The 230,686-nt window shown below is 35.2% G+C and carries 215 protein-coding genes, 21 pseudogenes, 4 riboswitches and 1 other annotated feature (2 of these 241 cut by a window edge); of the genes and pseudogenes, 177 read left to right on the top strand and 59 right to left on the bottom strand.

The genetic code is table 11. The annotated features are described in order from the left end of the window. Positions 1–517, top strand: partial view of a PhzF family phenazine biosynthesis isomerase gene (locus I6L50_RS22655; RefSeq protein WP_219303188.1) — the 3' portion only. Its footprint begins 383 nt before the window's first position; only the last 517 of its 900 coding nucleotides appear in the window; the start codon falls outside the window, past its left edge; the stop codon is at positions 515–517. A 35-nt stretch (positions 518–552) separates the two neighbouring features. Here I6L50_RS22655 and I6L50_RS22650 read toward each other — a convergent pair whose 3' ends face one another. Continuing rightward, on the bottom strand, positions 553–762 hold the full coding sequence (locus I6L50_RS22650) for a hypothetical protein (protein WP_215573601.1): 210 nt from the start codon (positions 760–762) through the stop codon (positions 553–555). A gap of 84 nt (positions 763–846) precedes the next feature. Here I6L50_RS22650 and I6L50_RS22645 point away from each other — a divergent pair. The 7 genes and pseudogenes from I6L50_RS22645 (at position 847) to I6L50_RS22615 (ending at position 5,874) form a co-directional block, all read left to right on the top strand. Next, a pseudogene (locus I6L50_RS22645) lies at positions 847–1,596 on the top strand (Nif3-like dinuclear metal center hexameric protein). Positions 1,597–1,601: 5 nt separating this feature from the next. Beyond that, on the top strand, positions 1,602–2,093 hold the full coding sequence (locus I6L50_RS22640) for an NUDIX hydrolase (RefSeq protein WP_219303187.1): 492 nt from the start codon (positions 1,602–1,604) through the stop codon (positions 2,091–2,093). Between the two features lie 110 nt (positions 2,094–2,203). Next, on the top strand, positions 2,204–3,070 hold the full coding sequence (locus I6L50_RS22635) for an aminoglycoside phosphotransferase family protein (RefSeq protein ID WP_219303186.1): 867 nt from the start codon (positions 2,204–2,206) through the stop codon (positions 3,068–3,070). A gap of 27 nt (positions 3,071–3,097) precedes the next feature. Next, positions 3,098–3,655 carry a DUF7010 family protein gene (locus I6L50_RS22630; RefSeq protein ID WP_219303185.1) on the top strand — a complete coding sequence of 186 codons (558 nt, stop codon included), beginning with the start codon at positions 3,098–3,100 and terminating at the stop codon, positions 3,653–3,655. Positions 3,656–3,684: 29 nt separating this feature from the next. After that, positions 3,685–4,509: an MBL fold metallo-hydrolase gene (locus I6L50_RS22625; RefSeq protein WP_219303184.1), complete on the top strand. Its 825-nt coding sequence runs from the start codon at positions 3,685–3,687 to the stop codon at positions 4,507–4,509. A gap of 16 nt (positions 4,510–4,525) precedes the next feature. Continuing rightward, a complete protein-coding gene (locus tag I6L50_RS22620; RefSeq protein WP_219303183.1) occupies positions 4,526–5,092 on the top strand; it encodes an SGNH/GDSL hydrolase family protein in 567 nt (188 codons plus the stop codon). 305 nt (positions 5,093–5,397) lie between these two features. Then, positions 5,398–5,874: a heme-degrading domain-containing protein gene (locus tag I6L50_RS22615; RefSeq protein ID WP_219303182.1), complete on the top strand. Its 477-nt coding sequence runs from the start codon at positions 5,398–5,400 to the stop codon at positions 5,872–5,874. A 69-nt stretch (positions 5,875–5,943) separates the two neighbouring features. Here I6L50_RS22615 and I6L50_RS22610 read toward each other — a convergent pair whose 3' ends face one another. Further along, positions 5,944–6,117 (bottom strand): DUF1272 domain-containing protein, encoded by a 174-nt coding sequence (locus tag I6L50_RS22610; protein WP_001162783.1) that lies wholly within the window; start codon positions 6,115–6,117, stop codon positions 5,944–5,946. A gap of 195 nt (positions 6,118–6,312) precedes the next feature. Here I6L50_RS22610 and I6L50_RS22605 point away from each other — a divergent pair, with 195 nt between their 5' ends. Together I6L50_RS22605 and I6L50_RS22600 are read left to right on the top strand one after the other, a co-directional pair. Continuing rightward, positions 6,313–7,167, top strand: coding sequence for a pentapeptide repeat-containing protein (locus I6L50_RS22605; RefSeq protein WP_219303181.1), 855 nt, complete (start codon positions 6,313–6,315; stop codon positions 7,165–7,167). 20 nt (positions 7,168–7,187) lie between these two features. Continuing rightward, positions 7,188–7,724 carry a hypothetical protein gene (locus I6L50_RS22600; RefSeq protein WP_219303180.1) on the top strand — a complete coding sequence of 179 codons (537 nt, stop codon included), beginning with the start codon at positions 7,188–7,190 and terminating at the stop codon, positions 7,722–7,724. A gap of 20 nt (positions 7,725–7,744) precedes the next feature. Here I6L50_RS22600 and I6L50_RS22595 read toward each other — a convergent pair whose 3' ends face one another. Next, entirely contained in the window at positions 7,745–8,632 is an 888-nt protein-coding gene (locus I6L50_RS22595; RefSeq protein WP_219303179.1) for a DMT family transporter, read from the bottom strand. A 344-nt stretch (positions 8,633–8,976) separates the two neighbouring features. Between I6L50_RS22595 and I6L50_RS22590 the strand changes: the two genes are divergently transcribed. Beyond that, positions 8,977–9,762 carry a glycosyltransferase family 2 protein gene (locus I6L50_RS22590; RefSeq protein ID WP_219303740.1) on the top strand — a complete coding sequence of 262 codons (786 nt, stop codon included), beginning with the start codon at positions 8,977–8,979 and terminating at the stop codon, positions 9,760–9,762. Here I6L50_RS22590 and I6L50_RS22585 read toward each other — a convergent pair. The 4 genes from I6L50_RS22585 to rfbF are packed head-to-tail and all read right to left on the bottom strand — an operon-like array spanning position 9,731 to position 13,711. Next, positions 9,731–10,654 (bottom strand): NAD-dependent epimerase/dehydratase family protein, encoded by a 924-nt coding sequence (locus I6L50_RS22585; RefSeq protein WP_219303178.1) that lies wholly within the window; start codon positions 10,652–10,654, stop codon positions 9,731–9,733. The two genes, I6L50_RS22590 and I6L50_RS22585, sit on opposite strands and share 32 nt — an antisense overlap. After that, positions 10,651–11,874, bottom strand: coding sequence for a class I SAM-dependent methyltransferase (locus I6L50_RS22580; RefSeq protein WP_219303177.1), 1,224 nt, complete (start codon positions 11,872–11,874; stop codon positions 10,651–10,653). Before I6L50_RS22580 ends, I6L50_RS22585 begins: the two co-directional genes overlap by 4 nt. A 12-nt stretch (positions 11,875–11,886) precedes the next feature. Next, positions 11,887–12,942, bottom strand: coding sequence for a CDP-glucose 4,6-dehydratase (rfbG, locus tag I6L50_RS22575; protein WP_219303176.1), 1,056 nt, complete (start codon positions 12,940–12,942; stop codon positions 11,887–11,889). Between the two features lies 1 nt (position 12,943). Beyond that, positions 12,944–13,711 carry a glucose-1-phosphate cytidylyltransferase gene (rfbF, locus tag I6L50_RS22570; protein ID WP_219303175.1) on the bottom strand — a complete coding sequence of 256 codons (768 nt, stop codon included), beginning with the start codon at positions 13,709–13,711 and terminating at the stop codon, positions 12,944–12,946. Positions 13,712–13,987: 276 nt separating this feature from the next. On the opposite strand from rfbF, the gene I6L50_RS22565 reads away from it, so the two are divergent. The 4 genes from I6L50_RS22565 to I6L50_RS22550 all read left to right on the top strand — a co-directional run bounded on the left by I6L50_RS22565 (position 13,988) and on the right by I6L50_RS22550 (position 17,079). After that, a complete protein-coding gene (locus I6L50_RS22565; protein WP_012261301.1) occupies positions 13,988–14,392 on the top strand; it encodes a MerR family transcriptional regulator in 405 nt (134 codons plus the stop codon). 119 nt (positions 14,393–14,511) lie between these two features. Next, on the top strand, positions 14,512–15,840 hold the full coding sequence (locus tag I6L50_RS22560; protein ID WP_044443291.1) for a hemolysin family protein: 1,329 nt from the start codon (positions 14,512–14,514) through the stop codon (positions 15,838–15,840). 53 nt (positions 15,841–15,893) lie between these two features. Next, positions 15,894–16,307, top strand: a complete 414-nt coding sequence (locus I6L50_RS22555; protein WP_002084378.1) for an ATP synthase subunit I — start codon at positions 15,894–15,896, stop codon at positions 16,305–16,307. A 220-nt stretch (positions 16,308–16,527) separates the two neighbouring features. Beyond that, positions 16,528–17,079 (top strand): DUF2179 domain-containing protein, encoded by a 552-nt coding sequence (locus tag I6L50_RS22550; protein WP_002014015.1) that lies wholly within the window; start codon positions 16,528–16,530, stop codon positions 17,077–17,079. Positions 17,080–17,176: 97 nt separating this feature from the next. On the opposite strand, the gene I6L50_RS22545 is transcribed toward I6L50_RS22550, so the two are convergent. Together I6L50_RS22545 and I6L50_RS22540 are read right to left on the bottom strand one after the other, a co-directional pair. Continuing rightward, on the bottom strand, positions 17,177–17,404 hold the full coding sequence (locus tag I6L50_RS22545; RefSeq protein ID WP_002033344.1) for a DUF3923 family protein: 228 nt from the start codon (positions 17,402–17,404) through the stop codon (positions 17,177–17,179). 75 nt (positions 17,405–17,479) lie between these two features. Beyond that, on the bottom strand, positions 17,480–17,860 hold the full coding sequence (locus tag I6L50_RS22540; RefSeq protein WP_219303174.1) for a hypothetical protein: 381 nt from the start codon (positions 17,858–17,860) through the stop codon (positions 17,480–17,482). A gap of 361 nt (positions 17,861–18,221) precedes the next feature. Between I6L50_RS22540 and I6L50_RS22535 the strand changes: the two genes are divergently transcribed. Further along, on the top strand, positions 18,222–24,026 hold the full coding sequence (locus tag I6L50_RS22535) for a DUF7507 domain-containing protein (protein WP_219303173.1): 5,805 nt from the start codon (positions 18,222–18,224) through the stop codon (positions 24,024–24,026). Positions 24,027–24,406: 380 nt separating this feature from the next. Continuing rightward, positions 24,407–25,234 (top strand): tetratricopeptide repeat protein, encoded by an 828-nt coding sequence (locus I6L50_RS22530; protein WP_219303172.1) that lies wholly within the window; start codon positions 24,407–24,409, stop codon positions 25,232–25,234. Between the two features lie 82 nt (positions 25,235–25,316). Here the strand turns inward: I6L50_RS22530 and I6L50_RS22525 are convergent, their stop codons facing one another. Further along, complete coding sequence (locus I6L50_RS22525; RefSeq protein WP_219303171.1) at positions 25,317–26,513, bottom strand: MDR family MFS transporter; 1,197 nt, start codon at positions 26,511–26,513, stop codon at positions 25,317–25,319. 112 nt (positions 26,514–26,625) lie between these two features. Between I6L50_RS22525 and I6L50_RS22520 the strand changes: the two genes are divergently transcribed. The 4 genes from I6L50_RS22520 (at position 26,626) to I6L50_RS22505 (ending at position 33,129) form a co-directional block, all read left to right on the top strand. After that, on the top strand, positions 26,626–27,168 hold the full coding sequence (locus tag I6L50_RS22520; RefSeq protein ID WP_219303170.1) for a CGNR zinc finger domain-containing protein: 543 nt from the start codon (positions 26,626–26,628) through the stop codon (positions 27,166–27,168). A gap of 41 nt (positions 27,169–27,209) precedes the next feature. Next, positions 27,210–27,965: a class I SAM-dependent methyltransferase gene (locus I6L50_RS22515; protein ID WP_219303169.1), complete on the top strand. Its 756-nt coding sequence runs from the start codon at positions 27,210–27,212 to the stop codon at positions 27,963–27,965. A 147-nt stretch (positions 27,966–28,112) separates the two neighbouring features. Beyond that, complete coding sequence (locus I6L50_RS35000; protein ID WP_257475410.1) at positions 28,113–30,662, top strand: collagen-like protein; 2,550 nt, start codon at positions 28,113–28,115, stop codon at positions 30,660–30,662. Positions 30,663–30,681: 19 nt separating this feature from the next. Continuing rightward, positions 30,682–33,129 (top strand): BC_3345 family exosporium-associated protein, encoded by a 2,448-nt coding sequence (locus I6L50_RS22505; RefSeq protein ID WP_219303168.1) that lies wholly within the window; start codon positions 30,682–30,684, stop codon positions 33,127–33,129. Between the two features lie 82 nt (positions 33,130–33,211). On the opposite strand, the gene I6L50_RS22500 is transcribed toward I6L50_RS22505, so the two are convergent. Both I6L50_RS22500 and I6L50_RS22495 read right to left on the bottom strand, forming a co-directional pair. Beyond that, complete coding sequence (locus I6L50_RS22500) at positions 33,212–33,355, bottom strand: hypothetical protein (protein ID WP_000945246.1); 144 nt, start codon at positions 33,353–33,355, stop codon at positions 33,212–33,214. Between the two features lie 97 nt (positions 33,356–33,452). Beyond that, a riboswitch (cyclic di-AMP (ydaO/yuaA leader) is annotated at positions 33,453–33,597 on the bottom strand. A gap of 28 nt (positions 33,598–33,625) precedes the next feature. Next, entirely contained in the window at positions 33,626–34,096 is a 471-nt protein-coding gene (locus I6L50_RS22495; protein WP_113935943.1) for a GNAT family N-acetyltransferase, read from the bottom strand. Positions 34,097–34,327: 231 nt separating this feature from the next. On the opposite strand from I6L50_RS22495, the gene I6L50_RS22490 reads away from it, so the two are divergent. Both I6L50_RS22490 and I6L50_RS22485 read left to right on the top strand, forming a co-directional pair. Beyond that, positions 34,328–34,576 (top strand): GlsB/YeaQ/YmgE family stress response membrane protein, encoded by a 249-nt coding sequence (locus I6L50_RS22490; RefSeq protein WP_113935942.1) that lies wholly within the window; start codon positions 34,328–34,330, stop codon positions 34,574–34,576. 65 nt (positions 34,577–34,641) lie between these two features. Beyond that, complete coding sequence (locus I6L50_RS22485) at positions 34,642–35,763, top strand: AI-2E family transporter (protein ID WP_219303167.1); 1,122 nt, start codon at positions 34,642–34,644, stop codon at positions 35,761–35,763. Positions 35,764–35,791: 28 nt separating this feature from the next. Here the strand turns inward: I6L50_RS22485 and I6L50_RS22480 are convergent, their stop codons facing one another. After that, a complete protein-coding gene (locus I6L50_RS22480; RefSeq protein ID WP_000241776.1) occupies positions 35,792–36,949 on the bottom strand; it encodes a 1-deoxy-D-xylulose-5-phosphate reductoisomerase in 1,158 nt (385 codons plus the stop codon). Positions 36,950–37,087: 138 nt separating this feature from the next. Beyond that, positions 37,088–37,295 (top strand) — a binding site (T-box leader). A gap of 51 nt (positions 37,296–37,346) precedes the next feature. Between I6L50_RS22480 and I6L50_RS22475 the strand changes: the two genes are divergently transcribed. Then, entirely contained in the window at positions 37,347–38,345 is a 999-nt protein-coding gene (locus tag I6L50_RS22475) for a tryptophan--tRNA ligase (RefSeq protein ID WP_219303166.1), read from the top strand. Here I6L50_RS22475 and I6L50_RS22470 read toward each other — a convergent pair. Continuing rightward, positions 38,342–38,800 (bottom strand): NUDIX hydrolase, encoded by a 459-nt coding sequence (locus I6L50_RS22470; RefSeq protein ID WP_219303165.1) that lies wholly within the window; start codon positions 38,798–38,800, stop codon positions 38,342–38,344. The two genes, I6L50_RS22475 and I6L50_RS22470, sit on opposite strands and share 4 nt — an antisense overlap. 17 nt (positions 38,801–38,817) lie before the next feature. Next, positions 38,818–39,657 (bottom strand): DUF2785 domain-containing protein, encoded by an 840-nt coding sequence (locus I6L50_RS22465; RefSeq protein WP_002013997.1) that lies wholly within the window; start codon positions 39,655–39,657, stop codon positions 38,818–38,820. 123 nt (positions 39,658–39,780) lie between these two features. Here I6L50_RS22465 and I6L50_RS22460 point away from each other — a divergent pair, with 123 nt between their 5' ends. The 5 genes from I6L50_RS22460 (at position 39,781) to I6L50_RS22440 (ending at position 44,377) form a co-directional block, all read left to right on the top strand. Further along, complete coding sequence (locus I6L50_RS22460) at positions 39,781–40,503, top strand: GNAT family N-acetyltransferase (protein ID WP_219303164.1); 723 nt, start codon at positions 39,781–39,783, stop codon at positions 40,501–40,503. A gap of 51 nt (positions 40,504–40,554) precedes the next feature. Then, positions 40,555–41,394: a hypothetical protein gene (locus tag I6L50_RS22455; RefSeq protein WP_219303163.1), complete on the top strand. Its 840-nt coding sequence runs from the start codon at positions 40,555–40,557 to the stop codon at positions 41,392–41,394. 89 nt (positions 41,395–41,483) lie between these two features. Further along, entirely contained in the window at positions 41,484–42,515 is a 1,032-nt protein-coding gene (locus I6L50_RS22450) for a tyrosine-protein phosphatase (RefSeq protein WP_219303162.1), read from the top strand. A gap of 188 nt (positions 42,516–42,703) precedes the next feature. After that, positions 42,704–43,618 carry a phosphotransferase family protein gene (locus I6L50_RS22445; protein WP_219303161.1) on the top strand — a complete coding sequence of 305 codons (915 nt, stop codon included), beginning with the start codon at positions 42,704–42,706 and terminating at the stop codon, positions 43,616–43,618. A gap of 48 nt (positions 43,619–43,666) precedes the next feature. Then, positions 43,667–44,377, top strand: coding sequence for a YjjG family noncanonical pyrimidine nucleotidase (locus tag I6L50_RS22440; protein WP_219303160.1), 711 nt, complete (start codon positions 43,667–43,669; stop codon positions 44,375–44,377). Positions 44,378–44,875: 498 nt separating this feature from the next. On the opposite strand, the gene I6L50_RS22435 is transcribed toward I6L50_RS22440, so the two are convergent. Beyond that, on the bottom strand, positions 44,876–45,373 hold the full coding sequence (locus I6L50_RS22435; protein WP_219303159.1) for a DinB family protein: 498 nt from the start codon (positions 45,371–45,373) through the stop codon (positions 44,876–44,878). 536 nt (positions 45,374–45,909) lie between these two features. On the opposite strand from I6L50_RS22435, the gene I6L50_RS22430 reads away from it, so the two are divergent. Further along, positions 45,910–46,872, top strand: coding sequence for a tubby C-terminal domain-like protein (locus tag I6L50_RS22430; protein WP_219303158.1), 963 nt, complete (start codon positions 45,910–45,912; stop codon positions 46,870–46,872). 256 nt (positions 46,873–47,128) lie between these two features. Here the strand turns inward: I6L50_RS22430 and I6L50_RS22425 are convergent, their stop codons facing one another. Together I6L50_RS22425 and I6L50_RS22420 are read right to left on the bottom strand one after the other, a co-directional pair. Further along, positions 47,129–47,329 (bottom strand): helix-turn-helix transcriptional regulator, encoded by a 201-nt coding sequence (locus I6L50_RS22425; protein WP_215551964.1) that lies wholly within the window; start codon positions 47,327–47,329, stop codon positions 47,129–47,131. Next, positions 47,317–47,676 (bottom strand): DUF3796 domain-containing protein, encoded by a 360-nt coding sequence (locus I6L50_RS22420; RefSeq protein WP_219303157.1) that lies wholly within the window; start codon positions 47,674–47,676, stop codon positions 47,317–47,319. The genes I6L50_RS22425 and I6L50_RS22420 overlap by 13 nt, the downstream gene beginning before the upstream one ends. Positions 47,677–48,007: 331 nt before the next feature. Between I6L50_RS22420 and I6L50_RS22415 the strand changes: the two genes are divergently transcribed. The 6 genes from I6L50_RS22415 to I6L50_RS22390 all read left to right on the top strand — a co-directional run bounded on the left by I6L50_RS22415 (position 48,008) and on the right by I6L50_RS22390 (position 53,577). Continuing rightward, positions 48,008–48,202: a hypothetical protein gene (locus I6L50_RS22415; protein ID WP_002066080.1), complete on the top strand. Its 195-nt coding sequence runs from the start codon at positions 48,008–48,010 to the stop codon at positions 48,200–48,202. A gap of 88 nt (positions 48,203–48,290) precedes the next feature. Further along, on the top strand, positions 48,291–49,016 hold the full coding sequence (locus tag I6L50_RS22410; protein WP_002066081.1) for an ABC transporter ATP-binding protein: 726 nt from the start codon (positions 48,291–48,293) through the stop codon (positions 49,014–49,016). Beyond that, positions 49,009–50,673 carry a putative ABC transporter permease subunit gene (locus tag I6L50_RS22405; protein WP_219303156.1) on the top strand — a complete coding sequence of 555 codons (1,665 nt, stop codon included), beginning with the start codon at positions 49,009–49,011 and terminating at the stop codon, positions 50,671–50,673. Before I6L50_RS22410 ends, I6L50_RS22405 begins: the two co-directional genes overlap by 8 nt. Before the next feature lie 56 nt (positions 50,674–50,729). Continuing rightward, positions 50,730–51,488 (top strand): SDR family oxidoreductase, encoded by a 759-nt coding sequence (locus tag I6L50_RS22400; protein ID WP_219303155.1) that lies wholly within the window; start codon positions 50,730–50,732, stop codon positions 51,486–51,488. Between the two features lie 488 nt (positions 51,489–51,976). Continuing rightward, the gene (locus I6L50_RS22395; protein WP_219303154.1) at positions 51,977–52,702 is read left to right on the top strand and encodes a hypothetical protein; all 726 of its coding nucleotides are present in this window, start codon (positions 51,977–51,979) and stop codon (positions 52,700–52,702) included. 647 nt (positions 52,703–53,349) lie between these two features. After that, on the top strand, positions 53,350–53,577 hold the full coding sequence (locus I6L50_RS22390) for a DUF3947 family protein (RefSeq protein WP_002084417.1): 228 nt from the start codon (positions 53,350–53,352) through the stop codon (positions 53,575–53,577). A gap of 210 nt (positions 53,578–53,787) precedes the next feature. Here I6L50_RS22390 and I6L50_RS22385 read toward each other — a convergent pair whose 3' ends face one another. After that, on the bottom strand, positions 53,788–54,162 hold the full coding sequence (locus tag I6L50_RS22385; protein WP_000625800.1) for a winged helix-turn-helix transcriptional regulator: 375 nt from the start codon (positions 54,160–54,162) through the stop codon (positions 53,788–53,790). Positions 54,163–54,271: 109 nt separating this feature from the next. Here I6L50_RS22385 and I6L50_RS22380 point away from each other — a divergent pair, with 109 nt between their 5' ends. Next, positions 54,272–54,958, top strand: a complete 687-nt coding sequence (locus tag I6L50_RS22380) for an NAD(P)H-dependent oxidoreductase (RefSeq protein WP_372585446.1) — start codon at positions 54,272–54,274, stop codon at positions 54,956–54,958. Positions 54,959–55,042: 84 nt separating this feature from the next. Here the strand turns inward: I6L50_RS22380 and I6L50_RS22375 are convergent, their stop codons facing one another. Further along, a complete protein-coding gene (locus tag I6L50_RS22375; protein ID WP_219303153.1) occupies positions 55,043–56,716 on the bottom strand; it encodes an alkaline phosphatase in 1,674 nt (557 codons plus the stop codon). 253 nt (positions 56,717–56,969) lie between these two features. Between I6L50_RS22375 and I6L50_RS22370 the strand changes: the two genes are divergently transcribed. Together I6L50_RS22370 and I6L50_RS22365 are read left to right on the top strand one after the other, a co-directional pair. After that, positions 56,970–58,022, top strand: coding sequence for a pyruvate kinase (locus I6L50_RS22370; protein WP_219303152.1), 1,053 nt, complete (start codon positions 56,970–56,972; stop codon positions 58,020–58,022). A gap of 363 nt (positions 58,023–58,385) precedes the next feature. Further along, positions 58,386–58,667 (top strand): DUF1292 domain-containing protein, encoded by a 282-nt coding sequence (locus tag I6L50_RS22365; protein WP_003190466.1) that lies wholly within the window; start codon positions 58,386–58,388, stop codon positions 58,665–58,667. A gap of 87 nt (positions 58,668–58,754) precedes the next feature. Here I6L50_RS22365 and I6L50_RS22360 read toward each other — a convergent pair whose 3' ends face one another. Then, positions 58,755–59,060, bottom strand: coding sequence for a hypothetical protein (locus tag I6L50_RS22360; protein ID WP_219303151.1), 306 nt, complete (start codon positions 59,058–59,060; stop codon positions 58,755–58,757). Positions 59,061–59,228: 168 nt separating this feature from the next. Beyond that, on the bottom strand, positions 59,229–60,524 hold the full coding sequence (locus I6L50_RS22355) for a histidine--tRNA ligase (protein ID WP_374108428.1): 1,296 nt from the start codon (positions 60,522–60,524) through the stop codon (positions 59,229–59,231). A 342-nt stretch (positions 60,525–60,866) separates the two neighbouring features. Between I6L50_RS22355 and ybaK the strand changes: the two genes are divergently transcribed. The 3 genes from ybaK to I6L50_RS22340 all read left to right on the top strand — a co-directional run bounded on the left by ybaK (position 60,867) and on the right by I6L50_RS22340 (position 63,262). Then, on the top strand, positions 60,867–61,343 hold the full coding sequence (gene ybaK, locus I6L50_RS22350) for a Cys-tRNA(Pro) deacylase (protein WP_002142510.1): 477 nt from the start codon (positions 60,867–60,869) through the stop codon (positions 61,341–61,343). Between the two features lie 682 nt (positions 61,344–62,025). Further along, a complete protein-coding gene (locus I6L50_RS22345) occupies positions 62,026–62,208 on the top strand; it encodes a hypothetical protein (protein WP_219303149.1) in 183 nt (60 codons plus the stop codon). 187 nt (positions 62,209–62,395) lie between these two features. Beyond that, positions 62,396–63,262, top strand: a complete 867-nt coding sequence (locus I6L50_RS22340; protein ID WP_219303148.1) for a PhzF family phenazine biosynthesis protein — start codon at positions 62,396–62,398, stop codon at positions 63,260–63,262. A gap of 213 nt (positions 63,263–63,475) precedes the next feature. On the opposite strand, the pseudogene I6L50_RS22335 reads toward I6L50_RS22340, so the two are convergent. Next, positions 63,476–63,649 (bottom strand): annotated as a pseudogene (locus I6L50_RS22335) (cardiolipin synthase); the annotation flags it as partial. On the opposite strand from I6L50_RS22335, the pseudogene I6L50_RS22330 reads away from it, so the two are divergent. The 9 genes and pseudogenes from I6L50_RS22330 to I6L50_RS22295 form a co-directional block, all read left to right on the top strand. Beyond that, positions 63,643–63,780 (top strand): annotated as a pseudogene (locus I6L50_RS22330) (IS6 family transposase); the annotation flags it as partial. The pseudogenes I6L50_RS22335 and I6L50_RS22330 sit on opposite strands and share 7 nt — an antisense overlap. A 92-nt stretch (positions 63,781–63,872) precedes the next feature. Then, positions 63,873–64,082 carry a glycine zipper domain-containing protein gene (locus I6L50_RS22325; protein WP_000764044.1) on the top strand — a complete coding sequence of 70 codons (210 nt, stop codon included), beginning with the start codon at positions 63,873–63,875 and terminating at the stop codon, positions 64,080–64,082. Between the two features lie 414 nt (positions 64,083–64,496). Then, positions 64,497–64,706: pseudogene (locus I6L50_RS35700) on the top strand (hypothetical protein). Between the two features lie 320 nt (positions 64,707–65,026). Next, entirely contained in the window at positions 65,027–65,137 is a 111-nt protein-coding gene (locus I6L50_RS22320) for a YjcZ family sporulation protein (protein WP_000505679.1), read from the top strand. Positions 65,138–65,629: 492 nt separating this feature from the next. Continuing rightward, positions 65,630–66,046 (top strand): DUF1259 domain-containing protein, encoded by a 417-nt coding sequence (locus I6L50_RS22315; protein ID WP_001061492.1) that lies wholly within the window; start codon positions 65,630–65,632, stop codon positions 66,044–66,046. A gap of 597 nt (positions 66,047–66,643) precedes the next feature. Next, positions 66,644–67,768: a helix-turn-helix domain-containing protein gene (locus tag I6L50_RS22310; protein WP_219303147.1), complete on the top strand. Its 1,125-nt coding sequence runs from the start codon at positions 66,644–66,646 to the stop codon at positions 67,766–67,768. 16 nt (positions 67,769–67,784) lie between these two features. Then, complete coding sequence (locus I6L50_RS22305) at positions 67,785–68,810, top strand: alpha/beta hydrolase family protein (RefSeq protein ID WP_219303146.1); 1,026 nt, start codon at positions 67,785–67,787, stop codon at positions 68,808–68,810. A gap of 186 nt (positions 68,811–68,996) precedes the next feature. Further along, positions 68,997–69,100: riboswitch (purine riboswitch) on the top strand. A 175-nt stretch (positions 69,101–69,275) separates the two neighbouring features. Further along, the gene (locus tag I6L50_RS22300; protein ID WP_219303145.1) at positions 69,276–70,157 is read left to right on the top strand and encodes a 5'-methylthioadenosine/S-adenosylhomocysteine nucleosidase; all 882 of its coding nucleotides are present in this window, start codon (positions 69,276–69,278) and stop codon (positions 70,155–70,157) included. A 475-nt stretch (positions 70,158–70,632) separates the two neighbouring features. Then, a complete protein-coding gene (locus I6L50_RS22295; RefSeq protein ID WP_219303144.1) occupies positions 70,633–71,460 on the top strand; it encodes an endonuclease I family protein in 828 nt (275 codons plus the stop codon). Between the two features lie 142 nt (positions 71,461–71,602). On the opposite strand, the gene I6L50_RS22290 is transcribed toward I6L50_RS22295, so the two are convergent. Beyond that, a complete protein-coding gene (locus I6L50_RS22290; RefSeq protein ID WP_002013955.1) occupies positions 71,603–73,033 on the bottom strand; it encodes a YfcC family protein in 1,431 nt (476 codons plus the stop codon). Positions 73,034–73,231: 198 nt separating this feature from the next. On the opposite strand from I6L50_RS22290, the gene rraA reads away from it, so the two are divergent. From rraA to I6L50_RS22255, 7 genes are all read left to right on the top strand, one after another. Next, positions 73,232–73,717 carry a ribonuclease E activity regulator RraA gene (gene rraA / locus I6L50_RS22285; RefSeq protein ID WP_002013954.1) on the top strand — a complete coding sequence of 162 codons (486 nt, stop codon included), beginning with the start codon at positions 73,232–73,234 and terminating at the stop codon, positions 73,715–73,717. A gap of 506 nt (positions 73,718–74,223) precedes the next feature. After that, positions 74,224–76,032 (top strand): DUF4430 domain-containing protein, encoded by a 1,809-nt coding sequence (locus I6L50_RS22280; RefSeq protein WP_219303143.1) that lies wholly within the window; start codon positions 74,224–74,226, stop codon positions 76,030–76,032. 55 nt (positions 76,033–76,087) lie between these two features. Then, on the top strand, positions 76,088–76,924 hold the full coding sequence (locus I6L50_RS22275; protein ID WP_219303142.1) for a DUF4430 domain-containing protein: 837 nt from the start codon (positions 76,088–76,090) through the stop codon (positions 76,922–76,924). A gap of 23 nt (positions 76,925–76,947) precedes the next feature. Beyond that, positions 76,948–77,826: an energy-coupling factor transporter transmembrane component T gene (locus I6L50_RS22270; protein ID WP_219303141.1), complete on the top strand. Its 879-nt coding sequence runs from the start codon at positions 76,948–76,950 to the stop codon at positions 77,824–77,826. Further along, on the top strand, positions 77,799–79,460 hold the full coding sequence (locus I6L50_RS22265; protein WP_219303140.1) for an ABC transporter ATP-binding protein: 1,662 nt from the start codon (positions 77,799–77,801) through the stop codon (positions 79,458–79,460). Before I6L50_RS22270 ends, I6L50_RS22265 begins: the two co-directional genes overlap by 28 nt. Next, entirely contained in the window at positions 79,433–80,134 is a 702-nt protein-coding gene (locus tag I6L50_RS22260; RefSeq protein ID WP_002084445.1) for an ECF transporter S component, read from the top strand. Before I6L50_RS22265 ends, I6L50_RS22260 begins: the two co-directional genes overlap by 28 nt. Before the next feature lie 184 nt (positions 80,135–80,318). Beyond that, positions 80,319–81,041, top strand: a complete 723-nt coding sequence (locus I6L50_RS22255) for a YwiC-like family protein (RefSeq protein WP_219303139.1) — start codon at positions 80,319–80,321, stop codon at positions 81,039–81,041. Positions 81,042–81,072: 31 nt separating this feature from the next. On the opposite strand, the gene I6L50_RS22250 is transcribed toward I6L50_RS22255, so the two are convergent. Then, on the bottom strand, positions 81,073–81,264 hold the full coding sequence (locus I6L50_RS22250) for a hypothetical protein (protein ID WP_002084448.1): 192 nt from the start codon (positions 81,262–81,264) through the stop codon (positions 81,073–81,075). A 121-nt stretch (positions 81,265–81,385) separates the two neighbouring features. Beyond that, positions 81,386–81,484: riboswitch (SAM riboswitch) on the top strand. 38 nt (positions 81,485–81,522) lie between these two features. On the opposite strand from I6L50_RS22250, the gene I6L50_RS22245 reads away from it, so the two are divergent. The 4 genes and pseudogenes from I6L50_RS22245 to I6L50_RS22230 all read left to right on the top strand — a co-directional run bounded on the left by I6L50_RS22245 (position 81,523) and on the right by I6L50_RS22230 (position 83,451). Then, the gene (locus I6L50_RS22245) at positions 81,523–81,843 is read left to right on the top strand and encodes a hypothetical protein (RefSeq protein WP_257475409.1); all 321 of its coding nucleotides are present in this window, start codon (positions 81,523–81,525) and stop codon (positions 81,841–81,843) included. Between the two features lie 263 nt (positions 81,844–82,106). Then, a pseudogene (locus I6L50_RS22240) lies at positions 82,107–82,503 on the top strand (SWIM zinc finger family protein). Positions 82,504–82,525: 22 nt separating this feature from the next. Beyond that, entirely contained in the window at positions 82,526–83,101 is a 576-nt protein-coding gene (locus I6L50_RS22235) for an NAD(P)H-dependent oxidoreductase (RefSeq protein ID WP_219303137.1), read from the top strand. After that, positions 83,098–83,451, top strand: a complete 354-nt coding sequence (locus tag I6L50_RS22230) for a group-specific protein (protein WP_113935908.1) — start codon at positions 83,098–83,100, stop codon at positions 83,449–83,451. The genes I6L50_RS22235 and I6L50_RS22230 overlap by 4 nt, the downstream gene beginning before the upstream one ends. A gap of 42 nt (positions 83,452–83,493) precedes the next feature. Here I6L50_RS22230 and I6L50_RS22225 read toward each other — a convergent pair. After that, positions 83,494–84,834, bottom strand: a pseudogene (locus I6L50_RS22225) (short-chain fatty acid transporter); the annotation flags it as partial. A 507-nt stretch (positions 84,835–85,341) separates the two neighbouring features. Between I6L50_RS22225 and I6L50_RS22220 the strand changes: the two are divergent. Both I6L50_RS22220 and I6L50_RS22215 read left to right on the top strand, forming a co-directional pair. Further along, entirely contained in the window at positions 85,342–86,112 is a 771-nt protein-coding gene (locus I6L50_RS22220) for a putative protein N(5)-glutamine methyltransferase (RefSeq protein WP_219303135.1), read from the top strand. An 83-nt stretch (positions 86,113–86,195) separates the two neighbouring features. Continuing rightward, positions 86,196–86,657: a hypothetical protein gene (locus I6L50_RS22215; RefSeq protein WP_219303134.1), complete on the top strand. Its 462-nt coding sequence runs from the start codon at positions 86,196–86,198 to the stop codon at positions 86,655–86,657. A gap of 112 nt (positions 86,658–86,769) precedes the next feature. Here I6L50_RS22215 and I6L50_RS22210 read toward each other — a convergent pair whose 3' ends face one another. Next, positions 86,770–87,117, bottom strand: coding sequence for a VOC family protein (locus tag I6L50_RS22210; protein WP_000589586.1), 348 nt, complete (start codon positions 87,115–87,117; stop codon positions 86,770–86,772). 44 nt (positions 87,118–87,161) lie between these two features. Beyond that, positions 87,162–88,091 carry a phosphotransferase gene (locus I6L50_RS22205; RefSeq protein ID WP_219303739.1) on the bottom strand — a complete coding sequence of 310 codons (930 nt, stop codon included), beginning with the start codon at positions 88,089–88,091 and terminating at the stop codon, positions 87,162–87,164. A 739-nt stretch (positions 88,092–88,830) separates the two neighbouring features. On the opposite strand from I6L50_RS22205, the gene I6L50_RS22200 reads away from it, so the two are divergent. Both I6L50_RS22200 and I6L50_RS22195 read left to right on the top strand, forming a co-directional pair. Beyond that, positions 88,831–90,471, top strand: coding sequence for a M20/M25/M40 family metallo-hydrolase (locus tag I6L50_RS22200; protein WP_219303133.1), 1,641 nt, complete (start codon positions 88,831–88,833; stop codon positions 90,469–90,471). A 403-nt stretch (positions 90,472–90,874) separates the two neighbouring features. Continuing rightward, positions 90,875–91,543, top strand: a complete 669-nt coding sequence (locus I6L50_RS22195; protein ID WP_113935904.1) for a protein kinase family protein — start codon at positions 90,875–90,877, stop codon at positions 91,541–91,543. A 310-nt stretch (positions 91,544–91,853) separates the two neighbouring features. Here I6L50_RS22195 and I6L50_RS22190 read toward each other — a convergent pair whose 3' ends face one another. Together I6L50_RS22190 and I6L50_RS22185 are read right to left on the bottom strand one after the other, a co-directional pair. After that, positions 91,854–92,417, bottom strand: a complete 564-nt coding sequence (locus I6L50_RS22190) for a GNAT family N-acetyltransferase (RefSeq protein WP_219303132.1) — start codon at positions 92,415–92,417, stop codon at positions 91,854–91,856. 117 nt (positions 92,418–92,534) lie between these two features. Continuing rightward, positions 92,535–92,684, bottom strand: coding sequence for a hypothetical protein (locus I6L50_RS22185; RefSeq protein ID WP_219303131.1), 150 nt, complete (start codon positions 92,682–92,684; stop codon positions 92,535–92,537). 131 nt (positions 92,685–92,815) lie between these two features. Here I6L50_RS22185 and I6L50_RS22180 point away from each other — a divergent pair. Next, a pseudogene (locus I6L50_RS22180) lies at positions 92,816–93,103 on the top strand (uridine kinase); the annotation flags it as partial. A gap of 249 nt (positions 93,104–93,352) precedes the next feature. Then, a complete protein-coding gene (locus tag I6L50_RS22175; RefSeq protein ID WP_307897027.1) occupies positions 93,353–94,837 on the top strand; it encodes a WD40/YVTN/BNR-like repeat-containing protein in 1,485 nt (494 codons plus the stop codon). Positions 94,838–95,456: 619 nt separating this feature from the next. Here I6L50_RS22175 and I6L50_RS22170 read toward each other — a convergent pair. The 4 genes from I6L50_RS22170 to I6L50_RS22155 all read right to left on the bottom strand — a co-directional run bounded on the left by I6L50_RS22170 (position 95,457) and on the right by I6L50_RS22155 (position 98,981). Next, positions 95,457–95,828 (bottom strand): cupredoxin domain-containing protein, encoded by a 372-nt coding sequence (locus tag I6L50_RS22170; protein ID WP_002013813.1) that lies wholly within the window; start codon positions 95,826–95,828, stop codon positions 95,457–95,459. Between the two features lie 159 nt (positions 95,829–95,987). Then, positions 95,988–97,247 (bottom strand): serine hydrolase domain-containing protein, encoded by a 1,260-nt coding sequence (locus I6L50_RS22165; protein WP_219303130.1) that lies wholly within the window; start codon positions 97,245–97,247, stop codon positions 95,988–95,990. 99 nt (positions 97,248–97,346) lie between these two features. Then, positions 97,347–98,546, bottom strand: coding sequence for an MFS transporter (locus tag I6L50_RS22160; RefSeq protein ID WP_219303129.1), 1,200 nt, complete (start codon positions 98,544–98,546; stop codon positions 97,347–97,349). Between the two features lie 15 nt (positions 98,547–98,561). Beyond that, positions 98,562–98,981: a MarR family winged helix-turn-helix transcriptional regulator gene (locus I6L50_RS22155; RefSeq protein WP_002013810.1), complete on the bottom strand. Its 420-nt coding sequence runs from the start codon at positions 98,979–98,981 to the stop codon at positions 98,562–98,564. A gap of 173 nt (positions 98,982–99,154) precedes the next feature. On the opposite strand from I6L50_RS22155, the gene phaZ reads away from it, so the two are divergent. The 16 genes from phaZ (at position 99,155) to I6L50_RS22075 (ending at position 113,076) form a co-directional block, all read left to right on the top strand. Then, a complete protein-coding gene (gene phaZ / locus I6L50_RS22150; RefSeq protein WP_219303128.1) occupies positions 99,155–100,072 on the top strand; it encodes an intracellular short-chain-length polyhydroxyalkanoate depolymerase in 918 nt (305 codons plus the stop codon). Positions 100,073–100,212: 140 nt separating this feature from the next. Continuing rightward, on the top strand, positions 100,213–101,409 hold the full coding sequence (locus tag I6L50_RS22145) for an MFS transporter (RefSeq protein ID WP_219303127.1): 1,197 nt from the start codon (positions 100,213–100,215) through the stop codon (positions 101,407–101,409). Then, on the top strand, positions 101,393–101,593 hold the full coding sequence (locus tag I6L50_RS22140; protein WP_000166302.1) for an NETI motif-containing protein: 201 nt from the start codon (positions 101,393–101,395) through the stop codon (positions 101,591–101,593). Before I6L50_RS22145 ends, I6L50_RS22140 begins: the two co-directional genes overlap by 17 nt. 505 nt (positions 101,594–102,098) lie before the next feature. Further along, positions 102,099–102,800, top strand: a complete 702-nt coding sequence (locus I6L50_RS22135) for a hypothetical protein (RefSeq protein WP_242311009.1) — start codon at positions 102,099–102,101, stop codon at positions 102,798–102,800. A 928-nt stretch (positions 102,801–103,728) separates the two neighbouring features. After that, complete coding sequence (locus tag I6L50_RS22130) at positions 103,729–104,964, top strand: CapA family protein (RefSeq protein WP_219303126.1); 1,236 nt, start codon at positions 103,729–103,731, stop codon at positions 104,962–104,964. Between the two features lie 48 nt (positions 104,965–105,012). Beyond that, complete coding sequence (locus I6L50_RS22125) at positions 105,013–105,744, top strand: M15 family metallopeptidase (protein WP_219303125.1); 732 nt, start codon at positions 105,013–105,015, stop codon at positions 105,742–105,744. A 774-nt stretch (positions 105,745–106,518) separates the two neighbouring features. Further along, the gene (locus tag I6L50_RS22120) at positions 106,519–106,941 is read left to right on the top strand and encodes a hypothetical protein (protein ID WP_219303124.1); all 423 of its coding nucleotides are present in this window, start codon (positions 106,519–106,521) and stop codon (positions 106,939–106,941) included. Between the two features lie 25 nt (positions 106,942–106,966). Next, on the top strand, positions 106,967–107,272 hold the full coding sequence (locus tag I6L50_RS22115; protein WP_070170403.1) for a WXG100 family type VII secretion target: 306 nt from the start codon (positions 106,967–106,969) through the stop codon (positions 107,270–107,272). A 22-nt stretch (positions 107,273–107,294) separates the two neighbouring features. Beyond that, the gene (locus I6L50_RS22110) at positions 107,295–108,014 is read left to right on the top strand and encodes a DUF5081 family protein (RefSeq protein ID WP_219303119.1); all 720 of its coding nucleotides are present in this window, start codon (positions 107,295–107,297) and stop codon (positions 108,012–108,014) included. After that, the gene (locus tag I6L50_RS22105; protein ID WP_070144015.1) at positions 108,014–108,340 is read left to right on the top strand and encodes an MFS transporter; all 327 of its coding nucleotides are present in this window, start codon (positions 108,014–108,016) and stop codon (positions 108,338–108,340) included. Before I6L50_RS22110 ends, I6L50_RS22105 begins: the two co-directional genes overlap by 1 nt. A gap of 32 nt (positions 108,341–108,372) precedes the next feature. After that, positions 108,373–110,109: a hypothetical protein gene (locus tag I6L50_RS22100; protein WP_219303117.1), complete on the top strand. Its 1,737-nt coding sequence runs from the start codon at positions 108,373–108,375 to the stop codon at positions 110,107–110,109. A gap of 6 nt (positions 110,110–110,115) precedes the next feature. After that, positions 110,116–110,739: a hypothetical protein gene (locus I6L50_RS22095; RefSeq protein ID WP_219303115.1), complete on the top strand. Its 624-nt coding sequence runs from the start codon at positions 110,116–110,118 to the stop codon at positions 110,737–110,739. Between the two features lie 13 nt (positions 110,740–110,752). After that, positions 110,753–111,070 (top strand): DUF6572 domain-containing protein, encoded by a 318-nt coding sequence (locus I6L50_RS22090; protein WP_000268336.1) that lies wholly within the window; start codon positions 110,753–110,755, stop codon positions 111,068–111,070. A 233-nt stretch (positions 111,071–111,303) separates the two neighbouring features. After that, complete coding sequence (locus I6L50_RS22085) at positions 111,304–111,684, top strand: hypothetical protein (RefSeq protein ID WP_219303113.1); 381 nt, start codon at positions 111,304–111,306, stop codon at positions 111,682–111,684. 5 nt (positions 111,685–111,689) lie between these two features. After that, complete coding sequence (locus I6L50_RS22080) at positions 111,690–112,040, top strand: hypothetical protein (RefSeq protein ID WP_001041138.1); 351 nt, start codon at positions 111,690–111,692, stop codon at positions 112,038–112,040. Positions 112,041–112,749: 709 nt separating this feature from the next. Continuing rightward, positions 112,750–113,076, top strand: coding sequence for a DUF3895 domain-containing protein (locus tag I6L50_RS22075; protein WP_219303111.1), 327 nt, complete (start codon positions 112,750–112,752; stop codon positions 113,074–113,076). Between the two features lie 68 nt (positions 113,077–113,144). Here the strand turns inward: I6L50_RS22075 and I6L50_RS22070 are convergent. Next, positions 113,145–113,422, bottom strand: a pseudogene (locus I6L50_RS22070) (hypothetical protein); the annotation flags it as partial. Positions 113,423–113,514: 92 nt separating this feature from the next. Here I6L50_RS22070 and I6L50_RS22065 point away from each other — a divergent pair. Then, a pseudogene (locus tag I6L50_RS22065) lies at positions 113,515–113,766 on the top strand (IS1595 family transposase); the annotation flags it as partial. A gap of 153 nt (positions 113,767–113,919) precedes the next feature. On the opposite strand, the gene I6L50_RS22060 reads toward I6L50_RS22065, so the two are convergent. Together I6L50_RS22060 and I6L50_RS22055 are read right to left on the bottom strand one after the other, a co-directional pair. Further along, a complete protein-coding gene (locus I6L50_RS22060; protein ID WP_219303109.1) occupies positions 113,920–114,093 on the bottom strand; it encodes a hypothetical protein in 174 nt (57 codons plus the stop codon). A 131-nt stretch (positions 114,094–114,224) separates the two neighbouring features. Further along, on the bottom strand, positions 114,225–115,457 hold the full coding sequence (locus tag I6L50_RS22055; protein WP_219303107.1) for an MFS transporter: 1,233 nt from the start codon (positions 115,455–115,457) through the stop codon (positions 114,225–114,227). Positions 115,458–115,678: 221 nt separating this feature from the next. Here I6L50_RS22055 and I6L50_RS22050 point away from each other — a divergent pair, with 221 nt between their 5' ends. The 3 genes from I6L50_RS22050 to I6L50_RS22040 all read left to right on the top strand — a co-directional run bounded on the left by I6L50_RS22050 (position 115,679) and on the right by I6L50_RS22040 (position 119,922). Further along, complete coding sequence (locus tag I6L50_RS22050) at positions 115,679–116,260, top strand: TetR/AcrR family transcriptional regulator (RefSeq protein WP_219303105.1); 582 nt, start codon at positions 115,679–115,681, stop codon at positions 116,258–116,260. Positions 116,261–116,681: 421 nt separating this feature from the next. Then, positions 116,682–117,452: a DnaD domain-containing protein gene (locus I6L50_RS22045; protein ID WP_219303103.1), complete on the top strand. Its 771-nt coding sequence runs from the start codon at positions 116,682–116,684 to the stop codon at positions 117,450–117,452. A gap of 79 nt (positions 117,453–117,531) precedes the next feature. After that, complete coding sequence (locus I6L50_RS22040; protein WP_219303101.1) at positions 117,532–119,922, top strand: penicillin acylase family protein; 2,391 nt, start codon at positions 117,532–117,534, stop codon at positions 119,920–119,922. Between the two features lie 259 nt (positions 119,923–120,181). Here I6L50_RS22040 and I6L50_RS22035 read toward each other — a convergent pair whose 3' ends face one another. From I6L50_RS22035 to I6L50_RS22025, 3 genes are all read right to left on the bottom strand, one after another. Beyond that, positions 120,182–121,969, bottom strand: coding sequence for a helix-turn-helix transcriptional regulator (locus tag I6L50_RS22035; RefSeq protein ID WP_219303099.1), 1,788 nt, complete (start codon positions 121,967–121,969; stop codon positions 120,182–120,184). 114 nt (positions 121,970–122,083) lie between these two features. Then, entirely contained in the window at positions 122,084–122,662 is a 579-nt protein-coding gene (locus I6L50_RS22030) for a sensor domain-containing protein (protein WP_219303097.1), read from the bottom strand. 354 nt (positions 122,663–123,016) lie between these two features. Further along, positions 123,017–124,342 carry an erythromycin esterase family protein gene (locus I6L50_RS22025; RefSeq protein WP_219303096.1) on the bottom strand — a complete coding sequence of 442 codons (1,326 nt, stop codon included), beginning with the start codon at positions 124,340–124,342 and terminating at the stop codon, positions 123,017–123,019. A 358-nt stretch (positions 124,343–124,700) separates the two neighbouring features. Here I6L50_RS22025 and I6L50_RS22020 point away from each other — a divergent pair, with 358 nt between their 5' ends. The 7 genes from I6L50_RS22020 to I6L50_RS21990 all read left to right on the top strand — a co-directional run bounded on the left by I6L50_RS22020 (position 124,701) and on the right by I6L50_RS21990 (position 131,540). Then, on the top strand, positions 124,701–125,588 hold the full coding sequence (locus I6L50_RS22020) for a CPBP family intramembrane glutamic endopeptidase (RefSeq protein ID WP_219303094.1): 888 nt from the start codon (positions 124,701–124,703) through the stop codon (positions 125,586–125,588). 402 nt (positions 125,589–125,990) lie between these two features. Continuing rightward, complete coding sequence (locus I6L50_RS22015; RefSeq protein ID WP_016091748.1) at positions 125,991–127,058, top strand: glycoside hydrolase family 113; 1,068 nt, start codon at positions 125,991–125,993, stop codon at positions 127,056–127,058. An 88-nt stretch (positions 127,059–127,146) separates the two neighbouring features. Further along, a complete protein-coding gene (locus I6L50_RS22010) occupies positions 127,147–127,338 on the top strand; it encodes a DUF378 domain-containing protein (RefSeq protein ID WP_002084566.1) in 192 nt (63 codons plus the stop codon). A gap of 209 nt (positions 127,339–127,547) precedes the next feature. Continuing rightward, complete coding sequence (gene serC, locus I6L50_RS22005) at positions 127,548–128,630, top strand: 3-phosphoserine/phosphohydroxythreonine transaminase (protein WP_219303092.1); 1,083 nt, start codon at positions 127,548–127,550, stop codon at positions 128,628–128,630. Positions 128,631–128,642: 12 nt separating this feature from the next. Continuing rightward, positions 128,643–129,815, top strand: a complete 1,173-nt coding sequence (locus I6L50_RS22000; RefSeq protein ID WP_219303090.1) for a 3-phosphoglycerate dehydrogenase family protein — start codon at positions 128,643–128,645, stop codon at positions 129,813–129,815. Positions 129,816–129,828: 13 nt separating this feature from the next. Beyond that, complete coding sequence (locus tag I6L50_RS21995; protein WP_219303088.1) at positions 129,829–131,076, top strand: DUF1015 domain-containing protein; 1,248 nt, start codon at positions 129,829–129,831, stop codon at positions 131,074–131,076. 86 nt (positions 131,077–131,162) lie between these two features. Next, complete coding sequence (locus I6L50_RS21990) at positions 131,163–131,540, top strand: hotdog family protein (protein WP_219303087.1); 378 nt, start codon at positions 131,163–131,165, stop codon at positions 131,538–131,540. Positions 131,541–131,591: 51 nt separating this feature from the next. Here I6L50_RS21990 and I6L50_RS21985 read toward each other — a convergent pair whose 3' ends face one another. Then, the gene (locus I6L50_RS21985) at positions 131,592–132,623 is read right to left on the bottom strand and encodes a S66 family peptidase (RefSeq protein ID WP_219303086.1); all 1,032 of its coding nucleotides are present in this window, start codon (positions 132,621–132,623) and stop codon (positions 131,592–131,594) included. Positions 132,624–132,935: 312 nt separating this feature from the next. On the opposite strand from I6L50_RS21985, the gene I6L50_RS21980 reads away from it, so the two are divergent. The 7 genes and pseudogenes from I6L50_RS21980 to I6L50_RS21950 form a co-directional block, all read left to right on the top strand. Then, positions 132,936–133,577 (top strand): hypothetical protein, encoded by a 642-nt coding sequence (locus I6L50_RS21980; RefSeq protein ID WP_219303084.1) that lies wholly within the window; start codon positions 132,936–132,938, stop codon positions 133,575–133,577. Positions 133,578–133,792: 215 nt separating this feature from the next. Continuing rightward, positions 133,793–134,062, top strand: a complete 270-nt coding sequence (locus tag I6L50_RS21975; protein ID WP_002128109.1) for a 2TM domain-containing protein — start codon at positions 133,793–133,795, stop codon at positions 134,060–134,062. 350 nt (positions 134,063–134,412) lie between these two features. Next, positions 134,413–135,252 carry a YitT family protein gene (locus tag I6L50_RS21970; RefSeq protein ID WP_003190353.1) on the top strand — a complete coding sequence of 280 codons (840 nt, stop codon included), beginning with the start codon at positions 134,413–134,415 and terminating at the stop codon, positions 135,250–135,252. Positions 135,253–135,487: 235 nt separating this feature from the next. Beyond that, positions 135,488–136,165: a response regulator transcription factor gene (locus I6L50_RS21965; protein ID WP_219303082.1), complete on the top strand. Its 678-nt coding sequence runs from the start codon at positions 135,488–135,490 to the stop codon at positions 136,163–136,165. A 1-nt stretch (position 136,166) separates the two neighbouring features. Further along, entirely contained in the window at positions 136,167–137,543 is a 1,377-nt protein-coding gene (locus I6L50_RS21960; RefSeq protein WP_219303080.1) for a sensor histidine kinase, read from the top strand. A gap of 532 nt (positions 137,544–138,075) precedes the next feature. Continuing rightward, positions 138,076–138,576, top strand: coding sequence for a GNAT family N-acetyltransferase (locus I6L50_RS21955; RefSeq protein WP_219303078.1), 501 nt, complete (start codon positions 138,076–138,078; stop codon positions 138,574–138,576). Positions 138,577–138,725: 149 nt separating this feature from the next. After that, positions 138,726–138,854, top strand: a pseudogene (locus tag I6L50_RS21950) (DinB family protein); the annotation flags it as partial. Between the two features lie 227 nt (positions 138,855–139,081). Here the strand turns inward: I6L50_RS21950 and I6L50_RS21945 are convergent. Together I6L50_RS21945 and I6L50_RS21940 are read right to left on the bottom strand one after the other, a co-directional pair. After that, positions 139,082–140,341: an MFS transporter gene (locus I6L50_RS21945; protein WP_002084581.1), complete on the bottom strand. Its 1,260-nt coding sequence runs from the start codon at positions 140,339–140,341 to the stop codon at positions 139,082–139,084. A 69-nt stretch (positions 140,342–140,410) separates the two neighbouring features. Continuing rightward, positions 140,411–141,034 carry an ArsR/SmtB family transcription factor gene (locus I6L50_RS21940; protein ID WP_219303737.1) on the bottom strand — a complete coding sequence of 208 codons (624 nt, stop codon included), beginning with the start codon at positions 141,032–141,034 and terminating at the stop codon, positions 140,411–140,413. 185 nt (positions 141,035–141,219) lie between these two features. Here I6L50_RS21940 and I6L50_RS21935 point away from each other — a divergent pair, with 185 nt between their 5' ends. Beyond that, positions 141,220–142,284 (top strand): ABC transporter permease, encoded by a 1,065-nt coding sequence (locus I6L50_RS21935; RefSeq protein WP_002185435.1) that lies wholly within the window; start codon positions 141,220–141,222, stop codon positions 142,282–142,284. After that, entirely contained in the window at positions 142,284–142,955 is a 672-nt protein-coding gene (locus I6L50_RS21930; protein ID WP_002084586.1) for an ABC transporter ATP-binding protein, read from the top strand. Before I6L50_RS21935 ends, I6L50_RS21930 begins: the two co-directional genes overlap by 1 nt. A 72-nt stretch (positions 142,956–143,027) precedes the next feature. On the opposite strand, the gene I6L50_RS21925 is transcribed toward I6L50_RS21930, so the two are convergent. Together I6L50_RS21925 and I6L50_RS21920 are read right to left on the bottom strand one after the other, a co-directional pair. Further along, positions 143,028–144,188: an LPXTG cell wall anchor domain-containing protein gene (locus tag I6L50_RS21925; RefSeq protein WP_219303076.1), complete on the bottom strand. Its 1,161-nt coding sequence runs from the start codon at positions 144,186–144,188 to the stop codon at positions 143,028–143,030. A gap of 120 nt (positions 144,189–144,308) precedes the next feature. Continuing rightward, positions 144,309–144,890: an AAA family ATPase gene (locus tag I6L50_RS21920; RefSeq protein ID WP_219303074.1), complete on the bottom strand. Its 582-nt coding sequence runs from the start codon at positions 144,888–144,890 to the stop codon at positions 144,309–144,311. A gap of 442 nt (positions 144,891–145,332) precedes the next feature. On the opposite strand from I6L50_RS21920, the gene I6L50_RS21915 reads away from it, so the two are divergent. The 3 genes from I6L50_RS21915 to I6L50_RS34990 all read left to right on the top strand — a co-directional run bounded on the left by I6L50_RS21915 (position 145,333) and on the right by I6L50_RS34990 (position 147,117). Then, entirely contained in the window at positions 145,333–145,806 is a 474-nt protein-coding gene (locus tag I6L50_RS21915; RefSeq protein WP_002128099.1) for a DUF4188 domain-containing protein, read from the top strand. A gap of 188 nt (positions 145,807–145,994) precedes the next feature. Beyond that, the gene (locus I6L50_RS21910) at positions 145,995–146,915 is read left to right on the top strand and encodes a class I SAM-dependent methyltransferase (protein WP_219303736.1); all 921 of its coding nucleotides are present in this window, start codon (positions 145,995–145,997) and stop codon (positions 146,913–146,915) included. A 67-nt stretch (positions 146,916–146,982) separates the two neighbouring features. Continuing rightward, on the top strand, positions 146,983–147,117 hold the full coding sequence (locus I6L50_RS34990; protein ID WP_255288373.1) for a hypothetical protein: 135 nt from the start codon (positions 146,983–146,985) through the stop codon (positions 147,115–147,117). 96 nt (positions 147,118–147,213) lie between these two features. Here the strand turns inward: I6L50_RS34990 and I6L50_RS21905 are convergent, their stop codons facing one another. Continuing rightward, complete coding sequence (locus I6L50_RS21905) at positions 147,214–147,651, bottom strand: Lrp/AsnC family transcriptional regulator (RefSeq protein WP_000372086.1); 438 nt, start codon at positions 147,649–147,651, stop codon at positions 147,214–147,216. A 142-nt stretch (positions 147,652–147,793) separates the two neighbouring features. Here I6L50_RS21905 and I6L50_RS21900 point away from each other — a divergent pair, with 142 nt between their 5' ends. The 9 genes and pseudogenes from I6L50_RS21900 to I6L50_RS21860 form a co-directional block, all read left to right on the top strand. After that, positions 147,794–148,375, top strand: a complete 582-nt coding sequence (locus I6L50_RS21900) for a DJ-1/PfpI family protein (RefSeq protein ID WP_219303072.1) — start codon at positions 147,794–147,796, stop codon at positions 148,373–148,375. A 216-nt stretch (positions 148,376–148,591) separates the two neighbouring features. Next, the gene (locus tag I6L50_RS21895; protein WP_000637405.1) at positions 148,592–149,227 is read left to right on the top strand and encodes a LysE family translocator; all 636 of its coding nucleotides are present in this window, start codon (positions 148,592–148,594) and stop codon (positions 149,225–149,227) included. A 536-nt stretch (positions 149,228–149,763) separates the two neighbouring features. After that, entirely contained in the window at positions 149,764–150,222 is a 459-nt protein-coding gene (locus I6L50_RS21890) for a VOC family protein (RefSeq protein ID WP_098501465.1), read from the top strand. Between the two features lie 402 nt (positions 150,223–150,624). After that, on the top strand, positions 150,625–151,863 hold the full coding sequence (locus I6L50_RS21885) for a DUF4073 domain-containing protein (RefSeq protein ID WP_219303070.1): 1,239 nt from the start codon (positions 150,625–150,627) through the stop codon (positions 151,861–151,863). A gap of 248 nt (positions 151,864–152,111) precedes the next feature. After that, on the top strand, positions 152,112–153,107 hold the full coding sequence (cuyA, locus tag I6L50_RS21880) for a D-cysteate sulfo-lyase (RefSeq protein ID WP_219303069.1): 996 nt from the start codon (positions 152,112–152,114) through the stop codon (positions 153,105–153,107). A 133-nt stretch (positions 153,108–153,240) separates the two neighbouring features. Then, positions 153,241–153,870 carry a class I SAM-dependent methyltransferase gene (locus tag I6L50_RS21875; RefSeq protein WP_219303067.1) on the top strand — a complete coding sequence of 210 codons (630 nt, stop codon included), beginning with the start codon at positions 153,241–153,243 and terminating at the stop codon, positions 153,868–153,870. Between the two features lie 537 nt (positions 153,871–154,407). Continuing rightward, complete coding sequence (locus I6L50_RS21870) at positions 154,408–155,853, top strand: L,D-transpeptidase family protein (RefSeq protein WP_219303065.1); 1,446 nt, start codon at positions 154,408–154,410, stop codon at positions 155,851–155,853. A 345-nt stretch (positions 155,854–156,198) separates the two neighbouring features. Beyond that, positions 156,199–156,414, top strand: coding sequence for a hypothetical protein (locus I6L50_RS21865; RefSeq protein WP_193665134.1), 216 nt, complete (start codon positions 156,199–156,201; stop codon positions 156,412–156,414). 146 nt (positions 156,415–156,560) lie between these two features. Then, positions 156,561–156,728: pseudogene (locus I6L50_RS21860) on the top strand (DUF1259 domain-containing protein); the annotation flags it as partial. Positions 156,729–156,964: 236 nt separating this feature from the next. Here the strand turns inward: I6L50_RS21860 and I6L50_RS21855 are convergent. Together I6L50_RS21855 and I6L50_RS21850 are read right to left on the bottom strand one after the other, a co-directional pair. Further along, on the bottom strand, positions 156,965–158,338 hold the full coding sequence (locus I6L50_RS21855; protein WP_219303063.1) for a sensor histidine kinase: 1,374 nt from the start codon (positions 158,336–158,338) through the stop codon (positions 156,965–156,967). After that, complete coding sequence (locus I6L50_RS21850) at positions 158,335–159,009, bottom strand: response regulator transcription factor (protein ID WP_219303061.1); 675 nt, start codon at positions 159,007–159,009, stop codon at positions 158,335–158,337. The genes I6L50_RS21855 and I6L50_RS21850 overlap by 4 nt, the downstream gene beginning before the upstream one ends. A gap of 176 nt (positions 159,010–159,185) precedes the next feature. On the opposite strand from I6L50_RS21850, the gene I6L50_RS21845 reads away from it, so the two are divergent. The 4 genes from I6L50_RS21845 (at position 159,186) to I6L50_RS21830 (ending at position 161,289) form a co-directional block, all read left to right on the top strand. Then, positions 159,186–159,656: a hypothetical protein gene (locus tag I6L50_RS21845; protein WP_219303059.1), complete on the top strand. Its 471-nt coding sequence runs from the start codon at positions 159,186–159,188 to the stop codon at positions 159,654–159,656. Positions 159,657–159,676: 20 nt separating this feature from the next. Next, entirely contained in the window at positions 159,677–160,000 is a 324-nt protein-coding gene (locus tag I6L50_RS21840; RefSeq protein WP_002161193.1) for a PepSY domain-containing protein, read from the top strand. Positions 160,001–160,409: 409 nt separating this feature from the next. Continuing rightward, a complete protein-coding gene (locus tag I6L50_RS21835) occupies positions 160,410–160,571 on the top strand; it encodes a hypothetical protein (protein WP_000441003.1) in 162 nt (53 codons plus the stop codon). 331 nt (positions 160,572–160,902) lie between these two features. Continuing rightward, entirely contained in the window at positions 160,903–161,289 is a 387-nt protein-coding gene (locus I6L50_RS21830; protein WP_219303057.1) for a DUF1259 domain-containing protein, read from the top strand. A 546-nt stretch (positions 161,290–161,835) separates the two neighbouring features. On the opposite strand, the gene I6L50_RS21825 is transcribed toward I6L50_RS21830, so the two are convergent. Next, positions 161,836–162,429, bottom strand: coding sequence for a hypothetical protein (locus I6L50_RS21825; protein ID WP_219303055.1), 594 nt, complete (start codon positions 162,427–162,429; stop codon positions 161,836–161,838). 488 nt (positions 162,430–162,917) lie between these two features. Here I6L50_RS21825 and I6L50_RS21820 point away from each other — a divergent pair, with 488 nt between their 5' ends. The 6 genes from I6L50_RS21820 (at position 162,918) to I6L50_RS21795 (ending at position 170,877) form a co-directional block, all read left to right on the top strand. Beyond that, on the top strand, positions 162,918–164,396 hold the full coding sequence (locus tag I6L50_RS21820; RefSeq protein ID WP_219303053.1) for an MDR family MFS transporter: 1,479 nt from the start codon (positions 162,918–162,920) through the stop codon (positions 164,394–164,396). Between the two features lie 509 nt (positions 164,397–164,905). Further along, the gene (gene cypD / locus I6L50_RS21815; protein ID WP_219303051.1) at positions 164,906–168,103 is read left to right on the top strand and encodes a bifunctional P-450/NADPH--P450 reductase; all 3,198 of its coding nucleotides are present in this window, start codon (positions 164,906–164,908) and stop codon (positions 168,101–168,103) included. Positions 168,104–168,572: 469 nt separating this feature from the next. Continuing rightward, positions 168,573–168,992: a MarR family winged helix-turn-helix transcriptional regulator gene (locus I6L50_RS21810; RefSeq protein WP_113935859.1), complete on the top strand. Its 420-nt coding sequence runs from the start codon at positions 168,573–168,575 to the stop codon at positions 168,990–168,992. Positions 168,993–169,312: 320 nt separating this feature from the next. Then, entirely contained in the window at positions 169,313–169,663 is a 351-nt protein-coding gene (locus I6L50_RS21805; RefSeq protein WP_113936093.1) for a DoxX family protein, read from the top strand. Between the two features lie 285 nt (positions 169,664–169,948). Then, positions 169,949–170,254, top strand: coding sequence for a monooxygenase (locus tag I6L50_RS21800; protein WP_219303049.1), 306 nt, complete (start codon positions 169,949–169,951; stop codon positions 170,252–170,254). A 290-nt stretch (positions 170,255–170,544) separates the two neighbouring features. Then, positions 170,545–170,877, top strand: coding sequence for a DUF1904 family protein (locus I6L50_RS21795; protein WP_002142404.1), 333 nt, complete (start codon positions 170,545–170,547; stop codon positions 170,875–170,877). A 52-nt stretch (positions 170,878–170,929) separates the two neighbouring features. Here the strand turns inward: I6L50_RS21795 and I6L50_RS21790 are convergent. Next, positions 170,930–171,115, bottom strand: a pseudogene (locus tag I6L50_RS21790) (hypothetical protein); the annotation flags it as partial. Positions 171,116–171,203: 88 nt separating this feature from the next. Between I6L50_RS21790 and I6L50_RS21785 the strand changes: the two are divergent. Next, a complete protein-coding gene (locus tag I6L50_RS21785; protein WP_307897024.1) occupies positions 171,204–171,659 on the top strand; it encodes an RNA-guided endonuclease TnpB family protein in 456 nt (151 codons plus the stop codon). Here the strand turns inward: I6L50_RS21785 and I6L50_RS36020 are convergent. Next, a complete protein-coding gene (locus I6L50_RS36020) occupies positions 171,630–171,881 on the bottom strand; it encodes a hypothetical protein (protein WP_257475408.1) in 252 nt (83 codons plus the stop codon). The genes I6L50_RS21785 and I6L50_RS36020 overlap by 30 nt on opposite strands. Positions 171,882–172,032: 151 nt before the next feature. Next, positions 172,033–172,425, bottom strand: a complete 393-nt coding sequence (locus tag I6L50_RS21780) for a VOC family protein (protein WP_219303045.1) — start codon at positions 172,423–172,425, stop codon at positions 172,033–172,035. A 111-nt stretch (positions 172,426–172,536) separates the two neighbouring features. On the opposite strand from I6L50_RS21780, the pseudogene I6L50_RS21775 reads away from it, so the two are divergent. The 5 genes and pseudogenes from I6L50_RS21775 to I6L50_RS21760 form a co-directional block, all read left to right on the top strand. Continuing rightward, positions 172,537–174,513, top strand: a pseudogene (locus I6L50_RS21775) (DEAD/DEAH box helicase); the annotation flags it as partial. Positions 174,514–175,026: 513 nt separating this feature from the next. Next, the gene (locus tag I6L50_RS34980) at positions 175,027–175,155 is read left to right on the top strand and encodes a hypothetical protein (protein ID WP_257475345.1); all 129 of its coding nucleotides are present in this window, start codon (positions 175,027–175,029) and stop codon (positions 175,153–175,155) included. Next, positions 175,155–176,285: an RNA-guided endonuclease InsQ/TnpB family protein gene (locus I6L50_RS21770; RefSeq protein ID WP_219303043.1), complete on the top strand. Its 1,131-nt coding sequence runs from the start codon at positions 175,155–175,157 to the stop codon at positions 176,283–176,285. Before I6L50_RS34980 ends, I6L50_RS21770 begins: the two co-directional genes overlap by 1 nt. A gap of 143 nt (positions 176,286–176,428) precedes the next feature. Further along, a pseudogene (locus I6L50_RS21765) lies at positions 176,429–176,761 on the top strand (phospholipase D-like domain-containing protein); the annotation flags it as partial. Between the two features lie 75 nt (positions 176,762–176,836). Beyond that, a riboswitch (SAM riboswitch) is annotated at positions 176,837–176,938 on the top strand. 87 nt (positions 176,939–177,025) lie between these two features. Continuing rightward, a complete protein-coding gene (locus I6L50_RS21760; protein ID WP_219303041.1) occupies positions 177,026–178,231 on the top strand; it encodes a M20 family metallopeptidase in 1,206 nt (401 codons plus the stop codon). Positions 178,232–178,360: 129 nt separating this feature from the next. On the opposite strand, the pseudogene I6L50_RS21755 reads toward I6L50_RS21760, so the two are convergent. After that, positions 178,361–178,510 (bottom strand): annotated as a pseudogene (locus I6L50_RS21755) (IS5/IS1182 family transposase); the annotation flags it as partial. 212 nt (positions 178,511–178,722) lie between these two features. On the opposite strand from I6L50_RS21755, the gene I6L50_RS21750 reads away from it, so the two are divergent. From I6L50_RS21750 to mntA, 15 genes and pseudogenes are all read left to right on the top strand, one after another. Next, entirely contained in the window at positions 178,723–180,096 is a 1,374-nt protein-coding gene (locus tag I6L50_RS21750; protein WP_113935855.1) for a sigma-54 interaction domain-containing protein, read from the top strand. Positions 180,097–180,376: 280 nt separating this feature from the next. Beyond that, entirely contained in the window at positions 180,377–181,333 is a 957-nt protein-coding gene (speB, locus tag I6L50_RS21745; RefSeq protein WP_113935854.1) for an agmatinase, read from the top strand. A gap of 23 nt (positions 181,334–181,356) precedes the next feature. Then, positions 181,357–182,787: a sodium:solute symporter family protein gene (locus I6L50_RS21740; protein WP_219303039.1), complete on the top strand. Its 1,431-nt coding sequence runs from the start codon at positions 181,357–181,359 to the stop codon at positions 182,785–182,787. Between the two features lie 65 nt (positions 182,788–182,852). Next, complete coding sequence (locus I6L50_RS21735) at positions 182,853–184,172, top strand: aspartate aminotransferase family protein (protein WP_219303037.1); 1,320 nt, start codon at positions 182,853–182,855, stop codon at positions 184,170–184,172. A 146-nt stretch (positions 184,173–184,318) separates the two neighbouring features. Next, positions 184,319–185,359 (top strand): phosphotransferase enzyme family protein, encoded by a 1,041-nt coding sequence (locus I6L50_RS21730; protein ID WP_219303035.1) that lies wholly within the window; start codon positions 184,319–184,321, stop codon positions 185,357–185,359. A gap of 269 nt (positions 185,360–185,628) precedes the next feature. Continuing rightward, positions 185,629–186,135, top strand: a pseudogene (locus tag I6L50_RS21725) (MFS transporter); the annotation flags it as partial. A gap of 117 nt (positions 186,136–186,252) precedes the next feature. Then, positions 186,253–186,558 carry an arsenical resistance operon transcriptional regulator ArsR gene (gene arsR / locus I6L50_RS21720; protein WP_000046014.1) on the top strand — a complete coding sequence of 102 codons (306 nt, stop codon included), beginning with the start codon at positions 186,253–186,255 and terminating at the stop codon, positions 186,556–186,558. A gap of 60 nt (positions 186,559–186,618) precedes the next feature. Next, positions 186,619–187,056 (top strand): ArsI/CadI family heavy metal resistance metalloenzyme, encoded by a 438-nt coding sequence (locus I6L50_RS21715; protein ID WP_219303033.1) that lies wholly within the window; start codon positions 186,619–186,621, stop codon positions 187,054–187,056. Positions 187,057–187,074: 18 nt separating this feature from the next. Continuing rightward, positions 187,075–188,115, top strand: a complete 1,041-nt coding sequence (gene arsB / locus I6L50_RS21710) for an ACR3 family arsenite efflux transporter (protein ID WP_002084645.1) — start codon at positions 187,075–187,077, stop codon at positions 188,113–188,115. 24 nt (positions 188,116–188,139) lie between these two features. Then, positions 188,140–188,544: an arsenate reductase (thioredoxin) gene (arsC, locus tag I6L50_RS21705; protein ID WP_088265418.1), complete on the top strand. Its 405-nt coding sequence runs from the start codon at positions 188,140–188,142 to the stop codon at positions 188,542–188,544. Between the two features lie 278 nt (positions 188,545–188,822). Next, entirely contained in the window at positions 188,823–189,797 is a 975-nt protein-coding gene (locus I6L50_RS21700) for a phosphotransferase enzyme family protein (protein WP_219303031.1), read from the top strand. Positions 189,798–189,860: 63 nt separating this feature from the next. Further along, the gene (locus I6L50_RS21695) at positions 189,861–190,460 is read left to right on the top strand and encodes a DJ-1/PfpI family protein (RefSeq protein WP_219303029.1); all 600 of its coding nucleotides are present in this window, start codon (positions 189,861–189,863) and stop codon (positions 190,458–190,460) included. A 374-nt stretch (positions 190,461–190,834) separates the two neighbouring features. Then, the gene (locus I6L50_RS21690) at positions 190,835–191,584 is read left to right on the top strand and encodes a metal ABC transporter ATP-binding protein (protein WP_002084653.1); all 750 of its coding nucleotides are present in this window, start codon (positions 190,835–190,837) and stop codon (positions 191,582–191,584) included. Continuing rightward, positions 191,581–192,447, top strand: a complete 867-nt coding sequence (locus I6L50_RS21685) for a metal ABC transporter permease (protein ID WP_219303027.1) — start codon at positions 191,581–191,583, stop codon at positions 192,445–192,447. The genes I6L50_RS21690 and I6L50_RS21685 overlap by 4 nt, the downstream gene beginning before the upstream one ends. 17 nt (positions 192,448–192,464) lie before the next feature. After that, positions 192,465–193,402: pseudogene (gene mntA, locus I6L50_RS21680) on the top strand (manganese ABC transporter substrate-binding protein/adhesin MntA). Positions 193,403–193,553: 151 nt separating this feature from the next. On the opposite strand, the pseudogene I6L50_RS21675 reads toward mntA, so the two are convergent. Then, a pseudogene (locus I6L50_RS21675) lies at positions 193,554–194,240 on the bottom strand (IS4 family transposase); the annotation flags it as partial. A 212-nt stretch (positions 194,241–194,452) separates the two neighbouring features. On the opposite strand from I6L50_RS21675, the gene I6L50_RS21670 reads away from it, so the two are divergent. The 8 genes from I6L50_RS21670 to I6L50_RS21635 all read left to right on the top strand — a co-directional run bounded on the left by I6L50_RS21670 (position 194,453) and on the right by I6L50_RS21635 (position 202,694). Continuing rightward, positions 194,453–195,025, top strand: coding sequence for a histidine phosphatase family protein (locus I6L50_RS21670; protein ID WP_016101094.1), 573 nt, complete (start codon positions 194,453–194,455; stop codon positions 195,023–195,025). A 185-nt stretch (positions 195,026–195,210) separates the two neighbouring features. After that, positions 195,211–195,594, top strand: a complete 384-nt coding sequence (locus I6L50_RS21665; RefSeq protein WP_219303025.1) for a hypothetical protein — start codon at positions 195,211–195,213, stop codon at positions 195,592–195,594. 870 nt (positions 195,595–196,464) lie between these two features. Continuing rightward, positions 196,465–197,376: a 1,4-dihydroxy-2-naphthoate polyprenyltransferase gene (gene menA, locus I6L50_RS21660; protein ID WP_219303023.1), complete on the top strand. Its 912-nt coding sequence runs from the start codon at positions 196,465–196,467 to the stop codon at positions 197,374–197,376. Between the two features lie 268 nt (positions 197,377–197,644). Further along, the gene (locus tag I6L50_RS21655) at positions 197,645–197,971 is read left to right on the top strand and encodes a hypothetical protein (protein ID WP_002013624.1); all 327 of its coding nucleotides are present in this window, start codon (positions 197,645–197,647) and stop codon (positions 197,969–197,971) included. Between the two features lie 312 nt (positions 197,972–198,283). Next, positions 198,284–198,970 carry a response regulator transcription factor gene (locus I6L50_RS21650; RefSeq protein ID WP_219303021.1) on the top strand — a complete coding sequence of 229 codons (687 nt, stop codon included), beginning with the start codon at positions 198,284–198,286 and terminating at the stop codon, positions 198,968–198,970. Next, complete coding sequence (locus I6L50_RS21645) at positions 198,967–200,751, top strand: sensor histidine kinase (RefSeq protein ID WP_219303019.1); 1,785 nt, start codon at positions 198,967–198,969, stop codon at positions 200,749–200,751. The genes I6L50_RS21650 and I6L50_RS21645 overlap by 4 nt, the downstream gene beginning before the upstream one ends. A 126-nt stretch (positions 200,752–200,877) precedes the next feature. Further along, the gene (locus I6L50_RS21640) at positions 200,878–201,561 is read left to right on the top strand and encodes an N-acetylmuramoyl-L-alanine amidase family protein (protein ID WP_219303017.1); all 684 of its coding nucleotides are present in this window, start codon (positions 200,878–200,880) and stop codon (positions 201,559–201,561) included. A 290-nt stretch (positions 201,562–201,851) separates the two neighbouring features. Further along, the gene (locus tag I6L50_RS21635; protein ID WP_219303015.1) at positions 201,852–202,694 is read left to right on the top strand and encodes a polysaccharide deacetylase family protein; all 843 of its coding nucleotides are present in this window, start codon (positions 201,852–201,854) and stop codon (positions 202,692–202,694) included. Between the two features lie 323 nt (positions 202,695–203,017). On the opposite strand, the gene I6L50_RS21630 is transcribed toward I6L50_RS21635, so the two are convergent. Further along, a complete protein-coding gene (locus I6L50_RS21630) occupies positions 203,018–203,893 on the bottom strand; it encodes a LysR family transcriptional regulator (RefSeq protein WP_219303013.1) in 876 nt (291 codons plus the stop codon). Between the two features lie 104 nt (positions 203,894–203,997). On the opposite strand from I6L50_RS21630, the gene I6L50_RS21625 reads away from it, so the two are divergent. From I6L50_RS21625 to I6L50_RS21610, 4 genes are all read left to right on the top strand, one after another. Continuing rightward, positions 203,998–205,191 (top strand): MFS transporter, encoded by a 1,194-nt coding sequence (locus tag I6L50_RS21625; RefSeq protein ID WP_219303011.1) that lies wholly within the window; start codon positions 203,998–204,000, stop codon positions 205,189–205,191. Between the two features lie 229 nt (positions 205,192–205,420). Then, entirely contained in the window at positions 205,421–206,851 is a 1,431-nt protein-coding gene (locus I6L50_RS21620; protein ID WP_219303009.1) for a cryptochrome/photolyase family protein, read from the top strand. 151 nt (positions 206,852–207,002) lie between these two features. Continuing rightward, positions 207,003–207,458 (top strand): TspO/MBR family protein, encoded by a 456-nt coding sequence (locus I6L50_RS21615; protein WP_219303007.1) that lies wholly within the window; start codon positions 207,003–207,005, stop codon positions 207,456–207,458. 103 nt (positions 207,459–207,561) lie between these two features. Then, a complete protein-coding gene (locus tag I6L50_RS21610; protein ID WP_219303005.1) occupies positions 207,562–208,272 on the top strand; it encodes an alpha/beta hydrolase in 711 nt (236 codons plus the stop codon). Between the two features lie 119 nt (positions 208,273–208,391). Here the strand turns inward: I6L50_RS21610 and I6L50_RS21605 are convergent, their stop codons facing one another. Next, a complete protein-coding gene (locus I6L50_RS21605) occupies positions 208,392–208,742 on the bottom strand; it encodes a YxeA family protein (RefSeq protein ID WP_219303003.1) in 351 nt (116 codons plus the stop codon). Positions 208,743–208,919: 177 nt separating this feature from the next. Here I6L50_RS21605 and I6L50_RS21600 point away from each other — a divergent pair. Beyond that, positions 208,920–209,398: pseudogene (locus I6L50_RS21600) on the top strand (Y-family DNA polymerase); the annotation flags it as partial. Positions 209,399–209,558: 160 nt separating this feature from the next. Here I6L50_RS21600 and I6L50_RS21595 read toward each other — a convergent pair. Together I6L50_RS21595 and I6L50_RS21590 are read right to left on the bottom strand one after the other, a co-directional pair. Continuing rightward, on the bottom strand, positions 209,559–210,356 hold the full coding sequence (locus I6L50_RS21595) for a sulfotransferase family 2 domain-containing protein (protein WP_219303001.1): 798 nt from the start codon (positions 210,354–210,356) through the stop codon (positions 209,559–209,561). A 40-nt stretch (positions 210,357–210,396) separates the two neighbouring features. Further along, positions 210,397–211,170: a sulfite exporter TauE/SafE family protein gene (locus tag I6L50_RS21590; protein WP_219302999.1), complete on the bottom strand. Its 774-nt coding sequence runs from the start codon at positions 211,168–211,170 to the stop codon at positions 210,397–210,399. A 709-nt stretch (positions 211,171–211,879) separates the two neighbouring features. Between I6L50_RS21590 and I6L50_RS21585 the strand changes: the two genes are divergently transcribed. From I6L50_RS21585 to ppsA, 5 genes and pseudogenes are all read left to right on the top strand, one after another. Continuing rightward, the gene (locus tag I6L50_RS21585) at positions 211,880–213,037 is read left to right on the top strand and encodes an exosporium glycoprotein BclB-related protein (protein ID WP_219303734.1); all 1,158 of its coding nucleotides are present in this window, start codon (positions 211,880–211,882) and stop codon (positions 213,035–213,037) included. Between the two features lie 537 nt (positions 213,038–213,574). Then, positions 213,575–213,859, top strand: a pseudogene (locus I6L50_RS21580) (DUF6262 family protein); the annotation flags it as partial. Positions 213,860–214,050: 191 nt separating this feature from the next. Continuing rightward, positions 214,051–214,611, top strand: coding sequence for a GNAT family N-acetyltransferase (locus I6L50_RS21575; protein ID WP_113935828.1), 561 nt, complete (start codon positions 214,051–214,053; stop codon positions 214,609–214,611). Positions 214,612–214,719: 108 nt separating this feature from the next. Continuing rightward, a pseudogene (locus I6L50_RS21570) lies at positions 214,720–215,008 on the top strand (YolD-like family protein). Positions 215,009–215,128: 120 nt separating this feature from the next. Continuing rightward, on the top strand, positions 215,129–217,735 hold the full coding sequence (gene ppsA / locus I6L50_RS21565; RefSeq protein ID WP_219302995.1) for a phosphoenolpyruvate synthase: 2,607 nt from the start codon (positions 215,129–215,131) through the stop codon (positions 217,733–217,735). Between the two features lie 55 nt (positions 217,736–217,790). On the opposite strand, the gene I6L50_RS21560 is transcribed toward ppsA, so the two are convergent. After that, on the bottom strand, positions 217,791–218,408 hold the full coding sequence (locus tag I6L50_RS21560) for a TetR/AcrR family transcriptional regulator (RefSeq protein WP_002084688.1): 618 nt from the start codon (positions 218,406–218,408) through the stop codon (positions 217,791–217,793). 170 nt (positions 218,409–218,578) lie between these two features. On the opposite strand from I6L50_RS21560, the gene I6L50_RS21555 reads away from it, so the two are divergent. The 12 genes from I6L50_RS21555 to I6L50_RS21500 form a co-directional block, all read left to right on the top strand. Beyond that, a complete protein-coding gene (locus I6L50_RS21555; protein WP_219302993.1) occupies positions 218,579–219,760 on the top strand; it encodes a YhgE/Pip domain-containing protein in 1,182 nt (393 codons plus the stop codon). Between the two features lie 423 nt (positions 219,761–220,183). Continuing rightward, positions 220,184–220,882 (top strand): response regulator transcription factor, encoded by a 699-nt coding sequence (locus I6L50_RS21550; RefSeq protein WP_219302991.1) that lies wholly within the window; start codon positions 220,184–220,186, stop codon positions 220,880–220,882. Further along, positions 220,875–221,969: a HAMP domain-containing sensor histidine kinase gene (locus I6L50_RS21545; protein ID WP_219302989.1), complete on the top strand. Its 1,095-nt coding sequence runs from the start codon at positions 220,875–220,877 to the stop codon at positions 221,967–221,969. Before I6L50_RS21550 ends, I6L50_RS21545 begins: the two co-directional genes overlap by 8 nt. 212 nt (positions 221,970–222,181) lie before the next feature. Next, positions 222,182–223,276 carry an efflux RND transporter periplasmic adaptor subunit gene (locus I6L50_RS21540; RefSeq protein ID WP_219302987.1) on the top strand — a complete coding sequence of 365 codons (1,095 nt, stop codon included), beginning with the start codon at positions 222,182–222,184 and terminating at the stop codon, positions 223,274–223,276. Then, positions 223,273–223,947, top strand: coding sequence for an ABC transporter ATP-binding protein (locus I6L50_RS21535; protein ID WP_219302985.1), 675 nt, complete (start codon positions 223,273–223,275; stop codon positions 223,945–223,947). The genes I6L50_RS21540 and I6L50_RS21535 overlap by 4 nt, the downstream gene beginning before the upstream one ends. Positions 223,948–223,949: 2 nt before the next feature. Next, positions 223,950–225,134, top strand: coding sequence for an ABC transporter permease (locus tag I6L50_RS21530; protein WP_219302984.1), 1,185 nt, complete (start codon positions 223,950–223,952; stop codon positions 225,132–225,134). Positions 225,135–225,318: 184 nt separating this feature from the next. Further along, positions 225,319–226,686 carry an FtsX-like permease family protein gene (locus I6L50_RS21525; protein ID WP_219302982.1) on the top strand — a complete coding sequence of 456 codons (1,368 nt, stop codon included), beginning with the start codon at positions 225,319–225,321 and terminating at the stop codon, positions 226,684–226,686. A gap of 296 nt (positions 226,687–226,982) precedes the next feature. After that, entirely contained in the window at positions 226,983–227,417 is a 435-nt protein-coding gene (locus tag I6L50_RS21520) for a ferritin-like domain-containing protein (RefSeq protein WP_002084692.1), read from the top strand. Between the two features lie 232 nt (positions 227,418–227,649). Further along, positions 227,650–228,117, top strand: coding sequence for a DUF2691 family protein (locus I6L50_RS21515; RefSeq protein WP_219302980.1), 468 nt, complete (start codon positions 227,650–227,652; stop codon positions 228,115–228,117). 23 nt (positions 228,118–228,140) lie between these two features. Continuing rightward, complete coding sequence (locus tag I6L50_RS21510; protein ID WP_219302978.1) at positions 228,141–228,653, top strand: GNAT family N-acetyltransferase; 513 nt, start codon at positions 228,141–228,143, stop codon at positions 228,651–228,653. 4 nt (positions 228,654–228,657) lie between these two features. Continuing rightward, complete coding sequence (locus tag I6L50_RS21505) at positions 228,658–229,536, top strand: aminoglycoside phosphotransferase family protein (protein WP_219302977.1); 879 nt, start codon at positions 228,658–228,660, stop codon at positions 229,534–229,536. Positions 229,537–229,660: 124 nt separating this feature from the next. Continuing rightward, on the top strand, positions 229,661–230,686 hold the 5' portion of the coding sequence (locus I6L50_RS21500) for a YjiH family protein (RefSeq protein ID WP_113935823.1). It continues 303 nt past the right edge of the window; 1,026 of the gene's 1,329 nt are visible here — the first part of the coding sequence; it begins with the start codon at positions 229,661–229,663; its stop codon lies beyond the right edge, outside the window.

Here is a 230,686-nt window from a genome sequence, read left to right as displayed (position 1 = left end):
TAAAGATTTTGCAGGTTCAAAACAAGAATTAGCTCATAGTATCGGTTTGGAAGTAACGGATTTAGATGCAAGTGTACCGATTGTATATGGAAGTACGGGGAACTGGACTGTAATTGTACCGATTAAAAATCTAGATGCATGTGAAAGAATGAAACCTAATAATGATAAATTTCCATCGGTATTAAAAGAAATATCTAACGCTTCTATTCATCCACTTTGCATGGAAACATATGATGCAGAAGCAAAAATGCACGGTCGTCATTTCTCATCACCTTATTCTGGAACAATAGAAGATCCTGTGACAGGAACGGCTTCAGGTGTAATGGGAGCGTATTATGCGACGTATTTGGAGAAAGATTTTGACCATGAACTGGAGTTAATCGTTGAGCAAGGACAGGAAATAAATAAAGATGGTCGTGTAATGGTTTATGTAACGAAAGATGTAGAAAATGATAACTTACAAATTGATATTGCTGGAACAGCGGTGTATGTGAAAGAGTTTGAAATTTCAATATAAAAGAATAAAGCCCAGCACATAGCTGGGACTTCTCTTTATCTGTTCAACACTTCAATATAAGAAGCATCTCCAGCTGTTCTAATAGTAGAGCGGAAATTATTGTGTTCTAACGTTTCAGCAACTTGTTTTAATTGCTGTGCATCATCGTGATGAATAATTAAACTATCTGCACCACTTTCTTCTATATGAATATGCTCAACATTTCCAATCGCTTCATGTATAGCTTTTAAAAATTCAGGTTTCATATTGTCCTCCTATATGTATGTAACGTCGTTAAATAGTATTTCCTTATTTTTGAAATATAAAAGTAAATGAAAGGAGAAATGAAAATGAATATAACGCAGTTCAAAGAACATATTACATCACTTTTTGAAGAGCATCTTAATAAATACGGTGATGACGAGTATGGCTTCACTCACATTAGTAAAGAGGAATTTCACAAAATAGGTTACACGACAAATTTGACGCTAGAGACAATTGAAGAAGCATATCAAAATGGGGTAGATATGATAGTTACACATCATGCACCGTAGAGTTTTCTATTCGGTATGGAAGAGGCTTGTATTGAGAAATTAAAAGAATATGAAATGAATCATTTTTGGATTCATTTGCCGTTAGATTTCGTAAAGTTTGGCACGTGTACGTCGTTATTTAATGAAATTGGGATAGATACAATACTGGAATATTCAACGTATGAGGAAGAAGAGCTACCGGGAATAGGAGAATATAAAGAAGCGATTCCCTTTTCAAATTTAGTTGAAAAACTTGAAGAGAGAATGGAAGAGAAAGTGAAGAGCTGGAAAAATCATGACAGGCCAGTAAAACGGATTGCGATATTAACAGGTGCAGGGAACAATACAAATTTGATTGAGCGTGCGCTAGAAAAAGGTTGTGATACGTACATAACGGGAGAAAAAACATTATATACAGTGCAACATGCGAAATTTAAAGGCATCAATTTGATTGTAGGAAGCCACACATTTACAGAAGTATTTGGTGTAGAAAGTTTGGCTCGTAAGTTAAAAGAAAGAGATCGTGCAATAGAGATTATTAGATTAAATGAAGAGCATTTGGAGTGAGGGAAATGGTAACTATATGCGCAAATTATGGGGAATCAAAAGTGAAGTTAACGTGGAAAAAAGATTGTATATTGCCAGAATACGAAAGAATCACGAGTGTTCACGGTTTTTGTTTTCATAATAATAAGGTTTTACTAATAGACCATGAGCAGCGTGGTTGGGACTTTCCTGGTGGGCATATAGAAGAAGGGGAACTACCAGAAGAATGTTTTAAAAGAGAAGCGTGGGAAGAAGGTTATGTAAAAGGAGAATGTACTTTATTTGGATATATTATCGTTGACCATAGTGATAATCCAAATTGGAATGAAAATAGTCCGTATCCAAAAGTAGGGTATCAGCCGTTCTACCGGATGGAGATTAATGAAGTGCATAAGTTTGACGGTGAGTATGAATCCGATAAAAGGATGTTTGTTAGAGTAGAAGAGAGTGCAGTGTATCATTATAAATGGAATGAATTATATGATGAAATCTTGAAGGAAGCCGTTTTGATAAAATGAAAATTAGTTTCTGTAATATTAAGATGTTAGAAGGGATTCTCTTGTGACTGTCAAATAATAGTAAAGTTGTCTTTTGAATTGAAGGAATCTTCAGACGTGAGGGTGAGTGAATGAACATTTCAGTAATCGCTAAACAATTAGTTAATGAGAAGATTATTTCACATTATCCAAATAGCATGAAAGTGTTGAGCGGAGGAACGACAAGTACTGTATATTTGTTGGATGGAAGATATGTTGTGAAATCGAATGAAGCGAAAGTAATACGTGAAGAAGCTAATTTTCTTTCTTTTTATGAGGGGAATGCGTTATTTTCAAAGCTTTTGTATAAAGAACCTTTACATACATATGTTGTGTATTCTTTCCTTGAAGGTAGTACTTCGTGCGAACAAGGACATAAACGAAGTACGCTTATTACACTTGTAAAAGAAGTTATCAATAAGTATAAAATTGTTCCAGGTGCAGATGGCTGGGGATGGAAAGAAAGTCTGGTTCAATCTTGGAGTGAATTTTTAACGGAAAATGTGATGGAAGCTTATGAAAATGTAAGACGTTACATAAGTGAGGAAGAGTATAGAATTGTTCTTAAACTAGCGAATAGTCCAAATAGGGGGACTGGAATAAATCAGCCATTTTTATTACATGGTGATTTCGGATTTCATAATTTTATATTCCAAGAGAATGAGCTGTATGGAGTAATTGATCCATTACCAGTACTAGGAGATCCTATATATGATTTAATTTACGCGTTCTGTTCAACTCCAGAAGATGTAACAAAAGAAACGATTGATTATGTGATAAAACAATGTGTATTTCATAAAAAAGAACGAAATTTATATGAGGAAATAGTCATAGGCTTATATTTACGTATAGATACGTGTATAAGACACCACCCAAAAGATTTAGAAGATTACTTAGTAGTTTGGCGTTATTGGATGAATGAGATTATGTTCGATAGCGAAAATAAGACGACATTATAGCACTTATATTTTGGGGGAGATATAGAAATGAACATTTCAGAAGCAAAAAGAGATTTAGCACAAAAAACGAAGAAGGGATTTCCTGTTATAATAGCTGGTCTTTTATTTTGGATTGTAGCGAGCATAACTGGTGTTCTTCTTTCAGAAAAGCAAGTTGTGTGGGTATATTTAATTGGTATGGGCTGTGTATTTCCTTTCGGCTTAATGATAGCTGCTATATTAAAAATTGACATGTTTGCGAAAGGAAACCCGCTAGGGACTTTAGCTGGAGTAATTGGTGGGATAAATGTATTGAATATTCCGTTTGTATTACTTGCATATTTTCAATTTCCAGAGTGGTTACCTTTTGTAGTAGCGATGTTAATAGGTGTTCATTTTGTACCGTACGTATGGATTTATGAAAGTAAAAGTTATGGGTTATTATCAGTAGGAACTGTATTAGTAACGTCAGTATGTGGGATTCTTTTTGCGGAAAAAGGATTTATCGTAATTCCTATGGCGGTTACAGTTGTCTACTTTATTACTCTTATAAGCGTATCACTTGAAAATAAAAAAGCAGAAAACGATCAACAAATATCAGCTTAATAAAAAATTAAAGGGATAGGGGAATAACTATGAATAATTTCGTTTGTACAACGTGTGGAGTACAGTATGCAGCGAGTGTGGAAGAACCGATAAGTTGTGTTATTTGTGATGAGGAGAGACAATATATTAATCCGAAAGGGCAGTCATGGACAACCTTAGAAAACTTGCAAACGAGTGATACATATAAAAATGAAATTATAGAAGAAGAAAATGGGCTTTATAGTATTACGACAAAACCAGAATTTGCGATCGGTCAGACGGCATTTGTAGTAAAAACAGAGTCATATCGTTTGCTGTGGGATTGTATTACTTATTTAGATGAAACGACGATTGAGAAGATAAAAGAGTGGGGGGGATTAGATGCGATTGCACTGTCGCATCCGCATTATTATTCAACGCAAGTAGAATGGGCAGAAACGTTCGATGTACCAATTTATATACATGAAGACGATAAAGAGTGGGTTATGCGCCCGAGTAGTCGTATTATTTATTGGACTGGTGAGTCTTTACAATTAGCAGATGGAATTACTGTGCATCGTCTCGGAGGGCATTTTAGTGGCGGTTCTGTATTACATTGGGAAGAAGGAAATGATGGGAAAGGTATATTATTAACAGGTGATATTATTCAAGTTGTAGCGGACCAACAGTGGGTGAGTTTCATGTATAGTTATCCGAACTTAATTCCACTACCAGCAAGGAAAGTGGAAGAGATGGCGAATCGAGTGAAGCCGTTACAATTTAATCGTCTATATAACGCCTTTCACCGAGTAGTAAAAGAAAATGCAAATGAGGCAGTTGAACGTTCTGCGGAAAGATATGTGAAAGCGATAGAAGGAAAGCTGTTTCATACGTAAAAGGAGTGCTAGATTAATGAAAACGTTAGTATGCTTTGGCGATAGTATTACAGCTGATGAAACATTTTTTGATGGAACGCCGAGGTTAACACCACGTTTGCAAGAGATGTTTCCAAATTGGAAAGTGGTTAATGCGGGTGTTCCAGGTGATAATACGTTCGATGCGTTAAATAGGATTGAAGACGATGTAGTATCATATAAACCAGACTTTGTAACAGTTTTTATCGGTACGAATGATTCGGTGTTATTTGATCCAGTTCCATTACAGTCGTACAAAGAAAATTTAGAGGGAATTGTAAGTGCGATTTCATCAGAAAAAGTATTACTTATTAGTCCTGCACCAGTTGATGAAGCAAGGCAACATAATAGAACGAATGAAGTACTCGGTCAATATGCAAATGTGGTTGAGGAAGTGGCGAAAGAAACAGGAAGTCATTTTCTAAATTTGTACGCTGAAATGATTCAAGAAAAGGATTATAAGAGATTTGTAGAAGATGATGAAAAAGACGGTTTACACTTCGGACCACAAGGTTATGAATATTTAGCGAAGTTAATTTGTGAAAAGTTAAAAGGGATTTTGTAGGAAGCAAAGCATGGGCGCTTTGCTTTTTTTGTATTCACATAAGTAAAATATAGTATCTTTTCGCAAGAGCATTGTAGCACTGCAAAAATGCAACCAACTTAATATATTTTAATTAATCACAGAGGTAGACGGTTCCTGTACTAAATGTTTAGTACCTATAGCACTTTAAAGAACATACATTTTTAAAGTGTTAAATATAATTCATAATAGCACCAGTAAGAAGAAAACAAGCTTTACGATACTATAGCGTCTGTGAAATCAAAAAAATGCCAATGTGGTATAAAACGATTAGGGAGGTTAAAGATATGAGTACTTCAAATTTGAGTGAAATAAGTAAACTAATTTTAATAGAGGAGGAAACACTTCAATTTTCCTCTTTTACAAATGAAGATGCCTTGCAATTAGGTTTATATATCGTTGAAACAGCAAAGCGAGAGGGGAAATTGATTGCTGTTGATATAACCAAAAATGGTGTGCAATTATTTCATTTCAAGATGACAGGGACGACTGAGGAAAATACGAAATGGATTGAGCGTAAAAAACGGGTCGTTTCCCTGCATAATCATAGCTCGTATTATATGCAGATAGAAAGTGAAATAAGCGGAGTTCCATATCATGAAAAATACCGTTTAGATGGCTCGGAATATGCTGCGTTTGGTGGATGCTTTCCTATCCAAATAAAAAACGTAGGGGTTATTGGAATGATAACAGTCTCAGGATTACCACCAGAAGTAGATCATGAATTGGTTATAAGAGCAGTTAAAAATCATTTGAAGCAATAATAGAAGTAATTTTAAAGGTTAAATAAAAAGGCAAAAATGAACATATTCCTGTTCGTTTTTGCCTTTTTATTATTTCTTTTTCGGTCTACGTACTAACTCGCCGCCACAATTTGGGCAAACGTTTTGTCTTTCCTCTGTACATGGTGCACAAAATGTACATTCATACACGCATATGTATGCTTCAGAATCGGGCTGAAGGGAATGATCGCAAATTTGGCAGTTTGTTTTCATTTCTAATGCCATCGTAATCCTCCTCGTTATTTGAAAGTTCTTAATTTAATTATAATTAATATTGTAGTGGGTGTCCTTTTTAAATGAAAAGAAATAGATGGATTATGTTGTTGTTTGAAATGAAATAGGTCTATTTATTTTAAAATTGATTATTTAGTGCAGTTGGAATATTATGAAATAGTCAAAAGACAACAGGGGGTATATATTTTGACTAATCATAACGATTATTTCCATGTAGAAGAGGATGTAAATCACAATAGTTTAAAAGCGGATTGTGAAAAATGTTTTGGATTATGTTGTGTGGCATTACCGTTTGCGGCATCAGTAGATTTTGCGGTGAATAAAGATGGTGGTAAACCTTGTACAAATTTACAATCAGATTATAAATGTAGTATACATAAAAGTCTTAGAGGAAAAGGGTATAAAGGTTGTACAGTATTTGAATGTTTCGGCGCTGGACAAAAGATTTCTCAAGTTACGTTTAAAGGAATTGATTGGCGGAAAGATGCCGAGCATGCGAGAAAAATGTATGATGCTTTTCCAGTTATGCATCAGCTTCATGAAATGTTGTGGTATTTGAATGAGGCTATTCTATTAAAGTCGACGCAGACAATTCATAAAAAGCTGAAGGAAGCCATTGAAGAGACAGAGCGTCTTTCTAATTTAAGTCCAGATGAGTTAATGGAAGTAAATGTGCCATTACACCGTGCAGAAGTGAACATTCTCCTTTTAGAGACGAGTGAATTAGTATGGAAGGAAATGAATGCTGCACGTAAAAAACGAATCAGTCACCGAGGGGCAGATCTTATGGGAGCTAACCTTAAAAAGAGGGATTTACAAGGAGCAAATTTAAGAGGAGCTTATCTTATTGCGGCTAATTTACGAGATGCAAATTTAAGGGGGGCGGATCTCATCGGAGCAGATTTGCGAGATGCAGATATTCGCGGGACGGATTTTACAAATAGTATTTTTCTTACGCAAGTTCAAATTAACGCGGCGAAAGGGGACAAACATACGAAATTGCCGAAATTGTTGTCTCGTCCAGCGCATTGGCCTGCGTAAAGAGTATGGAGTGAAATAGTTTGGATATGTTTCAGTATTTAGAGGAAATGCAGGAAGATGTATTTTCGTTATCAGTATCTCAAATAGAATCGAAGTATTATGATATTTGTCGCACACTAGCGTCAAGTGAGGATGCGGAGCGCATTACATTGATTCCATTAGACTTATACAAGAAAAGTATGAGAATAGGTTTGAAAGAAGCGTTAGAAATTGCTGAAAGTGAAGAAGCAAAGGCGATTTATTTTGAGTATGATCTTGATAATGAATGGGGTAGTCAGTTCTATATTTGTGCCGATTACATGTTTCTTGAAGAAGAAGATGAGGATTGGGCAAGTGATTGGACGGATGAAGTAGAAGGACCGTCTTTAGGAGAGTTAGCTAATATTTATGGTGAAAATGGCTTTGATTCATATAAAAAGGCTGTAGGTATTACTTTATATTTAATTGCAAGAACAGTGTGTAGTTTTATAAGTGCATGTAGTGGATTACAAAGTAATATACCAATTTGCATCGGTTTTCACGATCAAGAGCCAATTATGCGAACAGGCAGAGACTAAGTCTCTGCCTGTTTTTTATACTATTTTTGCTTTTCAAAAGTCGTAATTATAACGCTACATATAATAAGGATACCACCAATGAAAAAGTTAATATTTAATGTTTCATTTAAGAGCAGCCAACCAAGCAACGATCCAACGATAGGCTGGAAGAAGAAAAATAATGAGCCAATGCTAGCATCCATTAATTCTAATCCTTTATTCCAAAGAAAAAATGCACCTGCGGTTGAGACAATTCCTAAATAGAGTACGCCTAATAATACGTACATGTTTATATGTTCAATAGGACTTGATTGGAGTTCCCATACCATAAAAGGTGTAATGAAAAAGAGTGAAAAGAATATTGCGTACGTTGTAATAATTAAAGATGAAAATCGAGCTGAAGCGATTTTTACATAAATGGACAGTAAAGCCCACGTAATAGCAGCTCCAACTAAAATGATTGTACCGATAAAATAGGAGCCGATTTCAATATCCCATCCGATAACGATAATGACACCGATTGTCGCTATTATAGTTGATAAAAGTCTACGAGTAGTTAGTTTCGCTTTTAAAATGAGCGCTGCAAATATAACCATAAATGCAGGTGTAGCTGATGTCACTAAGGAGCCTGTATGAGCATCGGATAATTTCGTTCCGATAAATTGACATGTGATTGAAATGAAATACCCGATGAATCCAATCCAAGCAAATAATAGCCAATCTTTTTTGTGGATGGGTACTTTTTTCTTTTGCTTTTTTTCAGTTATTTTCAAAATCACATATAAAACAACAAAAGCGATAATAAAACGTAGCCAAACGAGTGTAAGTGGCGGGATAAAGTCGAGTACGTATTTACTAACGACGTACATACCGCCCCATATACTTGCTGCTAGAGATAAACATATAGCTCCTAAAATTGTTTGTTTCATTTGAATTACCTCCGTCTATTTTTAGGGTTATGATTTATTCCCTAAGACGAGGCATAGTGCACTTGTTATATGAATGCCCGTCTTAGTTTATAGACGGCCTACAGGTTGATCGTTTTCGAATGAAGTGTTGTAGTACATGAGCGGATTCCTCCTCCATAATTTTATAATGATATTATAACTTAATTTTCAGTTTATTGGGGTGTTAATTGTACGGAGTTGATTCTTTAGAAAATGGTGGTTGTCGAAGAAAGCATAGTATATGGTAGAAAAACATATTTTAAAAATAAAAGAAACCAATTACATAACTGATAAGTATATTAAGAGTAGGATGAAAAAGTAGATTAATAGAGAAAGAGGAGGAGATTATTATAACTACAACCGTTATTTCTCATTTTTACAATGAAGAGTATTTATTACCGTGGTGGCTTATGCATCATACGAAACTGTTTGATCATGGTATTTTAATTAATAAAGGCTCTACAGATCGTTCAGTCGAAATTTGCAAAAAATTCGCACCGCATTGGGAAGTGCGAGATTCTACAAATCCAGAGTTTGATGCATTAGCGACAGACCATGAAGTGATGAGGGTGGAACAAGAAGTAGAAGGTTGGAAAATGATTTTAAATACGACTGAGTTTCTTTGTGTGCAAGATAAAAATCAGTTTTGGAAATCACTAAATGAATTGGGAGAGAGGATGTATTGGCTGGAAGGGCTTATTATGGTCGATGATCTTAACTATAATTATCCGGAACTTAACTTTGGAATACCTTTAATGAAACAGCGATTTCACGGTTACTTACCGGAAGATTGGAGATTATGGAGAAGAGGTAGATTCATTCATAATAATGAACATGGAAGCTACACTGTTGGAAGGCATTTAACTGCACATGAATTTATGAATTACCCACCTCTTGCTTGTATTGCATGGTTTGGATTTAGTCCGTGGAACGATGCGATGAGGAAGAGGAAATTACAAATTGGTCCGACTCTTTCTGAAGGTAGTAAGCATGCAGGAATGGGGACACATCACATTATTACACCTGAAAGATTAGAAGAATGGTATAAGGAATTAGCGAGAGGGACGAAGGATTTACGTTTTAGTGCTGCGTATCGTTATGCTTTTTTATAAATGATTCCCACCATAAAATTGTTTCTTCGATTCCAGTATTTAGATTGTACGTCGGTTTCCAGTTTACTTCAGTTTTTAAACGTTCTACATTAACACCGACGAATAAAGGTTCATCTTTAGAGAAAGGAATCGAACCTAGTTTAATTAAATTTTCTTTTCCTATCTTTTTAGCAATGATAGAAGCTAATTCTTTAATTTGTACAGATTGACCAGAAGCGATATTGATTGTGCCTGTAACATTGCGTTCTAATACTGTTACGAGAGCATCAGCGACGTCACTCACATGGAGGAAATCTCTTAATTGTTTTCCATGTGTACATAGTGCTTCCTCATTTTTTAATAAGGACGTGATAATGTTAGAAACGAGTCGATTCCCTTGTTCGTGAGGGCCATACATATGAAAAATGCGGCTCCAACACATGCTGAGGCTGGTTTGCCCAGCGTATGATTGTAGCCAGGAATGTAGTGCGTTTTTACATAATGAATACGGGGTTTTATAGGAAAGAAGCGGTGAATCTTCAAATAATACGCCGTTAAACCATTCATATTCTGCGCCAGTACCGGCAACGATGACTCGCTTTCCGCCGCATGTTGTGAAGTGTTGAATTAATGAGATACTGGATGTAAGCCAATAGTAATTATTAATAGATACATAACACGCTGGCGGCACTGCTTCCCAAGCTAAATGAATGAGATGACTAGGCTTCATGTCGTAAATGAGTTTTTTTACTTCTTCATCGCAAAGTAAGTTTACTTTATGCCAATGGCAAGAAAGGTGAGAAGGCTTATTTGTATTGTAGGTGGCGTGCACTTCATAGCCCTTTTGTATAAGGGAATTTACAACATATTTACCAATCCATCCACTACCGCCTGTTACAAGGATTTTTTTCATGGCTCAATCACCTCAACTTCTGGAATCGTTACTAAAAATTTGCCGCCCCATTCACGAATGAAAGAGCATTCTTTCATAATTTCGTCTTTCAAATTCCAAGGAAGTATGAGAATGTAATCAGGTTTTGTACGTTTTATTTCTTCAGGAGATTGTATTGGAATGCGGGTTCCTGGTAGAAGGAGATTTTGTTTGTGAGGGTTTTTATCTACTGTATAATTTAGAAACTCTTTTCCTATCCCGCAATAATTTAAAAGGGTGTTTCCTTTAGCAGGAGCGCCGTAACCGATAATTTGTTTGTTTAAAGCCTTTGCTTCGATAAAAAACTTTAAAATACTTATTTTCAATTGTTCTATGCGTTCAGAAAAAAGGAGATAGCAATCTAATGTATCTAGCCCGTGATCTACTTCTTTTTGGATTATATTTGTAACACTGGAATGGATAGTGGATGAGTCACTGTGATGGTTTACAAAAATACGCAATGAACCACCATGCGTTGCAAGTTCTTCTACATCGACAATTTGTAAATGATGATGAGCTAAAACTTTTTGAAGACTTATAAGTGAGAAGTAGGAGAAATGCTCATGATAGATCGTGTCAAACTGTTTAAAGGATATGAGGTTTAATAAGTGCGGGAATTCAATTGTTATCGTGCCATCGTGTTTTAATAATGTTTTTAAACCGGCAACAAAATCATGCAAGTTCGGAACGTGTGCTAATACGTTATTTGCGACGATTAAATCTGCTTGCGGTAATTTTTTTGCTAAGTCATTGCTGAAAAAATTCACTTCAGTAGGAATTCCTTTTTGGATAGCGATTTCTGCTACATTTTTTGCAGGTTCAATTCCTAACGTTTTGATATTTTCTTTTTGAAAGTATTGTAATAAGTACCCGTCGTTACTTGCGATTTCAATCACTTTCGAATGGTTTGTTAAGTTGAAACGCTTAATCGCCATTTCTACATATTGCTTAGCGTGTAGTAGCCAACTGGAGGAGTAAGAGCTAAAGTATAAATAGTCATGAAAAATATTGTGCGGAGATTCAAATTCATCTAATTGTACAAGTAAACAAGAGTTACAAACAAACGTATGCAGCGGATAAAATGGCTCCATTTTATATGAGTGTTCTGGAGCTACAAATGAGTTAGCGAGAGGAGAAACGCCTAAATCTAAAAAAGTATTTGTGAGTAATGAGTGGCAAAAACGGCATTTTTTCTGTTCCATTTTATAGCCCCCTTATAAATTTTTGAATGCATCGATTTGTTGTCGCGTGAAAGATTCCATATTTTGACCAGATGCATATTTTTTGTACCAATCAACAGTCCAAGCGATAGAATGATCTGTTGATAATTTAGGAGTCCAACCGAGTTTATTTACTGCTTTTGTACTATCAAGTGTTAAAATAGGTGATTCATAAAGAGTATTTGTATGAGGGGAAAGGATTGTTAGTGGTTGATTCCATAATTTTATTATAGATTGAATGACATCATGAACGGTTCTGTTAAGTTCATTTATCGGGCCGAAATTCCACGCTGCTGCATATTCGGCGTCTTTCCAAAGCTGCTCAGCTAAAAGAATATAGCCATGTAAAGGATCTAATACGTGTTGCCACGGACGAATAGCGTTTTTGTTTCTAATATTTAATGTATTATCTTGTAAATATGCACGAATGATATCTGGGAATAATCGGTCTTCTGCCCAATCACCGCCGCCGATGACGTTACCTGCTCTTACTGAGGCAAGTTTCAGAGTGTTAGTGTGGAAGAATGATTTTTGATATGATGTTGCAACTAGTTCAGCACAAGCTTTACTAGCACTATAAGGGTCGAAACCTCCTAGTCGGTCAGTTTCCACGAATGCCCGGTTACCGCTCCCGTCATTTTCATAGCATTTATCACTTGTAACATTAATGATGCCACGTATACTTTCTATATGCTTTGCCGCTTCTAATACGTGAACAGTACCTAAAACATTCGTTTTGAATGTTTCGATAGGATTTTTGTATGAAGTGGTGACGATTGGCTGAGCTGCTAAATGAAATAGTATGTCAGGGTTATGTTGTTTCAGGGCATGGAATAAAGAATCGTAATCTGTAATATCGCCTTTAATTGTTATGCACTCTTTTGATACGTTACATTGTTCAAAAAGGTTAGGGATGGATGGGGGGTGAGAAGAATAGCCAACTACTTCTGCACCTAATGAAGTTAAAAAAAGGGTAAGCCATGAGCCTTTAAAGCCAGTATGTCCTGTAATAAATACTTTTTTCTTATTCCAAAAAGATGATGAAGTCATATTACCAAACCTTCCACGGAGCGTTATTACTTTCCCATAGCTCGACTAATTTATTTTTATCGCGCACTGTATCCATTGGATGCCAAAAACCAGTATGTTGATATGCGGCCAATTCGTTTTTGTTTACTAACTGAACTAAAGTGTCTGTTTCAAAAACAGACTTATCTCCACTAATGTAATTGAAAATATCAGGATTTAAAACGAAAAATCCACCGTTAACCCATCCGCCATCACCTAATGGTTTCTCTTGAAAGGATGTTACAGACTGTTTATCTAATACGAGAGAACCAAATCTGCCTGGAGGTTGTACGGCAGTAACAGTAGCTATTTTGCTGTGTTTTTTATGAAATGCCATGAGTTCTTTTATATTTATATTACTTAATCCATCGCCATAAGTGAGGCAGAAAGGTTCGTCCCCGACGAAATTTTGTATTTTCTTAACTCGTCCACCTGTTTCGGTATTTAGACCGGTATCAATCAGTGTAATTGTCCATGGTTCTATACGATGAGAATGGTTAGTAATTGTATTGTCGCTTAAATGTATCGTGAAATCGGACATGTGTAAGTTGTAATTTAGAAAGAATTCTTTAATTGCATATCCTTTATAGCCTAAGCAAATAATAAACTCAGTAATGCCGTAATGACTATACAAACTCATAATGTGCCATAGAATAGGCTTTGTTCCAATTTCAATCATAGGTTTTGGTTTTAAATGAGTTTCTTCCCCAATCCTTGTTCCGTATCCACCTGCAAGAATAACAGCTTTCATTTTTTCCTCCTAATTATAAAAAGAATTTGATATCGATGTTATTATGATATGTACTTAAATTAGAAAGGAACGGGAAATTTCATAGTTATATTTCGTTCGTTTTGGTTTTTTGAATTTAAGTATTTTATTATATAATTAAATTAATAGATTGGATTGTATAAGATGAGACGATAAATTTTGTATAAATTATGAATGATAAACCATCACGTTTGACTGTACAGTTTATGTATTGTATGATGTTAGTAATATAAACAAGGGGGGAAGATCGTTGGGAAGGTGTATCGAATCGGACAGTTGGCTCTCATGGCTCACGTGTCGAAACGAACGATTGATTATTATACGAATCTAGGAATCTTAAAAGCGGAGCGATCTCAATCTAATTATCGCTATTACGACGAAACAGCATTTGAGACATTACAATTTATTGAGAAGTGCAAAGAAATGCATATGCCGCTTTGTGAGATTAAAGAGAAGATCGAGGAGAAGAAGCTGCTCGGTATCAATGAACACGTTTCGAAACAAGTGAATGAAGTGACAGACCATATTCATAGATTAGAAGCAGAGCTAACGGAGTTAAAGCCTCTTTTAGATGAATTGACTGATTCACAACGTGAAAAAATATCGAAATCTTTATCAGGTCAAACGACAGCTTTAATACAGACACTTGCTCTATTATTATAGAATAAGTGAAATCCGACCTCTTTAATTTTTGTATCGGGCTATGTTTTCTAACGAACAAATAAGAAAACATTATAGTATACAGGAGGTGGACACCTTAGTTTTTTAACTAAGGGGATTCATTGGAAATATTTAATTTAGTCATGGTTGCGATTTTAATCGCATTTACTGGATTTTTCGTAGCAGCAGAGTTTGCGATTGTTAAGATACGTTCAAGTCGCATTGATCAGCTTGTTGCGGAAGGGAAACGCGGTGCGTTAGCAGCGAAAAAGGTAACAACAAATTTAGATGAATATTTATCTGCTTGTCAATTAGGTATTACAGTTACAGCGATGGGATTAGGTTGGTTAGGTGAACCGACAATCGAAAAGTTATTACACCCGTTATTTGAGAAATGGAACGTAAATCCTTCTATCTCATCAGTATTAACTTTTGGTCTTGCTTTTATGCTAATGACATATTTACACGTTGTAGTAGGGGAATTAGCTCCGAAAACGCTGGCAATTCAAAAGGCTGAAAAAGTAACGTTGTTATTGGCAACTCCGTTAATGATGTTCTATAAAATCATGTATCCATTTATTTGGGTATTGAACGGTTCAGCTCGTGTTATAACTGGTTTATTCGGTTTGAAACCAGCTTCTGAACATGAAGTAGCTCATACAGAAGAAGAATTACGTCTTATTCTTTCAGATAGCTATGAAAGTGGCGAAATTAATCAAGCTGAATACAAGTATGTAAATAATATCTTTGAATTTGATAATCGCATCGCGAAAGAGATAATGGTACCGCGTACAGAAATCGTTGGTTTCTATCTTGAAGATTCAGTAGAAGAACACATGAAAGTAATCCAAAATGAACGATACACACGTTATCCGATTTTTGGAGAAGATAAAGATGATATTATCGGTATGGTCAACGTAAAAGATTTCTTTATTCGATATATGAACAACGATCAAGAAGATTTATCATCGATTCGCACGTATATGCGTCCGATTATTGAAGTTATGGAAACGACTCCAATTCATGATTTATTACTGCAAATGCAGAAGAAGCGAATTCCAATGGCTGTTTTATATGATGAGTACGGAGGAACAGCTGGAATTGTAACGCTTGAAGATATATTGGAGGAAATCGTCGGCGAAATTCGTGATGAATATGATGAAGATGAAGCACCACCAATTCAACATGTGAACGAGTATCATAAAATTGTTGATGGAAAAGTGCTTATCTCAGAAGTAAAAGATTTGTTTGGATTACACATTGAAGAAGACGATGTGGATACAATCGGTGGATGGATTATGATGCAAAATCATGAAATCGAAGAAGGACAATACGTTGAAGCAGAAGGCTATGAATTTAAAGTGTTAGAAAAAGATGCTTATCAAATTAAACGTGTTGAAATTCAAAAAATGGATCATGAACAAGAACAAGAGAAAGCAGCAACTGTGTAAGTTGCTGCTTTTCTTCTGACACATAATAAAATGTGAAATTAGGAGCGGATATTTTGATTCAAGTAGCCTTACGTGTATATCGATTACAATTGTATACGATCTTTAGTGGTTTACTACTAATGTGGGCGGTTACTCCGTTTGGGAAACAAGTGACAGGGTTCGGTATCGGTTTAGCAGTTAGCGCATATTGTCTTTGGCTATTAGCTCGCAGAGTGGAGAAATTAGGAAGAAGTATCGTGATGAAAGAAAAGGCTCCTGGATTAGGAGTTCTAAACCGATTTGCGGCCGCAATATTAGGGGCTATCATTATGTTTGAAATTGAGCATGAAATGGAAATGTGGGCATTTGGTACTGGAATATTGGGTGGACACTTTTTAATGATTGCGAATTTAGCCTATGCAAATATGCAGCTAGTAAAAGAAGAAGAGAAGCAAAAGGAAAATGCTTCGAAAAACATAGAACTCTGATGAAAGGGACCTAATGGGGTTCCTTTTTTGCGTTTAAAAATAAATGATATAATAAGAATGATTTACTGGTACTTATCGAATTTACGCCAAACATAATACGCTTATTTTTGGGGCATTTCAATAGTATGAAAAAAAATTAAAAAAAATTAAAAAACCCATCGATTTCTAAAGCTTATGTATGTTATCATGACAAAAGAATTTGCGAAAGAGGTGGATACCAATGTTACAAGCTTTACTTATTTTTGTGCTTCAAATTATTTACGTTCCAACTTTAACAATCCGTACGATTTTGCTTGTAAAGAATCAAACAAGATCCGCTGCAGGTGTAGGATTGTTAGAAGGAGCAATTTATATTGTCAGTTTAGGTATTGTGTTTCAAGATTTATCAAATTGGATGAACATTGTTGCCTATGTCATCGGCTTTAGTGCGGGACTATTATTAGGCGGTTATATAGAAAATAAATTAGCAATTGGATATATTACGTATCAAGTTAGTTTACTAGACCGTTGTAATGAATTAGTAAATGAATTACGCCATTTTGGATTTGGCGTTACAGTATTTGAAGGTGAAGGAATAAATTCTATACGTTATCGCTTAGATATCGTTGCAAAGCGTTCTAGAGAAAAAGAACTGTTAGAAATTATTAATGAAATTGCACCGAAAGCGTTTATGTCTTCTTATGAAATCCGTTCGTTTAAAGGTGGATATTTAACGAAGGCGATGAAAAAGAGAGCATTGTTGAAGAAGAAGAAAGATGAACATGCATCGTAAAGAAAAGGGAGTAGTGCAGCTTTAAAAGCACGGCATAATCCCCATAGAAAAAAGAGAGGAATCTATATTGAAAAAGATTCCTCTCTTTTTTTCTGCGTTATTTTTTTCTGCTTTTTCTCAGATTAACAATTAACCATACAACTTGAATAATTAGTGGTAATATAAATGCAATTAATAAAACGATAAATGCTATTAATTTTAGCTCAGGTGTTTGAGTAACGCCGGTCCCATCAACCTCTCTTAGCCAAATGATAGCTGCCAATATCCCGAAAGTTATAATCCAAAATATGTTACCAATCCACCAAAAAATCCATCGTCTTTTCATATTAGCACCTCTTATATTTACCCTCTGTTAAAAGTATATTTTCGGTTGTTATATTTAAATGAAATAACTATAAAACTACTTTTTTTCAACTGTATATCTAACTTGTTTAAAGGTTGCCATGTCTCCATCTTCGTTACCATCTTTCGTTTGCAAAAGTTGAACTCTTGGCTTGTAGTCCGTCCTATGAGCGTGCTCGATATCTTTAATGTTAAGTTTGTAGGATTCACCATTATTTATTTTTTGTTCCAATACTTTTTTATTGGCAACATAAATAAAAGTTACTTTATTTTCATCAATACCTTCAGTCTTAATTTCTAATTCATTATCTTTTGTTGTAATCGTTGGTGTTAATAATTCAATACTGCCGCTTCCGGTTTCTGAAGAATTTTCTACTATAGTTGAACATCCGGATAAAATGATTCCGATGAATAGAAGAACAATTAATTTCTTTTTCATAAGCTCCCCCCCGATTTCGAAAAAATTTTGATTTGTTCATTTCTAGAAAATTAGTGTGGAACGTAGATGAATAGCTATTAATCTCTTTAAATTATACCATAATATGTAAAATGAATGTAGGTATATATGTTTTAGAAGGTAGCATCAAAATTTTTTCTTTTACATCGTTAGGGGATAAGAAGTCTTGTATATAAATCATTCACATAATGTACTAAATGTGCATAAAATACGTGGAATAGTTATGTCTTTATTAGCAAGGTATCAATAAGAATTAGGACAGCTTTTTATAATACATTTGGCCTAATGAAATATTTTTTGATTGAGATATATAAGATGGTAAGTGAGACGGGAGTGATAATGTTTGGCAGCAACAATATCGGGAATTGTATTTAATGATTTAAATCACAATGGTCAATTTGATCCTGGAGAGCCAGGAATACCTAATGTTTTTGTTGTTTTATTTAGCAGTACGGCAGCAACATGTATAACTACCCAAACAGATATAAATGGAAATTATAGTTTTACTGTCACTGCGGCAGGAACTTATACTGTATATGAACCTGTCGCTAATCCAGGTGATACTTGCCCACCTACAAATTTCACTCAACCTGATGGATTTACTATGTCAAATGGACCGAGAAAACTAACAATTACAGTTACCGCAGCTCAAATTAATAATGGTGCAACAATTGCGAATCAAAATTTTAGCCACGATACTGTTAATAATCCTTTAGATTGTACGACAACTATGATTCAGTTTGCAGGTACCCCATCTATTTGGTATAACATCAATGTTGTCACTGGTGCAACATTGATTCAAGGAACGGTAAATCCCCCTGTAAATATAAATGCTATTGCATATAATACTTTGGATAATTATATTTATGGATATGATCAATTAAATAATAACATTGTACGTGTAGATAACAATGGAAATGTAACAGCTCTATTTCCTCTACCGACAGGATTACCTGTGGATAATTATAACGTTGGAGCTTTTGATCTTAATGGATTTCTATATATTTCTGTAAATGATATTGCAAGATTCTATGTAATTGATTTGCGTCCAAATTCTGCAACATTTATGAAACTAGTTAATCCAGCGACTGGATATACAGAACAAACTAGTAATTTTGGCGTTGGTTTAAGTACAACACTAAACGTAAGTGATTGGGTATATAATCCGTCAGATAATTTTTTATACGGCATAACACCTACCGGTATCGCTATAAGGGTAAGCCCCACGACAGGACAAATTACAAATTTAACGACAACACCTCATAATACGGGGCCTTTTGGGGCAATTGCGTTGGACTCGAATGGTATAATCTATGCGATTGCTAATCCAACCGGTAATATATACCGATATATTATCGCTGGTAATACCGCAACCGCCGCATTATTTTCTAGCACCGTTACAACCTCATTTAATGATGCAACTATGTGTCTACTAGCTGAAATTAACGTAGATTTTGGTGACGCTCCAAATACTGCTCCGGGTAACGGACCAGATAATTATTCTACGTTACTAGCTAATAATGGACCACGTCACGGAATTGTAAATGAACTAGTATTAGGGACAAAAGTTACAGCGGAAACAGATGCTTATCAAAATCCCACAGCAACAGGTGACGATATTTCAAAAGGTATTCAAGATGACGGCTTAACGGTTCCTCTTGCTACACTTTCTGTTAGTGCTACTAGTTATTCGCTAAATGTAACCGTAACGAATGAAACAGGAAGTGATGCTAATTTATATGGATGGATTGATTTTAATGAGGATGGAATATTTCAAGGGAATGAGGGAGCGATTGTTCAAGTAGTGCCTTCAGTTGCAGGGACTCAAACCGTTATCTTGAACTTCACGGTACCACCGGGTGTAACATTAACTCCTGGTCACACTTTTGTAAGACTTAGATTAACAACAGATAATCTTATTAATCAGAATGCTGGAACTCCAACATCAGTGGATACAAGGAGTGTAGGTCCTGCCTCTGACGGAGAAGTAGAAGATTATATTTTACAAGTGAATAATGTTGCTGATTTAATGGTGGTGAAAACGAATAGCCCAGTACCAGTACAGCCGGGACAGGAACTCACCTACACGATACAAGTAACGAATAATGGTCCTGATGCTGCTCAAGATGTTACGTTAACGGATGATATTCCATCTGAGATTTTAAATCCTGAGTATAGTTTAGATGGAGGAATTAATTTTCAGAGCTGGACAGGAAGTTTAAGTCTTGGAACTTTACCGACAGGTAGTTCCGTACAAATTATAATTCGAGGAACAGTTAGTCCTTCTGCTACGGGAATTATAGCGAATACTGCAACTGTTAGCAGTACAACATTCGATCCAGATTTGAGCAATAACACTGATACCTCTTTTGCTCCTATTAGTTTCTCGGCGGATATTTCTGTTGTTAAAACAGCAAGTCCGACACCTGTTGTAGCTGGTGAGCTACTCACTTATACAATAGTAGTTTCGAATGCAGGACCAAATGCAGCACAGAATGTAACGTTAACGGACGTTATACCAAGTGAAATTTTGAGTCCGGAATATTCAATAGACGGAGGGGTAACGTTTAATCCATGGCCTGGTACTCTTTCTCTAGGAACTTTGGCAAATGGTGCAACAGAAACGGTATTGATCCGAGGAACAGTAAGTACCTCTGCTACTGATTCTATCACAAACACAGCGACTGTAGATTCGACTACCCCAGACCCAGATCCAACGAATAACACCTCAACAGTTATTACTCCCGTTAATGCTTCAGCAGATGTTGCTATTATTAAAACGGCAAATCCAAACCCAGTAAGCGGTGGAAACGTACTAACTTACACGCTTTTCATATCTAATTTGGGTCCGTCAGATGCGCAGAATGTAATAGTAACAGACGCAGTGCCGAGTGTTGTTTTAAATCCGGAATATTCAACAGACGGAGGAGTAACGTTTAATCCGTGGCCTGGTACTCTTTCTTTAGGAACTTTAGTAAATGGTGCAACAGAAACGATCTTGATTCAAGGAACGGTAAGTACTTCTGCTACTGGAACTATAACAAACACAGCAACGGTAGAATCAACAACACCGGACCCAGATCCAACGAATAATACTTCAACAGTTGTTACAACAGTAAGTGAATCGGCGGATATTTCAGTGGTGAAATTGGGGAATCCAAATCCGGTGATTGCGGGGCAGGTAATCACGTATACAATTGTAGTATCAAATGCAGGTCCATCAGATGCGGAAAATGTAATGTTAACAGATGCTATACCAAGTGTTGTTTTAAATCCAGAATTTTCGATAGATGGGGGAGTAACGTTTAATCCGTGGCCAGGTTCAATCAATTTAGGTACATTGGTAAATGGCACAGCAGAAACAGTGTTGATCCGAGGAACGGTAAGTGCTAATGTAACTGGATCGATAATAAACACAGCAACGGTAGAATCAACAACACCAGACCCTGACTTAACGAATAACACCTCAACTTTCGAAACACCAGTTGAAGCTTTAGCAGATATTTCAGTAGTGAAAACAGGAAGTCCAAATCCAGTACTTGCAGGAAATGTGCTGACCTACACAATTGTAGTATCGAATGCGGGACCATCAGATGCAGAAAATGTAATGCTCATAGATAAGGTGCCGAATAAGATTTTGAATCCGGAATATTCGACAGATGGAGGAGTAACGTTTAATCCATGGCCGGGTTCAATCAATTTAGGTACACTAGCAAATGGGGCTTCACAAACAATTATACTAAGGGGAACGGTAAATCCTTCAGCAACGGGATTAATTACGAACACAGCCGTAGTTAATAGTACGACGCCGGATCCAGATCCAACAAACAATATCTCTACGGAGTTTAGCGCGATAAATACGTCAGCAGATATTTCAGTAGTAAAGACAGCGAATCCGAGTCCAGTACTTGCAGGGGGGATACTCACTTATACTGTAGTAGTGTCAAATGCGGGACCAAATGATGCATTGAATGTTACGGTGATGGATGCTATACCAAGTGAACTTTTAAATCCGGAATATTCAACAGACGGAGGAATAACGTTTAATCCGTGGCCGGGTTCTATTAATATAGGTACGCTAGCAAATGGGGCTTCACAAACAATTATACTAAGGGGAACGGTAAATCCTTTGGCTACGGGGTTAATTACGAACTCAGTAACTGTAGATTCAACGACCCCAGACCCAGATCCGGACAATAACACCTCAACGATCGTTACGCCGGTGAATACTGAAGCGGATATTTCTGTGACGAAGTTAGCTAATCCATCACCTGCGATTGCTGGTGAATTACTGACTTATAGTGTAGTAGTATCAAATGCAGGCCCAAATGATGCGTTGAATGTAACGTTAACGGATGCTATACCAAGTGTGGTATTAAATCCGGAATATTCAATAGACGGAGGAGTAACGTTTAATCCATGGCCGGGTTCTATTAATATAGGTACGCTAGCAAATGGGGCTTCAATTACTTTCTTAATTCGAGGAACGGTAAGTGCCTCTGCTACGGAAACAATTAGAAACACCGCAACCGTAGATTCAACGACCCCGGATCCAGATCAAACGAATAACACAACAACGATTGATACGCCTGTGAATGCATTAGCAGATATTTCAGTAGTGAAAACAGGAAACCCGAACCCAGTAAACGCAGGCGAGATACTCACTTATACTTTAGTTGTCTCGAATTTAGGGCCGTCAGATGCAGAAGCTGTTACAGTGATAGATGCTGTATCAAGAAAAATTTCAAATCCAGAATTTTCAACAGATGGAGGGGTAACGTTTAGTCCATGGCCTGGCACTACGAATATAGGTACATTGCCAAATGGCTCTTCCGTAACGATCTTAATTCGGGGAACAGTAAAATCATCAGTTACTGGCTTCATTAGGAATACGGCAGTAGTCAGCTCGCCGACACCAGATCCAAATTTAGCAAATAACAGATCAACTATTGTTACACCAGTAACTGAGTCAGCGGATATTTCAGTAGTGAAAATAGGTCGTCCGAATCCAGTGAATGCGGGAGAGATACTCACTTATAGGTTGGTTGTAGCAAATGCAGGACCATCCGATGCTCAAAATGTTACACTCACAGATACAGTACCGAGCGAGATTTTGAATCCGGAATATTCAGTAGATGGAGGGAATACGTTCAATCCATGGCCTGGTTCTATTGTATTAGGAACATTAGCTAGCGGGTCATCAGTGACTGTCTTTATTCGAGGAATGGTAAGTTCCTCTGCTAGGGGAATCATTAGAAACACCGCAACCGTAAGTTCAACAACACCAGATCCAGATCCAACGAATAACACCTCAACTACTATGACATTAGTGACTACTTCTGCTGATATTTCTGTTGTAAAAGTGGCAAGCACAGTGCCAGTGTCGGTAGGTCAGGTACTCACATATACGATATTAGTATCGAATGCTGGCCCGTCAGATGCGGCGGCTGTAACGGTAACTGATGCAGTACCGAGAGAACTTTCGAATGTAGAATTTTCAGTAGATGGAGGAATCACGTTTAATCCATGGCTTGGTACTACGAATATAGGTGACTTACCAAAAGGTGAAACATCAATCATTTTAATAAGAGGGATATTGACTTCTGCTGCTAACGGATTTATTACGAATACTGTAACCGTAAGCTCACCGACCCCAGATCCAAATCCTGACAACAATACATCTACCGTTGTTACGCCTGTAGGTGGATCAGCAGACGTTTCAATAATAAAAACAGTGAATGCAAACACAATACCTCCAGGTGGATTCCTAACTTACACATTATTTGTATCGAATGCCGGACCATCAAGTGCGCAGAATGTCGTTGTAACAGATACAATACCGAGTCAACTCAACAATGTGGAGTTTTCAGTAGATGGAGGAGTAACGTTTAGTCCGTGGACGGGGACACTAAATTTAGGAACATTGGCTAGTGGTGCCTTTGTTACTATAATTATTAGAGGGTTTGTAAGTCCGAATGCAATCGGGTTTATAATAAATACGGCTACTGTAAGTAGTGACACACCTGATCCAAACCCTTCTAATAATACGTCAACGGTTATAACACCAATAGTCCCCGAGGTTATACCAGTTCGACCGTGTTTCCCGCGACATGATTGTATGAAGCACGAGCATAGAAAATGTAAATAATAATGTTAATGTGGATTAGTTTCACAAAATGGCGCATTTGCAAAGCCCAAAAAGCGGAGTCTCTTCTGAGGCTTCGCTTTTGTTTATGTGACTTATACAAGTTTTTTTGTCCTGGCAAACAACTTGTAATTTGATGACAATGTGATTCTACCAAACTTGAAAATTTTTAAAGAGATTTCGTATCTTTACATAGGTATATATTTTCTTTAGAAAGCGGTGTTGATAAAATCATTACGAATTGGATATCCAAATATATGATGAAATGTAGACAGGAGAAAGAGCTTAATACGAAGCAATCTTATTTTTATAGAAATTACAATTTTTACATATTAAAATGATGATAGGGAATAGATGAATTCATTCACTTCGGAGGTAGTTACTTGAACATTAACGAGAAGGCAATTGAAATGTTTGAACAAAATGAATATGAGGAAGAGAATGATGGTAAAGCTCTTGAATTAATAAAAGAAGCTGTTAAGTTGAATCCTTCCTCATACTTTCCTTATAACATCTTAGGGGAAATTTACATGAAACAAGAAAAGTGGGAAGAAGCGAAAGATACATTACAAAAATCTATTTCGATTCAACCATCCGATGAAGCATATCACAATGTAGCTGTAGCTCATTATAATCTTGGAGAGGTGGAAAAAGCTTCGGAATTTTTCTTGCGAGTTGCAGGGGATTCAGACATTATAATGTATAACTATGTAAAATGTTTAATTGATTTAGGGCGAAAAACAGAAGCCAAAGAGAAGTTGGATGCTTTTAACAGGAAATCTGATGATTTTGTAGGAGAAATTAATGTAGCAGATTTATATGTTGAGTTGAATTGCTATAAAGAAGCAATTGAATGGTTCGAAAAGGGATACAAAGAATACTGGAAAAGTCCCAATTGGATTGGTAGATTTGTTTATGCTCTATATAAAGCTAATAATTTCTCCCGTATAAATGAAGTTATACGGGAATCTATCGAAGCGAAGACAGTAGAAATAGAAGATGTTCAGAATGAAGAAGTAGAAGAAAATTGGACAGAAAACGATAAGAAAGAGTTAATTGAGGAATATATAGAAGAGAATAATTGTTATAAAAAAATGATAGAACATATCAAATCTGGATATGTTCCAGGGTTAGAATTTGGAACGGACTATATAGGGGCTTGCTATTTATTTGGTTGTAAAAGACATAATCATTTTGAATATGAAAAATAAAAAGATTCGACTGTCAAACATGATGGTCGAATTTTTTTATTATAGGCTGCTTGTCTAAAGGTACCATCACAATTGTAATGTGTTAAAGATGTTTCGTCTCATTACATAGGTATATATCCTCTTTAGAGATCCCTTTTTTAATATTTAAAATATGTAGTGAAATAAAACCAATAAGTCCTATTCCGCCGAAAATAAGCCATGGTGTATACATGCCGTTTAAGTTGGATGTAAAAGATGTACCGGTATAATTACCGATGATAAAACCAAATGCGAGTGATAATTGATAGAATCCGAAGTAAGTAGCTGTATATGATTCGTTACTGTAATTTGCAATAGCGATATCAGCGTTAGGTAATACGAGTGTTTCACCGATTGTAAATAAAATTACACAAATGAATAGCCAATATGGGTGTTGAAATAAAGGAATGAGTAAAAAGGAAATACTCATTAATAAAACACCGTATTTAATAATTGAAAGTGTGTTGTATTTGTGAAATAGTTTTCGGAATAACACCATAAATATGACGCCTGTTATTGCATTCATCGTAATAACTAGTGTAGCAAGCTGGTTGCTATTACTAATGTTTTTCATATGAAGTGGAAGTGCGACGGTAAGCTGAGTAAACATAATATAGAAGAAAATCATAATAAATGAAAACAAAAGGAAAGATTTGTTTTGTAAGATAGCCTGTAGCCCTAATGTAATAGACGTGTTTTCAGTAGTGACTTGGAAGTGATTTTTAAGTAAGTAAAAGATAAAAGCGAATAACAGCATAAGAGATCCTGTTAGAGAAAAAGCATAGATTGGATCGAGTAAGAGTAAGAACCCTCCTGCAATTGGTCCGATTATTGCTCCGCAATTAAAACTAAGGTTTAAATATGTAAATAAATTTTTTCTCATATGAGCTGGTTGTGAGCCGAATATGGCGCGCGCAGCAGGTTCGTAAAATGCAGTTCCGAAGCCAATAAGTGCAGAAGAAATAGAAATTGTATAGAAATCAGAGCATATTCCTAAAGCGATAAATCCGATTCCTCTTAAAAATAATCCGGCTATCATCATAATGATATAGCCTATTTTGTCAGCAATTAATCCTGAGAATAATGGGATAACTCGTGATGTGATTGTCATAACCGTCAACACTGTTCCTACTTGAACAGCAGAAAAATGAAGAAAGCTTAATAGATAAATAGCTAAAAATGCGTATACTGCAAAGTACCCAAAAGACATAAAAAATGAAGAAATAAGCATGAAACGCATCGGTATTGAGAAACTTTTCATAGAACTCCTCCTAATATTGTAACCAGTAAAAATATTTAATGGTTAACTATTTTATATTATAATTATACATAAAGTCAGAAAAAAGTAAATTTTAAGAAGAAGGTGGATGGAATTGAATCAAAATGCACCAAATGAATTAGAATATATTCGGGAATTTTTAAATACATGGAAAATACCAAACGATACGAGAGAGCCAATTGATATGCTGCAAACAGAAGAGGATATCATGCTCTTTATGAAAGAATATTTTCATGAAGAGGTTCCATTTCATACGATAGAGGAATTAAAAAGTTTTCGAGAAGATATTCGGGTGACGGTTGAAGGCGAAGGATCATTGCAAAAGTGGTTAGAGAAATACCCATTTCATGTACATGTAAAGGCAGATATGAAAGGTATTACATATGAGCCTGTGTACGAAGAGAATGTATATACAAAAGTATTAAGCATTGTTTTAATGACGATTCAAGAAAATTTGTGGGGAAGGTTAAAAGCATGCCCAGATTGTCGCTGGGTATTTTATGATCATTCGCGAAATGGAAGTAAAAGATGGTGCGGTATGTATGCTGGAGAAGAAGGAGGAAGAGCGTGCGGAACGATTGCGAAAGTGAAAAATTACCGGGCGAAGAGAAAAGGGAGATCGGGTTATAATGTTTAATTTATATTAGGGGAAGAAAATTGGATGGGGGAATGTAGGATATGAAAGGTACACAAATGTTAGCTTTAAATAAAAAGTGTTGGGATACAGTTGCACCTTATTTCTTTCAAGTGGATTGTTTACCGAAATATGGTCCATATACAGCGTCTGAAGATGATATTCACTTGTTCGATTCAATCAGAAATAAAAAGGTTCTTGATATTGGATGTGGAAGTGGGCATTCGTTGCAATATATGGCAGAACATGGGGCAGAGGAAGTATGGGGTCTTGATCTTTCAAGTGAACAAATTAAAACAGCGAATGAAACGTTAAAGTGTTGCAATCCAAAGTTAATATGTGGAGCAATGGAAGAGGAAGTGGATATTCCGAAAGGGTATTTTGATATTGTATATTCCATTTATGCATTAGGTTGGACTTCAGATTTAAGAAAAACTTTGGAACTGATTCATTCATATGTAAAGCCAGGAGGAAGCTTTGTTTTTAGTTGGGAGCATCCGGTATATTCAAATTTACAGTATGGTACAGAAGAAATTGCTTTAAAGTCTTCTTATCATGAGGAAACTCCTATTACGTTTGAAACATTTAAAGGAGAAAATGTACAAGCGACATTATATAAGAGAAAAATAAGTACATACATAAATGAGTTAAATAGAGTGGGATTTACAATTGAGAGAATAGAAGAGCCTGAACCATCTAGCTCATTTGATGAAGAACTAGCTGAGCCGTCTACGAAATATTATTCTTTATATAAAGCTAGAATGGTGCCAACGACTTTTATTATTAAGGTGAGAAAGTAAAGTGCTTTATAAAAAGAAGCCTATCATTTCAAATAAATGAAATGATAGGCTTCTTTATTTTTTTAAAAATGAGGTCAAAGATGTACTTTTCATATAAAAATGCATTTCATATAAAAAGTGTAATTATTTTGGGGAAGGGGGATTGTTGTGCGTCATCATAGAAAGTGCAAAAAATTTGTAGTGGCACTGCCTCTTCCGCTTGAAGGAGCAACTGGCCCTACTGGTAACAGTGGTCCAACAGGTCCAACTGGAGGGCATGAAGGTCCGGTCGGGCCTCCGGGAATCACTGGACCTAGAGGCGCAACTGGTCCACAAGGTCCTCAAGGTATTCAAGGAATCCAAGGTCCGCGAGGGACAACAGGAGCTCAAGGAATACAAGGTGCCGTTGGTGATACTGGAGAGCAAGGTGTAACAGGTCCAGTTGGTTTGCAAGGTCCTCAAGGATTAATTGGAGAGCAAGGTCCAGTTGGTGATATTGGATTACAAGGACTAGAAGGTATACAAGGGATTACAGGACCTACTGGTAGTCAAGGGCTACAAGGTCCCCAAGGAATACAAGGAGAGACAGGAGAGCAAGGACAAACTGGCGCACAAGGAATACAAGGAGAAATGGGGGGGACTGGGATATCAGGTGTAACAGGTCCTCAAGGTCCCCAAGGAGCGCAAGGAATACAAGGAGAGGATGGAACTACAGGCATACAAGGAGAAGAAGGCCCGCAAGGAATACAAGGAATTACTGGAGGGCAAGGACCACAAGGTGATCAAGGGCTACAAGGTGTAACTGGCCCAACTGGTTCTACTGGAATACAAGGACCTCAAGGTATAAGTGGAATAAGGGGGTTAACAGGTGTAATAGGTCCTCAAGGTCCACAAGGTGTTCAAGGAATACAAGGAATAAATGGATCCACAGGTTTTCAAGGAGCAAAAGGAGTACGAGGGATAACAGGAGCAACAGGGAGTATTGGTACGGAAGGCCTAGAAGGACCACCGGGTGGTCCGATGGGCACTACTGGTCCAATTGGTCCATCTAGTGGAGTGACCGGTCCATCTGGCCCACCCGGTCCATCTGGTCCACCCGGTCCACCTGGTCCACCCGGTCCACCTGGTGGACCAACAGGTCCAACCGGTGAAACTGGTGCACATGGTGTAACAGGCGGAACTGGTGTAATCGGAATGCAAGGGTTACAAGGTATAACTGGTCCCACTGGTTCTCAAGGTCCAAGGGGAGCACAAGGGTCTCAAGGTGTAGTGGGTGTAGCTGGAATACAAGGTGCACAAGGTTCTCAAGGTCCCCAAGGTCCCCAAGGAATAATAGGAGCAACTGGTGTAGAAGGTCCAATAGGAATACAAGGTCCGCAGGGAGAAATTGGTCCAACTGGTGCAGAAGGTCCTAAAGGTATGCAAGGAATACAAGGGGGAACTGGTCCTACAGGAGCACAAGGAATACAAGGGTTACAAGGAATAATAGGTCCCACAGGCACAACAGGAGCGGCAGGAGTCCAAGGTCCCCAAGGAATACGAGGGGAAACAGGAGCAGCTGGAGCACAAGGTATACAAGGTCTACAAGGAATACGAGGGGAAACAGGAGCAGCTGGCGTTCAAGGGATACAAGGACCTCAAGGAATACAAGGGGAAAATGGATTGACTGGTCCACAAGGTGCTCAAGGTATGCAAGGAGTTCAAGGAATAACAGGTCAGGCAGGAGCGATTGGTTTGCAAGGACATCAAGGATTACAAGGGATATCAGGCCCAATTGGTCCACAAGGTACTCAAGGTGTTCAAGGAATCCAAGGAATAACAGGTCCAACAGGAGCGCAAGGAATTAGAGGTCCACAAGGGAATGTGGGGGAAGACGGCATAACAGGCCCGCAAGGAATACAAGGCACGCAAGGTATTCAGGGACCCGAAGGACCACAAGGAAATGTTGGGATTACTGGTGAAACTGGAGAAACAGGTCAGGTGGGAGTAACAGGAGTAGTTGGAGCTCAAGGGTTGCAAGGTGTTCAAGGAATTATGGGGATACAAGGAATTACGGGAATGACAGGGAATACAGGGACAACAGGGGTAACTGGAATACAAGGAATCCAGGGTATACAAGGTATACAAGGTCCAACTGGTGTAAGTGGAATGACAGGGGTTAGTGGTAGCATAGGGTCAGTTGGAGCGCAAGGTAGTCAAGGGCCGATTGGAGCTGTGGGACCTACTGGAGCCATTGGTAGTCAAGGGCCTATAGGTTTTTTAGGAATTGTAGGTGCAACAGGAGCGACTGGTTTACCTAGTGGTGGCGGTTATTTCTTTTCTACTTCAACGAGTGCAATTGCAGCGAATGCGTTAATACCAATTAATTCCGGATCTACAGTTTTTGGTTCTGAGGTCAGTTTAACAAATGCAACAACTGTAACGTTAAGTACGCCGGGAATATATTTAGTCAGCTATTATTTTCAAGGTGATCCAACTGCTGGAAATGAAACGATTTCCGTGAGGCTTACGTTAAATGGTACGCAAGTCGCAGGGAGTTTTATTTTTTACGTCACGGCAGGTTTTGTATTAGAACCAGCGATTTCTAATACGATGGTCATTAATGTTGCTTCTTCAAATGCTACTTTATCTTTGCAAAATGGTCCATTAGTTATTGGTCATGTAACGACATTATCTGGTGTGATAACAGCTAGTTTAAATGTATTAAAAATAGTTTGATATGTTATAACGGGGGGAGATGCTTGTGAAGGAGCAAGATAAGTGTAGTAAGTTTCAAGCACCTATTCCTTTTCTGCCTTCAGGTATTACGGGACCAACTGGTCCAACCGGTCCGACAGGTTCTTTAGGTGGACCGACTGGACCGCAAGGAATACAAGGCGTTCAAGGGCCAATTGGTCCGGCCGGAATTCAAGGAGTGCAAGGGGTGCAGGGAGAAATCGGTCCAATAGGCCCAACAGGTTTAACTGGGCCACGAGGTTCTCAAGGGAGCCAAGGACTGATGGGGGAACAAGGTCCACAGGGAATTCAAGGTGTTCAAGGTATACAAGGAAAAAGGGGGCCAGCCGGTCCAACCGGAATTCAAGGAATCCAAGGAATACCTGGTCCAATGGGAGAAACAGGTCTAACAGGAATACAAGGCATTCAAGGTATGCAAGGTGAAATCGGGCAGGCGGGTCCAACAGGAATACAAGGTATACAAGGAGTGCAAGGCGAATTAGGTCCGACTGGTCCAACAGGAAATACTGGTATACAAGGTATGCAAGGGGATTTAGGGAGTAGTGGTTTACAAGGTGTAACAGGTATACAAGGTATTCAGGGTCCGATTGGTCCAACCGGTCCAACAGGCTCTCAAGGAATTCAAGGGGAACAAGGGCCAATGGGACCAACAGGAGCAACTGGCGTTCAAGGTTTACAAGGGCCACAAGGTGAGATGGGTCTAACTGGTCCAACAGGTTCTCAGGGGATACAAGGAGTGCAAGGTGTAATAGGCCCAACAGGAGTAACGGGCTTGCAAGGGGATCCAGGTCCAACAGGCTCAACTGGGGGAATCGGCCCAACTGGATCTGCAACCGGCCCAACTGGTCCAGCAGGATCTCCAGGAGGTCCAACTGGTCCGACGGGAGCAACTGGGGCAACCGGAATGACAGGAGCAACTGGGACGACTGGAATCCAAGGCGTACAAGGAGTGATTGGCCTAACCGGAGTAACTGGTTTAACAGGTTTGCAAGGAGTACAGGGACCGATGGGGGCAACTGGTCCAACGGGTGACCAAGGCATTCAAGGTCCGCAAGGAGTAATGGGAGTAACCGGTCCAACTGGATTACAGGGTTTACAAGGAGTACAAGGACCGATAGGAGCAACAGGCCAGGCTGGTCCACAAGGAGTGCAAGGGGCACAAGGTCCAATTGGTCCAACAGGCCCGCAAGGAATACAAGGAATACAAGGTGAGCAAGGAGTAATGGGAGCAACCGGTCCAACAGGTTTACAGGGTCTACAAGGAATGCAAGGTCAGATTGGTCCAACTGGTCCTCAAGGAGTGCAAGGAGTGCAAGGGCCAAGTGGTATAACAGGTCCAACTGGTCCTCAAGGAATTCAAGGAATACAAGGTCCACAAGGAGATATAGGTCCAACCGGTGCGACTGGAATACAAGGAGTGCAAGGTCCAGAGGGTCCAACTGGTCCAACGGGTGCAACAGGCCCGCAAGGAATTCAGGGAATACAAGGAATTCAGGGGCCAACCGGTCCACAGGGCATTCAAGGTCTTCAAGGAATTCAAGGTCCGATTGGTCCAACAGGCCCAACTGGACCTCAAGGAATACAAGGAATAACTGGATCAACAGGTCCAACTGGTCTAACCGGGGTAACAGGAGCTACGGGAGCAACGGGTCCACAAGGGGTGCAAGGAATACAAGGTCCACAAGGGGTAACGGGGCAGGCGGGAGCAACAGGAGCTACGGGAGCAACGGGTCCACAAGGGGTGCAAGGAATCCAAGGTCCACAAGGGATAACGGGACCAACGGGAGCGACCGGAGCTACGGGAGTAACGGGTCCACAAGGAATACAAGGAATCCAAGGTCCACAAGGTGTGACGGGTCAGGCGGGAGCAACTGGATCGACTGGCTCAACAGGTGCGACTGGACCGACAGGGATACAAGGAATAAGAGGAGTAACCGGTGCAACCGGTTCAACCGGAGTAACGGGTCCAACTGGTGCTACAGGTTCAACTGGATCAACCGGTCCAACTGGATCGTCTGCAATATCAACAGGTGGCGGCTATTTCTTTTCTACATCAACAAGTACAATTGCAGCAAATGCCAACATTCCAATTAATTCAGGATCTACTGTATATGGAACTGGTGTATCTTTAACTAGTGCTACAACTGTCACGGTATCCACACCAGGAATATATTTAGTAAGCTACTATTTTCAAGGGGACGCGAACGGTGGGAATGAGACTGTATCTGTTAGGTTACTATTAAATGGAACACAACTAACAGGGAGTTTTATACAAAACGTAACGACATCAACTGTAGTAATCGAACCAGCTATTTCAAATACACTTCTTGTGAATGTGGCGAGCGCAAATTCAACGTTAATATTACAAAATGGTCCATTAGGTGTTGGGCATGTGACCACTATTGCAGGAACAATTACGGCAAGTTTAAATGTGGTGAGGATATTATAAAGGTAGCATAGGAAATAAAAAAAACACAAGGTGTGTCAATGAAGACATTCCTTGTGTTTTTTTATTTTAAATGAACATTTTTTTATCTTTTCGGCTGAAAAATATGCTGAAAGAAGTATTTGTGATGTAAGTTATCTACAACTTTATTTGCTTGATATGTGCGGTGTTGTTCGAGTCGAAGTCTTTGCTCCATCATTTTTATTGCGTGATCTGATAAACGTAACATTGTACCAGTCTCCTTTTCTATAAATATAGTTTTCTGATTGATATCGATTCCATATTTATAACTAAGGAGGCAAAGTGTGTAACATAGGCAAAAAGCACCTTCCTCTCCCATTACGCTTACGAGGTTAGCTGTCGGACTCGGGAAGTGAGAGTTTCCCTACTTAAAAAAGATTCGCCCCAAGTAGCAAAAAGCTACATTAATGGTTCCCCCGCTCCAAAATTTGGACTCAGCAAAAGGTTGTATAAAGTAAAAAATAACATAAATAAATAATTAAGTCAAACTATTTTGTGTTTTCTGTCTTTTAAGTTGCGTAAGAATCATGCCATCAGGTAGTGTTGTATCTGTTACTTCAATGAAGCTGTGTTTTTTATATAATGTGAGAGCTGGAGTATTGGCTTTACCTGTTTGTACAATGTATGTCATTGAAGACGAGAACATGTTAAATATATAAAGTAGCAGTTTCGTTGCGATTCCTTTTTGAAAAAAATCGGGCGATACAACTAATCTGTGGATATCGATTAGTTCTTCTTCTTGTATAAAAGAAATAAAGCCGACGAGTTTATTTTCAGAGAAATATCCATAGAATGTTTCATCACAATTTTGAATATCGTTTACAGTATCATATAAACGAGGTATTGCAGTACTGTTTAAAAAGTCTGCTTCAATTTTATAAGCTGGAATTTGAACATTTAAAATGGATGTTGCTACTTCATAAGAAGTGGGAAGTAATTTATGAATCATAGATAATAACGCCTCCCTTAAATATGATATATTAATATAATTGATTTGTGGGTAAGTTTGACAATTTTTTTCTTTTTTGCATATAATATATGTATCTCCATACATAAAATATTCGTAGGTATATTTCTATAGTAGGATATGGTTAGCGTAGATAAATACGTAATCTTATATAAGAGTTTAGCTACTCTTGTATTTGATAATACAAACTATAATAGAAATGAGGGACTAAAAATGGGATGGATTATTACATTAATAGTTGGTGCTATTATAGGTATAATTGCTAGTTCTATAACGGGTAAAAATTTTCCAGCTGGTATGTTTGGAAATATAATTTCTGGTTTACTAGGAGCTTGGTTAGGTAGTAGATTATTTGGATCTTTTGGGCCATCGTTTGGTGGGATTCATGTCGTACCAGCATTATTAGGTGCAATTGTGTTAATTCTTATTGTATCATTTGTAGTAAAAGCTGCAAGGAAATAAAGGCTATTATTAATTATTTCATAAAGCCCTTTTTAGGGCTTTTCCTAATTAGAGAGGTGGTACACTTGGAGAAAGTAAATATAAGAAAAAGAGATAAGTTGAAAAAGTTTTTTAAAGAACAAAATTATTTAGCTGTACTACTTGGATTCGCGTTGCTGTTTGTAAATATATTATTACTTACAAAAATATCATTCGTTTTTACACCGTTCGTCGTATTTTTAAAAACAATCTTTTTCCCAGTATTATTAGCGGGAGTACTATTCTATATATTGCATCCATTCGTTTCTCTTTTAGAGAGAAAAGGTGTGTCGAGAATTGTGTCAATTGCCTCGATATATATAATTGTTCTTGGATTATTTGTTTTTCTTGCGGTCACGGTTATTCCAATTATTAAAGATCAAGTAAATGCTTTAATAGATAACTTGCCATATTTCGGGCATGAAATTGAAAGGGCAGCACGTAAATTGGGAGAAAGTAATGTAATTGGTAGAATGCAGGAAAGTTTAAATATTGATGTTGCTAATATCGTAAAAGATTCTACAATGAACTTTACAAAATCATTATCATCAGTAACAGGAAATGTAACTGGATTTTTAAGTACAATTACTGAAGTTGTTTTAACATTTGTAATGGTTCCATTTATTTTGTTCTATCTTTTAAAAGATGGTGAGCAATTACCGAATCATTTTTTAAAGTTTATATCTGAGCAAAGACAACCAGCTGCGAAGAGAATACTAGATGATATGCATTATGCGATTAGTTCGTATATTAGAGGACAAATTATTGTTAGTTTATTTATCGGTATTATGCTATTCATTGGTTATCTAATAATCGGCATTAAATACGCTGTATTACTTGCTATTTTGGCGATGATTGTAAACATTGTTCCGTATGTAGGGCCAATTATCGCTATAACGCCAGCGTTAATTATCGCTTTTATTGACTCGCCAGCAATGATTTTAAAAGTAATTATTGTCATGATGGTTGTACAATTAGCAGAGGGGAAATTTATTTCACCACAAGTAATGGGCAAAAAGTTAGACATTCATCCAATTACTATCATTTTTATTATTTTAACGGCCGGAAATTTATTTGGAATTATGGGGATTATTTTAGCAATTCCAGGATATGCGATATTAAAAGTGTTAGTTACGCATAGTTATAGATTTGTGAAGTTGAATACGTGAAAAAAGAGCTAAAACAGATAAAACTGTTTTAGCTCTTTTTCATTAACAATTGATTTGCGTATTGGCGTGCCCATTGATCAGCTTCTAATATAGCATCGAGTGAAGGATCTTTTACGTTATGATGAGCTTCAATTGTATTGTAAATTGTTTTTTCGATATCGAAAAATGCAATTTCATTTTTAAGAAATAGTGCATTTGCAATTTCGTTCGCTGCATTTAATACGGCTGGAGTTGTACCACCAATTTTTCCACATTCAAATGCATATTGTAGACAGGGGAACTTCTCTAAATTTGGTTTTTCAAAATGCAAACTACCAATTTCTAATAAATTTAATTTTTCATAGGATGAAGGTAGTCGAGTAGGGTAGTGAAACGCATATTGAATCGGCATTCTCATATCAGGAGCACCGAGCTGTGCCATGACTGATCCATCAATAAATTCCACTAAAGAGTGAATGATACTTTCTTTATGAATCATAACATCAATTTTTTCATAAGGAATATCGAATAGCCACTTAGCTTCCATCACTTCAAACCCTTTATTCATTAACGTGGCAGAATCTATCGTTAGTTTTGCGCCCATTAACCAGTTTGGGTGTTTTAAAGCATCCTTGGCTTGTAATGTTTTCATTTCTTCACGTGTTTTATCACGAAAAGCGCCGCCAGAAGCTGTAACAATTAATTTTTCGATTTCCTTATTATTTTCCCCATTTAAACATTGGAAAATAGCTGAATGTTCACTATCAACTGGAATTAGGCGGCATCCGTTTTGTTTCGCTAGTTCGGTGACGATATGCCCAGCCGCAACTAAAGTTTCTTTGTTAGCGATAGCGATATCTTTCTTCGCCTTTAGTGCTTCAATTGTTGGGAGTAAACCTGAAACACCGACAACTGAACTTAATACAAGATTTGTATCAGGATGGGTAGATACTTCAATTAAACCATCAGTTCCATATGTAATTTTTGTATTTGTTGAAATACGAGAACGTAATGTGTCCGCTAATTCTTTTGTCGCTACGCTTACAATACGAGGCTGAAAAGATTCGATTTGTTTTTCGAGAAGATCGATATTATAATTTGCGGTTAAACCGACGATTTTAAAATGTTCAGGATGAGCGGAAACGACATCTAATGCAGATGTGCCAATGGATCCTGTTGAACCTAAAATGGATATATATTTTACCATGAAAAAACCTCCAAAGTTGTTTCGAGTATTTCTGCAAACCTATATATTATTAGACAATTAAGGTAGAAATTCCTGCTATATAAAACAGAAAATTAGGGTTTAATTGGAAAGGGAATGTGATAAACTGTAAAAAATAACTAAAAAGCAATGAAAGAGAAGAGTACATGTTCAAAACTTTTCAGAGAGCTGATATGTGGTGGGAATCAGTAAGGGATGAATATGGAATGGGCTCTGGAGCTTCTAACTGAAATGAGTAGGTAAAGACGGTTACTTCACGTTATCGAAGTATGAAGTGAGCTAATGATAGCTAATAAAGGTGGTACCGCGGGAGTCTCTCGTCCTTTTTTAAGGATGAGAGGCTCTTTTTGTTTTTTATTTTGAGAAAGGAGGAGTTAGGATGAGCGAGAAAATTATGTTAACAGGAATTAAGCCGACAGGTTATCCGCATTTAGGAAATTATATTGGTGCAATTAAACCTGCATTGCAAATGTCAAAAAATAATGAAGGAAAAGCATTATATTTTATAGCTGACTATCATGCGTTAAATGCTGTGCATGATCCGAGTCAGTTTAGTAGTTATACGAAAGAGGTAGCAGCTACTTGGTTATCACTTGGACTTAGCGAAGACGTTATTTTTTATCGACAAACAGAAATACCGGAGATTTTAGAATTAACGTGGATACTATCTTGCCTAACTCCGAAAGGTCTTATGAACCGTGCTCATGCGTACAAAGCGAAGGTAGAGCAAAATAAAGAAGCGGGATTAGAGATAGATGATGGAGTTAATATGGGATTATATACGTATCCGATTTTAATGGCGGCTGATATATTATTATTTCAAGCTACTCATGTACCTGTCGGAAAAGATCAAATTCAGCATATTGAAATTGCGCGTGATATTGCGACGTACTTTAATCATACATTTGGCATGACATTTACACTTCCTGAGTATGTGATACAAGAAGAAGGAGCGATTTTACCTGGTCTTGATGGAAGAAAGATGAGTAAAAGTTATGGGAATGTTATCCCGTTATTTACAGAGCAAGAAAAGCTACGAAAGTTAATATTTAAAATCAAAACCGATTCTTCACTTCCAAATGAACCGAAAGAGCTAGAAACGTTATTTACAATTTATAAAGAATTTGCGACAGAAGATGAAATGCAGTCGATGCGTGAAAAGTATGAGACCGGCATTGGATGGGGCGATGTGAAAAAAGAGTTGTTTCGCGTTGTAGATCGTGAATTAGCCGGACCTCGTGAGAAATATGAGATGTATATGAATGAGCCAAATTTATTATACGAAGCGTTAGAGAGAGGTGCTGAGCAGGCACGAGCTATCGCAAAGGTAAATTTAGCGGAAATTAAAAAACGGATTGGATTTGAGAGGGGACGTTAAGCGTTCCCTTGTTTTTGCTGGTAATCTGTAATAATCCTATCAATAACAGGAGGGAGATTACTAGGTAATTCATCAAGTGAAAAGAAGCGCAGTTCTTTCGATTCCGTTTGATCGCATACAAGCTCACCGTGGAATTCTCGGCAAATATAAACAACGAGTACACCATGAACTTGATCACCGTTTGGATAGATTTGAAAGAAATCAGCTCCTGAGTATGTACGGAAAAGTTCTGGATTTTTAATGATAAGTCCGGTTTCTTCATATACTTCTCGTTTTAAAGCGTCTTCTAACGTTTCGTTATATTCTAAGGCGCCTCCAATAATGCCCCAGCGATTAAAATCTGTACGGAGCTGCAGTAATATTTCATTTTTCTCATTTAATATAATGGCGTGTGAACCTATTAAAATAAGTGGATGATTTCCTACTAGATTTCTCATGTCTTCAATATAGCCCATAATTCTTCTCCTTATATTTAATAATAATTAGGCAGTTCTTTTAACATTTTTTCTGTTTTACGTGCTGTAAATGCTAAGTTATGATCATCTTTTGTTCTAAAAAATAATGTGCGTAAAAAGATTTTAATGTTTGCGCATAAAATACAATACTCATTAAGGGAAAGACGTTTTCTAATTTGAGGAAGCCTTTTTATTTTTTTATAAATAATTGAAATTAACTCATCTTGCGGGAAGTCATGATATAGCATAGATAGTAACGGTGTAACAATTCGTTCATCTTCATTATTATGAAAAAGATCCGATGGGATGAAAATTTTATTTAATAAACAATGAATTAATTCCTCGTACCATTCAAAGGTCGTATAGGAATTGTGAACAATTTCAGAAAAGGCATCAGATACGTGGGCAAGACAATGAGCCCATCCTTTATTTTCAATATAGCCTCGAAAATCCATTTCTAAGTTTGTGTATGTAATGAGTTTGTTTTTTATTTCTTCGATATCCTCCTCTGTAAAAAAGTAGTGCGAGTTAGCGAATTGGAGTATTAATGCAAGTAACGAAACAGTATAAGAACGTGTGAAAACCCCATCTGTAAGTGGGGAGTGAATGTCACAATATAAATACTCATCACTTAAACAAGTTTGTAGAAGTAATTTCAGTTGATCGTCCATAAGGAATTCATGATGAATGAAATGTGCAAAACATTTATATATAAGTTGGTAACGAACGTAACTATCAGTTGTTCCGATATACTGAAGCATATTGAGCGTTAACTCATTAATATCTATATGTTGCAGTTGCGTATAGTCATTTTGTTGTATAAGCTCCAACTGTTGTTGCAATGCTGTAATATCCAATGGAGAACCTCCTCCGCACTTTAAAGATGCAATGTTTTCTAGTATTCTATATATTCAAGGACAATCCTGCTCATGCAAGGAGAACAAGTAGAAATTCGAGTATGACATAGATGAGGGAAGTATATGATGACTATAGAACAGTTAGAAAAACATTTTAAAATAAGAAAAAATGCTTCTTCTATAATGATAAAAGAAAATGATGCAGAGGTTTTTACAGAAGAGCAATTAGAAGAGATAATGCAATATTGCGTTGCTGAAGCTGAAAAAGATGGAATAGAAGAATTGCAATTTGAGATTTCTTCAAAAAGCCCAAACTATGATGTGTATAAGAAATGTTTCGAAACGTATTCATTTGAATATATTACTGAAAATATGATTGTATTTAAGGATATATATGAAGTAGAAGATATAGAAAGTGAAATTGATTTTAAGCTTATTGAAGAGATAGGCGAAGCCGCTTTTTATTCACTGTGGAATGAAGTGACGGGAGAACAAATCGATTATGATCAATTTGTAAATACGATGCTACAAGAAATAGGTGGGCAATGGAAAGAACATTGTTTAACAGCAAGTATCGATGAAGAGCCAATAGGAATTGTAATCCCGCATATTGAAAGAGGTACGTTAGAAGAAGGAAAACTTATGTATTTCGCAGTCGCTCCAAATATGCGAAATAAAGGGTATGAAGCAGCATTCTTTACAGGGGCAATGTTTGTCTTGAAAGAAATAGGTGCATCTTATTATATTGGCGAGACAAATGTACAAAACGAGTGGATGAAGGATGTCTTTGAAAAGAACGGATGTCAGTTGCTGAGTTGTACTGAGCGATATGTGAGGAAGTTTTAGGAGGATGAATGGTGTATACTCTCGAACTCGTATAGCGGGAGGGGACTATATATGTTAAAGCAATCCATGCATTCATTCGTTTTACTGTATCCACATGTATTGTTAGAGAATTGGAAAGTTGAAAAGGTTTCAGAACGTTATGAAGGTGAAAAGTGGGAAACTTTTTGGTTTCAGGTTGTTACTCCAACTGGAATGTTTCGTGTAAAAGAGTTTTTTCTAGATATAATGGAGCCGGTATTTCCAGATAGTTGTATTTCTCAAGCAAAAGGAGCTTGTTTTCAATATAAAGGGCTTGTGTATTGGAAAGGTGTAAATTATAAGGCAAAAGAAAGTTACGTTACATCTAAATGGAAAACACAAATTGAAATTTCTATTGATCGTGGATATGTAAACCAAGATGAAATGGAAAGATTTCTATTTGGGTTACAACCTGTAAATATGGAGTTGGCGAAAACGATATTACATACACCATTTCATTTATTAAGCTTTCAAGCGAAGAGAGGTGAAATGGGTGAGATAGGAAGATGTCGTGAGTGGAATGCTCCCGAAGACGTATCCTATGTTAAATTATCAATTCATGGAAAGTTAAGTTGGAAACTTGAATCAGTTGGTTGCGGAAATGATGAAATACAGTATGTATACTGGGATGAAGATAGTAAACTATATGCACTTTGGGTTTGTCGGCATAAAAACAAAGTGTACTATCCTGTTTCTTCTTGGACAATGAATTATGGCCCAAAACAAATTATAAATGGATTAGAGTTTTATTCGCACCCTGATCGCGGGACAGTTGTATATGAAGATTTAGGTGATGAACAAATCGCATACGTATTTCGAGGGAATCCGTGTACAAATTTTGAACAAGTAAAAGAACTTTTTGCCTATTTGTAAGATAAAAAGAAAAATGAGAACGACAAAATGGATATTTCTATAATACAATAAAGAAAGATTCGATTATATAAGAAAGCGTTGGTGAAAGAATGGAGCAGCAAAGAAATTGGTTACAAGCGACTGTAGAAAGAAATGAAGATAATACGTTATATATAAAGTGGGAAAATAATATAGAAGAAGTTCGTATTTACTGGAGTACTTCACCAGATCATATTGAAGAAAATGGAGAATTACTTGCAACAGTAAATGGAGAATCATCATGTACAATTGAAAACCCTAGTGAAAATGAGCGTCCATATTTTAGACTAGTAGGAAGTAATGGACAAGCAGTGACAGTAGCTGAGCGTAGATTGCCATTACAAGGCGCGTTTAACTTCCGTGATATGGGAGGATATGAAACGACTGAAGGCCGTAAAGTAAAATGGGGCAAGCTGTACCGTTCTGAGGAATTAGCAGGACTAACAGAGTGGGATATCGACTATTTACAAAAGTCTGGCTTAAAGCTAATTTGTGACTACCGTACAGACTTTGAAGTGAAGCATAAGCCGAATCCAGAGATTACAGGTGCTCGTCAAGTGTGTTTACCAGTTATGCAAGATTTAGCGAAAGACTTAAACATAAATGAATTTTTCCAAGTTGGTGACCTTTCTATGTTAGGGAAGCCAGGTGAGTATCTTGTGAAAATGAATCAAGATTTCGTAAGTGGTAATGAAGCATTCGTGAGTTTCTTAAACTTAGCGCAAAATCCAGAAAACTTACCATTAGTAAACCACTGTACAGCTGGAAAAGACCGTACAGGATTTGGCTCAGCATTATTATTACTTTTACTAGGTGTACCGGAAAAAACAGTAATGGAAGACTACTTACTAAGTAACGGTTTCCGTGAAAAGTTAAATGAAAAAATGATGGCGTTTTTAGGTGCGAAATTACAAAACGACGAAAGTAGAGCAATATTAGGTGCGATGTTTGAAGCTCGTGCTGAATATTTACAAGCTGCGATTGATGAAGTTAAAAAGCAATACGGATCAGTGGAAGCATACGCTGAAAAAGCTCTTGGCTTTACGAAAGAATCGCTAGAAGAAATGAAAGTGTTATTGCTAGAAGATAAAGTGAAACTTTAATCAGTGGGGGGGTTCATCCCCACTGATTATTAGCCTTCACCAATCAGGCGTTAATGCGGGATAAATAATGAGGAGGGAGGCTAATTGGATTAGCCTCCTTTTATTATTGTTGCTATAATTTTGTTTATGAGGATTGTTGTACACCGGGGAGAAAATGGATGAAAAGAACTTAAGAATCGGGGGATAAAATGATTCATACACGTGTAAAAGCAGAGGAGTTAAGAGGAAAGTTAGCAACAATACTAAGTCAAGATTATAAGGAACTAGCTGTTCAGGATTTAAAGGTGATTGGAACGGGAGTGCAAAATATTGTTTTTTGCGGAGATTCAGAAAAGGGACCTTTAGCATTTCGAGTGCCGTGGGAAAGAGAAGTAGAAAATATAAATGAAGATTTATTTAATAGTCGGATTTCATTGCAAAAGGAAACAGAGCTTTCTAAGTTTTGTTATTCAAAAGGTATTCCAGTGCCAAAGATACATGGATTGCATCTTTCTGCCGAACTTGATTTTTTAATATCGGATTATGTATCTACTGATCATATGCCAATTTCTGCATGTAAAATAGGGAAGTTAGTTAGTGAGCTTCATAGTATACCAATCGATGGTTTACAATATGAGCAGAACATTAGAGAGCCTATTAGTAAGTATATAGCGGAACGCATTGTGAAACGGATAGAAGGTTTTAATACAATTACGAACTGTGGAATTAAACTTCCAGAGACAAAAACAATTGAACATATTCTTAGTACAGCTGATCATGTAAAGAGTTTATTGCATATGGACATTCGACCAGCCAATTTAATTGGATATAACGGAGAAATTAAAGCGATAGTGGATTGGGATAACGCTCTAATTGGTCATCCATTATTGGAGCTTATGAGAATAGCTGAAACGAATGAGGTGAATTGGGACGAATTTGAAGAGGGATATAAGAATGATAGTATCTTTAACGATACCCCGCATATTGTTAGTTTATTTTATAGGTTAGATACAGCAGTCATGCTTGCAAACTTATTTATAGCACATTTGAAAATAGAAGATAAAGGTGTATTCTATAAAGAGCGGGTTAAAGCACTTTATAATGAAATATATATAAGCTTATAATTAAGCTATGAGAATGAAGTTTTTAAATTAGGAATTGAGGCGAACATCATGAAATACAAAGTAATATTATTCGACGTAGACGATACATTATTAGATTTCCCTGAAACAGAAAGAAACGCATTACATAACGCGTTTGTACAATTTGGCATGCCTACAGGGTATAATGATTATCTTGCAAGTTATAAAGAGATTAGTAATGGATTATGGAGAGATTTAGAAAATAAAATGATAACGCTAAGTGAATTAGCGGTAGATCGATTTAGACAATTATTTGCTCTTCATACTCTAGAAGTAGATGCGCAGCATTTTAGTGATGTATACCTTGAAAACTTAGGGGAAGAAGTACATCTTATAGAAGGTGCAGTGCAATTATGTGAGAATCTTCAAGATTGCAAGTTAGGTATCATTACGAATGGATATACAAAAGTGCAACAATCTAGAATTGGAAATTCGCCTTTATGTAACTTCTTTGATCATATTATTATTTCTGAAGAAGTCGGCCATCAAAAACCAGCGCGTGAGATTTTTGATTATGCGTTTGAAAAGCTTGGGATTACTGATAAATCAAGTGTACTAATGGTTGGAGACTCGCTAACTTCTGATATGAAAGGTGGAGAAGATTACGGTATTGATACGTGTTGGTATAATCCGAGTCTGAAAGAAAACAAGACAAGTGTTAAGCCGACCTATGAAGTGGAGAACCTGCTACAAATTTTAGAAATTGCGGAAGTGGCGGAAGAAAAGGTAGTCTCATTTTAATCTTGTTAAGATTTGTCGAATAGTTGATATATTGTAAGTTACGGTAGATGTATTTGAAAATCGTGCATATAATTTCATATACTAAGATATGAGACAAAAAAGATGGCACCAAGTCAAAATAATTTTACTGAAAGAAAACAGAAATAAAATTAGAACCATTTAAACAAGCTGGAATTGAAATTGAGGATTAATGTGGAGAAGGTTTTGGAAAACAGAAATAACACTAAATAATATATTTAGCTGTTTGTAATTGGTCATTACAAACAGCTAAAAAAAACGATTGCCTCTTAGGATCCAAGCAATCGTTTTTTTATTTTTTTGGGAGATGAAATTTGTATTTTTATACCCTATCTCCATCAAGTTTAAAAAATGTTTGTTCCCCAGTAATGAAAAAAATGAATTTAATTCTCATAAATAACTGTAAAGTGGTAAAAATTTCGTTTTGGGTGTAATTTAAAATCTCAAGTTAATGGGCATGGGGTGGAACCCTTTCCTTGTTTAGACCGGATATCCGCCTGTTGGCGGTGGCCAAGCACTAAATAATCTGCGAATCAGCACAATTTCTCCTAAATGGTAGGAGTTATGAGATGCAATATTCCGTAGAACACCGCCAGGGGTTTCATCAGGCCATTCCTCCAATGTTTTGTCCAAGTGAACAGTTTGGGCGATCGTGCATGCCTGTTCAATCCCTTGAAGAAAATACTGAATAATCTGTTGCCACTCTTCCTCACTGCCAGGGCATTCTTCTTCAGGCCAGCTCTCTTTTACATGGGCAGGCAATGCAGGCTTCTTCCCCTGAGCGGATAATAAGAGAAAATCTTGCCAATAGGTCATGTGTTTCACTAATTGATAAATAGAATAAGGCAGTTCCTCTCTGCGTTTTCCCGCAAGCGCCACGTCTATATCCGACAAAGCATTCTTGATGGGAAGATGTCCTCGTTCCCCTCTTAACGATTTTACTAATGCCTGGCTAAACGCTTTATTTGATTGCTCCATAATAACTGACTCCCATCCTGTTTTATTTTCTAATTTGCTGATTTTATGATTCCGTCTTTTTTATATGTACTAAATAAATTATAGAAGCTTTACGACTATTAAGAGAAAGTAAAATAAGGCAAGAATCACTGACTTCTTAACGTACAGGAAATCGTAGGTTTTTATTTAATTAGTACCTTAATGTACAATTGTATTAACAGATAAATCAAAGGTTCGAATGACAACATTCAGGTCTGCGTTAATATCAGCCACTTTTGATTTTAGCTTTTCCGATCCCTCCTGAATTTTATCCAATTGATTTTATTGTGAATGAACTATGAGTTGATTATAATAATTAGAGTGAACTCTAAGTCAAGAAAAAAATAATAAAAGGATAGTTATTCTATTATGAGGGAGTTCGCGAAGCAAAAATAGCGCTACTATACTAAGGTCATTCACATTTTATAATGCGATAATTAAATATTTATATATACATAGTTTCTCAGAGTGATGCGATGTCATGTATGAGCTGTGTAACAACTAGAGGTGAGTGAAGGATGTTAATGTTTTTATTTGAGTTAGACAAGGCTATCCCGCAGAAGGATGAGCCACGGTATGCCGCTTATGCAAATGGCTTTATTGAAGGGGATTTAACGATTCGCGTGAGTGACAGCGTATTTTTTCAGAAGTCATGCATGAAGGTTGCAGAGCTTGGCATTTATTTAGGACAGTGGATGGAACAAGTGCAACATGGGCAGAAAGAACAATTGAATTATGAAACGAGTGACCGTGAGGAAGTAATTCTCGGATTCGTATATGAAGAGGAAGATCAGTGGAGAGTTTTTTCCAGTTGGCAGCAATTTGAACTTCAAGAGCGTATATCAACTACAACATTAGTAGAGAGCGTCGGGCGTTATTTATATGAGCTAAATAAGGAACTGCGCGCGATAGGATATCCTGTGACGTTTGATCAGTACTTAAGAGGAGAGCGAATGATGCAGCTTTCTTATAAACGACTGTGTGATAGTAAAGCGGATACGACTTCAATAGAGGTTTACAATGGAAGCGAAGGAGTAGGCGCAGTACGGGGCTATTATAAAAATACGTTGATGAAAGTGCTAGACTTCATTCCGAAAGTCGGTAGTAATATCATTTATGAAATAAAGGATAGTAAGAACAATATTCGCGTCATTGCAAAGGATGTAAGTAGGCAGCGTCAAAGAAGGATTTTAGTAACGTACGTCGATAATAATGATGCAGAGCATGAAATAATGGTATGTGACGGAAAGTTATTGGATGCAAATTTCTTATTTACCTTTACATATAAGACAGAAGAATATGTTGTTCACAAAAATTCACTTGGGATTGGAAAGCTATTACGAAAGGGCTATGTAATCGCAGATTGGAATATTCGTCTTGAGGAAGATATGTATTATATCGAGATGAGTGTATATGATGAGGATTATATAGAGGATCAATACTTACTGTTAGGCGTATTTCATGCGGTTTTGTATGGGTGATAAATGAAAAGTACTGGTATTCTTCATGGGAAGGATACCAGTACTTTTTTTATGTGGTTCTGGAAAAAGTACGGTATTTTCGTTGCAACATACTGGTCGCTTTGATGAATGTAGTGATAAAAACCATAAAAAATAGGCGTATCAAGCAAAGTGTTGATACACCTTAAAACTACATTGTTAAACAACATGCGTCATCGTGTAGTATACCTTTTATTACTGTAGATTCAATATTATATATTAAACTTGGTGCCCTTTATTAATCCTCAAAAATAAAAATCTCATCAATCGTACTATGTAGTGCCCTCGCTATATCGTGAGCAAGCTGTAAGGAAGGATTATATTTTCCTTTCTCGAGATGGCTAATTGTTTCACGGCGTACACCGACGCTTTTCGCTAAATCTTCCTGCGTCATATGTACTTTGGCACGATATTCTTTTATCTTCGTTACGAACGCCATGGTGCATCTTCCATTTCATCAACTGGTTTATCGTAAAAGAACATAGAGAATCCGAATGTAAGAATGAGTGTGCTGAAAATAAGAGCAATATCAATCTCTTGTAGTGTAGGATTCGGAAATAACATTTCAATAAACATAATGATAGCGGTAGTTAATAACGTAACGATAAAGGCGTTGCGGCAAGATTTATTGACGATTTGTTCAAAAAGCTCATCGTGATGAACTTTTCTATACGTCGTGAAAAAGGAGAAGAAACAGAACAGAGTAAACAATCCTTTTTCATAAAAAAATCCGAGAAACCCAAAGAAACCGAGAAATCCTAAATATTTTATCCAAGTCGTTTTCATGATAGATTCTCCTTTCGATGTTAGAAATAAAGTGAAACTTTAATCAGTGGGGGGTGTTCATCCCCCACTGATTATTAGCCTTCACCAATCGGGCGTTTACGGGCAGCAGGGCTCCCACCTAACTTCTTTGCTCCAGCCGAATTTTGAGGTGGGAGTCTTACTGTCAGTTAATGCGGGATAAATCACTATATGTTATAAATATATCACATATGGAAATTCATAGTAATAATAGTTTTACGATTTATTTCATAATAATAGCAAAAAAGGTTAAATATTCTGTAAAATAAAAAGGGAAATATCGTAAAATGGATGTAAGGAGGGGGAGGAAGAAATGTTAACTGGGATAATGATTGTTATATTACTTGTAGTTATTACTGTAATTGGAACGGTGTTAATTGGGCGAAATGGTGATGCGAATTATAGTAAAGCGACAACAGGAAATATTAAACGACTTACGATGATTTATATAATACTAGCCGTTGTTTTAATCGTTGGATTAGGAATTTATATTTATTTTAAAGGTTGAAAAAACTGAAAAATATAAAAATCTAAAAATATAAGTATGCTATAATGTTAATATAGTTAATTGGTAATTAAGGAAAGGATTGGATGTAATGATCGAAATTTTGAATGTGTCAAAAAGTTATAATGGATCTAACTATGCAGTAAAAGATTTAAGTTTATCTGTACCGAGCGGAGAAATCTTTGGGTTTTTAGGACCGAATGGTGCGGGTAAATCAACGACAATTAAGATGATTACTGGTATTCATGGGGTGGACAAAGGAACCATTACAATCAACGGTAAAGATATTATGAAAAATCCGATGGAAGCGAAGAAAACATTTGGCTATGTTCCAGATAGCCCGGATATGTTTTTACGATTAAAAGGGATTGAATATTTAAACTTTATGGCTGATATGTATGAAGTACCGAAGGAAGTAAGACAAGAACGAATAGAGTCATTAGCGAAGAAGTTTGATCTGTACAATGCTTTATCTGATCAAATTCAAAGTTATTCACACGGTATGAGACAAAAGATTGTTATTATCGGTGTGCTCGTACATGAACCAGATGTGTGGATTTTAGATGAACCGTTAACAGGGCTTGATCCGAAATCTGCCTATATTTTAAAAGAAATGATGAGAGAACATGCAGATAAAGGGAAGATTGTATTTTTCTCGACACACGTATTAGAAGTAGCTGAAAAAATATGTGACCGCGTCGCGATTATTAATAAGGGAAATCTTCAGTTTAAAGGGAATTTAAATGAAATGAGAGACCATTTTGAATCCAATGAATCACTTGAAAAAATGTTCTTGGAGATGACGGGAAATGAGTAAAATTTGGACGTTAACGAAAGTATTATTGAAATTAAATTATGCAGATTTCATAACAGATAAAAAGAAAAGATGGGCGTATTTATTTTCATTTGCAGCCATTTTATTTGTAGGTTTTTTAATATTCGGTTCGATGACCCATGGAATATATGAAGGAATGATACACCTCGGACAGGATCCAGGAATTGTTATTGCGATGGGATTAGCAGTTGCTAGTATATGGGTATTTTTGATGAGTATTATGAACATTTTAACAGTGTTTTACTATAGTAATGATGTTGAAATGTTGCTACCGTTACCGTTAAAACCAGCGCAAATTATTTCGGCAAAGTTCTTTACAGTGTTAATTACACAATACGTAATGAGCTCGTTTATTTTATTGCCTATCTTTATTACTTACGGTTTAAAGAGTGGTGCTTTCATTACATATTACATTTATATGATTGTCATTTACTTATTCTTCCCGATCATTCCGCTAGTTTTAGCTTCGTTAATTATGACAATTATTATGAGGTATACGAATATAGCGAAAAATAAAGATCGAGGAAGTATATTTATTGGAATCGTAAGTATACTATTTATCGTCGGAATCAATGTATTTATGCAATGGAGAAATAAAAGTGCAGTATCTGGAGCTGGAGATTCGGTTGCGAATTATCTTGCAAATAATGAATCCTCACTTTTCATACAAATGACAAATTATTTTCCAACTACATATTTTGGAGCGATGGGATTAGTAGAAAATGCATCGTGGAAGGGAATATTATACGTACTAATATACATTCTTATTTCTATCGCATTTTTCGCGCTGTTTTACTACATTGCAGAGCGTACATATTTGAAAGGAGTTATTGGACTTTCAACGAGTACAGCAAAGAAAGAGGTAATTTCAGCAGAAGGTTTACAGAAATCAACGGTACAAAGTTCGCATTTAAAAGCATATGTGAAAAAGGAATTTAAAACGTTATTCCGCACGCCACAATTTTTCTTAAATTGTATTGTGCAAACTTTCGTTATGCCAATTATGCTGTTCTTTGTTTTGTTTGTACAAGATGGAAATTTAAAATGGATTACAGGGTATATTGATAATCCAGAATCAGCAGGTTTTGCAATTGGTGTTGGCCTTTGTGCGTCGTTATTTTTAATGGGAAGTAAGGTTATTGCAACAACGTCATTCTCACGAGATGGAAGCTCTTGGTTTGTGAATCGTTACTTACCAGTAAAGGCTTCGGATATCTTTTTTGCGAAAGCAATAACTGCTTGGTTAATTAATGTGGTCATTTTAGCAGTATTCGGTATTACGATGGCAGTTGTAGCAGGTATTTCGCCAGTCTTCATGATACTTTGGTTCTTACTAAGTGCGAACGGTTTATTGTTAATTAATTTAATAGGTACACGCTGGGATGCACAAACTGCAGATATACATTGGGATACAGAGCAGAAATTATTTAAAAGTCGATATACAACTTTGTGGAATTTTTTAGCTAATATTTTAATAGCTTTAGTTATTGTAGCAGGTGTAAGTGTATTATACTTCTTCCTTCAAGTAGGACTTTGGATTATGTTTATCGTTTTATTTGTAATGTTTACGATTGTAAATTATATCTTTATTAAAATTTTAAAATTAGGCGCTGAGCGTATATTGTCAAATATTCAATAAGAAGGTAGATCCTCTGTATTCGTGCAGAGGATCTACGTATAGATGGAGGAGAAAAGGTGAGGAAAATAGCAATTGTAACAGGGGCAACTCGTCTGAATGGAATTGGTGCAGCTGTATGCAAGGTGCTTGCTCAAAAGGGGATAGACGTCTTTTTCACGTACTGGCCTCGGTATGATAAAGCAATGCCGTGGGGAATGGATGATCAAGAACCCTTTTTGTTGAAAAAGGAAATTGAAAGTTACGGCGTTCGATGTGAAATGGCAGAAATCAACTTATCGCAGTCTTATTCGCCTAATCGTTTATTGTACATGGTATCAGAACATTTAGGTGAGCCATCTATTCTTATTAATAATGCGGCGTATTCTACTCATACGAAAATTGAAGAGTTAGATGTAGAACAGCTAGATAAACATTATACAGTTAATGTTCGTACTCCTATGCTATTAAGTTCATTATTTATGAAACATTTTTCACTCAAAACAAGTGGTAGTATTATCAATCTTACTTCTGGGCAGTCACTAGCGCCAATGCCAGATGAACTAGCATACGTAGCAACGAAAGGAGCAATAGAAGCATTTACAAAGTCAGTTGCACCAGTAGCTATGGAGAAGGGGATTACAGTCAATGCTGTTGATCCAGGACCGACGAATACAGGATGGATTACAGAGGAATTACAGCATCATTTAGCATGGAAATTCCCGCAAGGTAGAGTTGGAGAATCGGTGGATGTGGCACGTTTAATTGCTTTTTTAGTAAGTGAAGAGGCGAAGTGGGTTACTGGGCAAGTCATTCATTCGAACGGTGGTTATTCATAAAAATATTATGTTAACAAGTGTTGAGAAATAAAAAAATTAGTAATTATTTTGTTTTTTTATAAATAAAATGTCAAGAAAGATAAAAAATTGATAGGAGAGTATGTTGTCATTTGTAGATTGTAAATCTTCATGTGACAACATACTCTTTTTCTTTTGCTACAGAGGAGGAAAATGTAGTAGAAAAAACTCGAATATTAAAATGAATTTATCGTTTTTTGTACGTATTATTATGAAGATTACTGTCGGAAAGATGGTGATTCGTATGAAAAGGGATTTTTTAAGGGGAAATAGAATCGTAAAGAGGAGGATAAAGTGAAACTTTAATTAGTGAGGGGGTGTTTATCCCCCACTGATTATTAGCCTTCACCAATCGGGCGTTTACGGGTAGTTGATCTCGCACCTAACTTCCTTGCACCATCCGACTTCTGAGGTGGGAGTCTTACTGCCCGTTAATGCGGGATAAATTATATAAACATAGGGGGATTTATATGAAAATGAAAAAGGTCGCTATCGCATCAGTAGCAATTGGTACAATGCTTACAATGGCAGCTTGTAGTACATCCACAGATAAAGATGCAGCAAAGAAGGATCAGGCAACTGCACAAAATGAAGAGCAATCGAAAACGACAAGTGCAGATGAAGCGTCAAAAACAACGAAAGATACTGAAAAAGACACAAATACTTCTTCGAATGAAAAAACAGATAAGGATGCAAAAAATACAAAGGAATCAACAGGAACAGAAAGTAACGGCAAAACAACAAAAGAAAAAGAAACGACAGGAAAAACGAATGATCAAACTACTAGCGGGAAAACAACAGATCAAAGCACAAGTACAAACAATAACGGAAAGACAGCAGATCAAAGTACAAGTACAAACAATAACGGAAAGACAACGAAAGATCCGAAGAAAAGCGTTGCTGTGAAAACAAATGTAAAAGAAGTCGTTACATTAATTGAAAGCTTGGACAAGCAATTAGCTGCAAATCCTAAGTTAGAAACAGTTAATAAAATCGGAAAACAAATTAATGAGAAGTGGGATGTCATTGAAAAAGAGTTAGAAGCATCACATCCGACTGAATATAAAACAATTGGCCAAAGTATGTATCCGTTAATTGTAGGAGCGGAGAAAGAAAAGATAGATGTTAATAAAATGAAGTCATTAACGACGAAAACGAAAAAGGATTTAAATCAATTATTGACGAAGCTTTCATAGTTTCAAAAGCCTACTCGTGTGAGTAGGCCTTTTTAGTTTGTTGAGGTAGTATGTGAGGCTAAAGTTGTTTCAAAACAAATTAAACATGATGAAACGGTGAATGAAGATGGAAGGCAAAAATTAAATAGCGCCATTTCAAAGTTAGAGGTACTGATAAAAAACGCTATAAAATAGTTATTTAATTAAAAAGTAGTTAGCTGTTGCTAACTGCTTTGCTCCCTGAAGAGTCCTCGTTATGTAATTTAGATGAAGATATTAGCTATTAAAAATATAGCTCCTATCAAAATTAGAGATTCAAATAAAATCAAAAATTGGTTTTTCTTTGGCTTTTGAAATTCCTTTATTAAGCCAAATACTGCACTTATACCGAAAACAATATATAGACAGATTATTATGGTTTCTAACGTTTTAAACACTCCTAATATATAGATATTTTAATTATACACCAAAAATAAAATTTATGTAAGATTTTAACAAAAACCTTATTTGAGGGTCATTTAAAAGAGATTAGGGATATAAAAAGGCTGTAGAGGATAAGCCAACTACAGCCTGAATATGAAAAATTTCATAAATAATCCACTTTAATTCAATATTCATAGTATGAAACATGAAGACAAAAATATATGCAGAGGTGAGGTGAATAAAGAATGTTTTTCAATTATTTTTACAATGAAACGCAAATGCGCCCTTTAGGAGGGCAGGGTCCTGCGCAAAGCACTATTCAAGCTGTTCATCATGCTATACAAGCACAGCAACAAGCATTACAAGCGCAACAAATGCAACAAAGTTATTATCCACCACAATCGTATTATTCATTACAGTCTTATTATCCACCACAGGTGTATTACCCATCACAATCATATTACCCGATGTAGATTACACAAGAATGGAATTTGTTTTCGATCGTTACCGTATGAAACTGTATATGTTTTATAGCGAACAATGACAAAATAAAAATAGCTCTTTGATGGGGATAGGCTGCAAAAATATAAATTTCATATTTAAAAAAAGAAAAAAGATTGCCTGTATCCTAAGGGGCAATCTTTTTTGAGTTGTTTGTAATGGCTAATTACAGGTTTTAAATACTATTTAGTGTTATTTCTACTTTCCAAAACCTGCTCCATATTATTGGTCGCCCATTCCATCATTAAAAGGATAATTGGACGTAGTGACTCACCGAGTTCGGTTAGCGAATATTCTACTTTAGGAGGCACTTCACGATATACCTCCCGATGTACGATGCCATCTGCTTCAAGTTCTCTAAGTTGAAGTGTTAACATTCTCTGGGTGATATTAGGTTTCAACCTTTTTAATTCATTAAATCGTTTTTTACCATCTAACAAATGATAAAGAATAACCCCTTTCCATTTCCCACCAATAACCTCGACGATAGCTTCTACGGGACAAGAATATTTATTTAAAAATGGATAATTTATATCATCTTCTTTTGAACTAATCATAAAAAGACTCTCCCTTAACAATAGTATCTTTTTTGATACTATAGCACATAAATGTGCGTACTTGTAACGTTGATACTTAAAAAATATAATTTAGTTGAGTAATAAATTAATGAAAAGAGGATTTTTTATGACTAACACAAAACAAAAAATTATAGAAGCTTTTAACTTTAGACATGCATGTAAAGAATTTGATCCTATGAAGAAAATTTCAGAAGATGATTTTAAATTTATTTTAGAAACAGGAAGATTATCTCCTTCTTCTTTTGGATATGAGCCTTGGAAATTTATTGTGGTACAAAATAAAGAATTAAGAGAAAAACTATTACCATATTCATGGGGAGCAGGTGGGCAACTTTCAACAGCAAGTCATTTTGTCATTGTTCTTTCAAGAAACATCAAAGATATGCACTATGATGCAGAGTATATTCAGCACATGATGAAAGATATTATTGGATTGCCTGAAGAAGCCCAACAAATGAGATATGAATTCTTCAAAAAATTCCAAGAATCGGATTTTAAATTGTTAGACTCCGAACGTGCTGTATTTGATTGGTCATCAAAGCAATCTTATATTGCTTTAGCTAATATGATGACTAGTGCAGCTCAAATCGGTATTGATTCTTGTCCAATGGAAGGATTCGATAAAGAAAAAGTAGATTCTTTACTTCGTCAAGAAGGAATTTTAAAAGATGATAATCTTGAGGTGTCAGTTATGGTTGCATTCGGATACCGTAAAGGAGAACCAAAATTTAATAAAACAAGACAAACTATGGATACTATTGTTGAATGGATTTAATAAGATAAATTTGTATCCATATAACGAAAAAAACGCTACCCTTTCTATAGAAAGGATAGCGTTTTTTTTTGTCTGTTTTTAAATTTAGCGAGAATGCTTTGTGAATAGTTGAATTGCTTTTTCAGGTACATAGAATTTCCCGTTGCTTTCTACAACAACACTTCCTAATTCATAATCTTTTTCACCGATACAGATAATATTTTTATTAACAAACAATTTGGCCGCCGTATTATTGCGTTTTACTACAAGCACCGGGTTTCGTACATCTTTTTTGTCAATCGTTACAGTTGCACCAATTTGTTTAAAGGATGTTTCAGCATCTAAGAATAATTTCTTAGATAATTCTCCTAATTGAAAGCCCATTGCTTTGGCCATTATTTTCGCAACGTCTGTATTTTGGACTAAACCGTATGGCTTTTGAGGACCGTAAGAGTATAAGAATACATCTTCACCCGTATGACCACCAGTTGTAAAACCGATGTTCGCACGGTTGGCCAATAATTTAGTAAGGATTGGACCTACATCAGCTTTCTTATGTGCAGCGTTTAACTTTTCTCTTTCATCCTCAGTTAGGTCGTCTAAACCGTAAAGAGCAGCGACCTCTTTTATATTAGATAAATCATCTTTTAGTTTATTTGTAGCACCCTCAAGTGTCATTTTCGCCTTTTTCAGTGGAGCAATGTAAGCTGATACTGGGGTGGTATCATATCCTTTTGTAGTATTGCTGTTGCCAATGGAAATACCGCTATTACCATGATCCGCTAAAGCAATGACCATAGTGTCACCGTCTTTTTTCGCAAATTCTAATGCTTCTGTAACCGCATCATCAAACGCCAATATATCGCTAATCATCCCGATTGGGTCATTTGCATGTGCTGCCCAATCTGCCTTACTGCCTTCTACGAATAAGAAGAAACCATCTTTATCTTTTGATAATGTTTGAATGGCTTTTCTCGTCATCTGGGAAAGAGTTGGCTGATTAGGATTGGTTATTCTACGATCCATATCGAACGCAAGGGCAGTATTAGAGAAAGCACCCCAGATTTTATTTGATTTGGAGTTTAATAACGTATCTTTTGTTTCGACAAAGTCGTAGCCTTTGTCTTGAATCACTTTTACTAAATCTTCGTTGTCTTTACGAATTCCGTTGCTTGTCGTAGGCTGAAGTGCCGCCTTGCCACCACCTAATACAACTTCTATATTTTGATAAACTTGCTGTTCACCAAGCACTTCAAAATTCTTGCGGTTAGCATGGTGGGCAGAGAAACTAGCCGGAGTAGCATGTTGAATTTCTGATGTAGCAATGATTCCTGTCGCGCGGCCGGAACGTTTAGCGCCTTCTAAGACGTTGGCAACTGGACGAAACTTGCATTCTTCTTTAATGGGTTCTAAGCCAGGTGAGTTCACAACAGAAGGTAATACGCCCACGTAGCCTGAATTTGATTTATTTCCTGTCGCTAAAGCTGTGGCTGCTGGTGCAGAGTCCGTAATAGCTGATTCTGCCGAATACGTACGAACACCTCCGGATACAATTTGATCTAGTGCAAGAGGTGAACCTTTGTACCACCGAGCTAATGTTGTAGCGGAAGAACTTGTCCCATCTATAACCATGAAAATTACATTTTTAGGTTGCTTTCCTGCTTTTTTTACCTCAGCTTTTACCTCGTTATCGTTCATTATGCTTCCTGCTGCTAATGTAAATAGTGCTACCGTTCCCGCTAATGTTAGTCCCATTATTTTTTTTCGAAGAGTAGTCATTGTGGTTCCCCCATAGGTCGTTTTCGATATCCAAATCTAACGTTCGTATGTAAACAAGATTTATTATTAGTAGTACCCTATTGCAACGAAACTAACAATAACTATGGAGTCAAAAAGTTAAATTTAAGCTACTTACTCAGCAATCGCTTCTCCTCATATAAAACCTCTGTGCACCCTTAGTTGTACGGTCTTTCTTATAAAAAGAATCTTCTTTTTATTTTAGGGGAAACATTTAAAAAAGGATGGTGGGAACATGACAATTGATCGAGTTTGTACAATTGGGCCAGCGAGTAATAATGAAGAAACATTAGCGCAGTTAATAAACAATGGTATGAAAATTGTTCGGTTGAATTTATCACATGGAACGCATGAAAGTCATAAAGACATCATTCGTTTAGTGAAATCGTTAGACGATTCTATTAAAATTCTAGGGGATGTACAAGGTCCTAAAATAAGATTGGGTGAAATGAAAGAGGAACAAATTACACTTGAAGCAGGGGAGTTATTTATTTTACATACCCATCCAGTTGAAGGGAATAAAGAAGAAGCAAGTGTTGATTATGTGGGGATTGCGAATGACGTGAAAGTTGGAAGTAGAATTCTTATTAATGATGGAGAAGTTGAGTTAATCGTTGAAAAGGTAAGTACGGAAAAAATAGAAACGAGAATAAAAACCGGTGGAAATATTGCCTCTCATAAAGGGGTAAACTTACCAGGTGCAATTGTTAGTTTACCAGCTATTACGGAGAAAGATAAAAAAGATATTCAATTTCTTTTAGAAGAGGAAGTTGATTTTATTGCGTGTTCTTTCGTTCGAAAACCTAGTCATATAAAGGAAATACGAAGTTTTATACATGAACATAAAGAAACTTCCCCAAATTTAATTGCAAAAATAGAAACGATGGAAGCAATCGAGAATTTTCAAGACATATGCAAAGAAGCGGATGGCATTATGATTGCAAGGGGAGATTTAGGTGTGGAATTGCCGTATCAATTTATTCCACTGTTACAAAAAATGATGATTCGTGAGTGCAATCGAACGAATACATATGTCATTACAGCGACACAAATGCTTCAATCTATGGTAGATCATTCTATTCCTACAAGAGCTGAGGTGACAGATGTATTTCAAGCTGTATTGGACGGGACGAATGCTGTTATGCTTTCTGCTGAAAGTGCGTCAGGGGAGCATCCAATCGAAAGTGTGAAAACGTTACGTCTCGTTTCGGAATTCGCTGAGCATGTGAAAAAAGATGGGCCTTTTGCGATGAAAGATGTATTGGAATTGCTGCATAAGTCTCTTTAGTTTATATAGAAGGATTTATCTCTCATCCTAAAAACGTACGGAAAGGAATCAGGATAGGAGGTGCTATTTTAGTATTTACTTACAGATTGAAAGGTGGCATTCCAGCTGCCTATATGAAAGAATCGTTATGGGACATGGAGGTCTTTCGGAAATCTAAAGAAGGATTTTAAATTAATTAATCCAATTATCTCATTTAAAATATGTTCATTCCTATTCATAAATGATATCCTTATAGTTGAATACTTTTGCTGAATCAGCAAGAATTTGTTGTTCTTTCTGTATGAATTCAACTTTTTTATGGAAAGATATGTTAGTAAGTGTGCAATTTGAACGTTTTATTTTTTAGAGTATGATAGGAGGAGAATGAATATGGAAGCAATTGAAGTAGGCGAAATTTTTAGTCTTACCGATGAGAATAATGAAGAACAGGAAGTTGAAGTGCTTGGAGCGATGGATGTCGAAGGTGCAGAATACATTGCGGTTGCCTTTGTAGAAGACATTCAAACAGAAACTGAGGAAGACATTGATATCTTCTTTTTAAAAATAGAAGAAGATAATGAATTCTCATACATAGAGAATGACGAGGAATTTGAAAAAGTATCTGCGGCGTTCGAGAAGATTATGGACGAGCAAGAACAAGAATAATAATAAAAAGAGTTAGACAAAAAGAGGGAGATGCATATTTGCCCTCTTTTTTTTATATGGTTGAAAAATATTTCTCTAATTTCTGTTTTAATCATAAAATTCTTTTGTGTTCACGGAAGCCGCATCTAATAGAAGGAAAATCGACGCTATAATATGTATAGCGATTTGTATATAGGGAAAGAAAGCAACTAGAATAGTGAGGATTCCTATATAATTAGCATAGGTTTTCATGCCTTCCTTTTTAGCTAATAAAATTGTAATGATATGTAAAGTAATTACTATAAGTAGTGGTATCCCGTATAAGTCAACTAGTCCTTGAAATAAATAACAAGGAATTAATAAAAGGTGGGAGATACCTGTAGTCCACTTCAATACTTTTACGACTGCCCTCAAAGTTAATTCCTCCTAAATAATATGTACGTATGAATATGTTACCAAATATAGTGGTGAATGGATATGTTTTTGTGATTCCTACTTATAGAATCTTATAATAATATTATGTAAACTGAATAGTTCTTTATTTGTGCACTAGAAAAACCACCCAAATGAGGGTGGCGCTTATTATATATAGTTATTAAATGTGTTATTTTCCAAGGAAGAGAGGGGAATCTTCACTTCAGTACCTTCCTTCATATTACGCAATACAACTGTTTCTGTAGATAGTTCCTCTTCACCAATTATTAGCACATACGGGATATTTTCTTTATTTGCATAATTAAGGGCACGTTTCAATTTACGTCCGGCTAGTTCAAGTTCGACTTTTAAGGAAGTAGTAGAGCGCAATTGCTGGGCAATTTGTAAACATTGTAATTCTGTCCCGAGTGGGATGATAAAAAGATCTGCTGTAGATGATGTTGTTGCTTTCTGTGATAGAGATGTATAAATGACATCTAATCCGAATGAAATACCGACTGTTGGATAGTTCATATTATCACCACGGAATGCTCCGATAATATTATCGTATCGACCACCGCTACCGATGCTAGATGTAATCGTGCCATCTTTTAGAAAGATTTCATACACAGTGCCTGTATACATTGTGAGTCCTCTTGCTAAAAACGGATTGAATATCGTATTTTCATTTATTCTGAGAGCGAGTAAGTATTGCTGTAGTTGTTGTAGTTCTTCTACTCCATCGGCGACAAGTGTATTATTGAAAGTGTCTTTAAAGTCGGCTGTAGGGAGCTTTAGGCAAGATAAAACAGTATTACATATTGTATCGGCCATTTCTACAGTAATCCCGCGCTCCAATACATCTTTTCGTACGCCATCAATCCCAATCTTTTCGATTTTATCTAATGATAAAATTACGTCACTCGTTAGTTCAGTAGGGATGTTAATAGACTGGAGAATACCGTTTAACAATTTTCGGTTATTATATTGGATCGTTACTTCTAAGTTTAACGTTCGGAACAGCTCAAACGCCATGCTCATGAGTTCAGCTTCCGCCATGACTGATTCTACACCCACTATATCAACGTCACATTGAATGAACTCACGGAATCTTCCTTGTTTAATTGGCCCATCTCGAAATACTTTCCCAATTTCATAGCGTTTAAAGGGTAGGCGGATGTTCGGATTCATCGCCACGACTTTTGCGAATGGAATTGTTAAATCGTAACGTAAGGCAAGGTCGCGTTTTCCTTGATCCTTAAGTGTATATATTTCTTTTAAAATTTCATCGCCACCACCGTACTTGTAAGACATAAGCTCATACATATTTAACGTTGGTGTCTCTAACGGTTTACAGCCATAACGTTCAAACGTATCTTCACAAGCTCTTTTAATTTTATTCCGTAATACTTGTTCCTCTGGTAAATAGTCTTTTGTTCCTTTTACATTTTTCATTTCCACTATAATCACTCCTCTTTTAAATTAAAAAAAGCTATGCGGGTATAAAAATACCCACATAGCTTTATGAACGCTTCGTGGGTCAACAGGAATAGCCCTGTACCCACGAAGAAAAATTTTTCTTCGGATACACGGCGTTACGTATGATGATGAAGTTGGAAAGAAGTATTAAAAGTTCGCATTACAAATCTCTCCTTAACATAAGTTTTTTCAAATTATATCAGATGATTTTTGAATTATCAATATTTTTAGTTTTGAAATATACGTGAAGTTATGTAGGAGGAATGGAAAAGGGTGTATAATATAATAAAACTTAATAATATGAAATAACCTTTTAAGGAGACCGCTATGAAAAAAGATAAAACTAATGCGATGCGAATATTAGATAAAGAAAAAATTGAATATTCGATGATGTCATATGATCCGGACGATGGGAAAATTGATGGCGTATCAGTTGCTGGGAAAATTGGTAGAGAAGTGAGAGAAGTATATAAAACACTTGTCGCTCAAGGGAATAGTAAGGATTATCATGTGTTCATTATCCCAGTAGATGAGGAACTAAATTTAAAAGCAGCCGCAAAGGCGGTCGGTGAAAAGAAGATAGAAATGATTCCTGTTAAAGATATTACGAAAGTTTCAGGGTATATTCGCGGCGGTTGTTCACCAGTAGGAATGAAGAAGTTATTTTCTACATGTATTGATGCGAGTGCTCAATCGCTTGAAACGATCATTGTAAGCGGCGGGAAAATTGGCGTGCAAATTGAGCTAAAAGTTGATGACTTGGCGAAAGTGACGAGAGCGCAGTTTGGTGAAATAACGAAATAAGTATACATAGGAAAAGAAGTTCTAATTTTATTAAATTTAGATAAAGATTTATAGGATAATTAGTCGATTATGAGGGCGGATTATCCTTTTTTATTTACATAATGAATGAAACGAAAAGAGATTGAATTTTCAGTTTAATTAGTATAATATGGATGTGTAATTATAATCATTTGTTTGGCTTTAGGAGGAGTACAATGCCTCGTTGCAAGGACTTTAAATAAACAAGCAGATGTTACTCTTAAAGATAGACAAAGGACGGGAGAGTGTTTTAATGAGGGTTTAAGAAATACCCATAAGAAAGCACATATTGGGGGATGCCAGTATTTTGGAAAAACCCCCACGCTAAGAACATGCAAGATTTTATAAAGTTTTTTGGCTAATCTAGTAACAAACAAGAGCCCTAAAACCATGCCAGGATAGGAATGTATAAAAAAATGTATAGATTCATAGAACTAAAAAAGAAGGTTCCCTTGTGAGAGCAGGGTTCTCCTTTTTCCTTGCTACCGATAATGAGACGTCATGTTAACCGAGTATGTATACAATATTCAACCGAAAACAAACAACATATCAACTCTCTCAAATGGTAAAATAGGGAAAAGGACATTCTAAATAATACCTTTAGAAACCACTATTTATCACATAGGGGTTTCCGAAAAAAAGTAAAGTAAAGGGGGAGGCATAAGTGAAATATATTAATGGATTGTACATATCACTTATATTGATGATGTTCATTAATTTACTTAATATTACAATGTTTGATAATAAATACTCAGGGATAACAATGTATATCTCTTCCGTTATATTCACAATTGGAAGCGCATTTTTCATAAATGTAAAAAGACTTAAAATCAGTGAGAAAAGATAAAACCTCTTGCAACTCAAAATCACTTAAGTCCTCCAGTTAAACAATCTGAAGGACTTTTAATAGTTTTCTAAATACATTGAGTCCCGATAATAGGATGTTATGTTAACTAGAGATGTATGGAATATACATGTCACTTTTTATATCTACAACATGATATACTGGGGAAAAAGAGAAAGAAGTGATTGGATTGAAGATTAAAACATATATGTTAAACGCCTTCACTAAAAATACAAAAGGTGGGAATCCAGCTGGGGTTGTTTTAGACACAAAGGATCTTACAACAAAAGATATGCAAGCTATTGCAAACAAACTAAATTTCTCCGAAACTGCATTTGTACTTCCTTCTGTAAATTCTGATTACGAAATTAGATATTTTACACCAAATGAAGAAGTTGCCATATGTGGACATGCTACAATTGCCACTTTTTCCTTATTAGCCCAAATGAAAGAAATAAATTCAAAAGTGTATACAATAAAGACTAAAGCGGGGATGCTTAACGTAAAAATTGACGAAAATAAAATGATATCTTTACAACAAAATCTCCCTGATTTCCTTACAACACTTCCTTGTAAAGAAATTATTGAATCTTTAAATCTAGATGAAAAACAACTAATACCTGATATGCCTATTCAAATCGTATCTACAGGTTTACATGATATTATTATACCTGTCAGAAAACTTTCAGACCTGTTAAAGATTATTCCTGATATGAAGAGGATTGCTGAAATAAGTAAGAAATATAATGTAATTGGTTATCATGTATTTACACTGGAAACACTATATAATTCTACAGCTCATTGCAGAAACTTTGCACCTTTGTTTAATGTTCCAGAAGAAAGTGCCACTGGTACATCAAATGCAGCACTAGCATGTTATTTAATAAAACAAAATAAAAATTTAAAAAAACATAATACCTTCACTTTTGAGCAAGGATATGTAATGGATCAGCCTTCAGAGATTATTGTAAATGTATCAACTGATTTTAATAATATTATAGATGTTCACGTAGGAGGCTTTACTTCTAATTTTCAAGAAAAATATATTATTATTTAAGAAAAATAACTTCCACTTTCGAAAATTATGTAAATGAGCTGTCCATATGGACAGCTCATTGTATTTTTGCTTAGCGTGTTTTTTTTGATGCATGTTGATCGTTTTTATCGTTTTGGGGTAACTCGTCCTTGTTAGCTTGATGGATATGGGGTATTTGCATTTCTTATCTTGATGGCAATGTGAAACTATCCCTAATATAAAAATACTTTGTCTTTACAAATAATACTCAAACATTTTTGCAACCTTTTCTTTCATTTTTTCTTTTATAGATAATTGATTGACGTCAGAGGATGTTACTTGCTTTGAATTTTGTAAGTCTGCATTAATCACTGGTTTTATTCTCGAAATATAGTTAGGGTCATGAATATAACAGTTCATTTCTTCATTGTTCACTCAAAAAATTAAAGGTGAATGACTTTTATAAAAGTACTACTCATTCTACAATCAAACATTTCAATAATTACATAGAACAAGATCATCGCTATGTAAAGCGCCGGTTTGCTAAATCCTCAGGATTCTAACACTTTGAATAAATCTGTCCTTATAGGTCAAAATATGTAAGGTATTGTGCTGGAATGCACTTGCCTATTCTAAATAAGGAGTGAGATGAGTGGCTGATAAAAACGAACGTAACCGTGTTGATAATGATGCTGGTGAAGCGGTAGGAACTGGTGTCGGTGCTGTTGCAGGAGCTGCTTTGGGTTCTGTTCTTGGTCCACTTGGTACCGTTGCAGGAGCTGTTGCAGGAGGAGCGATGGGTAACAAAGTCGGCGAAGGTGCCGATGAGGCTAATGACAGTGTTGCGAACCGAGAAGATTAGACTTTAACCAAAGTGACACTGAATGAATTGGATTCCCAAAAAGGGAGTCCTTTTTTTTATTAAGTTAATCCAGATTTTTCGAGTAAATTACCGGTGAGATTTTGAATCAATTCACTTAAAGTAACGGGTGCGTTAGCTCAACAATCTATAAGCAGCAATCATATTCATTTTCTTGATTTTCCGCAATCGGGCGCCTGAATAAACCTTAGATTGTTACATTTTTGAGTACAGTGAAGTATCTTATATTGGAAATTAAACAACTATATTTTAACCCCGTCCTAAATTTAGAACGGGGTTATGCTTGTTTTAGCTTTTAAAATTTAATAGCACCACCTAAATGGAAGTTTTATCTCGCAACGAAGAGGTAACTCCAGTTCTAAAAGAAGGGCCTGAAGTATTTTGGAGTTTGTAGAGTTGATAGATGCTTTAAAATATGTTTCACCAAGTCATGATAAACCTTTTAAAGCTTATAAGCATATTACTGGAAATTGGGATGATAACTGGGATAGTGTAAATTCACAGTAGAAAAATATAATTGGAGGATTATCAATTTCTAGTGTCCAAGGTGAAGCATTCAAGGCAGTTGCTAGTACCATAGAATGTTTCTTTAAGGAACAGGAATGACTTAATAGTCATTCCTGTTTGTTTTTTTGCGGTATCAAGTTAAGAAGCACATTCTTCCCCAAAAATCATAAAGATGAACTTCGGTGCTATAAAAAAATTCCATTTAGGGGGTACTTTAAAATCTTAGCTTGATAGTGATGTGGCGGTACCCCTTATTAAAATTAAAGTGGTTCAAGTTGGAGGAAGGCACCCTAGGCTGTCTTTTCTTTATTTTCAAAAGGACCTGCTCAATTCATGCGTAAAATCATAAAGTAATTTGAATCCGTTAAAATACATGAGTGACCCTATGTTTTACCCTCCAATCTAAAGGAGGAACTATTATGGGTTTTGGTGGTAGTTGTGGCGGAGGCTGCGGCTTTGCTGGAGGATTTGCATTACTAGTTGTATTGTTTATTTTATTAATCATCGTTGGAGCGGCTTGCTTCTGCTAAAAAACTATTAGAAAAGCCTACCTATTTCCGTAGGTGGGCTTTATCTTTATTACACAATACCAAAGTATACTCTCTTTTTCTCGTAAGCTTAATGCAATTATACATATTTGGTAAAATTACACTAAATAAATATTACATGTAGTAAAGTATAACTTGTGGACACGTTCTATAAAGCAGATTCTCCGATTAGAAGGCGTAACACATCTCAACCATATAGATGTGGGTTGCTTTAATCTAGCCAAACAAACGATCTCGATTCTCTTGTATTTGTACACTAATAATCTGGTAAAAATAAATAATTCTGTTTTATAGGACGTGTTTACTTAATGTCTAATACATATTATTAAAAGTAAAGTGGTTCAAATCGGAGGAAGGCACCTTAGAGTGTCTTTTCTTTATGGGAATTTCTTGAATTACTTATATAAAAGTTACTTCATAAGTATTAATACTTATGAAGTAACTTTTATCTGATAAGAAAGGGGCATCAGATTTATGAACAACCTTAATTTCCTTTGTGAGCAATTTGCTAAAATTCTTAATGGAAAAAGCAACATAAATCAGGGTGTTTGTTCTGTCTCCTTGCGTCGTAATATTAAAGTGTTTGTTCAAGGACGACCAAGCACCTCGGTGATACCGGTTGGGCTATCTTTTGAATCGTTAGATCAAAGTGGCAATGCGTTGAACTTTGGAGAAATCGCTATTTTACAAGAAGAAATTCCTTTGTTTATACAATCAATTGTTCAACAAGGGATTATTGTTAGCGCCTTACATAATCATTGGTTATATATGAAACCATTGATTATGTATATTCATATCCAATCTGTTGAACCACCATTAAGTTTTGCAAAAAAATTGGCAAATTCCTTTTCGGTTTTAAGTAGTTATCCAATTACTGATAACGGGAGCTAATGTTAAGTAGATCTTATTTATTCATTTCTTATATCGAGAATCATGTGAACAAAGAATGCCCTCCAGCTAAGCGATCTGGAAAGCATTTTTATAAATTTTTAGATACATTGAATTCCGATAATCGAAAATTATGTAAATAAGCTGTTCACTGGATTCTCATAGAAAACTGTGGTGAGATGAAATTTTTGATTTTGAAGTACTTCAAAATCTTAGCTAGATGGCTATGTATCGGTACCCCACAATAAAAAGGCAGGAACATATTAAATATGTTCCTGCCTTTGGTTTTATCCCGCATTAACGGGCAGTAAGACCCCCACCTCAAAATTCAGCGGAATTAAAGAAGTTAGGTGGGGGATCAACTGCCCGTAAAAGCCCGATTGGTGAAGGCTAATAATCAGTGTGGGATGAACAAAACCCCCACTGATTAAAGTTTCACTTTATTAAGTTTAATATCTATGACCTAAATATAATAAAATTTGGAGCTTCTTTTATTTTAGAGAGATGTTTCCTAACAGTTGATTTTGTTAACGAAAGTCGACTCTAAATCCATATTCTGTATAGAATATAGTACATATAATAAAAGTATGAGGTGATACAGTGAGAGAGATTCATATTCATAAAATCATTGCGGATAAGAGAAAAGAAAAGGGAATTACACAGGAAGAGTTAGCGGCGTATATCGGTATTACGAAGGCATCTGTTTCCAAATGGGAGACGGGGCAGAGTTATCCGGATATTACATTTTTACCACTGTTAGCATCGTACTTTAACATAAGTATAGATGAATTAATCTGTTATACACCACAAATGGAACAGGAAGATATTAAAAATTTATATCATAGACTAGCGGAAGCTTTTAGTGAAGAACCGTTTGATGAAGTAATGATGGAGTGCAGAGAAATGATTAAAAAATATTATTCTTGTTTTCCATTATTACTTCAAATGGGGCTACTTTTTATTAACCACCATATGTTAACAGAGGATACGGATAAAAGAACTGAAATTTTAGAAGAGGCAATGTATCTCTTTAGCCGAGTGCAGGAAGAAAGTGAAGATGTTTCTCTTGTGAAAGAGGCGGTATCGTTTCAAGCAACTTGCTATCTTATACTCAATAGACCAAATGAGGTGCTTCAATTACTTGGCGAAACGATACGTCCGAACTTTCCAGAGGAAGATCTAATCGCGAAGGCGTATCAAATGCTTGGAAATACTGAGAAGGCGAATGAAATGATGCAAATTAGTATGTATCAACATTTAATACAACTCGTTGCGACAATACCGAATTATGTAGTAGTAAATGCCTCAAACGCTGAAAAGGTAGAGGTAATTTTAAATAGAGCTTTCATGTTAATAGACATGTATGAAATAGAAAAACTACATCCTAATATGACTTTAAAAGTATACTATGCTGCTGCACAAGTATATTGCATGCAAGAAAATTTTGAAGGTTCATTAGAAATGCTACGGAAATATGCAGCTGTTTGTACGGATAGCTTCACAGTAAATAGTCTGCATTTACACGGCGATTCATATTTTGATGCGATTGATGGATGGTTTGCAGAATTTCCGCTTGGCGCTAAAACGGTTAGAAATGAGGATATTATAAAGCGAAGCATGCTACAAGGTATTGCAGAGAACCCGATTTTCGCATCGATGAAAGATGTAAGAGAGTACAAAAATATAATAGCGAGTTTGAAGTTTAAATTGGATATAAAAGAATAGAGGGAGGATAAATATAATGACTTTTGATGAATATGAAGTAGCGATAAATAGTGAATTTACTTTGTGCGGTACGATTACAAAGCCAAAAGCTGACGGGAAGTATGCTGCTGTTGTCATTATCGCTGGATCTGGAGAAGTTGATCGTGATGGAACGATAGTGCCACTGAATATGAAAGGGAATATGTATAAAGACTTGGCACATCTAATTACAAACCTCGGAGTAGTTACATTACGTTTTGATAAACGTGGTGTTGGAGCAAGTAGGGGTGAATTTATGAAAGCTGGGATGTGGGATTTAGTATCCGATATAGAAGCTGTTATTGCGTATTTGAAAGAGCAACCATTTGTTGATCCGGAAAATATCATTTTAGCTGGTCATAGTGAAGGGTGTATGTTAGCGACAGTAGTAAACGCAAGAACACCAGTTAATGGGCTCATACTTCTTACAGGAGCTGCGGAATCGTTAAAAGAAGCTACTAAAAGACAAAGAGAGATTATTTATAAAGAGTTAAAAGAGCAAAAAGGAATAAAAGGAAAGTTAATGCGTCTTCTCAATATTGAGAAACGGGGAGAAAAGCAGGCGCAAAAAGCAACAGAGAAAATGATAAACTCCAAAAAAGATATTGTTAAAATTGGTTTTAAGCCAATGAATGCAAAATGGCTTAGAGAGCATTTTCAGCATGACATTTATAAAGATTTAATGAAAGTAAAATGTCCAGTACTAGCAATTGCTGGTGATAAAGACTTTCAGACAGATCCTGAAAAAGCGAAGCGAATTGGTGATTATGTTAAAGGTGATTCCGAAGTACATGTAATAAAAAATATGGATCATACCTTAAAATATTTTGAAGGTGATTTTAAAGCGTTAGAATTTAAAAAGATTTATGCGGAAGGTGCAGATAAGCCGCTTCATCCGAAGCTGGAAGAAATTATTGTGAATTGGATGGATACGAATTTTACTTCGCAATATGCGGGCAGTAAGACTCTCAGCTCAATATTAGGCGAAGTTGAGGAAGTTGGAAGGGAGAGTAATTGTCCGTAAAAGATCGGTTGTTGTAGGTTAATCTAGTTTAGTATATGGGTAATAAGTTTTTTATCGTCGTTTTCCATTTAGGAATGATAAATCTTAACTATTTAAGTTGCAAAAACGAACATTCTTATTATTTTTATTAAAAATGTTCACTTTTAGATTGCGTATACACTAATAGTTTGTTATATTACCAATATAATAATTTTAAATAACATCACTCGTATATACTCGGTAATATGGTCCGAGCGTTTCTACCTAGTTCCCAATGAAAGAACTGGACTACGGGTTAAAGTATTCGGTCGCTTTCTGTATTGAGCCGCTACCGATCTATAATTTAGCAATGGCCTCATCTTTTGCTTAATTAACTTTGACTACCGTAGTTCTAGAAAGTAGAGATTCTTCTACAATTTCTAGAACTTTTTTCTTTGGACTAAAACTCCGAGTATATGAAACAACAAGAGAAAGAGGAGATTATTTATGAAGAAAAACCCGTTAAAAAAATATGGTGCCCTAGCAACTACTATCGCATTGTCATTCGCAATACTTGCAGGATGTAATGCTAGTCCAAAACAAGTAGCTGAGGCAAAAAGCAATCAAAACCCTATTTTAATTCAAGGCCCAATGCCAATAGAAGCTGAAAAATTTGCAAAAAGGTTAAAAAATGTGAAAGAAGAAAAATCGGGGAGTTTCGTATTTTATAAAGGAACTGTAGACAATTATCCTGTAATCGTTGCGAAAACAGGTAAAGGAATGGAAAATACAGCAGCCGCTACAGCAGTGGCTATTGAAAAATATAAGCCTATAGCGATTATTAACCAAGGAACATCAGGTGGACATGATCCTAATTTAAACGTATTTGATATTGTTTTAGGAAAACAAGTCGCGAATATAGGGTCATTAAAAACAACAAATATGGATGAGAACCAAGGGATTGAACCGGAAAAATGGATATCTATGGACTTAATGGCTTCTGAAGGAAGTGCAGGAGAAGATCCAAATGCTGAGAAAATCCGATACTATGAGGGAGATAAGGATTTACTTGCAGCAGCTAATGCAGTGAAAGATAAATATACAAAAGGTAAAGTAGTGGAAGGTACTATAGGTTCAGCAGACGTTTGGAATAATGAAGTTGATAGAATTAAATGGTTCCATACAAAATACGGTACATCTGTAGAAGAAATGGAAGGTGCAGCAGCAGCGCAAATCGCAAAAGCTTATGACGTACCATTTTTAGGGATTCGCGTATTATCTAACAATAAAACAAACGGCGGAAAATACAATCCAAATACAGCAGCGGCAAATCAAGAATATGTATATGAAGTAGTTAAAAAGTATATAGATTCGATACCAAATAAATAGTAGTAGTTCTGTCTCAATATAAAAATGTTATCATTACTGCACAATGTGTTGTGAACTCAGAATTACCAAAGTTTCTTTAATTAAAATAGATTGGTGCCTTACATGGTATCCAATCTATTTTTGTACTTATTTTTCAGAGGAAGAAGGGTTTTACACCAAAAAATAAAGACTGTTATAGAAAAAAGAAAAGTCGAACGATTTATCAAATATGCATGATTGCATAAAAAAATTGAAATTTATAAGTTAACATTAAACTACTTTTTAATTGTAAAGAATATTTTAATAATCTTTACTAGAGAAGGATATTCCTTGTGAAAAGTAGATAAACAAAAAGTGTGGGAATAATACAGAATCAATAGAGTTTTGTATTAAATAAAAAGAAAAGGATGGGTATGGCTTTCTAAAAGTTTTTGGGGGTTAGAAAGCATTTTTTAGTTAATAGCTTCAAATTATATTTTAAAGGGGAAATGGGTATATGAAGTTTCGAAATACAAAGCTCGCTATGGTTACACTATCTTCATTTTTTATTTTAGGTACTGCATCTCTATCATTCACAGATATCATACACGGTGAAGTAGCTTCTGCATCACCACAAGAGATTATTGTAAAAAGCTATGACGATACATATTATAATAATGCAATAGGAAAAATGGGTTTAGAATTAAAGAAGGAACTTCATAATATTATTGATGATCATACAAAGTTATCATACAGTGCGGTTTGGGAAGCACTAAGAGATACTGATGAAGATCCAAATAATAAAAACAATGTGCTACTTTTATATACTGGGCGTTCGCAAGGGAAACTTACGAATGGTTCAGGAGTTGATAATTGGAACCGAGAGCATGTTTGGGCAAAATCTCACGGTGATTTTGGAACGACTGCAGGAGCTGGAACAGATTTGCATCATTTAAGAGCGACGGATGTATCTGTAAATAGCTCACGTGGGAATCTGGATTTTGATAATGGTGGTGTGAATCATTCAGAAGCGACAGAATGTAAGTACGATAGTGATTCTTGGGAACCTCGTGATAGTGTAAAAGGAGATATCGCTAGAATGCTATTTTACATGGCTGTTCGTTATGAAGGAGACAACGGCGAAATAGACTTAGAATTAAATGAAAAGGTGAATAACAATAAAGATCCGTACATGGGTAAACTATCCGTTTTACTAAAATGGAATGAACAAGACCCGGTAGATGATTTAGAGCGAAAGCGTAATGAAGTGATTTTTACGAAATATCAACATAATCGTAATCCTTTTATTGATCATCCAGAATGGGTAAATAAAATTTGGAATTAAAATATTGAAAGGTATTTTGCTTTGAGAGAAGGGATTGATCACTATGATCAATCCCTGTTTATATCTATACTAGAATAAGTGATTTTTATAGGGTTGGAGAATAGAATAGATATTTTATTAAGTTAAGTATAATATGAGTCTTTTAATACGGTCCCCACTCAATATTCACGCCAACAATAAGAAAAATAAGTCCAATGATAAACCAAATGAATGCAAGTGGAGCCATGAAGCGAATCCATTTTCCATAAGAAATGCCGCTCGCTGCGAGAACGCCCATTAAAACACCGGAAGTTGGATTGAGGCAGTTCACTACACCTTCTCCAAGCATAACAGCCTGTACTGTAACTTGGCGTGTAATATGCATGAAATCGGCTAATGGAGCTAATATCGGAATGAAAATAACAGATTCTCCTGTCCCGGATGAAATGAGGAAATGTAATGCGGCACTACTTACATACATGCCGAGAACGCCAAATACAGGGCTATGTCCTTCGAGAGACTGTGCGAGTTGATTAACGATTGTATCAAGTAATTTGCCTTGTTCTAAAATGACTGAAATACAACGAGCCATTCCGACGATCAAAGCACCGTATATGAGATTTTGGCAGCCTGCTAGAAAAGTAGAAGCGATATCGTTTGCTTTCATACCACCTATTATTCCCGCTGTAATTGCTATGAATATAAAAGTAGCGGTCATTTCTGCGTCCGTCCAATGTAGACGAAAAGCGCCTATTAAAAATGCAATTAATGATAAAGCTGAAACGAGTAAAATTAATTTATGACGTATTGTCCAAGGAACTTCTGTTTTCTCTGTTTCTTTCTCACTTGAAAGAGCATTACTTGGAAACCAGTTATCTCCGAGTATGCTTCCTTTATTCGATTTTTTTAAGCGTTTTACATACCAATTAATATACAAAATGGTAGCAATTAAAAAAGAGATATAAATTGCCGTACGTAAACCAATTCCTGAAAACATCGGGAGTTCTGCGATTTTTTGTGAAATGCCTAAAGGTGAGGGAGATAAAATAGTAGCATTAAAACCAGCATAAGTGCCTAAATAAATAATTGCTACGCCGACGATAGCGTCCCATTTTAATGTGCGTGCAACGATGATGCCGATGGGGATAAAGCCGATAACTGAGTTCACGATAATACCAGTCGTTCCGAGAATAGAAAAGAGTGCGGCGACAATACAAATGAAAAGTAATTGCTGATTCCGAAATTTGTTAATTACATGATAGATTAAACCGTCAAGAGCACCTGTTTTTTCAAGAATTGCAATGGCTCCACCTGTAAATAAAATTAAGAAGATGATAGGAGCAGCAAGTGTCATCCCTTTTTCAATAGCGGTAAAAAAAGAAACAAACCCTACCGGCGATTGTGGAACAGAATGATAACTTCCTGGTATTGTCGTTGTAACAGTACCGTTTGTGACTCTTTTAAATTCTCCAGCAGGAACGAAATATGTAGCTATTGCACAAAGTAAAGCAATAAAAAATAGTAGTACGTACGCGTCAGGCATTTTAAACTTTCGTTTACTAGGCTGTTTTTTTGCCTCGGTCTGTAATTGCATAAAACCCCTCCTTTTTCACCTGGTTAATTTTTAATATTCTGAAATTTATCTGTGGAATAGATTATAATAAAGGTGGCTCCTTAAGGCAATAGTTTTTCTATCCTTTTTCTGCACATACAAATTCTTGCAGCATTAGACAGGGAAACGAAAAAAATCCAAGAATATGTAATATAAAAGGAAAAGAAAAGAGGGAAAGAGATGTGGAAAACTACGGATCTATGTGATGAATTTGAAAAGGAATTACAAATATGTCGCCAGTCTTTTCGGTCTTTCGGGAAGAAAAAACAATTCTATGGGAAAATCGCAACGGTAAAAGTGAAGGATGATAATGTACTAGTAAAAGAGGGGTTACAAACACTGCCGGAAGGTACAGTATTAGTTGTTGATGGCGGAGCTTCTAAAAATTGTGCGTTACTCGGTGATAATTTGGCAGCTATTGCGGAAGAGAGAAACTTAGCAGGAATTATTGTAAATGGGTATGTTCGTGATTCTAGTGAATTAAAAAATATTAATATTGGTATTGTAGCGTTAGGGACAATGCCAAATAGAAGTGTAAAAGAAGGAAAAGGAGAAAGAAATATTCCGGTGCAATTTGGTGAAGTTGAATGGAAACCGAATGAATATGTTTATGTAGATGAAGATGGAATTATTGTTAGTGATAAAAGCTTACATAGTGAGGGATGACTTCTAATAATGGAAGGCTATTAAGCTATTATTCTTAGAAAATAAATCCGATAAAGCATGGACAAAATTCTTTGTCAATAGTAAAATAATACAGAATTTAAAAATTACAGAATGTATAGGTTTATCGATTTACGATAAAGTGAAACTTTAATCAGTGGGGATTTTGTTCATCCCCACTGATTATTAGCCTTCACCAATCGGGCATTTACGGGCAGTTGATCCCCAGCTAACTTCTTTGCTTTCGCTGAATTTGAGGTGGGGGTCTTACTGCTCGGCGAATAGCGGGATAACTTGAAAAGGGAGTAAATTTTGCCTAGAAAAGTGAATGTTATCACAATGGTGCGTTCATAAACGAAATTATTTTTCCTATACAAATATAGCCGCGAATAATGCGGGTAGGAGGTGTTGTACATTTTTGTTCGACACTTACAAAAAGAGAGTGTCAACCGCATACCCTTAAAGGGTCTTTTTTTGTGTGAATGTTAGTAAAGGGAGGGAATTTTGGGATGGCAATGTTAAAGAAATGGCTGCTTACATCATTAATGGCAGTGGCACTTGTATTTGTTTCTTTTGCGAATACAGTACATATTGCGTTTGCTGAAGGAAAGACAGCGAAACTTGCAATTATTGGTGAATCACAAAAAGGAATTATGTTATGTCCGAAAGAAGTTTCCATTGAAGATGGAGAAACAGCTTTTAGTTTGCTACAAAAAGTTATGGGTGACAAAGTAACATCTGAAAGTATGTCATTTGGAACGTATATAAAGGGCATCGATGGATTAATGGCCGGAGCAACGAGCGGTTGGTTGTATGATGTAAATGATAAATCTGCAGAAGTTGGTGCGGATAGTTATAAATTAGAGTCTGGGGATGTTGTTGCATTTCGTTACGTTGCAGACTGGAGCAATATGAGTCAACAAACGTTGCAACAAACGTTAGATAAATTTGGCACTTGTAAAACTGTAGAAGAGCCAAAACCAGAAGAACCGAAAACAGAAAAACCAGATGGTAAACCAGAGGAACCGAAAACAGAAAAGCCAGATGGTAAACCAGAAGAACCGAAAACAGAAAAGCCAGATGGTAAGCCAGAAGAACCGAAAACAGAAAAGCCAGATGGTAAACCAGAGGAACCGAAAACAGAAAAACCAGAAGATAAAGTAACAGAACAACCAAAGCAAGAGAAAGTCGAAATTCCAGCAGCACAATTAAACGAAGCGATTTCTAAAACGTCAGAAAAGATGTTACAAGATGGAATTGGTAGTGATTGGGTTGCGATTGGACTTGCTCGTTCAGGTGTAAATGTTCCGCTTGAAACGAAAATAAACTATGTTAAGCCAGTAGCTGAAAAGGTTAAGAAGCGTTTAAATCGTTTTTCAGCAACAGATTTAGCTAGAACGATTATTATGATGAATGCAATGAATGTTGATCCTACAAAGGTAGAGGGACAAAATTTAGTGCAAAATTTGTTTGAATCAGATAAAGTGAATTCCGTTACAGGATACGCATTTACATTACTTGCATTAGATACAAAGAAATATGAGATTCCGGCCGAAGCAAAATGGAATCGAGCTGCTTTAGTACAAGCACTTTTACAAGCGCAGCATACAGACGGTGGCTGGACATATGATAGTTCAAGTAGTAAAGAAAGTGCTAGTAACGTTGATGTAACAAGTATGGTATTAGCAGCATTAGCTCCTTATCAAGATCAAGCAGATGTAAAGCCAGCTATTCAAAAAGCTGTTGATTATTTATACAAGCAGCAGCTAGGTAATGGTGGTTTTGCCGCTGATGGACAAGAGAATTCTAATAGTACTGCACAAGCAATTATTGGACTATCGCTAGTTAAAGATGTAGATCACGATCGTCTTAATAAAGCAGTACAAAATTTAATGTCATACCAGCTTCCAAATGGTGAGTTCAAATGGTTACCGAGTGATCAAAAAGGTAGCGGAATGGCTACAGAGCAAGCATTTTTAGCGTTACTTCAGTTTAAAGATCTTGGGAAATCGATTTATGATTGGTCAAATGTAGTAGAGAATGAAATTGATACGAAACCAATTGTAGAGCCAGAGACAACTGTAGAAGAAAAAGAAGTTGTAGAACAGCCGAAACAACAAGAAGAGTTACAAAAACAACCAAAAGATGAAAATCTAAAAGTTGTTGTAGATAACGAACGAGTTAATAAAGAAACAAACAAGAATAAGAATCAATTACCACAAACAGGAGCATCTTCTCATAGTGCAGCAACACAAGTAGGTATGGGTGTATTATGTATCGCTTCTGCATATGTATTATGGAGACGTAAAGCAGCTTAACAAAAATTAGGAGCAATCATTTGCTCCTAATTTTATTATGAAAGGTGAGGACAGCATGAGTAAGATGAAATGGTTCATTTCTTTAGTTCTTTCATTGGGATTATTAGCCGGATGTGAAGAAACGGCTGTAAAACCTGAGAAGAAGGCAGAACCGAAGCAAGAAGAGCAAAAAGAAGTAGCGAAGCAGGAAGAACAAAAAGATGTACCGAGACTGGAAGAGAAGCAAGCTGAACCGGAACAAAAGCCACAAGAAGAGCAGAAAGATAAACAAGAACAAAAAGTAGAAGAGAAACCGAAAGAAGAAAAAGCGCAGGAACAGCCTGAAGTAAAGAAAGAAGAGGAACCAAAGGAACAGCCTGCTGCAAATAAACAACCGGAACAAAAAGTACAAGAAGAGAAACCTCAGCCGCCGAAAGCGCCAGAAGTAAAAGAAGAAGCAAAGGTTGTTAATCAGCCAAAAGAAACACCAAAGCAGGAGCAAAAGAAAAATCCAGAAGAGAACAATAATCTACCAGCTCCGCCACCACCGGTACCACCACCAGATGTAGTACCAGTGCCAGTACCTAAAGCAAAACAAGTTACTATCTCCGTAAAAGGAAATGAAGGGTACTTATTAGGTGCGAAAAAGGTTGATGTACAAGAAGGCGACACAGTTTACAGTGTGCTCACGGACACAGTTTACAGTGTGCTCACGGGCACAGGATTAGATGTTGATGCGAGTGGTTCTAAAGGTGATATTTATGTAAAAGGTATTAATGATTTATACGAGAAAGATATTACTGCTACTAGTGGCTGGAAATATCGTGTGAACGGTGCTTTTCCAAACTATAGTGCTGGTGTAGTTAAAGTAAAACCAGGCGATACAATCGAGTGGGTGTTTGTATTAAAATAGGAAAGGATCTTCGGTAAAGGACTATGAAAATAAGCTTTTCTTCTTTACATCCTTTTGTTAATTTTTTCTATTATATTGGGGTGATGATACTATGTATGATGTGTCTTCATCCTCTTTTTTTAATTGGAGCGATTATACTAATAGTAATCTTAAATATAGTACAGGGAAATGGTGAGAAAATCAGAAAGATGCTACCTAGTACTATCGTATTCTTTTTGATGGTTATTTTATTTAATTCTTTATTAACACATAGAGGAGCGACTACGTTATTTTATTTAGGAGATAGCCGGATTAAGCTTGAGGCTTGTATGTATGGACTTGTTATGGGATTATTATTAGTTGCAATTATGTTTACATTTGCTTCTTATAACGATATTATTTCGAGTCATAAATTTTTATATTTGTTTTCAAGAATTTCACCGAAAGTTGCATTGCTAACGATGATTACAGTGCGATTTGTTCCTTTGTTTATTAGGCGGTTAAAGAAAATTACACTCATCCAAAAAACGAAAGGTGTACAATTAGATTCAGGTTCACTCATTGAGCGTATAAAAAATGGAATGAAATTACTGCAAGTGTTATTAGTTTGTTCGTTAGAAGATGCACTACAAACAGCGGATTCTATGCAAGCTCGTGGATTTGGTGTAACGAAACATACGACTTATATTCGGTATAGAATGGAAAGACGCGATTGGTACACGCTAAGTTATTTAAGTATTCTATTTATAGCCTCATTCATATTTAGTTATTATGGCGGAGGGAAATTGATCATTTATCCGAAAGTGGAATCAATACTATTCCAGCAATATGATGGAATGATGTTTTTCCTATTTATGATGTTTATTAGTTTACCGATTGTAATGGAAGGAAGGGAATGGATATGGTGGCGCATGCAGAAATAAAAAATTTATCATTTATATATGCTGATGAAAATGAAGAAGCGTTACAGCATATTTCTCTTTCTGTTCAAAAAGGAGAATTTATCGTACTTGCTGGCGGTTCAGGTTCTGGGAAGACAACTTTATTAAAACATTTTAAAAAGGAGTTACTTCCAATTGGCACGCGTTCTGGACATACATATTATGATGGTGCTTTATTAGAAGAAGTACCAGATTTATTATCTGCACAAGAAATTGGTATGGTGTTTCAAAACCCAGAAAATCAGCTCGTAATGGATACAGTTATTCAAGAATTAGCATTCTCTTTAGAAAATATTGGGTTACCATCACATATTATTCAAAAAAGAATAGCGGAACTCATTAGCTTTTTAGGATTTCAAGATTTGTTACATCAATCTGTTCATACTTTATCTGGTGGTCAAAAACAACTAGTAAATTTAGCAGCAGTATTAGTCATGCAGCCGAAGTTATTATTACTGGATGAACCGACAGCGCAGCTAGATCCGATTGCTGCAAAAGAGTTTTTAGGATTATTAAAACGTATTAATGAAGAACTTGGAATTACGATTATTTTAAGTGAACATCGTTTAGATGAAGTTATACCGCTCGCAACACGCGTTGTTTGTATGGATAATGGCAGAATCATTTATGATGGTACTTCTAAAAGTGTGATAGCGAACATGTGGGAAGTAGAAAAGTTTCGTCCATTCATTCCGCAAATTCCAAGATTGTTTTTAGAGTGGAATGTAGAAGATATTCCGTTTACAGTGCGAGAAGCGCAAATGAAAATGAATGATTTTTCAGCGATATCATATAGGGATGGGCAAGTAGAACAGTGTGAAAAGCAAGAAGTGATCTTAAGTGCAGAACATATATCTTTTCAATATGAGAAAAATAGTCCCCTTATTTTACGAGATTTAACAGTGAACATCGAAAAAGGAAAATGGACAGCTCTAGTTGGGAAAAACGGAACCGGGAAGTCTACACTGTTAACGATTTTAGCAGGATTACAAAAAGCTAGAAGAGGGAAAGTAAAGTGGAGTGGAAAAGTGATACATAAAATTGATTCGAAAGAACGATTTAAAAGTATAGGATATGTATCGCAGCACCCATACTATCATTTTACACTTGATACAGTGTGGGAAGAAGTGTATGAACGTGCAAGTGAATTATACGGAGAACAAGGAAAAGAAATAGCAGAAAATATGCTAAAACAGTTTTGGTTATATTCGCTTAAAGAACGTCATCCGCATGATTGTAGCGGCGGGGAACAACAATTACTCGCATTATGTACAACGTTATTATCAAAGCCGACTTTATTATTACTGGATGAGCCGACAAAGGGATTAGATCCATGGAAAAAGGAAAGAGTAGGAGAGCTATTTAAACAGTTGCAAAAAGAAGGTACAACAATTGTAATGGCAACGCATGATATTGAGTTTGCAGCGAAATACGTTGATCAGTGCATGATGTTATTTGACGGGAAAGTCATTATGAATGATGCACCGAAAGAGTTCTTTAGTGGTAACTTCTTTTATACAACATCTATTAATCGATTCATCCGTAGAGAGTTGCCATTTGCATTAACGTGGGAGGATGTGTACGAAGCGTGTCCAAACGATATGTTGCATTCATAATATTTATTTTTGCTGTTGTAATATGTACACTACTCTTTACGACTTTTATTATGGACGGGTATTACATGGTAAGTAGTTTGTTTTTATTAGCTGTCATTATGTTACCTTTCTATGTTCGTTTTGAAAGGAAGGCGTTTGTTTCACGTGAAATTGTTATCGTTGCTGTGTTAGCGGCGATTGCAGCGGTTAGCCGGGTACCATTTTCTATTTTACCAAGTGTACAACCGACTTCTTTTGTCATTATCGTTTCTGCAATTGTTTTTGGAAGTGAAACTGGCTTTATGATTGGGGCAACGGCTGCCATTGTATCTAATATTTTTTTAGGACAAGGTCCGTGGACTCCGTGGCAAATGTTCTCTTGGGGTATGATCGGGTTTATAGCTGGACTATTACGTAATACATTTTTAATGAAAAAACTGTGGGGAAGACTGTTGTACGGATTTGCCGTTGGATTTCTATTTGGCTGGATTATGAATTTTTGGGGTCTGCTTGGTTTTATACAGGAAGCAACGTGGGAAACAGTTATTGCTTACTATGTCGCAAGTTTTTCTTTCGATCTTAGTCATGCGATATCGAATGTTATTTTCCTTCTGCTATTTAGTACGTCATGGATTACGATCCTCACAAGATTTAAAAAGAAATACGGTATATTAGATGAGCATAAGGTGACATAGAAAAGCATACTCATATAAGGTAGGGTCGCGACTTACATATTCGTTTGCCTCTTTCATGCTTCTTACATATTGTAAGAAGCATTTTTTATTGTCAAAAAATAGATTCAATATATATCCGTTATTATATGAAATTATTTGTATAATAGTAGGTGAGAATTATTTTCAAGAGGGAGGTGTATAGTTAATGAAGTTAGTTATTCCGAAGCAACATGGAGCATGGGCGATGCTTGTCATACCATTTCTATTAAGTGTATTACTTGATAAACCTACTTTTTATCATATCCCACTGTTTTTAGCCTGGTTTTTTATCTATCTAGCCACTTATCCATTTCTCATGTACATAAGGCAAAGACGAAAAAAAGAATTTCTACACGCTGCAATTGTTTATTTTATCATTGCATTTGTATTTGGGATGATTTCTTTATTATATGAATGGCGAATTCTTTTATTCGCAGTATTAATGATTCCATTGTTTATTGTAAATATGCATTACGCTCGTCGGAAAGATGAACGAGCATTACTAAATGATGTTTGTGCGATTATAGTGTTTTGTATAGGTGGTTTAATCAGTTATTATTTCTCCATGAAATTCATAGATAAAACAGCATTATTCATTGCGCTTATTTCATTTCTATATTTTTTAGGAAGTACGTTTTATGTGAAAACGATGATTCGTGAAAAAAACAATCCGAAGTATCGTTTTATATCTTGGGGATACCATATTGTATTAACGGTAATTGTATTTGCTATAAATCCATGGTGTTCACTCATATTTGTACCAAGTGTAATTCGGGCCATTATGTTGTATGGCAAAAAGATTTCTATATTAAAAGTAGGGATTTTAGAAATTGTTAATTCTGTATATTTTTTAATAATAACGGTAATAATGATGAAGTATGCCATTTGAAAAAAACTTCCCATCTTTTGATGGGAAGTTTTCATTCTTGTTCTAAAATGTGAACGGTGTAATCGCAACGTTGAAGAGCTTGCTCTACAGCGTAAAGGGATTGTTCAATACGTGCGCGATTAAAATCTTCTTCAACAGTCTGTAATGCATCTTCTAAACAATGTTTCGCTTCTTGTAAGGAATGAAAAGAATCTTGTACGTATCCACGAGCATTCTTTTTCAAAGTAGTAGCCTCCTTTTGTACATCTTTTTGTAGTATGAACAATAAATAAGAAAATATAATTTTTTATATTTATTTGACAATTATAATAAAATTACGTATAGTTAAATTTAAAGTGAATATTTTCTTATCCAGAGAGGTGGAGGGACTGGCCCGATGAAACCCAGCAACCGCGATGCAGGTGCTAATTCCAGCAGAACATATTTGTTCTGGGAGATAAGACGAAGATATACGTAACTTCTTCTTATCGGAGAGGTTTTTTTGTTGCAAAAAAACCGATTACGAAAACATATAATAAGAAGAAAGGGGTTGCGAAGTACTGTGACACTCGAAAAATACGTAAAACTGCGTAGTACAGTTTATGAATATATGATAGAGCAAGGTAAGCCAATATCATTGTTAGATATTCAAGAACATATCGTTTCGCATCATGAAGGAAAATTCACTAAAAAAATGTTACATCAATTTTATTTATCAAGACTATTAGATGAACTCAAACTGGATGGGAAAATTACTTTAGCTGATGATGAATATCGCTATGCTGAAAAAGGGGTATTTTATAAAGCGGGAAAAGGGAGCTAGGCTCTCTTTTTTTCTTGAAATAACGAAGTATGTAGCGTAAAAGACTGCTAAAGCAGCCTGATACAAGGGAATGGTGTTGAGTGTGTAGTGTCAAAGATTGAATGTGCCTGAAAGAGGCACTTCATATCGGCTGCAAATGAAAAGAGACACCTCCGCCGAATAGGTGTCAGTCGTTTTGTCACGTAGACTCGCTACTTGACAGTTATTAGAATAACATGCAGGATTTTGGAAGTCAAAAGGGAATTAGAGGAAGAGGTGTTGTGATGTATGCATACTTATTAAAAGATATAATGAAATGGATTCCAAAGTACATTATAGATAGAGGATATGAATATTATGAAGAGGGACATGTAGAAGATGTTGAAATACACGACAAGAAAGTATTTGCTTTCGTTACTGGAAATGCAGGGAATTATGAAGTGATTATTGATCTTGAAGATTTTGCAGAAAGTAGCTGCGAGTGTCCTTATGAAAATTATTGTAAACATATGGCGACAGTAGTGTATAGTGTATGAAATTCAAGGTGCTGGTGAGAGTACAGTTAAAGAGCAATTGAAAGGTTTAGAAAAAGAAGAGTTACTAACAGTATTAAATCGTTTGTTACAAAGTTCGAAAAATGTGCAAATTGTAGAGACGATGTTAAAGAAGGGGAAACTTTAACTAAAGAGGGAGTTGTTTTGTAGTGAACGTACTAATTATATATGCTCACCCTAATCCTTCAAGCTTTAATGGGGCAATTTTAGAGCATGTGCAAAAAGGACTTGAGGAAACAAATCATTCTGTTACGCTACTTGATTTATATAAAGAACAATTTGATCCAGTGCTTGTATTTAATGAAGAGAAGAAAAGACGTGATTTACTAAATGAAGAAGAGACGAAGGGATATAGAGAATTAGTGCAGAAAGCGGATATTCTTCTTTTCATATATCCGATATGGTGGTGGGGCATGCCTGCTATTTTAAAAGGATTTATCGATCGTATTTTTGTAGCTGGATTTGCTTATAAATATGAGGGGGCATTACCGACAGGCTTATTTAAAGGTAAGAAGGCGTGGGTTATTAATACGTTAGACTCACCGTTATGGTACGTAGCACTACTATATCGATCAGCGGATTGGATTATGATGAAAAGAGGGGTTTTACGTTTTTGTGGTATTCGCGATATAAAACGTTCTACTTTTCAATCTGTGAAAACGAGTAAACTAGAGAAGCGTGAAAAGTGGCTATTACAAATAGAAGAAAAGGCTCGTACATTATGAATGAAATCGATCGTATTATAAAGTGTTGCAATTGTGATGACGAACTTTTTCGTACGTATATTAATTGTTTAGTCCAATTAAAGAAGTGTAGTGAAACGTTAAAACAAATTCAAATACAATTAAGAAATGATTATTTAATAAGAGGTATTTGTGAAAGAGAAGTTGATGAGGTGATAAGGGGAAGTAAAGAATATGAAACATATTTTCTTCCTAAAGTATTGCAGTGGAATTTCCTTAAGAACAATCCTCATATGATTGAAAAAGTATGTGAAGATTTGTTTACATATGAAGCATTAAATCATGCAGAGGTAGAGTGGAGGAAGGTAATAAGCTGTATAGATAACGAATGATTTATTATATAAAAAAGCTAGTATAAAACTAGCTTTTCGTTTAAATAAGAAACATAGACTAATGATAAATCCTGCATATAGTAAGTTAACAACACAAAATCCCATAATATCACGAGCGCCTAAACCAGCTATCGCTAATGCCGGTAATGCCCAGAAAGGTTGAATTAAATTTGTCCAAGCATCGCCCCATGCAATTGCCATCGCTGTTTTCGCGGCAGGTACACCAAGTTCAGCGCCAGCTGGAATCATAATTGGTGCTTGCACTGCCCATTGACCGCCTCCAGATGGAACGAAAATATTTACAATGCCAGCACTTAAAAATGTAAAGAGCGGGAATGTGGTTTCATTTGAAATACTAATAAAGAAAGTAGAAATAGCTCCTCCAAGCGAAAGCCCTTCACTATTTACTCCAATCATCATCCCCATAATTCCAGCATAGAACGGAAATTGAAGTAAAATGCCTGAAGCACTCTTAGTTGAGTCAGAGAAAGCGCGAATATATTGAATCGGAGTACGGTGGAAAATAAGACCCGCAATCAATAACATGAAAATAACGATATCAAGTGTAAGGTTAAAGCCTTTCGTATAAAAGTAGTTGAAAATATAAATAAGACCTAATAATCCAATACAAAGTGTAATAATTATGCTATTTTCCATTTTTTCAGCGAACGTATTTTGCGCCACTTCTTGAGCGGCAGCCTCTTCATGGAACACGATAGGGTCTACAGTAATTGTATGCTTTTCATCTGGATGCATTGCTCGGTTAATAAGAGGCATCGTAACAAGAAAGATAATAACCGGAACGAGAGCGTATGGCGAGAATAACGTTTCTGTTATTGGAATCGCTTCTTTAATACTCCCAGCGGTCGTTTTGATTAACGTTTCGCCTCCTGTTGCTAACGTAAGAGGGATAGAAGCAGAAAGGCCTGCATGCCAAATGAGAAATCCAGAGTAGGAAGAAGCAATTGCTAACCTATAATCTAATCCTTCTAACTGTCTGGCCACTTCTTTTGCATATAAAACCGATACAACAATACCAAATCCCCAGTTTATGTATGCTCCTAGTAAACTTACGATTGAAATAGCAATAATACCTTGTCCATTTGTTTTCGGTAGTTTCGCTGCTTTCGTTAATCCTTTTTTAATAAGAGGAGCGTTTGCTAATGCAGATCCTGTCACGAGTACAAGAGCCATTTGCATAGAAAAGGCAAGAAGCCCCCAAATTCCATTGCCCCAATGCGTAATCATTTCGACCGGTGTTTGGTGCGTTGCAAACATGCCGAAGAAGATAACGAAAACAGTTAATAAACATGATAAAATAAACGGTTCTGGTAAGAAACGCTGCACAAGGGCAACACATCCATTTGTAAATGAACGAAACAAAATAAATCAACCTCCTTATGTATATTTATTACAATGTTCGAGGTTGTTTGAGTAATATCCTTCAATATATGGAAAATTCAGATATTTAAGGTGATTGTCATAATGTCTAGGTAGATTGATAGTCTATGTTGAAATGTTATTTCATTTTGAACTGAAATATTTCAAAGAGGGGTAGTATCTATGCAAATCAACTTAAGCAAAGCAAATAGCCCAAAACGTTAAAATTATAGTTTGTATATATAAATCGAAATAGTGTAAAAATATGTGTTTTCGTTTATATCTCTGTTAATTAGATTTGACGAAAACAGAAATTGAAAAGAATGCTCTATATACAAGGGAAAGAGATGGTCATAGACGAATATGTCCATCAAATGACAGTTTATGTAAGAATCAGGTTATTGAAAAAGGATATTAGCTATTTTTAACGAATTCTGAATTACAAACAAAATTTATCAAAAGTGGTGAGATAATATAGAGAATAAAACAAATTTATTTTTGGATATGAAAATGGAAAAATATATAGTTAGCAAGCTTCGAAGTGCCGGTTGTGTTTTTGCAGAAGATGAGACCCGGTTACTTATGTCAGAGGCGCTAACTCCAGAGGACCTTATGAAAATGGTAGAAATGCGAGTCAACGGTTTACCTCTGGAATACGTTGTTGGATACACGGAGTTTTGTGGTCTACGAATAGAACTGGATCGAGGCGTTTTTGTACCGCGTAAACGTACAGAGTTCCTTGTTCATCAAACAGAGGTCCTGTCGCGTTCTAGCGATATCATTGTTGATCTATGTTGTGGATCAGGTGCGGTGGGTGCCGCACTGGCAGCAGCTTTGGGACGAGTTGAATTGTATTCTGTTGACATTGACCCTATCGCAGTACAATGCGCTAGCCGCAATGTAACGAATTTTGGCGGTCGTGCTTTTGAAGGTGACTTGTATAAAGCTCTACCAGACTTACTTAAGGGCCATGTAAATATCCTAGTTGCGAACGTACCTTACGTTCCTACTGAAATAATAAAGTTTCTCCCTCGGGAGGCACGCCTATATGAACCAAATGTAACGCTTGACGGAGGAGAAGATGGTCTTAACATTCTGCGAAGAGTAGCAGAAGAAGCTTTACTCTGGTTAGCTTTGGATGGACATCTTTTGATAGAGACGAGCGAAGTTCAGGCACCCCAGGCCTTTGAAATCTTTGCTGGTGCTGGGCTTAGCACAAAAATCGCTAGAAACAAGGAACTGGACGCTACTGTCATTATCGGTTCTAATTCTAGCTTTTAGAGTATTACTAGTGTTACGTACGTTTCAAATGTTATGACAATCCAAAGAGAATATAGTGTTTACTGATAGGTGGTAATAGATCAATGAAAAAAGAATGTGGAATAATCATATTGGTTTTGTTTTTTATTTTGAGTGCTTGTTCTAGTAAAAATAATACTACTTTTAAACAAGCAGATATTGAAAAGGGAATAGTGTATGAATTACTTTCTAAAAATACAAATACGAACACTGAAATATCTTATAAAATAAAAATGACCAATAATACCGATTATGTTATTGCGCAAAATAATGTTATGTTTTCATTTCCTAAATCACCTACTGTTTCTGGACAAACAACAAATCCATTTAGAGTGTTAGCTAAAGGTAATAAGTTAAATATTAAACCTGGGGATAGTATTGTTTTAGAAGTATCATTTTCTCCTGATTTGTATTCTGAGTTTAAGAATACAGAAGTATCTAAAGCAAATCTGTATATAACTGGTTATATCGATAAATTAGCTGATGAAAATCATTTTGATTTTATTAAAAGTATTAATTTAGAGTGAAAAAGTGCACCTCCGATTGTTAGACTGTGTCTAATAAACGGAGATGCACTTTTTTTATTTACCTTATTGAACTAAAGCATCTGTTAGCATAATAGCAAATGATTGAAATCCACTATTTCTCCCAAAGTTCAATCAATCGACCTTCAGGATCTTTAATCCAAATAAACTTTCCAAATTCACTAATCTCTTCTTTCTTTTCAAGAGGTACACCAATATGTTCAAGGTGCTGAATAGTCTCGTTTAGATTATGTACTTGGAAATTTAACATCACTTGTTGTTCTGTTGGAAAATAACTGTCATTCTCAGTAAAGAAAGAAAAGATAGTCTCTGTTCCTAATTCGGGTTTAATCACAGTCCCATTCCAATTTTCTATTTCAATCTTCAACACTTCACTGTACCATTTTTTTATAACATCAAGATTTTTAGTTCTCCAAAATATTCCTCCGAAACCTTTTATCATTGTATTTAACTCCTGTCTGTCTTTTAATTTTTAATGACATAAGTTCAACCTTCAATAAAACGCAGTGCACAACGGGAATGGTGATCGGTTAGATCTTTTGCAAATTGTTGATTCGGAAATCCTCTGTGAAGCAATCTCAACCCGCCTGAAGTTAAGGATATATGATGATGGAATCGATAGAATAACATCCTGTTGGGGTCGAGAGTATCATTCTTTAAATATCGATAATAATCCCCAAATCGAAACTGCAAAAAACTGTGCTCATACTCAATATCAAAGAACTCGGCTCCTTCGATATCAATCAAATAAGGTTCTAGTTTGTCATTAATTAATACATGATCGGGGCCGAGTTCCCCATGTATAAATCCATAACGACTTCTTGTTTCAATTTTTGATTCAAGCTCGTACAATGTATCGAGTAGATTGCTATGACTAGCCCTGATGCTGTCAATATGTTGGCATGCGTAATCTAAATCTCTTTTTGCATTCTTCATTTGCAAGTGATGACATTTTTCCGTGTTGATCCCACTTTGATTCACTTTCCCATGAGTAAGTCTCTCGTTGGCATGCATGTCTGCCAGCATATCTCCTATCCGCTGAAACACTTTATCTTTAACATATGAATCGGAATGTTGAAAATAAACTTCTGCCTTTTGTCCATTTACATATTCAACGAGAGCATAATCATAAGGATGACGGTTTCTTTCCTTATTCAGATCATATAGAAGGGGAGTTTGAATTCCTTGTTGAATTAAATACTTGTTATTTGATTCAAATAAATCACTACTATAGGAGTGCTCATGTATATCTCGGTTTGCTATTTCTTCTTGAAAATAATTCATGGTAAGATCCCAAACATACAGAACGCAGGAAAATCCATTGCTGCAATCAATCTTATAGACTACCTTTTGTGCACCGCCATGCATTTTCGTTACACTAGAAACCAAATAACTGGTACCAAAGACTTTTTGCATATACTCCTGCAAATCAGATTGATCAAGGTGACAAGTGATTCTCAATGAATAACCCCCCTTTTCTTAGGTTTTGCTGTCAATCAAACTATATAAAAAATCTAACCAAAAGTATAGAATGTTTATTTGTAATTTGTGATGTTAAATTGGGTCTGGAAAAATAGTCATATAAAAACCCGTTGGAGCTTCAATGTTTTTTTGATGAAATCATTCTTACTTCTCAAATACCTCGCCACACAAAAATTTAAAATGTATTACAATGAATGAATCTATACGATTTTCAATCCTTCTTCTTTTCGCTAACTTTACCATTATTTTTAATTGAGTATTACTGCCCCGTCAGTTTAAGTAAAAAACCTTCATAATCTCAATGATATATTCCAACTCGAATAATCTAATTTCCTGAAAACGTTCCTCAATAATCTGGCCCTTTAGAGGAGTAACTTTATTGCTACTCAGCAGTTTCTTAATCCGTCTTTCAGTTCAGATCTTCTTTTCACAAACATCTCTTTAGATAAACAGATCCAAAGGGACAAAACATCGCGTCTTTTTTATAAACACCGTGACTTTATTTAAAAGCGATATTAAAAATATTCTTCAAATCCTGGAAGCATATGTTTGCCGCAAATGAAAAGAACCATAAGCTTGCCAAACGGCAAAATTATAATTTTGATTGCTGTCGTCATTTTTTATTCATATATTGGAAATGAATTTCATAATGCGGAAAAACAGGGGGATTTATATGTCGAAGTGGCAATCTAAAGAACAATTGGTTCAATTATTAAGCAATCTTGTTGAAATTCCTAGTATTACAGGTTCAGAAGCTGAAGTTATATTGCCAGACTTTGTTGTAGAACAACTATCTGATTTACAGTATTTCAAACAAAATCCGCATCATTTACAAAAAAATCCGACGGGGGATGGACGATATTTTGTTACAGCTCTAGTAAAGAAAAGTGATAGTACGAAAAATACTGTAATTCTTGTTAGTCACTTTGATGTTGTAGATGTACAAGATTATGGAGTGTGGAAAGAAGATGCATTTAACCCTAAAAAATTAACATCTATGTTTTATTCTCATAAAGATGAGCTACCAGATCATGTACGTGAAGATATTGAACAAGGAGATTGGCTCTTTGGTAGAGGAACGATGGACATGAAATGTGGTCTAGCCTTACAAATGGCGATGGTTGAGCAAGCTTGTGAAGGAAGATTTGATGGGAATGTTCTTTTATTGGCTGTTCCAGATGAAGAAGTGAACTCTGTAGGGATGAGAGCCGCTGTTCCAAGATTATTAGACTTAGCAAGAGAACATGACTTAGAGTATAAAACGGTCCTAAATTCAGAGCCTATGTTTTCAAGGCATCCTGGTGACCAAAATAAGTATATTTATACTGGTTCTATTGGTAAGGTGTTACCTGGTTTCCTTTGCTATGGAAAAGAGACACATGTAGGCGAACCTTTTGCAGGATTAAATGGGAGCTATATGGCTGCATTATTAACAGCTGAATTAGAGTTGAATACGGACCTTTGCGATATTGTAGATGGTGAAGCGAGTCCTCCACCAACTAACTTGCTTCAAAGAGACTTAAAGGAGGATTATTCTGTACAAATTCCTCATCGTGCAGTCACATTATTTAATTTGTTTTTACTAGAAAAAACGATGACAGATGTAGTTTCATTGTTACGTCAAAAGGTAACGAAAGTAGCAGAGAAAATCGAAGAATCGTATGAGGAGCGAGCGTATCATTTTTCTAAGTATAATCCGTTCATACCGCCGAATCTTAAAGTAAATGTATTAACGTATGAAGAGCTTATCGCTTATGCAATTGAACAACATGGGCAAGGAAAAATAGATGAAATTCAAACCGATATTATAAAAAATAGAGAAGATAAAGATGATCGTGCGGTAACTATTGATTTAGTAGACAATTTAGCTATCTTATGTAAAGAAAAGGCTCCAATGATTGTACTTTTCTTTGCACCGCCATACTATCCAGCTGTGAGTTCACGCAACAATCCTTTAATTAAAGAGGTAGTTGTAGAAATGGAAAAGTATGCCCACTATAATCATAGCATTACATTTGAAAACCAAAATTATTTTGGAGGAATTTCAGATTTAAGCTATGTGGGCTTACAAAACCCATTGGATTCAATGAGTTCTCTCGTAGACAATATGCCATTATGGGATAAAGGTTATTCGATTCCACTAGAGGAATTAGAAGAGTTTGACGTTCCAGTATTAAATATGGGACCAGTAGGAAAAGATGCACATCAATGGACGGAGCGTCTGGACGTAAATTACGCATTTGAAACGTTATTAGATATGTTACCTATATGTATTGAAAAACTACTTGTTTCTAATAAAGTTACACAGTCATAGTGTTTGCATAAGAGCGAGAAAAGGACCGTAGTGATACGGTCTTTTTTTCGTAATGAATAGTTTGAAACCTTAGATTTATGAAATTGTGATGTAAGAATTCTCCTTAAAATAAATTCGCAATAAACTATTTAGAGAGAATAGATATGACGTGTAAACTTTTCGTAACGGTATTTGCTGAGTTTTTGTATAATATAATTATATGAAGTTAACATAACTTATTGGATCAATAATATATATTTGCGTAGAATATCCATTTTAAGATTTTGAAGTACCCCCCTAAATGAAAAATTTATTTCGCTACAGTTAGTTACTTAGTGAAGTCTGCTCATTTTTTTCGTATTAGGGAAGAAGGTACTTTTTAACTTGATGGGTATGGGGTAGTACCCCTTGTAGCAAAACCGGAGTGGAAATGATGAGTATAAATAGTTTTGTGAGATTGATAAAGGACGAATTATTAAAAGAGGTAAGCATAAGAAGTGAGGATGAATTCGAGCCTATAGTAGTTAAAGATATTCCTAGACTTTGGAAGTGTTTAGGGACAGGTAATTATGCCGCAGTATTTATGCACAAAGAATACAAAGATTGGGTAGTGAAAGTTTACGCGCGAGAAGGAGAAGGAATTGAAAAAGAGTCAGAAGTATACCGAAGAATCGGAAATCACCCTTCTTATTCGAAGCTTATGTATAAAGGAGAGAATTTCATAGTATTGAAACGTTTAAAAGAGATTACCTTATACGATGCTATTCATAAGGGGATTAAAATTCCTAAGCAGGTAATCCTTGATATCAATGAAGCTATAGAGTATGCAAGGGAGCAAGGATTAACTCCTTGTGATGTTCACGGAAAAAATGTGATGATGGAAAACGGAAGGGGATATGTAGTCGATGTATCTGATTTCTTAAAAACAAAAGAAGATAGTAAGTGGAGAGACTTAGAAAAGGCATATTTCACCTTTTACTTGCCTTTCATTTATAAATTGCCTTTCCCTGTTAAAATACCGTATTTTATGTTAAACATTGTTAGACGTTCATATAGAAAATATAAGAAGCTTACAAAGAAATTCAAATTGTAAAAGGAGCACATACTTATCTTTAGGTTAGATAAGTACTAGTAAACAAAAGGACCGTACATATTTCTAATATGTACGGTCCTAATTTCATAACTTCATGAAGTAATTTATTTATAAAATGATTGTAACATTTGTATATAATACTGATATTATTACGATGAGAATTAAATCTTCTTGTTTTAATAGAATATACCATTTCAGTACATTTCATTTTAAACATATTGATGTACTATAGTTCTAAACAAATCACAATAATGGATTAGAAGGGGAATAAACTATGTACACAGGCGCAATTGAGTATTAAAATTTCAATCTAATTTACCTTTGCATAGATGCAGGTATCAATTAGTTTTTTACCGTCAGCTGAAAGATCTTCATTACGTAATATCCCTTCAAGCTCAAAACCTAGTTTTTCAGGGATCGTACGACTTTTAGTGTTAGTAGATTCACAGCGTATTTCAATCCTTCTAAATTTGAGTAACTGAAATCCAAGGTTTGTTAACTCACTTACTACCTCTGTCATATATCCATTGCCACTAAATTGCGTATTAATCCAGTATCCAATTTCACATTTAGAAATTTTCCAATTAATTCCGTGAAGGCTAGCAGTTCCAATAAAATCATTAGTATCCTTATGATAGATAAGATAGCGAAAGCTTTCTCTTTTTAAAAAATCTATATGGGCATTTCTCAGGATAATTTCCGTTTCTTCAACAGTAGGGATTGACTGGAATAAAAGCAACCATTGTTTTAACTCATTAATTGAATCCTTAATAGCTTGGTGTACGACATTCCCGTCACCAGCTTGAAGTGGTGCTCGAAGAATTAGTCTGTCTGTTTCTATTTGTAACGGAACATCTAATAAAATAGAATTCATATCATTTCTCCTCTCGAAAACTTTAAATTAGGACATAATGAAACTTATATAATAAAAAAACTTTCACCCAAAAGAAATAATTCTTGAGGACGAGAGTTGCAATTTCGTGGTACGTTACTATAATAAATAAATTAAAAAACACCCTATCTCACTAACAGGAGATCCCGTCACAGCATTACTATAAGTTATTACAGAACCGTGCGAAGCTCTTAGTCTTTCTTCATTAAGAACTTGATATGCAGCAATACAGTAAAGCTTATCTCCCATAAAGGGACCTCCTGAAAATTAGTAAACAATAAATGTATATTCAATTAATTACTTGGAAATCCCTTTTCACATATTGAAAACTAAACTGCCAGTTGGTACAAAAATGGCTACCGAAGCAGCCTTAGGTTATTCAACTAATGATTGTAGAAGGAATGAGTGTCGCATTTATTAATCCCGATTTATTTGATTTAAAAATTTACTTCTATGCAGATGGTGAAACAGAATTAATGAGAAGGTCTAGCCGCGATATTGCTGAAAGGAGAGCCGATAGCAATTATTTAAGGCGGTCTCATGCAGAACGTCGGATTCAGTACGAAGTGTTTATGCATCCATACAGTCAATGTTTTGATATTATTATCAAAAATTCCGATGAAGCAATATGTCTAGAAAAAAATACATTTGAGTTTTATAGAGTTTAAATGCAAATACTCTATTTGTTATGTTTATTATGAGGGTTCATTTTCATTATTTGGCTCCCAAATGAAGCAACTTTAGTATTCACTCAAAAATCCATTGTCTATGAAACAACTAGATTTTTAAACGGCTTTAATAGACAACTGCCATTTACATAGACAGATGTCTATTGTATTTTTGGCGGCAAGATTAAATAGCTTTTTTGTTACTTTACAATAAAGTATACTTAATATCAGTAATTCATGTAATTAGGAGTGATTTCTATATTTAGGGAAAATGCAAAAAGGTTACTTCTGTCATTAGTAACAAATCCAATACTAATAATTGTATACGGCATTTTTTGTTATGAGTTAGCCTTATACTGTAAGTACGGAAGGATGAATTATAATATTTATATTTTGTTATTATGTATAGTACTTTTTATATCCATGACTACATTTACTACAATGCGGGTGATAAAAAATAGAGAATATGAATCTAAAAAATTAACTAATTCAATAGCATGGAGATCCATTTCTATTATCATTATTGTTGCAATTACATCATTTTATGGGATGCAGATTTATAAAAGTGCAATAAATTACAATGGTAAATTGGCATGGTTTATAGAAAGGTTAAAACATGAAAGGTCAGTTAAACTTAAACATAATAATATATATAAATCTGGAGTAGAAGGTATTTTTGAAGATATCAATAAAAAATATCCTTTGCCAAAGAAATTGTATATGGCAACTGATTTTGATCTTACATTTCATTCAGATGGAACAATCACAGCGTTTGATACATTTATTTATGGAAAAAATGTTGATGGGAAAGAAGAAACTTATTTAATCTCTTATAATGAGAAGAAATCAAAAGATATTACTATAATACGAGACGGATATGCAAAGCCTGATTATAATGATGATAAATTAGTAGAACCTTTAATTAAAACGGTTAAGGCGATTCCAGTTAAGCAAACGGTTAGAAAGTGGAATGAAAGTAAGTATGGGTTGATTTATTATGGAAAAAGAAATTGGGGATCCAATACAGAGGGAATTATTAATATTACTGAGGATGGTAAGGGGCAGAGTCTTAAAGAAGCAGCTTCTGATATCATTGGATATACTGTATCTATATTTGTCCCTGGAAAAGAAAAAGAGCTAGTCCCTGCTAGATATAATTTAATAAGTGACGCAAGTTGGAGTAAATCAAAGACGCCTCCAAATGAAGATAGGCTTAAAGAGAAGAAACAACAAGATTTAAAGAATGAAAAAGAACAGTTTTTCCTATCAAAAGAAGTTGGTTATAAACTAAATATGACAGATAAAGCATTAGGGAGCGCCTTTTATTCATTAAGCAAGACTAGTGATGAAGGGGAAACATGGGAGGTTATCAATCCAGACCCATTTAATAGGGGGATTGGTAGTGTATCAGGAATCACTTTTATAAATGATAAACTTGGGTTTTTAGGAGCAGTTAGACCTTCTGGTAATGAGGGAGAGTTATATCGCACAGATGATGGGGGGGTATCTTTCAAAAAGGTAGAATATCCGCCGCATGAAGTGAAATTAGATCATACACAGTCCACAATAAGTCCTTTTGATTCTCCTAGTATGCCATATGAGAAAGATGGGGTTTTTAATATGTTAGTTGGACAAGGGGCAGATGGAGACTACAATGGCGATAGTAGTGCACTTTATCAATCAAAAGATAACGGAGAGACATGGGAATTTGTAGAAGAAGTGAAAAAGAAATAGTCAGAATGTTTTTTTGGAAAATAAGGTAACTACTCAGCTATACATTTCATTTAGAAGTTTGGTAAGGAGTATAATTCCAGCCATGAAGATAAAAATGGACCTACACCTCGCTGCCTTTCTTTGTTTTAAATCTTTGCGCGTGGCAGGAAAAGGCCCTGACCGCTTCTATGCATGGCCAGTCCCTCTCGCCCATTTAAAAAGATGCTTTTCTGGCTTTTTTTCATAGAGGGGCTGAGTAGTTACTAAAAGTAAATAATTTAAATCGAACCATAAGCTTGCCGGCAAATTTATGGTTCGATTTTTTTTAGGGCAAAGATATCGTTCTAAACTGGTATTACCACATCGCTATCAAGTTTAAATTTTATAATGCCCCCAAAATGAAAAATTTGTGTCATTTATAGAAAGAAGTTTATTTTTATCATTTTGGGGATACTTCAAAATATTAAGTTGATGGTGATGGGGTAGCACCATCAAAACACAAATTTCATACACTATGAAAATGTAACGATTTTATGCTACCAGTAAAAAACTGATTAGTGAGAGCTCATAATCTGCGGGGAGGGACACCCCCGCGAATTTAAGTTTCACTTTATAAAAAAGTAAGGACCGGTACCGCTTGTTATTTGACTATTACTTTTCCATCCATTCCTTTCAAGTAGTGGAACCGACATATTAGTTCATATGTACCGGGAGTTTCAGGTTTTACGGTAATTGTTATTTCTTTTCCTGACGGGACTTCGGCGTCAATTCCGAGTTTTTTCACCGTAAAGGTATGTTCTCTATTTCCTTTGTTTTTCAATAGCAACGTCGTCGTTTTCCCAACCGGAACAGTGATGATACTCGGATTAAAGTAATCATCATTCAATTCAACCTCAATAGGCTGTCTCACAACGTCGGATTCGGCAAATACACGGAGCGAACCTAAAGTAGTCATAACTACAATCATCGCAAGTGAAATGATTAATCCAGTTAATAGCTTTTTCACAGACATTCGTAATCCCTCCTTTCCTAAGCACTAGTGTTTTCAAATTACTAAAATATTATCAATATAAATGGGGTTTAGGCGTGGCTTAAATAGTAATTCTTTCGGCAACTCCTACTAACCAAGTACTAACTGGAATAGGATTTGGGTAAATAAAAAAAGCCTCCACTACTGTGGAAGCTTCTCCAAATGATGTGCAATATCAATATACATATCGGAATAAACCGAATGGATTTCATTACTAGGCGCAGCGTTAGAAGAGAAGTGGACGATTACCATACTTGCTTTCGGATCGATGTAAAGAGTTTGTCCGTAACTGCCTAACACTTCGAAAGCACCTTGTTCATTGTGCGGAATCCACCATTGATTATGATAAGAAATGGAAGCACCACGACCAATTGCGAGCTCACCTTCTTGTACATTTTTCACACTTTCTGTAATAGAAGAAGGGACGATTTGTTTTCCATTATATTGACCATTATTTAAAAGTAATTGCCCGAACCTCGCCATATCTCTAGCAGTTGCATTTAAACCAGCGCTTGCTTGTTCTACTTTTGTTTCATCTGTAACGTAATAAGCGTCTTCTTCCATACCAATTTGAGACCAAATTCGCTCGCTTACATTTTCAGCTAATGATTTTCCTGTGATTGTTCGGATAATCCAAGCGAGTGTTTCTGTTGATCCGTTATTGTAAGAAAAAGAGGAACCGGGTGGTGCAGTTTCTTCTGCTTCTAGTAACATATCATAAATTTTCATAGGCCCCTCGTAATTTTTACCTCGGGGTAAAATATTACTAGCTAAATATAGTTGTGCATCTTGATTTTCTAGTCCTAGCTGCATATATCCATGAGTAGGGTATTCAGCGGAAACTTGCATGTCCATTAATTGCTGAAGTGTAGCTTTTCCGAACGGTGTATTTTTTAGTTCTTTTATGTAAGTGTTAGCTGTTTTCTCTACATCAATAAGATTTTCTTCAGCGAGAGATTGTATGATGGCACCAGTAAACACCTTTGCTAACGATGCCATTCCATGAGGATTACTCTCGTTATATTCATTGAAATATCGTTCATAAACAAGTTGACCATTATGTACAACGACAAAAGCGTCTGTTTTGTTTTCGTCTAAAAGTTTTTTTAGAGGAGTCGTATTTCCAAATCTACGCTCCACAGCAAAATCGTCTAAGTTTTGTAACGCGGTAGGGAAGGGAGCAACTTGGTCAGGGATGTTTTTTACTTCATTTATTAAAGTGAATTCTTTCATATGTGTATACGACCAGCGTAAGTAAGGATCGTCTAACCAGTTTTCTTTTGTGACATTTGCTTTAGTGGGGGTCGTTTTATTATTTTTAAAAAAAGTAAACCCAAGCCCTGTAACTACGAATAGTAATACTAGTAACAGTAATAGCAGGGGAGATTTCTTTACATTCATGCATGTACCTCCTTTAGTTTCTATTATAAGTATACGCTCGTCTTAAAATAAATACAAAATAAGGAAAGTAAACGGGTAAGTTTACTTTCCTTATGAACGTTAAGCAGATATTTGTCCGTCTGTACTTTGTTTCTTGAATTTTTGTTTTCGTCCGTGTAATCCATAATATAGAAGTAAAGTGAACGCAACGATAATAGCTGCGATAAAATACATATTATGATAACTTGATTTGGCAGCGACTATACCTAAAATGAAAGAACCAAAGCCAATGCCGCTATCAAAGAACGAGAAGTAAGTAGCTGTCGCAGAACCACGTCGATGGTTTGGAGCGGCAGAAATCGCAATCGTTTGGAAACTTGGAATTAATGTTCCGTATCCTAAACCGATTAACATACCTGCGCCAAGGAACCAAAATGAAGTTTGCGCTTGGCTTAAAATGAACATCCCAATTGTGAAAATAATGATAGCTGGATAAATAAGTACATTTTCACCGAAACGATCAAATATTTTCCCTGTAAATGGACGAGAGATTACAACAACAAGTGCGTATAGAATAAAGAAGTAACTTGCAATTTCGCTTAAACCGAGTTCTTTCGCATAAATAGGAATAAAGGATAAAATGCCACTATAAGAAAAGGCTAAAACAAATCCTGTCAGAGCGATCGGAATAGAAGATGGTTCAATTAAGTCTTTCCATTTCATTTTTTCACGTGTTTGTTTACTTACTGGTTTTTCATGCGGAATATTGACTAGTAATCCTAATAAAAATGCGAGTAATGAAAATACTGCACACACGATAAATAGTACAGTAAATGAAAAATGAGAAATAATTGTTAAACCTAAAAAAGGACCAATTACCATCGGTAGACTCATAAATACGCCGTAATAAGCAAGTGCTTCACCGCGTCTATGAGCTGGTGCTACATCAGTTACAATTGTTCCAGTTGCTGTCGTTGCCATTCCGAATCCAATACCATGTAAGAAGCGAAGGGCAAGTAATAAAAATAAACTTTGCGTACCGAAATACATAACAGTAGCGGCTAAAAATAGTGAAAGTGAAATAAATAATATTTTCTTTCTTCCTAAATCATCGAGCCATTTTCCTGTGAATGGTCTACATAAAACAGATGAAATAAGAAAAACAGTTGCAACTAAACCAATTTCCTCAGGTTTTCCTTTTAGGCTGTCTATAACATAGACAGGCAGAGTAGTCATAAGCATGTAAAATGTTAAAAAGAGAAACAGACTACTAAAACAAGTTCCGAGGAAATCCTTCGTCCAAAGTTTTTCACTTTGCATCGTCATCCCTCCAAATTAATGATCTAAATTTTTGATAATTTGTTGTAACAATTGAAAAGCTTCATGTAAGTCTTCTTCTTTAATACCTTCTAGCGTCTTTTCTTCAAAGGAATCAACTTCTTCTTGCCATACTGGAATCATTTCTATTGCTGTTTCCGATAAGGAAATGAGCTTCTCACGGCGATCTTTTCCTTCCGTCCGAATAATCCAGCCCATCGTTTCCATACGTGTTAACGTGCGAGTCATCGTTGGTGATTCAACATTTAAATATTGACATAATTCTGTTTGAGTACAAGATCCAGTTTGATTAATGCGGAAAATAACAGCCCATTGCGCACTAAATAATCCTGTTGGAGATACACGTTCATTAAATTTCTTCGTGAACTTACGAGAAGTTTGACTGACAATGTGAAAAAAATGTTGTTTTTCGTCCATGTATTTTGATCCTTTCAAATTAGTTACCTAGCTAACTATATACCTTTTTATTTTACTTGTCTAGTAATAGACATGTTGTTTTATGTGGAAATTTCGTATAGATTTTGTATTGAGAACGTACATTCTACATGGTATTCTTTAATTAAGTAAAGAATTTTCTTTCTATTAAAAGAATGGGGGAACTTGTGATGATTAAGCCTGCAACAATGGAGTTTGTTTCACTATCGAACGGAGAAACGATCGCGTATCAGGAAGTTGGAAGGCAAAATACAGAAATTCTTGTACTCATTCACGGGAACATGACATCGTCACAACACTGGGATTTAGTTATTGAAAAGTTGCAAGATCAATACCATATTTACGCTCTTGATTTAAGAGGATTTGGCCAATCAACATATAATCAATCGATAGATTCATTACAAGATTTTGCAAGAGATGTAAAACTATTTATCGATCAATTAAAACTAGAAAAATTTTCATTAATGGGATGGTCAATGGGCGGTGGTGTTGCGATGCAATTTACAGCGAATCATCCAACATTTGTCGAAAAGTTGATTTTAGTAGAATCAGTGGGAATGAAGGGATATCCAATTTTTAAAAAAGATATTAACGGGCAACCGATCGTATCAAGTTTAGTAAAGACGAAAGAAGAAATCGCGCAAGATCCCGTACAAATTGCTCCAGTGCTAGATGCGATAAAAAATATGAATAAATTATATTACCGTACAGTATGGAATCTATTAATATATACACATAATCAACCTGAACCGGATCGTTATGAAAAGTATTTAGATGATATGTTAACGCAACGTAATTTCGTAGATGTGAATTATGCGCTCATTACATTTAATATTTCGGATGAACATAACGGGGTTGTAGAGGGAAATAAGCAAATTCATCGTATTAAAGCTCCGACACTCGTCATACAAGGTGACAGAGATTATGTGGTACCACAAGTAGTTGGCGAGGAATTAGCGAAACATTTGCCAAATGCGGAGTTGACGATATTAGAAGATTGCGGGCATTCACCGTTTATAGATTGTTTAGATGTATTTATAAAACATGTTGAGGATTGGTTAGAAGATAAGTAGGTTGAGGAAGAAGTTAGATGAAATGTATCTAGCTTCTTTTTTGTGGGAAAACCAAAATTATTTCAGCCACTAGTTCTTTCTTATTCCACAGTAAACAATATATAATGAGTGTGGTGAATTACAAAAGGGAGAGATTAGGGATGTCAATGCGTTTTACTTTTTGGATTATGGTTGGGATTGTGGCAATCTCAGGTTTATCACAAGGGATGCTCTTACCTGCCATCGCAATGATTTTTGAACAAGAAGGGGTTAGTTCAAGTATTAACGGTATTCATGCGACGGCATTATACATCGGGATATTATTTATTTCACCGTTTCTTGAAAAACCGATGCAAAAGTTTGGAATGAAACCAATTATCGTAATTGGTGGGTTTCTCGTTATTATTTCATTATTCTTTTTTACACAAACATTTTCATTTTGGATATGGTTTATTCTTAGGTTCCTAGTTGGTGTTGGAGATCATATGCTCCATGTCGGAACGCAAACGTGGATTACGACAACGTCAGATCCTAGTAAAATAGGTAGACAAGTATCGATATACGGTGTATTCTTCGGAATTGGTTTCGCAGTTGGCCCGTATTTAGCAAGCACTGTTCAGTACGGTCTTGCAACACCATTTATCGTATCTACTATACTTTGCTTAATAGGATGGCTTTTACTGCTACCAACGAAAAATGCATTTCCAGCACAAGATGAGGCAAAAACTGAAAGTAAATCATCCTTTTCTCGTTATAAACAAGTCGTTGGATTAGCTTGGATTGCGCTAATTGGTCCGCTCGCATATGGCGTACTTGAAGCGATGTTAAATAGTAACTTACCAGTATACGCACTTCGCAAAGGATGGTCTGTATCGGAAGTTTCCTTCTTATTACCAGCATTCGCAGTTGGGGGCATTATTACACAAATTCCACTCGGTATATTAAGTGATAAATACGGAAGAGATCGTATTTTAACATGGACGTTCAGCGTAAGTACGGGCATTTTCCTACTCGCAGCAGTATTTGATCAATATTACTGGATTGTCTTTGCATGTATGCTTATAGCAGGTATGGTCATTGGCTCATGCTTCTCACTAGGGCTTGGATTTATGACAGATTTATTACCGAGACACTTACTACCAGCAGGTAATATATTATCCGGAATCGCCTTTAGTATAGGAAGTATTATGGGACCTGTATTAGGAGGCGTATTTATAGAAAAAATACAGTATACAAGCTTTTTTATTGCGGTTATGATTATAATGGGAATTCTCGCAATGGTATATATGGTCTACATGAAGAATCAATTCGCATCAAGAAAAATAGAAAGTAGGTTAGGGCATGACAAAACAACCTAATAAGAAAAAATTTGAAGTACTAGAAAACGAAACGATTACAGACTGCTTAGCGCGTATGGAACAAGAAGGATATGCACCGTCTCGTCGCATGGAAGAGCCAATCTTTCATGAAGTAAAGAAAGACGGAAAAACAGAAGTTGAACCGTGTGGTAGAAAAATTGTTTTTGAGGGTAAATTGAAGTAATACAAATAATAAATTCTCTTTATCGTATAGAGCCATCCAATTCAGTCTTTGTGAGTTGGATGGCTTGTTTTTTTATTGACCAATGAAGGAATAGGAAGATGAGGAATTGAATAGAATGAATGGATATTTTCTAGGAAGAACGAAAAGAAACTAGTTGGCCGGACATGGATTGGAGAGCGAATATAATAAATTAAAACTAAAAATTTGCAGGGGAAAATAGGTGAATTAGCCGAGTGCTCGTTAATCTGTATTCCATCAATTTTGTCGTCTAGAAGAAAAGTGTAATATCAAAAAGCATACTATAAATACGTATCATTTTTTGTGTTCGGTGCGGAATGGCAAGTAAATACAACCGCAACTTTAAATCTTTCTGGAAGAGCAGAATTATACTAGCTTTGTATTTTAGTTAGTTCGAAATTGATCGCTTAAGCGAGGTGGAGTTCAAAATATGGAAGTAAATCAAAATCAGCGAATCCTCTATGCGGTTTTTGAGGATGAAATTTAATTGCCGGTGCTGGATATCACTCATCCCCTTTTTAATGAAAGTATTGATGAACAGGTGTATCATTTGAATTGCCTCAAATCAGCCCGGAGCATTGAATCGTTAAAAAAGATGCCTAGCTTTATTCAAAATATCTTTGTGAAAATGTCGAATGTTGATGATTCCTATCTTAGCGGTATGCGTACTTTACTGTACAAACTAGGCCCTGGTTTAAGTAAGGGGATAAAATTAGGCTTTCGGGACAAGTGGGCGGTGAAGCAAACTTCTTTTATGGGACTTCGGATTAGGCTGAGGGATCTTTGCAGACACCAGTCGGAAATTTTGTTGCCTCAGCTTAAGCAATTCCCTGAACGGGGTCTTTGTTTTTTTAATATAGCTGGTGGTGCTGCTACGGACAGTATCAATACTTTGATTTTAATACAGGAATCAGACCCGGAATTACTTAAGGGACGAAAGATTGAGATTAATATTTTAGATATTGATACTTACGGCCCTAATTTCGCAAAAAGGTGTATGGGTGTCTTGAAGCAGCAGGGGGAACGATTCCATGGTCTTGATATAACTCTTAATACAATTCATTATAACTGGAGCCAACCGGATTCATTATTAAAAATGAGCTTGGAACATTCAGGTTGGATTCAGCTCTGTTCATCGGAAGGGGGCTTTTCGAGTATGGTTCGGATTCAGATATCATTGAGAATTTAAACCGTTTCTTTGAAAATTCCCCAGCGGATGCCCGTGTCACGGGTTCATTAATTTTCGACCGAGCGCATGTAAATCCGGGATACCTTGGATTTACGGAGTTTATTGGTGTGCAAATTAGGTATCTTGGATTGGAAGGGTTACAGAAGATTTTAAATCAAACTTCGTGGGTATTAGAAGAATCGCATGAAATTGAAAAAATCTATATTCTATTTTCGCTGAAGAGAGCGTGAAATTATATTGAAATGATTGGATGAGGGGTTGGTACCAATGTCGGTACTACCTCTATTTTTTTTGCGGAAATTCATAGAAAACAAACGGGGAATTATGTATTTATTGTTTTTGATAAAAATTATGTGCAATTCAGAGTACGATACATATAAAATGCCATTTCCTTTTGCATTTCTCCTAATTGGCTTCTTTATATAGGGCGTAGAAAAGATTGCTACTTTTTTTGTATATTGGTAAAATAAGTTCTTGGGTCTTACTTGTTTTTATCGGTATAATATTTGTCGCTTAACGTAAAGAAATTAGTTACAAAGCTTCCATAATATTTAAAGGGGGTTACAGCAACGATCCCCTCTTTTTGGAGCCACTCACGAACGTAAAGCAAGAGAAGAGGCTATATGAACTATTCTCCTATCTTGTTTAGATTAAATCAGTTACTGCAATTGGAACAGGTATATGAAACTCAATATCTGGAGGATTGATTAGAATCTAGTCGACATCCTGATGGATCATGTTTTTCTAGCAATCTATCAATTCTGATGGAATTGATAGATTGCTAGAGAATGGAAAATGATTATCCGTATATTCCGAAGCAAATGTAACAAAGTGTCCTTCCATAATTAAGGGTAAAACCAAAATACGTTGTTTTAAAGAATGATTTGTTAGAACTGGTTATAAGTAATAAAACAGAAAAGAGGATCACATGTTAGATACTTTACAGAGAAGTAAAAAGTTTTTTTTATTATGTCTTATTTTTTTAGTGCTTTTAACCGCTTGTGGTAATACAGATGTTAAGACATCTAAAGCCTCATTACCACCGGCTCAATCCAATATAGATACATCATTAAAAGCACCAAATTGGGTAGATAAAAGTCCTATCCAACAGTCTCCTAATTTTACGGAAGATAAAAAAGTAAAATCGGTTGTGAATTTAATAGCAACGGGTGATAATTTATACCATGACGCAGTAATTAAAGATGGCAAACAAAAAGACGGTTCATATGATTATAACTATATTTATGAAAATATCAAAAAAGCTGTTAAATCAAGTGATCTTGCTATAGTGAACCAGGAGACCCCGATTGCAGGAAATAATTTAAAAGTACAGGGATATCCTACTTTCAATACACCTGAAGAAGTGGGTCAATCTTTAGTGGATACTGGATTCAATATAGTGACTCAAGCGACAAATCACGCTATGGATATGGGTATTAAAGGTGTTGCGAATACAAGAGAATACTGGAAGAAATATCCGGATGTTATCCCGGTAGGCATTAATGAGAGTCAAAACGAGCGCAATGAAATAAAAACGATTACAAAAAATGGGATTCGTTTTGCATTACTTAATTATACATATGGTACGAATGGAATTAAAATGCCAGCTGATAAGTCTTGGGCATTAAATTTAATTGATAAAAAAGCGATACAAAATGATGTGGAAAAGGCAAAGAGTAGTTCTGATATGGTGATTGTTATGGTGCATTGGGGAGTTGAATATACCACTACACCTTCAAAACAACAAAAAGAAGTTGCTCAATATTTAACAGATCTAGGTGTAGATGTAGTAATTGGAAATCATCCACATGTAATTCAACCAATTGAGTGGAAACAAAATAAAGATGGACATCAAACGCTAATCTATTATTCTCTTGGAAATCTTATTTCTGCTCAAGAAAAATTAGAAACATTGGTTGGAGGATTATCCTATATACAATTTGTTAAGTATGAAGATAAAACTTTTGGTATACGACAAGCGGCACTCGTACCGACAGTAACCGACTATGCTGATGGTAAGAAACAATTTAAAATTCAATTTTTAAAAGATTATTCGGATGAAAATTCTAAAAATCATGGGATTAAAAAATTTGTAGGTCCCGTTTCTTTGAAGGATTTCAAGGATATTCCTAGAGATGTGTTGGGAAATTGGTATAAAGACTAATAAACAAAAAGGGAATGAGATACAATTAAAAAATTTATAATTTTAGCATTGGTATTGACATTGGGATGGAGCCTTGCTGCTTGTAGTGGAAAGCAAACATCTCAGGAAACTACTAATAATAACGATAAAAATAAAAATGAGATAAATGCGAATAAAAAAGATGTTTTACCTATCTCTGATCTTAATGATTGGAGAATTATCCTTGTAAATAGAGAGCATATGTTACCAAAGGAACTAGGAATTGAATTAACAAGTATTACCCAAAATGCTAAGCCAAATATGAAAATCGATAGCAGAATTGCAACTTCCTATCAGGATATGGTAACAGCTGCAAAAAAAGAGGGGATCAATCTTTATTTAAGATCAAGTTATCGAGCTATAAAATTACAACAAACGTATTATGATGCTTCAGTTAAAAGCTATAAATCTCAAGGTTTGTCGGATAAAGAGGCTAGTGCTAAGGCATTGGAATATCTTCAGTATCCTGGCGCAAGTGAACATCATACTGGATTAGCATTAGACATTATTTCAGTTGAATGGCAGAATACTGTAGAAGATTTAAATGCAAAATTTGAAACTACCGATGCATTCAAATGGTTAGATAAGAATGCTGCAGAGTATGGGTTTATTCTCCGCTATCCAAAAGATAAAGAGAATATTACTGGCATTAAGTATGAGCCATGGCACTATCGTTACGTAGGAAAAGAAGTTGCTGTTTATCTAAAAGAAAAAGGGTTAACTTTAGAAGAGTATTGCGAAAAAATTAAGTCCGACAAATAAAAATACACGTTGATTCTATTAAAAAGCCAGCGGAAAAGGTGGATCTAGAGGGTGTGTGAACCTTCCTTCTAGTATTGCAAATACTGTGTATAATAATTTAAGCACGTATGAACCGGCTATAGTGTTCTAGTAAATAGCAACTTCGTGTGAAGCGATGTATGTATGAAGAACTTAAATGTATAAAAGAAGCAGTGAAAAGGGATCTGATATTCATATCAGATCCTTTTTCATTCGTAACATAGAATACTTGCTTATTGTATCTGCTTAACTAAGCTTTAGAGACTGCTTGCTTTCGAGATGCTACAATAGTAACCTCGCTATTTTTTTGTTTTGGATTGTCGCTTTTCTTAGCTTACTAGATATGTGAAGGTAGCCAGAACACTGCGCTTGGCAGTGTTTTTTTATTATTTCTGCACATAAATATATAGTCATATTGATCCCAGTTTCATTTTATTGAAGAAAAGTGAGACAGCTTTTTATCCCGCTATTTGAGGGCAGTAAAACTCCCACCTCAAAATTCAGCAGGAGCAAAGGGGTTAGGTGGGAGATTAAACTGCCCATAAACGCCCGATTGGTGAAGGCTAATAATCAGTGGGGGATGAACAAAACCCCCACTGATTAAAGTTTCACTTTATAAAATATGGAAATGTTAAAACCCCTTTGATAAAATAGCAATATGTAAAAATAATTATTTGTTAATTCTTAATGTAATGAATATTCATGTTTAAATATACGAATTTAACTACATAGTTATTGTAATAAAGGGGGAGAAAGATGTTAGATGAATTGTATAATGCTTTTTTAAATGCATCGGGTTTTACAGAAAGCGCGAGGAAACGAGATCAGTATGATAAATTACATGATTATTTAAAAGATAAAGAAAGAGAGTTAAAACAATTCATTCAAGATGCTGAATCAGCGAAGAGAGATTATGAGAGTAAAAGTAATGGCTTAGAAGCTAATAAAATTCCGGCAGTTGAATTTGAACAAAAACGTCATGAAAAGGATGAAGAATTAAATACATTATTATCCTATTTTAAAAGTGCATTAAGTGATGTTGGCTCTGTGATAGGTACAGCTTATGCAAAGTATTTGGAATATAAAGCGAAAGCAGAAGCGGAGAAGGCGTCAGCATACGCTGCAGCGACCAAGGCTTTTGAAGAAAAGAAAAAAGAAATTGAAAATCTTATCCATTAAACATATAAGGAATGGGGGAACCCACATGAGTGGTAAAGAGGTTGAAATTATAGGAAGTAACACTGCAAGTGCCATTTCTTACGCGCAAAATATTGAAAATGGTATGAAGGATTCTTTAAACCAAGCGAAAAACTTAAAAGCATATGTTACATGTGCGAACTGGAATGGAAAAACGAGAGATGCCTTTTTAAGTTATCTAGATTTAATCATTCAATATAATTCAGAAATGGTAGAGGCATTTGAAGGACATACGAAAGCTTTGAAAGAGTTAGATAAAAGTATTCAAACGTACGGAGATAGACCGGAAGTAAGGACGATAAAACAGTTGTGATGGAGAAATGAGGGATAAAAGAATGGGAAAAGAAATGAATTTTGCACCTGCTGAATTATATGTTCTCGCAGGTGCAGCTGGGGTTACGGATATATTTGGAGTGCCAAACCGTGACGTAATTATTTTACTTGATGAAGAATGTGTCACGAAAGCAACTACGAGTTTAAAAGAAAAAGGCTTACTTACAAGCGAAAATGGAATTACCCCTGCAGCTTTTCAAATGATTGAGCTATTAAAGGAATATGAAAATTGTCATGAATACACGAGAATTAATAATGTATTAATTGGTTTTTTGAAACATGATAAAGATCGAGTGGCTGTATTAACAGAAGTAGAGCCAAATAAAAAATACGAGATCGACTACATACCAAAGCCAGACGTATATTTTTCATTATTAATATGCATCCCTTTCTTGTTGAGAGAACCGAGGGAAATAGAAGATACATTTTTCTCAAAGAGAATGACAGAAACAGAACAACAAACATTTGAGGAAAAAGATTTATCAAATAAAGACGTTATAGCGATGGAAACGTATACGAGGCCTCGGAGTAATAGAGGAGGAAAATGGGAATGTTTCTTATATTTCACTGAAGGAGAAGATTTCGTTCAAATAGATGTAGAACGTAATCGATATGACTGGGTGAGCCTCTATGCGGTGAATAAGAAATTGTATGACGTGTTAAAAATGCCGTATAAAAAATTAATTGACCCGAGACAATTCTCGTTAGGAGGTATTGAATAATGCAAGTATCAATGGGAGATGGCGGTTCTAGTGGTGGAGAAGAAGTATTAGTTAATTTTCAAGAACTACTTGATATAGTAATGAAGTTAGAAAACATATATACAATCCATGTAGACGTCATTGGAACGAATATTGAGAGTTTACTAAGCAGTGATTTTTATCAAAAAGGTGAAGCGATGAGAGTAATTGAAAAATATCCTGATATATTACATAAAACACTTGAATTGGCTGAACACTATTCTAGATCGGCGAAAGTTGTAGGAAATGTATGTGTAGAAATGCTTGAAAAGGACGAACAATTACGTGAAAGATTAAGTAAGTTGTAGAAATCACCATACGGCTGGGGGATGAAAACGAAATGGATGTGAAATATAGACCTGAACCATGGCAAGACATGGGAGATGGTATGAATCGAATTACAAAAGATGCTCTCATGAAATTACGGGACGCAAATGAATTATTAAAAAGAATTGATGGAAGAATACGAGATTTAGACTCAGATGGTAGTATACATTTTAACCCAAAAGATCAATCGCAAAAAATCGGAGAATTACTTGAGAGCTATTCGACATTACAAAAATATTGCGGAGAAGCAGGGCGAGTAGTCTCTGAACATATAGATAAACCTTTTTTAGTAGAAATGGATAAATTCGCTCAAAAAATGAGGGATACATCTATTCTCAGTTTCACAACAAATAACCGAATTGGCTCTACAACAACGACAGTATTACCAGACTCGCACGCGGGGTACGGAAGTGTACCACAAACAATACAAACAAAAAAAGATAAAATAACAGTAGAAGATATTTTTAAAGATTCACCTGCATTTGATAACGTACTTAGAGCAGAATACAAAGAACTAAAAAAACAAAATCCAGATGCAAAGCTAAATTATGAAGAATACAAGAAAGTAGTCCCATCCACACGAGGATTTGAATACAAATCGATAGAAGATGAACAGAAAAAACTAGAAACAATACGTGACCTAGCAATAGGCGGGGGAATTATCCTCGCAACAATCCTTTGCCCACCACTCGGGGCCGCTGCGGCAGTAGTATACGGCGCTGTACAAATCAAAAGTGGTATCGACGGAGAAGACTGGGGAACACATAGGAAATTGAGCCAAGAAGAGCGGGTAGGAAACATCATTTTTGGCGGATTAGATGCAATCCCAGTTGTTGGAGCAGTAGGAAAAGGAGTAAAAGCATTCAAAGGCACGAGTGAATTAGCTGATTTAGCGAAATTATTAAAATTCAAAGAAGGAATGCCTGGTTTTAATCCGAATTTGGGTAAAAATGTGGTACAATCATTGCGTGATAATAAAGCTATTATGCTTGACCGTTTGAAACTAACGAGCCTTAAAATGGAGAAATCCGGAAATGAAAAGATGTATCAACTTGGCGAAAAAATAGCCAAAAGCATAGATGATAGGACAGCCAAATCGGCAAGTTTTGAAGTTGACGGAAATGGCTTACTAATATCTAAACAAGGTGGTGCAGATTTCCAAATCTGGGTGAATAAGCATCATACAGAAAGTAATAAGATTATAGATGATAAGATTAAGGGTGTAGGAGCTTCTCTTGCTAGTAAAAGAGTAGATAATACTGGTAATAAGGTCGCTGGACTTGATTCAAGTGGGAAATTTTTTGATGATGTATTAGAATCTAAGTATCAAGATTATGTAAAAAGAAATACTAAATCTGATAAAAATGTTCGTGACCGATTAGATTGGAAAGAAGCTTCTGATAAGTGGGCGAAACTACGGAATCAAGGAAGAGATTTTGAAATAGAAGCAATAAATGAATTTAAGAAAGTGGCTACTGATGTTCAAGAACAGATAACAATTGTAACTAAGGACGGAACAAAAATTAGAGTAGATGCAATTGGATATGATAAAAAAACAGGAGCATTGTTGATAGCAGAATATAAATCTTCTGCTACAGCTCCACTAACTTCAAATCAAAGAGATGGATTTGTGGAATTACTTGAAAGTGGAGGAGTTATTGTAGGAGAAGGGAAGGGAATATTTATTAATGGAGTCGAGATTCCGCCTGGGACTGCTGTTAAAATCGTTAGACCCAACATAAGGGAGTGATATAATATGAAACTTAAAAGAAAAGATTTAGATAAGAGAATTAGTGCCTCGATAAAAAAAGAATTGAAAAAATATAAACTAAAATCAAGAGGTGGAATTTATTATAAGAAAATAGGACAATATTTTATATATATGCATATTGGTGCGACTGGTGTGGAAAATGATATTGTTAGAATTAGAGGGTATGTGAAGCCATATATAACAGATGATATTTTTTGGGAAGTTTTTAATATGAAATCTAATAGTAATGAACCTATTGGATTACGAGCAAACGGTGCATACAAAGTTGACGGATTTGAGGCTTTTTACAATGATGTAAAATATGGTGATGTAGAAAGTCTAGGAGATGTTGCTAATGAATTAATAGGTAAATGCTATGAATATTTGGAGCAGACTGTAGAGTGTTTTGAAGGCTTTGATGATTTCCTTTCTTTCTCGAAATCTTCGGATAAAAATCAACTTTATGATTATAACCTTGTTGATATGTTATTATTAATAAATACAGGAAAGTATAAAGAAGCTAAAAATATTGCAAAAAATCTAATAGAAAAACACGAATATGGAAGATTTATTAATGAAGAAAAAAATATATATGAGTACATTGTAGATTATTGCAATAGACATATATAGGATAGGAGAAAATATGGCAGTTATAGATGTGGATCAGATAGATGCAATTGGAGTAGAAGGTAAAAATCTAAAGTTGTTAATAATAGACTATCTAGACTGGGAATATGAAGACATGCATCTAGACGTACTACAAGAAAAAATTAATAATTACTTAGTGTATATTGAAGATAAGCAGTATTTTAAAGATTATGGAGACAACTTTGAGAAAAAAATAATTGATATAAATTTTCAACATAGTGTTTCGGAAAATGGAATGAAATTTCTGAACGTAGTTTCCAGTCAATTAAATGATACTGACATATTCATCAATATTCACTTACCAGGAGAATAATTTTTTATGACTTGTGTATGTTCTAATTTATTTTGTTAGATTTTTGAAACAAGGAAAAGTTTTGTAGAATTGTACATTTAATAAACTATTTTACCTAGCTTTGAGTAAGCGAAGGGAAAGTAACAGACGGGCTTGATGTATAATTACAAAAGTTAATGAAAAATGATGTTGAAGAAGTATTTGACTTTAATTGAGAGAATACTTGTAAGTAAGTAAGTAAGAGTAAGCGGTAATTGGTAACCCAGTTACCGCTTTTTGTTTTAACTAAGGGTACGGGTGAAGCTGCTAAATATGATGTAGGTCTCTATAATGAAATAAAAGGTGTACCAGGTTTAGATGCGCATCATATTGGACAAAAAGCTATCATGAAAAAATTTATTGCGGATTATGATCCAAAAGTTGCACCAGCAATATTGGTACCAAAAGTTGGACATACAATCAGAGGACCAAAAGGAATAGTATCAAGAAATTCAAAAGGGATTGAGAATGGAAGACAATTATTAGCAAGGGATATTATGGAATTAAGAAGGGTTTATCCAGATATTCCAAACTCTCAAATTAAAAAGCTTATTGAATTGAATAAAAAATTATACCCTGAATTAAGGAGGAAATAGAAGACATGAATAAACAAGATATTATTAAGCATTTACATCAATCAGTAATACGGGAGAATTTAACAGCTTATCGTGAACTATTTTTGAATACGAATATTAATGAAGTGACTGATCCATATTGGAAGGAAGCATTGAAATTTTATACAGAACTTTCTAATGAAAATAAAGACGTATTATTTAAAATAATTGAGCAAATAGAAGTTGACACTTTATCAACAGTTTTAGGTGTAATAGATGAAGGAGTAATGATTGAAGATAAAGAGGTAGAGTTTGAATTAACTATTAATGATAATAGTGAGCCTGTTAATGGTGACTTACAAGATTTATTCCTAGAGTATGATGAAGAAAATAGATAAGGTTCGTGGTGCTTAACTTAAATTTATATAAGTGCATAAACAGGTGAATGCAAAGCAAAATATATTTGCAGTGGAAAAGAAAACCAATAAGTGGTTTAAAAGTAGAGACTCATGATGGTTGTACCATTATGGAGTATTATGTACCATGATAGAACAGAAAACGAGGTGTGAGCTTAGGCGAGATGACATTTTACTATGCGACGAATATAAAGACATGGAATGGACATGAAACTAACGGACTCGTACAAACTCGTAAGTTTTAATATAGTATTTGTCATGACATACAAAAGGTGTCCTACTGTTATTATAAAACTGACAAATTTAATGTTACTTAAAAACAGATGAACTTAAAGCCACTTGATTGTCAACTAAAAGCAACAAGTGCTTTTTTACGTTTTAGCGTAGAAATTTAATAGAAAACTATAATTTTATTATGCAAACTATTTCCGTTTTTTTTCACATAGTATATACAACTAACGAGGAGATAAATGTTCACTATTACCTTTATTCCTGTTATAAAAAATTCTACAATAGAAGACAGAACGTATATTTGGTATAATCAAAACATACTATATGAAATGATGTACATGAGTTTGAAATTCATGTAATAAGGTAAGTACTACATAACAATAACTAATATTTAAAGTTCTCGTACCTATAGGATTCAGTTCATGTTATACAAATCAGTTGTTAGAAAGGAAAAGATGTAATGAATCAAATTTCATTTGAAGATTTATTTGAAGAAGAAAAAGAAAAAGTGGAGGTAGCTGAGATCCCAGCACCTTTATCGCCCTTGCAAAAAGATATTTTGGGATTATTTAATTCTGAAGAAATAAGTGCACTTGAGCTATGCGAACAATTAATACGATCTGGTAAAATATCAGATGAAAGATTTACAACGAATAAGCCTAAAGCCTTTGGACAAGTATGCTTAATATTAGAAGGGTTTGTTACAGAAGGAAAGCTTACTTTTATCAAAAATGATGAGAAAAGAGATAGGGTTTATAAATTGGATGAAGAAATTTTTAACATATAAGTTGTCCAGAATTAAATGAATGTTTTCTACGGAGCTAGTTCAGTAACCAAAGTAAAAAGGGGTATCAATCAAGAAAGATTGATACCCCTTTTTGTTTTTTTACATCTTACATATTTACGTTTGAAACCGAGTCTTTCTCTATCAAGTTCTAAATGCATATTTTCGTAAGCATTTAGAAAATTGCTTTTTTCTTGTTACGTTTTACTTCAACTATACCAACTTCTTTTGCAGTCTCGACTGCCTTTTCATGTAGTGACGCATATGAAATCCGCACAGTGTTTAGAAGATTATTCATAGCGGATTTTGTTCGTTCTGGAGAATCCTGAATCGTATTTTTCACAATTTTATAGTTTTGTAAAAAAAAGTATATTAAAAAATGCACTAATAAATTATTCTCCTTTTATTTAGGCTGTTTTCGTATAGATTGTTGCTCTCTATCAACGAGTAAAAAAAGGGATATTCCACATACAACACGTTAATAACTTTCATCGCCGCTTGAAAAGATGGATGGAACGATTTCAAGGCGTTTGTACGTATTATTTGGATAGTCACCTCTACTGGTATCGTTGGCTTGAGTTACATAAAAACTTAGCATTTGAAAATTGGATAGAGCAAATACTTATTTCAGCTTGCCAAAAATCTAAATATTTCACAGTTGAAGCATTAAGAAAAGATAAAAAGCATCATTAATCAGATGCTTTTTAGGTAGATTCAGTGGTTTATTGTTATTTAACTAATGGAGTAGTTTAGTTGAATAAGAAAAAAAGAGTAATGCGTATTTGACTTAAAATGCGATACAAAAATGAACTGTACAAGGATGACAATTCATTTAATAGGTAGGTATTATTTCACATTATTTAGAGGGGAAATTACCTTGTTATAAAAAAATCTTTCCCATTTAGCTAACAAACCGTTCCCATTTTCACCACGTTGAATTTCAATTTCGTGTTTTTTATGAAATTCTGCTATTCGTTTATTATGCTCTTTGTGCAATTGATGGAGAGCTACTTGTTTCATTATTATCCCTCCTTTCGATTAACCATAATTATATATCCTGGGTTGATTATAGCAAAGTATTCTACACGTTTTGTAGATTAAATCTGCCTTTTAGTTTTAGCAGTAACAATCTTTGAGAAAACAGCCTTTATTTATGATGATCGCCGTAAGGTCATTGCCCAAAATAAAAGAGCACAAGCACTAACGGATGCACCTAATATACAAACTCCGTTCCATCCGTAGCTTGCATAAATGTTTGTTGAAAGAATTGCACCTGTTGCACTGCCGATAGAATAAAAAATCATGTAACTGGCAGTGAGGCGACTTCTCGCTTCTGGACGCACTGTGAAAAGCATACTTTGATTGGTGACATGTACAGCTTGCACAGCTAAATCTAAAAGGATAACACCGATAACTAGTAGGAATAGAGAATGGTTCATTAATTTAATTAGGAGCCATGAAAGTAATAATAAGGATAAGGCTATGCCAGTAGTTCTCTCTCCGAATCCGCGATCAGCAAGTTGTCCTGCTTTAGTGGCAGCTAATGCACCAGCAACTCCAGCAAGACCAAATGCTCCGATAGCTGTATGTGATAGATTATATGGTGCAGCACTTAGAGGTAAAACTAATGAAGTCCATAAAATACTGAATGAAGTGAAAATGAGCAATGCTAATATTCCGCGAATGCGTAAGAGGCGCTCTTCTACAAATAATAAGAGAACGGAATGTAATAATTTAGGATAGGTCATAGCTGTTTTTTTATGTTTAAGATTAGGTAAATTACGATATAACAAACCAATTACGAAGAGCATAAGTACAGCAGAGGTAAGATAAACGGAACGCCATCCCGCTAAATCTGTTAATGTTCCAGCAAATGTACGTGCAAGTAGAATTCCTATTACGACACCACTCGTGACGAAACCTACTATTCGCCCACGGTCTTTTGGGTTAGCTAAAATGGATGCGTATGCGACGAGTGTTTGCGTAACAGTCGCAAGAATTCCGACTAAGGCCATACCTATAAAAAGTACGGTACTGGAAGGAGCGAATCCGACCACAATTAAAGCGAAAACGGATAAAAGCATTTGAACAATAATAAGTCTTTTTTGGTTTAACAAATCACCAAGTGGAACTAATAAAAGTAATCCGAGTGCATAACAAACTTGAGTAATCGTAATAACGACACCAATAGTTGAATGGTTGATCTTAAACGCATTTGATAAAGAATCAAGTAGAGGATGAGCGAAGTATATATTCGCCACAGCCATCCCGCAAGCTATTGAAAATAATAGAGTTATATATCCGGGCATGATTGTATTAATAGGTGATTGGAACTGATCATTATTCTGTGTAAGAGCAGTTGTCATTTTTTCTTTAGCATCCATAATATCATCTCCTTTTGTTTTTAAAATAATGTACCGAACGGTATATTATTTCGTAAGTCAAATATAATCAAGGATAAGTTGATATGTCAAGTGAATTGTAAATTAAATTCAGTTTCTTTTGACATATCATTTATAATTTAATACGATATATAATATACTGATTAGTACATAAAAAAGTGATTTATAATTTAGAAAACAGGTGAAAAAAGAGGAGGGATTAAATGGCTCGACTACGTGAATTTGATAAAGAAAAAGCTTTGGATGCTGCTATGCAACTTTTTTGGGAAAAAGGATACGCCGCTACTTCATTAAGCGATCTAACTGCTAAAATGGAAATACAAAGACCGAGTTTATATGCAGCATTTGGTGATAAAGAAGGGCTGTTTGAAGCTGCATTACGGAGATACACGAATTTACACGCAGCTAGCATTCGAACGAAACTTCAAAAAGAACAATCTGTAAAAGAGGCCATTCGTATATTTTTTGAAAATATGGTGGAAGAGGAATATAAAAAAGAATCAAATAAAGGCTGTTTTTGTATTAACACAATGGTGGAGCTTTCTCCTCATAATGAAAAATTTGAAGTGTTGACTAGAGAACATCAAATGTATCTTTCAGTTATATTTCAAGAATTAATTACTAAAGGAATTCAGTCTGGAGAACTGCAAAGTGATGTGAATGCTAAAGCATTGGCACAAACGCTAGTCACTTCATTAATTGGATTAACGGTGTTAATGAAATCTCGCCCAGAACGTTCAGTTATAGATAATTCGGTATGTATCATATTATCGTTACTAAAATAAATGTAACAGAATTGTATATCAATCAACTATGTCGATTATAGACACTTTTATTTATAAACTTTTAACTTTAAGCACTGAATTGTCTACGAAGGCAACAAGTGCTTTTTATTTTCGTGTAAATATGAGCAGGTGAATCATAATGGTTGTCTGCAATATATGAAGATTGTTGGAGACATTTGTAATTAGGCATCGGATAAGAGAGGAATGAAAACACTATATAAGCCCCCACCAAGTAATAAATCACTAAGAAAAAACAAAACAAAAACAACTACAAGAACAAAACAAGCGCGAAAAAATAAAACCGGCGTAGTAGTAAAAAAAAAATTTGGAACTCGAATGCCCAAACCGTTACCTCATTCCTATATTTATATTGAAGGATTAGAATTTTCCTTTTTACTAGTAAGGAGCGGGAGGAAAACTGATGGCGGTGTACCGTAATGTGCAGGTGAACTTTTGGCAAGATGAATTCATATTAGATTTAACGCCAGAAGAGCGTTATTTATATATATATTTGTTAACTGGTACGAAAACGAAGCAATGTGGTATTTACATATTGCCAAAACGTTTGGCAGAGCTTGAAACTGGTTACAGTATGGAGACTGTTGAGAAGTTATTGAACCGGTTTGTGGAATACGGGAAGATTTTATATGATGCGGAAACGAAAGAGTTATTCATTATAAATTGGCTACACTATAATCCTATTTTTAATACGAACATAGAGAAATGTGTATTACGTGAGCTGAAAATGGTGAAAAGTAAAGAGTTCCTACATAAGTTTTTGCGTAAATGTCTTGAAGAAGAATGCAAGATTCCGTTATTACTTCAGTATTTTGGTATGCCAGAGGAAGAGGTTAGTAGTAATTCACAACAAGCAATTATTCAAGAGAAGGAAGAGAAGGAAGAGGTAGAAAGAGTAGAGGATGCCACTTCGCATAGTGAAGTTTATAAATTTTACGAACAAAACATTAGTAGTCTATCTCCATATATCGCGAAGGAATTAAAGGAATGGATGCAAAGAGTTTCAGGAGATAAAGTACTAGAGGCACTTAAAATTGCGTTTGAACATAATAAGGGGACACTTGCTTATGTGAAGGGGATTTTGAGGAATTGGTGTAAGAAAGGACGAGTAAGCTTTAATAAAGGAAAGGAAATAGTGCGTAAGAGAGAAGTATTCAGTTTGTATGATCCATAGCATGAGCAAGTAATGATTTCTTCTTTTCTAAAAGGTTCTTTCACAATAGAAGCGAATAGATTGAGAGAGGAGGGATTGTATGGAAGTCGTCATAAAAAAGAAACGAAATAGGGGAAAAAGAATTTTTATTTGGTCTAGTAGTATCGTTCTTTTTTTGTTTATTTGCGCTATGATTTTTTTGAACATATATACGTTGAGTTCTATGCCAAAGATAGATGGAACGATAAAACTTGAGGATTTACAACATGCTGTTGCGGTGAAACGAGATAGTAAAGGTGTACCACATATTAAAGCGGAAAATGCGCATGATTTATATTTCTCGCAAGGGTATGTACAAGCGCAAGATCGTTTGTTTCAAATGGATTTAAGTAGAAGACAAGCTTCTGGTATGTTAAGTGAAGTTGTAGGGGAAGCAGCTGTTGATCGAGATAAATTGTTTCGAACGCTCGGTTTACGGCGAGCGGCAGAAGCATCTGTTAGTCAATATGACGGGGAAGCGAAATATGCCCTGCAGTCATTCGCGGATGGGGTGAATACTTTTATACGTGAAGCGAAGGCCGAAAAGAAATTGCCAGTGGAGTTTACTCTATTAGGTTATGAACCTGCTGAATGGTCAATCGTGGATTCTTTAACGATTGGAAAGTATATGGCGTTTGATTTAGGAGGACATTGGCACGGACAAGCATTTCGATATTGGGCGTTGAAAAATCTTCCGGAAGAGCAAGCAAATGAACTATTTCCTACATATCCGAAAGATGCACCTAGATTGCTAGCTGAACTGAAAAATACAAATGTGAATGTAGCACAAAGTTTTTCAAAGGCGGTTATTCCGCCAGAGTTTAATGGGAGTAATAACTGGGTTGTGAGTGGTGAAAAGAGTGTATCTGGTAAACCGATTTTAGCGGATGATCCTCATTTATCTCTTGCGACACCTTCTATATGGTATCAAACTACGTTAGAAACGAAAGATGTAAATGTGAGTGGAGTTATTTTTGCGGGTGTTCCTGGTGTTATGTTAGGGCACAATAAAGAGATTGCCTGGGGCGTTACGAATACAGGTCCCGATGTGCAAGATTTATATATTGAAAAGAGAAATCCTAATAATGTAAATGAATTTCTGTATAACGATAAATGGGAAAAGGCTACGGTTGTTGATGAATCTATTAAAGTAAAAGGCGGGAAAACAATTCCGTATAACGTGACGGTTACGAGGCATGGTCCAGTCATTTCAGAGTTTGCAGATAAAGGGGAAGAGAAAACGAAAACAGTATTCGCTTTGAAATGGACTGCTTTAGAGCCATCAGCTGAATTAAAGGCTGTATTAAATATGAATAAAGCGAAAGACTGGAATGAGTTTGAAACTGCTCTTCAAGATTTTCACACACCGACTCAAAACTTTTTGTTTGCATCAAATGACGGTACAATTGCTTATAAAGCGAACGGAAATATACCAGTGCGTAAAAAAGGCGATGGTAGTTTGCCAGTTCCGGGGTGGACAGACGAATATGAATGGGAAGGGTATATTCCGTTTGATCAGCTACCGAAAGTAATAAATCCAAAACAAGGGTTTATTTCAACTGCAAATAATAAAATTGTTGATGACGATTATCCATACCATATTAGTAATACGTGGGCGCAGCCGTATAGGCAAATGCGTATTCAAGAGTTTTTACAAGAGAAGGAAAAGTATACGGTGAAAGATTTAGAAGATTTACAGATGGATCAAAAAAATTTATATGGGAAAGAGTTTAGTCCTATATTGTTAAAAGAGTTAAATAAAGCATCTTTAAATGAAGTAGAGAAAGAAGGCGTAAAACAATTAACAAAGTGGAATTTTTACGATAGTAAAGATGAAGCGGCACCATTAATATTCCATTTGTTAATGAAAGAGATTTCGAATACGCTATTTTCAAAAGAAATACCGAAAGATGTGATGGAGTTATTTGAAGGGAAGTCACAAGTAGTTGATGAATTGATTCGAAAAGAAGTAGCAGGAGAAAATAGCGCTTGGTTTACGAAGTACGGAGGGTTCACGAAAGTTGTGCATACATCGTACGAGAATGTAATGAAAAAATTACAGAAGGAATATGGACCGAATGTTGCAGAGTGGAAGTGGGGCGATTACCATCAACTTGCTTTTACACATCCAATTTCGAGATCATCTAGTATGTTAGCATTACTTGCATTTAATCGTGAGAAACCAGTTCCAATTGGCGGAAGCCAAGTTACCGTTCAAGCAGCGAGTTATGGAGATAACGGTATTGTAAATCACGGAGCTTCTTGGCGATTCGTGATTGATACGAAAGATATGTCAAACGGTTATCATATCGTAGGGCCAGGACAATCAGGAAACTTTAGAAGCGATTGGTATCATGATCAAATAGATGATTGGGTAAACGGAACGTATCATACGACTACACTGAATATGGAGGGAATAGAAGGGAAAGTGTTAACTTTACAGCCGAAGTGATAATATTTCCACTGATGAAAACTGTTAAATTAGAACATAACCCAGTTCTTAAATCATTTTAAAAGCCTACTATCAGTTAAATTGATAGTAGGCTTTTGTATTTTAGAGAATAAGATTCAATGATTTTATTATGACAAAACAGTAAGTGTTTTAACATTTACTTATACGATAACGGGGCTTATTTACTCTGTTACAAAAGAAACCACACAAAGCGTTCTTTTTCTTTGTTGCTCATTTTTATACACCGCATAACATTTTATTATTCAATAATTCCAATTTCTAGAGCCTTTTGAACAGCTTCTTCTTTGTTACGGACCCCTAACTTTGTATAAGCTGTGGAAGCATAGTTTCTGACCGTACCATTCGATAAATATAACCTTGATGCTATGGTAGTGTATCGAAGTCCTTTTGCTACTAGCTGCAATATTTCTATCTCCCTAGCTGTTAGCTCATAGGCGGTTGCTTTTGATTGAGGTGTCTCTTTTTGCTCATCAAACTTCTCAAATATTTTGTGAGACATTCCCTGATCAATCAGTGTCCCACCTTTGTGAATAAGTCGGATCGTATTAGCTAGCTCCAACGTTTCAATAGATTTGAGTAAAAACCCATCCGCACCGTTGCGAAGCGATTCCAACGCCTGTTCGGTATCTTGAAAAGTTGTAAAAATCAATACGCGGATATGTGGCCATTGTTGCTTAATCTTTTTGGTTGCTTCGACTCCATCCATGTGCTGCATATCTAAATCCATAAGTATAACATGGGGTTGAAGGCGCCCACACAAATCGATGGCTTGATTGCCATCCTCAGCCAAACCGACTACATTTAAATCTTCATATCTATCGAGTAGTGTCCTCAAACTTTCCCGAACAAATGGCTGATCATCTACAATTAACAAACGAATAAGTCCATCTTTTATTTCAGTTTGTCGCGGTATGGTACATGTAACAAGCATTCCTTCCTCTGGCTTTGTATATACAGACAATTGACCTTGCAAATTCATTGCCCGTTCTTTCATCGCATTCATACCGAAGCCTTCCTGCCATTCTACATTTCCTTTTCCATTATCTTGAACTTCTAACCTCGTATATTGTTGTTCAAACTGCAATGAAACTATAATTTCAGTCCCCTGGCCATGACGTACTGCATTCGTAAGGGACTCTTGTAAGCAACGAATGAATGCGATCTTCGCTTGCCGAGATAGTTGATATTCCTCTCCGAATGTCCTAAAACTTACATTTACCTGAGCGTGCTCCTGAAATTCGGCTCCAAGATTTTGTAGAGATTGAATCAGGGAAGGGGATTGACACGGAGAATCCATTTGATGTAGGTAACCTCTCACGTCCTCAATACTTTTACGTCCCATTTCAAGCAGAGAATCTAGCCTCTGTATACCCATCTCAGTAGCAAGTTCGGTACGCAACGTTTCCATCCCCATAATAATAGAAGTATAAGCGTGACCAACTGTATCATGAAGCTCGCTCGACAGCCTGTTCCGTTCTTCTGCCAGTGTAATGCGTTCAATCTGAGACATATATTGCTCGAGTACCGCGTTTTGTTTACGAATTACTTCATTTTGCTTATGATTGGCGATTAATAAATGAAAAGCGAATCCCATTACATAAGCGAATCCATAGTAGGTGACCATAGTCCAATAGCTATTACTTGGCGCAACAGCATAGAAAATTCCAGTTGTTATAAAAACTGTTGTTGGAGCTGTCCAATAATAGGACAAATGCTTACTATTTACAGCAATTAGAAACACTGATATAAGAAATATGTTGTAAGCTTCCGGAAATAATGAGGTTAAATATATACATTGTCCACCATATAGCAGTATTTCTGTGAACAAGTAATATTTGTAATTGAACAGTAAGGCTACCCATGGAATTGAGAAGGCAACAACCTCCCAAAGAATAATAATCCAAAGTGGAAATGTTAACCCATCCTGAAAACTTAATGTAGCTAGGATGATAGACACACTAGTAAGTAGACGTATCCCTAACATAATCCAATCGTACCAAAACCAATACTTAACCATATCTAACAAGTCATTTACCCCCTAAGTAGCCTACCTTTTTACTTCATATATTATAATTTAATCCTTCATGCCTATTATACTTTTAAATTTAAAACTGCGATACTATGCACAAATTGCAGACTTCTATCGATTTAGTTGCCGAATCATGCTACGTGTATAGCCCCCAAGTTTCTTTGTCAAACCATCTACTATTCTAATACTTATGGCGGTAAATACTATACCCATAAACATTACAAAGAGGGACTTGGCAAAAGTATCTATCTGTATGAATATAATATTCATTTCGATGTATTGATACAGTAGTGGTGCCAACAGCAACATAAGTGGCATTACATAAAAAATGATTGCACTAATGAGACTGCAAATGCCAATCACTAATTTCTGCATTAACCAAAAGACAGCAGACCAAGTACGACGATCTGTAAGCACTAATTTCACCTGAGTCCAGTTCGATGTATCTATTGTTATACTTCTATCATAAGAGTCTGTTGAAATATCTGTATAAATTTTCGTCTGTATGCGCTCGAATTGGATAAAAGGTGTAGTAGTCTGTAGTACGCGTATAACTAGTGGAATCCCAATTACCGTAAATGAAAGGGTGAAGCTGAATAACAGAGCTATTAGATAAAAACAAAAATAAAACAATCCTGTAACGAAAGTTAGCAATAAAAAATAACCATTCTGGATGAATCCTGATTTCATAAAGTTCATCGCTCCTATCTATGTAATAACCGAATTGTACTGCTTTTTTTGTCATTCTCACTAGTGTAAAAGTGTCATATGACATTTCTAAATGATGCTAAAAAGGGGAGAGTAACCTACTTCTGGTTAAAAAAGATGCTTATATTAATCTCCATAAAACAATCCCGTTCTTGCAGATGCGAGAAGGGATTGTTTTGTACTTTTATCCCACTTTAATGGGCAGTAAGACCCCCACCTCAAAATGCAGCGAAAGCAAAGAATTTAGGTGGGGGATCAACTGCCCATAAAAGTCCGATTGGTTCAACTAATAATCAGTGGGGGATGAAGAAAATCCCCACTGATTAAAGTTTCACTTTATTTAATATGAGATGGACTTGTTTTTCGAATATGAAAAATAATATCAAATTGCTCAAGCAATGACGTATCAAAGTATGCCGATTCGTTCGGTAAGAGTCGTGCTCCTACACTTAGTAATGGTCTTTTTGCTTTAACCCATTTCTCTGCTGGTCCTTTAAGGTGACGGTTATCCAATAAAAACATTTTATATGGTACTTTTCCGAGAGTATAATTGAAACTATTTACATCTTGTGGAATCGGATCCGTTTTAATCTTATCTCCTGTGTCGTTGTATAAGGTGAAATTCCCCTCCGTAGTTGTACTGCCAATTGTGACATAATTATTGTCTAAACGTTCCTTCAAATACTGCCCCGCAACATAAGGGTATAACTTCTCATCGATAATTCCTTTAGCTATATGAATATTGTGTCCCCATACCATCGTTTTACCACCCAATGTCTCTTGTGCCCACATTGCATGATCGGTCAAGTATTGCTCATGTAGCTTTAACACACTTGGATAGTCGTTAGGAATTAGCATTGTGGTATATTTCTCTATTACACTTGCCGTTGCTTTCGCCCAGATGTACTCAGGTGAAACTAATTCTGTTTTGGCTTGCCCATTCTCATCTTTTAGTAATTGGGCTACTCTCTCAGCGTTTGCTTTGAACTTTTCTTTTATTTCAGGAGCAAGGTCCATATATTCCTTTACACTTCCATTAAAAGCCGACAATTCTTTATAATTTTCTTCTACTTCTGCCAGCAAATCTGGTCGATGTAGCCTTACATAATCAATTACTTTATTAAAGCAACCTTGGTCCAACTCCTTTAAGTCGAGCCCAATAAATTGGATCTTTTTTTTATTGGATGGATTAGCATTATAATCTTTCATCCAGTCAATCATGGCTATAATTTCATCAGTAGGATATAACAAGTTTAAAAATTCTCTAGGGTTTCCTTTTCCTGTTTGGATATATTCATTTAGTTTTAAGCCGTTTCCCCAATCTTCTTCCATTGTGAAATTTGTAAAACCCATCTCAGTAACCAAATATTTCACAAGGCGAAACTTCATAGTAAAAATTTCAGAGCTTCCATGAGTATTCTCTCCTAATCCTACATATTGTGCGCTCCCAATCATTTTCTTAAGTGGTTTTAAATCCTCAAATGATTTTGACGGCTCTATCGTTTTTAATGGGTAAGCCTGTGATTGTATGGATTTAACTATATTTTTTTGGATTGATTGACCTGAATTTTCGACTGCTACTGTTTGAGCCTTTCCTACTTCTACACATCCTGTGACTAATAAAGCTGTACTAACCATTGCAATTATTCTTTTCTTATTCATTTTTTCCACCTCAATTGAATTATTTGTAAAAGCAAGATTGATTCATGTACTTGCACGAATCAATTGCCTTAATTCAATTGTTATCTATCCCATATCATATTTTCTAGTTACATATTGTCATAAGGTTAATTGACACAGGTCATAGACTAATCATTACACTTTTGTACTATCGGCTATGACAACTTATAAATAATAATTACATTGATGAGTCGTAAGTAAGACTAGATTATAAATTGGGAGGGATTTTAAAGATGAATGAATTTGTATACAAAAATATTTTTATTCTAAGTTGTGTCTGTGGAAATGACAAGAAGTATATTCGATAAACAAGTGAATTATAGGGGAAGGGCGGATTAAAATGATATTACACGCAAAATCGTTCCACAATAAAGATAAAATCCAACGTGCTAAAATAGGACTTCAACTTTTTCTGAGTATCTTAATCATTACTTCAATTATCCTAAATGTAGTAGTAATAATTACGAAAAGTATGCCACTTATTGTGGTATATATGTTTACCCCAGCATTATCTTCTATTTTGACTCGCATAATACTGAAAGAAGGGTTTAAAGATGTATCTTTTAGTCTCGGTAACTTAAAGATATGGAAGGGGATTGGTTTTGCTCTGCTAATCCCTATGATTATTTGTGGAATTACTTATTCTATCGCCTGGTTGAGCGGAATTGCGGGGTTTCAGCATCCCGAAGGTGGTATGTTAGAACCAATCTACAATATGCTTGGACTTCAGTATGTAACGGCACCATTCAGTTTCATTTATCTAGTAGTATTGAGCGGCATTTTCGGAAGTTTGCTTGGCTTAATCCCAGCTTTGGGAGAAGAAATGGGTTGGCGAGGTTATATGCTCACAAGGCTAGTCGATGCAGAGTTTTCACGGCCCATCCTTATTAGTGGATTGATTTGGGCAACGTGGCATGTTCCAATAGTTATTGCAGGTCTATATGTAGAGGGACCATCTGTCGTTCTTTCAGTACTTGGTATCTATCTTTGTATTGTACCATTCGGTTATATTATAGCTTATTTACGACTTATCACAGGTAGCATTTGGCCTTCGGTTATCATCCATGCTACTTGGAATGCCATTATTCAAGGACCTTTCACACGTGCAAGTACAGGGTATCAAACTGAGATTTGGATTGGAGAATCTGGCTTGATAACTGCTATTATTATAGTAATTACTGCAATAATTACGTCTCGAATAGTGAATTTTACCAAATATCATAATTAGGCGGATGTTATATACAAATATAATGGAGGTGTAATCATGAATATTCAAAGATATGAAAATAATACGAATGAAGTAAATGTAAAAGTAATACAAACAAAAAGCGAATATAGATAAAAATTTTTTGATACATTTATGAGTATAAAAATTTATTTATACGAAAAAATAGATGTGATTAGATTATCAGAAAAAATTCAATAACTTCAATCGTGAAAAGATAAAAAGGAGCGGAAATACGCTCCTTTTTTATTTACCTTACTATTTTTAGGAGGTTAGTATGAATAAGGTATGGATAAAGGGTGAATAGCATTTTTATTGATGAAATTTCATTAAATATTCTTGTGGAATATATGTGAAACATTGTATAGAATAAGCAAGTATGTCAAAAATTATAGGAGGAAACTTGTGAAGAAAAGTAAGAGTTTAGTAAGTATTTTAGGAGTGTGTATCATGTTGTTTTCTTTTTGTTTCCAGGGAAATATACAGGCGGATGTAAATACTGTTCAATCTGGAAAAATAAAATCAGGAAACGTAACGGTATGGGAAGTAGGCAATGTAGCGAAAGTGTTAGCAGATGTAGAGCGCTTGAATTTAAATACGGTGAATGTACCTATTCAAGTAGATATTTCGGATGTAAATTCGGCTAATATGGTAATTAATCAGGCGCAAAAGAAACAAGCTATTATTTTAATTCAAGAATTATTAAAGCATAATATACAAGTTATATTGGAGCCGTTTCCGTTTATTCAGCAAGGAAATATTGGAGAAACAGAGTGGAACCCTAGTAATATTAACGATTTCTTCTGGAATTGGAAAACTGTTGTTTTACAAGATATTTTTAATTCCATTACAAGTAAGTACAATATTTATGGGCTGAAAATCGCTTCTAATTTCGTGAATATGGAATATGCAGAAGGATATTGGAATGATACGATTAATTTTGTTCGCCAGCAGTATAAAGGAAATGTTTTGTATCAAATGAACTGGTGGTTAACTGCAAGCTTTGATCCTTCTTTTGAGGCGAAATTTAAAGAGAAAATAAATCGCCCGTATTTAAAAAAGGTGGACATTGTAAGTATTGATAGTTGGTTTGAAGTTTCAGGAAAAAGAAATCCATCATACGAAGAAGTAAAACAAAGCTTATTTGCGACGACAGTATACAATCGTGGCCAAAATGTCGTTCAGCAACTTGAGACATTACATAAAACAACTGGAAAGCCAGTTTATTTTGGTGGATTTAATGTGCCAGCACGTGAACTTGGACTACAAAGCCCGTGGAACCCAGATGTTACGAATGTGTTTTCAAAAGATGTACAACTTAACGGGTGGCGTGCTTACCGAGATGTATTAGAAGCGAAGCCATATTTTAAAGGTTTTTCAATTTGGTTTATCGGATCTAATGATAGTAATCATTCATATCAAATACATAGTAAAGAAGCAGAGACAGTTATTAATGGCTGGTATCGAAAATAAATTTTATAAAATAGGTAAGTTTTAGAATCTATTACATATATTTTAGTGAAAGGCCTTTCACCATCTTATCACCTAGGGGGCAATCATAATGAAATTTTTGTCATACCTTACAGTAATTTTGGTGATTCTTGGCGGTTTGAATTGGTTGTTTGTGGCGTTAGATTATAATGTAGTTGAGAAATGGTTTGGTTCTATGCCGGCGCTTGTGGATACTATTTATTGGCTCTTTGGTCTTTCAGCTATTTATCAAATTTTCGATCGGTTCTTTACGAGTAAGTAGCTATTATACTTAATTACTAGAGTGTTAAGTACGATTATGTACTTAACACTTTTTTGTATGTTTATAAAAAACAGGGTGCACATGCAAGCGATTCCATTGCGTCTTGCACCGTAATAACGGAAAACAAATTGACCGTGTATTGTATATAGGTTATAATTCAGAAAGTTTAAAAAATAATAAAAATGAGAAATAGGGAGGTTATCTGGGTGATGGAGAGAGTGTATAATTTTTCAGCAGGACCATCTATACTCCCTTTGCCAGTTTTAGAGAAAGTGCAAAAGGAGCTTGTAAATTATAACGGGACAGGCATGTCTGTTATGGAAATGAGCCATAGATCTTCTTATTTCCAAAGTATTATTGATGAAGCAAGTAGCTTACTTCGTGAATTAATGAACATTCCTGATGACTATGAAGTTTTATTTTTACAGGGCGGTGCGTCATTACAATTTTCTATGATACCGTTAAATTTAATGAGTACGTATAAAAAAGCTGGGTACGTACTGACAGGTTCATGGTCTAAAAAGGCGCTGCAAGAAGCCGGAAAAGTAGGAGAAGTACAAGTGATTGCTTCTTCTGAAAAAGAGAAGTTTACTACGATTCCTAAAATGGATGATTTACCAAATGATGAAGAACTAGATTATGTACATATTACAACGAACAATACAATTGAGGGGACAAAATATGTGGATATTCCACATTTAGAAAGAGTGCCGCTCGTTGCGGATATGTCCTCAAATATTTTATCAGAACAATATGATGTTACGAAGTTTGGTCTCATATATGCGGGTGCGCAAAAGAATTTAGGGCCAGCGGGTTTAACGATTGTAATTATAAAAAGAGATTTAATTGGCAGTGCAAATAGTACTTGTCCTACGATGTTAAACTATGAAACTTACAGTGAAAATAACTCCCTATATAATACACCGCCAACCTTTAGTATTTATGTAGCAAAACTTGTACTAGAGTGGTTGAAAGAACAAGGCGGGGTATCTGCGATTGAAGAACAAAATAGAATGAAATCTTCACTTCTTTACAATTTTTTAGATGAATCTAAATTGTTTACTTCACCAGTTGATCCCACGTATCGGTCACTTATGAATATTCCGTTTACAACACCGTCAGAGGAGCTTAACAATCAGTTTTTACAAAAATCGAAAGAGCGCGGTTTCGTGACACTAAAGGGACATCGTTCAGTCGGCGGTATGCGCGCTAGTGTTTACAATGCGATGCCAACCCAAGGTGTACAAGAATTAGTAGACTATATGAAGGAATTTGAGCTTGAAAATAGATAGGGAGATGGGGATATGTTTCGTGTTCAGACGTTAAATCAAATTGCGGAAAAGGGTTTGCAAATTTTTGATGGGAATCGCTATGAAATTGGAGACAAAGTAGGTCATCCAGATGGTATTTTACTTCGCAGCTATTCTTTACATGAAGAAGAGTTTTCAGAAGATTTAAAGGCAATTGCAAGAGCTGGTGCCGGTGTAAATAATATTCCTGTTGAGCGTTGTACGGAAAAAGGGATTGTAGTATTTAATACGCCAGGGGCTAATGCGAATGCAGTGAAGGAACTTATTATCGCAAGCCTTATTATGTCTTCCCGTAATATTATAAACGGAGTGAGCTGGACGAAAGAGTTGGATGGAGAAGCAGTACCACAGCTTGTTGAAGCTGGGAAGAAGCAATTTGTTGGGTCAGAAATTGCAGGGAAACGTTTAGGTGTTATCGGTCTTGGCGCAATTGGTGCTTTAGTTGCGAACGATGCGTTATCTTTAGGTATGGACGTTGTTGGATATGATCCGTATATATCAGTTGAAACGGCATGGCGTCTTTCTACACAAGTACAAAGAGCGTTTAGCTTAGATGAAATTTTTGCAACATGTGATTATATTACACTTCATATTCCTCTTACGAACCAAACGAAGGGGATTATTGGTGAACACGCGATCGAAACGATGAAAAAAGGAATGCGTCTATTCAATTTCTCAAGAGGGGAACTTGTTGATGAAACAGCTCTTCGAAAAGCGCTAGATGAAGAGATTATTCAGCATTACGTAACGGATTTTCCGAATGAAAATGTTATAAAGATGAAAAATGTAACAGCAACTCCTCATCTCGGTGCATCTACGTCTGAATCTGAAGAAAATTGTGCAGTAATGGCTGCACGTCAATTACGTGAATATTTAGAGACAGGTAATATTCGTAATTCAGTAAACTATCCAAACGTAGAACTTCCGTACATTGGAAAAAAACGAATTACAATTATGCATCAAAACGTTCCAAACATGGTAGGACAAATTACAGGATGTTTAGCAGAACATCATATTAATATTGCGGATATGATTAATCGTAGTAAACATTCTTGGGCGTACACAATGATTGATATTGATAACGGAATTGATGATATAATGAAAGAGAATATTGTGGAAAATATAAGCAAAATCACAGGTGTTGTAGCTGTTCGAATGATTGTGTAAAGGAGAGAGAAACTTGGCAAAAATCCGACCGTTTCGTGCTATTCGTCCAGTAGAAGGAAAAGCAGCACAAGTAGCAGCTTTACCTTATGACGTATTAAATAGTGAAGAGGCAAGAGAAGTTGTAAAAGGGAATCCATATTCTTTCTTACACGTTGATAAAGCAGAAATTGATTTAGACCCGGCACTTTCACCGTACGATGATCGCGTATATGAAAAAGCGGGTGAAAATTTAAAGCAATTTATACAAGAAGAAGTGTTCGTTCAAGATGAGGAGCCAGCGCTTTACATTTATGAACTGACGATGCAAGGAAGAACGCAGTCAGGCCTTGTCGTTTGTACATCGATTGACGAGTATGAAGATGATACAATTAAAAAACATGAAAGAACGCGTCATGAAAAAGAACTTGATCGTATTCGCCACGTAGATGTGTGTGACGCAAATACGGGGCCAATCTTTTTAACGTATCGTACAAAAGAAGAAGTGAAACGTTTCATTGCAAGCTGGAAAGAAGAACATGCGCCAATCTATAAATTTACAGCAGAAGATGGTGTGGAGCATGTTGCGTGGAAGGTTGCAGATGAAGAATTAATTGCAAATTTAGTAAACGCATTTGAAGATATTCCTAGTCTTTACATTGCAGATGGACATCACCGCTCTGCATCAGCTGCAAAAGTAGGGCTAATGCGAAGAGAACAATATCCGAATTACACAGGAGAAGAGGAATTCAATTTCTTCCTATCTGTTTTATTCCCTCATGATGAATTATCAATTTGGGACTATAACCGGGTTGTGAAAGATTTAAATGGTTTATCAGTCGAGCAGTTTTTAAAGCAAATTACGCAGTACTTTTATGTAGAAGAAGCAAATGGTTCTCCGTATAAACCAAATGAACCAAAATCATTTGGCATGTATGTAAACGAGAAGTGGTATAAGCTCACTGTGAAAGAGGAAACGTTTGATGCGAATGATCTCGTTAAAGGTTTAGATGTATCTATTCTGCAAGATCATTTATTAAGCCAAGTACTTGAAATACATGATCCGCGATCTGATTCACGCATCGATTTTGTCGGAGGAATTCGCGGATTAGAAGAATTAGAACGCCTTGTAAATAGCGGTGAATATAAAGCAGCGTTTTCATTATATCCGACATCAATGGAAGCTTTATTATCAATCGCAGACGCAGGGGAAGTTATGCCGCCAAAGTCAACGTGGTTTGAACCGAAACTGCGCAGTGGGTTGTTTGTTCATTCGCTAAAGTAAATATAGACTTCTACAGTTTTGAAAACCGAAATGATTTTTAATTTCGGTTTTTCTTATTTTAAAAGTGTTTTTGAGGAGGGGTATCGATGAAATTACAAGTAGGCGAAAAAATCACCTTCGAACGAACTTTTACAAAAGAAGATGTTGTTTTATTTACGGAAGTATCTAGAGATGAAGGGGTTCATCATGTTACACCAGATGAGCAGGGGAGATTTGTTGTACAAGGACTTTTAACATCAACGTTGCCTACAAAAATTGGCGGTGATTATAACGTACTAGCTCGCAAGATGGATTTTGAATTTTTACGTCCTGTGTTTAGCGGTGATACAATTCGTTGTGACGTAACTATTGAACAATTTGAACCGGATGAGAAAAATCGCACAAAAATTATTGCGATGTTTATATGTAGAAATCAAGTTGAAAAAGAAGTTATGAAGGGGAGTTTTTCGGGGATAATCCTTTAATTAGTAGGGGGAAGGAAGCAAGTGAAAAAAGTGTGGGGGAAATCCCACACTTTATTCCACGCCACTTTCTAAAATAGAGAAAGACTCATTTTCACAATCAATTTCTGCCATCGCGCCGTAAGGCAAAATAAACTTCGGTTCGGTATGGCCAAAATTTAAATTATAAAGAATCGGCAAATCTTCTAAATTATATTCCTTCATAACTGTAAGTATTTCGTGTTTATATTCTTCATAATATTTTTCGTCTTTCGGTTTACCAAAAATGATGCCTTTTGCTTTTTGTAGAATGCCTTGCGCTGCATAATTTCGTAACCAATACTTTATATAACTTGGTTCTGGATGATCTTCAGAGGTTTCAAAGAAAAGGATACTATTCTCCCAATGTTTTTTCTCAGGCCAAAGTTCCGTTCCTTTTGCAAATTCCAGTACTTCCATACAACCACCAATTAAACGCCCTTGTACAGTAGTAGAGCCTTGAAGTAGCTCATATCCATTGTTTTGCTGCATCGTACGCCTTTTATCTTTATTTATCTCTATCCATTCTAAACGCTCACTCGTCCATTCATGAGCTGGTTGAATCTCGCCAATATTCTCATTTGAAAAGAGAGTTCGATTCACCATTTCAATTGTATATGGATCCATCTCCACATTTTCGGCAAAATCAGTTAAGATTGCTGGACCGTAAAAAGAGGGAATTCCTGCTTTATGACAAAACAAATGTGAAACGGTATCGTCAGAGTAGCCCATAAAGATTTTCGGATTTTCGCGTATAACATTAAAATCTATATAAGGAAGTAAACGGATGCTATCTTCACCGCCAATATTCGTAATAATTCCTTTAATACGAGTATCTTTAAATGCTGTCATTAAATCTTCTGCACGAGCCTCAGGGTTGTTGTAAAGGTATTCGCTACCTTTTAAACTATTTGGCATTGGGACAACCTTAAGACCGAAGACGTCTTCTAATCTTTTTACTCCTTGCTCATATCGCCATCTTAGCTTAGAATCACCAGCACCTCCCCATGAAGAACTTACTGTCGCCACAATATCTCCTGGCTGTAATCTTTTTGGTTTCATTAACATATTAATTCCGCTCCTACATAATGTAATTAACTACGACTATACAAACCGTAGAGTTGAAGAACATAGTACATGACATTTAATTTCGCCACCATTAACAAATACACCTGCTGTTATTTATGAACCTAACACTATTGTTGAATATATGAATAAGATACAATAAATCTTTTTATCAAACTTTATATTTAAAAATTCCAGTATGCAACATTGCATAAGAAAGATGGTTGCTATTCTTTATAACCTGTAACTATAATGATTACAGGTTGGTCGTATCCAATCAAAAAAATATAATCATCATGAATGGAGAGGTTACATATGGGTATGAAAAAAATAATTTTAGCAGGTGCTTTAGGGATCGCAGCATTATCAGGAACGAATTTACTAGGATTAGAACTGTCAAAAGCGAGTGCCGCTTCTATTGAATCGAATTTCTCGACGTTAGAAGGGCGAGTAGTAGAAGTGGATAACGGTGTAATTGTCGTAAAATCTAAGCAATATGAGGAACCTGTTAGTGTGTATATTGATTCATTTTCAAATGTGAAAGTAGGGGATGAAGTAAAAGCTACTGGATCTATGATGCGTAATTTTACGGAATATATGATTGCAAATACAGTTGAAAATACGTCAAATAAATTAGGTATGCACATGAAAGAAGACGGTTCTCCTGATTATGTGATTGGGGAAGTATCAAAAGTAGGAACGATGAACGATGAGGGAGACGTTTCTACTAAATATGTTATAGTGCAGTATCTATCAGTAAATGGGAAGAAAGCTATTATTGAAGTGTACTTAACTAAAGGACAAGTATTTAATACGGGTGAGAAAGTGAAAATTGATATGAAGTATGTAGGCTGGGGCGGAATTTCTATTAACTACAACACAACGGATCATATCGAAAAAGTTCATGAAGTAAAGAGCAACGTTGAAAATAATGAGGATGTATGGATCTGGTCTTAATAAGGCGAGTATAAGTCGTTATTTGCAATTTACTCCAAACAATAAATGTAAAAACTAAATGTATCATGCAGTACCCATCAAATTATCATGTGTATGACAATTTGATGGGTATTTTTTATTTTGTGTTTTTTTGAGAATAAGGGATTTTCGATTAGAATATGATGTTTAAATCGGAGCGAGTTTAAAAAATACAATAATGAAAGAGGTGTTTAAGGATGGAGCGAGATGAGGTTTATTTACGAGCTAAAAAAAGGATGGAGAATTTAAAAGCGTTTTACATTCATTTAACGGTCTATATACTAGTTAACTTAATGCTTTTTTTTATAAATATAAGCTCTGATTCAAGCAAATTATGGTTTTTATATCCACTTGGAGGTTGGGGGATCGGTATCGTTATACACGGTTTGACAACTTTTCCATTTGGGATATTCGGAAAAGAGTGGGAAGAACGAAAGATTAAAGAATATATGGAGAAAGATAAGTAAATTTATTTCTGTAATGTATGAATATAAAAATTTATATAAATCTCTGTGCTCACACGCTTGATGCGAAGTCTATTCTATAGCTTCGCCTATTTGTTTTTTATTCGAAGTTTGTGCGAGTAAGTGTTCATATTCATTTTTTAGCGTGAATTGCATGTGAAATCAAAACTTTACTTGTAGTACATAATAAATACAGTTGTTTTACTTTTTAAATTACATGTGGATATAGGATAAAGTTGTTTTATCATCCTATATTAAAATAAAAATAAACCACTGTTCGATTTGAATATTCCACGATATAATGGTGAGAGTTTATGGCAGAATAAATATTTACATAAGAAGTGAGGTACTGTATGAAAAAAAGAACGACAGACATTATTTTTATTATTATTGGTGCATTTCTTTTTGCGTTAGGTGTCAATTTGTTTGTTATCCCGAACGAGTTTGGTGAGGGCGGGGTAACAGGTATCACGATTATTACGTACTATTTATTTGAGTGGTCACCAGGCTTAGTCAACTTAATCTTAAATGCAATATTGTTAATAGCTGGTTATAAATTTTTAAACAAGATCACAACAATTTATACGATTATTGCTGTAGTTACGAACTCGCTATTTCTTCATTTGACAGAAGGCTGGACGATTACTTCAGATGAAATGCTCGTAAATGCCATTTTCGGAGGAATATTTATCGGGTGCGGGATTGGTCTTATTATTCGCGTTGGCGGAACAACAGCAGGTACTACCATCTTAGCAAGGATGACGCATAAATATTTAGGATGGAGCATTAGCTATGGTTTACTGTTCTTCGATTTAATTGTTGCATTTTCATCTTATTTCATCATTGGTGCAGAAAAACTGATGATAACAATTATTATGCTATATGTAGCAACGAAAGTGATGGAGTTTGTAATTGAAGGTTTAAATCCGAAAAAGGCTATTACGATTATTTCTGATAACCCGAATGAAATTGCCGGGAAGGTAACTACCTTAATGGGCAGAGGGGTTACTGTGTACTCAGGTCATGGCTATTACACGAAAACTCCGAAGGAAATTCTTTATATTGTTATTAATAAGCAAGAAGTAGTGAAGCTAAAACGGATTGTTCAAACTACGGATCCGGCTGCGTTCATCGCTATACACGATGTTCGTGATGTGTTCGGAGAAGGATTTGTTGATATTTCTAAAGCTTAGTAAGAGTAGAAATTGTTTTTATTAAAATAATCTTAATACTAAAACGAAAGAATCTATTTTGAATAATTTTTTTCAAAATAGATTCTTTTTATTTATCTTAAAATGTTGGCTTGTAGCGTATTATGTATCAACTCTTATTCAAAAAAACTAATAGCAGTTTGTTTTTCTTTTTCTTGCAAAAAGTACAATTGTTTCTTAATGTAAGAATGTAGAAGGTTGAACAAGAGAGGGTTTAATGAAGATGATACATATTTTATTAGCTGATGATGATAAACATATTAGAGAGTTATTGCATTACCATTTACAAAAAGAGGGCTTTAAAGTTTTTGAAGCGGAAGACGGAAAGGTAGCGCAAGGCGTTTTAGAGAAAGAAAATATTCATCTTGCGATAGTAGACATTATGATGCCGTTTGTTGATGGCTATACGTTATGCGAAGAAATCCGGAAGTATCATGATATACCTGTTATTTTATTAACTGCAAAAGATCAGCTAGTCGATAAAGAAAAAGGATTCATTTCTGGTACGGACGATTATATTGTAAAACCATTTGAACCAGCTGAAGTAATTTTCCGTATGAAAGCTTTATTGCGCCGTTATCAAATGCTTAGTGCTGATATTATTACATTACACGGAACGACTATTGATCGAAAAGGGTTTGAAGTGAAGTGTAACGGTCAGACGATTTTGCTTCCATTAAAGGAATTTGAATTATTATCACAACTTGCTAGTTATTCTGGAAGAACCTTTTCAAGAGAAGAATTAATTGAATTAGTATGGGGAATGGATTTTGAAGGAGATGAACGAACAGTTGACGTTCATGTGAAGAGGCTACGAGATCGTTTTTCAAAACGAACAGATGATTTTCAAATTACGACAGTACGCGGACTCGGTTATAAGTTGGAGTTGAAATAAAATGAAATCACTATATTCTAGATTTGTTTTTATGACAGTCGGTATTATGCTTCTTAGTAGTATTATCGGTTTTTTATTAACGAACGTATATTATCAAGTGAAGTTAAAACCGTACAATAGTGAAAAGATTTTAATGTATGCTAAAGAAGTAAAATCATTATATGAAAAGCAAAGTGAAGAGAATAAAGAGGCATACTTACAGTCTATTGCGAAGTTAGGGTATGAAATTTATATTGTAGATGACGAAAATCATGGAAAGCGTATTGGGAATGCGTTTCGTAAGATAACAATTAGTGATGATACCGTTCATAAAGTATTGCAAGGTGAGACGTTTAATGGCGTTTCCACATATCCAACGCGCCTCTTTATTACAGGATTTTTCGATAATGAATTAATTAATAGTGTCGGTGTACCGCTAAAACACGATGATAAACAGTACGCTTTATTCATTCGCCCTGACATTCAGCAACAATTCGGCGAAATGAGAATTTTTCTAGCGGTATTACTCGGTTTCATCGTTGTATTAAGTATCATTTTTATAGCGATTGCAGCAGGTTATATCGTTCGTCCTATTCGAACATTTACGAAAGCGACTCAAAAGATTGCAAGTGGTGAATATGATATTGAATTAGATGAAAATCGAAAAGATGAAATTGGTACACTAGCGACTAATTTTCAAAAGATGACGAAGAGTATTAAAGAATTAGATCAAATGAGGCAAGAGTTCGTTTCTAACGTGTCGCATGAATTTCAATCGCCGCTTTCTTCGATACAAGGTTTTTCGAAAACATTACAATCGGAGAATATGAGTGAAGAGGAAAGAAAACATTATTTGAAAATTATTGAGGGCGAAAGTAAGCGGATGTCTAGTTTATGTAAACAGTTACTTACGCTCGCTTCATTAGATAAAGAAGAGAAAGTTTTACAAATAAAAGAATTCAATCTGCAGAAGCAAATTAAAGACGTCATTTTTATGCTTGAATGGAAATGGCGTGAAAAAGATATAGCTGTCGAATTTGATGTGCCGGACATCATCATAAACGGTGATGAAAACTTACTTCATCAAGTATGGAGTAATATTTTTACGAATAGTATTAAGTTTTCAAACGACGGCGGAACGATTGAATTTGTTGTAGAAGAATTAGAATCAAGTGTGATGATCTCTATATCAGACAACGGAATTGGTATGGAAAAAGAAGAAATGGATCGTATATTTGATCGTTTTTACAAAGTAGACACAGCTAGGGCAAGAAACGTAGAAGGTAGCGGTTTAGGGTTGTCGATTGTGCAGAAGATTGTTGAACTGCATCAAGGAAACGTTTCAGTTTATAGCACGAAAGGAGAAGGGACGACTGTTCGGGTTGAGCTTCCTAAATAAATGAAAAAGAAGACATGTGAATGTACATCATGATTATCATTGTAGTAACGTGTATTCAATGTCACACATAATATCAAAAAAGTACATCACTTATATATTTAAAGACACATAAATATCAATAGTAAAGATAGTAAGGGGTGAATGCCCCTACTATCTTTTTTTATCTAAACAGATAAATTTAAAATACATAGTCATAATAGATAATCTATGATATTAGGTATATTATTTTATGGTGGAGGACGTAGCCTTGGTGCGAGGACCTTGACTTTAAGTATTTAAAGGAGTTAGTAGCTAAATGACAATATCCCTTAAGCAAAAAAAATAAAGGATAAATAGCATGAGGTTGTATCCATTAGAGAAGCACAAACAGATAATGGGACAATGTACTATCTTAGGGATGAAAACTTGGACTTTATACCATTGGCCAATAAATAAACTTTTTAATTCAACTAACTGGCATAGTTGAAGAAGGAATTTCTCTAAACTTTGAAGAATTTATATTCAAAAATATGTTAAGGAGCTTGTCAATTATATGGGATCCATTAGCAAAATCGAAGTGAAGCTACGAGATATCATAGAGGAAGATCTTCCTATCTTTTTCGAACAACAACTAGATTCAACGGCGAACTATATGGCTGCTTTTACAGCTAAAGACCCCACTGATAAGGACTCATTTTTTGACCATTGGACAAAAATTATCGCTGACGAGACCATCACAATTAAGACTATATTATTGAATGGCATTGTCACTGGACACGTCTCGAACTTTGAACAGTTCGGCGAATCCGAAGTAAGCTACTGGATTGGGAAGGAATATTGGGGTCATGGTATTGCAACTTTAGCGTTGTCAGAGTTTCTGGAGTATATTAAGATACGCCCACTCTATGCTCGTTCCGCTAAAGATAACCTCGCCTCCATCAGGGTATTGGAAAAATGCGGGTTTAAAATCATCTCTGAAGATAAGGGTTTTTCCAACGCAAGAGGCAAGGATGTTGAAGAATTTATTTTGAAGCTTGAACCTTATGATATGTAATTTAATACCTCAATTCGTATTTGATGAAGATGAATATAGGACAGAGATTAATAACATCTTATTGAACTAACGCATGCGTTAGTTGAACAAACATTAAAAAAGCCTGTATCAACGATTACTTGGTAATCAACGATATAGGCTTTACCTTTTCCGAAAAAGAGCTTGAACAAAATTCATTTGAGGGTAAATTACTGGACACCATGCTTCATGATGCTTATCGTACAGGCCGAATTATTCAATTAAGGAAGATACAGAGGGCATGGCCATCAAATCGTTAACTGAACGTTTTAGTTATTCCATTAAAGGGCGCTATTGTTGAATAAAACTTAGATTTTTAAACAACTTTATTGTTATATTTTTTAGTGAAGTGAAGTATCTTACATACAAAATTAAACAAGCATGATCCCGTCCTATATTTAGAACGGGGTTATGCTTGTTTGAGATAATAAAATTAAATAATTTTATTATAACTACACATTACGGATTAGATAATATTTTCTTTCTGCTATAAAGCCGCACCTTTCCCGCGCTCTTCCTTAAACCGAAGCCCAAAAGTATCCGCTGTAATTTCATCAGCTTTCGGCAATGAACGTAATTTCGGATGAAGTAGCCATACGAGAGAAATGAATAAAATGCCGATGCTAGCGAGCGCGAAAATGAGTTGGCTACTAAATACATTTGCGGTGTATCCGCCAATTAAAGAGCCGAACGGCATAGCGATTGTACCCATGCTTCGTGTGACTGAATTGATGCGTCCAAGATATTGATTTGGAATTAAAGTTTGACTAATTGTCGCAAATAATATGTTGGTCGCACCAATTGGTATCCAAGCTAAGCCGAATAAAAAAATTGATAACCATTGAAACGGTACAAACGTAGAGAGAAACCAAAAGAAAGCGCTAGTCGCAAAGCTAATAATGGAGACATGGCTAATATTATGTTTACCAACCCATGAACTGAATAGTGCTCCAATTAAACTACCGGCGGATATAGCGGCTAAAAAGAAACCGTATAATTTAACCCCTCCTAAAGAATCGGCGAAAGAAGGGAGTATTGCCATCGTCATACCGATTGAAAAATTAGCGACAACTGAACCGATTAAGAAGATGCCCATTAATGAACGAAAGACGATTGAAAAGCCTTCTTTTAAATCAGAGAAATATTGCTTTGTTGAAAGTGATGTGCCTGTTTCGGTTTGTGTCGGCATTTTTAATGAAATAAACAAAATCGCAGTAATCGCGAATGTGAAAGAGTCGATTATATATAAAGTGATTGCGCCAAGTAATGCTACTAATATTCCGGAAAGAGTTGTACAAACTAAATCAATGCCTTGATAAGCAAAGGAAAAGAGTGAGTTTCCCTTTAATAATTGTGTTTTATGCAGTAGAAGTGGTAAAGCTTTTGATTGTGCGGGATAGGCGAATTGTTCGATAAAGGCTACGATGGGCATAATGATGAGTAGTAGCTGAACTGTTAATAGATCGAAGTAGTGTGTAATAGGAATGATTAATATAAGAATGCATTGCAGGACTTGTGTGATTACAAGGGTGTTTTTGATTGACCATCTATCAACGAATGGACCGGTAAGAAATTGTAATGCAGAAGGTAATAATGTAAGGAAACCAGCCAATCCAGAATAAAAAGGATCACCACTCAGCTCATATACGAGCCACATCGCTGCTACATAATACAAACTATCTCCTATGTTTGTAAAAATTCTCCCTAAAAATAGTAAGAGGAAATTCCGGTTTTTTAATATGTCCACTTTATCTACTCCTTTATAAAAAATTTATTCGGTAAAATAAATTTGACCGTTTATGTAAAAAAAATCGCATTACGATTTTTCTTCTTTTTTTACAAATTGCTGCATTGTTCTCTCAGCGATTTGAAGTGCAGTAGTAGAAATATAATAAGCTTTACTATTTGGATCTTTATCCGCACTTTTTGTGATTTCGTTTAATTCAGACATCACTTCATGAAACTTTTTCACCCACACTTGAAATTGTTCTGGCGTAGCATCAAATTCCCAGCAGGATGAAACGTAATTCCACTCAGCGGGGTCTTCACTTGCATTTCGTAATGTAAAAGATTCTTCTGGTGCAGCGAGAATATGGCTTTTCGTTCTTTCCGTCATTTGTAAAAAGATTTGGCGACCTGATTCGCTTAATATTTCTAAATGAGGTAATAGGTCCGCGGCAGGGGTAAATCCTTTAGCGACAGATTGATAAAACTTTTGAACGATGCCATTCTTTTCTTCTGTATATACGATTTCTATAAGGCCATTCTTTTCTAATTCTTTTAAATGATAATGAATTTTCGCCCTTGAAATGCCGAATTTCTCAGATAGTAATTGTCCAGTATAAGGACGTTCGCATAGACGTATCATCATTTCGGCACGTAGTGGATCGCTTATTGCTTTTAGTTGGCTATAAGTAGTTAGTGTTAATACGGGCTTCAACATGATCAACTCCTTGAATTAAATTACTCGGTCAATATTATTTGACTGAATTGTATCAAGGATTCTATTTATTTTCAATACTTTCAGAAGATTTATTTTTTTGCTCTGTAATCTTCTGTTCATATTCCGTTCATATTTCTTTTTTATGATAAGTGCATAGAAAGTAATAGGAAGGAGCGAGCGAAATGTTTTTAGCTCTGCGTGAATTAAAACAATCAAAATTAAGATATGGATTAATCGGACTTATTATGGTGTTATTATCATTTTTAGTCCTTGTAATTTCAGGATTAGCAAATGGATTATCATACGATAATGCTTCATCGATTCAAAATATGGAGGCAAATAAATTTGTACTAGCGGATGATGCGGAAAATAAATTACTTCGTTCACAAATTAAGAAAGAAGATGTAGATAACGTAGTAAATCAAGCAGGCGAGAAAGAGGCAGTTCCGTTTCGTGTGAAAGTTTCAACGTATGAAAAGAAAGATAGTTCGAAAAAAGTTGATGTCGCTATTTTCTCAAGTGAACGTGATTCATTTTTAGAACCGAAAATTGTAAAAGGTGAGAAATTGGGTACAGCAAATAACGAAATGGTTGCCGATGAATCAATTAAAGAAAAAGGTATCGATATTGGGGATACAATTATTGATCCTGTTTCAAAGAAAGAATTTAAAATCGTTGGATTTACGAAAGATCAAATGTTTAGCCATACACCAGTCGTTTATGTAAATGAAGACGTATGGGGCGCTATTTCACAACCAAACCAAAAAGATTATAGTGCAATTGCGCTTAATACAGATAAAGAAATTAAAAATGCACATGTTATCGACAAAAAAGAAGTATTACAAAGTATTCCAGGATTTAAAGAAGAGCAAGGAACATTAACGATGATTATCGCGTTCTTACTTGTTATCGCTGCGTTACTAATCGGTGTATTCTTCTACGTAATTACGTTGCAAAAAACACAGCAATTAGGTGTACTAAAAGCAATCGGTACGAAAAACTCTTATTTAGCAAATAGCTTAGTCGTGCAGGCGTTATTCTTATCAGTCGTTGCAATGGTAATCAGTATTGTTCTTGTACAAGGATTAGAACAAATTTTACCAGCGGGTATGCCGTTCTTATTAACAACACCGATGATTGCACAATATGCAGCAATCTTTATCGTAATTAGTATTTTAGGAACACTTATTTCGTTATATCAAGTATTAAAAGTTGATGCATTAGAAGCAATTGGAGGCGGGATGTAATGACTTCATTATTAAAATTAGACAAAGTAAGTAAAGTGTACGGAGAAGGGAATACGGAAGTAACAGCCCTTCATCCGATGTCGCTTGATGTGAAAGCTGGAGAGTTTATCGGGATCGTCGGTCCTTCTGGATCAGGGAAAAGTACGTTATTATCAATCGCGGGTGCTTTATTATCACCGTCAAAAGGGGATATTTACATTCGTGAGCAAAATATTACGAAGTTATCAGAAAAGGAAATGACAGACATTCGTTTGAAAAAAATCGGCTTCATTTTCCAGTTCGCAAATCTTGTTCCATATTTAAATGTAAAAGAACAATTGCTTTACATTGCAAAGTTAAAAAAAGAAAACAAACAAGAATCAGAAAAACGTGCGGATCACTTGCTAGCAGCATTTGGATTATCTGAAAGAAAAACTCATTATCCAAATCAACTATCGGGTGGGGAAAAACAAAGGGTAGCAATCACTCGTGCTTTCATGAACAACCCAGATTTAATATTAGCTGATGAACCAACTGCAAGCTTAGACTCAAAACGCGCACGTGAAGTTGTGGAAATGATGAAACGTGAAGTGAAAGAAAGTCAAAAAGCAGCAATTATGATTACACATGATGAAAGAATGCTTGATGTATGTGATCGTATATTGACGCTTAGAGATGGGCAGTTAATATAAAGAAAAAAGGCCAACCGTACATATATGTGCAGTTGGCCTTTGTATGATTATTTTAAAATAGATATAATGGCTTTATTTTGAGAATAACGTTTTAATTTTATTTCGTGTTATTAATAAAACCCCGCCTAATACAGATAACATACCTAAAGTCATATTATTTGATTGTTCACTACCAGCGTTAGGAAGTTCTTTAGCATTGTTTTTCGCTGGAACAGTAGTAGTTGTAGTGTTATTATTCACTGTCGATTGTTTAGGTTGTGATACTTCACTAATTTTGTTATCTACATTTTGCTTTGTTGTATGTAACTCAGCTAATTTGTCATCAATTTTTTTCTCAGTATGTTTAAAATCGTTTATTTTAATATCTAAGTCTTGTTTTTTCTTTGTTAAATCATCTGAAACAGTTTGTTTCGCTTGTTTCATTTCGTTTATTTTATTTAGTAAATCTTGTCTAGCTTCTTGTAATTCAGCAAGTTTGTTTTTTACATCTTGTTTAGCTAGTTCTAAGTTAGCGGAAAGACTATCTAAATTGCCTTTAATTTTCTTAAGCTCCTCTAACGTGTTCCCAGTATTCGGCTTATTTTCTTTTAGCTCAGCAAGTTTGTCCTCAGCAGTTTGTTTCGCTTTCTTTAACTCAGCTAATTTTTCATCTACCTGTTTTTTTACTTCCTTAAGTTCATTAACCTTCTGATCGATGTTCTCTTTATGTTGCTTAATTTCATTCACTTTTTCATCAACAGTTTGTTTATGTTCTTTAATCTCATTAACCTTTTCATCAACAGTTTGCTTATGCTCTTTAATTTCAGCAACTTTTTCATCTACTTGCTTTTTATGCTCTTTAATTTCAGCGATTTTATCTTCGGCGATTTGTTTGTCTTGCTGAAGTTTTGCATCTAACTCTTGTTTATGTTGTTTAATCTCGCCAATTTTTTCATCTGCAACTTGTTTACGTTCATGTAGTTCATTAACCTTTGTATCAACATTTTCCTTAACTTGGTTAAGTTCATTTAATGTTTGACCCACATTTTCTTTGTGCTGCTGTAATTTCGCATCTAACTCTTGTCTATGTTGCTTAATTTCAGCTAAGCGATCTCCCGTACTTTGCTGGGGAGTAGCATCAGTTACTTCCGCATGAGTAGAGTTTGCGCCAGCAATCATTGCTAAAGCTAGTGTAGACGCAGCGATTGTTTGTTTTGTTTTCATATTTTTGTACCTCTTTTCTTTCATATGCATGAGCTGTTTTGTGTAAAATTGAGCATATAGAAGTAGATTATTTTATTATTATATACCATGTTCGGCGCCTAGAGGAAGTATTTGCATAAGAATCTATGATTATGTGATTCTTATAGTCTTTTATTTTGGGATAGGGGACAAATCTTCAGCAAGATGAACAATTTCTTCTATAGTAGATTTCACATCTTTACTATCGCGAATAACAAACAAATAATCAGCCTCATTTTCTACAGGATGTACTACATCTTCATGCAGTGATTCGGCCTGTTGGCGATTGAGTACTTCTTTGAAACTGGAATAGTTACCTCTAAATATATTTATACTTCGCTTACTACGAGCTACTCTTTCATAAAGAATATCATCTGGAATGTCAAAACGAACGAGTATGCGTACATATTCCTCTTCCTTAAACAGCTCATTCAGCAAATACATCCGGCCGTTTCGGCTTCTATTTGAGTTGCAAATGATAAGGTGTAAATTTGTATGTTCTTTTGCATAATCAACAATGAATTTCGAAAGAGCGTGCTTAAATGTATTAGGGCCTTCAGTTGGCTGTAATTTTTCATAATGCGTGTTAATAAATTCTGCTTGGTTATCTTGATCCATAACGAAAGAGTGGGGGAACTTTTTTTCTAGTTCTTTAGCAAATGTTGTTTTTCCACTGTGGGTTTTTCCTACTGTAATAATGACTAATCGTTTCATATTGGCCTCCATATGTATTGTTATAATCTGGAATGTTCGGTGTGAATCGACAATTTTCCTGCCGGAGAAAATACAAAGTGGCTGAGTAGTAATGGGCTGAAAATTTCACCGAAAAACTTATTTATCCAATAATCCCCTAATGTGAAAAGTGTGATGTGATGTTGTCCTAACTCAAATGAACTAAAAAATATTCTGTTTAGAAAGGGGGCGACAATGCTATCGTTATTGAAATATATTATGGAAATGTGCCTGGTGAAAAGGAGGTCTAGAACAAATATTAAAAATAGCTGTTAATAATAAAAAGGTAGGAAACATATACCCTTTATTGTTAAGTACAGCCTTTCATAATCTATGTTGAATCAATTGGAAAATTCATGGAAAAGTGTTATGGTTTATTTGGGAGCTGCACATTATTTATGTTCAGTAAAAAAGGGGGATTAAAGTGGGGGCTAAAATTTTTAACGGCAGGCATATAGCCAATAGCAAGGATCAAGAATTTGTTGTTTTTATTATTGGTATGCGTATTAATAACCTATTAAAATTTTGGAAGTGGATACCAGTTTTTAATGCTATGGGACCTATGATTAAAGAATTGTATCAAAATCCACAATGGGGGTTCTTACATACAGAATTCTTATTTAGTTGGAGAAAAGTAATCCTAATTCAATACTGGAAGGGATTCGACGAATTAGTAAACTATGCTCACGGAAAAAATCATTCATATGCTTGGAAATCCTACAATAATAAGATTAAAGATAATGGGAGTGTCGGTGTTTTTCACGAAACCTATCAAATAGAAAAAGGTGCTTCTGAAGCAATCTATGTTAATATGCCAAAAACAGGTTTATCTAGAGCTACCGAACACATACCGGTATCTCAAGATACTAATACTGCTCAAAAAAGAATGAATAAATAATTCTGAAAATTGTGTATATAATTTCGATGTTCCTGCCGGAGAATATACAAAGTGTCGGAGTGTTAGCAGGCTGAAAACTTGACAAAAAAACTTATTTACGCTATAATTTGCCAATATAAAAATAAAGTGTATAATAGGGTTCTCCTGGCCAGGGGGACCCTATTTTTGTTGTGAAAATGAAGGAGTGTATGTGCGTGAAACAAGGTGAATCAAGTGTAACATCGTTAGTATCAGCTTTCGGAAGGGCGTATCATAGTGAATTTGATAGTTCTAAAATCTTTGATGATTATGTAGCTAAAGATCTTATTTCACAAAAAGAACGTAATGATATTGAAACGAACATGGTTCAAGGAATACATTTTTTCAATAAAGACATTGCAGAGCAGTTTCAAGACAATCCGAAAGAAATTTTAAAATGGATTACACAAGTTCAATTATCACCAACACCTTTGGCACGCGCGGCATATTGTGAAAGAGTGCTATTACATGAAATTGCATTAGGCGCGAAGCAATACGTCATACTCGGTGCAGGCTTAGACACGTTTAGTTTTAGACACCGAGAATTAGAAAAAAAAATAGAAATATTTGAAGTGGATCATCCTTCTACGCAAGAGTTTAAAATACAAAGAGTGAAAGAAGCAGGGCTTGAAATCCCAAGCAATCTTCATTTTGTTTCGATGGATTTTACTAAGGGTTTCTCTACGCAAAAATTAGTAAATGAAGGATTTGAAAATACAAAGACTTTCTTTAGTCTTTTAGGTGTTACTTATTACTTAACGAAAGAGGAACTTTCTAGTTTACTAGACTGTTTATTTGCGATGGTTCCAGAGGGGAGTTCTATCATTTTCGATTATCCTAATGAAAACTTATTTACGGAAAAAGGATTGTCTAATCGAGTTGAAAACATGGTGAAAATGGCTGCAGTAGGCGGAGAACCGATGAAATCGTGTTTTTCTTATGCCGAAATGGAAGCACTATTAGAGAAGGCGGGCTTACTCATTTATGAGCACTTAGCACCAAAGGATATTCATACATTATATTTTGAAGGACGAAACGATTATTTAGAAGCTTTTGAGACGGTGCATTATGTACATGCGGTGAAGAAGTAGAGAATTAGTAGGCATGGGGAGAAATCTCTGTGTCTTTTTTTTGTAAAAAAGGAAATGAGGTGTAGTGATGGGAAGTAATAAGCATGTTGCTATTGGAAGTAGAGGGATTGTGAAGAATAATTTAAATGTTTATATAGGGGTAATTGCACATCGTTATCCAGCTAATAAAAATGGGTTACCCAAAAACGATAAAAATGATTAGAGACCCTGATTTTTATACAGTCAAAAAAATCAGGGCTATTTTTAAAGGATTAAGGATTATTGAGTAAGTAATAGTTAATTGATTGTGCCAGTATTTTTATTCTTCACTAATAAAAGGAGCAATTATTTTTTTTTCATAAGAAGATAACACGATATTCGTTGATGGTGTACCATATTGCATTGTATCATCAATAAATTGTTCTAAACTTTCTACAGAATACGTTGCTAATTTGACAATATAGCTAATTTCCCCTGCTACTCTGTAACACTCAAGTACATCTGGATGATTATAGCAAAAGTTAGCTAATGATTTACAATCCTTTGATTTAAACAATATAAGTGCAGAAATTGGACGGTTTATTTTTTTTAGAGAAACATGTGCATGGTAACCTTCAATAATTTTTTGCTCCTCTAACTTCCGTACTCGCTCAGTTACTGACGGAGCAGATAAGTGAACGGCTTCTGCTAGATCCTTCATTGAAATTTTTGCATTTGACTGTAATAATCCCACGATTTTTTTATCAATTTGATCCATAAATTATCCAACCTTTTTTTATAAAATAGAATAACCTAAATTCCTTATATAATAAAGCCAAACAATCAAATATCCTTATCAAACTTATTTATCAGCCTTATATATTTGTATAAAATAAGGATAACAGGAGGCGATTTACGATATGAAAAAGGTTTTATTATTATTAGCTGATGGATTTGAAGCAGTAGAAGCTAGTGTATTTACAGATGTACTAGGTTGGAATAAATGGGAGGGAGATGGATCAACTGAGGTCGTAACAGTTGGCCTTCGGAATAAATTAACCTGTACTTGGAATTTTACTGTCATACCCGAAAAAACGGTTGATGATATTCAATTAGATGAGTTTGATGCATTAGCTATTCCAGGAGGTTTTGAAGAAGCTGGCTTTTATCGGGATGCATATAGTAGAGAATTCTTACATGTTATTCAACATTTTTATGCCCAGCAGAAGCCTATTGCCAGTATATGTGTCGCATCATTAGCGCTTGGAAAAAGCGGAATTCTTACAGATAAAAAAGCCACCACATACAGTCATCCGACGAGTAAACGAAAAGAGCAGTTAAAGAATTTCGGTGCAATAGTACAAAATGATTTAATCGTTCAAGATGGAAACATTATTACATCTTCAAATCCAGGTACAGCTTTTGATGTTGCATTTTTATTACTTGAAAAACTAACATCTAAAAAGAACGTTAAACATGTAAAGGATCTTATGGGGTTTTAGGCATTGCTCTTCAACAAAGGGATACTTGGAGTATTTTAAAATATCTTAACGAACATGGTCCAAAAGAGTGGTCATCTAATTGGGTGATTGCTCCAGATAAAAGAGAATGGAAATAATCTGTAATAACAGATGGTAATGAATCGATCAAAGGTAAGTGCCCTTTTCATGCATAATTTAATAAAAAGAATAATAATTGATTAAAATAGGAGAATTTTTATGATTGTAACACTCTTTACATATATATTGTTAGGTTTATCTTTATCAATACCTGCAGGTGCTATGACTGTCCAAATGACTAAACAAGGAATGAGAAATGGTTTCGTACATGGCTGGTTTGTAGGTATAGGAGGAATGACTGTAGATTTATCTTTAATAGTTCTGATTTATCTAGGGTTCTCTAGTGTATTAACCAATCCGTGGGTAGAAGCAGTTATGTGGTTACTAGGTTTTGGGTTTTTAATGTTTATTGGAATAGAAAGTATTAAAGAAGCAAAGTCAGAAGTTAACATAGAGGGAGAAGATCCTAATAAATCTTTATTAACAGCTTATTTATCTGGTTTTATGATTGCTATATCACCGGCTAATATTGTCTTTTGGATAGGGGTCTTTGGGCCGGTTCTAGTTTCTTCATTAGGTAGTGCAAGTACATCAACATTTATATTAATAGCTGTAGGTATTTTATTAGGTATCTTTATGCATGATATGGTCTTATTAAGCTTTGTTCATTTTACTAGACGGTTTCTAAATCCAACCTTTATTAAATGGGTATCTATATTTGCCGCAATAGTACTATTCGGATTTAGTGGTTATTTTGGTTACGAGTTTATAAAACAAGTAATTACTTTTATTTAAAAAGCATAACTCTTATAAACTTAAATATGGTAGTTGAAATATAGATGAAAAAGATACGCATTTTAAACCTAAACGCAACGTAATTGTAAATATGTTATATTACGTAGGCATCCCCTCAAAAATTTTTTGATTCCTGGGGGAGGGTTAAATTCCTTACACATAGCCTTTAAAAAAGAAACAACCTTTACTATAATTGACGGTGTATGAACTTAGCTTGATAGTGATGGGGTAATTGCACATACCTATTTACTGAAAAATATTAACTAACTCCAAGAGTCAAAAGCGCTATTCTTACTAAAAGAATAGCGCTTTTTTATTATTTTAGTATGATTTCATCTGAATGTATTGGAGATTTCTCCTGCAAAAGTAGTAGAATTTTTATTTGAATTTACTACCTCAGTTGGATTTATCATATTTCAATTTCGATAGAATAGTAAATAGGTATATTGGATATGGAGATAAATTACAATGATTATACATACTTCAGATTTAGAATTACAGTAACTACTTAACTAATAAAGAAAGGAATAAGCAGAATGATACAGAACATATATGAAACACATTTACATGTAAGAGATTTAGAAAAGGCGATAGATTTCTATCAAAATAAGTTGGGGTTAGCATTAGCAAGAAAACTATCCAAAAGAAAGGTGGCCTTCTTTTGGGTAGGAGAAAGTAAAAAGCAAATGCTTGGAGTATGGGAAGTACATAATATTGAAGATTTTGAGATAAAACACTTTGCTTTTGGTGTAGATTTAGAATTTCTAAAGACTTCTAAATTGTGGTTAGAGAATCGTGGAATAGAAGTGGTGGGAAGCCAAGGGAAAGGAAATCAAGAGCCAATTGTCCAAAGGTGGATGCCAGCTGCAAGTGTATACTTTCTGGATTGTGATGGGAATAAATTAGAGTTTATTTCTATGTTACATGATAATCCAGATGAATTAGAATATGCATCTTATTTAAGTGAGTGGGAAGCGGAGCACCAAGAAAAATAAATGAGATTGTATCTATAAAAGGGGAAAAACGTTGTTTTTTTGTGAAAAATATACAGAAAAGATGGACGTTTTACTTTACCAGAGTTGTTCGGATTAAATGAAGAGAACTTAAAAAGGTAGAGTATTTTGTTGTAGTAATGTAACTGAGATTAAAAGACAACGTATTAAACTAAAAGATGTATTATATAAATTTACATTTATTTAATGTTAAAAGCTAGAAAGTTAGATTGGCGCGAATCGGTAATTGTGGAATGCGAAAAAAAGACAAAATCTCTTAAAAAATACTTAAATTTTTACTCCATTAATCTTTACAATCCCTCTTTATAATATGAATTGGACAAGCAACTAAGAGAACGCAAAACATGTCAGTTTATACATTCTATTATTAGGGGGAGAAATTGTATGAAAAAGGCAGTTGCTTCGTTAGCCGTTATGGCAGTGTTATTACCAACGTTTTCGATGAATGCTGAGGGAAAAGAACAAGCACAAGCACGAAAAACAGCGACGATGTTTAATGTTATTAGTGATATTCAAGGGGATTTAGGGGATTTTGATCACGTATTAAAAGATATGAACAAAGTGACACCACTTTCTAGAGCGCTTATTATGAATGGGGATATAACGCCAACTGGACAGCAGTCACAATATGATGATGTGAAGCGTGTGTTAAACAAGAATAAGCATCCGGAAAATGTATGGTCAACTGTTGGGAATCATGAATTTTACGCTGGTAAATGGACAGCTGATGGGAAACTCTCTCAAAATACATGGCCAAATGGTGTAACGGAAGAGACATTGTTTAATCGATATTTAAAATTTAGCGGACAAGATAAGGTATATCATAAAAAAGAATTAGATGGTTATCCGCTTTTATTTTTAGGAACTGAAAAATATATGAAATACCACGATTCAAAAATGTGGGATGAAGTATATATGAGTGATGAGCAATTAGGATGGTTAAAACAAAATTTAGAAGAGTATAGTCAAAAAGATAAAAATAAGCCAATTTTCATTTTCTCTCATCACGTTTTACCTGATACAGTATCTGGATCAAGACAAAATCCATATTTACAAGATTATTTAAACGTTGATAAATTGTACGATATATTAAAAGACTATCCGCAAGTAGTTTTCTTTACGAGTCATACACATTGGGATTTAAACTTACCAGATTGGGCTGGTAAAAAGAAAATTACAGGCGGAGATGAAAAAGGATTTACGGTTGTAAATACGGGCGGAATTGAAACTGGTTGGATGTCGGCTGGACCAAATGGTGGCGAGAAGACTGCGCCGGATGGATATTCTTTCAAACAAGGATTACAAATAAAAGCATATGGTAACGATGTAGTCGTAACGGCTTACGATTATAAACGTGATAAGGATATAAAGAAATTATCAATTAGTGATGCAAAAATCGCACAAATGGCACCAGATGTGACGGCTGATGATAGAAATAATGTAATCGTTGGTGCAACAGAATATATGGAGTACTCTGTAGAAGGAACGAACGAGTGGAATACGTATAATCCAGGAAAACCGCCAAAATTTGATGGCGACAAAATCGTATACGTACGTCACAAAGGAGAAATGAATTTAGAGCCAGGATTAACACAGCTTCTTCGTTTTTCGGCAAATAAGTGATTGGAGAGAGCCCGCATTTAAATGTGTGGGCTCTTTTTTGAGTGATGAGAAATGGATTTTGTAAGCCGTTTTTTGTCGGTAAGTCGATATTCTATGTTGAATCGCCAGTAAAAGTAAAATATCGCCTATATAATTTCATTTACTGAATTTCGATACATTTTTAATCCAGAAAGGTGACTTCATCATTTTTCCATGTAATAATAGTATGGTTACATTTACTGTGAAAGAGTATAAAAGGAGCGTTATTGATGAATTTAGCTAAATTTCCGAGAAAAAAATATACAGAATCATATACACCAATTGAAAAATTAAACAATTTTTCTGAAGCACTTGGTGGGCCAACTATTTATTTTAAACGAGATGATTTACTTGGTTTAACAGCTGGCGGTAATAAGACGAGAAAGTTAGAGTTTCTAGTTGCGGATGCACAGGAAAAGGGTGCAGATACGTTAATTACAGCTGGTGGTATTCAGTCAAACCATTGCCGTCTAACACTTGCAGCTGCGGTAAAAGAAAAAATGAAATGTATTCTTGTGTTAGAAGAAGGGCTTGAGCCAGAAGAAAAGCCAGACTTTAACGGAAACTATTTCTTATATCATTTATTAGGTGCTGAAAACGTAATTGTTGTGCCAAACGGAGCAGATCTTATGGAAGAGATGCATAAAGTAGCGAAAGAAGTTAGTGAAAAAGGTAATACACCATATGTAATACCAGTTGGTGGATCAAATCCTACTGGTGCAATGGGATACATTGCTTGTGCGCAAGAAATTATGGCACAATCATTCGAGCAAGGAATTGATTTCAGTTCAGTTGTTTGCGTAAGTGGTAGCGCTGGTATGCATGCTGGTTTAATTACTGGTTTTTCCGGAACGCAAAGCAAAATTCCTGTAATCGGAATTAACGTAAGTAGAGGAAAAGCGGAGCAAGAAGAGAAAGTAGCAAAACTTGTAGATGAAACGTCAGCTCACGTTGGTATTCCAAACTTTATCTCACGCGAAGCAGTTACATGCTTTGATGAATATGTAGGACCAGGTTACGCGTTACCGACGCCAGAGATGGTAGAAGCAGTTCAATTACTTGCGAAAACTGAAGGTATTTTACTTGACCCAGTTTATACAGGTAAAGCAGTAGCGGGACTAATCGATTTAATTAGAAAAGGTACATTTAATAAAGAGGACAACATTTTATTCGTACATTCAGGTGGCTCACCAGCTTTATATGCGAATACGTCTCTGTTTGCGTAAGTGTGAAAAAGCATTGGATATCCAATGCTTTTTTGTTTTGAATTAATGTTGAAATTTGATACAATTTCGTGAATATGCGATGAGTTTTCAACATTCAACGGTAAACAACGATATATATAAAGGAGATTGATGTATGACAGAATTTTGGGAAGCAAGTTTTATAGAAAATCAAATGATGTGGGGATTTGAACCTGCAGATTCCGCAATTTTGACGAAGGACTTTTTCCTTGAAAAGAAAGTGAAGGATATATTGATTCCTGGTATTGGGTATGGTAGAAATGCGAAGGTTTTTATTGATAACGGAATACATGTAACAGGTATTGAAATTTCAAAAACGGCGATTGAATTGGCGAGGGAAAATGAACTCAATGCTAATTTCTTCCACGGTTCAGTTACGGATATGCCTTTTGATAATAAACTTTATGATGGTATATTTTCTTATGCACTTATTCATTTGTTGAATAAGGATGAGAGAGAGAAGTTTATTAAAGATTGTTATAGTCAGTTAAAACCAAACGGATATATGATTTTTACTACTATTTCTAAAGATGCCCCAATGTTTGGGAAGGGGAAACAACTTGGTAAAGACTACTTCGAGATAATGGAAGGGGTAAAAATGTATTTTTATGATGTTGACTCGGTACAACAAGACTTTGGAAAATATGGACTGATGGAAACTACGGAAATTGTGGAGCCACATAAAAATATGGCAAGTAAACCTCCATTTAAATTTATAATGATCAAATGTCAAAAAACACTATAATTACAATTGTGTAAAAAATAGTGAAAGGTTACTTAATAAGCTGGTTGAGTAAGCGATTCACTCATTGTTCTTTAAAGGCGAAGTAAGGGGAGTCAAATGGCGTCCCTTACTTCGCTTAATTTAGGTTTAAAACATGTTCTAAACTTTCAATGAATCATTTGTTATATAATGGAATTATTGAAGCGTGAGAGGGGTGATTATATGAGTACAACATTAAGAGGGGTCATATACACAATACTCAGTATTTCTATAATATTAATAATTTTTTTAGGTTACGGATTATATTTGTATTTTAAGTGAAATGATAACTGAACCAAAGGGAAATAAAATAGTACTTAACTTTTTCAGATTTTTTGTAATGATTCACTACTTGTAAGGGATTATTCAGTGTGTCTTTCTATTAAAAAGTCTAAATTTAATCAATTAAATGCGATAAAATCTTTTTAAAAATAATGAAATTTTAGGAAAAATAAGGTACACTAGTCAATGGTTTTAGTTTAAAATCGATTGACGTTAATGTATACGGGGGAAAGATTGATGAACAATAATCCAATAAATGAATCAGTTGAAGAAGTTGAGAGAAAACGAGTAAGATCAAGCAAACGTTTTACAAATTGGAAGCTTATTGCAGCGGGTGTTGGTGTAATTGTACTTCTCATTGGAGGAATGAGTTATTATCAGGCAACTCACTTCAATTCAAATGTTACGATTAATGACACAAAAGTCGGTGGTCTGAACGCTGATCAGGCAATACAGAAATTAAAAACATCTGGACTAGAAAACAAAGTCTATGTTGATCAACAACAAATTTTAGATGAAAAAGATACAAAAACGGAACTTACGGAAAAAGATTTGCCTCAAGTTAAGAAACTATTAAAAAGCCAGTGGACATTTTTCCCTTCCTCAAAGGAAAAAAAATATTCAGTGCTACCGGAAAAGGCGGATCAGTATCGTAGTGAAACGATGAAAAAACTTGTAGAAGAAAAGCTCATCTCTATGAATGAAAAACTACAAGCGCCTCAAGATGCTATGGCGAAGCTGGAACAAGGAAAAGTTGTTATTTCGAAGAGCGTTGATGGAAAACAGTATGACGTTACTAGTCTACTGAAAGATTACGACAAGCAGAAGTATAAAAGTGAAATTCATCTGAAGTCTACATACATACAGCCTATTAAAGAAGACGATCCGATTGTTAAAAAAGAGGAGAAAGCACTACAGAATCTTCTTGGGCAGTCAGTTGAATATAAAGTGCAGAATGAAGTGTATCCTTTAAAAGCGAAAGATTTAATTCAAAATGCCTCTATGTCAAAGGATATGAAAGTTACAATCGATGCGAGCGACATTAAGAATAAGATTGCTGAAATTAATAATGCTAAATCAACATTAAATAAAAATTTCAGCTTTAAAACCCATTCCGGTTCGGTCATATCAGTAAAAGGACAAGGCTACGGCTGGGCACTAGATGTTGAAAAAGAAACAAAACAAGTTCAACAAGCTTTTGAAAAGGGTGAAAAATCGCTATCTGCTTCTAATATCCATGGAAATGGTTGGGAGAAGGAAGGTATCGGTTATGAAACAACATCGAATAATGGCATCGGAGACACGTATGCGGAAGTTTCAATTGCAGATCAACAAATTTGGATTTATAAAGATGGGAAATTAGTCGTCACAACAAATATAGTAACTGGTAAACATAGCACGAGTGAAGATACATCACCAGGTGTGTGGTACGTTCTATATAAACGAACACCATACACGCTGAAAGGCAGCGCAGTAGGTAAAGCTGATTATGCAGTTAAAGTAGATTACTGGGTTCCATTCACAAATAGTGGCCAAGGATTCCATGATGCAGGCTGGCGAAAAGACTGGGCAAATAATGCTTATTTAACAGGGGGATCAGGCGGGTGTGTAAACCTTCTTCCTAATGTTGCAAAAACTGTATATGATAGTTTGAACACTAATGATCCAGTTATTGTGTACTAGAAAATAGCTACGTATCAAGAAATAAAGCAGGAAATCTTATCTGATGGTACATGAAAAAACACCTCTTGAATTCGCATATTTAGTGTGCAAATTCAATGGAGGTGTTTTTGTTTGAAAACAAGAGTTCATTGCCTATAAGAAACGAAGTAGAAAGAGATTGAGATGATAAATAGATATTCAAATAGTCAATAAAATTGACACTGAATATCATTTTCATTTATTATGAAGTCGTCACATGTAATTGGACATGATTTTTGTGAAAAAGTTTACTTTTTTATTAATATAATAGATTTCTATTAAGGTGTCCCATTTAAGAATTAAAACGTAGGAAAGGGTAAAATAAAAATGAACTGGAAAAAAGGCGGATTATGGATTATTATTTTTTTCATTGTAAAAGGTACGATTTCTACACTTTTAATAGTTACAGGTGCTAAATATTTTGATTTATCATTTATGCAACTTTTCATACTAATACTGATCTTATTACTGATTTCTCTCATAAGTCGAAAATTGCTGCATAGACATAAACAAAACAAAAAGCAAAAAGAGCTAAATATATAATGAAGCCCCAGAGACCTTTGGATTTCTGGGGTTTTACTATATATTTAGCCTCTTACTATTTGTGGAAAGTAAAACTCCCAGCTCAAAATTTAGGTGGGTACAGAAGTTTGTTGGGAGCTGATTAAAGTCATGATCTATGTTGATTAAAGGAAGTCACTGAATTTGTTGCTACAATTATTAAACAAGGAATAATTGTTTCGTCTATACACAATGAGTGGTTATGTGATGATCCAAATTTAATTTACGTTAATATCGAAGACGTTGATGATCCACTAATTTTCGCAAGGAAAGTCAGAAGAGTATTATGCAATTAACCAATTTTTTTAGTTAAATGAGTGATTGTGTTGATTAGAATATTTCAGATTGTTGAATGGTATACTTGGAAAATAGATTTAAGTAGATGGTTTTATAAAATCTCATATATAGCTAAAAAGAGTAACTCCATTTTGATCGCTTTTTTTCAAAATGGAGTTTTTGTATTTACTTTTAAATAAGGACTGAAGAGAGCTTTTTAATCAATCTGTATTCTAAAGCTAAAACCGAGCATACATTATGCTCGGTTTTCAATTGGTAGTTTAAATGTAAAAGTACTGCCTTCTCCTAATTTACTTTCAACGGTAATTTCTCCTCCGTGTAGTTCTATAATCCATTTTACCATCGACAATCCTAAACCTGTGTTTCCATTGTTTGAAGATGTTCGTGCTGCGTCAACTCGATAGAAGCGGTCCCATATTTTCACAATATGCTGCTCGCTGATGCCTATGCCATTATCGGAGACTTTACCTATTATGTTGGTTTCATCCCGGAACAGTTGCATATTCACAGTGCCGTTCGCTTTGCTATAAGCAATCGCATTCGTTAGTAAATTCATTAATAAACGCATCATCAATGTTTGATCTGCTTTAATAAACAGGTCTTCCTCTATATGTGTTGTTATATTAATCGAAGCTTCTTGAACCATTAATGAAAGCTCTTCTACAACGATTTCCGTTAATTCACTCATATTGATACATTCAAATTGAAAAGTATTATGCTTTTCTTGGTCAACTCGTGCTAATAATAAGAGTTGCGAGATTAACGCGGACATTTTACGCGATTGCCTTAAAATTACTTCTAACGATTCTTCCATTTCTTTCGGATTATTCCTCTGCGATAAAGCGTATTCGCATTGCGAAATAATAACAGATGTTGGTGTTCTTAATTCATGAGATGCGTCAGATGTAAATTGTTTTTCACTTTCGAATGATGTCTCCAATCGCTCAAACATTTTGTCAAAGGTTTGTGCTAAATGATACATTTCGTCTTTCGATGAACCTTGTAAATTAATTCTCTTCGAAAGGTCTTTACCATCACCAATTTCACTGGCTGAATCACTCATTTGTTGCACAGGTCGAAACGCTCTTTGCGTAATAAAATATCCTCCCACTGCCGCAATGAGAATAAGTAATGGAAATGAGATGAGTGTTACCACAATAAGCGTATTCATGGTCGATGATAATTGATTCATGGTCATTATGCCACGAACCCAGACTTGCTCATCGCCGCCTACATTATGGAGAAAATCATATACTATCCATTCCTTATTACCGTCTTTAATGGTTTGTATTTCATCGGATTTAAGCGATACCTTTTTATTAAAGGTTGTTGGATTATGTCCTGCCATCAGCTCACCTTGTTTACTATAAATGATGATATTTACTCCATCTTCTAAGGCCTCAAATTCATCGTCAATCTTTAACTGTCCATGCTTATATTCGATATCTTCAATGCTTTCTTTTACTGTGCTCTTCAATTGATTTTTCATATTAAAAAGCAAAACTTTATCTGACGAAGTTAAAATAAAAGCTAACACGAGTGCCATAATAATTACAACTAGCCCCGTATACCATAGGGTCACTCTCATTTTTATTGATAGTCTTTTCATGATTCTACTCGCAATACGTAACCAGTTCCTCGTACTGTATGAATTAACTTCGTTTCAAACTGGCTATCAATTTTTTTGCGAAGATAGCGGACGTAAACATCAATAATATTCGAGCCACCTTCATAGTCGTAATTCCACACATGTTGCTCAATTTTATCTCGTGTCAACACAACGTCTTTATTACGAATCATATATTCTAAAATAGCAAATTCTTTACTGGAAAGATTGATAACTTGATCTCCTCTTGTTACTTTATGCATATTGCAATCCACCACTAGGTCAGCGATTTCAAACACATTAGATGTATTTCCTGTTTTTCTTCGCATCAACACTCGAATTCTTGCTAACAGCTCATCAAAAGCAAAGGGCTTTACTAAATAATCGTCCGCACCTAAGTCGAGTCCTGTTACGCGATCATCAATTGTATCTTTAGCTGTAAGAAGCAAGACAGGAGTTGTATTATTGTCCGCACGTAATCTTTGTAATACTTGTAAACCATCTATTCCGGGAATCATAATGTCAAGCACAATCAAATCGTAGGTAGCCATGCTTATATAATCCAAAGCATCTTCTCCATTCCCACATCCATCGACACTATAATATTCTGCATTTAATCGTTTTACCAATATATTTTGTAAGTCTTTTTCATCTTCGACAATAAGAACTCGCATTAACATTCTCCTTTTCTTCTTATTTATATGTATCACTATAATTCCGAAACATTAAAGAAAGATTAGAAACTATTTAATTATATCATTTTATTTTTTTGCGCATTAATCTTCCTTTAATGTTTGTTCAGTAATATAAGGACATGGATAAGGTGCACATGTAAAGGGAGGAGAACATAATGGGGAAATGGATGATGATTGGAGCAATGTCTTGTTTATTCTTAACAGCTTGTTCTACTCAAGCTGATAACGATACAGAAATACAACAACTGAAAGTAGAAAACGATACATCACAAAAAGAAGGTACGCAACTACAACAAGAACCACACAAAACAGGGCCTGCTATGAATGATACTAAGCAAACACAAGATTTCAAAAACGAAGTCACATCTATTGTAGAAAAGGCAAATAATACGAAACCAGTTGGAGCAAAAGAAGAAAACTTAAATACGTACTTAGCAGCAAAAAAAGAAATTGACCAATTAGATGACAAGATAGATCTATCTGATGATCAGCTAGAAGCAGATTTTCACGCTGGAACGATAACTGTTGAACAATATCAAATACAAGAAAGAGAACAAGATATACTTGAAGATCAATTAGAGCAAGCAGAAAATGTACTTGAAGCAAGATTTGGAATAAATGATTAATTATTAAGGAGTGGATGGAAATGTTAAAACATAAAAAGAAAATAATTATAAGTGTAATTGCTATTTTAGTAAGTGGTATTGCTATTGTTGGTGGATATTATGGTATGGGCTACAATTATGCGAAAAAGAATGAAAACTATACAGAGAAACAAGTTCGTGAAATTTCTTTAGCTCATACAAATGGAGAAATTATTAATGTGAAAAAAGAATTCGAATTAGAAGATGACAACTTAGCTCAATCTAAATTTGAATATGAAGTGGAAATCAAGACACCTGAGAATCTATTAAATATTTTAAAGGTTAGTGCTAGAACAGGTACAATAGAAATCAATAATGAAGATTAAAAAATTATCGACAAATAAAATATCGCGTATTTGAAAAAATCCAATAAGCTGCCCATATGGACAGCTTATTTACATAATTCTCGTTAACAGTAGTCAATGATGCATATAATTTTCGTTTTGGGGGTATTTGCTTTTCTTAGCTTGATAGTGATGGGATGAGCTTCCGATTGTGGAAAATCTCCAGGCTTCTATTAGTTGGTTAGTGGAAGAAAAATTTGTTCCACAGCCCGTAAGTTATTATAATACATAAAAATTAAATTCTTCTTCTGCAATTCATTCAAATCGGCCAATCTCCGCATCTTTTGAATTCCCTGAAGTACTTAAACCTAAGCAAAATAATTAACTATCCTATGCAAGAAAGTTAGGCTAGTTAATCGCATATGTTTTATTGAAGGGATGTGATTGAATTATGGAACGGCCGAATTGGGGAATTGGAGGATTAGTATTCGTTGGCTGCATGTTTCTTGGCGGAGGAGTGGGATCTATATTAGGTGATACTCATGCTGGATGGCTAATAGGGATGGGTGCTGGATTTATTGGGATGGCTTTAACGAGACTAATCAGAAAGTAATATAACGGGATTCTTCTTCGGGTAAATAAGGAAATATGTATGTAAGTAATTCATGGTATAAGAGCTCTATAAATTATAGTTAGAAGTTTCTCTTTTTTAAATTTCTCCATACATAGATATGATTCTCGGGTCGGAGGATGGCACCTTAGGGTGTCTTTTTTATGCTCTCTAAAAATGTCTTAACATATAATAGCCGAGTCAATTCACATAATCAAGCTAAAAGATTTTGGCAGATTGCCATCATCTTTTTTGTAATAGAATAGATTCATTACCGTTTCAGACCTATGTATTCATTCATAACCTAACAGTAAAAGGGGGGATGATTCAAGGTATGGCGTATAATGATGAATTAATTTGTCAACAGTTTGCAAGAATTATCGGTGGTCAAGAAGGATTCGCCGGTGGGAAATGCGTGGCAACAATAAATCGGGATGAAATACAAGCTACAATCTTAGGAAAACGTTTTAGAGTAACAACTTCCTTCTCATTCGAATCAAGAGATAAGAAAACTGGACGGGCATTATGTCTAGGCCGGGTAGCGCTATTGCAAAAAGAAGTCAATGCATTTGTTGCTACAATTATTAAACAAGGAATAATCGTTTCGTCTATACACAATGAGTGGTTATGTGATGATCCAAATTTGATTTACGTTAATATTGAAGACGTTGAGGATCCACTAATTTTCGCAAGGAAAGTTATAAGAGCGTTATGCAATTAACTAATTTCTTTCGTTAAATGTGTGATTTTGTTAATTAGAATATTTCGGATTGTTGAATGGTTTTATAAAGTGAAAGAAGATGTTCCATATTTGGAATGTCTTTTCTTGTTGTTTTTTCTAATGTGGGTTGTTACATTATTTTAATTGATTATATGCTACTTATTTTACAACAAAAAGAACTGGGTGAGGTATTCTTAGAGGTGTGTCCTTCGTTATTTATTTTAGCTGGTATTGTACTTTTTATTATGTTTTGCCCAGATTCATTAGATATTTCAAAAAAGATTTGACTACTTTTCAAATAAATAAAAATTAAAAAACCGGTTCTTTCGTAAAGGAACCGGTTTTTTGTAGCGTTTTGCTTAGCGTACGAAATTTGCTTTTTGTTGATGTCACCACACCTCTATCAAGTTATCACATACAAGGTAATAGATGTTTTTTATAATTTGAAAGGAGAGGAAACGAACTTGGAGAGAGTACTGGAACCATACAATAAATACATTGAGGGGGCATGTTTGAGCTATGGACCTATCCTCCCGTTCTAATTAACTAAAAGAAGAATTTTCCCATACCGATTAGACTACTAAGCATTCCGATTCCATTCATGGTGCCTTTTCCTGCTGTCAGTAAGTTTCCAAGCATTCCTGGCTGCCCGTTATTCCCCCATCCCATGGGATTTACCTGTCCTCCCCATCCTGGAGGGTTTCCAAAAACACCCGAGTTATTGGTACTAAAGTTAAAAGCCTTGGCTGGCGGCGATAGTAAAGCGGCAAGATGCCCTTGTGCGAACATCCCTGTATGATTGAATGGTTGAGCCCAAGGGAAGGGATGTTTTTGAAAATTAAAACCTGCATGGCCTGGTAATGGAATCCAATTAGCAGGATGTCCTTGGGGCATCATCCCTGCATAATGGATTGGCTGACCCCAAGAGAAGGAAGGGGGCCCGGGATTGAAACCCGTATAATTGGTTGGTGAATCCCAACCAAATGGATAGATTCGACAACTCCAATTTTCAGGAATCTTCAGACCATTCATTTCCTTAGCTTTAGTTATTTGGGGCTGTGAATATAATGATGACATTGAAATTTGGTTATTATATTGTTCCCCGTTTCCCTTTGAATCCAAATACCAATATTGGTGCATAAGCTTATTCCCCTCACTTTAAAAATGTAATGTTAGACTTAGCCTATGTAATATTCCTTTTTATGGATGGTTACATAACTAGATTTACAAGCCCGTATTTAAAAGAATGGGTGTGTGGTCTTGTTGATTTATCCCGCTATTTGTGGGCAGTAAGACACCGCCACCTCAAAATTCAGCGAAAGCAAAGAAGTTAGATGGGGGGCTTTTAGAAGGGTATTTTCAGTTGCTCCTTTTGTTTATTTCAGCCTAATTTAATTTCGGTTAACAAACGTATTTAAATATTCATTCAAAATCTTATTTAAATGTTTATAAAGGTTTAATCAATAAAAAAGATTTAAAAATGTTATGTTGAGTAATTAGAATTGCTAAAAAGAGAATATCCATTCGAAGAGTTTGGCAAAATACTGCAAGGGCAATGTATTCTTGTGCAGATAAGCAAAAGATTTAAACGAATCAATGGAATTTATAATGAAGGGGCAAATGAAAATATGAGTGAAACATTACATAAAAGAAAACCACCATATTTAATGCTTGTAATCCTTTTTATTGGGGCATTTGTTTCATTTCTAAACAACTCGCTTTTAAATGTAGCCTTGCCATCAATAATGAAGGATTTAGACATTAAAGATTATTCAACGATCCAGTGGCTTTCTACAGGGTATATGCTTGTAAGTGGTATATTAATTCCGGCATCAGCATTTTTAATAACCCGCTTCTCCAATAGGAGCTTATTTATTACATCTATGGTGATTTTTATTTTTGGTACGGCCTTAGCGGCTTTAGCACCGAACTTTAGTTTATTACTTACTGGCCGGATGGTTCAAGCAGCAGGTTCTTCAGTCATGGGGCCTTTGTTAATGAATATTATGCTAGTAAGCTTTCCAAGAGAAAAAAGGGGAACAGCAATGGGGATTTTTGGATTGGTTATGATTACAGCTCCAGCAATTGGACCGACACTATCAGGTTATATTGTAGAGTATTATGACTGGCGTTTGCTTTTTGAAATGATTTTACCGTTAGCAATCATTAGCTTACTGTTAGGGATTTGGAAATCGGAGAATGTCATGAGACAAAACAAAAATGCAAAACTTGATTATCTCTCATTACTATTATCTTCTGTCGGTTTTGGCGGTTTGTTATATGGATTCAGTGCTGCAAGCTCCGATGGTTGGACGAATAAAGTTGTCTTAACAACCTTAATCATAGGCGCTATTGCCCTAATTACTTTCATTATCCGTCAATTAAAAATGAATGAGCCGTTATTGGATTTACGTGTTTACAAGTACCCAATGTTTGCACTTGCGTCTGTAATTGCAATTGTCAACGCAGTGGCCATGTTTTCGGGTATGATTTTAACACCAGCTTATGTACAAAACGTCCGCGGTATTTCGCCGCTGAGCTCTGGGCTGATGATGCTTCCAGGTGCGGTAATAATGGGGGTTATGTCACCAATTACAGGTAAACTATTTGATAAATATGGCCCTCGGATTCTTGGTATAGTAGGACTTTCCATTACAGCTGTTTCAACTTATATGCTGGCAAACCTGCAAATCGACTCTAGTCATACACATATTATTCTTATTTACACACTGCGGATGTTTGGGATGGCGATGGTGATGATGCCGCTTATGACAAACGGCCTTAATCAATTGCCAACTCGCTTAAATCCGCACGGTACAGCTGTTAATAATACAGCCCAACAAGTGTCCGGTTCGATTGGTACCGCTATTCTTGTTACGATTATGAATTCTGTAACAAAAACAAAAGCTGAGAGCCTAATGGTTGATGTAGATCCAACAACCTTCACAGAAGCTACGAAGGCAATGCTAACTCAGAAGGCTTTATTATCTGGAATTCAATATTCATTCTATGTAGCGCTTGGCATGAATGTTGTTGCACTACTATTAGTTTTTTTCGTTAAACGTGTAGATACAAGCGCGGAAGCTGTCGAGAGGTTAAATCGGTAGAGCAAAATAAAACTCTAGATAATGATTCCTACAAGTTTTTTTGCTGTTTAGTTAGACTATGAAGAAATGCAAATTTCTGCTGATAAGGCGCGGTATTTAAATTTGGAAAAGAACCAGTGAAATAATTATATATAGTAAAAAGGATCTGATATTCATATCAGATCCTTTTTCATTAGTAACACAACAGTATACTTGCTTATCGTATTTGTTTGAATTGACATTAGAAACTACTGATTTTCCCAATACTACAATCTTTAGCTCTCAATTTGTGATAAACATTATAATAATACGCTTCATTTTAATTTAGTATTTTCTCTGCAAGTTATAAATCTAATATCAACAAACAACTTAGATTACCAACCTTATAAGCAATATCATAATCGTGAATAGTTAGGGAAAAGATAAAATAAGGTAATCAATTACATATCTTTATCCCAGGCGATTCATTGCTATCTTCTTTTTATTGAATGGGATATTTTATTTCATGCTTTTTTGAAAGGGTGTTTTTAATGGATAAAAAAGTATCTGCCATTCCTCAACCGAAAACATATGGATTGCTGGGGAATCTCCCATTAATCGATAAAGATAAACCGACCCTATCCTTTATCAAGATAGCGGAAGAGTATGGTCCCATTTTTCGAATTCAAACTTTAAGTGATACCATCATTGTCGTTTCTGGACATGAACTGGTAGCAGAAGTCTGTGACGAAACAAGATTTGATAAAAGTATAGAGGGTGCTTTAGCGAAAGTTCGCGCCTTTGCTGGAGACGGATTATTTACAAGCGAGACTCACGAGCCTAACTGGAAAAAAGCTCATAATATTTTGATGCCTACATTCAGCCAACGAGCAATGAAAGATTATCATGCTATGATGGTTGATATTGCTGTACAACTCGTTCAAAAATGGGCACGGCTTAATCCGAATGAAAACGTAGATGTTCCGGAGGATATGACTCGCCTTACATTGGATACAATTGGTCTATGTGGTTTTAATTATCGATTTAATAGCTATTATCGTGAGACCCCTCATCCTTTTATTACTAGCATGAGCCGTGCTCTAGATGAGGCGATGCACCAATTACAGCGGCTGGATATAGAAGACAAACTCATGTGGAGAACGAAACGTCAATTTCAGCATGATATTCAATCTATGTTTTCTTTAGTAGATAATATTATTGCTGAACGTAAAAGTAGTGGAAATCAGGAAGAAAATGATTTACTTTCCCGTATGTTAAATGTGCAGGATCCGGAAACTGGTGAAAAATTAGATGATGAAAATATTCGTTTCCAAATTATCACTTTTTTAATAGCTGGGCATGAAACAACAAGTGGATTATTATCTTTTGCAATCTATTTTTTATTAAAGAATCCAGGTAAATTGAAAAAAGCCTATGAAGAAGTAGATCGGGTTTTAACAGATCCCACTCCAACATACCAACAAGTTATGAAATTAAAGTATATCCGGATGATTTTAAATGAATCGCTACGTCTATGGCCTACTGCTCCAGCATTCAGTCTCTATGCAAAAGAAGATACAGTGATTGGTGGGAAATATCCAATTAAGAAAGGAGAAGATCGTATTTCTGTTCTTATTCCACAGCTACATAGGGATAAAGACGCGTGGGGAGACAATGTGGAAGAATTCCAACCTGAACGATTTGAAGAGCTGGATAAGATTCCCCATCATGCTTATAAGCCATTTGGAAATGGTCAACGAGCATGTATCGGTATGCAGTTTGCACTTCATGAAGCCACACTCGTAATGGGAATGCTTCTTCAACATTTTGAATTCATCGATTATCAAGACTATCAGCTGGACGTAAAACAAACATTAACGCTAAAGCCTGGTGATTTTAAAATTAGGATTCTACCCCGAAATCAAACTATTAGCCATACTACTGTTCTTGCGCCTATAGAGGAGAAACTGAAAAATGATGAAATCGAACAGCAAGTTCAGAAGACTCCTTCTATTATTGGAGCCGATAATCTTTCGCTTCTTGTTCTGTATGGATCGGATACAGGGGTAGCAGAAGGTATTGCAAGAGAACTAGCAGATACAGCTAGTTTAGAAGGTGTTCAAACAGAAGTGGTAGCACTTAACGATGGAATTGGAAGTCTGCCAAAAGAAGGGGCGGTTCTTATTGTAACTTCTTCTTATAATGGAAAACCACCAAGTAATGCAGGGCAGTTTATGCAATGGTTGGAGGAATTAAAATCGGATGAGCTAAAAGGTGTTCAATACGCAGTTTTTGGTTGTGGAGATCATAATTGGGCTAGTACTTATCAGCGAATTCCAAGATACATTGATGTGCAAATGGCTCAAAAAGGAGCAACAAGATTTTCGACACGTGGAGAAGCAGATGCAAGTGGTGATTTCGAGGAACAGCTCGAGCAATGGAAACAAAGTATGTGGTCTGATGCGATGAAGGCATTTGGATTGGAACTTAACAAAAACATTGAGAAAGAACGCAGTACATTAAGTTTACAATTTGTTAGTCGTCTTGGAGGATCTCCTCTTGCGCGAACATATGAAGCAGTTTATGCATCTATACTAGAAAATCGTGAACTTCAATCATCTAGCAGTGAAAGAAGCACGCGACATATTGAGATATCCTTGCCAGAAGGCGCTACGTATCAAGAAGGTGACCACCTTGGGGTGCTGCCAATTAATAGTGAGAAAAATGTCAACCGAATTTTAAAACGCTTTGGGTTAAATGGGAAGGATCAAGTCATATTGAGTGCAAGTGGACGAAGTGTAAATCACATACCTTTAGACAGTCCTGTTAGTTTATTTGACCTTCTTAGTTATAGTGTAGAAGTTCAAGAAGCAGCCACTCGAGCACAAATACGAGAAATGGTGACATTTACAGCATGCCCTCCTCATAAAAAGGAATTGGAATCATTATTGGAAGAGGGAGTTTATCATGAACAAATATTAAAGAAACGTATGTCAATGTTGGATCTTCTTGAAAAGTATGAGGCTTGTGAACTCCGATTTGAACGCTTTTTAGAACTTCTTCCTGCGCTCAAACCGCGTTACTATTCTATTTCAAGCTCTCCACTCGTTGCACAGGATCGTCTGAGCATTACGGTTGGTGTTGTTAATGCACCTGCATGGAGTGGGGTAGGGACATATGAAGGAGTCGCTTCTAATTATTTAGCTCAGCGTCATAATAAAGATGAGATTATCTGTTTCATTCGAACGCCACAATCAAACTTTCAATTACCTGAAAATCCAGAAACACCAATTATCATGGTTGGACCAGGTACTGGAATTGCACCATTCCGTGGATTCTTGCAAGCGCGTCGTGTTCAAAAGCAAAAAGGTATTAACTTAGGACAAGCACATCTATATTTTGGTTGTCGTCATCCTGAAAAGGATTATCTCTATCGTACAGAACTAGAAAATGATGAAAGAGATGGATTAATCTCTTTACACACAGCTTTTTCTCGCCTAGAAGGATATCCTAAAACATATGTACAGCATTTAATAAAACAAGATAGAATCAATTTAATTTCGTTATTAGATAATGGAGCGCATCTTTATATATGTGGTGATGGAAGTAAAATGGCTCCTGACGTAGAAGACACCCTTTGTCAAGCATATCAAGAAATTCATGAAGTCAGTGAACAAGAAGCAAGGAATTGGCTGGATCGTGTGCAAGATGAAGGGCGATATGGAAAAGATGTTTGGGCCGGAATCTAAATTCTTCTTAATTAGATAAGTAATATGTAACCAATGAACTTGTTTCGAATAATTGTTGATTTAAATAATAAACTTATTTATAAAAATCCCGTATTTTTATTGAATACGGGATTTTCTTATTTTAAATAAGCTGGACTGATACTTTAGAAAAAGAAAAAATCTCATATGAAACCAAAGCTACATAATCTTAGCTTGATGGGTATGGTGTTAACCAATTTATTGACGTGATTTGAAATTTAAACCTTCGCGCACTGGCTGAACAGTTTTTAGCACAGTGTCAAATCGATGGGGGATATAACCGCTTGAATGAATCTTGCCGTAGAAAAATAGTAGATAAATCATTTGACAATTAAAATGCCCTACTTTAATGTATATGCCATAGCATATAATTAGTAAAACAAACAAATTCACTGTGAATAATTGATTGATATGCTATGCCCTTTTATATTTTAATTTATAGAGGTGATATATGAATTTACATGATTTAATAGGCTATCTTGTTCATCGTACTGATGTGAAAATGACTAATTATTTTACTAAGAGATTAAAGCCTTATGGAGTTACGCCAGAGCAGTGGGGGATCATTAGTGTTCTTTGTAGCCAAAGGGGTACTACTCAAAAAGAGTTAGCAGAAGCTATTGATAAAGATCAAACTACTGTCGTAAGAATGATACAGTCAATGGAGAGAAAAGGGATTGTAAAGAAGGCTTTGAATGACCAAGATAGGCGTTCACACAACCTTTTTTTAACTGAAAAAGGTGACGATTTAAAGAAAACAATCTTGCCTGTAGTGAAAGACGCTCACCATTTCGTTACGAGTAATTTGAGAGAAGAAGAGATTAAACAATTACAATCATTATTAAACAAATTGTATGATACGCGCTATTAATATGTGTTCCTTATTGATGCTATGCTATTTATAAGGAACACAATCTGTATTGTATATGCTATAGCATGTAATTTTGTTTGAAGGAATGGGGAGATAGCTTTATTTTGTATGATATGTGATTTAAGATGAATTTTTTGACTAGTACTAGTCAAATTTCCGTACGATACATGCTATAGCATGTACTGTTCATCCTTTTAACATTGAAAAGAGGAATTTACATTGAATCAACCTCAATAAGGTTAATCTCAAGCAATAGGGTAAAGGCAGTAGCTACTATATGAACAATACTGAGTTTTTATCAAATAAATAAGAAAGATGTGATTACTATTTTAATATTAATTAATACTGTAAAAGTTATGTTGTTTCTGTTCTTTTTAATGACAGGTTCGAAAATTATATCTGGGAAAATGGCAGATGAGTTCAAACGATTTGGTTTACCTTCGTTTTTAAATTTCTTAACTGGGGCTTTTGAGATTGTAGGAGCAATTGGAATGTTGATAGGAATTTGGGTCCCAATAGCAGCTTTATTGGCAGGATTTTTGTTAGGCGGTACTATGCTTGCAGCTGCATTAACTCTTATTGTATTAGCGGGAGATCCCTTTAAGAAAGCGATACCTGCGCTTGTTTTGTTTGTCCTTAGTTTAGGGATAAGTTTATATCATATTTTTTAAACATAATAGTAAACCGTTAAACGGTATGTGTTCAAGTTGCTATCATTTTGTAATTATTTTATCCCGCATTAAGGGGCAGTAAGACTCCTACCTCAAAATTCGGCGAATGCGAGGGAGTTAGGTGGGAGTCGGGCTGCCCATAAAAGCCCGATTGGTGAAGGCTAATAATCAGTGTGGGGTGAAAATGCAGGTGAAATTTCAAATGAGTGCAGGAGTAATAGCAGTACTCATTTAAGATATTATCTGCGTTCGAATTGAAAATATTGAACTTAGGAGTGAGTGAAAATGGCATATTTACTACAAGTTGATTTTCCGTTTGAAGGTCCTTTTGGTGAAGAAATGGAAAAAGCATTTTTGGATTTAGCAAAAAGTATTAATGAAGAAGACGGATTCCATTGGAAAATATGGACGGAGAATCAAGAAACGAAAGAAGCAGGAGGCATCTATGTATTTGAAGAAAAACAAGATGCTGAAAAATATGGAGAAATGCACAAGAATAGACTTCAAGCATCTGGTGTTAAAGATATTAGAGTAAGAATTTTTCACATCAATGAAAAGTTAACGAAACTGAATCGTGGTTATAGTAAATAATTAGGGGCACGTAATTCAAAAAAAAGAAGGGGATAATCTCCTTCTTTTTTTGAATTGATGCTACAGAAAGAATAGCGTGTTTTTTAATTTAGGGTCATCTCTTTTTGATAGTTTGATATCGATGTGACAATACCCCTTTATTATTTTTCAGGTTACAATACATGTATTGCTTCAATAACATATGATCATTCTTAAGAATGTCATTGAAATGTACCAATAGATGTTAGTGCAGCAAAATAAATTGTGTTATGATGTGAGCGAATATAAAGCTATCTAACGGAGGGATTCACATGCCGCATGTTGTGTTTCGTGGAATTACTATTGAACAATTAAAAAGCATAAGCAAGCCATTAGTAGAAGAGCTCGCAGATATCTGTGAGTGTGGTACGGATAATTTCACCTTGGAACTACCAAGTTCTACGTTTGTATTCAATGGAGAAGAAATAGAAGCGTTTCCTCTTATTGAAGTGAAATGGTTCGAGCGTGGACAGGAAATTCGTGATCGATTTGCCAAGGCCATTACTACATATGTAATGGATTTTGGACTTCCAGAAGTAGAGGTTGTATTTACGGTTTTCACAGAATCAGCGTATTATATTAACGGGAAGCATTGTGCAAGTTAGAGCTATTTGAAAGATTTTTATAACATTAAGAAAAGAAATAGGAGAGAACACCCTATTTCTTTTTATTAATATAATAAAATGTGATGACTAGATCCAAAGTAATGATAATAATTAGAAGTACCAAGTGTATAAGTGCATCAGTTTTCCCGTTTAATAAAGATTTTATAAAGAAATCCCATTCTGTTTCATAGGGAGGCTCTGACCAATTTCGTTGCATTCCGAAAGCTATTCCATTTATCAATTTAGCCAAGAAGACTCCTTCCTCAAGGAGCGTGAAGGACGTAGCCTAGGGAGTAGGAGGGAGATGAATTGGCATCGAACAAGAGATGCCAATTCATCTTAATTGCTCGACATATGTAAAGTGTTACCGGACAATTTGTCATAATCACTTCACTATCAATCGAATGTACGTTTGGTATATGGTAGATATATATATCGAAATGGAGGTGAAACGAAGGATGATCAATAAAGCGTATAAATTTCGTATCTATCCAAATAAAGCACAAGCGATTAGTGAAGTATCTTGGTCACAATTTAGAACGTTGCTAGAATACAAGGCAAAATGGTATGGAAAACAAGTCATTCCGGTATCCAAAACATTTGCTTCAAGCCAATTATGTTCTTGTTGTGGGTATCAAAATAAAGACGTTAAGAATCTAAATCTTCGTGAATGGGATTGTCCTGAGTGCAATAGTCATCACGACAGAGATATTAACGCAAGTATCAATCTTAAAAATGAAGCTTTAAGACTTCTAACCGTAGGAACTACGGGGATAGCCTAATGAATTAGAAGCCACTAGGCTTCTGTACTTAGGAATCTCCCACTTCAAACAGTCCGTAAGGACGTTAAGTGGTGAGTAGTTCAAGAAAAAGATAATACTTAATAGGATTCTTCCAACAAATACGGCAACTACTTTTAAATTCCAATGCTTTATCTTGATTACATACAGAATAGGGAATAGTATAAGTATCCAAAAAATAATAATATAGACTGTATTTATCATTCTTTACTCCTAATAAAACGATTGTTTTTTATAGGTGAGTTTTCGGATTGAAGGTGTGTTTTATTATTATTGGTTGCGCACTTGCAAAGATAAGGGCCGGAATTCCGGCTCTTTTTCTATCCCGCAAAAGCTCCCTGATTAAAGTGTTACTTTATCTCTCCGTCTCAAAAAACTCAATCCACTCCCCGTCAGGGCCAGCGAAGAATATGTAACGTGTTCCATCTGGTAATGTTTCAATTTCTTCTCCTAGTAAAAAGGTTACTTTGTGGGTTTCTAGTCTTTTGATTTCATCATCTAATGAATCCACTTTAAAGCAAATGTGATGTACTTTTCCTTCTGCCGGAAGGGAAGAGTTGTAACCTTCAATTAGTTCAAGTATCGTTTCTTTCGATTCTTCCACACCTAAAAAAGCGAGTTTTAAGTCTGGATTTGGGTGCCCCATACGTTTAATGAGCTGTAAGCCGACTACTTCTTTATAAAATGAAATAGATGTTTCTAAGTTTGTAACCATAAGTCCAACGTGTTCGATTCGTCTAACTGGCATGTAGATTCCTTCTTTCTGAAAATTATATACAATATATTATTGAAAATTAAGAAAATAAGCAAGATAAAAACCTTACAAATTTTAGCGTGTTATATGGTATAGTGAGAAAGTGTGTTTGGGGAGAAGGAAGGAGATTATACGATGAATACAACTACTCAAACTCCTTCATTATCGGAAACAATGAAAGAGTGGCATTATGCATTAGCATATGAAATTAAACATTGGAAAACGATAGGTGGTAGTAAAATCTCTATCATGAACGGTCGTTTTTTATATACAGATTATGAAAGTACAGTATACGTATTTCAGCTTATTTCGGAAGTAAGCTTACCTGAAGGTTCACCAATTCGAATTGAGTTCGATGGTGAGGAAGCGACAGGGGAAGTATTATCTGTACATGGATTAGAAATCGAATTGAAGTTAAATGATTATATACAAGGCGAAATACGAGAAGCCGTTTTATACAGTGAACCGTGGCAATTGTTAGAACAACTACAAGAGCGATTGAAAGAGGCACATAAAGATAAGTTAAAACGTAATCGTATAAAGCGTCTTGTTGATGGGACGAGCAGTCCGAAACATATTGAGAAGATGAAAAATCCGAAAAATGAATTGGCGTATCGTTCGTTTTACAATCCGACAACGTACGTGTGGGGACCACCTGGAACAGGGAAGTCTTACAATTTATCACGTATTATTTCGGCTCATTATCAAAAAGGAAAATCGGTACTTGTATTAGCTCATAGTAATGCGGCAGTAGACGTATTAATGAGCGAAGTAACGAAGCAAATTGAGAAGAAAAAGAAATGGACACCTGGCGAAATTGTTCGTTACGGTTATAGTCAACATGAACATATACGAAATCATGAAACATTACTTACGTCGAAGCTAGTTGAAACGACGAACGGATCTTGGGGAGAAGAAAGACTCTATTTAGAAGAAACACGACAAGATCTTCGTGAAAAAATTTTATCATATAAAGCGACTTCTGCTGATAAGAAGCGTATACAAGAGATTGAAAGTGATCTTCGAAAGCAAAAAGCGAAAATTAAAGAAGTAGAAAAAGAATACATTGAAAACGCGAAAGTAATCGGCGCAACTTTATCGAAATGTGCTATTGATTCACTTATTTATGAGCGTACGTTTGATTTAGTTGTCGTAGATGAAGTGAGTATGGCATATGTTCCGCAAATTGCATTAGCTGCTTCACTTGGAAAACGTATTGTCGTTTGTGGGGACTTTTTACAGTTACCTCCAATTGCGATGGCGAACCATGAACTCGTTCGAAAATGGCTCGGGGAAGATATGTTTTACCATGCCGGGATTGTTGAGTCTGTCAATAAATCAGAAGCACATCCGAACCTCTTTATGTTGCAGGAACAAAGGCGTATGCATGCGGATATATCGAAGTTTACAAACTCATTTATTTATAAAAATAGAGTATATGACCATCCGTCTGTTTCAGAGCGTAAGGAACTTGCGCAATTGCAACCGTTCGCAAATGAGGCAAGTGTTTTATTTGATACGAGCTTAATGGGAGCCTTTTCGTTAAAAGACGCTGCTTCTGGTTCTCGATTTAACATTATGTCTGGTTTAGTAGCGATGCAAATGATGTTAATCGGACTGTTAGATGGTGTTCAATCGATCGGTGTTGTTACACCTTACAGGGCACAATCCCGCTTTTTATCAACGTGTATTAGAGAAATGTTGCAGAGAACGAAATATCAAAACATACCAGTTTTAGCGGCGACGGTTCATAAGTTTCAAGGTTCTGAAAGAGATATGATGATTTTTGATACAGTGGATAGTTATCCGCAAGAACGACCTGGCGTGTTATTCTTTGACCATAAAAACCATCGCCTCGTCAATGTAGCTGTAACGAGAGCGAGAGGGAAGTTCATTCAATTATCAGATTGCCATTATATGCGTAAAAACCTTTCGAGGAAACAAGCGTTATCACAATTAACAGCTCATATAGAACGTCACGGAGATGTATATGATCGCACGACATCAAGACAATTGTGGGAGCGGAAAATTTCGAAACGTTTACGCTGGTTTATGGAAATGAATCTTGAAGAGCCGAAAGGGTAACTAACTGTTACGATTTATTTAACCAATTATAACGAAAGTTAATTAAATATATCAGTAAGCCCTGCTAGTCAAGTGATTGGCTAGTAGTGAGGGTTAACTGCGGGCAATCCCTAAAGCTGATTGAACTACAACGTGGCTAGAAATGGCGAGCGTGAATGTTGCGAAAGCAGAAAAAATCAATCAGATCGTGCAAGGTTAAATCCTAAACACTAGAACAATGGGTCTTCCGCCTCGAATCATCTAAGTCAAAATGGATAAGATGAACGTTCAACGACTATCTCGTATAACTGACGAGAGTACATCACAAGCCTATGGTGGTGGAAAAATCCTCTATCTCTAAAGAGATAAACATATAGTCTGCGCTCATGTGAAAACATGAGAAGTTCATAAGAGAACTGGCTAAGGAATTGCGCCCTTAGTTGAACAAGATAAATTTTATTGAATCTATCAAACTTTATTGAATTTATCGAACGTACGTGCTATGTTTGGTTCAATGAGGTGAGAATAATAATGAAATTTTCACGAGTTAGTCAAGTATCGGAATTAACAGGTTTGTATCCTGGTAGTCTCAGGAGAATGCTGGTGGAACACGCTACTATTCAGAAGAACAAATCTTTCATTAAAGAAGTTAAATTCTGATGATATTAGCGAAGAAAGTCAGACTGATTCCAACGCCTGAACAAGAAAAAGTGCTTAGAAACCATGCTGGAGCTGCAAGATTTGCTTATAACTATTGTAAAAGGATGAGTGATAGATACTATAAGCTATTTGGAAAATCTGTTTCACAGTTAGCTTTACAGAAACGATTTACAAAGATCAAGAAGCGAAAGCAATATGAGTGGTTAAAAAATATCAACGCACAAGTTCCCAAACAGGCTTCAAAAGATTTTGACAAGGCGCGAAAAAATTCGTTCGAAAAGTACAAAAATGGTTATCACACTTCTTATAAATCCAAAAAAGATTTAATCCAAGGATTTTATGCCAATTATGAAAGACTGATTATAGGAAAGAAAGTAGTTGATATTCAGTCTATTGGAGAAGTGAAAACAAGCCAACAACTACCAAGAAACAAAAAACCATCAAATCCAAGAGTTACATTTGATGGTCGTCACTGGTGGATTAGTGTAGGATTCCAAGAAGACTTTGAATTACAAGAACTAACCGATGAGTCGATTGGTGTGGATGTTGGTTTAAAAGAGCTGTTTGTAGCTTCTAATGGTATGAAAGAACGAAATATAAACAAAGATGCTAAGGTTAAAAAACTTTTGAAAAGGAAAAAGTCAGCGCAAAGAGATATGTCTAGGAGATTTAAAAAAGGTGTGAAATTTCAATCTGCCGGATATGAAAAAGCTAAAACTGAGCACCTTCGGTTATCTAGGAAAATTACGAATATCCGAAATAACCATATCCATCAAGCAACAGCTAAATTGGTGAAAACCAAACCAATGAGAATTGTTGTGGAAGACTTCCCTATCTCAAACCTGTTAAAAAACAAAAAACTATCGAAAGCATTTTCATTTCAAAAGTTAAACTTCTTCTTTCAATGTTTATCATACAAGTGCGAGAAGTATGGCATTGAGTATGTAAAAGCTGATAAATGGTTCGCCTCAAGTAAGATTTGCTCATGTTGCGGAGTAAAATACGACCATTCAGTTCAACCAGAAGGACAGTGGAGTTTAAAAATACGTGAGTGGTGTTGTGCTTCATGCAATAGCCATCACGATAGGGATGTAAATGCGTCGATAAATTTATCAAGATGGGTAAAATAAATGCTTGATAATAGGAGGTAACGATACTGCCTCGTGTGGAGTGTTATACCCCTCGTCCCTTTGGGGTTGCGAGAACACGATGAAGCACTAACTTGTGTAAATTTGATTGAATTGTATAGATTTAGTTAAGTTTATCGTATCGGTTATTGAAAGATGTTTTAGCCGCAAAACGAAAAATTATTATTTCACTTCCAAGTACAAAGCAAGTGGATAAGCGAGTATGGCAAGCGTTAATGCGTACAAATGCGCAAATAACAGTGTATAGTGATGGACCAGTTCCGTTAAAAAATGTAAAGTTACAAAGACAAAATAAAGCATTCCCGTTTATCGTAATCGATGATGAAATCTTTTGGGCAGGAGCACCTCTTACATCTCAAATGATGTTTGAAGGTAGTATGGAATTTCCGTACATATGTGCAAGATTACAAGCACCTGAAACAATTGGCGTATTAAAAGGGTTTTTAGATATTCGGTAAATTCAGATAGGAATTCCTTGACTTTTGCCTGGAATGAACTTAGAATGAAAATAATTTAATATAATTTTATGAAAATTCTTATCACGAGAGGTTGAGGGACTGGCCCTATGACACCTCGGCAGCGGATTCTTTATGAATACTGTGCCAATTCCAGCAAGGTAACTTGAAAGATAAGAAAGAAGCTCATTTGACTGTATATACAGAAGCCTCTTTCTATCTTTTAGAAAGAGGCTTTTTTACGTGAAAATAAAAGGAGGAAGAAAAATGGGAGCGACAGGAGTAACGTCACAAAGAAAAACAATTGAAGAGAGTATAGAAAGAAATAAGGAAAAGTACATAGAAACAAGTCATAATATTCATGCGAATCCAGAGATTGGTAACCAAGAATTTTATGCATCGAGAACGTTAAGTTTATTACTAGGTAGTGCAGGATTCCAGTTGCAGCACAATATAGCTGGTCATGAAACAGGATTTATCGCGCGGAAAAGTTCAGGAAAACAAGGACCAGTTATCGCATTTTTAGCCGAGTATGACGCTTTACCAGGACTCGGTCATGCATGTGGTCACAATTTAATTGGCACAATTAGCGTTGCAGCAGCGATCGCATTATCAGAAACGCTTGAAGAAATTGGCGGAGAAGTTGTCGTGTTCGGAACACCAGCAGAAGAAGGCGGGCCAAATGGTAGCGCAAAATCGAGTTATGTGAAAGCTGGCTTATTTAAAAACATTGATGCGGCGCTTATGATTCATCCGAGCGGAAAAACAGCTCCAACGAGTCCATCACTAGCGGTCGATCCACTTGATTTTCATTTTTACGGAAAAACAGCTCACGCAGCAGCCTCACCAGAAGAAGGAATTAACGCATTAGATGCGATTATCCAGCTGTATAACAGTATTAATGCACTTCGCCAACAACTTCCGCCAGATGTGAAAATTCACGGAGTTATTACTGAAGGCGGGAAAGCACCGAATATTATTCCTGACTACGCCGCGGCACGCTTCTTCATCCGCGCAGCAACGAGAAAAAGATGTGCGGAAGTAACAGAGAAAGTAAGAAACATCGCACAAGGGGCAGCATTAGCAACAGGCACAAAAGTAAAAATTCATCAATTCCAAAATGAAATTGATGAATTGCTCGTAACAAAAACATTTAATGACGTCGTAGCGGAAGAGTTAGAACTACTAGGTGAAGATGTAAACCGTAAAGAAAGAGTAGGAATTGGCTCAACAGATGCAGGAAACGTAAGCCAAGTCGTACCGACAATTCATCCGTACATTAAAATTGGACCAGATGACTTAATTGCGCATACGAATGAATTTAGAGAAGCAGCACGTTCAGAACTTGGAGATAAAGCGCTAATTACATCCGCAAAAGCACTAGCGAATACAGCCTATCGATTAATTACGGAAGAAGGTTTGTTAGAAAAGGTTAAGGAGGAGTTTAGGGAGGAGCAGAGGAATCAGGGGTAGGTGGTTCAAGGGAGTGGGTTTTACGAAAGGAAAAACTTACGTTTTTCCTTTCGTAAAACATATGTACAATGCAAAAAGGTGACTTTTCGTTCAAACTTGAACGGAAAGTCGCCTTTTTCTTATGCTTTTTTACCTTGTTTCTTTCATTAAGGTCATGATTCGTTTTAAATTAACTGCGAATATGACCATCGCCCCTTGTATTTGCATACCAATCATACCCGAGGAAGATGCCACATCATACCCGTGTCTATGCTTTAGCTCACTATTTTTCGCCTCGATTTAGCCAATAAGACTCCTTCCTCAAGGAACTTGAAGGGTCACAGTCTAGTGAGTAGGTGGAAGATAAATTGAAAATGGGAGGTTTTTTTGTTGTATCAAGTGCAAGAAAAATAATATGAGAAAACTTATGCTTTACATTTCTATACAAAATCAAATAAAATATTCATTAATAAATAGACTGGATTTTCTTTATTTTGAATGGTGGTGAAAAATTGTTATATACAGAATTTATTTCTGAAACAGAGACGATATTGGAATCTTTAATGGATGATTTAATCGTAACAGATGTAAATGGGACGATTCTAAAAGCGACACAATTTACCGCTGATAGATATGGAATTAAGTATGAAAGTTTAATCGGTGCTTCTATTTATGAATTGGAACGAACAGGTATTATTACTCCGATTGTGACACCGTTAATCATACAAAAAAAAGAGAAAATCACAGTTGTTCAGCTTACAAAGACAGGAAATAAATTGCTAGTAACAGGAGTACCCCTATTGGATGAGGAAGGCGAAGTATATCGAGTTGTAAGCTACTCTTATGATGTTTCGGATTTGATAGAAATTCAGAAATATTTAGATCATATGCAAGAGGAACTGGAACGTGTGAAAGAGGAAGCTCAACTTGCACTGCGTGAAAAAATTACATCAGTAGGGTTAATTGCTGATGATCCTGCTATGTATAAAGCAATGGAGACAATACATCAAGTTGCAGAGGTGGATGTAAATACAGTTCTACTTGGAGAATCAGGAGTAGGAAAAACAGCTATTGCTCGTTATATTCATGATAAAAGTCCAAGAACATATGGACCTTTTATTGAAGTCAATTGTGCTGCTATACCTGAGTCTTTATTTGAGGCTGAATTCTTTGGGTATGAAGCTGGCTCTTTTACAGGGGCGAAAAAAAATGGGAAACCCGGATTTGCAGAACTTGCTCATGGGGGAACTTTGTTTCTTGATGAAGTAGGAGAGCTTTCACTTGAACAACAAGTAAAACTTCTTAAGCTAATTGAAGAAAGACAATTTTATCGAGTTGGTGGAACAAAGCTGAAGAATGCAGATTTTCGTCTTATTGTCGCAACAAATCGCGATTTAGAAGAGCTGGTAGAGAATAAAAAATTTAGACAAGATTTATATTTTCGTTTATACGTTGTACCAATTTTGATTCCTCCATTACGTGAACGACCTCAAGATATTATGAATTTGATTTATTTATTTTTGAATAAATTTTGTACTCAATATAAAAGGGAGAGGGAATTGGATCAGGCGGTCATACAAATTTTATTACAGCAAAAGTGGAAAGGAAATGTAAGAGAATTAATGAATATAATAGAACGGCTCGTGATTACATCACATTCAAAGCTTATTACGATTGAAAATATACCAGATTACTATAAATCTAAGAGTGGTGATGAATTCGTTAAAAAGTCGTCTCAAACTCTTACAGAAATACTAGAAATGGTAGAGAAGCAAGTATTATTTGATGCTAAGAGAAAATATAAAACGACTGTGAAAATAGCAGAGAATTTAGCGATAAGTCAGCCCTCTGTAGTAAGAAAATTGAAGAAGTATAAGATAAATTGAAGTTATGAATGGTGAGAAGATGGATGAAACATTTTTGTCCATCTTCTTCTTTTTTTCTAAATTGGCATGATATTTGCATTAATAAACAATACAAAGGGGGAGAGAACATTGCCTTATATATAAATACTTATTTTCAATACTTTAAGATTTAGCACAAGAAAAATAAGTAGGGGATAAATTGATAAGTCAACCTTTATGAGTGAGTATGAGGCAAAGAATACTCTAATGTAAGATTTATTTTATTTAAAGTTGTAGAAAAATAAATGGTAGGAGTGAGAAGATGTATAAACCTAAGGATTCTGCTATGTCACCTCGTTTTTGTGGAGTGAAAACGTTTATGAGACTAGAACAAAAAAATACTACTGAAAATGTAGATTTTGCAGTGCTAGGGATTCCTTTTGATACTGCACAGTCGTATCGTGTGGGAGCGCGTTTAGGACCGAATCATATTCGGAATTTTTCAAGTTTATTACGTCCATATAATCCAGATCAAGCAATTGATATTTTTGATTATTGTTCAGGGGTAGACTATGGAGATTTAGATATTGTACCTGGTAATATTCATCGTACATATGACAACATCGTAGAAGGTTTAACACCTTTATTAGAAAAAAGGATTGTACCTATTATATTAGGCGGGGATCATTCTATTTCATTAGGAAATTTAAGAGCATTCGCAAAGCAATTTGGCCCTATAGCTCTTGTTCATTTTGATTCGCATAGTGATACATGGGATCATTACTATGGAGAAAAATATATGCATGGAACTCCATTTCGACGGGCGGTTGAAGAAGGGCTTATTAATGTCGATCATTCTATTCAAGTAGGAATGCGTGGTCCTTTGTATGGACCAAATGATATAGAGGATGCAAGAGAGTTAGGTTTTGAAGTTATTCCAATGAGAGAAGTGCGGAAAATTGGATATACAGAAGTGTTACGGAGAATTCATGAACGAGTAAAGGATGCAGTAACTTTCGTTTCATTTGATATTGATTTTATAGATCCTGCATACGCACCCGGAACGGGAACGCCTGAAATTGGTGGACCTACAACGATTGAAGCAGTGGAACTTATGCAAGGATTAGATGGATTACATATTGCTGGATTTGACTTAGTCGAAGTGTTACCTGCGTATGATAGTGGAGAAATTACAGCAATTGCAGCATCAAGTATTGCATATGAAATGATTACTCTTGTAGCGATGCAAAAAAGACGTAATTTAGTAAGGCTAAAATAGTATGTATTGAAAAGGAGGATGTTATGAATACAGTAGATATATTACTAATGGCTGGTTATTTTATAATTATTATTGGTATTGGTTTTATAGGGGCAAGGAAAGCAAAAACATCTGAAGATTTTATGGTTGCTGGTCGTAGTTTAGGTTTAGTGATGTATCTAGCCTGTTTAGCCGCAGTAATTCTTGGTGGGGCATCTACAATTGGAACTGCAAGATTAGGATATGAATTTGGTATTTCAGGGATATGGCTCGTTGTTATGATTGGAATCGGAATTATTCTATTAGGAATATTTTTAGTGAAAAAAGTATCAAGATTTAAAATAATTACAATCAGTGAACTGTTAGGATTACGTTTTAATTCACAAACAAGAGTGATTACTTCATTGATTACATTTATATATGTAACGATGATTACTGTAACGCAAGTAATTGGAATGGGGACTATATTAAATGTACTACTAGGATGGGATATTAAACTTTGTATGTTATTAGGCGGTAGTGTAGTTGTTATGTATACATTACTGGGGGGCATGTGGTCTGTAACGATGACCGATATATTTCAGTTTATTGTAATGACAATTGGAGTATTTGCAATTATGTTACCTCTTAGTTTAGATAAGGCTGGAGGTTGGTCTGCTCTTCAAGAAAAATTACCACATAGTTATTTTGAAATAGCCAACATTGGTGGAGATAAAATTTTCTCGTACTTTCTCTTATATTGTTTAGGGGTACTAATCGGCCAAGATATATGGCAGCGGATTTTTACTGCCAAGACTGCAGGGATTGCGAAAAAAGGTACAATTGGCGCAGGGGTATACTGTCTTTTATATGCTGTTGCAATCAGTATAATTGGCATGTGCGCTGCTGTAGTTTTTCCAAATTTAAGTGATCCACAAAGTGCGTTTATAACAATGGCCATTACAATTTTACCAGCAGGCTTATTAGGGATTGTCATTGCAAGTGTTGTTTCAGCTCTTATGTCAACTGCATCTGCAACACTATTAGCGTCTTCAACATTAATTGTAAACGACATAATAAAAAGTACTACATCTAAGAATATGAGTGAAAAGGATGTAATTAGAACTTCAAGAATTTTAACGTTAATTATCGGAATATTCGTAATGGTTAGTGCTGTCTGGATTCAGGATGTTATTGTAGCGTTAGATGTTGCCTATGCAATATTATCTGGATCGGTATTCTTTCCGATAATTTTAGGGCTGTTTTGGAAACGCGTAACAGACAAAGCGGCATTTTACTCTATTATTTTAAGTGCAATTGTCACGATAGTTGGTTTAATTGTACAAGGTCTTTCGGCTACAGATCCAATCTTATATGGGATGGCATGTAGTGTTTTATCAATTTTCATCATTTCGTATTTAACGTCACCAGAATTTGAAAAGTATGAAGAGTGGAAAGAACAGCATACAAATGCAGATGTAGATGTAGATGCATAAACAGATGAATCAATGATTTTTATATGCAATGGGAAACTGATGCACAATGATAAGGAGGAGTTCAAATGACTACAAATTGGAATCATTTAATTGAAAGAATGCCACAATTACTAGCACCAAGTATGGCAAAAGACCATCCGAATTTACCGGTCGTGAAAGAAGAAGGATGTTACTATTTTGGGCTAGATGGGAGGAAATACCTTGATTTTACATCAGGTATTGCAACGACCAATGTTGGACATCGTCACCCAAAGGTCGTACAAGCAATTAAGGATAGTGCAGAGTGTCTGACTCACGGCCCATCTGGAGTTATCATGTATGAGTCAATTTTATGTCTTGCGGAAGAACTTGGGAAGGTATTGCCTCCTAAATTAGATTGTTTCTTTTTTGCAAATAGTGGCACAGAAGCGATTGAAGGGGCGATTAAGTTAGCAAAATATGTGACGAAAAGACCATATGTTATTTCTTTTTTAGGGTGTTTCCATGGGCGATCAATGGGGGCATTAAGTGTAACAACTTCCAAAAGTAAATATCGTAAGTTTTTGCAACCTAATGGGCTAACGTATCAAATTCCATATGCAAATATTAAAGGTTGTCCGGAAGGGATTGATCCTGAGGAACACTGTGTTGAAAAACTAGAAAGAGATTTTGAAACTCTGTTTAATCATCAAGTTACACCAGAAGAGGTTGCATGTGTAATTGTAGAGCCTGTGCTAGGGGAAGGGGGATATATTGTTCCACCAGCTGGATGGCTAAAGAAAGTTCGTGAAATTTGTAATCAGCATGGAATTCTATTAATCTTTGATGAAGTACAAACAGGATTTGGTCGTACAGGTGAATGGTTTGCAGCACAAACATTTGGAGTAACACCAGATATTATGGCAATCGCAAAAGGAATTGCATCAGGATTACCTCTTAGTGCAACGGTTGCGTCAAAAGAGTTGATGCAGCAGTGGCCATTAGGAACACATGGTACAACTTTCGGAGGGAATCCAATTGCATGTGCAGCGGCACTGGCAACTCTTGAGGTAATGAAAGAAGAACGGTTGGTTGAAAATGCGAAAGAAATGGGTGCTTACGCAGTTCGGAAATTGTATAACTTAAAACAAAAACATTCTGTTATTGGAAGTATACGAGCTGTTGGGTTAATGATTGGAATTGAAATTATTAGCCCTGAAACAGGTACACCTAATGGTGAGGGATTATTTAAAATATTAGACATCGCATTAAAAAAAGGTGTACTATTTTACTTCTGTGGAAATTCAAGTGAAGTAATTCGAATGATTCCACCGCTTTCTATAAACAAAGATCAGATTGATGATGGATTAGCAATTTTAGATGAGGCACTTACAGAATATGAGGAAGAGTTGAAGGTCTTGGTGTAGAATTAAAAAATAATAGATTTCGTTAGATTGAGGGAGAAAAAAGAGGAGAATGGTATAGTACATTTAAGTAAATGGCATCCATTTGAGTAAATTAGATGTACTTTACAAACCTCTCACCAAAGATTTTTACATGGAAGGAAAATAGTGTGAAACACATAATAAAAGATGTATTAATGAATTATTTTAAAGAAATTCATTCATTAGTACTGGAAGAAGAATTACATAAGGACAGTTGGCATACAGATCTACACTATAAAATCATGGTGAATGGAAATCGGTATTCTGCACGGTTTATGAATAGCAATCGAACAATCAATCCGGCCTTTGGGACGTTATCAAATGAACAATTGAAAGAGCAAGTACGGTTTACGTATTATTTACGAGAGCATGGAATACCATTTATGCAGATTAAGGAGAATAGGGCGGGAGATTCATTTACATTAGTCACTTGGAATGAGGAACAGTACCGGTTTGTATTGTCTACTTGGATTGAAGGGGAACATATTACTCATTGTACAGAAACTATCGCAGAAGCCTTTGGAAAGGAAGCAAGAAAGATACATGATATTTCTAGTACATTTCAAAGCTCGATTTTTCAAAAGAAATCTCATTTAGATGGATATGGTGAGTTTATAAAGTTGTTAGAAAATAAGGGTGGTACATGTAAGGAATTGCAGAGGTATATGGATCTAGCTAAGTATCATTTAGAATGCGCACATACGAATGGTTTGGAGTTTATTGTGCAAACAGATTTAAATCCTTTAAATGTCATATGGAACTCAAATCAATGTGTAGAAGGAATTATAGATTTTGAATCGATTGGATATGTAGATCGAATTGAAGGACTAGCCTTTTTAATAAAGTGGTATTCTCGAACGGAAGGAATAGAGTCACATGTAGTATGTTCGGAAGTTGCTAGAGCATTTTTAGAAGGGTATAAAGCTAGTAACATTTTAACTTCAAATAATTATAAAAGACTTTCTTCGTTACTATGGTTATCCGGCAGTTTAAATTGGAATTTTGTTAAAAAGACGATGCGTCTATTAGGTGACGAGAGAGAATTAGTAGAACATTTGAGAGTTTATAAAATAAGAGGAGAAAATCTATCTGTATTAGTAAGTAGAGGAAGAGTCAATTCTGAACAGCCCCCCTGTCAAGTAGACAGGGGAATTAATAAAATACCCTAAGCGGCTTTAGTTCTATATTCCATGGGGATGAGGCCGTTTAGTCGTTTTTGGAATGTCATAATAATAAAACTGAATGTACTCGTATATCGCTTGATTTATTTCCTCAAACGTATCGTATTTATGTAAGTAATATTTCTCGCACGCGAAGTTTAGATTCCTATATTAATTTGTAAAATAAATTCACTTTATGTTATTATATTTTCCTTGGACTGAAAGTTTATAGAATGTATAGTGAATATTTGACAAGTTAAAATAGGGGATGTATCACGTTGAAATGGTTATCATGGGACCGGAATTTAAAAACTAGATTGATTGGCGAGACAATGTTCAATACATTGTTTTGGATGTATTTTCCGTTTATGGCCATATACTATAGCGATGCTTTTGGCAAAACTATTGGCGGAATTTTAATGGCAATTATACCTCTTGTAGGCATAATCGGTAATTTGTTAGGTGGATATTTAGCTGATCGATTAGGACGCCGCCCTGTCATGCTATTAGGCACAATCATACAAGTAGCAATGTTTGCAGTTTTTTCCTTATCTTATTCGCATTGGATTAACTATTTAGCCTATATCGGTATTGGAATTAGTGGAGCAATATACAGTCCAGCAAGTTCTGCAATGATAGCTGATATAGTACCAGAAAAGGATAGAAGGGTCGTCTTTGCCACTTTTGTTACAGCGAATAATATCGGTGCTGTATCTGGACCGGTGTTAGGTTCATTTTTCTTCTTTCATTATCGAAGTGAATTGTTATGGACTTGTACAATTATGGGAAAGAAAAGAAGGTTATATTAATCAAAAAAAATCGATTAATTAGTTGCATAAAGAACTAAACAGCGTATATACTATAAACATCAAAAAAAGTTGATGAAGGGAGAGTGAACTACAGTGGCACAGGATTTTCAGCTCTATGAGAAGAAATTTAAAGCGTTGGCTGATCAGAAACGTTTAGAGATTATGTATGAACTTTGTCAGCGCGGCCAGACTTGTGTATGTGATTTAACAGAGATTTTTGAAATGACGCAATCTAAGTTGTCGTATCATTTAAAAATCTTATTAGATGCAGGTTTAATTGTAAAAGAAACAAAGGGTACGTGGAGTTATTATGATTTAAATGATGCGGAAGTAAATAATTTATTATCAGAAGAATTATGTTGTATCTTTAGAAAAACAGGCAAAGGTAGCTGCTGTTAAAATTTTGTACTATTAATCAAAAAAAATTGATTAATAACATGTAAAGAGGAGGAATAAGCTATGAGATATGTTCACGTTGGTATAAATGTTACGAATTTAGAGAAGTCTATTGAATTTTACGAAAAGGTATTTGGTGTGTCACCAGTTAAGGTGAAAATGGATTATGCAAAATTTTTATTAGAGAATCCAGGGCTTAATTTTACGCTAAACGTACGAGATGAAGTGAAGGGAAATCAGGTGAATCATTTTGGTTTCCAAGTGGATACAGCTGAAGAAATTACATTTCATAAAGAAAGATTAGAAAAAGAAGGGTTCTTTGCACGTGATGAGATGGATACGACTTGTTGCTATGCGGTTCAAGATAAGTTTTGGGTAACGGATCCTGATGGAAACGAGTGGGAATTCTTTTATACAAAAGCACATAGCGATGTTCATAAAGTTGAAGATCCATCTTGTTGCACGACTTCTAACGTAGTAGAAAAAAATTCTTGTTGTTAATAGGAGATGGAAACTAAAATGAAACGTTTATCTTTTCTAGATCGATATTTAACACTATGGATTTTTCTAGCTATGGCTGTTGGGATTGGTTTAGGGTTTGTGTTTCCTAGTGTAGTAGACGGCCTGAATACATTACAAGTTGGAACGACGTCCATCCCGCTCGCTGTTGGTTTAATTGTCATGATGTATCCACCGTTGGCGAAAGTTCGCTACGAGGAAATGGGCCGAGTATTTAAAGATGTAAAAGTATTGGTTTTATCTTTAGTACAAAACTGGATTATTGGACCTGTACTTATGTTTGTTTTAGCAATTATTTTTCTTCCAGATAAGCCAGAATACATGGTCGGGCTCATTATGATCGGTTTAGCACGTTGTATTGCAATGGTAATTGTTTGGAACGACCTTGCTGATGGGGATAAAGAGTATGCGGCAGGTTTAGTAGCTTTTAACTCGGTATTCCAGATGTTATTCTTCTCCGTTTATGCATACGTGTTTGTAACAGTAATTCCAGGATGGTTAGGAATTGAAGGGGCTACTGTCGATATTACAATGGTAGAAGTAGCGAAATCAGTATTTATCTATTTGGGAATTCCTTTTATAGCAGGTATGTTGACACGTTTTGTACTCGTTAAGTTAAAAGGAAGACAGTGGTATGAAAAGGTGTTTATACCTAAGATTAGTCCACTTACATTACTTGCATTACTATTTACAATCATCGTTATGTTCTCTTTAAAAGGGGAAATGATTGTTAGCGTACCATTAGATGTAGTACGCATAGCGATACCTTTATTGATTTATTTTATTGTGATGTTTTTTGTTTCTTTCTTTATGGGAAGAAAAATTGGTGCAAACTACCCGGTGACTACAACGTTAGCATTTACAGCAGGTAGTAATAACTTTGAGTTAGCGATTGCTGTGGCTGTCGGTGTGTTTGGTATTCATTCAGGCGCAGCATTTGCAGCTGTTATCGGACCGTTAGTTGAAGTACCTGTAATGATTGCACTTGTAAACGTCGCTTTTTGGTTTAAGCGTAAATATTTTAATGATCAACCAGTATAATTTAAAACAAAGGCGGAAAACAACATGGAAAACAAAAAGACAATCTATTTCTTATGCACAGGAAATTCATGCCGAAGCCAAATGGCAGAAGCATGGGGCAAACAATATTTAGGAGATAAGTGGAATGTATATTCTGCAGGAATCGAAGCACACGGAGTAAATCCAAATGCTATTAAAGCGATGAAAGAAGTAAATATCGACATAACGAATCAAACATCAGATATGATTGATGCAAACATTTTAAATAGTGCTGATTTAGTTGTTACCCTTTGTAGTCATGCGGATTCTGTTTGTCCTTCGACACCTCCGCATGTGAATCGTGTTCACTGGGGATTTGATGATCCAGCAGGAAAAGAATGGTCTGAATTTCAACGTGTTCGCGATGAAATTGGGGAACGTATAAAACGATTTTCTGAAACAGGGGAGTAAATAAAGGAAAGAGCCAATTTTCTATTGTATAGGGGATTGGCTCTTTTTCTATACATAGTCACTACTGCATTGGTTTACAACAACTATCTCAACGAATGCAGAATATTATGTAAGAATGATATAGTTAGAATGGTAGTCTGTCTCTATTAAATTTATATATAGAAAAAAACACTATTGGTAATTAACAATGAATAAAATTTTGGTTTTTAGAGTAATCGAGATAGTAATCATAAAAAATAGCGTGTAATAAAAATTTTTTCACATGAAAGGAAAAAAGGGTGAAACACATAATAAAAGACGTATTAATAAATTATTTTAAAGAAATTCATTCACTAGCAGTGGAAGAAGAGCTACATAAAAATAGCTGGAATACAGATTTACACTATAAAATTATGGTGAATGGAAAGCGATATTCCGCACGGTTTATCAATAGCAAGCGAACAATCAATCCAGCTTTTGGGGCGTTATCAAACGAACAACTGATAGAGCAAGTACGTTTTACGTATTATTTACGCGAGCATGGAGTCCTTTTTATGCAAATTAATAAAAATAGGTCAGGGGAGTCATTTACATTAGTCGCTTGGAATGATGAACAATACCGATTTATATTGTCTAATTGGATTGAAGGAGAACATATTACACTCTGTACGGAAGCTATCGCAGAAGCATTTGGAAAGGAAGCAAGAAAGGTTCATGATATTTCTAGTGCATTTCAAAGCGCGATTTTTCAGAAGAAATCTCATTTGGATGGGTATGTTGAGTTTATTAATATGCTAGAAAGCAAGACAAGCGCATGTAAGGAATTGCGGGAGTATATAGATCTTGCTAAATATCATATAGACTGCGCATATACGAGTGAATTAGAGTTTATTGTACAAACAGACTTAAATCCTTTGAATGTTTTATGGGGCTCAAGTCAACAGGTAAAAGGAATTGTAGATTTTGAATCTATTAGTTATGTTGACCGTATTGAAGGGTTAGCCTTTTTAATAAAATGGTACTCTCGAACGAAAGGAATACAGTCGCATAAAGTATGTCCGGAAGTTGCTAGAGCATTTTTAGAAGGGTATAAAGCTAATAACATTTTAACTTCAAATGATTATAAAAGACTTTCTTCGTTGCTATGGTTATCCGGTAGTTTAAATTGGAACTTCGTTAAAAAGACGATGAGTCTATTTGGTGACGGGAGAGAATTAGAGGAACATTTGAAAGTTTATAGAGTAAGGGGAGAAAGGTTGTCTTCATTGTTTTAATTTGTAGATAACATTTCTTCTCTTTTGGGATTTATAAAACAAAGCATATGAGGTGTTCTAAAAATGAAAATACAAATTGTATTGTTTGACGGATTCGGAGAGCTTGTCTCCTTTGCACCTTTTGAGGTATTGAAAAGAGCGATAGAAGAAGGGGCTCCGTTTACGGTTGAATTAGTTTCTAGTGAACCAAAGCAAGAGGTTACTACTTCGTTTGGAGTTACGGTTAAACTACATGATTTTTTACGAATGGATAATCGTCCAGATTTGTTAATTGTACCTGGTGGTGGCTGGAATCATAAAGCAGAACATGGGGCAAGAAAGCAAGCAGAGCGTGGTACTTTGACTAAAATGATTAGAGAGATGCACAATGAAGGAACGATTGTTGCGGGAGTTTGTACTGGAGGTATGTTACTAGCTGCATCCGGTATATTGAATGGTAAAAAGGCCACAATGCATCATTTGGCGCAGAGTGAAATTAGTGAATATGGAGCAGAACTTCTTCCTTACAGAATTGTGGATCAAGGGAATGTTATTACCGCAAGAGGAGTTACTTCAGGAGTTGACTTAGGTCTCTGGATTACGGAAAGGTTCGCAAGTCCCAAAATTGCAGCTGCTGTTGAATATAGAATGGAATACGAGCGGCGAGGTGTTGTTTGGAAGTGATTTGACCTTAATCATAGTTTTTTGCTGTAAAGCGTATTGGATATTCTCAAAGAGAAAGAGCCAACTCATACGAGTAGGCTCTTTCGTTTATATACTATAGTGCTAATTTTTCACAGTAATATCCTTTCCAAAAGAGCATAGAATGGATCATATATTTTGTTTCACAGTGATAATGATTTTTATTATATATTCATAAATTAGTAAAAAGTAGTTTACAAATTTGTATTAGGCTTATATAATTTGACTCATATAAAAAAGTTTCCCCAGGGAAACTTAGGTATGAATGTAAATTCATATTATATTTTTTTGTCCGGAAGTTGCCTTTGTGCAAAATAATTACATTAACGAAAAAAAGAAGGGGGAATACACAAAAAATGAGTGAGGCTATAATCGTCAAAGATTTGTTTGTATCCTATCAAGGGAATCAAGTAGTTCAAAACGTTTCTTTTGAAATTGAAAAAGGAAAACTCGTTGGAATTATCGGTCCAAACGGTGCGGGGAAATCTACTTTAATGAAAGCTGTTTTAGATTTAATCCCAAGTGATAAGGGATATGTTCGGATTCTTGGAGAGGATATTCGAAGCGCTAGAAAACATGTTGCATATGTACCGCAAAGAAGTGATATAGATTGGGATTTCCCGATCACAGTAATAGATGTCGTACTAATTGGAACGTATCCATCTTTAGGGATGATGAAAAGGCCGAAGAAAGAGCATCGGGATTGGGCGTTTGAATGTTTAAAAAAGGTCGGAATGGAAGAGTTTAAAAATCGTCAAATTGGTGAGCTTTCAGGTGGACAACAACAACGTGTCTTTTTAGCGAGAGCGTTAGCGCAAAAGGCGGAAATCTTCTTCTTAGATGAACCGTTTGTTGGAATTGATGTAACAAGTGAAGAGACAATTATCAAAATTCTTAGAGAGCTACGTATAGAAGGGAAAACGATTGTTGTTGTACATCACGATTTAAGTAAAGCAGAGTCCTATTTTGATAAATTACTATTACTGAATAAAAGCTTAATTCATTACGGGGAAGTACGACAAGTATTAGAGCCAACTGTTATGTCAAAAGCATATGTGAATCAAGGAATATTGTTTAATAATGCAGCGGAGGTACATTCATCATGAAGATTGTAGAATTTATAGATGCATTAACGCAGTACAGTTTTCTGCAGAAGGCGCTTTTAACTTCCGTTATGGTAGGAGTGATTTGTGGGGTAATAGGATGTTTTATTATTTTACGAGGTATGGCATTAATGAGTGATGCGATCTCACATGCCGTTCTTCCTGGAGTAGCACTTTCTTATATGATCGGTATGAACTATTTCATAGGGGCGGTTTTAACTGGTGTTATTACTGCAGTTGGAATTGGATTTGTAAGTCAAAATAGTAGAATTAAACATGATATGGCGATAGGGATTATGTTCACATCTGTTTTTGCCGTAGGGATTATTTTAATTACCTTTATGAAGAGTAGTTCTGATTTGTATCATATTTTATTCGGAAATGTCCTATCAGTTCGTTCTTCTGATATGTGGATGACACTTATTATCGGAGTGGTTATTATCGGGCTTGTGATGTTGTTTTACAAAGAATTACTCGTATCCACTTTTGATCCAACGATGGCGCAAAGTTACGGATTACCAAACAAATGGATTCATTATGGCTTAATGATTCTACTTACAATGGTTACAGTAGCATCACTTCAAACTGTAGGAATTATTTTAGTTGTCGCTATGCTTATTACACCAGCGGCTACAGCGTATTTATTAACAAATCGTTTATGGGTCATGATTTATTTAGCTGCAGGTATTGGTGCACTTTCATCTGTAGTAGGGCTATATTTTAGTTTCTCTTATAATCTTGCTTCAGGTGCAACAATTGTTCTTGTCGCAACATTCTTGTTCGCATTGGCATTCTTTTTTTCACCGTCACAAGGTTTGTTTTGGAGAGCTATCAAAATTAGAAAAAATAGAGCAGAGTTGTCATAATTGATTGGAGGATAAAGATGAAATTCAAAAATGTTTTATTATCGATACTTTGTATTTTCGTATTTGCATTAACAGCGTGTTCGAGTAACACCAATGGAAAAGAAGAGGGCAATGGAAAATTAAAAATTGTAACTACATACTCCATTATATATGATATGGTGAAGCAAATTGGTGGAGATAAAGTTGAGATTCATAGTCTTGTTCCGATTGGAGCTAACCCGCATGAATATGATCCATTACCAAAAGATGTTATGAAAATGACAGATGCAGATATGGTGTTTTACAATGGATTAAACCTAGAAGAGGGCGGAGCATGGTTTAAAAAACTATTGAAAACTGCAAACAAATCAGAAAAAGATGCACCGGTTTATAAAGTAAGTGAAGGTGTAGAGGCTATTTATTTAGAAACTAAGGGATTAGAAAAAGAACCAGATCACATGCATGGATGAATATTAAAAATGGTATTTTATATGCTGAAAATGTGAAAAAGGCATTAATTAAAGAAGACCCTAAAAATAAAGAGTTCTATACTAAAAATGCCGAAAAGTATGTAGCAGAACTTCAAAAGTTACACGATGAGACAGTGAATAGAATTCATCAAATTCCTGAGGGAAAACGTTTCTTAATCTCTAGTGAAGGTGCTTTTAAATACTTTTTTGGAAAAGCATATGACATTAAGACGGGATACATTTGGGAAATTAACTCAGAGAACCAAGGTACGCCAGATCAAATTAGAGATGTTGTAAGTGTAATTCAAACAAACAAAGTTCCAGCTTTATTTGTAGAAACAAGTGTAGATCGACGTAGCATGGAAACTGTTTCAAAAGAAACAAACGTGCCGATTGCAGGGACAATTTTTACAGACTCACTAGGTAAAACGGATGAGGATGGAGATACGTATTTGAAAATGATGAAATGGAATATAGATACAATTATTAATGGGTTACAAAAGTAAAACCTATCTGTTTATCAAGGTAGCGTAACTATTGAAGATTTTTAAAATAAGAGAAAAAAGGCCAACTCCTAGGAGTTGGCCCTTTCGTTTATGTATTATGTTTTAATTTTCTATGTTTAATAATTAGGATATACCCAATGTAAATCGGATGTAATTGTACAAAATTATTTAGTTTAAGTCGCGATATATAATACACGCCTCGTTGGTCCATTTGATCTAAATCGTCCAGTGAATAACAGCCTAAATCCCGAATACATAAATCGCCAGGTCGTAATGTTGCTAAACATTCTGTTCCAAAGGTCTTATCAGTGTTCTTACCCGGTTCAACTTGAAAATTTAAAACCTGTCCACTATGTAAATCATATTCTAATTGAATCTTTATACCTGCTGTTTGTGCACAACCACCCGATCCAGGATACACACTAGCTAAATGTTTTGGCACTTGAAAAATCGTCGCATCTAAAATACGAATCTGTTGAAAATAGGTAATTGAAGAGCTTGGAATCACTGATGTTTTACAAATTTTATTTTTTAATAATATAGAGAAGATATGTTTTAAAAAGCAAGCAGCCTTCTTATTGAAGCGTTTATTTAGTCCTTCTGGACTCATAAGAGTTCCTGTAACAGCATGAAGTTGACTACACAGTCGAACTAAGGAATCACTCGCTACACGTTGACTAATCCATACACAAATAATAGCTAAATCACGTCCTGAAAATTTACGCTTTCGTTGTACAAAAGCTAGTTCTCTAGCGAGTTTTTCTAAAAATGATGGGGTAAGATGTTGATGTAATTCTTCAGCAAATAATTGTAGCTCGCTTCGAATCGAAAGATTCATAAAAATCTCATCCTTTCTAATAATCAAGCTTGTTTAGAAAGAATAACGTTTTTTTATACCTGAGGATAGTGAAAACTTCGCGTCTTTCTTACAAATATCGTGAATTCATTTTAAATTCGCACAGTTTTCTGTTAATTAAAGGAGACAAACTTGGATATATATGCTAACATCAGGGAGGAATTGTAAAGGGAACTGGAAAAATGGAGGTAATTATGAAAACTTTCATATATATGGTGAGACACGGGGATTCACCGAAATTTGGAAAAGAAGAGACAAGAGGATTAACTGAAAAAGGAAAATTAGATGTTCAACGAATAACAGATGCATTACAAGGTGAGGGAATCGACGTTGTTATCTCAAGTCCATACAATCGCTCAATTCTAACTGTTCAGCAGTTAGCGAAGCAAATAGGACAAGAAGTTATAGTATTTGAGGACTTAAAAGAGAGAATTTTTATTGCTGAAGAGGAACGAATGTCGGATAAAGAATTATTCCCTTTGATAGAAAAGTCATTCTTAGACCCCGACTTTGCTTTAATGGGAGGAGAGTCTAATGTAGACTGTCAGAAACGTGCTATAAAAGTTTTAAAAGAATTATTAAACACCTATCGAGGACAGAAAGTAGTATTAGGCACTCATGGAGCTGTAATGACTTTGATGATGGGATATTATGACAGTAAGTATGATTTGAATTTTTTACTACAGACATCAAAACCAGATATATATAGAATGGAATTCAATGGGCAGGAATTGGTGGAAGTTAAAAGATTGTGGGAAATTTCATAGATTGACTTTATTCATCCATAGCTTACCTAAATGACGTGTATTATAAGAAAAAGGGTTACTGCGGTAACCCTTTTTCTTATGGCACTGACGGGGATTGAGTTCAACAATATAAAAATTTGGTTTCTTAGCGTACAAAATTCACGTTTTGTTCTTGCTATCCCGAGGTGAAATGGGAGGGAATGTTTTTGAGCAGGATATTTTTAAAGTTATTTTTTAAATCAATCCTATTTGTTTTCTTATGTGGTATTGTTGTTTTTTCTATATTTCAGATTATTTTTGTCTGGAGTGTTTCGACAGGATTAGGGAGAGATGATATAGTCGGATTTTCTGATAATAAGTATGTAATTGGTCGTCCACCTGTTAGCTATAATTTATATAAAAAAGATAGTGGAGAAACTATATTAGATAATGTTATTGGTTATAAAAAAGGAAAAACTAAAAGCTATATTCGGAATGAAATTGAATTTGTAGTAATAAATGAGACAAAGGGTAGCTATGAATTGTATAAAATAGAAAAGGCTTCAGAAAAGGATATAGAACGGCTGAAAGAAATGAAGAAATTAGAATAAAAGAGACCATCTGAAAGGTAAAAATGTACACTTGTTATTGTTAGATCTAAAAAATGGTTTAGACTGATAACTGGGTTTTATTTTATGAAAAGAATTATTATTAAAATAAAGCATTAGGGGTTCAGTCCCATGCCCTCAAGCTAATATTTTGAAGTGTCCTCAAAACGAAAATTTTCTTCGTTTTGGGGAACTACCAATTTCTTAAGTTGACGGACATGCGGCTGTACCACATATTAGAAAAAACGATATTTTGATGCAAAGTTATGGTGTAAGCAAGAGCATGAAAGTTCTATCGCCAATTCTTTTTTTGATATAATAGATGTGAAGCAGGAAATAGATAGAAAGATACTGCTAGTAATTTATACTTAAATGTAGGGTAACTAACTGTTACGATTTATTTAACCAATTATAACGAAAGTTAATTAAATATATCAGTAAGCCCTGCTAGTCCAGTGATTGGCTAGTAGTGAGGGTTAACTGCGGGCAATCCCTAAAGCTGATTGAACTACAACGTGGCTAGAAATAGCGAGCGTGAATGTTGCGAAAGCAGAAAAAATCAATCAGATGGTGTAAGGTTAAATCCTAAACACTAGAACAATGGGTCTTCCGCCTCGAATCATCTAAGTCAAAATGGATAAGATGAACGTTCAACGACTATCTCGTATAACTGACGAGAGTACATCACAAGCCTATGGTGGTGGAAAAATCCTCTATCTCTAAAGAGATAAACATATAGTCTGCGCTCATGTGAAAATATGAGAAGTTCATAAGAGAACTGGCTAAGGAATTGCGCCCTTAGTTGAACGAGATAAATTTGATTGAATTGTATAGATTTAGTTAAGTTTATCGTATCGGAGATTGAACAGAGTTATGGGGACAGAAAAAGAAATTAGTTCCGCTAAATTAATATGGAAGATGACGCGCCCGCATACGTTAACGGCGACGTTTTCTCCTGTAATTTTAGGAACAGTGGCATCACTGTATGTTACAGACATTCATTGGCTTTTATTTATTGCGATGATGGTTGCATGTTTAGCATTGCAAATAGCAACGAACTTATTTAATGAGTACTATGATTTCAAACGTGGATTAGATACCGCTGATTCTGTTGGAATTGGTGGTGGAATTGTCCGTCATGGATTGAAGCCAAAAAATGTATTAACAGTTGCGCTTTTATTGTATGTGGTAGCAGCATTTATTGGAATTTATATTTGTATGAATAGCAGCTGGTGGTTAGTCGTCATTGGTTTAATTGGGATGGCGGTTGGCTACTTATATACAGGTGGTCCATTACCAATTGCGTACACTCCATTTGGAGAATTAGTTTCTGGACTGTTAATGGGGACATGTTTTGTACTTATTGCTTTCTTTATTCAAACGAATACGATAACGATTGAAAGTGTATTGATTTCCATTCCAATTGGAATTTTAGTAGGTGCAATTAACATGTCGAATAACATCCGAGATATCGAAGAAGATATTAAAGGTGGAAGAAAGACGTTGGTAATCCTCCTTGGGAGAGAAAAAGCAGTGGTAACACTAGCTGTAGCCTTTTTCATTGCTTATTTATGGATTGCCGTAATTGTATTGATGGGTTATATAAGCCCTTGGGCATTAGTTATGTTCCTAGGTTTGAGAAAGCCAATCTCTGCAATTCAAAGTTTCCAAAAAGGAGCAAAGGATCCCGGGTATATGCGCATCGCAATGAAATCAACAGCGATGACAAATACGATTTTTGGCTTCTTATTATCAGCAGGATTATTAATTAGTTATCTGTTTTAAATAAAAACCCCAGTTTCTCAATTTTAATATAGAGAGATTGGGGTTTTTATTTCTTTATTTCTTTAATAATGATCAAAACCTTTTATAAATCTACATTATGTAATAGATTAGTTGAGATAAAGATCAGGATGATTAGAGGAATGATTTTAATATTTGTCTAAGTTGTAGAGTGATTCAATAAAAAAATAGTAAAATGCGATATTTATTTATTGAAAAACGATAAATGTTATGTTAATCTTTAAAAAAAGATAGACAAGGATGAAGAAGAATGAAAAAAATATTTTTAGTTGGACTTTCTACCATAACTTTAATTATTATTGGTTTTGTCTCTTACATTACATTAACAACGAAAGATCCATTAAGTGACAAAGAATTTCCAAAAACTCAAGAAAAAGCAAAGGCAACTGCTATTGAATATTTCCAAAAAGAAAAACAGTTAGATGTTGTTATAACTAAAGTTGGAGTAGTGGGAGAAATAGGATATAAAGTTTGGATCGAAGGGCATGAGCTGAATAATGAACAACAAAAAATTGATGCAATTATAGATGTTGCAAAAGAAGATAAATATAAAGTAATAAGTTCTAATATCAATTAAATATCAAGTATTACGTATAATTGATATTACCTTATAATTCTACCTTTAATATGAAAAAGCGCTATCCTGTTTGTAGAAATATACAGCAAGGATGGCGTTTTTGTATGGATCTTTTGATTCAAGATGGGTTTCATTATTCGCTGGAGAATTACAGCTATCTCTGCATTTTATCTTTATATCAGCATGCTATTATCTTGATATAACTATGTTGCATTTAGTAGTGACAGAAATAGTGAAAGATTTCTAATTGGTTAAAATATATAATGAACTATTTCTTCATAAAAATAAAATTAATCGTGGGGAAGATGAAATATGCAAAGAACAATTTTAATTGTAGAAGATGAAGATATTTTACGTGAAATTATGAAGGATTACCTACTAAACGAAGGGTATAACGTCTTAGAGGCGATTGATGGGAAAGAAGCGTTATCTATATTTGAAGAACATGAGGTACATTTAATTATTCTAGACATTATGTTACCGGAATTAGATGGTTGGTCGGTTTGCCGGCGAATTCGGAAGAAATCTAATGTACCTATTATTATGCTAACGGCTCGGGTGGATGAAGATGATACCTTACTCGGATTTGAACTGGGAGCAGATGATTATGTTACAAAACCATATAGTCCTCCTATTTTATTGGCAAGGGCAAAACGATTAATTGAAAGCCGATATTCTTCCACTGTTAATGTATCTACTACAGACACATTAACTAGTAGTGGTATCCATGTACATTTCCCTTCTCGTACAGTCACTGTAGATGGGGAAGACATAAGTATGACACATACAGAATTTGAAATATTAACGTATTTCATGCAAAATCAAGGGATTGTAATTTCGAGAGAACAACTAATCACTAAAATTTGGGGTTATGAATTCGCTGGGGATGATCGTACTGTTAATAGTCATATCCGTAATTTGCGTCATAAATTAGGGCAAAAAGCGACTTGTATTGTAACCGTTGTGCGAACTGGTTATAAATTTGAGGGACAGGTATGAAAAAGGGAATTGTATTAAAACTATTTATATTAACAACGGCATTATGCACACTTATTTTAGTGACTATTTTTATTGGACAAACCATATTTTTTAAGCAATATTATTCGAATCGAAAAGTTAATGATATTAAAACGAATATTCAATCCTTTGAAAAGGCATATATAAAAGCTGGAGATGACGTGAAAAGGATTCAAGAGTTGGAACAAAATTTCTACCAAGATAATGCGACATGGATTACAACGTTAGATAGTGTAGGGAATATAAAATATGCAAATGATTTTTCTTTAGAAATTCAGTTAGATCCTAACGGAAATAACACCTTTTCTGAACGTTCAATTCAGATACCGTTGTATAGTTTTATCAATTTAGAAGATATACAAAGGATAAAATATAGTTTAGAACAGGGGAATCATATTATTATTGATGGAGTACAGAAGGGGGATATAGTGGTTCCTGCGATGTTAACAATAAAAGAGAAGAATGTTGGGCTAGAGAACAAGCAACTATCAGAAATGTTATATGGACAAAAAAACGCATCTTCAAAAGAAAGTTCGCAATTATATTTAGCAGGAAGCATTAAGAACGTGCAATTACCGGAGGGGACTGTAGGAACTAATTCTATTTATGGAAATCGTGTGTTAATAGATAGAATAAAACAATTTCAGGTTGATTTAATATTAAATCAAAAACCAAATAATATTACTTCTACAGAAATAGTGGACTATGAAGAAAATGATATTAAATATAAACTATTAATCAAACCAACAATAGATGCAGATGGTAAGGTAAATTACATATTTGCTATGACATCATTACAGCCAGTTGATGAAGCTGTGCAAATGATAAAGGATTATTATGTATATTTAATTCTATTTGTATTGATTTTAATCGTTTTGATATCGTTCTATTATTCAAATAAAATCGCCAAACCACTATTACAAATAAATGATACTACAAAAAAAATCGCTGGTTTAGATTTCTCAGAGACGATACCTATTACTACAAAGGATGAAATAGGCGATTTATCAAAAAATATTAATACACTTTCTAAAGCTTTGCATTCGTATATTAATCAATTGCAGCAAGATATAGAAAAAGAAAAGCAATTAGAAAATACACGTAAAGAATTTATTGCGGGTGTTTCACATGAGTTAAAAACGCCTTTAAGTATTATGAAGAGCTGTATTTCAATTTTGGAGGATGGTGTTGCTAGTAATAAGAAGGAGTATTACTTTAAAGCAATGTCAAAAGAAGTAGATAAAATGGATATGCTCATTATTGATATGCTGGAGTTAGCAAAATTCGAGTCTGGTACGTATAATATGGAAATGGATGTTTTCCATATTGATGAGATGATTGATTATATATGTGAGCAGTTAACCTCGGATATAACAGCTAAGCAATTACATGTCCATAAACAACTTTCTAAAATTGAGGTAGTTGCAAATCCACATCGAATAGAACAGGTGGTTACTAACTTTATTACGAATGCGATTCGTTACACACCAGAACATGAGAATATTATTATTTCTACAATAGAAGAAAATGAACGTGTAAAGGTATGTGTAGAAAATAAAGGGGTTCATATCGCGCCAGAACATGTAGAGAAAATATGGGATCGTTTCTATCGAGGAGATACGTCTCGTCAACGTTCAAAAGGCGGAACAGGATTGGGCCTTGCTATTTCAAAAAATATATTAGAGCTGCATGGCGCGGAATATGGTGTTTCGAATACAGAAGATGGAGTGTTATTTTTCTTCTATTTAAATAAAAACGTGTAGAATTGTCGTTCTACACGTTTTTATCATTTTTAAACAAAATCGACATTATCTGCATTTTATCTTTATCAGCATTCATTACTATTTTCATTAGAAACTGAATGAAAAGCTGATAAGGAGATTGTTAAAATGAAAAAAAGAGTGACATTGCTTTTATTTATTATATTAATAATAGGCACAGGAGTTAGTTTTATACATGCTAAGGGGCATAAAAATATATCACAAGAGGATTTACGATTAAGAGGAAAAACAATTGTAATTGATCCGGGGCATGGTGGAGGAGATAAAGGGACGAAAGGAAAGAAATTTGGAACGATTGAAAAAGATCTTAATTTAAAAGTAGCACAAAATATAAAGAAAGAATTAGAAGAAAGAACGGATGCAAAAGTTATATTGACACGTGAAAAAGATACTAGCTTACTTCCAGAAACAAAGCAAAAAGAAGAATTACAAGCACGTGTCAAAGTAGCTAAAGACCATTCAGCGGATCTTTATATTAGCATTCATCATGATGCTTTTGAGGATATAAATGTAAAGGGAATAACAACTCATTATGGAGCTAATAAAAGGAAAGATAAAAAGTTAGCTAAGACCGTACAAGAAGCTATTTTTGATCAAAATATAGACAGCCGAGATCGAGGTGTTCATGGCAGTGATTTTCTTGTCTTACGAGAAAATCCTTCTCCGGCTATCCTAATTGAGTTAGGGTTTACATCTAATGCGAATGATGAAAAAAGAATGAATTCAGAAGAATTCCAAACAAAATCGCAAAAAGGTATTGTGGATGGCATTATTAATTATTTTATTATGTAATAAAATAGGCAAATAGAAAAATACTATTCTTTCTAAATCTTAATTAGGAAGAGTAGTATTTTTTATTTTGGGTGTATATCCAGTTTTCAAATTAGAAACAAATATTCTTCTAAAGATTGGATGCAATAGGCTATTCTTTAACTGATTTCGACATTATCTGCATCTTATCTTTATCCGTCTCTATTAATCTATTTATTGTAGATACGGTTGAAACTAATGATTCAGTCGAGTAAAGGCTCAGCCTTATAAATAATGAATATGAAAATTAATAGGGAAAGGATCGAAAAATAATGAAAGAATCACAAAGTAAGAAAAAAACAAGTCGATTAACTAAGGTAATAATATCTCTAGGAGTTGTTTTAGCAACGACCTTTTTCACATTCTTTTTAATAGGGGAATGGAACTCTATCCCAGCGAAAGGAGTAGCTAATGAAAGTAGTAAACAAGTTAATACGCAACAACAAGAAAAGAAAAAGGAAACATCACCAGTAAAACAAAAAAGACCTGATGGAAAACCGGTAGGAAAAGTTGTCTATTTAACATTTGATGACGGTCCTAGCGAATTGACTGGGAAATTTTTAGATGTACTAAAAGAGCAAAATGTTGCTTCGACATTTTTTATGCAAGGTAGTAATTTACAAAATACAGGTTTTCAGGAAAACGTAAAACGAGCAGTAAAAGAAGGACATTATATTGGTGCACATAGTATGACACATAATAGTGATAAGCTATACAAAAAGGGACAATTTGTACCAGAGATGAAAGAAACGTTAGATCTTATCCATAATATTACGGGTACAACTCCTAAACTAGTCCGTCCACCATATGGATCTGCACCAGGATTAAAGGGCGAGGAAATTCGTAATCAAATTGTAGAAGCAGCAATAAAAGTTTGGGATTGGACAATAGACTCAAATGATTGGAAATTAAAAGATAATCCAACTCAGATTATCGAAAATGTAAAGAAACAGACAACAGAAGAAGTAGAAGTTGTTTTAATGCATGAAAAGGCGCAAACATTACAAGCTCTTCCGGAAATTATTAAATTTTATAAAGAGCAAGGGTATGAATTTGGGGTATATAATGATGAGGATCATTTTCGTCTAAACTTCCAGAAAGATCAACGTCTATAGTATAAATATAATTATCTTAAAAAGGTTTTTTTATTACTAAATCAATAATTAAGTCAAAAGTCGATTTCCTATACGATAAGGAAATCGGCTTTTTCTTTATGAAATTTTACTTTGTGTATGAAGTCCGTATTTTAAGTTGAATATATTGATCAACGGTATTCGTATCGCAAACAGCTTATAAAGGGGATAGCACCGCCACATTGCTATCAAGCTAAGCTTAAATAAGAATTAATTCAACTGAAATTTTTCTTTTTCCTAGATAGATGTATCCTAAAAATAAGGTTATACCGCTTATCAAACATGCAGTTTTTGCAAAAAAACATTTACATACCTTCCCGCAAATATGTTAGAAAAATCTTTGCAGCACTTGAAAATGTTTGATGTTTTTTCCAAAGAATATTTAATCCAGCCTCTAGCATAGGAGATAGGGGGCGGAAGCAAAGCGTACTTTCCTCAGAAGTATTCATAAGCTTATCAATACACAATGCATAGCCTATATTTTCTTTTACGAGTAAGGATGCATTATAGAGTAAATTATATGTACCTATAACATTTAAGTTTTCAATTTCCTCTCCAAGCCATCCTGATAATTCATTACTTACAGCGGTTTGTCTTGATATGATAAGAGGTTTATTTAGTAAGTCTGTTGGATGGATATAAGCTTTTTCAGCTAAGGGGCTGTCTTTTCGCATAAGTACGCCCCATACATCAGTAGCTGGCAACTTTAAGTAATCATATTTTTGTTTATTTGCTGGCTCAATAACGATACCAAAATCTAATAAACCACTATCTAATTTTGTTGTAATGTCATCAGCATTGCCGCTATATAAATGAAATTTAATGCTGGGATGATGGGCAACAACTTTTTTTATAGTTTGTGCAATGAACTGCATTGCCTCTGTTTCTCCAGCTCCAATATGAATTTCTCCACTAATAATTTCAGATTGCTGATTAAAATTAGCTTCTGTTTTTTCTACTAAATCCACAATTTCTTTTGCTCGCTCCAATAAAAACATACCTTCGTCTGTTAAAGTGATTTTTCGATTTCCTCTTACAAACAAAGTAGTTCCAAGCTCTTCTTCAAGGTTGTTTAATTGTCTTGATAATGTAGGTTGTGATAAATGCAATGAATTTGCAGCAGCAGATATATTTTCTTGCGTTGCTACCGCAATGAAGTAGCGTAATACACGTATGTCCAAAAAACTCTTCTCCTTCGTATGCTTATTTGTTATAGGAACGTATTCAATATAGGTATTTGTTATCTTGATAATACCATTTTATAATCACATTACCAAAATCATTGATGAGAAGTGAAAGAGGAGTTGAAGTGTTTTTTATGAAGAATTCAAAAAGTGTATTAATTTTTATATTAGCAGTAGGGGTTTTCGGTATTCTTAATACTGAAATGGGGTACATTGGCCTGCTTCCAGCATTATCAGATCATTTTGATGTAAGTGTTTCGAAGGCAAGCTTAATGGTTAGCCTGTTTGCACTCGCCATTGCCATTGCGGCTCCAACGCTTCCTTTAGTTTTTTCGGGTGTAAATCGAAAAACGGTTATGTTATTAGTACTAGGAATCTTTATTATCGGTAACATTATTTCAATTTTTACAACGAATTTTACAGTTGCTTTAGTTGCACGGGTAATTCCGGCTTTCTTCCATCCAGTGTACGTATCGATGGCTTTATCAGTAGCAGCAACTTCAGTTAGTACCAAAGAAGCTCCAAAAGCAGTTGCCAAAGTGTTTATTGGGGTTTCAGCTGGTATGGTTTTAGGTGTACCGATTGTCAACTTCTTAGCAAATGTATTTACACTTGAAATATCGTTAGCTCTTTTTGCACTTGTTAATATTTTTGCGTTTATTATGACGATACTATTTATTCCCTCTATGCCTGTTCAGGAAAAGCTTTCTTATGGTTCGCAGCTCAAAATTTTAACAAAGGGCATCGCATGGCTATCAATACTTGCTGTAACATTTTTAAATGGAGCGGTATTTGGAATTTATAGTTATCTAGCTGAATATTTAGATGTTGTAACAAGAATGTCGCCATATATGATAAGTATCATGTTATTTGCTTATGGGTTGGCGAATATTATCGGGAATATTCTTGCAGGGAGATTACTGATAATAGCTCCTGTCCGTATGGTAATCATTTATCCAATTGCTCTAATTGCATTATATATTGTCTTTTTCTTTGTAGCAGACCTTGTGATTCCAACGGCAATTCTTATTGTAATTTGGGGTATTTTTGGCGGGATGGGGGGCAATGTCAACCAATATTGGATGATGTCTTCAGCATCTAATTCACCTGATTTTGTTAATGGATTATTTTTAACTTCTTGTAATTTAGGGACAACAATTGGTACCGGGATCGCAGGCATAATTATTGCACAAATTGGAACGGAATATATTTTATTTGTAGGTATATTTGCATTAGTATTAGGGTTCATTTGTATTCTGCTTCGCAATATGTTGTATAAATCTACAAATGCCTAAATGCTATTTTACGTTACATTACTGTGGAAAAGCGTATTCGGGGTGTGTTATGAAGAAAATGAGTAAGTTTTTATTGCTTTTCATTGTAATGCTAGTATTAACTGCTTGTGGTAGTTAAATATTTAATACGTAGCAATCCTATAACTCTGGGAAAGTTTGTTTGTGATTACAAAGAATTATTCTTATAATAATATAAATAATCTATTTTTTAGAATCAGAAGGGATAGCTATGCAAGGTAAAATTATTGTTATGTTTCAAAAAGATTTTCGTTTATATGATAACCCAGCTCTATTTGAGGCTGTTCAGTCCGGTGAGGTTTTTCCGGTATATGTACAAGATGAAATTTTTTCAATGGGGGAGGCGTCAAAGTGGTGGTTACACCATGCTATAGTAGATGTCCAAAAGCAACTTGAGGCATTGGGCTCTACTTTAATAATTCGTAAAGGAAATACACAGGAAGAAATACTTTCTCTCATAGAACAATTAGGTATAACGGCTGTATATTGGAATATTTGTTATGATCCGGACAGATTACAATCTAATCAAAAAATGAAAATGATGTTAGAAGATAAAGGTATTATCTGCAAGGAATTTAATTCACATTTATTATTAGAACCGTGGATTATTAAAAAGAAAGATGACACTGAATATAAGGTTTTTACGCCTTTTTACAATGCATTTCAAAAGCAGTCAATACCTAAACCTATTAGTAAAGTGCAGAGTATAAAAGGGGGAAGCTCTCTACCAGCAAGCTTATCCATTTCAGAATTACATTTGCTGCCGACTATACCGTGGACATCTCATATTGAATCAATATGGGAGCCTACAGAAGAAGGGGCATACAAAACATTTAAGAAATTTTTCTCTAGTAAATTAGCATCTTATAGTGAAGGAAGGGATTTTCCAAATCAATACGCTCATTCAATGTTGGCACCTTATCTTTCATTTGGTCAAATATCAGTGAGGTTGATGCATCATTACTTAATAAATAAAAGTACCGAAAGACAATGTAGTCTTTTTGAAAAACAAGTGAATAGTTTTATACGTCAATTAATTTGGCGAGAGTTTTCTTATTATTTGCTATATCATTATCCATTTACAATATATAAACCTCTTAATAAAAGCTTTGAAAATTTTCCATGGAATAATGAAGAGGAGTTATTAAGAGTATGGCAGAAGGGTGAAACTGGTTATCCGTTTATTGATGCGGGAATGCGGGAATTATGGCAAACAGGTTTTATGCATAATCGGGCAAGGATGGCTGTAGCCTCTTTTCTTGTAAAGCATTTGTTAATTCCGTGGCAAGAAGGAGCAAAATGGTTTATGGATACACTACTAGATGCTGATATTGCAAATAATACAATGGGATGGCAATGGGTTGCTGGAAGTGGAGCAGATGCATCACCGTACTTTCGTATTTTTAACCCTATCACACAAGGAGAAAAGTTTGATAAAAATGGAGAGTATATAAGAAGATGGGTACCAGAATTAAGAGATATACCGAATAAATATATACATAAACCTTGGGAAGCACCTGAGCATATTTTACAAAAGGCCAATATTAAGCTTGGTAATACATATCCTTTTCCAGTTGTTGATCATAAGGCAGCACGGGAGAGAGCACTTTGTGCATATAAAAGTATGAAAGAATTTGTATAAAATAAATGAATTAATTAATATGAATTTGATATGTAAAGGTTATAATGAAAAGTATAAGAATGTCCATTTACATATTAAAGTTTTATTCATTGAAAGAGCATACGAATCATATAGAGTTTCTAAAACCTTCTATTGAAAAAGGAGAATGTTTATGAAAAAATCTAGTATCATAGTGTTTTTACTAACATATGGTTTGTTTTATGTTTCTAGTATTTTATTTCCAATTGATCGTATTTGGTACGATGCGCTAGAAAAGCCGTCTTGGACACCTTCTGGTATGACAATCGGAATTATTTGGGCTATATTATATGGACTTATTGCATTATCAGTTGCAATTATTTACAACAAATATGGATTTAAGCCAAAAACATTTTGGTTTTTATTTCTTTTAAATTATATGTGCAACCAGGCGTTCAGCTACTTTCAATTCAGTCAAAAAAATTTGTTTTTAGCAACAGTAGATTGTTTACTAGTCGCTATTACTACGTTACTTCTCATAGCGCTTTCTTCCAATTTATCTAAAGTATCGACATGGTTGCTAATTCCATATTTTTTATGGGCTGTATTTGCTACATATTTATCTTGGACAATTTATAGTATAAATTAAAGACGCAAATAAAAACTTGAGTATAATAAAAATGCTCGAGTTTTTATGTTTATTAATGATAATCTAAAATATAGAATATATACATCTTAGGGAGGTCATATATGTGAAGAAGTGGATGAGAATTTTTCTGTACTCTTTACTAGGTATTTTACTTATGGGAAGTATTACGTTTTTTGTTTGGTCTCAGTTTACTTATAAACCAACGAAAGAGGCTTTGTCGTTAGTAGATGATAAAAAAGATGAAGAGAATATAGTTTTTGGAGAGAAAGATGCTAAAATAGGGGTTATTTTTTATCAAGGAGCTAAAGTAGAAGTTGAAGCTTATAGTTACTTAGGGGAAGATCTTGCAAAAGATGGACATTTTGTAGTGATGCCTAAGTTACCATTAAACTTAGCGATATTTGGAATAAATGTGGTAGACAGTGTAATTGAAAAGTATCCTGAAGTTCAAAAATGGTATGTTGCTGGACATTCAATGGGGGGAGCTATGATTTCTAAGTATGCCTTTCAACATGAAGATAAGGTAGACGGGATCATTTTCTTAGGCTCTTATCCTGCAGATAATTTCTCTACTAAATCGATGCCAATGTTATCAATTTATGGGGAAGTAGATGCTTTAGCAACTGTAGAAAAAATAGAGAACAGTAAAAAGTTAATGTCAAAGAATACAACTATGCACATGATAAAAGGGGGCAATCATGCTAACTTTGGCATGTATGGTGAACAAAAGGGTGATAATGCCAGCTTAATTACGCCAAAAGCACAACGAGATGAAACAGTGAAAGCAATTGAACAATGGTTATTAAAACAATGATAATTAATTTAATAAATTTATTGAAAGAATTCTCTTTCCTCAAGTGTGTTAAGGGCGATGGCCCAATGGTAGGTGGAAGAGGTAATAAAGGGCCAGCTCATACGAGTAGGCTCTTTTATTTACAATTGGTCCTTTATTTTCTCGGGAATCTCCTTTTCAGAAATAACGTCGTAAGAATAGACATACTTTCCTTTCACATGAATTTTCAAGTAAGTTTTTCTTATAAAATCATTAGGGGTGCTAGTTCCTACTGTATATTCTTTCTCATTCCTTGATTCATCAACGCCTTTTAGTGAGTACAGAGCTCTTCCTTTATGATGATAATCCGGAACGCCATATCCTTTCGCAATGGCGTATACATTTTTTTCTTCAGCAATCGGATTAAATCTGTCCAAATCCCCTCGTAATATGAAAGGTAGTAAGTATATAGGGAGGCTTATTCCTATTATGCAAAGTACAAATTTCTTCATAATTGTTTCTCCTTTTATGTATTTACATTTGCAGTATAGAAAAAACTTCTTATGAATATAGGGGGGGATTTCTTAAGTTTTTCTTAAAAAATTTTTAAAAGTAAGGTTATTTTAACCAAAATTTTCATGGAAATACCTATCAAAAGAACGAATGTTCTTTTGATAGGAGTGATAGCCTTGCATGAGTATTCTCTTTTACCAAATCGCATTATTCTTTGTGTAGATCTTCGTAGCTTTTATGCGAGCGTATCATGTATTAAAAAAGGACTTGATCCACGTTATACAAAATTGGCTGTCGTAGGAGATGTGAATCGGAGTGGATCGATCGTATTGGCAGCAACACCGCCATTAAAAGCGTTAGGAATTAAGAAGATGGCTCGTTTGTATGAAATACCGAAGCGGCAAGATATTATTATTGTGAATCCAATTATGCATACGTATGTGAAATGTTCAAATCCCATAATGGGCTTAGCTTTACAGTATGTTGCGCCGGAAGATTTTCATCAATATAGTATCGATGAATTTTTCATGGATATGACTGCGAGTATTCATTTGTTTGCGAGTTCACATTTAAGTTTAAGAGAGAAATATATGAACGTACACGGCTCGAATTTACGATTGGTATTGGGCCAAACTTATTATTGAGTAAAGTAGCTTTTAAAACATAAGAACAAGCTATTAGAAAGTGAAAATGAGCACTTAAAAACACAACTAAAAAAAGAATTAGGAGAAGTGTATGAAAATTTATAAATATATGATGTTGTCGTATCAGTTTTAAGATAAAACACTTAATAGAGCCAGTGGCTTTGAACACTTTTATTTTGAGAGAAAAGAATTTAAATCATAATGATACATATTAAAATCTTTTGCAAATATTTCTTGAACCAACTGAGTTGTTTCTGCATCATAAAAACTATCATAAGTAGGTAATCGTGGGAAAAGAGGGGTTGTGATATCACCGTCTGCATAAACTCCTTTGTAAATCATCTTACTCTCTTGATAATGCCAAGCCTTTGATAACAGATCTAATGGTGATTTTTTTAATTTATATACTTCTTCTAGTTTCGAAATTCCTGTGTTGAAATTTTCTAGATAAATATAGTTCGTAACGAATTCCTCTTCTCCTTGTATATATTGTTGTGTAAAGTGAGGATCTACTTGATCTAATTTGGTCATGTGTGCTTTTAAATAATACAAAAATAGTTTAAAGGAAATGGGTTTATTGCAGGTTTCATCACCATACAGAAATTGTCGAATGGGTTTCCATGCGGGATTCTCAAAATTTGGTGGCGGAATCAGAGCAACAAAAGAACTTACTGCTCTTCTATAAGGATTTCTTACTAGTTTGTAAGTATTCTTCTCTTTAGTTTGTAATCCACTAGCTAATTGTGCTAAATAATGTGTAGAGTTTTTATATACTTCATACTCATAGTTGTGAATGAACGGGTTGTATTTTATCGCTTCTTTAAATAAATTAATTTGATAAAAAAACCAGTGGGCTAGCGAAGTACAACCGCTTTTTTGGCTCCAAAATAAGATTAGGGGAAAATCTTTATGGAAATGAGGGGCACGCCCTTGCTTGTATATAAAATTATATAGTTCTGTATGATCCATTTTGAACCTCCATTCTTATATAGCAAAAGCATAAATTTTTTTAATAAGCGATAACTAACTTTAGTCCACTAGCACCAATTATGATAGCTAGAAATATTTGAAGGGGTTTAACGGGAATCTTAGTGGAGAATTTACTACCAAGTATGACACCTGGGATAGAACCAATGAGTAAATGAATTAACAAGAGATAATCTACGTTGCCTAAATTCATATTTAGTATGCTTGCAACCGTCACTAATAAAAAAGCATGTGTAATATCTGTGCCTACTAACTCGGATGGTCTCAGTTGATATAAATATATCATTGCAATAGCGAATAAAGAGCCTGACCCCACAGAAGTAAGTCCCACGATAAAACCGAGTATTGCACCAATAAGAATTGTTAGGCTCTTTTTTTGTACCATAGTCTGTCTTTGAAAATAATTTTGTGTAGATTCATTATAGAAAAATGCCTTTATTAAAATAGAAATTGCCGCAAGGATTAGAACATATCCTAATATATACTTTATAATTCCTTCTCGACTATAGTGAAAGAGGGGTAAGAAATGAATCGTTACTACTGCGATAATTGCACTAGGTATACTCCCAATAGCTAGATATTTTACTAGTCTAAAATTGATGGTCTTCTGTTTCCAGTGTTGGGATATTCCAAACATTTTAGTAATAGAGTTATATACTAGATCAGTTCCAACAGCTACAGAAGGACTTATACCTAATGTTAGAAGAAATGGAGTCAGTAATGCGGCCCCACCTATCCCTGTTACTCCAACCAATCCCCCTATAATGAAACCCATCATTATAATAGAAATACTCATTGTAATTCCCCTTCCATACCGATGGCTCTTACTATTCGTTACCATTTTTAAATAGCCGTTATATATGGAGATTTACAAGGGATATTTGGTAAAAAAATTCTATTTTTCTTATATCCATACATATCAAAAAAAGAGTAACTAAATGAAAAATGGTAACTACTCATGCCATTGTATTTAAATACCAAGGTAAGGGTGCCTTAATTTTGTAGATGAACTGTTAGTGTATTAAAAATAACTCATAGGTGTGTCTTAAATTTCTAGTCACATTGAAATTTAATAGCGGTACAGCCGACATAAGTGTGAAAATATTTATAAGGATACGTTCTTTTGTAAATTTGTTTATCTTGATGTTAGGTCATATAGATTACATAAAGTTAAAAAGTTGTTGTCATGCAAGAATTAAACGAAGATATTCAGTTTGTTGTGCATATTGCATGAACCTGTCCCATGCGCGTAAAGAAAGTATAAAAAATGTTTAAATAATATTCCTTTTTAATGATGAAAATAACATCAGCATTTGAATATTGAGGGGATGTTAATATCTTAATAAAATAATTTAATAGTACCTAAAAAGTTAGCTATGATATAAGGAGCATAATAGTAGCGGGAACACATATTATATATAGATAAATGAAGTGTAATATAATCTCGCATATCAATATAATACAGTCGTATTATAGGAGTTGATGATGTGGCTGATAAAAATGAAATGCAAAAAATATATGAATTGCTTCAAGCTCATGCAATAGATCCTGATTTAATAGGGCCTACTTTTCCACCAATTCCATCAATAACATTTCCTACAGGACCGACAGGAGACACGGGAGCAACCGGAAGTACAGGGCCGACAGGAGACACGGGAGCAACGGGAAGTACGGGAGCAACAGGAGACACGGGAGCAGCCGGAAGTACAGGGCCGACAGGAGACACGGGAGCAACCGGAAGTACAGGGCCGACAGGAGACACGGGAGCAACGGGAAGTACGGGAGCAACAGGAGACACGGGAGCAACGGGAAGTACGGGAGCAACAGGAGCGGGAGCAACGGGAAGTACGGGAGCAACAGGAGATACGGGAGCAACGGGAAGTACGGGAGCAACAGGAGATACGGGAGCAACGGGAAGTACGGGTCCAACAGGAGCGGGAGCAACGGGAAGTACGGGTCCAACAGGAGCGGGAGCAACGGGAAGTACGGGTCCAACAGGAGCGGGAGCAACCGGAAATACAGGACCGACAGGAGATACGGGAGCAACCGGAAGTACAGGACCAACGGGAGCAACGGGAAGTACGGGTTCAACAGGAGGAACGGGAGCAACCGGAGCAACCGGAAGTACCGGTTCAACAGGAAGCGGAGCGATTATACCATTTGCTTCTGGTGGTCCGGTAATTCTGACTACAATTGTGGGTGGACTGATAGGGACAACAAGTTTAGTTGGATTTGGGAATTCAGCAACAGGTATATCGCTTGTTGGTGGGAATATTGATTTGACTGGTACGGCATTAGGACCCATTATAAATTTTGCATTTTCAATGCCGCGTAGTGGTACCATTACTTCGTTAGCAGCATATTTTAGTATTACTGTCGCATTAAGCTTGGTTGGTACGACAGTGACATTAACTGCGCAATTGTATCAGTCAACTACCCCAGATAATACTTTTAGCCCGATTCCAGGGGCAATAGTTACTTTAGCCCCCCCTTTAACGGGTGCATTATCTCTAGGAACTATATCATCTGGGATAATAACAGGATTGAATATTCCGGTAACCCCAGCAACAAGGCTTTTATTAGTTTTTTCTGCCACAGCTTCTGGTATTTCACTTGTTAATACTATTACGGGTTATGCAAGTGCAGGATTAGGCATTAATTAAATGCATTTTAGGTTACTATTTTGATCTTTATACAAGTCTCAAATGAGGTTTTAATATTTATAAATCAAATTAACCAATGTAATAACTCATTTAAAAGCGATAGAAATGAAAAAATACACCTTCATTTATTGAAGGTGTATTTTTATTTTAATACTGCATGGGTTTATATACCCATATCGTATATCAAATCTTTTTTATAAGTACATAACATAAATTGAATTTTGAATCATTCTTTTTTAGTAAGTAAAAAGAATATCGTTAATAGTTAGTCTACTTCCTAAAAATATCGACGTCAATCAGTTGTTATTACTCCGCTCTTTAAAGAGTTTAAGTGATCTGCACATAGAACGTGACATTTTTTGCAAAGTGTACGTAAATTTCGAATGCTATTACTGCTCTTTAAACACCTGACCTTTTAAAATGAAGTTATACTTAAAAATTCAAATAGTGTATTTAAGTGAGAAATAATATTGACAACGGAATAGATGAGTTTTTCATGGATATGACCGCAAGTATCCATTTGTTTGCGAGTAACCCGTGCGAGCTAATCAGAACATCAATTTTAATAGCGTAGCAAGTGAGGCAGGTGTTGCTAAAGCAACGTTCTACAAGAATACCGGAATGCGTGAACGGATTGAATCCTTACGTCAGCAACAAGCCCAAGTTTCTACCCAAAAGCAAATTAAACGGGAAACGGATGAAAACAATAAGGACGCCATTATTACTTCATTAAAACGTAAAATTAAGAAATTAGATGAGGAAAATAAAGAACTACGTGAGCAGTTAAAATTTGCTTATGCAGAAGTCTATAAAAAAATCTGAGGGCAATCCGTTTCCTACTTGTTCAACAAACGGGTCATATAACGGAATAAAATCTTGTTAAAATTAAAAATATTTGAAATAATTGTTATTAAGTTAAAGGAGAGCAATTGCAGAAAAAGGTGACACGACTTTCCCTTACTTAAGAATTGTGGAATAGTTAAAAAATCCGATTAATTATATTCCGAAAGGGTGTGTGTAATATATTATCAACTAATGTTTTTACTTATAAATCTAAGGATGGAAAAACAGTAATAATTAGAGAAGCTAAAGAACAGGATGCAGAAAGAATGCTAAATTCTGCTTCAAAGGCTTTAACAAACGCTCCATACATGTTAAGTACGGTTGAGGATGTAAAAAAGATGAGTGTTGATGCTATTCAAAAAACGTTAAAAGCTTATCATAAAAATCCAAATTATGTACAGTTTATTGCTGAAGTTGATGGTAAGTTAGTCGGTACAATAGATTTTAAGAACGGAAACAAAGAAAAAATTAGTCATCAAGGGGCTTTTGCGATGACCATACTACCTGAATATCGAAATTATGGTATTGGAAGAGCTCTTCTAGAAACGTTAATCAATTGGGCTAAAAATAACAGTAAGATTGAAAAGGTTTGCCTTGAGGTAATGGAAGATAATTTAGGTGCAATCCAGTTATATAAGAATCTAGGATTTTTTGAAGAGGGTAGAAAAGCAAAGGGTGTAAAATTGGATGATGGCTATCAAGATTTAATATTAATGGCTTTATTCGTTTGAAATTGAACATGAAGTAAAAGGGCGATACATATTAGTCATGACTAATATGTATCGCCCTTTATTTTTTATGACTTTTTACAATGTAGGTCTTGATAACGAACGGCCAGTATGCCAGAACAGTTCGCAGTTATTAAAGAAATTATAAGTGAACAAATGAAAGTCCCACGTCCAATCGTAACGCAAGATGCAAAAGAAAGGATTGAAAATAAGCTGTTAATTTCATATTTAGGTGAAGAAGAGATTTTACTTACATATTATAAGGATTGCTATCTATATAAAAATTACATAACAGTAGTTGATATTAATCCAATAAATGAGACGATTACTTGTACGGATTACGGATGTTTTTCATAATAAAAGAATGTTTAAGCTTGGTGATGTAATTGAGGTGAATTAGAGGGGGAAATATCTCTTCCTAACTTAATTATATCATGTAAATCACGTTCGAAATAGACTGTTTATTCTCATTTACTACTGCTACAATCAATAGCACATGAACAGTAAGGAGAGGTGCCGAATGAGTTCTTTCGTTCTCGATTTTCAGGAAATAGAAAAAACGCAGCTTTCGCTTGTCGGTGGAAAAGGATTGAATTTAGGAGAGTTATCCAACATTCAAGGGATACAAGTGCCAGAAGGTTTTTGTGTTACAACGGTAGGCTATGAAAAGGCTATCGAGCAAAATGAAGAGCTTCAAACTTTGTTGCAGCAGCTAACAAAGTTAAAAATGGAAGAGCGGGCTCAAATTGGTGAAATCAGTAAGAAGATTAGAGAAACGATTATGAAAGTAGAAATTCCTTCTGATGTAGTGGAAGCTGCGGCTTATTATCTCTCACGTTTTGGAAATGAACATGCGTATGCCGTGCGTTCTAGTGCTACTGCTGAAGATTTACCATATGCCTCGTTTGCTGGTCAACAAGATACGTATTTAAATATAATCGGAAAAGAAGCGATTTTGCAGCATGTAAGAAAGTGCTGGGCGTCTTTATTTACAGAGCGAGCAGTCATTTACCGGATGCAAAATGATTTTGAACATAATCAAGTTTCTATATGTGTTGTCGTTCAAAGAATGGTTTTCCCGCAGGCTTCGGGCATTTTATTTACTGCTGATCCAATTACTTCTAACCGAAAGGTGCTATCAATTGATGCCAGTTTTGGGCTTGGTGAGGCTTTAGTCTCTGGCTTAGTATGTGCTGATAATTATAAAGTAAAAGAAGGCGAAATCACCGGAAAGATGATTGCAACTAAAAAATTAGCTATCTATGCTTTAAAAGAGGGCGGAACAGAGACAGGGCAGATTGAGCCGGCTCAGCAAAAGATTCAAACACTTACGGAACAACAAATAATACAACTAGCACGCATCGGAAGGCAGATTGAAGCTTATTTTGGTTGTCCGCAAGATATTGAATGGTGTTTAGTTGATGATACATTTTATATTGTCCAAAGCAGGCCGATAACGACTTTATATCCAATTCCAGAAGCAAATGATCAGGAAAATTATGTGTATATATCGGTTGGTCATCAGCAAATGATGACCGATGCGATGAAACCACTAGGATTATCTTTTTTCCTGTTAACGACTAGTGCTCCTATGCGTAAAGCGGGGGGCAGGCTATTTGTTGATGCTACACAAAGATTAGCTTCACCTGCTAGCAGAGATTTCTTAATAAACACTTTAGGAAAATCTGATCCGCTCATACGAGATGCATTAACAACTGTAGTCGAGCGAGATGATTTTATTAAATTGTTACCAGATGATAAAAAAGAAAAGAGTGTTGGTAAAAGTGGACCACCTGCAAGCTCGCAACCACAAATCGAAAACGATCCGGCAATCGTTACGAATTTAATAAAGACTAGTCAAGCATCACTTGAAGAGTTAAAACGAAATATTCAAACGAAATCAGGGATGGATGTATTTGATTTTATTCTGGAAGACATCCAGCAATTAAGAACAGTATTATTCAACCCGCAAAGTATAGCCGTCATTATGGCAGGTATGGACGCTTCATCATGGATTAATGAAAAGATGGAGCAATGGCTAGGTGAAAAAAATGTAGCAGACACACTTTCGCTATCTGTACAAAACAATATTACGTCAGAAATGGGTTTAACATTACTCGATGTTGCTGATGTGATTCGGCCATATCCAGAAGTTATTGCGTATTTACAACATGTAGAAAATGATAACTTTTTAGATGAATTAGTTCAATTTAAAGGCGGAGAAAAAGCTCGAGATGCCCTTCTAACTTTTCTAAATAAATACGGAATGAGATGCAGCGGAGAAATCGACATTACGAAAACACGCTGGAGTGAAAAGCCAACTACAATTATCCCGATGATTTTAAATAATATAAGAGACTTTGAAGCGGGGGCGAGTAAGCGGAAGTTTGAAGAAGGACTGCAAGAAGCTTTGAAAAAAGAAGAAGAGTTATTAAATCGATTACAGCACTTGCCCGATGGTAAACAAAAAGTAGAAGAAACGAAGCGAATGATTCGTAACATCCGGAATTTTATCGGTTATCGTGAATATCCAAAATACGGTATGATTAATCGTTATTTCATATATAAGCAGGCAATATTGAAAGAAGCCGAGCAACTCGTGCAAAATAAAGTTATTGATGAAGTAGAAGATATATACTATCTAACTTTTGAAGAACTTCACGAAGTTGTCCTTACGAATAAACTAGATTACGTGGTTATTCATAAACGGAAAAATGAGTACAAATTATATGAAAAACTAACGCCTCCGCGTGTTATCACGTCTGATGGAGAAATCATTACTGGGAAGTACAAACGAGAAAATCTCCCGGCTGACGCGATTGTAGGTTTGCCCGTTTCTTCAGGAGTGATTGAGGGGAGAGCTCGCGTTATTTTAAACATGGAAGATGCGAATTTAGAAGATGGAGATATATTAGTTACTGCCTTTACTGACCCTGGATGGACACCATTGTTTGTGTCTATAAAAGGGTTAGTCACCGAAGTTGGCGGACTGATGACACATGGAGCAGTTATTGCACGTGAATATGGATTACCAGCAGTTGTCGGAGTAGAGAATGCTACGAAACGAATAAAAGACGGACAGCGAATTCGGGTACATGGAACAGAAGGGTATATTGAAGTGTTGTAATGAAATAAAAGATCATCCGCTATTATAGTGGATGATCTTTTATTATATAGCGGACTTATTTCTTTAAACCAGCCGCATAAAAAGGTCCATGAACTGCGATTGTTGATAAAATACGAGCAATCTCCTCAGGTGTTTCTTTTTGTCCATTATTTAACCATTGTTGAATGACACCTATATGAGCAGATGCCATATAGGAAGCTAAGTATTGGCTTGGGACAAGTAAATTCTCCTTATTAATGAGAGGACCATTCGTATCTTCAAATAGTGTTTTCCACATAAAGTCTTTCAGTTTCGTTTGGAAAGATAAATCTCCTTTTGGGCTTAGTACAGCTTTCATAAAATCACTATTTTCATTTAGAAATTCAAGAATAGAAGCTATAAGTATAAATGGCATTGTTGGGGAAGGGCTTGATCCAAGATCAGCAATAACTTCCGGTAATCTCTGTTTAGCAATGCTAGAAAATTCATACATAATTTCTTCTTGGCATTTTGTCATTAAATCAAATTTATCTTGGTAATGTGTATAAAATGTACCACGATTTATGTTTGCTTTCGTAGTAATATCTTTCACTGTAATGGCGTCAAAACCTTTTTCCTCAATTAATTCCACTAATGCATTTCGTATGGCAGTTTTCGTACGAATAACACGTAAATCTAAATTACTATCGCGCAAAGTATGTCCCTCCTTAATTTTAGCCAACACATTTCAAGGATGTGTCTTATAACCGACACATTCACGATTTTTGATTATTGTATAAGGTTCAACTCGAACATATAATTCAAATATAAATAAACAACACGTTGTTGGTTATTATAAATCGAATTAAAGGAGGAGAAAAGAAAATGTTTAAAAACAAACTTTTATTGTTATCTCCAGTTATTGCACTACTTGTTGTTTTTATTTTTTCATTAACATTATTTCCAACCGTTCAACCTAAGCCGAAAAACTTACCAATTGCAATTGTAAATGAGGATCAAGGAGTAGAAATTCCGAATCAACCGAAGATGAATATGGGGCAAACGATTGTTGATAATATGAAAAAGACATCAAAATCAGAGGAAGAACCTGCGGTAAAGTGGGTAGAAGTGCAAAATAAAGAAGCAGTTCAAAAAGGCTTAAATAATCAAGAATATTATGCAGCATTGGTTATTCCGAAAGACTTTAGCACAAAACAAGCATCATTACGAACACCACAGCCATCTTCGCCAGAGGTAGAAATATTCATCAATCAAGGAATGAATACAGCAGCATCAACTATGGCGGGGCAAATGTTAAATGCGATCGTTGATAATATGAACAATACTGTTCGTACACAACTATTAGAAGGATTGAAAGCAAAAGGAGCTACATTAACAGCAGACCAAGTTTCAAATGTAGTAACACCTATTACGAAGAAAGTGACAAATGTGAATGAAATCGGCAAAAATAGTGCGAACGGTAACTCGCCAATGTCTTTATTCCAGCCGTTATGGATTGCAAGTTTAGCGAGTGCAGCAATTATCTTTATTGCGATAAGTAAAACGCAAGTGGATACAAGAAAAGAGAACTTCGTATTGAAACTAAAGCAAATAGTAACAGGAGCAATTGCTACACTTGTAATTGGATTTGGTCTTACATGGATTGCGAATGGAATGGTAGGATTAAATATCCCGAATTTCACGGATACGGCTTTGTTCTTATCCATTACTTCTTTTTGTTTCTTCTTAATGATTTCTGCGGTGCTTTCATTAGTTGGTTTAAAGGGAATCGGGTTATTTGCACTGTTACTTTTCTTTGGTGCACCGCTATTAGCATTAGCGCCTGAAATGATGTCCTCGTTTTATCAAGATTGGATTTACGCTTGGTTACCAATGAGATTTATGATAGAAGGTCTCAGGGAAATATTCTTCTTTGGGAAAGGGTTAACTTGGAATACTCCTACTACAGTGCTCGTTTGGATTGGTGCGGTAAGTATGATGATTATTTTAGCGACTGCTTTCAAACGTAGTGTAGTAAAGGAACAAAAAACTGAAGTGAATGCATAAAAATAAATAAAGGAAAAACCGTTTCACTAGTAGTGGAGCGGTTTTTATGTTGAAATATAAGTAAGGGTATAAAATATATTGATATAATGAAAGGGAGTTAGTTATTTGTTAAACTAACTGTCACTTAGCTAGGCTTGAGATGAAGGGATCCTACTGTAAAATCTGTTGTGCTATATAATTATTATCTCTGATATACTGTATTTTTGTTAGTTTTTCTGCATTTTCTACCATAAAATGTGAAATCGTAGAGGGTGTTGCAAAGTTAACAAAACATAAACATGCAAAAAAATGCAGAAGAAATATAGTACTCGAGATTATCTCTAAAAAGTAAGAATCTCATAATAATGTTCTTTTAAGATGATATAAACAAAATAAACTAGTTTAAAATTGGACGTATGAAAAAGGAATGAGGGGAAGAGCAAAATGAAGCAGATTTCAATTTTAATAGCGGATGATGAGGTGGAAATTGCTGAATTAATTGGGATACATTTAGAAAAAGAAGGTTATCATGTTGTGAAAGCTACTGATGGAGAAGAAGCTGTTCTTATTATTCAATCGCAACCAATTGATTTAGTTATTTTAGATATTATGATGCCAAAAATGGATGGTTATGAAGTAACGCGACAAATTCGTGTGAAGCATAATATGCCAATCATTTTTCTAAGCGCGAAAACATCTGATTTTGATAAGGTGACAGGTCTTGTACTAGGTGCGGATGATTATATGACAAAGCCTTTTGCCCCAATTGAATTAGTTGCGCGTGTAAATGCACAACTACGTCGGTTTCTTACGTTAAATCAACCGAAAGTAGAGGAGAACAAATCCGTTTTAGAAGTAGGCGGAGTGGCTATTAATCTTGAGCAACGAAAGCTAAATGTATACGGAGAACAAATTGAATTAACCCCAAAAGAGTTTGATATTTTATATTTATTAGTGAGCCATCCGAAAAAGGTATACAGTGTGGAAAATATCCTTCAGCAAGTGTGGGCGGATGATTATTACGATGGTGGAAGTACAGTTGCGGTACATATTCGTACTTTACGAAAAAAAATTGGGGAGGATACAAGAAAGAATAAGTTAATAAAAACGGTATGGGGGGTAGGTTATACTTTCAATGGCTAACATGATGAGAAGTTTTCGTTTTAAAATGATTGCTTTGTTTGCGCTAAGCATGGTGTTAGCAGCTGGAGGAACATATATAATTTATAAAGTATTACAGCTTTATTATAGAACGATGGTACGTTACGAAGATTATTTAGCCCAATTTAGACCAATCGTAGATATTAAATTCTTTTTAATGTGTTTTATCCCACTATCTGTTGTATTCTTTTTCTTTTTAACAAAACCATACTTAAAATATTTTAATGAAATTTCTAACGGTATTCACCATCTTGCTGACGGCGATTTTACAAAGAAAGTTCATATTACTTCAAATGATGAATTTGGCGAGATTGCGCGTGAAATTAATATAGCGAGTGAAAAATTAAAAGAGGCGGTTGAGAGAGGTGACTTTGCAGAAAGTAGTAAAAATCAGCTCGTTGTTAATTTAGCTCATGATTTAAGAACGCCTTTAACATCTGTTTTAGGTTATTTAGATTTAATTCTTAAAGATGATAATTTGTCGAAGGAGCAGATTAAACGTTTTTCTATGATTGCATTTGCGAAATCGCAGCGACTTGAAAGTTTAATTGATGAGTTATTTGAAATTACGCGAATGAATTATGGCGTGCTAAAGTTAGATAAAAAAACAATTAATATAAGTGAGTTGCTTATACAGTTAGATGAGGAATTGTATCCATTATTGGAGAAACATCATTTAGAAGCTAGGTTGAATGTTAATCCTCATTTATATATTTACGGTGACGGGAATTTGTTAGCTCGAGTATTTGAAAATCTTGTAACAAATGCAGTTAGATACGGAGATAATGGACAATTTGTTGATATGAATGGATATATTGATAATGGAGAGGTTATCGTACAAATTATTAATTACGGAGATAGCATTCCAGAAGAAGATTTGCCCTATCTTTTTGACATGCTTTATACAGGTGATAAAGCAAGAACAGGACAGCAGGGCGGTACGGGCCTTGGATTATTTATTGCCAAAAATATTGTTGAACAGCATAATGGAATGATTTCAGCAGAAAGTAATGTAATTAGAACAATATTTGAAGTAAGGTTGCCAAAAGAAGAGAGTTCAAGAATTTAATAAAAATTTAATGTTTACCCCACTTTATATTTAATTAGTTTTTTCTATCCTATACGTATGTTAGGTCAAGGAGGAACTGGTAATGAAAAAGTGGGGCTTTTTATATTGTACATAGTATGTACGGGGCTTTTTATATTAAAAACGTTCAAAAATTATGAAAGAAAAGGACGTACAGTTTCTAAAAGTAAAACACATGAAAAAGTGAGGATATTATGAAGAAAGCAAAAAAACTAGTCATCGTTGGTGTGATAACAATTGGTTTAGGAGTCGGGTCGTATATGACATTTGCAGGAGAATCTGAACCAGCTAAAACTTATAAAACATATGAAGTGACAGAAAAACAAATAGAGAATGAGCAAAAATTAGGCGGCGAAGTTATCCCAAATGGTATAGAAACAATTTCATTCGATCCAACAAAAGGTACGTATGAATTAGCTGTTAAAAAAGGTGATGAAGTAAAAAAAGGACAGCTTCTTTTTAAATATAATGACCCTATTACTAAACAAGGTGTAACAGAAGCGGAAATGCAAAAGAAAATCGCACAAAAAGAAGTAACATTGCATCAGAAACAAATTGATACAGCGAAGCAGAAACTAAAAAAAGATAAAAATTCTGCTCTTCCTGAGGAAGCGTTAAAAGCATCAGAAATCGAAGTACAACAATTAGAATCGCAACTTGAAATGAAAAGGTTTGAAGTAGAAAAAGCCGATGAAATGATTAAAGCAGCAAAAGAGAAAGTAAACACACTTTCAGTAACGAGCCCGGCTGATGGTGTAATTGATGACATCGTTAAAAATAATGATACTGGAATGAGTGGGATTACGCTTCGTCACGCTGGTCCATTTAAAGTAAAAGGTCAACTGTCTGAATATGAGCTTGCGAGTGTGAAAGTTGGACAAGAAGTAATAGTTTCATCAAAAACTGTATCTGGTAAGACGTGGTCAGGAAAAGTTACAGAAATCGGATCTACACCAGTAAAGAATATGGATGAAAACAAAAGAGTTTCTAGCTATCCATTCATTGTTACATTAAACGAAAGTGAAGGATTACAAAACGGTTTCCACGTAAACGTGACAAATAAAACAGGCGAAGCAACAGGTACAATCGTTCCGAAAAGCAGTATGGTGAAAAAAGGTGACAAAGATGTTGTATTCGTTGTCAAAGATGGAAAAGCGAAAGAACAAGTAGTTACGGTTGAATTTGAAACGGATCATGAAGCAAAAGTTTCTGGAGTGAAAAAAGGTGTGCAAATTATCTCTGAACCTATGAAAAATGTAAAAGATGGTATGGAGGTTAACACAAAATGATTCATTTAAAAGGCATCACGAAATCTTTTCAAAACGGTACAGAGTCCGTCCAAATATTACATGGAATCGATGTAATACTGAACGAGGGGGAATTCACTTCCATTATGGGACCATCAGGTTCTGGTAAGTCAACCTTAATGAACATTATCGGTTGTTTAGATAAACCAACGGCAGGTACGTATGAGCTAGCTGGTCAAAATATTTCAACTATGTCTGAAACAGAACTTGCACACGTTCGTAATAAAGAAATCGGCTTTGTATTCCAAAATTTTATGTTACTACCAAGGCTTACAGCACTTCAAAATGTAGAATTACCTCTTATTTATGCAGGAGTTGATAAAAAAGAGAGACGTGAGAGTTCGTTAGCTGCTTTAACGAAAGTTGGGTTAGGTGACCGTGCTACCCATCTTCCAAGTGAGTTATCAGGTGGTCAAAAACAGCGTGTTGCTGTAGCGCGTGCAATTGTAAATAATCCAAAATTTATTTTAGCCGATGAACCAACTGGTGCACTTGATACGAAAACGAGTGAACAAATTATGGACCTCTTTTACGAATTAAATAAACAAGGCTCAACGATTATTATGATTACTCACGATCGTGAAATCGGAGAAGCAGCAGTACGTCAAATTGTAATTCGTGACGGCAATATCGTACAAGATTGGAGAGAATAAATTTGAATACGAATGAAAATATACGCATGGCCATATCTTCTATTTTTGCGCATAAAATGCGATCTATATTAACAATGCTAGGCATTATTATTGGAATCAGTGCAATTATAACAATTATTTCAATGGGAGATGGACAGACTGCAAAGATGCAAAAGGAACTTGCAGAGAATCAGCATATGGATGAACTTAAAATAGGATATTTCAACCCGGATTCTCCGACAGAAAAAGCAAAAATTACACCACATATGGTAAAGCAATTGCAAGCGATACGAGGTGTGAAAGATGTATATCCCAATGTGCATATGGACGTAAAAGTATATACGGGATCAAAAAATGTTTCCTTTAGTTTAAATGGTGGAACAGGAAATTTTATGCAGGATTCTAAAATGAAAATGGTGCATGGGCGAAAGTTAACAACGGATGAACTGAAAAAGCCAATTCCTGTTGTAATTGTAGCTGAAGATTTATTTAAAACACTATTTGATACTTGGAAAGATGATTTGTATATAGATATAAAAGGAAAACCATATAAGGTTGTCGGGGTGTACAAATATGAAGACGGTTTTCAACGTCAATTTAAATTGTATGAAGGATATACATCTATCGACAATGCACCTTTAATTGCAGGGATTGAGGAATACGATACAGTGAAAATTAAGTTATCTTCTCCAAGTGAGCGAGAGGCTGTAGAAAAACAAGCTATATCTGTATTGAATGAATTGAAATCCCCAGAATTTGAGCATTCTTTTACAGTCGAGGATACGAAAGCATATGGTCAAAAAATAGAAGAGTCAACACGAACGATGAAAATAGTATTTGCTAGTATTGCTGGGATTTCCTTACTTGTAGGTGGTATTGGTGTGATGAATATTATGTTAGTATCCGTTACAGAGCGTACACGTGAAATAGGTATTCGAAAAGCACTCGGTGCAACGAGAGGGAAAATATTAACACAATTTCTCATCGAAGCATGTATTTTAACGTCATTAGGCGGGGCGATTGGTTTTGGATTAGGTATGTTTTTTGCTTGGATCGCTTCATCAATAGGTGAATGGCCACTAGTTATTTCTGTAAGTCTTGGATTACTCTCAGTTGGAATATCGATGTCAATTGGTATTGTATTTGGCATACTACCGGCTAATAAAACAGCTAAATTGGATCCGATTGAGTGTTTACGATATGAATAAGTGAAAAGGTAATTATTTAGTAAGGTGTTTTAAAAAAAGAGTAAATACTCCTGCGAGTATTCACTCTTTTTTTCAACAAGTCATTGATGTAATGTCTTCTATTTCTGGAGGGATGGCTGGTGACCTTATTTAGCACTACTCTTTGTAATATTTTGCATCAATCATTTCCTGGAGGTTAAGATAAATGAATTTATTTGATATAGTTCAACGTAACATACGGCGTAATTTTAAAGAGTATATACTCTATTTTGTATCGTTAGCTTCAAGTATGCTTATCTATTTTATATTTGCATCACTCCGATATAGTACTCAAATAAAAAAAGAAATGGTTAATAATGTGATGATTAATAGCGTTCTTCAATCTTCAAAAGTGATTCTCATTATTTTTATAGCCATATTTATTATTTATTCTACTAATTTTTTTATAAGGAAACGAAAAAAAGAGGTAGGATTATATTCTTTACTAGGAATAACTAAAAAACAAATTGGTACGATGTTATTTTGTGAGACTATGATAATGGGAGGCATTGCTTTAGTAGTTGGCATACTGATTGGCAGTATGAGTTTTAAGTTATTTTTAGAACTGCTAATGAGTTTAATGAAATTAAATGTACCTATTCATTTCGAGTTATCTATAAAAGCAATAATAGACACGTTCATCGTCTTTTTATCTATTTTATTATATACAGCATGGAAAAACTCTCGCATCATTTATAAATTTCCATTGATTGAAATGTTTCAAGCTAATCATCAAGGAGAACGTATGCCAAAAGGTTCTGCACTTAGGGCGTATATAGGTCTTATTTTAATGGGAGTAGGATATATATTAGCAGGCTTCTTCCGTGAAGTAGTAAATATTGTGCGGAATCCTATTGATCCTATGAATCCTATTATAAATCCTATAATGATTCCAGTTTTTATTTTATTTGCAGTTGTTTTTGGGACATATTTTCTATTCACTTCTTATACAGCTATTGTTTTAAAGAAAATTAGAAGTAAAAGAGAAATATTTTATAGCGGTATAAATATAATAAATATTTCGCAATTACTATATCGAGTAAAAGGAAACGCTAAGTTACTTGCAACAATTTCTATATTAAGCGCAACAGCTTTAACTGCAATTAGTACAGTCGCATCAGGGTATTATGTAGGGCAATCTGAAACAAATGGAGATTTTATGCAACTGTATGGAGTTGCGTTATTTATTGGAAGTTTTTTAGGGGTTATATTTGTATTGGCGACAGGTTCAATTATATATTATAAACAATTATCTGAAGCGTATGCTAATCAGAGATATTATGAAACTCTTCGTAAAATAGGTGTTACGAAAAAAGAGGTAAGAAAGTCAATTTCGAAACAAGTTAGCTTTAGTTTTATTTCACCTCTAATAGTCGGACTTGTTCATAGCTTATTTGCGATACCGATAATAAACAACATGCCTATATATAACATCATTATTCCTATTTTAATTAGTAGTGGTGCATATTGTGTAATTTACTTTGGGTATTATGTGTTAACTGTTTATTCGTATTTTAAAATTGTGTATAAATAAGAATAAATAAATTTTTTGATGTGATGTCAATAAAGTAAGAAGAGGAAATAAAATTGAATTAAACATTTAAAAGATAAAAACGTTTCACTAGTAGTGAAGCGTTTTTTTGTGGTGAAATCATTATAGAATATTTAATCGACAGGAAATGAAAGTAGTGATGGTTAGGCTTTTTCAATGTTTTAAAAGGATTGGAGTAAAAGGGCTATAAGAATGAGTCCATGCTGTTCTTTTATGTATACATGCTCCTACTATTTCGAAATGCATAAAATGTTATGTGAAATAACGGAGGGGATACGATGTATAATTCGAATTATGATGATTGGTATAGACAGAATGATAAGCTAATTAGTGATATTGAAAAAGCTATAAACGGAGAGTATAGCGCTATAAGCTGCTATGCAAAATTAGCTAACATGGCTCCAAATCAAGTAGAACAAAAACAAATTCTTGAAATCCGTAATGATGAAATAAGGCATTTTCATCATTTTGTACAAATCTATACGAATTTAACTGGCAGACAGCCGAAACCACAGATTACGGAAAATTGTCCTAATACGTACTTACAGGGATTAGAGTTCGCTATACAAGATGAGCAAAAGACCGTAGATTTTTACTTGGAAATTTCAGATGAAGCAGCAGATGCATCTATGAAAGAGTTATTGCGCAGAATAGCTGCAGATGAACAAAATCATGCGGTGTGGTTTTTATATTATTTTGTGAAAACGAAGTGAGTGTTAAAAATGAATGGCTGATGTGCTGAACATATTAGAAATTATTTTAAAACGCAGTGCAATAATTGAATGGAAAACTTGAATATAAATAGAAAGAAACCGTTTCATAAGTAGTGGGACGGTTTTTTCGCGGTGAAATACAAGTTATATAGGTATCGACAAAATATAGTAGTTGAATTAGGTATATAATGTATGAAATGAAAACGAAAATAAATAAGCGAGGAGCAAACAAATGAAAAGAGGAATTACAGTAGATATTCCAAATGAAAATGATAATTTACTTTGGAAAGTGTTAAAGCCAATTGATATTACTGCATTTGATTGGCAAGTCATGGGAAGGGAGGAAGCTTATATAATAATAGGGAATGAATTAGGTCCAGAATTATTTTCAGAAGATAACGAGATCATGGAAGGATCAGAATTAAAAAAGCAAATAAAAGATAACATATATTATCTTTTATTTGTAGACTTAAAAGCATATCCAAAAGGGAAAGTACTAGGAGAAATTGAAACATATGAAGAATTTAAGAAGAGTAAGTGTGAAGTAGTCGTATTAGTAGCGGATGGTGATTACATACAAATTTATGCAAAAAACCAAGAAGAGATTGAAATGATATATGAAAACGCACTGAATCAAGGATTTTATGTAGAATATATTACAGATGAAAATGATGGAAGGACTCGTATGTCAGTATGGTAGCAATTTGAAAGGGGAACGGCAATATGGAGAGAAATATAAGTAAAGAATATACAATTCGAATTGCTACTGAAGATCAAAGTGATAGTATTATCATTTTATTAAAAGAAGTAGCACAATGGCTACAATATAAAGAAGTGGATCAGTGGCAGTATCTTTTAGGAGAGGAAGCTACGGCTGAAATACTAGAATGTATAAGAGAGAAATATACATATGTTGTTATGAAAGAAGATGAAATAGTTGGTACGGTTACAGCTTCTCCTAAACAAAATGAATGGGATGAACATATTTTTGGAAAAGAGGAAGTTTCTAATTCATTATATATTCATAGATTTGCGGTGAAACGGAAGTATAAGGGGGATGGAATAGGAGAATGGATTATACGGTGGGTAGAAGAGAATGTGCAACATGACAAAGAGTTTTTGAAACTAGATTGTGTTGGGCATAATCTTACGTTGAATGATTTTTATAAGAAAAGTGGTTTTGAATATGTTGGGAGTACAGATGGACTTAGTAAGTTTCAAAAAAGAAGGGGGTAAGTGAATGAATCAAATTCATACTGATTTAGTTAAAAGGTTGATAGGGGAACAGTTTCCAGAATGGGCACATTTAGAAGTGAAACCTGTAAAGTTTAGTGGGCATGATAATAGAACGTTTCACTTAGGTGATGAGATGAGTGTAAGATTACCAAGTGATGCAGCATATGCGCCGCAAGTAGAGAAAGAAAACAAGTGGCTTCCAATATTAAATAAGGAACTTTCTTTACCAATTTCTGCACCAATTGTGAAAGGGAATCCATCTGAAGAATATCTATGGCCTTGGTCTATTAATAAGTGGATCGAGGGGGAGACCGTGACGAAACAAAATGTCCGTGACTTAAATGAATTTGCGGCGGACTTAGGCTCATTTTTAATAGAGTTACAATCAATTGATGCGAGTAACGGGCCAGTAGCTGGAGCACATAATTTTTACCGAGGCGGACTTATATCTGTATACGATGAAGAAGCGAGAGTGGCTATTGAAAATAATAAGGATGTTTTTGATGAGACATTATTACAGCATCTTTGGGATTTAGCACTTAGGTCAACGTGGGAGCGTAAACCAGTTTGGGTTCATGGAGATGTTGCACCAGGAAATTTACTCGTTAAGGACGGAAAGCTTTGCGCCGTAATTGATTTTGGTATTTTAGGAGTAGGCGATCCGGCTTGTGATGCAGCGATGGCATGGACATTCTTGGATAAGAGTAGTAGAAAGGTATTTAAAGAAGTATTGCGCATGGATGAAGAAACGTGGAATAGAGCGAGAGGATGGGCGCTTTGGAAGGCGTTAATTACATATGATGCGAATAGGGATAGTAATGAGAAAGTAGCAGAAGAATCTTATCGTGTAATTCAAGTAATTGTGGATGATTATAAGAGGTAATAGAAAAAGCTTATTTTGATTGTATATTTCAAAATAGGCTTTTTTGCATGATTAAATATTCGGAATTAAAAAAGGGATTTAACGTTATTATACAGAATATTTAGATAATAGGAGGTGTCGAATTTTGAGTGAAATTGAATTAAAAAGGAATGTAATTAAGACAGGGCGAGAGAAGGGGATTATACTTCGGTTTATACTTGCTAGTCTAGTTGGTGTGTTTATGTTTTTTGTTCCTGTTACGATAAACGGTGCTTCGTCTATTATGATTGATCATATCGTATCGTGGATAAGAGCTACGGTTCCTTCGGTAGTACCTTATTACGCACTACTTGTTATGGCAATGGGTGCGATTTATCCATTTTATACGAAGAAGTGGAATGCATCTATCGTAGACATTTGTTTTTCTATTTTAAAAGTAGTAGGTGTTGTTTTTGGCGTATTATATTGTTTGAAAGTAGGACCAGCTTGGTTCTTTGCGCCAGATGTTGGACCGTTTTTGTATGAGAAGTTAGTTATATCAGTAAGTTTACTCGTTCCAATCGGCTCGGCTTTTTTAGCGCTATTAGTCGGGTACGGATTGCTTGAGTTTATCGGCACGTTTTGTCGTCCGATTATGAGACCGTTATGGAAAACACCTGGGCGCTCAGCAATCGATGCGGTGGCTTCCTTTGTGGGGAGTTATTCGCTTGCACTTCTTATTACGAATCGAGTGTACAAAGAAGGAAAGTATACGACGAAAGAAGCAGCAATTATAGCTACAGGTTTTTCTACAGTATCCGCTACATTTATGATTATCATCGCAAAAACATTAGACATTATGCATTTATGGAATGTTTACTTTTGGACTACTCTTGTTGTAACATTCATCGTGACCGCTATCACCGTAAGAATCCCGCCTCTTAGTAGAAAACCAGATACATATATTACGAAAGAAGGATTCCCAGAGCCCGTTTATAAAGAGAAAATGTTAGAGCGAGCTTGGGAAGATGCATTAGAAGTATCGAAATCCGCGCCAAGTATTATGAAAAATATCGCAGTGAATTTAAAAGACGGATTTATAATGACAATGGGAATTTTACCATCAATTATGTCAGTAGGATTAATTGGTATCGTCTTAGCAAAGTTTACGCCAATATTTGATTGGATTAGT

Origin of the sequence: Bacillus sp. FDAARGOS_1420 (assembly GCF_019344915.1) — a bacterium.
GTDB lineage: Bacteria > Bacillota > Bacilli > Bacillales > Bacillaceae_G > Bacillus_A > Bacillus_A mycoides.
The sequence above is the reverse complement of the archived record's forward strand: the minus strand, read 5'-3'. Positions and strand labels throughout refer to the sequence as shown.

What these genes read in the sequence shown, in the direction of transcription:
- I6L50_RS22650 (WP_215573601.1), bottom strand. Translation starts at nt 762, where the DNA reads ATGAAACCTGAATTTTTAAAAGCTATACATGAAGCGATTGGAAATGTT.
- I6L50_RS22640 (WP_219303187.1), top strand. Translation starts at nt 1,602, where the DNA reads ATGGTAACTATATGCGCAAATTATGGGGAATCAAAAGTGAAGTTAACG.
- I6L50_RS22635 (WP_219303186.1), top strand. Translation starts at nt 2,204, where the DNA reads ATGAACATTTCAGTAATCGCTAAACAATTAGTTAATGAGAAGATTATT.
- I6L50_RS22630 (WP_219303185.1), top strand. Translation starts at nt 3,098, where the DNA reads ATGAACATTTCAGAAGCAAAAAGAGATTTAGCACAAAAAACGAAGAAG.
- I6L50_RS22625 (WP_219303184.1), top strand. Translation starts at nt 3,685, where the DNA reads ATGAATAATTTCGTTTGTACAACGTGTGGAGTACAGTATGCAGCGAGT.
- I6L50_RS22620 (WP_219303183.1), top strand. Translation starts at nt 4,526, where the DNA reads ATGAAAACGTTAGTATGCTTTGGCGATAGTATTACAGCTGATGAAACA.
- I6L50_RS22615 (WP_219303182.1), top strand. Translation starts at nt 5,398, where the DNA reads ATGAGTACTTCAAATTTGAGTGAAATAAGTAAACTAATTTTAATAGAG.
- I6L50_RS22610 (WP_001162783.1), bottom strand. Translation starts at nt 6,117, where the DNA reads ATGGCATTAGAAATGAAAACAAACTGCCAAATTTGCGATCATTCCCTT.
- I6L50_RS22595 (WP_219303179.1), bottom strand. Translation starts at nt 8,632, where the DNA reads ATGAAACAAACAATTTTAGGAGCTATATGTTTATCTCTAGCAGCAAGT.
- I6L50_RS22585 (WP_219303178.1), bottom strand. Translation starts at nt 10,654, where the DNA reads ATGAAAAAAATCCTTGTAACAGGCGGTAGTGGATGGATTGGTAAATAT.
- I6L50_RS22580 (WP_219303177.1), bottom strand. Translation starts at nt 11,874, where the DNA reads ATGGAACAGAAAAAATGCCGTTTTTGCCACTCATTACTCACAAATACT.
- rfbG (WP_219303176.1), bottom strand. Translation starts at nt 12,942, where the DNA reads ATGACTTCATCATCTTTTTGGAATAAGAAAAAAGTATTTATTACAGGA.
- rfbF (WP_219303175.1), bottom strand. Translation starts at nt 13,711, where the DNA reads ATGAAAGCTGTTATTCTTGCAGGTGGATACGGAACAAGGATTGGGGAA.
- I6L50_RS22550 (WP_002014015.1), top strand. Translation starts at nt 16,528, where the DNA reads ATGTTACAAGCTTTACTTATTTTTGTGCTTCAAATTATTTACGTTCCA.
- I6L50_RS22545 (WP_002033344.1), bottom strand. Translation starts at nt 17,404, where the DNA reads ATGAAAAGACGATGGATTTTTTGGTGGATTGGTAACATATTTTGGATT.
- I6L50_RS22540 (WP_219303174.1), bottom strand. Translation starts at nt 17,860, where the DNA reads ATGAAAAAGAAATTAATTGTTCTTCTATTCATCGGAATCATTTTATCC.
- I6L50_RS22525 (WP_219303171.1), bottom strand. Translation starts at nt 26,513, where the DNA reads ATGAAAAGTTTCTCAATACCGATGCGTTTCATGCTTATTTCTTCATTT.
- I6L50_RS22515 (WP_219303169.1), top strand. Translation starts at nt 27,210, where the DNA reads ATGAAAGGTACACAAATGTTAGCTTTAAATAAAAAGTGTTGGGATACA.
- I6L50_RS22505 (WP_219303168.1), top strand. Translation starts at nt 30,682, where the DNA reads ATGCTTGTGAAGGAGCAAGATAAGTGTAGTAAGTTTCAAGCACCTATT.
- I6L50_RS22500 (WP_000945246.1), bottom strand. Translation starts at nt 33,355, where the DNA reads ATGTTACGTTTATCAGATCACGCAATAAAAATGATGGAGCAAAGACTT.
- I6L50_RS22495 (WP_113935943.1), bottom strand. Translation starts at nt 34,096, where the DNA reads ATGATTCATAAATTACTTCCCACTTCTTATGAAGTAGCAACATCCATT.
- I6L50_RS22490 (WP_113935942.1), top strand. Translation starts at nt 34,328, where the DNA reads ATGGGATGGATTATTACATTAATAGTTGGTGCTATTATAGGTATAATT.
- I6L50_RS22480 (WP_000241776.1), bottom strand. Translation starts at nt 36,949, where the DNA reads ATGGTAAAATATATATCCATTTTAGGTTCAACAGGATCCATTGGCACA.
- I6L50_RS22475 (WP_219303166.1), top strand. Translation starts at nt 37,347, where the DNA reads ATGAGCGAGAAAATTATGTTAACAGGAATTAAGCCGACAGGTTATCCG.
- I6L50_RS22470 (WP_219303165.1), bottom strand. Translation starts at nt 38,800, where the DNA reads ATGGGCTATATTGAAGACATGAGAAATCTAGTAGGAAATCATCCACTT.
- I6L50_RS22460 (WP_219303164.1), top strand. Translation starts at nt 39,781, where the DNA reads ATGATGACTATAGAACAGTTAGAAAAACATTTTAAAATAAGAAAAAAT.
- I6L50_RS22455 (WP_219303163.1), top strand. Translation starts at nt 40,555, where the DNA reads ATGTTAAAGCAATCCATGCATTCATTCGTTTTACTGTATCCACATGTA.
- I6L50_RS22450 (WP_219303162.1), top strand. Translation starts at nt 41,484, where the DNA reads ATGGAGCAGCAAAGAAATTGGTTACAAGCGACTGTAGAAAGAAATGAA.
- I6L50_RS22445 (WP_219303161.1), top strand. Translation starts at nt 42,704, where the DNA reads ATGATTCATACACGTGTAAAAGCAGAGGAGTTAAGAGGAAAGTTAGCA.
- I6L50_RS22440 (WP_219303160.1), top strand. Translation starts at nt 43,667, where the DNA reads ATGAAATACAAAGTAATATTATTCGACGTAGACGATACATTATTAGAT.
- I6L50_RS22435 (WP_219303159.1), bottom strand. Translation starts at nt 45,373, where the DNA reads ATGGAGCAATCAAATAAAGCGTTTAGCCAGGCATTAGTAAAATCGTTA.
- I6L50_RS22430 (WP_219303158.1), top strand. Translation starts at nt 45,910, where the DNA reads ATGTTAATGTTTTTATTTGAGTTAGACAAGGCTATCCCGCAGAAGGAT.
- I6L50_RS22425 (WP_215551964.1), bottom strand. Translation starts at nt 47,329, where the DNA reads ATGGCGTTCGTAACGAAGATAAAAGAATATCGTGCCAAAGTACATATG.
- I6L50_RS22420 (WP_219303157.1), bottom strand. Translation starts at nt 47,676, where the DNA reads ATGAAAACGACTTGGATAAAATATTTAGGATTTCTCGGTTTCTTTGGG.
- I6L50_RS22415 (WP_002066080.1), top strand. Translation starts at nt 48,008, where the DNA reads ATGTTAACTGGGATAATGATTGTTATATTACTTGTAGTTATTACTGTA.
- I6L50_RS22410 (WP_002066081.1), top strand. Translation starts at nt 48,291, where the DNA reads ATGATCGAAATTTTGAATGTGTCAAAAAGTTATAATGGATCTAACTAT.
- I6L50_RS22405 (WP_219303156.1), top strand. Translation starts at nt 49,009, where the DNA reads ATGAGTAAAATTTGGACGTTAACGAAAGTATTATTGAAATTAAATTAT.
- I6L50_RS22395 (WP_219303154.1), top strand. Translation starts at nt 51,977, where the DNA reads ATGAAAATGAAAAAGGTCGCTATCGCATCAGTAGCAATTGGTACAATG.
- I6L50_RS22390 (WP_002084417.1), top strand. Translation starts at nt 53,350, where the DNA reads ATGTTTTTCAATTATTTTTACAATGAAACGCAAATGCGCCCTTTAGGA.
- I6L50_RS22385 (WP_000625800.1), bottom strand. Translation starts at nt 54,162, where the DNA reads ATGATTAGTTCAAAAGAAGATGATATAAATTATCCATTTTTAAATAAA.
- I6L50_RS22380 (WP_372585446.1), top strand. Translation starts at nt 54,272, where the DNA reads ATGAAAAGAGGATTTTTTATGACTAACACAAAACAAAAAATTATAGAA.
- I6L50_RS22375 (WP_219303153.1), bottom strand. Translation starts at nt 56,716, where the DNA reads ATGACTACTCTTCGAAAAAAAATAATGGGACTAACATTAGCGGGAACG.
- I6L50_RS22370 (WP_219303152.1), top strand. Translation starts at nt 56,970, where the DNA reads ATGACAATTGATCGAGTTTGTACAATTGGGCCAGCGAGTAATAATGAA.
- I6L50_RS22365 (WP_003190466.1), top strand. Translation starts at nt 58,386, where the DNA reads ATGAATATGGAAGCAATTGAAGTAGGCGAAATTTTTAGTCTTACCGAT.
- ybaK (WP_002142510.1), top strand. Translation starts at nt 60,867, where the DNA reads ATGAAAAAAGATAAAACTAATGCGATGCGAATATTAGATAAAGAAAAA.
- I6L50_RS22320 (WP_000505679.1), top strand. Translation starts at nt 65,027, where the DNA reads ATGGGTTTTGGTGGTAGTTGTGGCGGAGGCTGCGGCTTTGCTGGAGGA.
- I6L50_RS22315 (WP_001061492.1), top strand. Translation starts at nt 65,630, where the DNA reads ATGAACAACCTTAATTTCCTTTGTGAGCAATTTGCTAAAATTCTTAAT.
- I6L50_RS22305 (WP_219303146.1), top strand. Translation starts at nt 67,785, where the DNA reads ATGACTTTTGATGAATATGAAGTAGCGATAAATAGTGAATTTACTTTG.
- I6L50_RS22300 (WP_219303145.1), top strand. Translation starts at nt 69,276, where the DNA reads ATGAAGAAAAACCCGTTAAAAAAATATGGTGCCCTAGCAACTACTATC.
- I6L50_RS22295 (WP_219303144.1), top strand. Translation starts at nt 70,633, where the DNA reads ATGAAGTTTCGAAATACAAAGCTCGCTATGGTTACACTATCTTCATTT.
- I6L50_RS22290 (WP_002013955.1), bottom strand. Translation starts at nt 73,033, where the DNA reads ATGCAATTACAGACCGAGGCAAAAAAACAGCCTAGTAAACGAAAGTTT.
- rraA (WP_002013954.1), top strand. Translation starts at nt 73,232, where the DNA reads ATGTGGAAAACTACGGATCTATGTGATGAATTTGAAAAGGAATTACAA.
- I6L50_RS22280 (WP_219303143.1), top strand. Translation starts at nt 74,224, where the DNA reads ATGGCAATGTTAAAGAAATGGCTGCTTACATCATTAATGGCAGTGGCA.
- I6L50_RS22275 (WP_219303142.1), top strand. Translation starts at nt 76,088, where the DNA reads ATGAGTAAGATGAAATGGTTCATTTCTTTAGTTCTTTCATTGGGATTA.
- I6L50_RS22270 (WP_219303141.1), top strand. Translation starts at nt 76,948, where the DNA reads ATGAAAATAAGCTTTTCTTCTTTACATCCTTTTGTTAATTTTTTCTAT.
- I6L50_RS22265 (WP_219303140.1), top strand. Translation starts at nt 77,799, where the DNA reads ATGGATATGGTGGCGCATGCAGAAATAAAAAATTTATCATTTATATAT.
- I6L50_RS22255 (WP_219303139.1), top strand. Translation starts at nt 80,319, where the DNA reads ATGAAGTTAGTTATTCCGAAGCAACATGGAGCATGGGCGATGCTTGTC.
- I6L50_RS22230 (WP_113935908.1), top strand. Translation starts at nt 83,098, where the DNA reads ATGAATGAAATCGATCGTATTATAAAGTGTTGCAATTGTGATGACGAA.
- I6L50_RS22220 (WP_219303135.1), top strand. Translation starts at nt 85,342, where the DNA reads ATGGAAAAATATATAGTTAGCAAGCTTCGAAGTGCCGGTTGTGTTTTT.
- I6L50_RS22215 (WP_219303134.1), top strand. Translation starts at nt 86,196, where the DNA reads ATGAAAAAAGAATGTGGAATAATCATATTGGTTTTGTTTTTTATTTTG.
- I6L50_RS22210 (WP_000589586.1), bottom strand. Translation starts at nt 87,117, where the DNA reads ATGATAAAAGGTTTCGGAGGAATATTTTGGAGAACTAAAAATCTTGAT.
- I6L50_RS22205 (WP_219303739.1), bottom strand. Translation starts at nt 88,091, where the DNA reads ATGCAAAAAGTCTTTGGTACCAGTTATTTGGTTTCTAGTGTAACGAAA.
- I6L50_RS22200 (WP_219303133.1), top strand. Translation starts at nt 88,831, where the DNA reads ATGTCGAAGTGGCAATCTAAAGAACAATTGGTTCAATTATTAAGCAAT.
- I6L50_RS22190 (WP_219303132.1), bottom strand. Translation starts at nt 92,417, where the DNA reads ATGAATTCTATTTTATTAGATGTTCCGTTACAAATAGAAACAGACAGA.
- I6L50_RS22185 (WP_219303131.1), bottom strand. Translation starts at nt 92,684, where the DNA reads ATGGGAGATAAGCTTTACTGTATTGCTGCATATCAAGTTCTTAATGAA.
- I6L50_RS22170 (WP_002013813.1), bottom strand. Translation starts at nt 95,828, where the DNA reads ATGTCTGTGAAAAAGCTATTAACTGGATTAATCATTTCACTTGCGATG.
- I6L50_RS22165 (WP_219303130.1), bottom strand. Translation starts at nt 97,247, where the DNA reads ATGAATGTAAAGAAATCTCCCCTGCTATTACTGTTACTAGTATTACTA.
- I6L50_RS22160 (WP_219303129.1), bottom strand. Translation starts at nt 98,546, where the DNA reads ATGCAAAGTGAAAAACTTTGGACGAAGGATTTCCTCGGAACTTGTTTT.
- I6L50_RS22155 (WP_002013810.1), bottom strand. Translation starts at nt 98,981, where the DNA reads ATGGACGAAAAACAACATTTTTTTCACATTGTCAGTCAAACTTCTCGT.
- phaZ (WP_219303128.1), top strand. Translation starts at nt 99,155, where the DNA reads ATGGGGGAACTTGTGATGATTAAGCCTGCAACAATGGAGTTTGTTTCA.
- I6L50_RS22145 (WP_219303127.1), top strand. Translation starts at nt 100,213, where the DNA reads ATGTCAATGCGTTTTACTTTTTGGATTATGGTTGGGATTGTGGCAATC.
- I6L50_RS22140 (WP_000166302.1), top strand. Translation starts at nt 101,393, where the DNA reads ATGACAAAACAACCTAATAAGAAAAAATTTGAAGTACTAGAAAACGAA.
- I6L50_RS22130 (WP_219303126.1), top strand. Translation starts at nt 103,729, where the DNA reads ATGTTAGATACTTTACAGAGAAGTAAAAAGTTTTTTTTATTATGTCTT.
- I6L50_RS22120 (WP_219303124.1), top strand. Translation starts at nt 106,519, where the DNA reads ATGTTAGATGAATTGTATAATGCTTTTTTAAATGCATCGGGTTTTACA.
- I6L50_RS22115 (WP_070170403.1), top strand. Translation starts at nt 106,967, where the DNA reads ATGAGTGGTAAAGAGGTTGAAATTATAGGAAGTAACACTGCAAGTGCC.
- I6L50_RS22110 (WP_219303119.1), top strand. Translation starts at nt 107,295, where the DNA reads ATGGGAAAAGAAATGAATTTTGCACCTGCTGAATTATATGTTCTCGCA.
- I6L50_RS22105 (WP_070144015.1), top strand. Translation starts at nt 108,014, where the DNA reads ATGCAAGTATCAATGGGAGATGGCGGTTCTAGTGGTGGAGAAGAAGTA.
- I6L50_RS22100 (WP_219303117.1), top strand. Translation starts at nt 108,373, where the DNA reads ATGGATGTGAAATATAGACCTGAACCATGGCAAGACATGGGAGATGGT.
- I6L50_RS22095 (WP_219303115.1), top strand. Translation starts at nt 110,116, where the DNA reads ATGAAACTTAAAAGAAAAGATTTAGATAAGAGAATTAGTGCCTCGATA.
- I6L50_RS22090 (WP_000268336.1), top strand. Translation starts at nt 110,753, where the DNA reads ATGGCAGTTATAGATGTGGATCAGATAGATGCAATTGGAGTAGAAGGT.
- I6L50_RS22080 (WP_001041138.1), top strand. Translation starts at nt 111,690, where the DNA reads ATGAATAAACAAGATATTATTAAGCATTTACATCAATCAGTAATACGG.
- I6L50_RS22075 (WP_219303111.1), top strand. Translation starts at nt 112,750, where the DNA reads ATGAATCAAATTTCATTTGAAGATTTATTTGAAGAAGAAAAAGAAAAA.
- I6L50_RS22060 (WP_219303109.1), bottom strand. Translation starts at nt 114,093, where the DNA reads ATGAAACAAGTAGCTCTCCATCAATTGCACAAAGAGCATAATAAACGA.
- I6L50_RS22055 (WP_219303107.1), bottom strand. Translation starts at nt 115,457, where the DNA reads ATGGATGCTAAAGAAAAAATGACAACTGCTCTTACACAGAATAATGAT.
- I6L50_RS22050 (WP_219303105.1), top strand. Translation starts at nt 115,679, where the DNA reads ATGGCTCGACTACGTGAATTTGATAAAGAAAAAGCTTTGGATGCTGCT.
- I6L50_RS22045 (WP_219303103.1), top strand. Translation starts at nt 116,682, where the DNA reads ATGGCGGTGTACCGTAATGTGCAGGTGAACTTTTGGCAAGATGAATTC.
- I6L50_RS22040 (WP_219303101.1), top strand. Translation starts at nt 117,532, where the DNA reads ATGGAAGTCGTCATAAAAAAGAAACGAAATAGGGGAAAAAGAATTTTT.
- I6L50_RS22030 (WP_219303097.1), bottom strand. Translation starts at nt 122,662, where the DNA reads ATGAAATCAGGATTCATCCAGAATGGTTATTTTTTATTGCTAACTTTC.
- I6L50_RS22025 (WP_219303096.1), bottom strand. Translation starts at nt 124,342, where the DNA reads ATGAATAAGAAAAGAATAATTGCAATGGTTAGTACAGCTTTATTAGTC.
- I6L50_RS22020 (WP_219303094.1), top strand. Translation starts at nt 124,701, where the DNA reads ATGATATTACACGCAAAATCGTTCCACAATAAAGATAAAATCCAACGT.
- I6L50_RS22010 (WP_002084566.1), top strand. Translation starts at nt 127,147, where the DNA reads ATGAAATTTTTGTCATACCTTACAGTAATTTTGGTGATTCTTGGCGGT.
- serC (WP_219303092.1), top strand. Translation starts at nt 127,548, where the DNA reads ATGGAGAGAGTGTATAATTTTTCAGCAGGACCATCTATACTCCCTTTG.
- I6L50_RS22000 (WP_219303090.1), top strand. Translation starts at nt 128,643, where the DNA reads ATGTTTCGTGTTCAGACGTTAAATCAAATTGCGGAAAAGGGTTTGCAA.
- I6L50_RS21990 (WP_219303087.1), top strand. Translation starts at nt 131,163, where the DNA reads ATGAAATTACAAGTAGGCGAAAAAATCACCTTCGAACGAACTTTTACA.
- I6L50_RS21985 (WP_219303086.1), bottom strand. Translation starts at nt 132,623, where the DNA reads ATGTTAATGAAACCAAAAAGATTACAGCCAGGAGATATTGTGGCGACA.
- I6L50_RS21980 (WP_219303084.1), top strand. Translation starts at nt 132,936, where the DNA reads ATGGGTATGAAAAAAATAATTTTAGCAGGTGCTTTAGGGATCGCAGCA.
- I6L50_RS21975 (WP_002128109.1), top strand. Translation starts at nt 133,793, where the DNA reads ATGGAGCGAGATGAGGTTTATTTACGAGCTAAAAAAAGGATGGAGAAT.
- I6L50_RS21970 (WP_003190353.1), top strand. Translation starts at nt 134,413, where the DNA reads ATGAAAAAAAGAACGACAGACATTATTTTTATTATTATTGGTGCATTT.
- I6L50_RS21965 (WP_219303082.1), top strand. Translation starts at nt 135,488, where the DNA reads ATGAAGATGATACATATTTTATTAGCTGATGATGATAAACATATTAGA.
- I6L50_RS21960 (WP_219303080.1), top strand. Translation starts at nt 136,167, where the DNA reads ATGAAATCACTATATTCTAGATTTGTTTTTATGACAGTCGGTATTATG.
- I6L50_RS21955 (WP_219303078.1), top strand. Translation starts at nt 138,076, where the DNA reads ATGGGATCCATTAGCAAAATCGAAGTGAAGCTACGAGATATCATAGAG.
- I6L50_RS21935 (WP_002185435.1), top strand. Translation starts at nt 141,220, where the DNA reads ATGTTTTTAGCTCTGCGTGAATTAAAACAATCAAAATTAAGATATGGA.
- I6L50_RS21930 (WP_002084586.1), top strand. Translation starts at nt 142,284, where the DNA reads ATGACTTCATTATTAAAATTAGACAAAGTAAGTAAAGTGTACGGAGAA.
- I6L50_RS21925 (WP_219303076.1), bottom strand. Translation starts at nt 144,188, where the DNA reads ATGCATATGAAAGAAAAGAGGTACAAAAATATGAAAACAAAACAAACA.
- I6L50_RS21920 (WP_219303074.1), bottom strand. Translation starts at nt 144,890, where the DNA reads ATGAAACGATTAGTCATTATTACAGTAGGAAAAACCCACAGTGGAAAA.
- I6L50_RS21910 (WP_219303736.1), top strand. Translation starts at nt 145,995, where the DNA reads ATGTGCGTGAAACAAGGTGAATCAAGTGTAACATCGTTAGTATCAGCT.
- I6L50_RS34990 (WP_255288373.1), top strand. Translation starts at nt 146,983, where the DNA reads ATGGGAAGTAATAAGCATGTTGCTATTGGAAGTAGAGGGATTGTGAAG.
- I6L50_RS21905 (WP_000372086.1), bottom strand. Translation starts at nt 147,651, where the DNA reads ATGGATCAAATTGATAAAAAAATCGTGGGATTATTACAGTCAAATGCA.
- I6L50_RS21900 (WP_219303072.1), top strand. Translation starts at nt 147,794, where the DNA reads ATGAAAAAGGTTTTATTATTATTAGCTGATGGATTTGAAGCAGTAGAA.
- I6L50_RS21895 (WP_000637405.1), top strand. Translation starts at nt 148,592, where the DNA reads ATGATTGTAACACTCTTTACATATATATTGTTAGGTTTATCTTTATCA.
- I6L50_RS21890 (WP_098501465.1), top strand. Translation starts at nt 149,764, where the DNA reads ATGATACAGAACATATATGAAACACATTTACATGTAAGAGATTTAGAA.
- I6L50_RS21885 (WP_219303070.1), top strand. Translation starts at nt 150,625, where the DNA reads ATGAAAAAGGCAGTTGCTTCGTTAGCCGTTATGGCAGTGTTATTACCA.
- cuyA (WP_219303069.1), top strand. Translation starts at nt 152,112, where the DNA reads ATGAATTTAGCTAAATTTCCGAGAAAAAAATATACAGAATCATATACA.
- I6L50_RS21875 (WP_219303067.1), top strand. Translation starts at nt 153,241, where the DNA reads ATGACAGAATTTTGGGAAGCAAGTTTTATAGAAAATCAAATGATGTGG.
- I6L50_RS21870 (WP_219303065.1), top strand. Translation starts at nt 154,408, where the DNA reads ATGAACAATAATCCAATAAATGAATCAGTTGAAGAAGTTGAGAGAAAA.
- I6L50_RS21865 (WP_193665134.1), top strand. Translation starts at nt 156,199, where the DNA reads ATGAACTGGAAAAAAGGCGGATTATGGATTATTATTTTTTTCATTGTA.
- I6L50_RS21855 (WP_219303063.1), bottom strand. Translation starts at nt 158,338, where the DNA reads ATGAAAAGACTATCAATAAAAATGAGAGTGACCCTATGGTATACGGGG.
- I6L50_RS21850 (WP_219303061.1), bottom strand. Translation starts at nt 159,009, where the DNA reads ATGCGAGTTCTTATTGTCGAAGATGAAAAAGACTTACAAAATATATTG.
- I6L50_RS21845 (WP_219303059.1), top strand. Translation starts at nt 159,186, where the DNA reads ATGGGGAAATGGATGATGATTGGAGCAATGTCTTGTTTATTCTTAACA.
- I6L50_RS21840 (WP_002161193.1), top strand. Translation starts at nt 159,677, where the DNA reads ATGTTAAAACATAAAAAGAAAATAATTATAAGTGTAATTGCTATTTTA.
- I6L50_RS21835 (WP_000441003.1), top strand. Translation starts at nt 160,410, where the DNA reads ATGGAACGGCCGAATTGGGGAATTGGAGGATTAGTATTCGTTGGCTGC.
- I6L50_RS21830 (WP_219303057.1), top strand. Translation starts at nt 160,903, where the DNA reads ATGGCGTATAATGATGAATTAATTTGTCAACAGTTTGCAAGAATTATC.
- I6L50_RS21825 (WP_219303055.1), bottom strand. Translation starts at nt 162,429, where the DNA reads ATGCACCAATATTGGTATTTGGATTCAAAGGGAAACGGGGAACAATAT.
- I6L50_RS21820 (WP_219303053.1), top strand. Translation starts at nt 162,918, where the DNA reads ATGAGTGAAACATTACATAAAAGAAAACCACCATATTTAATGCTTGTA.
- cypD (WP_219303051.1), top strand. Translation starts at nt 164,906, where the DNA reads ATGGATAAAAAAGTATCTGCCATTCCTCAACCGAAAACATATGGATTG.
- I6L50_RS21810 (WP_113935859.1), top strand. Translation starts at nt 168,573, where the DNA reads ATGAATTTACATGATTTAATAGGCTATCTTGTTCATCGTACTGATGTG.
- I6L50_RS21800 (WP_219303049.1), top strand. Translation starts at nt 169,949, where the DNA reads ATGGCATATTTACTACAAGTTGATTTTCCGTTTGAAGGTCCTTTTGGT.
- I6L50_RS21795 (WP_002142404.1), top strand. Translation starts at nt 170,545, where the DNA reads ATGCCGCATGTTGTGTTTCGTGGAATTACTATTGAACAATTAAAAAGC.
- I6L50_RS21785 (WP_307897024.1), top strand. Translation starts at nt 171,204, where the DNA reads ATGCCAATTCATCTTAATTGCTCGACATATGTAAAGTGTTACCGGACA.
- I6L50_RS36020 (WP_257475408.1), bottom strand. Translation starts at nt 171,881, where the DNA reads ATGATAAATACAGTCTATATTATTATTTTTTGGATACTTATACTATTC.
- I6L50_RS21780 (WP_219303045.1), bottom strand. Translation starts at nt 172,425, where the DNA reads ATGCCAGTTAGACGAATCGAACACGTTGGACTTATGGTTACAAACTTA.
- I6L50_RS34980 (WP_257475345.1), top strand. Translation starts at nt 175,027, where the DNA reads ATGAAATTTTCACGAGTTAGTCAAGTATCGGAATTAACAGGTTTGTAT.
- I6L50_RS21770 (WP_219303043.1), top strand. Translation starts at nt 175,155, where the DNA reads ATGATATTAGCGAAGAAAGTCAGACTGATTCCAACGCCTGAACAAGAA.
- I6L50_RS21760 (WP_219303041.1), top strand. Translation starts at nt 177,026, where the DNA reads ATGGGAGCGACAGGAGTAACGTCACAAAGAAAAACAATTGAAGAGAGT.
- speB (WP_113935854.1), top strand. Translation starts at nt 180,377, where the DNA reads ATGTATAAACCTAAGGATTCTGCTATGTCACCTCGTTTTTGTGGAGTG.
- I6L50_RS21740 (WP_219303039.1), top strand. Translation starts at nt 181,357, where the DNA reads ATGAATACAGTAGATATATTACTAATGGCTGGTTATTTTATAATTATT.
- I6L50_RS21735 (WP_219303037.1), top strand. Translation starts at nt 182,853, where the DNA reads ATGACTACAAATTGGAATCATTTAATTGAAAGAATGCCACAATTACTA.
- I6L50_RS21715 (WP_219303033.1), top strand. Translation starts at nt 186,619, where the DNA reads ATGAGATATGTTCACGTTGGTATAAATGTTACGAATTTAGAGAAGTCT.
- arsB (WP_002084645.1), top strand. Translation starts at nt 187,075, where the DNA reads ATGAAACGTTTATCTTTTCTAGATCGATATTTAACACTATGGATTTTT.
- arsC (WP_088265418.1), top strand. Translation starts at nt 188,140, where the DNA reads ATGGAAAACAAAAAGACAATCTATTTCTTATGCACAGGAAATTCATGC.
- I6L50_RS21695 (WP_219303029.1), top strand. Translation starts at nt 189,861, where the DNA reads ATGAAAATACAAATTGTATTGTTTGACGGATTCGGAGAGCTTGTCTCC.
- I6L50_RS21690 (WP_002084653.1), top strand. Translation starts at nt 190,835, where the DNA reads ATGAGTGAGGCTATAATCGTCAAAGATTTGTTTGTATCCTATCAAGGG.
- I6L50_RS21685 (WP_219303027.1), top strand. Translation starts at nt 191,581, where the DNA reads ATGAAGATTGTAGAATTTATAGATGCATTAACGCAGTACAGTTTTCTG.
- I6L50_RS21670 (WP_016101094.1), top strand. Translation starts at nt 194,453, where the DNA reads ATGAAAACTTTCATATATATGGTGAGACACGGGGATTCACCGAAATTT.
- menA (WP_219303023.1), top strand. Translation starts at nt 196,465, where the DNA reads ATGGGGACAGAAAAAGAAATTAGTTCCGCTAAATTAATATGGAAGATG.
- I6L50_RS21655 (WP_002013624.1), top strand. Translation starts at nt 197,645, where the DNA reads ATGAAAAAAATATTTTTAGTTGGACTTTCTACCATAACTTTAATTATT.
- I6L50_RS21650 (WP_219303021.1), top strand. Translation starts at nt 198,284, where the DNA reads ATGCAAAGAACAATTTTAATTGTAGAAGATGAAGATATTTTACGTGAA.
- I6L50_RS21645 (WP_219303019.1), top strand. Translation starts at nt 198,967, where the DNA reads ATGAAAAAGGGAATTGTATTAAAACTATTTATATTAACAACGGCATTA.
- I6L50_RS21640 (WP_219303017.1), top strand. Translation starts at nt 200,878, where the DNA reads ATGAAAAAAAGAGTGACATTGCTTTTATTTATTATATTAATAATAGGC.
- I6L50_RS21635 (WP_219303015.1), top strand. Translation starts at nt 201,852, where the DNA reads ATGAAAGAATCACAAAGTAAGAAAAAAACAAGTCGATTAACTAAGGTA.
- I6L50_RS21625 (WP_219303011.1), top strand. Translation starts at nt 203,998, where the DNA reads ATGAGAAGTGAAAGAGGAGTTGAAGTGTTTTTTATGAAGAATTCAAAA.
- I6L50_RS21620 (WP_219303009.1), top strand. Translation starts at nt 205,421, where the DNA reads ATGCAAGGTAAAATTATTGTTATGTTTCAAAAAGATTTTCGTTTATAT.
- I6L50_RS21615 (WP_219303007.1), top strand. Translation starts at nt 207,003, where the DNA reads ATGAAAAAATCTAGTATCATAGTGTTTTTACTAACATATGGTTTGTTT.
- I6L50_RS21605 (WP_219303003.1), bottom strand. Translation starts at nt 208,742, where the DNA reads ATGAAGAAATTTGTACTTTGCATAATAGGAATAAGCCTCCCTATATAC.
- I6L50_RS21595 (WP_219303001.1), bottom strand. Translation starts at nt 210,356, where the DNA reads ATGGATCATACAGAACTATATAATTTTATATACAAGCAAGGGCGTGCC.
- I6L50_RS21590 (WP_219302999.1), bottom strand. Translation starts at nt 211,170, where the DNA reads ATGAGTATTTCTATTATAATGATGGGTTTCATTATAGGGGGATTGGTT.
- I6L50_RS21585 (WP_219303734.1), top strand. Translation starts at nt 211,880, where the DNA reads ATGCAAAAAATATATGAATTGCTTCAAGCTCATGCAATAGATCCTGAT.
- ppsA (WP_219302995.1), top strand. Translation starts at nt 215,129, where the DNA reads ATGAGTTCTTTCGTTCTCGATTTTCAGGAAATAGAAAAAACGCAGCTT.
- I6L50_RS21555 (WP_219302993.1), top strand. Translation starts at nt 218,579, where the DNA reads ATGTTTAAAAACAAACTTTTATTGTTATCTCCAGTTATTGCACTACTT.
- I6L50_RS21550 (WP_219302991.1), top strand. Translation starts at nt 220,184, where the DNA reads ATGAAGCAGATTTCAATTTTAATAGCGGATGATGAGGTGGAAATTGCT.
- I6L50_RS21545 (WP_219302989.1), top strand. Translation starts at nt 220,875, where the DNA reads ATGGCTAACATGATGAGAAGTTTTCGTTTTAAAATGATTGCTTTGTTT.
- I6L50_RS21540 (WP_219302987.1), top strand. Translation starts at nt 222,182, where the DNA reads ATGAAGAAAGCAAAAAAACTAGTCATCGTTGGTGTGATAACAATTGGT.
- I6L50_RS21535 (WP_219302985.1), top strand. Translation starts at nt 223,273, where the DNA reads ATGATTCATTTAAAAGGCATCACGAAATCTTTTCAAAACGGTACAGAG.
- I6L50_RS21525 (WP_219302982.1), top strand. Translation starts at nt 225,319, where the DNA reads ATGAATTTATTTGATATAGTTCAACGTAACATACGGCGTAATTTTAAA.
- I6L50_RS21520 (WP_002084692.1), top strand. Translation starts at nt 226,983, where the DNA reads ATGTATAATTCGAATTATGATGATTGGTATAGACAGAATGATAAGCTA.
- I6L50_RS21515 (WP_219302980.1), top strand. Translation starts at nt 227,650, where the DNA reads ATGAAAAGAGGAATTACAGTAGATATTCCAAATGAAAATGATAATTTA.
- I6L50_RS21510 (WP_219302978.1), top strand. Translation starts at nt 228,141, where the DNA reads ATGGAGAGAAATATAAGTAAAGAATATACAATTCGAATTGCTACTGAA.
- I6L50_RS21505 (WP_219302977.1), top strand. Translation starts at nt 228,658, where the DNA reads ATGAATCAAATTCATACTGATTTAGTTAAAAGGTTGATAGGGGAACAG.